The sequence below is a fragment of the Burkholderia sp. SR8 genome (assembly GCF_052851275.1).
Window position 1 is genome coordinate 1 of the sequence record NZ_JAULUC010000014.1, and the last position, 189,915, is coordinate 189,915.

General features: G+C 68.2%; 171 protein-coding genes, 1 tRNA gene and 2 pseudogenes. 98 read left to right on the plus strand and 76 right to left on the minus strand.

Annotated elements, in window-relative coordinates:
- A partial coding sequence (locus tag Q3A80_RS18610; RefSeq protein ID WP_446330393.1) for an MFS transporter occupies positions 1-976 on the minus strand: 976 nt, incomplete at its 3' end.
- A 97-nt stretch (positions 977-1,073) separates the two neighbouring features.
- Between Q3A80_RS18610 and Q3A80_RS18615 the strand changes: the two genes are divergently transcribed.
- The 3 genes and pseudogenes from Q3A80_RS18615 to Q3A80_RS18625 form a co-directional block, all read left to right on the plus strand.
- Positions 1,074-2,117, plus strand: a complete 1,044-nt coding sequence (locus Q3A80_RS18615; RefSeq protein ID WP_446330394.1) for a LysR substrate-binding domain-containing protein — start codon at positions 1,074-1,076, stop codon at positions 2,115-2,117.
- Between the two features lie 114 nt (positions 2,118-2,231).
- Positions 2,232-2,441, plus strand: coding sequence for a hypothetical protein (locus Q3A80_RS18620; protein ID WP_446330395.1), 210 nt, complete (start codon positions 2,232-2,234; stop codon positions 2,439-2,441).
- Positions 2,441-2,819: pseudogene (locus Q3A80_RS18625) on the plus strand (type II toxin-antitoxin system VapC family toxin); the annotation flags it as partial. The gene Q3A80_RS18620 and the pseudogene Q3A80_RS18625, both read left to right, overlap by 1 nt.
- Positions 2,820-2,875: 56 nt before the next feature.
- Here Q3A80_RS18625 and dapA read toward each other — a convergent pair.
- A complete protein-coding gene (gene dapA, locus Q3A80_RS18630; RefSeq protein ID WP_446330396.1) occupies positions 2,876-3,775 on the minus strand; it encodes a 4-hydroxy-tetrahydrodipicolinate synthase in 900 nt (299 codons plus the stop codon).
- 458 nt (positions 3,776-4,233) lie between these two features.
- Between dapA and Q3A80_RS18635 the strand changes: the two genes are divergently transcribed.
- Both Q3A80_RS18635 and Q3A80_RS18640 read left to right on the plus strand, forming a co-directional pair.
- Entirely contained in the window at positions 4,234-5,253 is a 1,020-nt protein-coding gene (locus tag Q3A80_RS18635; protein ID WP_446330397.1) for a sulfate ABC transporter substrate-binding protein, read from the plus strand.
- Positions 5,254-5,436: 183 nt separating this feature from the next.
- Entirely contained in the window at positions 5,437-6,414 is a 978-nt protein-coding gene (locus Q3A80_RS18640; RefSeq protein WP_446330398.1) for an ion channel, read from the plus strand.
- Positions 6,415-6,490: 76 nt separating this feature from the next.
- Here the strand turns inward: Q3A80_RS18640 and Q3A80_RS18645 are convergent, their stop codons facing one another.
- Positions 6,491-7,105: a glutathione S-transferase family protein gene (locus Q3A80_RS18645; protein WP_446330399.1), complete on the minus strand. Its 615-nt coding sequence runs from the start codon at positions 7,103-7,105 to the stop codon at positions 6,491-6,493.
- 561 nt (positions 7,106-7,666) lie between these two features.
- Here Q3A80_RS18645 and Q3A80_RS18650 point away from each other — a divergent pair.
- Both Q3A80_RS18650 and Q3A80_RS18655 read left to right on the plus strand, forming a co-directional pair.
- Complete coding sequence (locus tag Q3A80_RS18650; RefSeq protein WP_446330400.1) at positions 7,667-8,224, plus strand: sugar O-acetyltransferase; 558 nt, start codon at positions 7,667-7,669, stop codon at positions 8,222-8,224.
- 2,308 nt (positions 8,225-10,532) lie between these two features.
- Positions 10,533-14,108 carry an indolepyruvate ferredoxin oxidoreductase family protein gene (locus tag Q3A80_RS18655; RefSeq protein WP_446330401.1) on the plus strand — a complete coding sequence of 1,192 codons (3,576 nt, stop codon included), beginning with the start codon at positions 10,533-10,535 and terminating at the stop codon, positions 14,106-14,108.
- Positions 14,109-14,200: 92 nt separating this feature from the next.
- Here the strand turns inward: Q3A80_RS18655 and Q3A80_RS18660 are convergent, their stop codons facing one another.
- Entirely contained in the window at positions 14,201-15,868 is a 1,668-nt protein-coding gene (locus Q3A80_RS18660; RefSeq protein WP_446330402.1) for a Na+/H+ antiporter, read from the minus strand.
- 291 nt (positions 15,869-16,159) lie between these two features.
- Between Q3A80_RS18660 and Q3A80_RS18665 the strand changes: the two genes are divergently transcribed.
- Positions 16,160-17,446: a sensor domain-containing phosphodiesterase gene (locus tag Q3A80_RS18665; protein WP_446330403.1), complete on the plus strand. Its 1,287-nt coding sequence runs from the start codon at positions 16,160-16,162 to the stop codon at positions 17,444-17,446.
- Positions 17,447-17,522: 76 nt separating this feature from the next.
- Positions 17,523-18,248, plus strand: a complete 726-nt coding sequence (locus tag Q3A80_RS18670; RefSeq protein ID WP_446330404.1) for a copper homeostasis protein CutC — start codon at positions 17,523-17,525, stop codon at positions 18,246-18,248.
- Between the two features lie 17 nt (positions 18,249-18,265).
- On the opposite strand, the gene Q3A80_RS18675 is transcribed toward Q3A80_RS18670, so the two are convergent.
- The 10 genes from Q3A80_RS18675 to aceK all read right to left on the minus strand — a co-directional run bounded on the left by Q3A80_RS18675 (position 18,266) and on the right by aceK (position 29,177).
- Positions 18,266-18,667 carry a hypothetical protein gene (locus Q3A80_RS18675; RefSeq protein ID WP_446330405.1) on the minus strand — a complete coding sequence of 134 codons (402 nt, stop codon included), beginning with the start codon at positions 18,665-18,667 and terminating at the stop codon, positions 18,266-18,268.
- 205 nt (positions 18,668-18,872) lie between these two features.
- Entirely contained in the window at positions 18,873-19,892 is a 1,020-nt protein-coding gene (gene bioB / locus Q3A80_RS18680) for a biotin synthase BioB (protein ID WP_446330406.1), read from the minus strand.
- Positions 19,893-19,927: 35 nt separating this feature from the next.
- Positions 19,928-20,647 carry a dethiobiotin synthase gene (gene bioD / locus Q3A80_RS18685; protein ID WP_446330407.1) on the minus strand — a complete coding sequence of 240 codons (720 nt, stop codon included), beginning with the start codon at positions 20,645-20,647 and terminating at the stop codon, positions 19,928-19,930.
- Positions 20,644-21,837, minus strand: a complete 1,194-nt coding sequence (gene bioF, locus Q3A80_RS18690) for an 8-amino-7-oxononanoate synthase (protein WP_446330408.1) — start codon at positions 21,835-21,837, stop codon at positions 20,644-20,646. The genes bioD and bioF overlap by 4 nt, the downstream gene beginning before the upstream one ends.
- Positions 21,834-23,177 (minus strand): adenosylmethionine--8-amino-7-oxononanoate transaminase, encoded by a 1,344-nt coding sequence (gene bioA / locus Q3A80_RS18695; RefSeq protein ID WP_446330409.1) that lies wholly within the window; start codon positions 23,175-23,177, stop codon positions 21,834-21,836. The genes bioF and bioA overlap by 4 nt, the downstream gene beginning before the upstream one ends.
- 650 nt (positions 23,178-23,827) lie before the next feature.
- Positions 23,828-25,102, minus strand: coding sequence for a dienelactone hydrolase family protein (locus Q3A80_RS18700; RefSeq protein ID WP_446330410.1), 1,275 nt, complete (start codon positions 25,100-25,102; stop codon positions 23,828-23,830).
- 107 nt (positions 25,103-25,209) lie between these two features.
- Entirely contained in the window at positions 25,210-25,647 is a 438-nt protein-coding gene (locus Q3A80_RS18705) for a YchJ family protein (protein WP_446330411.1), read from the minus strand.
- Between the two features lie 39 nt (positions 25,648-25,686).
- The gene (locus Q3A80_RS18710; RefSeq protein ID WP_446330412.1) at positions 25,687-26,364 is read right to left on the minus strand and encodes an SDR family oxidoreductase; all 678 of its coding nucleotides are present in this window, start codon (positions 26,362-26,364) and stop codon (positions 25,687-25,689) included.
- A 159-nt stretch (positions 26,365-26,523) separates the two neighbouring features.
- Complete coding sequence (gene can, locus Q3A80_RS18715) at positions 26,524-27,291, minus strand: carbonate dehydratase (RefSeq protein ID WP_446330413.1); 768 nt, start codon at positions 27,289-27,291, stop codon at positions 26,524-26,526.
- Positions 27,292-27,356: 65 nt separating this feature from the next.
- Positions 27,357-29,177, minus strand: coding sequence for a bifunctional isocitrate dehydrogenase kinase/phosphatase (aceK, locus tag Q3A80_RS18720; protein WP_446330414.1), 1,821 nt, complete (start codon positions 29,175-29,177; stop codon positions 27,357-27,359).
- Between the two features lie 339 nt (positions 29,178-29,516).
- On the opposite strand from aceK, the gene Q3A80_RS18725 reads away from it, so the two are divergent.
- Positions 29,517-30,596, plus strand: coding sequence for an MBL fold metallo-hydrolase (locus tag Q3A80_RS18725; RefSeq protein WP_446330415.1), 1,080 nt, complete (start codon positions 29,517-29,519; stop codon positions 30,594-30,596).
- A gap of 199 nt (positions 30,597-30,795) precedes the next feature.
- Here Q3A80_RS18725 and Q3A80_RS18730 read toward each other — a convergent pair.
- The 6 genes and pseudogenes from Q3A80_RS18730 to argS form a co-directional block, all read right to left on the minus strand.
- A pseudogene (locus Q3A80_RS18730) lies at positions 30,796-30,981 on the minus strand (ABC transporter ATP-binding protein); the annotation flags it as partial.
- Between the two features lie 168 nt (positions 30,982-31,149).
- A complete protein-coding gene (locus Q3A80_RS18735; RefSeq protein WP_446330416.1) occupies positions 31,150-32,745 on the minus strand; it encodes an ABC transporter substrate-binding protein in 1,596 nt (531 codons plus the stop codon).
- A 289-nt stretch (positions 32,746-33,034) separates the two neighbouring features.
- Positions 33,035-33,808, minus strand: coding sequence for an SDR family oxidoreductase (locus Q3A80_RS18740; RefSeq protein WP_446330417.1), 774 nt, complete (start codon positions 33,806-33,808; stop codon positions 33,035-33,037).
- Positions 33,809-33,827: 19 nt separating this feature from the next.
- The gene (locus Q3A80_RS18745) at positions 33,828-34,469 is read right to left on the minus strand and encodes a thiol:disulfide interchange protein DsbA/DsbL (protein ID WP_446330418.1); all 642 of its coding nucleotides are present in this window, start codon (positions 34,467-34,469) and stop codon (positions 33,828-33,830) included.
- 69 nt (positions 34,470-34,538) lie between these two features.
- Positions 34,539-35,432 (minus strand): SPOR domain-containing protein, encoded by an 894-nt coding sequence (locus Q3A80_RS18750; protein ID WP_446330419.1) that lies wholly within the window; start codon positions 35,430-35,432, stop codon positions 34,539-34,541.
- 110 nt (positions 35,433-35,542) lie between these two features.
- Entirely contained in the window at positions 35,543-37,324 is a 1,782-nt protein-coding gene (gene argS, locus Q3A80_RS18755) for an arginine--tRNA ligase (RefSeq protein WP_446330420.1), read from the minus strand.
- Between the two features lie 201 nt (positions 37,325-37,525).
- Between argS and Q3A80_RS18760 the strand changes: the two genes are divergently transcribed.
- Positions 37,526-37,849: a DUF1840 domain-containing protein gene (locus Q3A80_RS18760; RefSeq protein ID WP_009693452.1), complete on the plus strand. Its 324-nt coding sequence runs from the start codon at positions 37,526-37,528 to the stop codon at positions 37,847-37,849.
- A gap of 112 nt (positions 37,850-37,961) precedes the next feature.
- On the opposite strand, the gene metH is transcribed toward Q3A80_RS18760, so the two are convergent.
- The 5 genes from metH to Q3A80_RS18785 all read right to left on the minus strand — a co-directional run bounded on the left by metH (position 37,962) and on the right by Q3A80_RS18785 (position 44,906).
- Positions 37,962-40,679, minus strand: coding sequence for a methionine synthase (metH, locus tag Q3A80_RS18765; RefSeq protein ID WP_446330421.1), 2,718 nt, complete (start codon positions 40,677-40,679; stop codon positions 37,962-37,964).
- A 42-nt stretch (positions 40,680-40,721) separates the two neighbouring features.
- Positions 40,722-41,789, minus strand: coding sequence for a homocysteine S-methyltransferase family protein (locus Q3A80_RS18770; protein ID WP_446330422.1), 1,068 nt, complete (start codon positions 41,787-41,789; stop codon positions 40,722-40,724).
- 310 nt (positions 41,790-42,099) lie between these two features.
- A complete protein-coding gene (locus Q3A80_RS18775) occupies positions 42,100-42,357 on the minus strand; it encodes a BTH_I0359 family protein (protein ID WP_006477667.1) in 258 nt (85 codons plus the stop codon).
- A 265-nt stretch (positions 42,358-42,622) separates the two neighbouring features.
- On the minus strand, positions 42,623-43,852 hold the full coding sequence (locus Q3A80_RS18780) for a DUF3108 domain-containing protein (protein ID WP_446330423.1): 1,230 nt from the start codon (positions 43,850-43,852) through the stop codon (positions 42,623-42,625).
- Positions 43,853-44,030: 178 nt separating this feature from the next.
- Positions 44,031-44,906: an IclR family transcriptional regulator gene (locus Q3A80_RS18785; RefSeq protein WP_446330424.1), complete on the minus strand. Its 876-nt coding sequence runs from the start codon at positions 44,904-44,906 to the stop codon at positions 44,031-44,033.
- A gap of 126 nt (positions 44,907-45,032) precedes the next feature.
- Between Q3A80_RS18785 and Q3A80_RS18790 the strand changes: the two genes are divergently transcribed.
- From Q3A80_RS18790 to rfaE2, 6 genes are all read left to right on the plus strand, one after another.
- On the plus strand, positions 45,033-46,025 hold the full coding sequence (locus Q3A80_RS18790) for a fumarylacetoacetate hydrolase family protein (protein ID WP_446330425.1): 993 nt from the start codon (positions 45,033-45,035) through the stop codon (positions 46,023-46,025).
- A 136-nt stretch (positions 46,026-46,161) separates the two neighbouring features.
- Positions 46,162-46,989, plus strand: a complete 828-nt coding sequence (locus Q3A80_RS18795) for an enoyl-CoA hydratase/isomerase family protein (protein ID WP_446330426.1) — start codon at positions 46,162-46,164, stop codon at positions 46,987-46,989.
- Between the two features lie 76 nt (positions 46,990-47,065).
- Positions 47,066-47,812: a PhaM family polyhydroxyalkanoate granule multifunctional regulatory protein gene (locus tag Q3A80_RS18800; RefSeq protein ID WP_446330427.1), complete on the plus strand. Its 747-nt coding sequence runs from the start codon at positions 47,066-47,068 to the stop codon at positions 47,810-47,812.
- 24 nt (positions 47,813-47,836) lie between these two features.
- Positions 47,837-49,063, plus strand: a complete 1,227-nt coding sequence (locus tag Q3A80_RS18805) for a patatin-like phospholipase family protein (protein ID WP_446330428.1) — start codon at positions 47,837-47,839, stop codon at positions 49,061-49,063.
- A gap of 634 nt (positions 49,064-49,697) precedes the next feature.
- Entirely contained in the window at positions 49,698-50,576 is an 879-nt protein-coding gene (locus Q3A80_RS18810; RefSeq protein ID WP_446330429.1) for a ferritin-like domain-containing protein, read from the plus strand.
- A gap of 173 nt (positions 50,577-50,749) precedes the next feature.
- On the plus strand, positions 50,750-51,235 hold the full coding sequence (rfaE2, locus tag Q3A80_RS18815; protein WP_446330430.1) for a D-glycero-beta-D-manno-heptose 1-phosphate adenylyltransferase: 486 nt from the start codon (positions 50,750-50,752) through the stop codon (positions 51,233-51,235).
- 16 nt (positions 51,236-51,251) lie between these two features.
- Here rfaE2 and Q3A80_RS18820 read toward each other — a convergent pair whose 3' ends face one another.
- From Q3A80_RS18820 to Q3A80_RS18845, 6 genes are all read right to left on the minus strand, one after another.
- Positions 51,252-51,494 (minus strand): hypothetical protein, encoded by a 243-nt coding sequence (locus Q3A80_RS18820; protein WP_446330431.1) that lies wholly within the window; start codon positions 51,492-51,494, stop codon positions 51,252-51,254.
- A gap of 202 nt (positions 51,495-51,696) precedes the next feature.
- A complete protein-coding gene (locus Q3A80_RS18825) occupies positions 51,697-52,485 on the minus strand; it encodes a type III pantothenate kinase (RefSeq protein WP_446330432.1) in 789 nt (262 codons plus the stop codon).
- On the minus strand, positions 52,482-53,402 hold the full coding sequence (locus Q3A80_RS18830) for a biotin--[acetyl-CoA-carboxylase] ligase (protein ID WP_446330433.1): 921 nt from the start codon (positions 53,400-53,402) through the stop codon (positions 52,482-52,484). The genes Q3A80_RS18825 and Q3A80_RS18830 overlap by 4 nt, the downstream gene beginning before the upstream one ends.
- 76 nt (positions 53,403-53,478) lie before the next feature.
- Positions 53,479-53,625 carry a hypothetical protein gene (locus Q3A80_RS18835; RefSeq protein ID WP_446330434.1) on the minus strand — a complete coding sequence of 49 codons (147 nt, stop codon included), beginning with the start codon at positions 53,623-53,625 and terminating at the stop codon, positions 53,479-53,481.
- Between the two features lie 56 nt (positions 53,626-53,681).
- Positions 53,682-54,527 (minus strand): tetratricopeptide repeat protein, encoded by an 846-nt coding sequence (locus tag Q3A80_RS18840; RefSeq protein WP_446330435.1) that lies wholly within the window; start codon positions 54,525-54,527, stop codon positions 53,682-53,684.
- 14 nt (positions 54,528-54,541) lie between these two features.
- Positions 54,542-56,608 (minus strand): bifunctional 2',3'-cyclic-nucleotide 2'-phosphodiesterase/3'-nucleotidase, encoded by a 2,067-nt coding sequence (locus tag Q3A80_RS18845; RefSeq protein ID WP_446330436.1) that lies wholly within the window; start codon positions 56,606-56,608, stop codon positions 54,542-54,544.
- A gap of 247 nt (positions 56,609-56,855) precedes the next feature.
- Between Q3A80_RS18845 and Q3A80_RS18850 the strand changes: the two genes are divergently transcribed.
- The 10 genes from Q3A80_RS18850 to Q3A80_RS18895 all read left to right on the plus strand — a co-directional run bounded on the left by Q3A80_RS18850 (position 56,856) and on the right by Q3A80_RS18895 (position 66,019).
- Complete coding sequence (locus tag Q3A80_RS18850; RefSeq protein WP_446330437.1) at positions 56,856-57,980, plus strand: MlaE family ABC transporter permease; 1,125 nt, start codon at positions 56,856-56,858, stop codon at positions 57,978-57,980.
- Positions 57,977-58,885, plus strand: coding sequence for an ABC transporter ATP-binding protein (locus Q3A80_RS18855; RefSeq protein WP_446330438.1), 909 nt, complete (start codon positions 57,977-57,979; stop codon positions 58,883-58,885). Before Q3A80_RS18850 ends, Q3A80_RS18855 begins: the two co-directional genes overlap by 4 nt.
- 27 nt (positions 58,886-58,912) lie before the next feature.
- On the plus strand, positions 58,913-59,848 hold the full coding sequence (locus Q3A80_RS18860; RefSeq protein WP_446330439.1) for an MlaD family protein: 936 nt from the start codon (positions 58,913-58,915) through the stop codon (positions 59,846-59,848).
- 89 nt (positions 59,849-59,937) lie between these two features.
- Positions 59,938-60,561 carry an ABC-type transport auxiliary lipoprotein family protein gene (locus Q3A80_RS18865; protein ID WP_446330440.1) on the plus strand — a complete coding sequence of 208 codons (624 nt, stop codon included), beginning with the start codon at positions 59,938-59,940 and terminating at the stop codon, positions 60,559-60,561.
- Positions 60,562-60,580: 19 nt separating this feature from the next.
- Positions 60,581-61,732 (plus strand): VanZ family protein, encoded by a 1,152-nt coding sequence (locus Q3A80_RS18870; RefSeq protein WP_446330441.1) that lies wholly within the window; start codon positions 60,581-60,583, stop codon positions 61,730-61,732.
- 217 nt (positions 61,733-61,949) lie between these two features.
- Positions 61,950-62,267, plus strand: a complete 318-nt coding sequence (locus Q3A80_RS18875; RefSeq protein WP_077219560.1) for a (2Fe-2S) ferredoxin domain-containing protein — start codon at positions 61,950-61,952, stop codon at positions 62,265-62,267.
- A gap of 13 nt (positions 62,268-62,280) precedes the next feature.
- A complete protein-coding gene (locus Q3A80_RS18880) occupies positions 62,281-62,925 on the plus strand; it encodes an alpha/beta hydrolase (protein WP_446330442.1) in 645 nt (214 codons plus the stop codon).
- A gap of 497 nt (positions 62,926-63,422) precedes the next feature.
- Positions 63,423-64,736 carry a D-alanyl-D-alanine carboxypeptidase family protein gene (locus tag Q3A80_RS18885; protein WP_446330443.1) on the plus strand — a complete coding sequence of 438 codons (1,314 nt, stop codon included), beginning with the start codon at positions 63,423-63,425 and terminating at the stop codon, positions 64,734-64,736.
- 48 nt (positions 64,737-64,784) lie between these two features.
- Complete coding sequence (locus tag Q3A80_RS18890; RefSeq protein WP_446330444.1) at positions 64,785-65,711, plus strand: D-amino acid aminotransferase; 927 nt, start codon at positions 64,785-64,787, stop codon at positions 65,709-65,711.
- Positions 65,711-66,019, plus strand: a complete 309-nt coding sequence (locus Q3A80_RS18895) for an HP0495 family protein (RefSeq protein ID WP_446330445.1) — start codon at positions 65,711-65,713, stop codon at positions 66,017-66,019. The genes Q3A80_RS18890 and Q3A80_RS18895 overlap by 1 nt, the downstream gene beginning before the upstream one ends.
- Here the strand turns inward: Q3A80_RS18895 and Q3A80_RS18900 are convergent.
- Positions 66,003-66,977, minus strand: a complete 975-nt coding sequence (locus Q3A80_RS18900; protein ID WP_446330446.1) for a transcriptional regulator GcvA — start codon at positions 66,975-66,977, stop codon at positions 66,003-66,005. The two genes, Q3A80_RS18895 and Q3A80_RS18900, sit on opposite strands and share 17 nt — an antisense overlap.
- Before the next feature lie 102 nt (positions 66,978-67,079).
- On the opposite strand from Q3A80_RS18900, the gene Q3A80_RS18905 reads away from it, so the two are divergent.
- The 6 genes from Q3A80_RS18905 to Q3A80_RS18930 all read left to right on the plus strand — a co-directional run bounded on the left by Q3A80_RS18905 (position 67,080) and on the right by Q3A80_RS18930 (position 72,317).
- Complete coding sequence (locus Q3A80_RS18905; RefSeq protein ID WP_446330447.1) at positions 67,080-67,406, plus strand: DUF2917 domain-containing protein; 327 nt, start codon at positions 67,080-67,082, stop codon at positions 67,404-67,406.
- Between the two features lie 84 nt (positions 67,407-67,490).
- Complete coding sequence (lipB, locus tag Q3A80_RS18910; RefSeq protein WP_446330448.1) at positions 67,491-68,246, plus strand: lipoyl(octanoyl) transferase LipB; 756 nt, start codon at positions 67,491-67,493, stop codon at positions 68,244-68,246.
- Positions 68,239-69,231, plus strand: coding sequence for a lipoyl synthase (gene lipA, locus Q3A80_RS18915; RefSeq protein ID WP_107311207.1), 993 nt, complete (start codon positions 68,239-68,241; stop codon positions 69,229-69,231). The genes lipB and lipA overlap by 8 nt, the downstream gene beginning before the upstream one ends.
- 257 nt (positions 69,232-69,488) lie before the next feature.
- Positions 69,489-70,505, plus strand: coding sequence for a taurine ABC transporter substrate-binding protein (gene tauA, locus Q3A80_RS18920; RefSeq protein ID WP_446330449.1), 1,017 nt, complete (start codon positions 69,489-69,491; stop codon positions 70,503-70,505).
- A 49-nt stretch (positions 70,506-70,554) separates the two neighbouring features.
- Positions 70,555-71,352, plus strand: a complete 798-nt coding sequence (locus Q3A80_RS18925; RefSeq protein ID WP_446330450.1) for a taurine ABC transporter ATP-binding protein — start codon at positions 70,555-70,557, stop codon at positions 71,350-71,352.
- On the plus strand, positions 71,352-72,317 hold the full coding sequence (locus Q3A80_RS18930) for an ABC transporter permease subunit (protein ID WP_446330451.1): 966 nt from the start codon (positions 71,352-71,354) through the stop codon (positions 72,315-72,317). Before Q3A80_RS18925 ends, Q3A80_RS18930 begins: the two co-directional genes overlap by 1 nt.
- A gap of 48 nt (positions 72,318-72,365) precedes the next feature.
- Here Q3A80_RS18930 and ggt read toward each other — a convergent pair whose 3' ends face one another.
- The gene (gene ggt, locus Q3A80_RS18935) at positions 72,366-74,249 is read right to left on the minus strand and encodes a gamma-glutamyltransferase (protein ID WP_446330452.1); all 1,884 of its coding nucleotides are present in this window, start codon (positions 74,247-74,249) and stop codon (positions 72,366-72,368) included.
- A gap of 58 nt (positions 74,250-74,307) precedes the next feature.
- Positions 74,308-75,270, minus strand: a complete 963-nt coding sequence (locus Q3A80_RS18940) for a LysR family transcriptional regulator (RefSeq protein WP_446330453.1) — start codon at positions 75,268-75,270, stop codon at positions 74,308-74,310.
- Positions 75,271-75,521: 251 nt separating this feature from the next.
- On the opposite strand from Q3A80_RS18940, the gene Q3A80_RS18945 reads away from it, so the two are divergent.
- From Q3A80_RS18945 to Q3A80_RS18985, 9 genes are all read left to right on the plus strand, one after another.
- A complete protein-coding gene (locus Q3A80_RS18945) occupies positions 75,522-77,657 on the plus strand; it encodes a 3-hydroxyacyl-CoA dehydrogenase NAD-binding domain-containing protein (protein WP_446330454.1) in 2,136 nt (711 codons plus the stop codon).
- A gap of 29 nt (positions 77,658-77,686) precedes the next feature.
- Positions 77,687-78,892 carry an acyl-CoA dehydrogenase family protein gene (locus tag Q3A80_RS18950; RefSeq protein ID WP_446330455.1) on the plus strand — a complete coding sequence of 402 codons (1,206 nt, stop codon included), beginning with the start codon at positions 77,687-77,689 and terminating at the stop codon, positions 78,890-78,892.
- Positions 78,893-78,906: 14 nt separating this feature from the next.
- Positions 78,907-80,043: an acyl-CoA dehydrogenase family protein gene (locus tag Q3A80_RS18955; protein ID WP_446330456.1), complete on the plus strand. Its 1,137-nt coding sequence runs from the start codon at positions 78,907-78,909 to the stop codon at positions 80,041-80,043.
- 29 nt (positions 80,044-80,072) lie between these two features.
- Entirely contained in the window at positions 80,073-81,278 is a 1,206-nt protein-coding gene (locus tag Q3A80_RS18960; protein WP_446330457.1) for a CaiB/BaiF CoA transferase family protein, read from the plus strand.
- 95 nt (positions 81,279-81,373) lie between these two features.
- Complete coding sequence (locus Q3A80_RS18965) at positions 81,374-81,679, plus strand: DUF485 domain-containing protein (RefSeq protein ID WP_014895931.1); 306 nt, start codon at positions 81,374-81,376, stop codon at positions 81,677-81,679.
- An 11-nt stretch (positions 81,680-81,690) separates the two neighbouring features.
- Positions 81,691-83,385: a cation acetate symporter gene (locus Q3A80_RS18970; protein ID WP_446330458.1), complete on the plus strand. Its 1,695-nt coding sequence runs from the start codon at positions 81,691-81,693 to the stop codon at positions 83,383-83,385.
- A gap of 351 nt (positions 83,386-83,736) precedes the next feature.
- Positions 83,737-85,026 carry a dicarboxylate/amino acid:cation symporter gene (locus Q3A80_RS18975; RefSeq protein ID WP_446330459.1) on the plus strand — a complete coding sequence of 430 codons (1,290 nt, stop codon included), beginning with the start codon at positions 83,737-83,739 and terminating at the stop codon, positions 85,024-85,026.
- 4 nt (positions 85,027-85,030) lie between these two features.
- Positions 85,031-87,040 carry a sensor histidine kinase gene (locus Q3A80_RS18980; RefSeq protein WP_446330460.1) on the plus strand — a complete coding sequence of 670 codons (2,010 nt, stop codon included), beginning with the start codon at positions 85,031-85,033 and terminating at the stop codon, positions 87,038-87,040.
- 96 nt (positions 87,041-87,136) lie between these two features.
- The gene (locus tag Q3A80_RS18985; protein ID WP_446330538.1) at positions 87,137-88,492 is read left to right on the plus strand and encodes a sigma-54-dependent transcriptional regulator; all 1,356 of its coding nucleotides are present in this window, start codon (positions 87,137-87,139) and stop codon (positions 88,490-88,492) included.
- Between the two features lie 79 nt (positions 88,493-88,571).
- Here the strand turns inward: Q3A80_RS18985 and Q3A80_RS18990 are convergent, their stop codons facing one another.
- Positions 88,572-89,108, minus strand: coding sequence for a TlpA disulfide reductase family protein (locus tag Q3A80_RS18990; protein WP_446330461.1), 537 nt, complete (start codon positions 89,106-89,108; stop codon positions 88,572-88,574).
- Positions 89,109-89,271: 163 nt separating this feature from the next.
- Here Q3A80_RS18990 and Q3A80_RS18995 point away from each other — a divergent pair, with 163 nt between their 5' ends.
- A complete protein-coding gene (locus tag Q3A80_RS18995; protein ID WP_446330462.1) occupies positions 89,272-89,844 on the plus strand; it encodes a hypothetical protein in 573 nt (190 codons plus the stop codon).
- Between the two features lie 333 nt (positions 89,845-90,177).
- Here Q3A80_RS18995 and Q3A80_RS19000 read toward each other — a convergent pair whose 3' ends face one another.
- Together Q3A80_RS19000 and Q3A80_RS19005 are read right to left on the minus strand one after the other, a co-directional pair.
- Positions 90,178-91,845, minus strand: coding sequence for a YifB family Mg chelatase-like AAA ATPase (locus Q3A80_RS19000; protein WP_446330463.1), 1,668 nt, complete (start codon positions 91,843-91,845; stop codon positions 90,178-90,180).
- A gap of 317 nt (positions 91,846-92,162) precedes the next feature.
- A complete protein-coding gene (locus tag Q3A80_RS19005) occupies positions 92,163-92,414 on the minus strand; it encodes an accessory factor UbiK family protein (RefSeq protein WP_040142145.1) in 252 nt (83 codons plus the stop codon).
- Positions 92,415-92,770: 356 nt separating this feature from the next.
- Between Q3A80_RS19005 and Q3A80_RS19010 the strand changes: the two genes are divergently transcribed.
- The 7 genes from Q3A80_RS19010 (at position 92,771) to ptsP (Q3A80_RS19040) (ending at position 100,198) form a co-directional block, all read left to right on the plus strand.
- A complete protein-coding gene (locus Q3A80_RS19010; protein WP_006398175.1) occupies positions 92,771-93,109 on the plus strand; it encodes a P-II family nitrogen regulator in 339 nt (112 codons plus the stop codon).
- A gap of 33 nt (positions 93,110-93,142) precedes the next feature.
- Positions 93,143-94,654, plus strand: coding sequence for an ammonium transporter (locus tag Q3A80_RS19015; RefSeq protein WP_446330464.1), 1,512 nt, complete (start codon positions 93,143-93,145; stop codon positions 94,652-94,654).
- Between the two features lie 242 nt (positions 94,655-94,896).
- On the plus strand, positions 94,897-96,186 hold the full coding sequence (gshA, locus tag Q3A80_RS19020; RefSeq protein ID WP_217114322.1) for a glutamate--cysteine ligase: 1,290 nt from the start codon (positions 94,897-94,899) through the stop codon (positions 96,184-96,186).
- A gap of 33 nt (positions 96,187-96,219) precedes the next feature.
- Positions 96,220-97,176 carry a glutathione synthase gene (gene gshB, locus Q3A80_RS19025; protein ID WP_446330465.1) on the plus strand — a complete coding sequence of 319 codons (957 nt, stop codon included), beginning with the start codon at positions 96,220-96,222 and terminating at the stop codon, positions 97,174-97,176.
- Between the two features lie 232 nt (positions 97,177-97,408).
- Complete coding sequence (locus tag Q3A80_RS19030; protein ID WP_059526247.1) at positions 97,409-97,879, plus strand: PTS sugar transporter subunit IIA; 471 nt, start codon at positions 97,409-97,411, stop codon at positions 97,877-97,879.
- 75 nt (positions 97,880-97,954) lie between these two features.
- A complete protein-coding gene (locus Q3A80_RS19035; RefSeq protein ID WP_006763311.1) occupies positions 97,955-98,224 on the plus strand; it encodes an HPr family phosphocarrier protein in 270 nt (89 codons plus the stop codon).
- A gap of 201 nt (positions 98,225-98,425) precedes the next feature.
- Positions 98,426-100,198 (plus strand): phosphoenolpyruvate--protein phosphotransferase, encoded by a 1,773-nt coding sequence (gene ptsP / locus Q3A80_RS19040; RefSeq protein ID WP_446330466.1) that lies wholly within the window; start codon positions 98,426-98,428, stop codon positions 100,196-100,198.
- A 79-nt stretch (positions 100,199-100,277) separates the two neighbouring features.
- Here the strand turns inward: ptsP (Q3A80_RS19040) and Q3A80_RS19045 are convergent, their stop codons facing one another.
- The 3 genes from Q3A80_RS19045 to gpmA all read right to left on the minus strand — a co-directional run bounded on the left by Q3A80_RS19045 (position 100,278) and on the right by gpmA (position 103,713).
- Positions 100,278-101,030 (minus strand): HesA/MoeB/ThiF family protein, encoded by a 753-nt coding sequence (locus Q3A80_RS19045; RefSeq protein ID WP_446330467.1) that lies wholly within the window; start codon positions 101,028-101,030, stop codon positions 100,278-100,280.
- Positions 101,031-101,161: 131 nt separating this feature from the next.
- Positions 101,162-102,703 carry a S41 family peptidase gene (locus Q3A80_RS19050; RefSeq protein ID WP_446330468.1) on the minus strand — a complete coding sequence of 514 codons (1,542 nt, stop codon included), beginning with the start codon at positions 102,701-102,703 and terminating at the stop codon, positions 101,162-101,164.
- A 263-nt stretch (positions 102,704-102,966) separates the two neighbouring features.
- Entirely contained in the window at positions 102,967-103,713 is a 747-nt protein-coding gene (gpmA, locus tag Q3A80_RS19055; protein ID WP_446330469.1) for a 2,3-diphosphoglycerate-dependent phosphoglycerate mutase, read from the minus strand.
- A gap of 136 nt (positions 103,714-103,849) precedes the next feature.
- Between gpmA and Q3A80_RS19060 the strand changes: the two genes are divergently transcribed.
- The 5 genes from Q3A80_RS19060 (at position 103,850) to Q3A80_RS19080 (ending at position 106,875) form a co-directional block, all read left to right on the plus strand.
- Positions 103,850-104,272 carry a rhodanese-like domain-containing protein gene (locus tag Q3A80_RS19060; RefSeq protein WP_040142128.1) on the plus strand — a complete coding sequence of 141 codons (423 nt, stop codon included), beginning with the start codon at positions 103,850-103,852 and terminating at the stop codon, positions 104,270-104,272.
- On the plus strand, positions 104,269-104,529 hold the full coding sequence (gene grxC / locus Q3A80_RS19065) for a glutaredoxin 3 (protein WP_040142126.1): 261 nt from the start codon (positions 104,269-104,271) through the stop codon (positions 104,527-104,529). Before Q3A80_RS19060 ends, grxC begins: the two co-directional genes overlap by 4 nt.
- 107 nt (positions 104,530-104,636) lie before the next feature.
- Entirely contained in the window at positions 104,637-105,140 is a 504-nt protein-coding gene (gene secB / locus Q3A80_RS19070) for a protein-export chaperone SecB (RefSeq protein ID WP_446330470.1), read from the plus strand.
- Positions 105,141-105,166: 26 nt separating this feature from the next.
- On the plus strand, positions 105,167-106,165 hold the full coding sequence (locus Q3A80_RS19075; RefSeq protein ID WP_446330471.1) for an NAD(P)H-dependent glycerol-3-phosphate dehydrogenase: 999 nt from the start codon (positions 105,167-105,169) through the stop codon (positions 106,163-106,165).
- Positions 106,166-106,350: 185 nt separating this feature from the next.
- Positions 106,351-106,875: an O-acetyl-ADP-ribose deacetylase gene (locus tag Q3A80_RS19080; RefSeq protein WP_446330472.1), complete on the plus strand. Its 525-nt coding sequence runs from the start codon at positions 106,351-106,353 to the stop codon at positions 106,873-106,875.
- Between the two features lie 34 nt (positions 106,876-106,909).
- Here Q3A80_RS19080 and trmL read toward each other — a convergent pair whose 3' ends face one another.
- Positions 106,910-107,380, minus strand: a complete 471-nt coding sequence (trmL, locus tag Q3A80_RS19085) for a tRNA (uridine(34)/cytosine(34)/5-carboxymethylaminomethyluridine(34)-2'-O)-methyltransferase TrmL (RefSeq protein WP_446330473.1) — start codon at positions 107,378-107,380, stop codon at positions 106,910-106,912.
- A 114-nt stretch (positions 107,381-107,494) separates the two neighbouring features.
- Entirely contained in the window at positions 107,495-108,307 is an 813-nt protein-coding gene (locus Q3A80_RS19090; protein WP_446330474.1) for a ComF family protein, read from the minus strand.
- An 83-nt stretch (positions 108,308-108,390) separates the two neighbouring features.
- On the opposite strand from Q3A80_RS19090, the gene Q3A80_RS19095 reads away from it, so the two are divergent.
- From Q3A80_RS19095 to Q3A80_RS19130, 8 genes are all read left to right on the plus strand, one after another.
- The gene (locus tag Q3A80_RS19095; protein WP_446330475.1) at positions 108,391-109,356 is read left to right on the plus strand and encodes a methyltransferase domain-containing protein; all 966 of its coding nucleotides are present in this window, start codon (positions 108,391-108,393) and stop codon (positions 109,354-109,356) included.
- Between the two features lie 195 nt (positions 109,357-109,551).
- Entirely contained in the window at positions 109,552-110,076 is a 525-nt protein-coding gene (locus Q3A80_RS19100) for a DUF2244 domain-containing protein (protein ID WP_446330539.1), read from the plus strand.
- Between the two features lie 55 nt (positions 110,077-110,131).
- A complete protein-coding gene (coxB, locus tag Q3A80_RS19105; RefSeq protein WP_446330476.1) occupies positions 110,132-111,733 on the plus strand; it encodes a cytochrome c oxidase subunit II in 1,602 nt (533 codons plus the stop codon).
- Positions 111,734-111,776: 43 nt separating this feature from the next.
- Positions 111,777-113,384, plus strand: a complete 1,608-nt coding sequence (gene ctaD, locus Q3A80_RS19110) for a cytochrome c oxidase subunit I (protein ID WP_446330477.1) — start codon at positions 111,777-111,779, stop codon at positions 113,382-113,384.
- A gap of 91 nt (positions 113,385-113,475) precedes the next feature.
- Positions 113,476-113,616 carry a cytochrome oxidase small assembly protein gene (locus Q3A80_RS19115; protein WP_006760728.1) on the plus strand — a complete coding sequence of 47 codons (141 nt, stop codon included), beginning with the start codon at positions 113,476-113,478 and terminating at the stop codon, positions 113,614-113,616.
- A 35-nt stretch (positions 113,617-113,651) separates the two neighbouring features.
- Complete coding sequence (locus Q3A80_RS19120) at positions 113,652-114,260, plus strand: cytochrome c oxidase assembly protein (RefSeq protein WP_446330478.1); 609 nt, start codon at positions 113,652-113,654, stop codon at positions 114,258-114,260.
- Between the two features lie 16 nt (positions 114,261-114,276).
- Positions 114,277-114,477 (plus strand): DUF2970 domain-containing protein, encoded by a 201-nt coding sequence (locus tag Q3A80_RS19125; RefSeq protein WP_006760730.1) that lies wholly within the window; start codon positions 114,277-114,279, stop codon positions 114,475-114,477.
- A 137-nt stretch (positions 114,478-114,614) separates the two neighbouring features.
- Positions 114,615-115,472 carry a cytochrome c oxidase subunit 3 gene (locus tag Q3A80_RS19130; protein ID WP_446330479.1) on the plus strand — a complete coding sequence of 286 codons (858 nt, stop codon included), beginning with the start codon at positions 114,615-114,617 and terminating at the stop codon, positions 115,470-115,472.
- 183 nt (positions 115,473-115,655) lie between these two features.
- Here the strand turns inward: Q3A80_RS19130 and Q3A80_RS19135 are convergent, their stop codons facing one another.
- On the minus strand, positions 115,656-115,865 hold the full coding sequence (locus Q3A80_RS19135) for a twin transmembrane helix small protein (protein ID WP_006752055.1): 210 nt from the start codon (positions 115,863-115,865) through the stop codon (positions 115,656-115,658).
- 84 nt (positions 115,866-115,949) lie between these two features.
- Here Q3A80_RS19135 and Q3A80_RS19140 point away from each other — a divergent pair, with 84 nt between their 5' ends.
- The 5 genes from Q3A80_RS19140 to Q3A80_RS19160 are packed head-to-tail and all read left to right on the plus strand — an operon-like array spanning position 115,950 to position 120,032.
- Entirely contained in the window at positions 115,950-116,660 is a 711-nt protein-coding gene (locus Q3A80_RS19140; protein ID WP_446330480.1) for an SURF1 family protein, read from the plus strand.
- A gap of 60 nt (positions 116,661-116,720) precedes the next feature.
- The gene (locus tag Q3A80_RS19145) at positions 116,721-117,347 is read left to right on the plus strand and encodes an SCO family protein (RefSeq protein WP_446330481.1); all 627 of its coding nucleotides are present in this window, start codon (positions 116,721-116,723) and stop codon (positions 117,345-117,347) included.
- 25 nt (positions 117,348-117,372) lie between these two features.
- Positions 117,373-118,485 carry a COX15/CtaA family protein gene (locus tag Q3A80_RS19150; protein ID WP_446330482.1) on the plus strand — a complete coding sequence of 371 codons (1,113 nt, stop codon included), beginning with the start codon at positions 117,373-117,375 and terminating at the stop codon, positions 118,483-118,485.
- A gap of 8 nt (positions 118,486-118,493) precedes the next feature.
- A complete protein-coding gene (cyoE, locus tag Q3A80_RS19155; RefSeq protein ID WP_040142097.1) occupies positions 118,494-119,396 on the plus strand; it encodes a heme o synthase in 903 nt (300 codons plus the stop codon).
- 18 nt (positions 119,397-119,414) lie between these two features.
- Positions 119,415-120,032, plus strand: a complete 618-nt coding sequence (locus tag Q3A80_RS19160; protein ID WP_446330483.1) for an SCO family protein — start codon at positions 119,415-119,417, stop codon at positions 120,030-120,032.
- A 176-nt stretch (positions 120,033-120,208) separates the two neighbouring features.
- On the opposite strand, the gene Q3A80_RS19165 is transcribed toward Q3A80_RS19160, so the two are convergent.
- On the minus strand, positions 120,209-120,499 hold the full coding sequence (locus tag Q3A80_RS19165) for a YciI family protein (RefSeq protein WP_446330484.1): 291 nt from the start codon (positions 120,497-120,499) through the stop codon (positions 120,209-120,211).
- 224 nt (positions 120,500-120,723) lie between these two features.
- On the opposite strand from Q3A80_RS19165, the gene Q3A80_RS19170 reads away from it, so the two are divergent.
- Positions 120,724-122,355: a methyl-accepting chemotaxis protein gene (locus Q3A80_RS19170; RefSeq protein ID WP_446330485.1), complete on the plus strand. Its 1,632-nt coding sequence runs from the start codon at positions 120,724-120,726 to the stop codon at positions 122,353-122,355.
- A gap of 113 nt (positions 122,356-122,468) precedes the next feature.
- Complete coding sequence (locus Q3A80_RS19175; protein ID WP_446330486.1) at positions 122,469-123,284, plus strand: MetQ/NlpA family ABC transporter substrate-binding protein; 816 nt, start codon at positions 122,469-122,471, stop codon at positions 123,282-123,284.
- 115 nt (positions 123,285-123,399) lie between these two features.
- Here the strand turns inward: Q3A80_RS19175 and Q3A80_RS19180 are convergent, their stop codons facing one another.
- On the minus strand, positions 123,400-123,708 hold the full coding sequence (locus tag Q3A80_RS19180) for a VF_A0006 family four-cysteine protein (protein ID WP_446330487.1): 309 nt from the start codon (positions 123,706-123,708) through the stop codon (positions 123,400-123,402).
- A 347-nt stretch (positions 123,709-124,055) separates the two neighbouring features.
- Between Q3A80_RS19180 and Q3A80_RS19185 the strand changes: the two genes are divergently transcribed.
- The 11 genes from Q3A80_RS19185 (at position 124,056) to nagE (ending at position 140,227) form a co-directional block, all read left to right on the plus strand.
- Positions 124,056-125,021, plus strand: coding sequence for an ABC transporter substrate-binding protein (locus Q3A80_RS19185; RefSeq protein WP_446330488.1), 966 nt, complete (start codon positions 124,056-124,058; stop codon positions 125,019-125,021).
- A gap of 147 nt (positions 125,022-125,168) precedes the next feature.
- The gene (locus Q3A80_RS19190) at positions 125,169-126,065 is read left to right on the plus strand and encodes an ABC transporter permease (RefSeq protein WP_446330489.1); all 897 of its coding nucleotides are present in this window, start codon (positions 125,169-125,171) and stop codon (positions 126,063-126,065) included.
- Between the two features lies 1 nt (position 126,066).
- Positions 126,067-126,861, plus strand: a complete 795-nt coding sequence (locus Q3A80_RS19195; RefSeq protein WP_446330490.1) for an ABC transporter ATP-binding protein — start codon at positions 126,067-126,069, stop codon at positions 126,859-126,861.
- Positions 126,862-127,140: 279 nt separating this feature from the next.
- Positions 127,141-127,848, plus strand: coding sequence for a translesion DNA synthesis-associated protein ImuA (gene imuA, locus Q3A80_RS19200; protein ID WP_446330491.1), 708 nt, complete (start codon positions 127,141-127,143; stop codon positions 127,846-127,848).
- The gene (locus Q3A80_RS19205; protein ID WP_446330492.1) at positions 127,781-129,268 is read left to right on the plus strand and encodes a Y-family DNA polymerase; all 1,488 of its coding nucleotides are present in this window, start codon (positions 127,781-127,783) and stop codon (positions 129,266-129,268) included. Before imuA ends, Q3A80_RS19205 begins: the two co-directional genes overlap by 68 nt.
- Before the next feature lie 6 nt (positions 129,269-129,274).
- A complete protein-coding gene (locus tag Q3A80_RS19210) occupies positions 129,275-132,490 on the plus strand; it encodes an error-prone DNA polymerase (RefSeq protein WP_446330493.1) in 3,216 nt (1,071 codons plus the stop codon).
- A gap of 311 nt (positions 132,491-132,801) precedes the next feature.
- Positions 132,802-133,536, plus strand: a complete 735-nt coding sequence (locus Q3A80_RS19215) for a GntR family transcriptional regulator (RefSeq protein ID WP_446330494.1) — start codon at positions 132,802-132,804, stop codon at positions 133,534-133,536.
- A gap of 123 nt (positions 133,537-133,659) precedes the next feature.
- Positions 133,660-134,763 (plus strand): N-acetylglucosamine-6-phosphate deacetylase, encoded by a 1,104-nt coding sequence (gene nagA, locus Q3A80_RS19220; protein ID WP_446330495.1) that lies wholly within the window; start codon positions 133,660-133,662, stop codon positions 134,761-134,763.
- Positions 134,756-135,772 (plus strand): SIS domain-containing protein, encoded by a 1,017-nt coding sequence (locus Q3A80_RS19225; protein ID WP_446330540.1) that lies wholly within the window; start codon positions 134,756-134,758, stop codon positions 135,770-135,772. Before nagA ends, Q3A80_RS19225 begins: the two co-directional genes overlap by 8 nt.
- Before the next feature lie 15 nt (positions 135,773-135,787).
- Positions 135,788-138,370: a phosphoenolpyruvate--protein phosphotransferase gene (ptsP, locus tag Q3A80_RS19230; RefSeq protein ID WP_446330496.1), complete on the plus strand. Its 2,583-nt coding sequence runs from the start codon at positions 135,788-135,790 to the stop codon at positions 138,368-138,370.
- An 87-nt stretch (positions 138,371-138,457) separates the two neighbouring features.
- Positions 138,458-140,227 carry an N-acetylglucosamine-specific PTS transporter subunit IIBC gene (nagE, locus tag Q3A80_RS19235; protein WP_446330497.1) on the plus strand — a complete coding sequence of 590 codons (1,770 nt, stop codon included), beginning with the start codon at positions 138,458-138,460 and terminating at the stop codon, positions 140,225-140,227.
- Between the two features lie 190 nt (positions 140,228-140,417).
- Here the strand turns inward: nagE and Q3A80_RS19240 are convergent, their stop codons facing one another.
- The 6 genes from Q3A80_RS19240 to rpoH all read right to left on the minus strand — a co-directional run bounded on the left by Q3A80_RS19240 (position 140,418) and on the right by rpoH (position 147,955).
- Entirely contained in the window at positions 140,418-142,901 is a 2,484-nt protein-coding gene (locus tag Q3A80_RS19240; RefSeq protein WP_446330498.1) for a family 20 glycosylhydrolase, read from the minus strand.
- Positions 142,902-143,499: 598 nt separating this feature from the next.
- On the minus strand, positions 143,500-143,622 hold the full coding sequence (gene cydX / locus Q3A80_RS19245; protein WP_446330499.1) for a cytochrome bd-I oxidase subunit CydX: 123 nt from the start codon (positions 143,620-143,622) through the stop codon (positions 143,500-143,502).
- Positions 143,623-143,676: 54 nt separating this feature from the next.
- The gene (gene cydB, locus Q3A80_RS19250; RefSeq protein WP_446330500.1) at positions 143,677-144,813 is read right to left on the minus strand and encodes a cytochrome d ubiquinol oxidase subunit II; all 1,137 of its coding nucleotides are present in this window, start codon (positions 144,811-144,813) and stop codon (positions 143,677-143,679) included.
- A gap of 31 nt (positions 144,814-144,844) precedes the next feature.
- On the minus strand, positions 144,845-146,425 hold the full coding sequence (locus Q3A80_RS19255; protein ID WP_446330501.1) for a cytochrome ubiquinol oxidase subunit I: 1,581 nt from the start codon (positions 146,423-146,425) through the stop codon (positions 144,845-144,847).
- A complete protein-coding gene (gene cydP, locus Q3A80_RS19260) occupies positions 146,415-146,690 on the minus strand; it encodes a cytochrome oxidase putative small subunit CydP (RefSeq protein ID WP_446330502.1) in 276 nt (91 codons plus the stop codon). The genes Q3A80_RS19255 and cydP overlap by 11 nt, the downstream gene beginning before the upstream one ends.
- A gap of 329 nt (positions 146,691-147,019) precedes the next feature.
- Positions 147,020-147,955 (minus strand): RNA polymerase sigma factor RpoH, encoded by a 936-nt coding sequence (gene rpoH / locus Q3A80_RS19265; RefSeq protein WP_446330503.1) that lies wholly within the window; start codon positions 147,953-147,955, stop codon positions 147,020-147,022.
- A gap of 360 nt (positions 147,956-148,315) precedes the next feature.
- Between rpoH and Q3A80_RS19270 the strand changes: the two genes are divergently transcribed.
- On the plus strand, positions 148,316-148,885 hold the full coding sequence (locus Q3A80_RS19270; RefSeq protein ID WP_446330504.1) for an acyloxyacyl hydrolase: 570 nt from the start codon (positions 148,316-148,318) through the stop codon (positions 148,883-148,885).
- 45 nt (positions 148,886-148,930) lie between these two features.
- Entirely contained in the window at positions 148,931-149,314 is a 384-nt protein-coding gene (locus tag Q3A80_RS19275) for a nuclear transport factor 2 family protein (RefSeq protein WP_446330505.1), read from the plus strand.
- A gap of 152 nt (positions 149,315-149,466) precedes the next feature.
- On the opposite strand, the gene leuA is transcribed toward Q3A80_RS19275, so the two are convergent.
- Positions 149,467-151,113, minus strand: a complete 1,647-nt coding sequence (gene leuA, locus Q3A80_RS19280; RefSeq protein WP_446330506.1) for a 2-isopropylmalate synthase — start codon at positions 151,111-151,113, stop codon at positions 149,467-149,469.
- Between the two features lie 389 nt (positions 151,114-151,502).
- A complete protein-coding gene (ybiB, locus tag Q3A80_RS19285) occupies positions 151,503-152,477 on the minus strand; it encodes a DNA-binding protein YbiB (protein ID WP_446330507.1) in 975 nt (324 codons plus the stop codon).
- Between the two features lie 208 nt (positions 152,478-152,685).
- On the opposite strand from ybiB, the gene maiA reads away from it, so the two are divergent.
- Positions 152,686-153,330: a maleylacetoacetate isomerase gene (gene maiA / locus Q3A80_RS19290; protein ID WP_446330508.1), complete on the plus strand. Its 645-nt coding sequence runs from the start codon at positions 152,686-152,688 to the stop codon at positions 153,328-153,330.
- A 93-nt stretch (positions 153,331-153,423) separates the two neighbouring features.
- Here maiA and ftsY read toward each other — a convergent pair whose 3' ends face one another.
- Positions 153,424-154,581 carry a signal recognition particle-docking protein FtsY gene (ftsY, locus tag Q3A80_RS19295; protein WP_446330509.1) on the minus strand — a complete coding sequence of 386 codons (1,158 nt, stop codon included), beginning with the start codon at positions 154,579-154,581 and terminating at the stop codon, positions 153,424-153,426.
- Positions 154,582-154,783: 202 nt separating this feature from the next.
- Between ftsY and rsmD the strand changes: the two genes are divergently transcribed.
- From rsmD to Q3A80_RS19310, 3 genes are all read left to right on the plus strand, one after another.
- Positions 154,784-155,398 carry a 16S rRNA (guanine(966)-N(2))-methyltransferase RsmD gene (gene rsmD / locus Q3A80_RS19300; RefSeq protein WP_446330510.1) on the plus strand — a complete coding sequence of 205 codons (615 nt, stop codon included), beginning with the start codon at positions 154,784-154,786 and terminating at the stop codon, positions 155,396-155,398.
- Positions 155,399-155,509: 111 nt separating this feature from the next.
- On the plus strand, positions 155,510-156,007 hold the full coding sequence (gene coaD, locus Q3A80_RS19305) for a pantetheine-phosphate adenylyltransferase (protein ID WP_006398238.1): 498 nt from the start codon (positions 155,510-155,512) through the stop codon (positions 156,005-156,007).
- 59 nt (positions 156,008-156,066) lie between these two features.
- Entirely contained in the window at positions 156,067-156,333 is a 267-nt protein-coding gene (locus Q3A80_RS19310; RefSeq protein WP_151066206.1) for a YfhL family 4Fe-4S dicluster ferredoxin, read from the plus strand.
- Between the two features lie 114 nt (positions 156,334-156,447).
- Here Q3A80_RS19310 and hisC read toward each other — a convergent pair whose 3' ends face one another.
- From hisC to Q3A80_RS19350, 8 genes are all read right to left on the minus strand, one after another.
- Positions 156,448-157,515, minus strand: coding sequence for a histidinol-phosphate transaminase (hisC, locus tag Q3A80_RS19315; RefSeq protein ID WP_446330511.1), 1,068 nt, complete (start codon positions 157,513-157,515; stop codon positions 156,448-156,450).
- 129 nt (positions 157,516-157,644) lie between these two features.
- A complete protein-coding gene (gene pth / locus Q3A80_RS19320; protein ID WP_006753283.1) occupies positions 157,645-158,244 on the minus strand; it encodes an aminoacyl-tRNA hydrolase in 600 nt (199 codons plus the stop codon).
- 119 nt (positions 158,245-158,363) lie between these two features.
- Positions 158,364-158,972, minus strand: a complete 609-nt coding sequence (locus Q3A80_RS19325) for a 50S ribosomal protein L25/general stress protein Ctc (RefSeq protein WP_446330512.1) — start codon at positions 158,970-158,972, stop codon at positions 158,364-158,366.
- Between the two features lie 162 nt (positions 158,973-159,134).
- Positions 159,135-160,097, minus strand: coding sequence for a ribose-phosphate pyrophosphokinase (locus Q3A80_RS19330; protein WP_446330513.1), 963 nt, complete (start codon positions 160,095-160,097; stop codon positions 159,135-159,137).
- A gap of 44 nt (positions 160,098-160,141) precedes the next feature.
- Positions 160,142-160,218 (minus strand) — tRNA-Gln (locus Q3A80_RS19335).
- 53 nt (positions 160,219-160,271) lie between these two features.
- The gene (gene ispE, locus Q3A80_RS19340) at positions 160,272-161,153 is read right to left on the minus strand and encodes a 4-(cytidine 5'-diphospho)-2-C-methyl-D-erythritol kinase (protein WP_446330514.1); all 882 of its coding nucleotides are present in this window, start codon (positions 161,151-161,153) and stop codon (positions 160,272-160,274) included.
- Positions 161,154-161,180: 27 nt separating this feature from the next.
- Complete coding sequence (lolB, locus tag Q3A80_RS19345; RefSeq protein WP_446330515.1) at positions 161,181-161,801, minus strand: lipoprotein insertase outer membrane protein LolB; 621 nt, start codon at positions 161,799-161,801, stop codon at positions 161,181-161,183.
- Positions 161,801-163,624, minus strand: a complete 1,824-nt coding sequence (locus Q3A80_RS19350; protein ID WP_446330516.1) for a tetratricopeptide repeat protein — start codon at positions 163,622-163,624, stop codon at positions 161,801-161,803. Before Q3A80_RS19350 ends, lolB begins: the two co-directional genes overlap by 1 nt.
- Before the next feature lie 86 nt (positions 163,625-163,710).
- Between Q3A80_RS19350 and mutM the strand changes: the two genes are divergently transcribed.
- Complete coding sequence (gene mutM, locus Q3A80_RS19355) at positions 163,711-164,538, plus strand: bifunctional DNA-formamidopyrimidine glycosylase/DNA-(apurinic or apyrimidinic site) lyase (protein ID WP_446330517.1); 828 nt, start codon at positions 163,711-163,713, stop codon at positions 164,536-164,538.
- Between the two features lie 36 nt (positions 164,539-164,574).
- Complete coding sequence (gene mutY / locus Q3A80_RS19360) at positions 164,575-165,681, plus strand: A/G-specific adenine glycosylase (protein ID WP_446330518.1); 1,107 nt, start codon at positions 164,575-164,577, stop codon at positions 165,679-165,681.
- Between the two features lie 142 nt (positions 165,682-165,823).
- Here the strand turns inward: mutY and Q3A80_RS19365 are convergent, their stop codons facing one another.
- The 11 genes from Q3A80_RS19365 to kdsD all read right to left on the minus strand — a co-directional run bounded on the left by Q3A80_RS19365 (position 165,824) and on the right by kdsD (position 175,066).
- On the minus strand, positions 165,824-166,459 hold the full coding sequence (locus Q3A80_RS19365; protein ID WP_446330519.1) for an LON peptidase substrate-binding domain-containing protein: 636 nt from the start codon (positions 166,457-166,459) through the stop codon (positions 165,824-165,826).
- A gap of 27 nt (positions 166,460-166,486) precedes the next feature.
- Positions 166,487-167,395, minus strand: coding sequence for an RNase adapter RapZ (gene rapZ, locus Q3A80_RS19370; protein WP_446330520.1), 909 nt, complete (start codon positions 167,393-167,395; stop codon positions 166,487-166,489).
- Between the two features lie 75 nt (positions 167,396-167,470).
- Positions 167,471-168,439 (minus strand): HPr(Ser) kinase/phosphatase, encoded by a 969-nt coding sequence (gene hprK / locus Q3A80_RS19375; protein WP_006483133.1) that lies wholly within the window; start codon positions 168,437-168,439, stop codon positions 167,471-167,473.
- A 129-nt stretch (positions 168,440-168,568) separates the two neighbouring features.
- Positions 168,569-169,081, minus strand: coding sequence for a PTS sugar transporter subunit IIA (locus Q3A80_RS19380; protein WP_446330521.1), 513 nt, complete (start codon positions 169,079-169,081; stop codon positions 168,569-168,571).
- Positions 169,082-169,277: 196 nt separating this feature from the next.
- Positions 169,278-169,637 (minus strand): ribosome hibernation-promoting factor, HPF/YfiA family, encoded by a 360-nt coding sequence (hpf, locus tag Q3A80_RS19385; protein ID WP_006477786.1) that lies wholly within the window; start codon positions 169,635-169,637, stop codon positions 169,278-169,280.
- A 160-nt stretch (positions 169,638-169,797) separates the two neighbouring features.
- Positions 169,798-171,303: an RNA polymerase factor sigma-54 gene (locus Q3A80_RS19390; protein WP_446330522.1), complete on the minus strand. Its 1,506-nt coding sequence runs from the start codon at positions 171,301-171,303 to the stop codon at positions 169,798-169,800.
- A 166-nt stretch (positions 171,304-171,469) separates the two neighbouring features.
- Positions 171,470-172,246, minus strand: coding sequence for an LPS export ABC transporter ATP-binding protein (gene lptB / locus Q3A80_RS19395; RefSeq protein ID WP_446330523.1), 777 nt, complete (start codon positions 172,244-172,246; stop codon positions 171,470-171,472).
- Complete coding sequence (lptA, locus tag Q3A80_RS19400; protein ID WP_446330524.1) at positions 172,243-172,908, minus strand: lipopolysaccharide transport periplasmic protein LptA; 666 nt, start codon at positions 172,906-172,908, stop codon at positions 172,243-172,245. The genes lptB and lptA overlap by 4 nt, the downstream gene beginning before the upstream one ends.
- A gap of 20 nt (positions 172,909-172,928) precedes the next feature.
- Complete coding sequence (gene lptC, locus Q3A80_RS19405; protein ID WP_446330525.1) at positions 172,929-173,543, minus strand: LPS export ABC transporter periplasmic protein LptC; 615 nt, start codon at positions 173,541-173,543, stop codon at positions 172,929-172,931.
- Positions 173,544-173,546: 3 nt separating this feature from the next.
- A complete protein-coding gene (locus Q3A80_RS19410) occupies positions 173,547-174,083 on the minus strand; it encodes a KdsC family phosphatase (protein ID WP_446330526.1) in 537 nt (178 codons plus the stop codon).
- Positions 174,083-175,066: an arabinose 5-phosphate isomerase KdsD gene (gene kdsD / locus Q3A80_RS19415; protein ID WP_446330527.1), complete on the minus strand. Its 984-nt coding sequence runs from the start codon at positions 175,064-175,066 to the stop codon at positions 174,083-174,085. Before kdsD ends, Q3A80_RS19410 begins: the two co-directional genes overlap by 1 nt.
- 125 nt (positions 175,067-175,191) lie before the next feature.
- On the opposite strand from kdsD, the gene Q3A80_RS19420 reads away from it, so the two are divergent.
- The 5 genes from Q3A80_RS19420 (at position 175,192) to purU (ending at position 180,367) form a co-directional block, all read left to right on the plus strand.
- Positions 175,192-177,198 carry a cation:proton antiporter domain-containing protein gene (locus Q3A80_RS19420; RefSeq protein WP_446330528.1) on the plus strand — a complete coding sequence of 669 codons (2,007 nt, stop codon included), beginning with the start codon at positions 175,192-175,194 and terminating at the stop codon, positions 177,196-177,198.
- A gap of 95 nt (positions 177,199-177,293) precedes the next feature.
- The gene (locus Q3A80_RS19425) at positions 177,294-177,860 is read left to right on the plus strand and encodes an adenine phosphoribosyltransferase (protein ID WP_040141994.1); all 567 of its coding nucleotides are present in this window, start codon (positions 177,294-177,296) and stop codon (positions 177,858-177,860) included.
- Between the two features lie 50 nt (positions 177,861-177,910).
- Positions 177,911-178,525 (plus strand): LysE family translocator, encoded by a 615-nt coding sequence (locus Q3A80_RS19430; protein ID WP_446330529.1) that lies wholly within the window; start codon positions 177,911-177,913, stop codon positions 178,523-178,525.
- A gap of 5 nt (positions 178,526-178,530) precedes the next feature.
- Positions 178,531-179,388, plus strand: a complete 858-nt coding sequence (locus Q3A80_RS19435; protein ID WP_446330530.1) for an NUDIX hydrolase — start codon at positions 178,531-178,533, stop codon at positions 179,386-179,388.
- 94 nt (positions 179,389-179,482) lie between these two features.
- Positions 179,483-180,367, plus strand: coding sequence for a formyltetrahydrofolate deformylase (gene purU, locus Q3A80_RS19440; RefSeq protein WP_446330531.1), 885 nt, complete (start codon positions 179,483-179,485; stop codon positions 180,365-180,367).
- Positions 180,368-180,505: 138 nt separating this feature from the next.
- On the opposite strand, the gene Q3A80_RS19445 is transcribed toward purU, so the two are convergent.
- Together Q3A80_RS19445 and uvrA are read right to left on the minus strand one after the other, a co-directional pair.
- Positions 180,506-181,588: an AI-2E family transporter gene (locus Q3A80_RS19445; RefSeq protein WP_446330532.1), complete on the minus strand. Its 1,083-nt coding sequence runs from the start codon at positions 181,586-181,588 to the stop codon at positions 180,506-180,508.
- Between the two features lie 256 nt (positions 181,589-181,844).
- On the minus strand, positions 181,845-184,730 hold the full coding sequence (uvrA, locus tag Q3A80_RS19450) for an excinuclease ABC subunit UvrA (RefSeq protein ID WP_446330533.1): 2,886 nt from the start codon (positions 184,728-184,730) through the stop codon (positions 181,845-181,847).
- 275 nt (positions 184,731-185,005) lie between these two features.
- Between uvrA and Q3A80_RS19455 the strand changes: the two genes are divergently transcribed.
- Together Q3A80_RS19455 and Q3A80_RS19460 are read left to right on the plus strand one after the other, a co-directional pair.
- Positions 185,006-186,193 carry an MFS transporter gene (locus Q3A80_RS19455; RefSeq protein ID WP_446330534.1) on the plus strand — a complete coding sequence of 396 codons (1,188 nt, stop codon included), beginning with the start codon at positions 185,006-185,008 and terminating at the stop codon, positions 186,191-186,193.
- Between the two features lie 103 nt (positions 186,194-186,296).
- Positions 186,297-186,845, plus strand: a complete 549-nt coding sequence (locus Q3A80_RS19460; protein WP_059464499.1) for a single-stranded DNA-binding protein — start codon at positions 186,297-186,299, stop codon at positions 186,843-186,845.
- Between the two features lie 553 nt (positions 186,846-187,398).
- Here Q3A80_RS19460 and Q3A80_RS19465 read toward each other — a convergent pair.
- Positions 187,399-187,623, minus strand: coding sequence for a hypothetical protein (locus Q3A80_RS19465; RefSeq protein WP_446330535.1), 225 nt, complete (start codon positions 187,621-187,623; stop codon positions 187,399-187,401).
- 239 nt (positions 187,624-187,862) lie between these two features.
- Between Q3A80_RS19465 and Q3A80_RS19470 the strand changes: the two genes are divergently transcribed.
- The gene (locus tag Q3A80_RS19470) at positions 187,863-188,627 is read left to right on the plus strand and encodes a ParA family protein (protein WP_446330536.1); all 765 of its coding nucleotides are present in this window, start codon (positions 187,863-187,865) and stop codon (positions 188,625-188,627) included.
- A 456-nt stretch (positions 188,628-189,083) separates the two neighbouring features.
- The gene (gene phaP, locus Q3A80_RS19475; RefSeq protein WP_446330537.1) at positions 189,084-189,665 is read left to right on the plus strand and encodes a TIGR01841 family phasin; all 582 of its coding nucleotides are present in this window, start codon (positions 189,084-189,086) and stop codon (positions 189,663-189,665) included.
- Positions 189,666-189,915: the final 250 nt, after the last annotated feature.

Below are 189,915 nucleotides of genomic sequence, written 5' to 3' on the forward strand. Positions count from 1 at the left end.
TCGCGGCCGCGAGCAGCGCGAACGATCCGGCCGCGACGCACACCGACCCGCGCAGATATGCACGCCGGTTGCCGTGCCGGTCGGTATGGCGGCCGCTCCACACGCGCATCGCCATTGCGCCGAGTTGCAGCGCGACCATCGCGGTGCTGATGCCGGCGAGCCCGAGCCGGCCGAAATCGTGCAGGAACACGGTCGCGAACGTGAGCACCGCGAACTGCGGCGCACACAGCGCGCCGATGCCGAGCACGATGCGCCACACGCGGCCGCTCGCGAGCGGGCTGCGACGGGGCGCGGCCGGCGGTTGCGACGCGCCAGCCCGCGTTGCGGTGACGGACGGCGCCGCGGGCGGCTCGTGCAGCCAGCGCCACGTCAACGCGGCCGAGCCGGCACACAGCAGCATCAGCGCGCCGTACACCGCGGCGAAGCCCGCATGCGACGCGAGCGACGGCAGCAGCGCCGCGCCGACACCGCCGCCGAGCGGCACGGCCGTCTGCCGGATGCTCATCGCGAGGCCGCGTTCGCGCTCGCCGAACCAGCGCATCACCGCGCGTCCGCTCGATCCGTTCACGCTGCCGCCGAGCAGGCCGACGCAGCACATCGCCGCGACGACGCGCACGAGCGGCGGCACCGCGTGCGCGCTCGGGACGATCGAGGCCACCATCAGCGCGAACATCGCCGCGGTCGCGATCAGGCCGCCGAGCAGCACGCGGCGATCGCCGAAGCGGTCGGCGGCAATGCCCCACGGCAGCTCCGACAGCGCGACGCCGAAGCCGAGCGCGCCGAGCACCAGCCCGAGCGCACCGTTGTCGAGGTGATAGGCAGAGCGCATCCACACGGCGGTGGTCGGAATGCCGGCCGCGGCGGCGGAAAAGCTCATGTTCGCGGCGACGCCGGCCGCGAGTACGCGCCAGCGATGCGCCGGGCCGCGCGCGTCGCGCACGGCCGAGGGCGGGGAAGCGAGGCAGGTGGTATCCATGACGACAGGCCCGTTCGGAAATTGACATCGTCAGTGTGGCCGCCTACATTCATCCTGAAAATCGGAAAGTTTTTTATGAATCGTTCGATAAAACGGGATGATTGAAATGTCCGCACCAGACGATGGCCAACACGCGGCGCCCGACGCCGCGCTGGCCCGGCCGAACTTCGATGTCGCGGCGTTGCGCAGCCTGGTCGCGGGCGTGGACCTCGGCAGCTTCGCGCGGGCGGCCGATCGCGTCGCGCGGTCCACGTCGGCGGTGAGCGCACAGATCCGCAAGCTGGAGGAGCAGGCCGGCACGCCGCTGTTCGTGAAGGCCGGGCGCGGGCTCGCGCTGACCGACGCCGGTGACGCGATGCTGCGCTATGCGCGCCGCATCATCGAACTGAACGACGAAGCGGCCGCGGCCGTGCGCGGCGTGAATCTCGACGGCTGGGTGCGGGTCGGCCTGCAGGAGGATTTCGGCGAAGCGATCCTGCCCGACGTGCTTGGGCGTTTCGCACGCGCGCATCCGAAGGTGCGGATCGAGGCGCGGGTGGCGCGCAACGCCGAGCTGCTCGAGCGGCTCGACGCGAACCAGCTCGATCTCGCGCTCGTGTGGGGCGATCCCGCATCGGCAACGCTCTTGTCGCGCGCGGGCATCGACAGCGACGCGATTGCGCAGGTGCCGATGCAGTGGATCGCGGCGGTCGGCGCCGGCGGCGTGGGGATACCCGACGGCGGTGGACCGGCAGATGCGGCCCACGGTGGCGGTACAGGTATTCGCGCGCTGCGCGCGTCCGGCGAGCCGTTGCCGCTCGTCGTGTTCGACCGGCCGTGCCGGTTCTTCGGCGCGGCGACCGACGCGCTCGACCGCGCGGGCGTGCCGTGGCGCGTCGCCTTCACGACACCGAGCCTGGCGGGCCTGTGGGCTGCGGCGGCGGCCGGCCTCGGGTTGACCGTGCGCTCGCACTACGGGCTGCCCGCATCGGTGCACGTGCTCGACGCGCCATCGTTCGGGCTGCCGGCGCTGCCGAACCTGCCGCTGATGCTGCTGCGGCGTACGTCGTCGGCGACGCCGACCGTCGAGCGGCTCGCGCGGATCGTCACGCGGGCGGTGCGGGCCGCGACGCAGCGGGAGGCGGTGGTGCTGGCGGCATGAGGACGCATCGCGGAGCAGCAGCCCCGCGTGTGTTCGCATTCCTCTGCCGAACGGCCGAATGGAGCGGTCGGGCGAACCGGACTACCGTGATGGACACCTGAAACGGAGGTCCTCATGCAACGCGCAAAGCCACCCAACGGCGCCCCGATCGATCCATCGCAACGCGGCGACGCGTCGAGCGCGGCCGGCGGCGCGCCCGCCGCTCGAACCGCGCAGCCCGATCTGCCGGTTCGGTTCGGCGTCCTCGAAGGCGAGGCCTGGATCGCAGACGATTTCGATGCGCCGCTGCCGGCATCGCTGCCGGATGCGTTCGAGGGACGGTGATGCGTGTGTTGCTCGATACGCACGTCTTTTTGGTGATCGTGACGAATGACCCGAAGCTCAGCGGGCGGGCACGCGCACTGAGCTCCGCTGCCGACGAACGCTGCGTCGGCAGCGCTGAGTATCTGCGAGGCCGCCATCAAGTCCGGCCTCGGGAAGCTCGGCATCGACGTGCGCAGACTGGTCCGCTCGACCGGCGCAAGCGGTGCTCGCGAACTGCCGGTTCGCACCGCCCACGGGGCTGCAGTACGCGAACTGCCGCACCATCATCGCGACCCGTTCGACCGCTTGCACGTCGCGCAGGCTCGGCACGAGCCATTGACACGGGTGACGGCCGACGCGCAGCTTGCACGCTACGGCCGGTCCGTCGTTCTGACAGTTTGGGACACTCTGGCTGCGCAGCGCACTGTTGCCCGACCCGCGCATCGCATCGCGGCCTATGCCGCAGCCGCGTCCGCGTCCACGTCGAATTCGGCGAGGGCGGCAAGGATTGTCGCCAGTTTCTCCCGCAACCCCGCGCTGGCCGGCACGAACGGCAGCCGCAACCCGTCCTCGCACCACCGCTGCGCGGCCAGCACCGCCTTCACCGGCGCCGGATTCGGCTCCGCGAACAGCGCCGCAACCAGCGGCTGCAACGCGACCGACAGCCGTCGTGCATCGGCGAGCCGGCCGTCGCGCAGCAGCGCATGAATACGCACGTGCCATTCGGGCAGCACGTGCGCACTGCTCGCGATCGCGCCGTGCGCGCCGGCGCACAGCGCCGCGAAGTTCTGGTTGTCGTCGCCGGACAGGATCGCGAGCGGCGTGTCGTGCACGAGCCGGCTCATCCGGTCGAGCGTGCCGCCGCACTCCTTGATGCCCGCGACGCGCGAGTCGCGCGCGAGCGCCTGCAGCGTCTCCAGTTCGACGTTCACGCCGGTGCGGTACGGGATGTTGTAGACGAGCACCGGCAGGCCGGCCGCGTCGACGATCGCTTCGACGTGGCGGCGGATCCCGTCCTGCGTGGGCCGCACGTACACGGGCGGCGTGACGAGCAGCCCGTCGGGCCGGAGTGCGGCGAGCTCGCGTGCGCGCGCGGCCGCGAAGTGCGTCGCGCTCGCGGTCAGGCCGACGACGATCGGCAGCCCGGGCACTGCGCCGCGCAGTGTCGCGAACACGGCGTCCTGTTCGCGCGCGTCGAGCAGCACGCCTTCACCGGTCGTCGCGCCCGCGACGAAGCCTGCGATGCCGGCGGCCGCATAGTGGCGCGCGAGTCGCGCAAGTGCGCGGTGGTCGACCTCGCCGTCGTGAAACGGCGTGATGATCGGCAGCCAGATACCTTCGAAACGTGTGTGCATGCAAAGCCTCATGGTGGAAACGGAGTGGGAGGAAACCGTTCCGCCGGCGGTGTGCCGGAGCGAGGCGTGCGAGCAAGGAGAATGAAACGACCTGCGGGCATCCCGTCCGGCATTCGCCTGACGGGACGCGACGTCCCCGTCAGTCGAGGAGTCGTTTTTTGAGTTTCAGCCCGGCCGCGCGCGCACCTGCCGCGACGGCGGCAAGGATCGACGGGGAGCGCAGGGCAGCGGACATGGATGAACCGTTGAGTCGTGAAAAGGGCTGAGCGGCGATCTTAACACCGGAGCCGGCGCGCACGCGAGCCGCGCGTGCCGTTTAGCAGGATTCGAGATTTGCTTTCCACGACAGATTGGAAGGGCGGCCGCGCGCGGCCGCTAGAATGCCCGCTTACGTTTCGATGACAGCGCGCGAGCGCGCCGTCACGCATGGTCAACACCACTGAACGGGGCACATCACGATGGCAAGCATCAAGGGGATCGGCCGCTGGCTGCATACGGGCGCCGCGGCGGCGCTGGTCGTGGCGGCAACGGCCGCGCACGCTGACACGTCGATCCTGAACGTGTCGTACGACGTGACGCGCGAGCTGTACAAGGACATCAACACGAGCTTCGTCGCCGCCTACAAGCAGCAGACCGGCGAAACCGTGACGATCAAGCAGTCGCACGGCGCATCGAGCGCGCAGGCGCTGTCGGTGCTGCAAGGGCTGCAGGCCGACGTCGTGACGATGAACCAGCCGAACGACATCGACCTGCTCGCCGAGCGCGGCCAGCTGCTGTCGAAGGACTGGCGCGTGCGCTTTCCCCACAACAGCTCGCCGTACTCGACGACGATGGTGTTCCTCGTGCGCAAGGGCAACCCGAAGGCGATCAAGGACTGGAGCGATCTCGCGAAGCCGGGCGTGCAGGTGATCATCGCGAACCCGAAGACGTCGGGCAACGGCCGCTACGCGTACCTTGCCGCATGGGGCTACCAGAAGCAGAAAGGCGCGACCGACCAGCAGGCGCTCGACTTCGAGAAGGCGATCTTCCGCAACGTGCCGGTGCTCGACTCGGGCGGCCGCGGCGCGACGACGACCTTCACGCAGCGCGGCATCGGCGACGTGCTGGTCACGTTCGAGAACGAAGTCGCGCTGATGGATTCCGGCGTGGCGGGCGCCGAATTCGACGCCGTGTATCCGTCGGCGAGCATTCTCGCGGAGCCGCCGGTCGCCGTCGTCGACAAGGTTGCCGACAAGAAGGGCACGCGCAAGGTCGCGCAGGCGTATCTCGACTACCTGTACACGCCGCCGGCGCAGGAGATCATCGCGCAGCACCATCTGCGTCCGCGCGATGCGAACGTGCTGAAGAAGCACGCGGCCGAGTTCAAGCCGCTGAAGACGTTCAGCGTCGAGCAGGTTTTCGGCAGCTGGGCGAACGCGCAGAAGACCCACTTCGCCGATGGCGGCACGTTCGATCGCGTGATCGTCGACCGCAAGTAGGCGCGGCGCACGCCGCACGCCGCAGGCCGCACGCGTGCAGGCAGGACCACCGCGCAGCCGGCCGCCCATGCGGCCGGTTTTTTTCGTCCCGCCGCGGCTGATGCCCGCTCCGCATCGCTGCGCATTTCCGGCCGCCGCGTTCGCGTGCTACGCTCATCGCCTTCCTGCTTCAGGCCTCGCGCGATGAACGTCGATTCGTCCTCCCCCGCCTCCCGCGGCCGTGGCCGCAAGCTCTGGTCGGGCACTCGCCCCGTGATCGCGTACGGGATGCCGCCGCTCGGCTGGCGCGACCTGTACCACCGCGCGCTGACGGTCAGCTGGCCCGTGTTCTTCCTGTCGCTCGCGGTGCTGTTCCTGCTGCTCAACGGCGGCTTCGCGACGCTCTATCTGCTCGGGCACGCGTCGATCGCGAACCAGTCGCCGGCCGGGTTCGCCGGCGCGTTCTTCTTCAGTGTCGAGACGCTCGCAACCGTCGGCTACGGCGACATGCATCCGCAGACGGTCTACGCGCACGTCGTCGCGACGTTCGAGATCTTCATCGGGATGTCGGGCATCGCGCTGGCGACCGGCCTCGTATTCGCGCGGTTCTCGCGGCCGCAGGCGAAGATCCTGTTCGCGCGCTACGCGATCGTGCGGCCGCTGAACGGGCGGATGACGCTGATGGTGCGTGCCGCGAATGCGCGCCAGAACGTGATCGCCGAAGCGCAGGCGAAGCTGCGGCTGATGCGCGTCGAAGGCACGCACGAGGGCTATACGCTGCGCAAGATCCACGACCTGCCGCTCGTGCGCAACGAGCATCCGATCTTCCTGCTCGGCTGGAATTTGATGCACGTGATCGACGAAACCAGCCCGCTGTTCGGCGAGACGGCCGAATCGCTCGCCGCGCGCGATGCGTCGCTGCTGATCACGATCGAAGGTTCCGACGAAACGACGTCGCAGACCATGCAGGCGCGCTACTCGTGGGCGCACGCGGAGATCCGCTGGCTGCACCGCTATGTCGACCTGATGCACGAGGAGGACGGCGTCACCCACATCGACTACACGCATTTCCACGACGTCGTGCCGGTGGAGCACGATACCGATGCCGACGAACGCGGTTCGCCGGGCGTGGTCGTCGACGCCGGGGCGGCCGCGCGTCAGGCATCGGGGCCGGCGGCGTAGCGCGGGGCGCCGGTGTGAACCGACGCGGCATCCCGGCGCGATCGCCGCTACGCGATGCCGCGCCGTTCCCGCCGCATCACGCGTGCAGCAGCCGCGCCGCTTCGCGCTGTTCGACGGCGACTGCGCGGCGGTAGCCGTCGCGATCCTCGGCGCGAGCGACGTAGTCGCCGAGCACACCTTCGTGCGGCAGCAGGTGTGCGTCGAACGCGATCTTCAGCGTGCTGGCGAGCAGCAGGTCGGCCGCGGTGAAGTGGTCGCCGACGAGCCACCGGCGATGGGCGAGCGTCTGCGCGAGCGCACGCTGCACGCGCGTAATGTTGCCCCAGCCGAATGCGACCGGATTGCCCGACGCGCCGGTGAATTTCTCGGCCATCGCGGGCTCGAGGCAGGTGGGCGTGAAGAACATCCACTGCAGGAAGCGGCCGCGCAGCGGATCGTCGGGCGCGACACCGAGCCCGGCACCCGGGCAGCGATCGGCGAGATAGAGCAGCACGGCGCCGGATTCGGCGAACGGTTCGCTGCCGTCGTCGAGCGCGGGCAGCTTGGCCATCGGATTGACCTGGACGAACGCGTCGCTGCCCTGTTCGTGCGAGCGCAGATCGATCGGCACGAGCTCGTAGACGGCGCCGATTTCCTCCAGCATCCACAGCGCCCGGAATGCCCGGGTTTTCGGCCAGTAGTAGAGCTTCATCGCGCCTCCGCGTATCAGTGTGCGTGTCGGTTCGGTCGTTGCTCAAGCGTACCCGAGCGGCAGAGGTTCGGACAGTGGCGAATGGGAACGCGATGGGGCTCGGTTGGGCGGCGAATTGCGGGCATGCGAGGTCGCCGTGAGCGTAAATTTCCCGCGGATCGCCCGCAAAGCGCCGCGCGACGGGAGTTCGTCGTAGGACTAGTTATCGACTAACTAATTGCTAGTTGTCTGGCGAACAGCTGTTCTCGAACCAGCACCGCTACACTGTCCCGCGCAAGTTTGCGGTGACGGCGCGGCTTGGTCGGATGAACGCGTGAGGAATCGCTTTCCACGGACCGCGGCAGGTGCCAGTCGCGTCAGCATGCGAAGCGCGAACGGCCGTCCGGCAGGCGCTCGAAGACGCGCGTGGCTGCGACCGCGGCGGGCACGCCGTACGCGGGCGGTGTGTCGCGAGTCGTCGGGGTCATTGAATTCGAGCTCATGCGAGCGTATTCGGCGAATCACGTGCTGTCGTCACGCGCCGCATCTACCTGCTCCATCGCATACGGAGAACAGCAACGAATGACGAACGACGATCGCATCACGATCATCCCGCGGCGCACGCCCGAATCGGCCGCGATGCGCGCCGAACTTACGCGGACGATGGCAATCACCGCCAGGCTCAATCGGCTGACGTTCGACGATGCGGACGAAATTCGCGCGTTGTTCGGAGAACTGATCGGCAAACCGATGGATGCCGGGTTCCTGCTGATTCCGCCGTTCTATGCGACGGGCGGCGCCGACATGCAGATCGGCCGCAACGTGTTCGTCAACCAGAACTGCACGTTCTACGACCTCGGCGGCCTCGATATCGGCGACGACGTGATGATCGGGCCGAACGTGAGCCTCATCACGTCGGGCCATCCGATCGAGCCGTCCCGCCGGCGCGAGGTCGTCGTCGCCCGGCCGATCGCGATCGGGCGCAACGTATGGATCGGCGCGGGCGCGACGATCGTCGGCGGCGTGACGGTCGGCGAGAACGCGGTGATTGCCGCCGGTTCAGTCGTGACGAAAGACGTTCCGCCGGATACGCTGGTTGGCGGAAACCCGGCGCGCGTCATCCGCTCGATCGCGGCGTGACGGGCTTGCCGATGCCGCGCGCCGGCGGGCGAATGTGGACAACCGCCCCTTCCATTCAGTCGAAACGCTGTGGAATCGAATGGTGAGCGCGCGGGCGCACGCAGAATCGACGCGGCTTTCCGGCGTTTGGCGTTGATGGCGGACACGTCCGTGAACTGACATTGCGCGCTGCGTCAGCGTTGAATCCATACGTCTTTTCGGTTGTGGATATCCCCGCCCGGGATCACTCGGCACGCTGTGCATTTCACCGGTGAGCGCGAACGCCCGCGGCGCGAATGCGCGATGGAGCGTGTGGACAACCGGGGCTCGCAACGAAGAAAAATGCTGTGCTTTCAATCGGTGAGCGGCGACGCCCGATTGCGTGTGGTGCTTGCCTGGCAAGGACTTCCGGCGGGCGTCGCGCGCAACTCGGCACGACGCGCATTCTAACGGCCCGCGCGATCCGGTAATAGATCCGAACGCGCACCACGGTGTGGATATCCTGCTGCGCAATTCACTCGGAGCGCTGTGAATCCGGATGGTGAGTGCCAGCGCGCGAGCGTGCCGGAATGCGGCATGCGGGGCCGCCAATAACGCCCGACCTGGCTTCGCGGGTCGCGCATTCTAACCGTACACGCGACCGTGCGTGTCGTTCGAGTGCGTCCGCCGATGTGGATATCCGGCCCGCGAAGCGACTCGAAGCGCTGTGTATTTCCATGGTGAGCGTAATGGGCCGATCAGCCGTCGGGCCGCTCCAGTGCGGCTGTTCGGAGCCGAGCGCACGGGCCGCGGACTGATCGCATGCGCCGCCGTCCACGCGCGAATCGACGCTTCCGTGAGGCGACGCGCCGGCTCTCACCGTCGAATTTCACAGTGTCTCGAGTGGTTGGGTTGTCGAGCTATCCACACCGCGATCGATGCGCTCGTTCGGTCACTGCGCCGACCCTCACCATCGAATTTCACAGTGTCTCGAGTGGTTTGGTTGTCGAGCTGTCCACACCCGAATCGACGCACGCGTTCGATCGACGCGCTGACGTTCACCATCGAAATTCACAGCGTATCGAGTGGTTCGCGGGTGGAGCGATCCACACCCGAATCGGCGCAGTCGTTCGATCACTGTGTCGACGCTCACCGTCGAGTTTCACAGTGTTTCGCGTGGTTTGGTCGTCGATCTATCCACACCCGGTTCGGCCTGCTTGTTCGATCGCCGCGCCGATGCTCACCGATGAATTTCACAGAATCTCGAGTGGTCGGCGGGTCGATCGGTCCACGCCCGGATCGGCCTGCTCGTTCGCTCGCTGCGCCGACACTCACCGTTGATTTTCACAGTGTCTTGAGTGGTTTGGGTGTCGACCCGCGCACACCCGAATCGCCACGGTCGTTCGATCGCCGAGCCGGTGCTCGCCGTTGCATTTCGGAGTGTCTTGAGTGGTTTTGGTGTCGAGCCATCCGAACCCGAATCGCCGCGTTCGTTCGATCGCAGCCCCGACAGTCACCGTTGAATTTCACAGTGTTTGCAGTGGCCGGTTGCCGATCTCTCCACACCGGAATCGACGCATTCGTTCGCGCGCCGCGTGCGACCGCAACACGTGTGGATATCGCGTCACCGAACCGACTCGCAATCCTGTGCGCCCGAAAGGTGAGGGCGAACGCCGCATCTGCGGGACACGGACCCACGGTGTGGATATCTGCGCTCGACATCGACTCGTCGCGCTGTGGATTTCAGCGGTGAGCATCGGAATCCGCCCGATCGGCGGCGCGATTACGGTGTGGAAATCCACGCCACGACTCGACTCCAAACCCTGTGCAATCGACCGGTGAGTGCGCGCGCCGATCGGCCGGCAGCGAACGCATTGTGGACATCCTGCGCGCGATCCCAATCGGATTGCTGTGCATCCGGACGGTGAGGACGTGCCGTTCCGGCGCCGAAACCCCGCCGAAACCCCGCCGAAACCCGCCGAAACCCCGCCGAAACCCCGCCGAAACCCCGCCGAAACCCCGCCGAAACCCTTGTCCGGCGGCCGGCAAGCATTCGCCGCCGCATCCGCCGACCACCCGCGCCATTCCGGCGCCATTCCCGCGCTTACCGGCGCAACCAACCGCCGCGCCCGAACGGGCTCGCCGCCCTTCGCCGAATCGCCCGCGCGAGAACTCTCTCAATTCCGGCTCAAAATCTGCGCAGTTTTTCTCACTCCGCGCCGTCCCGCGCAAGATGAGAAAAAACTTTCTCGTCTCCCCGCGAAAAAATAGAGCCATTCAGCTGCCCCGGCCGGCGTCGCCCGACGCCGCGGTGCGCGGCCCCAGAACAGCACAATCAGGAGACATCCCCATGACCGCCCGCCTGCCCGTCGACGGCACGCCCGCACTATCGGACTACCGTCTGACCGACAACCTGACCGCCACGCGCGGCCGGATCTTCCTGACCGGCACGCAGGCGCTGGTCCGCCTGCTGCTGATGCAGCGCGCGTCCGACATCGCGCAGGGCCTGAACACGGCCGGCTTCGTCAGCGGCTACCGCGGCTCGCCGCTCGGGATGGTCGACCAGCAGCTGTGGAAGGCGAAGAAACTGCTCGATGCCGGCGGCGTGCGTTTCCTGCCCGCGATCAACGAGGAACTCGGCGGCACCGCGGTGCTCGGCACGCAGCGCGTCGAGGCCGATCCGGAGCGCACCGTCGATGGCGTGTACGCGATGTGGTACGGCAAGGGCCCGGGCGTCGACCGTGCGGGCGACGCGCTGAAGCACGGCAACGCGTACGGGTCGTCGCCGCACGGCGGCGTGCTGGTGGTGGCGGGCGACGATCACGGCTGCGTGTCGTCGTCGATGCCGCATCAGAGCGACTTCGCGATGATCGCGTGGCACATGCCGGTCGTGAACCCGTCGAACATCGCCGACATGCTCGAATTCGGCCTGTACGGCTGGGCGCTGTCGCGCTACTCGGGCGCGTGGGTCGGCTTCAAGGCGATCTCGGAGACCGTCGAGTCGGGCTCGACCGTCGATCTCGACGCACTGCAGACGCAATGGCCGGCGCCGCCGGGCTTCACGCCGCCGGCAGGCGGCCTGCACAACCGCTGGCCCGACCTGCCGAGCCTCACGATCGAGGCGCGCCTCGCCGCGAAGCTTGACGCGGTGCGCCATTTCGCGCGCACCAACAGCATCGACAAGTGGATCGCGCCGAGCGCGCAGGCGGACGTCGGCATCGTCACCTGCGGCAAGGCACACCTCGACCTGATGGAAGCGCTGCGCCGCCTCGACCTGACCGTCGACGATCTCGACGCGGCCGGCGTGCGGATCTACAAGGTCGGCCTGTCGTATCCGCTCGAGATGACGCGCATCGAGACCTTCGTCGACGGGCTCGCGGAAGTGCTGGTGATCGAGGAGAAGGGCCCCGTCATCGAGCAGCAGATCAAGGACTACCTGTACAACCGTGCGGACGGTGCGCGCCCGCGCGTGCTCGGCAAGCACGATGCGGCGGGGGCATGCCTGCTGTCCGAGCTCGGCGAACTGCGGCCGTCGCGGATCCTGCCGGTGTTCGCCGAATGGCTCGCGCGCCACAAGCCGGCGCTCGATCGCCGCGAACGCGTCGTCGATCTCGTCGCGCCGCAGATCCTGTCGAACGAAGCGGATGCGGTGAAGCGCACGCCGTACTTCTGCTCGGGCTGCCCGCACAACACGTCGACGAAAGTGCCGGAAGGCTCGATCGCGCAGGCCGGCATCGGCTGCCACTTCATGGCGTCGTGGATGGAGCGCGACACCACCGGCCTGATCCAGATGGGCGGCGAAGGCGTCGACTGGGCCGCGCACGCGATGTTCACGAACACGAAGCACGTGTTCCAGAACCTCGGCGACGGCACCTACTTCCACTCGGGCATTCTCGCGATCCGTCAGGCGGTCGCGGCGAAAGCGAACATCACGTACAAGATCCTCTACAACGACGCGGTCGCGATGACGGGCGGGCAGCCGGTCGACGGCAGCATCTCGGTGCCGCAGATCGCGCGGCAGGTCGAGGCGGAAGGCGTGTCGCGCTTCGTCGTGGTGTCCGACGAACCGGAGAAATACGACGGCCATCACGGCCAGTTCCCGACCGGCACGACGTTCCATCACCGCAGCGAACTCGACGCGGTGCAGCGCGAGCTGCGCGAGACGCCGGGCGTCACCGTGCTGATCTACGACCAGACCTGCGCGGCCGAGAAGCGCCGTCGCCGCAAGAAGGGCGAATTCCCCGACCCGGACAAGCGCCTGTTCATCAACGACGCGGTGTGCGAAGGCTGCGGCGACTGCGGCGTGCAGTCGAACTGCCTGTCGGTGGAGCCGCTCGAGACGCCGCTCGGCCGCAAGCGCCGCATCGACCAGTCGTCATGCAACAAGGACTACTCGTGCGTGAACGGCTTCTGCCCGAGCTTCGTGACGGTCGAAGGCGCGGCGCTGAAGAAGGCGGCCGGCGCCGCGTTCGACGAAGCGGCGCTCGCCGCGCGCGTCGCCGCGCTGCCGGTGCCCGCGACGCATCTGGACGCGGCGCCGTACGACATGCTCGTGACGGGCGTCGGCGGCACGGGCGTCGTCACGGTCGGCGCGCTGATCAGCATGGCCGCGCACCTCGAAGGCAAGAGCGCGTCGGTGCTCGACTTCATGGGCTTCGCGCAGAAGGGCGGCTCGGTGCTGTCGTTCGTGCGGATCGCGTCGAGCGACCGCTGGCTGAACCAGGTGCGCATCGACACGCAGCAGGCCGACGTGCTGCTCGCGTGCGACATGGTCGTCGGCGCGAGCGCCGAGGCGCTGCAGACGGTGCGCCACGGGCGTTCGCGGATCGTCGTCAACACGCACCGGATCCCGAACGCGTCGTTCGTGCAGAACCCCGACGCGAGCCTGCACGCGGACGCGCTGCTGGAGAAGATGCACCACGCGGCCGGCGACGGCTATCTGTCGAGCTGCGACGCGCAGGCGCTCGCCGCGAAATTCCTCGGCGACTCGATCGGCGCGAACATCCTGATGCTCGGCTACGCATGGCAGCTCGGTCTCGTGCCGGTGTCGCTCGCCGCGATGATGCGCGCGATCGAGCTGAACAACGTCGCGGTGCCGATGAACAAGCTCGCGTTCTCGATCGGCCGGATGGCCGCGGGCGACGCCGCGGGCCTCGACGCGTTGTGGAACGCGCGTCACGCGGCGGCCGCCGTGCACGCCGCGCCGGAGACGCTCGCCGAGCTGATCGCCGATCGCGAGGCGCGTCTCGACGCGTACGGCGGCGCGCGTTATGTCGAGCGCTACCGCGCGCTGGTGAGCGCGGCGCGCGCGAAGGGCGACGATGCGCTGACGCGTGCGGTCGCGACGACGTTCTACCGGCTGCTCGCGGTGAAGGACGAATACGAGGTCGCGCGGCTGTACGCGGACGGCGCGTTCCGCACGGCGCTGCAAGCGCAGTTCGAAGGCGTGCCGGGGCAGGACTATCGCGTGAAGTTCAACCTGGCGCCGCCGACGGTCGCGAAGGCCGGCCGCGACGGCAGCGCGCCGAAGAAGCGCGTGTTCGGCCAGTGGATGTGGCCGGTGCTCGGCATGCTCGCACGTGTGCGCAGCCTGCGCGGCACGTGGCTCGATCCGTTCGGCCGCACGGCCGAGCGCAGGATGGAGCGCGCGCTCGCGGACGACTACGAGACGACGCTCACGCGTGCGCTCGCCGCGATGACCGCAGCCAATGCGGCGCAGGTCACGCAGCTGGCCGATCTGCATGCGCGCGTGCGCGGCTTCGGTCACGTGAAGGTGCGCAACCTCGCCGGCGTGAAGCGTGCGGAGCGCGAGCTCGCGCTGCAGCTCGGGATCGACGCGGCGACGAGCGCGGCCGTGCAGCACGCGCTCGACGAGATGAAGGGCGCGGGGATGCTGAAGGGGATTCCGGTCGTCGTCGCGAAGTAACGCGAACGCGCGGATGTGAAAACGGCGACGTGCAGCCTGCGCGTCGCCGTTTTTTCATGGATGGCCGCGTCGCCGTGCGACGCGCGCTGCGCTCAGACGATCCCTTTCTTGCGCGTCGACAGCGCCGTTTCGGACAGATCGATCTCGCGGATCAGCTTCGTCAGCGTCTCGTCGGAAATCTTGCTCTCGCTGCGCAACCGGTACAGCACCGAACGTTCCGCGCGCACCGCCGCGATCCGCATCTGCAGTTCCATCGTTTCCGTCTGCTTCGCTTGCGCGCGCGGCGTCGGGCCGTCCTCGGCGAGCGCGGCGAGGCGGCGGCGATACTGGTCCATCACGCGCGCGGAGATGTCCGCGCAGCGCGCGGCGCCCGATTCGTCGAGATCGGCCGAGATCGCGTCGTGCGACGCATCGATCGCGCGGATCGCGGCCTGCGCGGCGGCCGCGCGCGCGGTGCGCTCCTCGTCGGCGAGCGGGTTGCGCGTCGAACGCACGCCGCGCAGCAGCAGCGGCAGGCCGATCACCGCGACGATCAGCGAGCCGAGGATCACCGCCGACGCAACGAAGATCGCGGTGTCGCGCCCGGGCAGCGGCGCGCCGTCGGACAGCGCGACGGGAATCGACAGCACGCCCGCGAGCGTGACCGCGCCGCGCACGCCGCCGACCGTCATCACTGCGATCGTGCGCACGCCGGCCATCGTGCCCGCGAGGCCGTGGCGCGCGGCGCGCCGGCTCGCGATCCAGCGCAGCAGCCAGACCCACAGGAAGCGGATCGCATAGAGCGCGAGCATCATCGCGCACACGTTGAAGATCATCCGGCCGACCAGCGCGTCGCTCGTGTGATGCGCGTCGACGAGCGCGCGGCCGATGATGTGCGGCAGCTGCAGCCCGAGCATGATGAACACCATGCCGTTGAACACGAACTCGATCATCGCCCACGTGCTTTCCGCGCGCACGCGCGACGCGACGGTGCTTTTGCGCGAGAAGCTCGTGTAGTTCATCATCATCCCGGCCGACACGGCCGCGAGCACGCCGGACAGGTCGAGGTGCTCGGCGAACAGGTACGCGGCGAACGGCACGAGCAGCGTCATCACGATGCCGGGGGCCGGATCGCCTTCCTGCTCGGCGTTCAGGAAGCGCGTCGACAGCGCGCTGAACAGCCACGCGACGATCGCGCCCGTCGCGAGCCCGCCGGCCGCGACGATCACGAACGTGATCGACGCGTCGCGCAGCGAGAACACGCCGGTGAGCGCGGCCGCGATCGCGAACTTCAGCGCGACGAGGCCCGACGCGTCGTTCATCAGCGCCTCGCCTTCGAGGATGTGCATCAGCTGCGGCGGAATGCGCCCCTTGCCGGCGATGCCCGACAGCGCGACCGCGTCGGTCGGCGACAGCACGGCCGCGAGCGCGAACGCGATCGGCAGCGGCAACTCGGGTATCAGCCAGTGCGCGAAGTAGCCGACCGCGAGTACCGTCATGAACACGAGCCCGAACGCGAGCATCAGGATCGCGCGGCGCTGCAGGTACAGCTCGCGTTTCGGAATCCGCCAGCCGTCCGCGAACAGCAGCGGCGGAATGAACAGCAGCATGAAGATTTCGGGATCGAACGTGACGTGCAGATCGAGCTTCGGCCACGCGAGCATCGCGCCGAACACGATCTGCATCAGCGGCAGCGGAAGGCGCAACGGCAGCACGCGCGTGATCGCGCCGGACAGCGCGACGGTGAGCAGCAGGATCAGGACTGTGAAAACGATTTCCATCGATACGGCGGGTGCGGAGAATGAAACGACCGTACGGAGTGTAGCGTGACGACGTGACCGGTGCGTTCGAGCGCGCCGGTGCGGATGCACGCAAACGGTGCAGCCGGCTCGCGCCACGCTGGTGCGGCGGCGCCGAACCTACGCACCGCGCACGCGTTCAGCGCTTGCACGGAGCTTGCTTGATGCTTGCGTACCGTTCGGCACCGGCCGGACAACCGAGGATTCCACCATGACATTGCGCACGCCGTCCCGTTCACCCGCCGCGATCCGCGGCATCGCCAGGAGGGCGCCATGACGATCGTGCAGCAGGAGCGTCCGGCCGCCGCGTCGCCGTACCGTTTCGAGCGGGAGATGAGCTCCGGCCTCGAACGGCTGGCCACGCAGCATCGCGACCTGACGCTCACGACCGTGTTCCAGCCGATCTTCAGCCTGTCGCACCAGCGCGCGGTCGGCTACGAGGCGCTGCTGCGCGCGCACGATGCGCTCGACCGCGCGGTGTCGCCGCTCGACGTGTTCGGCGAAGCCGCGCGCCAGGGCGAGCTGCTGCAGCTCGACCGGCTCGCGCAGGCGCTGCACCTGGAGAACTTCGCGCTGCTCGGCGCCGAGCGCGAGTGGCTGTTCCTCAACGTGCATCCGGGCGTGCTCACCGACCCGTTCCAGGCGGCCGCGCTGCTCGCGAACCTGAAGCGCGTCGGGATGCCGCCGCGCCGCATCGTGCTCGAGGTGCTCGAACAGCGCGCGGAAGACGTCGAACGGCTCGCCGACGCCGTGCGCGAATTCCGCGCGCAGGGCTTCCTGATCGCGCTCGACGATTTCGGCGCCGGCCACTCCAATCTCGAGCGCATCTGGCAGCTGAATCCGGACATCGTGAAGCTCGACCGGATCATGCTGTCGCACGCGGCGCACCGCACCGGGCTCACCGCGATCCTGCACGGCCTCGTCACGCTGCTGCACGAGGCCGGCAAGCTGGTGCTCGTCGAAGGGATCGAGACCGAGCACGACGCGCAGATCGCGCTGTCGTGCGAGGCCGATTTCGTGCAGGGCTATTACTTCGGCCGTCCGGCGCCCGGCCTGCCCGACAGTGCGGCGGCGACCGGCTGCATCGCCGAGCTCACCGAGCGGTTTCGCGAGCAGACCGACGCGCGCGAGCGGCGCGACGCGCAGCGGCTCGCGCCGTACCTGCGCGCGTTCGAGCGCGCGGCCGAGCGCGTGGCGGCCGGCGAGCCGCTCGACGAGGTGTGCTGGAACTTCCTTGCGCTCGACGCTGCGGCGCGCTGCTTCCTGCTCGATGCGCGCGGCCGGCAGGCGGGCCGCAACGTCGTGCTGCGCGCCGATCGCGCGCTCGCCGAGGCGCGCTTCTCGCCGCTCGCGGATGCGCAGGGCGCGAACTGGCTGCGTCGGCCGTATTTCCGCACGGCGATCGCCGAGCCCGGACGCGTGCAGGTGACGCGCCCGTACCTGTCGATCAACGAGGCGCAGCCGTGCGTGACGCTGTCGGTGGCCGTGCGCATCGGCGATGCGCAGCATGTGCTGTGCGGCGATATCGACTGGGCCGACGAGGACGCCGACGGCGCATAGCGACGCGGCGATGCTGGCGCGGTTCGCGCCGCTCGGCTAGGATTTGCGCATTGTCCAGACGATTCGCGAGCCGCCGATGACCCGAACCGCCGCTTCCGCCGTCCTCCTCGAAGTGATCGCCACGACCGTCGGCGACGCGAAGGCCGCCGCGCGCGCGGGCGCCGACCGCCTCGAACTCGTGACCGCGATCACCGAGGGCGGGCTCACGCCGAGCGTCGGGCTGATCGAGGCCGTCGTCGCTTCCGTGCCGATTCCGGTGAACGTGATCGTGCGCCCGCACAGCCGTTCGTTCGTCTACGACGCCGACGACCTGCGCGCGATCGAGCGCGACGTGCGCGCGGCCGTCGCGGCCGGCGCGAACGGTGTCGTGTTCGGCGCGCTCGATGCGCGCGGCGATGTCGATCTCGGCGCGCTCGAGCGTATCGCGGCCGCGGCCGACGGGCGCCATCTGACGTTCCATCGCGCGTTCGACGTGTCGCGCGATCTCAACGCCGCGTTCGACGCGCTGCTGCGCGTGCCGGCCGTCACGTCGGTGCTGACGTCGGGCGGCCATCCGTCGGTGCTCGACGCCGTCGCGACGATCGCGCGGCTCGTGCGGCACGCGGCCGGTTCGACGTGTACGGTGCTGGCCGGCTCGGGGCTGACGGTCGATGCGGTCGGCGATTTCGTTCGCGCGACGGGCGTGCGCGCGGTGCATTTCGGCTCGGGCGTGCGGATGCGCGGCGAGGTGCTGGCACCGATCGACGAACAGCAGATCGAACGCGTGCGCGCGGCGCTCGACGGGGCGGCGGCACACGTGTGATGCCGCCGCGACGCGCATCAGTCGTAACGGATCGCCAGATCCTTCAGGATTTCGACGTTGCCCCATTTGAACGAACAGCGCCGGCCGACCTCGACCGCGTGGCCGTCCTGTGTTTCGCTGACCGCCGCGCAGCCGCCGGAGATCTTCACGGTGGGCGTGCCTTGCTGCGACAGCGGAAACTCGATCGCCGCATCCTTCGGGATCGTGTGCGTGAGCGCGACGTCCTCGATATAGTCGTCCGGCAACACGAAGATCAGCGTACGGTCGACCTTGAGCGTGTAGTAGTCGTGCTGGAACGGTACGTTCGTCACGCACAGTTCGCTGGTGTGTCCGTTCAGTGTCTGCGTCGAGCATTTCGGTGCCGCGGCATGCGCGGTCGTTGCGACGAGGGCGAGCAGCATCAGTGCCGTTTTCTTCATTCCTGTTTCCCCGGATGTGTGACTGGATGTCCGCGCGGTCGCCGGGCATTCGGTGCGCCCGGCGTTTCGCGGCGGAAACGCAATGTTAGTGCGGCGCTTGCGTCCCTGCACGCAATCGGCAACGCGGTTTGACGAAGCATGAAAAAAGCCGGGGCATGCCCCGGCTTTTTCGTTTGCGCACGATACGCGCGGCGCGATCGACTGCTTACGCGTTCTCCGCCAGCGCATCGGCCTGGCTCGCGCGAATCCCGAGCCGCTCGAACAGCGCGCGGTCGCGCTGCGTCTGCGGGTTGCTCGTCGTCAGCAGCTGGTCGCCGTAGAACATCGAGTTCGCGCCCGCGAGGAAGCACAGCGCCTGCATCGCGTCGTCGAGCTGCTCGCGGCCGGCCGACAGCCGCACGACGGCCTTCGGCATCGTGATGCGCGCAACCGCGATCGTGCGCACGAATTCGAACGGATCGAGCGGCGCGGTGCCTTCGAGCGGCGTGCCTTCGATCGCGACGAGGTTGTTGATCGGCACCGATTCCGGATACGGGTTCAGGTTAGCGAGCTGCGAGATCAGGCCCGCGCGCTCGCGGCGCGATTCACCCATCCCGATGATGCCGCCGCAGCACACGTTGATGCCCGCATCGCGCACGCGATCGAGCGTGTCGAGACGGTCCTGGTACGTGCGCGTCGAGATCACCTGGCCGTAGAACTCCGGCGACGTGTCGAGGTTGTGGTTGTAGTAGTCGAGGCCCGCATTCGCGAGCTGCTGCGCCTGTTCGTCCTCGAGCATGCCGAGCGTCATGCAGGTTTCGAGGCCCAGTTCCTTCACGCCGCGCACCATCTCGGTCAGCGCCGGCATGTGGCGCTCCTTCGGGTTGCGCCATGCGGCGCCCATGCAGAAGCGGCTCGCGCCGTTCGCCTTCGCCGCGCGCGCGGCGTCGAGCACCGCGTCGACGTCCATCAGCTTCTCGGCCTTCAGCCCCGTGTCGTGGTGCGACGACTGCGAGCAGTAGCCGCAGTCTTCCTCGCAGCCGCCGGTCTTGATCGACAGCAGCGTCGACAGCTGCACCGCGTTCGCGTCGAAGTGCTCGCGATGCACCTGCTGCGCGCGGAACATCAGGTCGTTGAACGGCAGCTCGAACAGCGCGACGACGTCGGCGACGCGCCAGCGCTGCGGCGCCGGAGCGGCCACGGGGATCGCGTCGGATTGCACGGCGGCGGTCTGGGCTTGGGTCATGGTGGTTTTCCTTCGTGAATGCGGGGATCGGGGCGTCAATGCTGCGCGGCGCGCAGCGTGTCGACGAGCGCGGCGATGTCGAGCATCGCCGCGGCGGATTCGGGGTCGGCCGCGCGCATGTGCGCGATGCGGCCGACGAGCGGCGCGCGATGCTCGCGCGCGAGCCAGTCGCGGATCGTCGCGACGTTCTCGTCGGCGTACGACATCGCCGGGTCGACGTGGTTCGCGACCCAGCCGGCGAGCGTGAGGCCGCGCGCGGCAATTGCGTCGGCCGTCAGCAGCGCGTGGCTGATGCAGCCGAGCCGCACGCCGACGACCAGCACGACCGGCAGGCCGAGCGCGACCGCGAGATCGGCCGTGTCCTGCGTGTCGTTCAGCGGCACGCGAAAGCCGCCGACGCCTTCGACGACGACCACGTCCGCGCGCGTCAGCGCTTCGCGGTGGCTCGCGACGATCGTGTCGATGTCGAGCGTCACGCCTTCGTGCGCGGCGACGATGTGCGGCGCGGCCGGCGCCTTCAGCAGGAACGGCGTGCGCAGTTCGGGCGGCAGCACGACGTTCGCGGCCGCGTCGAGCTGGTCGGCGTCCTCGTTGCGCCACACGCCGTCGCGCTCGTACGCGCCGGCGGCGACGGGCTTCAGCGCGGCCGCGCGCAGCCCGTGCCGCGCGAAGCCGTGCAGCATCGCGGCCGATACGAAGGTCTTGCCGATCTCGGTGTCGGTACCCGTGACGAAAAGCGAAAGGGGGGCGGTCATGCGGCTTCCTTGCTGGCTTCGAGCAATGCGGCTTCGAGCCGCGCGAGATCGTCGAACGAATGCGCGGCCGACAGCGAGATGCGCAGCCGCGACGTGCCGGCGGGCACCGTCGGCGGCCGGATCGCGGGCACCCACAGGCCGTGCGCGTCGAGCGAGCGCATCGCCGCGAGCGTCGCGTCGTTGCTGCCGATCACGAGCGGCTGCACGGCCGTGTGCGAGTCGACCGGCTGCCAGCGCGTCGTGCGCAGCAGTGCGCGCGTGCGCTCGATCAGCGCGGCGAGGTGTGCGCGTCGCGCGTCGCCTTCGTCGCCGGCGATCACCTTCAGGCTTGCCGATACCGCATGCGCGACGGCCGGCGGCGCGGCCGTCGTGAAGATGTAGCTGCGCGCGCGCTGGATCATCCATTCGATCACCGTCTCGTGCGCGACGACGAACGCGCCCGCGACGCCGGCTGCCTTGCCGAGCGTGCCGACGTAGAGCAGGTTCGGCGAGCGCAGCGCGGCGGCCGCGAGCGCGCCGCGGCCCTGCGGGCCGAGCACGCCGAAGCCGTGCGCGTCGTCGACGACGAGCCATGCGTGGTGGCGCTCGGCCAGCGCGACGAGTTCGGCGAGCGGCGCGATGTCGCCGTCCATGCTGAACACGTTGTCGCTGACGATCAGCTTCGTTTCGGCCTCCGACGCATCGAGCAGCGCGGCGAGCGCGGCCATGTCCGCATGCGGATAGACCTGCACGTTCGCGCGCGACAGCCGGATCCCGTCGATCAGCGACGCATGGTTCAGCGCGTCGGAGAAGATCGTTGCGTGCTTGCCCGTCAGCGCCGTCATCGCGGCGAGGTTCGCCATGTAGCCGGTGCTGAAGTACAGCGCGCGCGGCGCGTCGCAGAAGCCGCCCGCGAAGCCGGCGAGCTCGTCCTCGAGCGCCGCGTGCGCGCGCGAATGGCCGCCGAGCAGATGCGAGCCGCCGCTGCCGGAGCCGTAGCGCTGCGCGCCTTCGGCGAACGCGGCGACGAGCGCCGGATGCGCGGCGAGGCCGAGGTAATCGTTGCTCGCGAAGCCGACGATGTCGCGGCCGTCGACGCGCATGTGCGCGTCGCAGGCGGTGTCGGCGGTGCGGCGCACGCGGCGCAGGCCCTGCGCATCGAGTTCGGCGAGGCCGCGCTGCAGCGTGTCGAGGAGGGGCGTCGTGGTCATGCGGCCTCCGCGAGCGTCGCGTCGAGCGTCTCGCGCGTGCGCTGCGCGAGCCACGCGATGTCGTCGTCGCTCATCACGTACGGCGGCATCAGGTACACGGTCGTACCGATCGGGCGCAGCAGCAGCTCGCGTTCGAGCGCGCGTTCGAAGAAGCGCCGCGAGAAGCCGCGTGCCGCGTCGCCGTCGAGCGCGACGTCGAACGCGAACAACGTGCCGCGTTCGCGCAGGTCGCGCACCTGCGGGTGCACATCGAGCGGCGCAAGCGCGGCGCGCATCGCGGCCGACTTGCGCGCGTTGGCGGCGAGCACGTCGTCGCGCGCGAACAGGTCGAGCGTCGCGACGGCCGCCCGGCACGCGAGCGGGTTGCCCGTGTACGAATGCGAATGCAGGAAGCCGCGCGTCGTGTCGTCGTCGTAGAACGCCGCGAACACGTCGTCGCGCGTGAGCACGAGCGACAGCGGCAGGTAGCCGCCGCTGATGCCTTTCGACAGGCACAGGAAGTCGGGCCAGACGCCGGCCTGCTCGCATGCGAAGAAGGTGCCGGTACGGCCGCAGCCGACCGCGATCTCGTCGGCGATCAGGTGCACGCCGAACTCGTCGCAGAGCGCGCGCAGGCCGCGCACGTACGACGGATCGTGCATCGCCATGCCGGCCGCGCACTGCACGAGCGGCTCGACGATCAGCGCGGCGATCCGGTCCGCACGGTCGGCGAACAGGCGGCGGACGTCGTCGAGCGCGCGGCCCGCGACGTCGGCGGCCGTCTCGCCCGGCAGCGCGCCGCGCGCGTCCGGCGACGCGACCACGTGCGCGTTGCGGATCAGCGGGTCGTACGCGTCCTTGAACAGCGCGACGTCGGTCACGCCGAGCGCGCCGATGGTCTCGCCGTGATAGCTGTTCGCGACGCACACGAATTCGCGCTTGTCCGCGCGGCCGCGGTTGCGCCACGCGTGGAAGCTCATCTTCAGCGCGATCTCGACGGCCGACGCGCCGTCGGACGCGAAGAACGCGTGGCCGAGCGTGCGGCCGGTGAGCGCGTGCAGCCGCTCCGCGAGCTCGATCGCCGGTTCGTGCGTGCAGCCGGCGAGCATCGCGTGCTCGAGCGTGTCGAGCTGGTCCTTCAGCGCCGCGTTGATGTCCGGGTTCGCATGGCCGAACAGGTTCACCCACCACGAGCTGATCGCGTCGAAATAGCGGCGGCCGTCGCGGTCGTACAGCCACACCCCCGCGCCGCGGGCGACGGGGATGAGCGGCAGGCGCTCGTGGTGCTTCATCTGGGTGCAGGGATGCCAGACCGCGCGCAGGCTGCGCGCGACCCAGTCATCGGTGGCTGGCGTACTCAAGGCAACTCCGGGGATCAAACGGCGGCGGGTATCGAACCGGATACCGCGCGGCGACAGACGGAAAACGCGCTGAGATTAGCGTGTTCCGCCGCCCGTTGCACTACCGGTTACAAACGCCGCAAAGCCTTGCGGGGCGGGAGTTCGGCGCAGTTTGGCGGTGCTCGGGACGGTACGCGCCAGATGTGCCGAAATGAGCGCAGATGACGACGTTCGAGTGACACCCCCCTGATAGAAAAAATCGTACGCGGGCGGCGGCGCGGCCGTTGAAAAATCGGGGCGGGAAGGTGAGCGGGGCGCGAAGGGGAATGCGAGGAAGCTTTTGGCGATAGGGCGCAAGGCCAGGGGGACTAGGGACTAGGGGACTAGGGGATCACGGACGACGGACCGGCAATTGGCGCCCGGCGCCCCAGCAACCAGCAACCAGCGACCAGCAACCAGTAACCAAGGCGGGAAGTCACGCACGACCCGCCTTCAGCGAAAGCCAGCAGCGGTGCCGGCGGACGGAAGCAATGCGGCGGAGGGCACCGCAGGCGCGCAGAAGCGCGACGACGCGCATGCGCACGCCGCTGCGGCCCGCACGAGCTTTGACGAAACGAGGAGAGGAAAAGCCACCGCAGCGCGCCGGCGCGGCGCCGCGATGCGTGCGCGTATCAGCGCGAAGCCAGCGAGCGCGTATCCGCGCCGTGCGTGCTGGTATCGCCGTTGTCGGCCGTCTGCGTCGCGTTTCCGTTCCACACGACGCGGTCGTTGACCGCATACAGCCGGCATGCGCCCGCACCCTGCTTCGAGCAGTTGTCGAGCGCGAGCGCCATCGGATCGTCGCCGCCTTCGGCCCACGACCATGCGCCTTCCGAAGACACCGCAAACGCGCGGCTCGGATGCTGGCTCAGGAAGCGGCGATAGCCTTCGCGGCCGGCCTCGTCGAGGAACGGCACCGCATCGACCGCATCGATCGACGCATAGCCGGTCGCGTTCGGCTCATGCGGATTGGCGACCGCATAGCGGACCGACGTCGGCAGGTTCAGCTCGGCGAGGAACGCATGCACGGCCGGCCACCACACGGGCACGCCGTCGCGATCGACGATCAGCCGGTGCGCGTCGTCCTTGTAGCGGCCAAAATCGATGAACTGCGCCTGCGTGCCGTGCGACACGTACGCGTCGTGCATCTGCGCGACGAGTGCGGGCGTCCACACCGAATCGTTGTCGCCGTACAGCCACAGCGAGCGCACGGCCGTATGCGCGCCGTACTGGTCGAACGCGTCGACGAGATTGCGCTGCCAGCCGTCGCAGAGGTCCTGGCGCAGTCCGCCGGAGAAGTTGATGATGCCGCGCACGCCGGGCGCCGCTTCGGTGCCGTACGCGACCGATACGAGGCCGCCGTGCGACGTGCCCGCGACGACGATGCGCGACGCGTCGATGTACGACTGATGCGACATGTAGCGGACGGTCGCGGCGACGTCGGCGGCCTGCACGAGGCCGTTCTTGCCGACGTTGCAGCCTTCCTGCTGGTACGTGCCGCCCGAGCCCGCGAAGCCCTGGCGGTTCGGTGCGATCACCGCATAGCCGCGGCGCACGAATTCGCGCGCGAACGCGAGCGGCCGGCTGCGCGGCTGCTGATGGAGATCGCCGGTGTTCTTGCCGTGGTTGAAGACGACGAGCGGGAACGGGCCGGGGCCGTTCGGCTTGAACAGCGTGGCCTCGAGCATCACCGAGCCCGACGCATCGGCCGGAATGCTGACGATTTGTTCGTTGAGGTTTGCGGCGACCTGCGGGAGGCCCGAGTCGCCGTAATCGAAGCGCTCGGCATGGGCGAGCGATCCGCTGGCCGTGGCTGCACCGGCATTCGCGTTCGGCAGCGTACCGGCCTGAGCGGCCGACAGCGCACAGGCCGCCATCCATCCCACCAATACCTTGCTGAACGCCATTCGTAAGCCCTGCCATGCAACTTGACCAGTCTGACGGCCATCGTAGCCCGACAAATTCCGGTTGTGCAATGCAGGAATTACCCGGCGTCTGACACAGCAACTATTTGTCAGCGTTCACTTACTTCGCCGTCGACGTAGCGCCAGAAACCGTGTTCGTCGCGCGTGAAGCGACTCGTCTCGTGGAGCCGGTACGCGCGCCCGCCGACCTTGTAGCGGGCCACGAATTCGACCTCCGCGCGCCGTTCGTCGAGTTGTGCATGCCGTTTGACCGCGAGGCCGAGCCAGCGCGGCGCGTCGGCCGCATTCGGGTCGGCATCGAGATCGGCCGGGCAGGTGCGCGCGTCCCAGGTCGCGCGCAGATAGTCCGTCGCGCCCAGCACGTACGCGCTGTACCGCGAGCGCATCAACTCAAGTGCGCTCGGCGCGGCTTCGCCGCCATCGATGAAGCGGCCGCAACAGGCCGCGTAGCGTGGTGGCGCGGTTTTGCCGGTCGGGAAGGGCGACGCGCCGCCGCACGGGCACGCGTCAGGTCGGTTCAAAATCATGCGAATCGTGAATTAACGACGCCGGGTTGTGACGACGGCTTACCAGCTGAGCTCGACGCCGTCGTACTGGAAGAAGCGGCCGTTGGCCTGCGACACGTCCGCGCCGGCTTCGGCGATCACGCGCCGCATGCCGGTCACGCTCGTTTCCGGATCGATCGCGGCCTGCGCGCCGCCCATGTCGGTGCGCACCCAGCCCGGATGCAGCGAGATGCACGCGGCGTGGCGCGTCTGCAGCGATGCGATGCGCAGCACGTCGTTCAGCGCCGCCTTGCTCGCGCGGTACAGCCAGCCGGTCGTGCCGGTCGCTTCCGCGATGCTGCCCATCCGGCTCGACACGACGGCCAGCACGCCGCGCGCGTCCTCGACGAGCGGCAGCAGGATCGGCAGCAACTGCATCGGCCCGCGCACGTTCGTATGCATCACCGCGTCGAAATCCTCGGCGGCGATCGTCTCGACGCCTTCCGTACGCGGCCCGTACACGCCCGACACCAGCACGGCCGCATCGAGCCGTTCGCCGTCGAGCTTCCAGCCGAGCGCCGCGATCTGTTCGGGCCGCGCGATGTCGAGCGCATGCGCGGTTGCGCCGAGGTTGCGCAGCGCCGCGAGCGACGCGTCGTCGCGCGCGGTCGCGATCACGTTCCAGCCGTCGCGCCGGTATTGCCTGACGAATTCGCGTCCGAGGCCGCGCGATGCGCCGACGATCAGTACGGTTTTCATGTTCGCCGCTCCTTTGCGTTGCACCGCCGTCGCGGCAGTGTGTCGGTGTCAGATCAGTCCGAGTCCGTCGCGTTCACGGTCATGATGCGCGTGTTCGGCACGATGATGCGACGCGCGGCGCGGAATGGGCGTACCGCGCCGCGCTGCCAGCGGCGATGGTTACTGCGCGTCGCCGCAGGGCTTCAGCGTATCGGCGACCGCCTGCGCGACGCCTTCGAGCCGTGCGGCATCGGCCGCGACCATGTCGTTGTCCGGCGCATGCTGGCCGCGCGCGGTGAGCGCCGCGACGCAGCGCTTGTAGGTTTCGTCGAGCGCATCGAAGCTCGACACGGCCATGCCGAGGTTGCGCATCCGGCCGTCGTGCACGCCGTACACGAGCCCGTGCACGGTGAGCGACTGGCCGCGCGCCCACGCGTCGTTGACGATCGTCGTGCGGCACACGTTGACCACCTGCTCGATCGAGTTCAGCTCGATCAGGCGCCGGTAGCGCGCTTCGCCGACCGGCCATTCGTCGAGCAGCGCCGCGTGGCGTTCGCGCACGTCCTGCACGTGATGCAGCCAGTTGTCCGCGAGACCGACGCGGCGGTTGTGCAGCGCGGCGTTCACGCCCGAGCAGCCGTAGTGGCCGACGACCATGATGTGCTTCACGCGCAGGATGTCGACCGCGAACTGGATCACCGACAGGCAGTTCAGGTCGCTGTGCACGACGACGTTCGCGATGTTGCGATGGACGAACACTTCGCCCGGCGGCAGGCCGATGATCTGGTTCGCGGGCACGCGCGAATCCGAGCAGCCGATCCACAGGTATTCAGGCGCCTGCTGGTCGGCGAGACGCGCGAAGAATTCCGGATCCTCGGCGAGCTGGCGCTTGACCCACGCGTCGTTGTTGTCGAACAGATGTGAAAGCGGATTGTCTTGAGTATTCATCGGTGTGGATTCCGTTGGCGGAAATCGGGGTCGATAAAGGGGTGGATCGGGTCGTCGGACCTGCGTCAGGCGGCGCGCTGCGCGTGGGCCGCGCGGTCGCCGGCGTCAGCCGCCGTGTCGAAGCGCGCGGGGTAGCGCTCGCGAAAGCGCAGCGACACGTCGTACGGGTAAAAATCGGGCAACTCGCCCTGCAGCAGCTTGTCCTTGCTGGCCTGCCACAGCGCGGGGTCGAAAAAGTCCGCGTGATGCTTCATGAAGACCGAGCGCACGCGCGGATCGCCGAGCAGGAACGGACCGTAGGTCTCCGGAAAGATGTCGTGCGGGCCGACGGTATACCACGGTTCGCCGGACAGTTCGTCTTCCTCGTTGCGCGGCGGCGGCACGCGCCGCACGTTGCAGTCGGTCAGGTACTCGATCTCGTCGTAGTCGTAGAACACGACGCGGCCGTGGCGCGTGACGCCGAAGTTCTTGTACAGCATGTCGCCGGGGAAGATGTTGGCCTTCATCAATTCCTTCACCGCGTTGCCGTACTCCTTCACGCCGTGCTCGACGTCCGCGTCGGTGCCGTTCTGCAGGTACAGGTTCAGCGGCGTCATCCGGCGCTCGATGTACAGGTGCTCGATCACGAGGTTGCCGTCCTCGTATTCGAGCAGCGACGGCACTTCCTTCTCCAGCTCGCGCACGAGCGCGTGGTCGAGCCGCGAGACCGGCAGCGCGACGCTCGAATACTCGAGCGTGTCGGCCATCCGCCCGAGCCGGTCGTGGCGCTTCACGAGCTGGTACTTCTCCATGATCTGCGCGCGCGTCGTTTCCTTCGGCGGCGGGAAGTGATCCTTGATGATCTTGAACACGTACGGAAACGACGGCAGCGTGAACACGAGCATCACGAGGCCCTTGATCCCGGGCGCGATGATGAAGCGGTCGCTCGAATGCGACAGATGGTGCAGCAGGTCGCGGTAGAACAGGTTCTTGCCCTGCTTCTGCAGGCCGACCGACGTGTAGATCTCCGCCTTCGGCTTGCCCGGCATGATCGTGCACAGGAAATCCACGTACGCGGACGGCACGCCCATGTCGACCAGGAAATACGAGTGCGAGAAGCTGAAGATGATCTGCAGCAGGTCGCGGCGCAGCAGTACGGTGTCGAGCGCGAGCAGCCCCGGGCGCACGTGGCGGATCGGCACCGCGAACGGCAGCACGCGATCGCCGTTGATGATCCGGCCCACGATGTACGCGCTCTTGTTGCGGAAGAACAGCGACGACAGCACGTGGATCTGGAAATTCTGCGCTTCGTCGAACCGGCCGAATTCGTCGGCGATCGCCTGCATCACGCAGCCGATGTCGCGCTCGAGATCCTCGAACGGCGGCTCCAGCTGGAAGTTCGTGACGACGCGCTCGAGCGTGGCCGCGAGCCCGTCGGTGGCCGGGTAGTACGCGCGATAGGTCGGCTTCGCGGCCGGCTCGTCGTTCTCCAGGTATTCGGTGGAGATCGCCGGCCGCACGAAGATGAAATCGTTGTTGAAATACGAGCGGTGCAGAATCTTGCAGCACACCGAATTGAAGAACGTTTCCGCGCACTCGGGCTGGCGGTGCGACGTCAGCAGGCCGATGTAGTGCAGCTTGATCTGCTGCCACACCTCGTCGTCGATGTCCTCCGCGTCGTATTCGTCCTGCAGTACCTCGACGCATTCCTTCACGCGATCGTCGTACGACGTGATCCGCTCCCGCGCCAGCCGCTGCAGCCCGTGCCAGTCGGCGCGCTCGTATAGCGTCTTCGCTTCGACGGCCGCTTCCCGGAAGATCCGGTAGTGACGGTCGAAGTATTCGAGCATCGTCTGCGCGACGTCGAAACCGATCTGCGACGACAGCAGTTTGGGGAAGTGATTCATTGCGTGCAGGCTCGTTCGAGAGGGACTGTAAGCACTCGACATTTTAGCGCCCAAGTCGCCGTTTCAATGACTTTCGGGGTACGGTGCCGAGCGCCGCCAATCGGCAGGTTATTCGCCGTTACAGGCCGTTCGGTGCATCTTCGCGTAAAGATACGGGTACGGAGCCGATTCTGACACGAACTTTTTTTGCCCCGCCCGCACCGGCCGGACACGCGTTTCGCGCGACGGCGATAGAATCGACGCGATGCCCGCCGCGGCCTCGCCCGCGCGCGCCGGCTCCCGCATTCGTACCTGCATTCGTAGCCGCATCCGGCCAGATAACGACGAGACACCCCACCGATGAACGCACTGGAACACCAACTCGACTATCCCTTCGCCGACACGCTGCCCGCCGCGGGCGACACGTTCGAGGTCGCGCCCGGCGTGCGCTGGCTGCGCATGCCGCTGCCGTTTTCGCTCGACCACATCAACCTGTGGCTGCTGCGTGACGAGATCGACGGGCAGGCCGGCTGGACGATCGTCGACTGCGGGATTTCGTCGGATGCGATCCGTACGCACTGGGAACGGATCTTCGACACGCATCTCGACGGGCTGCCGGTGCTGCGCGTGCTCGTCACGCACTGCCATCCGGATCACTTCGGCCTCGCGAACTGGATCTGCGAAGGCGGCGACAAGGGCCGCTGGAACGTGCGGCTGTGGATGACGCTCGGCGAATACCTGTTCGGCTGCCTGATGGCGGCCGGCAACGGCTCGAACGCCGGCGGCGCGGCCGCGGCCGATCACTTCGCGCGCCACGGGCTGACCGATCCGGTCGCGCTCGACAAGCTGCGCAGCCGCCGCAGCTACTACTCGGATCTCGTGCCGGCCGTGCCGCCGCGCTATCGCCGCCTGCGCGAAGGCGACGCGGTGACGATCGGCGCGCGCACGTGGCGCGTCGTGACCGGCTACGGCCATTCGCCCGAACATTGCGCGCTCCACAGCGAAGCGGACGGCGTGCTGATCTCGGGCGACATGGTGCTGCCGCGCATCTCGACCAACGTGTCCGTGTTCGATCTCGAACCCGAAGCGAACCCGCTCGCGCTGTACCTCGAATCGCTCGGCCGCTACGAGACGATGGCGCCCGACACGCTCGTGCTGCCGTCGCACGGCAAGCCGTTCCGCGGTGTGCGCACGCGCATCGCGCAACTGCGCGCGCACCACGACGCGCGGCTCGACGAAGTGCGCGTCGCGTGCGCGGAGCGGCCGGCGAGCGCCGCGGACATCGTGCCGATCATGTTCCGCCGCCGCGAGCTCGACATCCACCAGATGACGTTCGCGCTCGGCGAGGCGCTCGCGCACCTGAACCTGCTGTGGCTCGCGGGCGAACTCGTGCGCGAGCAGGGCGACGATGGCGTGATTCGCTTCCGTACCGCACGCTGAGCGCGCATCGTCACCGTCACGCGACGGGTTCGTGGCGCCACCCGTCGCGCTGCCAGTGCATCGTGTGCGTCGGTTCGAGTGCCGCGAGAAACGCGGCATCGGGCGACGCGACCACGATCGCGCCGGGCAAGCCGGCCAGCGCGGCTTCGGTCGCGCGCACCGATTCCAGATCGAGATGATCGGTCGGCGCGTCGAGCAGCGGCGTGCGCCGGCCCGCGATCAGTTGTGCAAGCAGGCGCTTGCCGGCGCCGTTGCGGCCGACGATGCCCGTCGGCGTGCGGTCGATGGACAGGTCGAGCGAATCGAACAGCGCGATGCCGTCGTCGAAGCGGAATGAAACGTGATGAAGCGCGACGAGCGCGCCGGTCGGCGTGGCAGCAGCCATCAGCACCTCCGAAAATGCGTGAAACCCTTCGCGCGGCGTGCGTGGCACGGCGGCGAAAACATTTTTCGGAAGGCCTGGTTGTTCGCTTTGGCTGGCGTCCGGTATGAGGAATGAGCGCGCAGTGTCGCAAGCGCGGCGCGTGCGCCGTCGCTTGCGCGCCACGCGCGCTTACTGCACCGAAACCGCCGTGAAGTTCTGCCGCCCGAACGGGCTGACGCGATATCCGCTCACGTTCGGACGCGTGAGTGCGGCCGCGGTCGGGTAGCCGAGCGGAATCCACAGCGCCTGGTCGTGGATGATCTTCTGCGCCGATTCGTACAGCTTCGCGCGCTTGGCCTGATCGGCCGTCGACTTGCCGTCCGCGATCAGCTTGTCGAGCTGCGCATCGCAGAAGCGCGCGAAGTTGATGCCCGACTTCACCGCGTTGCAGCTGAACAGCGGCGACAGATAGTTGTCCGGATCGCCGTTGTCGCCGGCCCAGCCCATGAACAGCATGTCATGCTGGCCGAGCTTCGCCTGCTTGATCAGCTCGCCCCATTCGATCACCTTCACTTCCGCCTTCACGCCGATCTTCGCGAGGTCGGCCTGCAGCAGTTCCGCGCCGGCCTTCGGGTTGGGGTTCAGCACGCTGCCGGTCGGGCGCGTCCAGATCGTCGTCGAGAAGCCGTTCGGGAAACCGGCCGACGCGAGCAGCTGCTTCGCCTTTGCCGGATCGTACGCGTACGGCGCGATGTCCTTCGCGTAGCTCCACGTGTTCGGCGGGTACGGGTTGTTCGCGGCCGTCGCCGTGTTGTCGAACACCACCTTCAGGTAGGTCGCGCGGTCGAACGCGAGATTCAGCGCCTCGCGCACCTTTTCGTTGTCGAGCGGCTTCTTCTGCGTGTTCAGCGCGACGAACGCAGTCATGAACGCGGGCGTCTGCACGACCTTCAGCGCGCTTTCGCCCTTCGCGGCGAGCACGTCCTGCGGCTTCGGCGACAGCGCGATCTGGCATTCGCCGGCCTTCACCTTCTGCATGCGCACCGACGGGTCGGGCGTGATCGCGTAGATCAGCCGCTCGGCCTTCGGCTTCGCACCCCAGTAGGTCGGGTTCACGTCGTAGCGGATCAGCGCGTCCTTCGTGTAGCTCTTCAGCACGAACGGGCCGGTGCCGATCGGCTTCGCGTTCAGGTCGGCCTGCTTGCCGGCCTTCAGCAGCTGGTCCGCGTATTCGGCCGAGTAGATCGATGCGAAGCCCATCGTCAGGATCGGCACGAACGTCGCGTTCGGCTCGTTCAGCACGAACTTCACCGTGCTGTCGTCGACCTTCGTGACCGACTTCACGAGCTTCACGAGGCCCATCGACTGCGCGTGCGGAAAGCCGCTCGCGCCCGCGACCTTGTGCCACGGGTTCGCATCGTCGAGCATCCGCGAGAACGTGAACACGACGTCGTCCGCGTTCAGCGGGCGGCCCGGCTTGAAGTAGTCGGTCGTCTGGAACGCGACGTTCGGACGCAGGTGGAACGTGTACGTGAGGCCGTCGGCGCTCGCTTCCCACTTGTCGGCGAGCGCGGGCACGACCTTCTTCGCGGCTTCGTCGTACGACACGAGCGTGTTGAAGATCACGTCGGCCGATGCGTTGGTCGTGACGAGCGAGTTGTACTGCACGACGTCGAAGCCGTCCGGGCTCGATTCCGTGCACACGGTGAGCGGCTTGGCGGCGGCGAGGCCCGGGGCGGCGAGAGCGGCGGCGAGCGCGGCCGCGGCGAACAGCTTGACCTGCATAGGTTCTCCCACGTGACTTGTGATTTTTGCTGGATGCCGGAATGCGGGCGCGGCCCGGTCGAAGACGGGGCCGGCGCGGCTGGCGAATAGCATACCGTCAAAGTGTGCGGCGCGTGGAAAAAGGCGCCGGAACGCGGTGAATTGAGCGAAAAACGGCTGCGTTCGCGACGGAATGCGTGCTGGGGCGGCGGGGTGGGGGAAGCGGGGCTGCGCTCGAAACTTGCACTGGCTCGCGTGCCACCGACGCGACATCGACCCGCCGCGACAGCGCGCGGGCCGCCCGAAGAACTCAGTGCGCGCCGGCCTTCGGCTTGCGCGGCGCCTTCTCGAACAGGCGGTCGTAGAGCCAGCGCGGCAGCACGTGCAGCACCTTCGCGACGACGCCCATCTGCCACGGAATCACGCGGAACGCGTGCTGCCGCGCGATCGCCCGCGCGGCACGCGCCGCAAAGCGGTCGGCGTCCATCAGGAACGGCATCCGGTACGGGTTGTGCGCGGTCATCGGCGTGCGGATATAGCCGGGCGCGATCGTCACGACGCCGACGCCGGCCGGGCGCAGCTCGACGCGCAGCGCCTCCAGATACTTGATCGCGGCCGACTTCGACGCGCTGTACGCGCCGGAGCCCGGCAGCCCGCGCACGCCGGCGACGCTCGCGACGCCGACCAGCGTGCCGTGGCGCGCAGCCGTCATCGGGCCGACGAACGGCTCGAACGTCGCGACCATCCCGTAGTAGTTGACGTCCATCACGTCGCGGAACGTCGCGAGATCGCCCTGGCCCGTGACGGCGCCCTGGCTGATGCCTGCATTCGCGATCACGACGTCGGGGCAGCCGTGCGCGGCGATGAACGACGCGGCGGCCGTCGCGAGCGCATCGGCGTCGCGCACGTCGGCGGAGTAGACGGCAACGGACAGCTTGGGAAAGCGCCGCGCGAACGCATCGAGGGCGTCGGTGCGGCGCGCGACGAGCGCGAGCGTGGCGCCCTGGCGGGCGTATTCCTCGGCCAACGCGAGGCCGAGGCCGCTCGACGCGCCGGTGATGAAGACCTTCAGCGGAGTAGTCATGCCGGCGCGCGGGCGGGGATCAGAGCTTCTTGTCCTGAACCTGCTTCACGAGATAGTCGAGCACTTGAGCGGTACCCGGAATGCTGTTCGTGTAAGCCGGGCCCGTCTTGTACTTGCCCTGGACGACGACCGTCGGCACGCCGTCGATCGCGTAGTTCTTCAGCAGCTCGGCCGACTGCTTGACCTGGCCCTGCACGCTGAACGAGTTGTACGCGTCCATGAACTGCTTCTTGTCGACGCCTTGCGTCGCGAGGAAGTCGGCTTGCGCCTGCGGCGTCAGCAGGTAGTTCTTCTGCTTGTGGATCGCGTTGAAGATCGCCGGCGTGACCTTCTCCGAGATGCCGAGCGCGGACACCGCGTAGAACAGCTTCGAGTGCGGGATGAAATCGTCGCGGAATGCGACCGGCACGCGCTTGAAGTCGATGTTGTTGCCCTGCTTCTTCACCCATGCCTCGATCGTCGGCTCGAATTCGTAGCAGTGCGGGCAGCCGTACCAGAAGAATTCGATGACCTCGACCTTGCCGGCCGGCGCGGACACCGGCTGCGGCGACTTCATCACCTCGAAGTCCTTGCCGGACACCGGTGCGGCGGGCGCTGCCTGGGCGAAGCCGGCAGCGGCCAGGCCCAGGGACAGAAGGAGCGTGCTAAGCAGTTTTTTCATGTTGTAGACGTCGAATCAGTTGCTCGGGTTACGAAACGTAACGGAATCTGCGTGGGCGCGGCCGGTTGCTTACTGCTTCGTGAAACGGATCACCGCCGTGTCGACACCTGCATCGGACAGGCGCTGACGGGCCGAGTTCATATCCTCGAATTTCGAGAACGGGCCGACGCGCACGCGGAAGTAGGTCACGCCGCTGACGTCGCGCTTCGACACCTTCGATTCGAAGCCCTGGAAGCCCAGTCGCGCGCGCTGCTGCTCGGCGTCGCCTTCCGTCTTGTACGCGCCGACCTGCAGGAAGTAGCCGGTGTTCGCGTCGTTCGCGGTCGGTGGCTTCGCTGCCGCGGCGGGCGCGGCCGACGACGTCGGCTTCGGCGTGTTGTTCGCCAGCTGCTGTTGCTGCTTTTGCGCGGCAGCCTGCTGCGCCTGCTTCTGCGCGGCGAAGCGAGCGAGGTCGTCCTCGCCGCCCTGCTGTTGTTGCGGTTGCTGCGCCTGCTGCGTCTTCTTCGGCGGCGGCGTGTTGTCGGCCGGCTTCGGCGCGACGGCGACGCCGTTGCCCGACGACGCGTTGTTCGACGCGGTCGTGTTGTTCGAGCCGCTGGAGCCGTTCGCGTTGCCCGACGGCGGCACCTCGACGATCTGCGGCTCGGGCAGCAGGCCGCCCTGGGTCTGGTTCGCGGCCTGGCCGGGCGCGGTATTGGGCGGCGCGGACTGCGCGGCCTGCGGCACCGGCTGGCCGGGCGTCTTGCCCTGCAGCGCGCGGTTCGGGTCGAACTGCTGCGGCTGGCTCGCGCCGTTGTCGGCCGGCGGCGGCGCGACCTTCGACACGAACGGCGACGGCGAACGCGTGATGTAGAGCGCCACCACCACCGCGATCGCGAGGCCGACGATCAGGCCCAGCACGATTCCAAGAAATGTCCCTCCGGCTTGTTTCGATTGCTTCGAAGTTCGGCGTGGTTGTGCCATTGCTTGAGTCACCTGCAAAAAGAATCGTGAAAAGGCAGCGACGGCACCCGGCGACGGGGTAATCCGACGGCGGACGCTGCCGCGGCCATTCGCTGCCCGGTTCGGGCCGCTTACATCTTGGCGGGCGCGGACACGCCGAGCACCGCCAGGCCGTTCTCGAGCACCTGCCGGGTGGCGGCGAGCAGTGCGGCGCGCGCGTTGCGCGGCGCTTCGTCGTCGACCAGCACGCGCTCCGCATTGTAGAACGAGTGGAATTCACCAGCGAGATCGCGCAGGTAGAACGCGACCGCGTGCGGCGCCAGTTCGTTCGCCGCGTGCGTGAGCATGTCCGGATACTCGGCGAGCTTCTGCATCAGCGACACGGCCTGCGGGCTCGTCAGCTGCGCCAGGTCGGCGCCCGGCAGCTGCGCGACGTCGACGTTGTAGCGCGCCTTCAGTTCGTTGAGCACCGAGCAGATCCGCGCATGCGCGTACTGGACGTAATAGACCGGGTTCTCGTCGTTCTGTTTCAGCGCGAGGTCGATGTCGAACACGAACTCGGTGTCGGCCTTGCGCGAGATCAGGAAGAAGCGCACCGCGTCGCGGCCGCGCGTGATGGTCGCCTCGTCGATCAGGTCGGGTGCCGCTTCCTGGCCCGGCGCGGCGCCGCCCGACCATTCGATCAGGTCGCGCACCGTCACGTAGCTGCCCGCGCGCTTCGACAGCTTCACTTCCTGGCCGTCGCGCATTACGGTGACCATCTTGTGCAGCACGTAGTCGGGATAGCCCTTCGGGATACCGATGTGCAGCCCCTGCAGGCCGGCGCGCACGCGCGCGATCGTGCCGTGGTGATCCGAGCCCTGGATGTTGATCACCTTCGTGAAGCCGCGCTCCCATTTCGTCACGTGGTACGCGACGTCCGGCACGAAGTACGTGTACGTGCCGTCCGACTTGCGCATCACGCGATCCTTGTCGTCGCCTTCGTCGGTCGTGCGCAGCCACAGCGCGCCGTCCTGCTCGTACGTCATGCCGGCCTTGACGAGCGCGTCGACCGTCTTCTCGACCCGGCCTTCGCTGTACAGCGACGACTCGAGGTAGTACTGGTCGAATTTCACGCCGAACGCCTGCAGGTCCATGTCCTGCTCGTGGCGCAGGTACGCGACCGCGAACTTGCGGATCGCGTCGAGATCGTCGATGTCGCCCGCGCCGGTGACCGGCTCGCCATCCTTCGCCGCGACCGTCTCGCGGTTCAGATAGTCGCGCGCGATGTCGGCGATGTACTCGCCGTTGTACGCGGCTTCCGGCCAGCCGGCGTCGCCCGGCTTCAGGCCGCGTGCGCGCGCCTGCGTCGAGATCGCGAGGTTGGCGATCTGCACGCCGGCGTCGTTGTAGTAGAACTCGCGGTGCACCGCGTAGCCCTGGCTCGCGATCACGTTCGCGAGCACGTCGCCGAGCGCCGCCTGCCGGCCATGACCGACGTGCAGCGGGCCGGTCGGGTTCGCGGACACGAATTCGAGCAGCACCTGCTTGCCCTTTTCGCGGTCGGACGTGCCGAATGCGCGACCCTGCGCGAACACGGCGGCGACCACCGCCTGCTTCGCGGCGGCGGTGAGGCGCAGGTTGATGAAGCCGGGGCCGGCGATTTCGGCCGCGTCGACGAGCCCGTGCGCGGCCGGCTGGGCCGTCAGCGCGGCGACGATCTTCTCGGCGAGCTGGCGCGGGTTCGTGCCGAGCGGCTTGGCGAGCTGCATCGCGACGTTGCATGCGACGTCGCCGTGCGCGGCGACCTTCGGGCGCTCCAGCGTGATGGCGGGGGCGACGAATGCTGCGTCGGCGCCTTTCAGCGCGTGTGCGACCTGCGTGACGCTATCCGCGAGCAGGGCTTCGAGGGTCTGTTTGTGTGCTGGCAGCATGCTGGTAGAAGGCTTCGTTGGTGGCGGCCGGAAACGCCGGCCGGCCGGCGCGCTTTTTAAGCGCGCGTTTCAGGGATCGCAGAATTTTAACAGGTGCTAATATGCCGCTCAGGCGCCCCGCGTCCGCGAGGCCGGACGCCGGTCTGCCGGCGTCCCCCCAACCGCGCCGCGCAGGCACAACAAGATGAAAAGGGAATTGTCATGATTACGTTCAAGAGCAAGGCGGCACAGGATCTCGACGTGCTGAAGGATTTCGCCGTATACGTGCTGGGCCTCGTCGGCAAGCAACTGGGCGAACGCGGCGTCATTACGCACGACGAACTGGACCACGCGATCGCGAAGCTGGAAGGCGCGGTTGCGCAGGCGAAGCAGGAGCGCGCCGAGCACGCAGGCCATTTCCACGAAGACGACGCCGACCACGCGCACCACGAAGTGCCGCCGAGCCTCGCGCAGCGCGTCGCGCCGTTCCTCACGATGCTGCGCGAAGCGAAGGCCGGCGAGGCCGACGTGCACTGGGGCTTCTGAGCTTCCCTTGCTTGGCTGATCGAAAGGTTCGCCAGACATGAAAAAGCCCGCGTTCGAGCGGGCTTTTTCTTTTGTCTGATAAAAGGGCGGCCGGGCCGCCCAGTTGCGTCGATCAAAGTTGCGGCGCGAGCGCGCGGCGCGCGTCGTCGAGCGACAGCGCCATGCGTTGCGCGTAGTCCTCGAGCTGATCCTGCCCGATTTTCCCGACCGAGAAATACCGGCTGTCCGGATGCGCGAGATAGAAGCCCGACACGCTCGCGGCCGGCAGCATCGCCAGCGAATCGGTCACGCTCATCCCGATTTCGTCCGCGTGCAGCGCGGCGAACATGTCGCGCTTCACGAGGTGATCGGGGCAGGCCGGATAGCCGGGCGCCGGACGGATGCCCGCGTACTTTTCGGCGATCAGCGCATCGTTGTCGAGCGTCTCGCCGCTCGCGTAACCCCACAGCTCGCGGCGCACGCGCGCGTGCATCGCTTCGGCGAACGCTTCCGCGAAACGGTCGGCCAGCGCCTTCAGCATGATCGCGCTGTAGTCGTCGTGGTCGGCTTCGAACTGCTTTTCCTTCACGTCGACGCCGAGGCCGGCCGTCACCGCGAACATCCCGATGTAGTCGGCGACGCCCGATTCCTTCGGCGCGATGAAGTCGGCGAGCGAGCGGTTCGGGCGCATCACGCCGTCGACCACCGGACGCACGCTCTGCTGGCGCAGGTTGCGCCACGTGAGCAGCACTTCCGAGCGCGACTCGTCGGTGTAGATCTCGATGTCGTCGTCGTTGACCGTGTTCGCCGGCAGCAGCGAAATCACGCCGTTCGCGGTCAGCCAGCGGCCCTGGATCAGCCGCGCGAGCATCGACTTCGCATCGGAGAACACGCGCCGCGCCGATTCGCCGACGATCTCGTCGTTCAGGATCGCCGGATACGGCCCCGCGAGATCCCAGGTCTGGAAGAACGGACCCCAGTCGATGTAGTTCGCGAGCTCGTTCAGGTCGTAGTTCCTGAACACGCGGCGGCCGATGAACTTCGGCTTCACCGGCTGGTAGGCGGCCCAGTCGACCTTCGCCTTGTTCGCGCGCGCCTCGGCGAGCGTGACCATCGGCTGCGCCTTGCGGTTCGCGTGCTGGTCGCGGATCCGTTCGTAATCGGACTTCAGTTCGTCGAGGTACTTCGCCGCGCCTTCGTCCGACAGCAGGTTCGACGCGACCGACACCGAGCGCGACGCGTCGGGCACGTAGACGACCGGGCCTTCGTAGTGCGGCGCGATCTTCACGGCCGTGTGCACGCGCGACGTGGTCGCGCCGCCGATCAGCAGCGGAATCTTCTTCACGCGGAAGTAGTCGTCGCGCTGCATTTCGGACGCGACATACGCCATTTCCTCGAGGCTCGGCGTGATGAGGCCCGACAGCCCGATGATGTCCGCGCCCTCGACCTTCGCCTTCGCGAGGATCTCGTTGCACGGGACCATCACGCCCATGTTGACGACTTCGAAGTTGTTGCACTGGAGCACGACCGACACGATGTTCTTGCCGATGTCGTGCACGTCGCCCTTCACGGTCGCGATCACGATCTTGCCCTTCGCGCGCACGTCGCCGCCCGCTTCCGCGAGCAGCCGCTTTTCTTCCTCGATGAACGGGATCAGGTGCGCGACGGCCTGCTTCATCACGCGCGCCGACTTCACGACCTGCGGCAGGAACATCTTGCCCTGGCCGAACAGGTCGCCGACGATGTTCATCCCGTCCATCAGCGGGCCTTCGATCACGTTGATCGGGCGGCCGCCGGCCGCGGCGATCTTCGCGCGCACTTCCTCGGTATCCTCGACGATGAAGGTCGTGATTCCGTGCACCAGCGCATGCGACAGCCGCTTCTCGACCGGCTGGTTGCGCCACTCGAGGTTCTCTTCCTTCTTCGCGCCGCCGGCCTTGAACTTGTCGGCGATCTCGAGCAGGCGGTCGGTGGAATCCGCGCGGCGGTTCAGGATCACGTCCTCGACGTGCTCGCGCAGCTCCGGGTCGAGATCGGCGTACACGCCGAGCTGGCCGGCGTTCACGATGCCCATGTCCATCCCCGCCTGGATCGCGTGGTACAGGAACACGGTGTGGATCGCCTCGCGCACCGGGTCGTTGCCGCGGAACGAGAACGACACGTTCGACACGCCGCCGCTCACCTTCGCATACGGCAGGGTCTGCTTGATCCAGCGGGTCGCCTCGATGAAGTCGACCGCGTAGTTGTTGTGCTCCTCGATGCCGGTCGCGACCGCGAAGATGTTCGGGTCGAAGATGATGTCTTCCGGCGGGAAGCCGACTTCATTCACGAGGAAGTCGTACGAGCGCTTGCAGATGTCGATCTTGCGCTGGTAGGTATCGGCCTGGCCCGTCTCGTCGAACGCCATCACGACCGCGGCCGCGCCGTAGCGGCGGATCAGGTTCGCGTGGTGGCGGAACGCGTCCTCGCCTTCCTTCAGCGAGATCGAGTTCACGATCGCCTTGCCCTGCACGCACTTGAGGCCGGCCTCGATCACTTCCCACTTCGACGAGTCGATCATGATCGGCACGCGCGCGATGTCGGGCTCCGATGCGATCAGGTTCAGGAAGCGCACCATCGCCGCCTTCGAATCGAGCATCGCCTCGTCCATGTTGACGTCGATCACCTGCGCGCCGTTCTCGACCTGCTGGCGCGCGACGGCGAGCGCCTCGTCGAACTGGCCGTTGAGGATCATCCGCGCGAACGCTTTCGAGCCGGTGACGTTGGTGCGTTCGCCGACGTTGATGAAGAGCGTCCCGGACGTGACGTTGAACGGCTCGAGGCCGGCAAGGCGCATCATGTGATCGGTCATGGCGGTGCGAATTCGTGTGATGTAGGGCGTTGAGGCGGTCGGTCAGGCGGCGTCGCTGTACTGGCTCGGCCAGCGGCGCGGTTTCACGTCGGCGAGCGCCTTCGCGATCTCGGCGATGTGTTCGGGCGTCGTGCCGCAGCAGCCGCCCGCGAGGTTCACGAGCCCGGCCTGCGCGAATTCCTTCAAGAGGCCCGACGTGACGTCCGGCGTCTCGTCGAAACCGGTGTCGCTCATCGGGTTCGGCAGGCCCGCGTTCGGGTAGCACGACACGTAGGTGTCGCACAGCTTCGCGAGCTCGGCGATGTACGGGCGCATCAGCGCCGCGCCGAGCGCGCAGTTCAGGCCGAACGTAAGCGGCTTCGCATGGCGCAGCGAATTCCAGAACGCCTCGACCGTCTGGCCCGACAGGATGCGGCCCGACGCGTCGGTCACGGTGCCCGAGATCATGATCGGCAGGCGCTCGCCGGTGTCCTCGAACAGCTCGTCGAGCGCGAACAGCGCGGCCTTCGCGTTCAGCGTGTCGAAGATCGTCTCGACGAGGAACAGGTCGACGCCGCCGTCGAGCAGCGCCTTCGCCTGCTGGTAGTACGCGTCGCGCAACTCGTCGAACGTGACGTTGCGCGCGCCCGGATCGTTGACGTCCGGCGAGATGCTCGCCGTCTTCGGCGTCGGCCCGATCGCGCCGGCGACGAAGCGCGGCTTGTCCGGCGTCGTATGGCGGGCGGCCGATTCACGCGCGAGCCGCGCCGATTCGACGTTCATCTCGACGACGAGGTCTTCCATCCCGTAGTCGGCCTGCGCGACCGTCGTCGCGCCGAACGTGTTGGTTTCGACGATGTCCGCGCCGGCCGCGAAGTACTGGTCGTGGATCTCGCTGATGATCTGCGGCTGCGTGAGCGACAGCAGTTCGTTGTTGCCCTTGATGTCGCGCGGGAAGTCCTTGAAGCGCTCGCCGCGATACGCGGCCTCGTCGAGCTTGTAGCGCTGGATCATCGTGCCCATCGCGCCGTCGAGGATCAGGATGCGCGATTTCAGCAGCGCGGGCAGTTCGGCGCCGCGCGTGTAGTGCGCGTCGAGCGGGGCGGAAGCGGCGAGAGGGGTCGCAGACATGGCGGAAGACGGGCGAAGACGGGAAAACCGTCATTGTAGCCGGTGCGCCGGGGCGCCGCCCGGCCTCGCACCGCGCGGCGCGGGCCGGCGCGCGGCATGCGCGTCGTGCACGGGGGATGCACGGCCGTCGCGCCGGCACCCGTGCCCGCGACGCATGCGTTCGAGCGTTGTCCGCGCAACGAACGCGCGCGGGCCGGAACCAAACGAAAACCCCCGCCCGGCGAACCGGGGCGGGGGCTTGGATCAGAGTGCTCGCGATGCCGCGCAAGCGCGCGGCGTATGGCCCGGCGTTCGGCCGGGCCGCAGGTCGTCAGTGCAGCACGACGGGCATCATCATCAGGCTGTCGAACTGTCCGAGGAATTCGTCCACTTCGTCGAGCGACGGCTCGTCCTCGATCAGCTGTTTCACGTGCGCGCGAAATCGCTCGGCGAGCTCGCCGTCGATGAAGATCTCGCGCTGCGCGTTCTTGTCGACGATTTCATATCCGCCGGCATTCATCAGATGGTGACCGGCCTGCGGCGCAAATTCGACGACGCAGTAATTGGGGCTGTTGTAGATCATTTGCATGGCGGCACTCCTCTTCGCAGTGGCATCTGGCCTTGTTGTCCCGTAGGTGGGGCAGGCCGTGCCGGTTTCAAGGGGCTTGCGCAGCACACCCCGGTCTCCCGTTTGCGTGGGGTGTATCGGTTAGAAGCCGATGTCTATCAAACGTTTCCTATTGTGATCCGGTGGACTGAAATAGTTGTTAAAGAGTGTCATCGGCCATTTCGGTCAGACCTTTAATCGGTCGAAATTGCCGATTCAGCGCTCATACGTTGCTCATTCGTCGCGCTCATGGTGCCGACGGGGACGACGCAGGCGCCTGCACGGCCGGTTGCGGCACGGGTTGTGCCTGCTCCGCGGCCGCGGCCGGCGCCGATGCCGTTGCGGGCGCATTTGCCGTTCCTCCTGCCGGCGCCGCATCGGCCGGTGCGCCCGGCGGCGCGAACGGGCCGTGCCACAGCAGCTCGATCTGTGCGCCGTTCGGTTCCGATTGTACGAGCCTGGCGGGCAGCCAGCCCAGTGACGGCGCGAGCCACATGTCGATGCGCCGTGTGTCGCCTTCGCGGCGCGGCAGCCGCATGAAGTGGCGTGCGCGCACGATGCCGGCTTGCGTCTGCACGTCCTCGTCGCCGATCACCGTGATCGGCCAGGTCTCGCCGCTGTTGTTGTCGATCACGAAGAACTGCTGCGTGACGCCCGGCTTGTACGCGGACGGATTGCCGCGCACGAGCCCCGACAGCTGCATCAGCATGCTGAAGCGATCCTGCACGCCGTCGGGCAGCGGCGCGTTGTTCGGCGTGCGCGTGAACACGACCTGGCGGATCTCGCGATTGAAGATCGCGATGTCCTCGGGCCGCTTGCCGCGCTTTTCCACGTAACGGTCGGGCGCGACGCCGAACGCATCGATGCGGCCTTCGCTGCGGTACGTGAACGGACCGACGAACGGCACGGGCATCGACACCGACAGGTCGTACGCGTGTCCGTCGGTGCGCCAGTGGATCGTGCCGATCATGTTCTGCATGCCGTTGTAGAACGTGTCGTACTGCAGATCGCCGGACGGCGGCGCTGCGAACTTCACGCCGCTCGTCGCCGGGCCCGGCGTCGCGGCGCCGGCGGTACTGGCCGCGGATGCCGCTTGCGCGCCCGCTGCGCCGGCCGTGCCGCTCGCGGCGGACGCCGCGGCCGGCGGCGGCTCGCCGTGCTCGGACGTCTGCGTCGACGTGAGGACGGGCGCCTGCGCGGGCGCGGGCTTCGGTGCGGCGGGGGCCGGCTTCGCAGGCGCGGCCTCGGCCGGCTGGTCGGCCGGCTTCGGTGCGGGCTGGCGCTCGATCGGCTTCGGTTTCAGCAGCTCGATCTGCACCGGGATCTCGGCGGGCGCGGGCGGCGTGAACGCGTCGCGATTGCGCGTGAGCCACCACGCCGCGAGCGCATGCAGCACCAGCACGACGACGAGCGCGACGCCCGCGCGCAGCCAGTGGCGGGGCAGGGCGTGACGAGGACGGGTGTCGGCAGGCGGCATCGGCGAAACGGAACAGGGTTGGGCGGGCGTGGCGCGTCGTGCAACGCGCATCACAGCCATCGGACCGCCGCGCGCGCCGCGCGTTCGCCGCGCATCGCACGGGTGTGGCGCAGGTGTCGTGCGGCTGGCGCACCGGTGTGGCGCGGCGGGGCCTTGCAGCGGTCGCGCGCCCAGCGTGTCACGCGTCGCGCGCGTCCGGACTATAGCCGAGTTCGTAAGACAGTTTCTGCGCGCAGGCACGCAGCGCGGTATCCATCTCGCCGCCCCACGCGATGTCGAACATGCCTTCCTGGCCGAGCGCGACGATCGCGAGCGCGAGTTCGCCGACCGCGTCGAACACCGGCATGCAGAACGCGTGGATCGTCGGCAGCAGCATCCCCTCGACGCGCGCGGCCTGGTGCGCACGCACGTCGGCGAGCACCGCTTCGACTTCGTCGAGCGTGCGCGGGCCACCGTGATGCGGCGAGCGGCGCGTGTCGGCGAGTTCGCGCTCGAGCATCGCCGCGGTCTTGCTGCGCGGCAGGTACGCGGCGAACAGCAGGCCCGTCGCGGAGCCGAGCAGCGGCATCACGTCGCCGAGCTTCAGCGACGCCTTCGCGGGATGGCTCGATTCCATCCAGTGCACGATCGTCGGCCCCTGGTTGCCCCACACCGCGATGCCGACCGTCTGGTCGACGCGGTCGCGCAGCTCGGTCAGCGCGATCCGCGCGAGCTTCACGCCGTCGACGCGCGCGAGCCGCGCGAGCCCCATCTGCAGCGCGAAGCCGCCGAGTTCGTAGCGGCCCGACACGGGATCTTGCGACACGACGCCGAGCCGCGAGAAGCTGACCAGATAGCGGTGCGCCTTCGCCGGGCTCATGCCCGCGCGCTGCGCGAGATCGCGCAGCATCATCGCGCGCGGCTCGCTCGTCAGCACGTCGAGCAGGCGGAAGCCGACCTCGATCGACTGGATGCCGGAGCGGATCTTCTCGCCGCCTTCGCCGTGCTCGCCGGAGCCGGCGTCGTCGGTATCGGAATCAGCGAGATCGTCGTCGGGAAGCGGGCTGGCGGGCATGGGCAACGGGGCGCGACAAGGCGGCAAGGGTCGGGACGGAAACGGCATGCACGATCGTGGCGCGCCGCACGGATTCACCATCGTAAAATAGATTCCCTCCATCGTCACTACAACGGCAGATACCCCATGAAACTTGCATCGCTGAAGGACGGCACGCGCGACGGCCAGCTGATCGTCGTGTCGCGCGACCTGCACACCGCGGCGATCGCCGACGCGATCGCGCCGACGCTGCAGCGCGTCCTCGACGACTGGGCGTTCTACGCGCCGCAACTGCGCGACCTGTACGACGCGCTGAACCACGGCCGCGCACGCAATGCGTTCGCGTTCGATCCGGCGAACTGCATGGCGCCGCTGCCGCGCGCGTTCCAGTGGGCCGACGGCTCCGCATACGTGAACCACGTCGAGCTCGTGCGCCGCGCGCGCGGTGCCGAGATGCCGCCGGAGTTCTGGACCGATCCGCTGATGTACCAGGGCGGCAGCGACGATTTCCTCGGCGCGCGCGACGACATCGTGTGCCCGTCCGAGGAGTGGGGCATCGACTTCGAGGCCGAGGTCGCGGTGATCACCGGCGACGTGCCGATGAGCGCATCGCCCGACGACGCGCTGAAGTCGGTGCGGCTCGTCACGCTCGTGAACGACGTGTCGCTGCGCAACCTGATCCCGGCCGAACTCGCGAAGGGCTTCGGCTTCTTCCAGAGCAAGCCGGCCACCGCGTTCGCACCGGTCGCCGTGACGCCCGACGAGCTCGGCGACGAATGGCGCGAAGGCCGCGTGCACCGGCCGATGATCGTCCATTGGAACGGCCGGAAGGTCGGCCAGCCCGATGCGGGCACCGACATGGTGTTCCACTTCGGCCAGCTGATCGCGCATGCGGCGAAGACGCGCAACCTGCGCGCCGGTTCGATCGTCGGCTCGGGCACCGTGTCGAACAAGGACGCGAAGCGCGGCTACTGCTGCATCGCCGAGAAGCGCTGCCTCGAGACGATCGAGCACGGCGCGCCGCAGACCGAATTCATGCGCTATGGCGACACCGTGCGCATCGAGATGTTCGACGCGGCCGGCAAGTCGATCTTCGGCGCGATCGAGCAGTCGGTCGCGCCGCCCGACGGCGCGGCCTGACGCACGCGCGACTGCGCGCGACACCCGGCCGCGGTCCGCGCGCCGGGTTTCGCCCGATGTTTGCCCGCGCGGGCTTGGCTACACTCGATTCAAGCGTTTCAAACGTTCAACGCGTTTCAAGAACCCGGAGCTGCGCATGGCCGATCTCGCCGCATACAGCGGTTACGAAGCACTGAAAGTGACGCGCCGCGAGCACGGCGTGCTCGACATCGTGATGAGCGGCGAGGGCGCGAACCGCAGCGGCCTCGCGACCGCGAACGAACGCATGCACCGCGAGCTCGCCGACATCTGGCGCGACGTCGACCGCGATCCCGACACGCGCGTCGCGGTGATCCGCGGCGAGGGCAAGGGCTTTTCGGCGGGCGGCGATCTCGCGCTCGTCGAGTCGATGGCGAACGACTTCGACGTGCGCGCGCGCGTCTGGCGCGAAGCGCGCGACCTCGTCTACAACGTGATCAACTGCAGCAAGCCGATCGTGTCGGCGATGCACGGGCCGGCCGTCGGCGCGGGGCTCGTCGCCGGGCTGCTCGCCGACATCTCGATCGCCGCGAAGGATGCGCGCATCATCGACGGCCATACGCGGCTCGGCGTCGCGGCCGGCGATCATGCGGCGATCGTGTGGCCGCTGTTGTGCGGGATGGCGAAGGCGAAGTACTACCTGCTGCTGTGCGAACCGGTGAGCGGCGAGGAGGCCGAGCGGATCGGCCTCGTGTCGCTCGCCGTCGAGCCGGCCGACCTGCTGCCGAAGGCGTACGAAGTCGCGCAGCGGCTCGCGCACGGTTCGCAGACGGCGATCCGCTGGACCAAGTACGCGCTGAACAACTGGCTGCGCAGCGCGGGGCCGGCGTTCGATACGTCGCTCGCGCTCGAATTCATGGGTTTCTCGGGGCCCGACGTGCAGGAAGGCATCCGTTCGCTGCGCGAGCGGCGCGCGCCGGACTTCCCGGGCGGCGCGCCGTTCTGACGCGCTATCATCGAACCAAGGGCGGCCGCACCTGCCGTGCCGGCCGCTTCGCCCACCAGTCAACCAGGATGCCCGTATGACGAACGATGCCTCCGGCTCCAATCCTTTCGCCGGCTTTGCCGGTTTCAAGCCTGCCGACATGCTCGACCGGATGTGGGACATGATGCGGATGTCGCCGTTCGGCGGGATGGCGTCGTTTCCGGGCGCCGCATCGGGGCTGCCGCCGTCGCTGTCGAGCATGTCCGACATGATGGCGCCGCTCACGAGCGTCGAGGAACTCGACAAGCGGATCACCGATCTGCGCGCGGTCGAGCAATGGCTGAAGCTCAACCTCGGCATGCTGCAGTCGGCGATCCAGGCGCTCGAGGTGCAGCGTGCGACGCTCGCGACGCTGCGCGCATTCGGCGCGTTTGCGCAGAGCTCGATGTCGGCGGCCGAAGAAGCGGCGGTCGCGGCCGCGCAAGCGGCTTCCGCGCCGCGCGCCGATGCGCAGCCCGCGCCGGACGCAGCTGCAGCCGACGCGCCGCCGCCCGGCGACGCCGCGCAGCAGGCGTTCGACCCGTCCGGCTGGTGGAACCTGCTGCAGGCGCAGTTCAACCAGCTCGCGAGCCTCGCGATGACGCAGCCGGGCGCGCAGCCCGCAGGGCCGGCCGACGCGTCGCCCGGGCAAGCCGCAGCGGCTGCGCGGGAAGAAGCGCCCGCACCGGCCGCTGCTGCGGCACGCAAGCCGGCCGCGAAGCGTGCGAAGCCGGCCGGCTCGGCCGCCGCGCGCGCCGCCGCCGCGTCGTCGCCGGAAACGCGTCCGCCGAAGCGCTCGACGTGACGCGAACCGGATAGCAGGTCGATCATGCGGCTCGCGCTCGTTCTGATGGGGGGCGGCGCCCGCGCCGCCTACCAGGTCGGCGTACTGAAGGCGCTGGCCGAGATCGCGCGCGAGGCCGATCCGCACCGGCATACGGTGCCGTTCACGGTCGTGTGCGGGTCGTCGGCCGGCGCGATCAATGCGACGTCGATCGCGAGCCACGCGGACGATTTCTCGCACGGCGTGCGGCGCCTGCTCGAATTCTGGGAGCCGCTGCGCGCCGACTACGTGTATCGCACCGACTGGCTCGGCATCGCCGCGGCCGGCGCCCGCTGGCTGGCGGCGATGAGCTTCGGCTGGGCGGCGCGCCGTTCGCCGCGCGGGCTGCTCGACAACGCGCCGCTCGCGCACCTGCTGCAGCGCGAGCTGAGCTTTCACCGGATCGAGCAGATGCTGGAGGCGCGGCTGCTGCATGCGCTGTCCGTGACGGCGCTCAGCTATTCGAGCGGCCGGCACCTGACCTTCTACCAGGCGGCCGAACCGATCCAGGCATGGCGGCGCGCGCAGCGCACCGCGCGGCTCGTCGACCTGTCGGCGTCGCACCTGCTCGCGTCGTCGGCGATTCCGTTCGTGTTCCCTGCGGTGCCGCTGGTGCTCGACGGGCAGATCGAGTATTTCGGCGATGGGTCGATCCGGCAGGTCGCGCCGCTGTCCCCGGCGATCCACTTCGGCGCGGACCGGATCGTCGTGATCGGCGCGGCCGATCCGCGACCCGAGATTCCGGCCGCGAACGGCTCGGGACGGGTGCGCGGCTACCCGACACCCGCGCAGATCGGCCAGCAGGTGCTCGCGAGCGTGTTTCTCGACTCGATCGGCTCGGACATCGAGCGGATCGAGCACATCAACCGGATGATCGAGCACCTGCCGCATCAGGTCGAAGTGGACAGCGGCTGGCGGCACGTGGACGTGCTCGCGATCGCACCGTCCGAGCGCATCGAACTGATCGCCGCGAAGCACCTGAAGCAGATGCCGGCAACGATGCGCGGGCTGCTCGGCGCGATCGGCGGCAGCCAGCCGGCCGGCGCGTCGTTCGCGAGCTACCTGCTGTTCGAGGAAGCGTTCACGCGCGAACTGATCGAGCTCGGCTACCGCGACGGGCGCGCACAGCGCGACACGCTCGCCGACTGGATCGCGCGGGCCGACGGCGGCAGCGCGCCGGCGGCCGGCATGTCGCAGGAAGACGGGCGTGCGGCCGGGGAAATGCGGGTCTGACGCGGCCGGCGGCACCCGGAACGGCGGCGGGGCACCGGAACGAGCGGGGCACGGGAACGAGCGGGGCACCCAACGAGCGGGGCACCCAACGAGCGGGGCACCCAACGAGCGGGGCACCCAACGAGCGGGGCACCCAACGAGCGGGGCACCCAACGAGCGGGGCACCCAACGAGCGGCAGCTTACATATCGGTTGCATTTTCGCGACGCGCGCCGCGACCGATCGCCGCACCCTCGCGGGCGCCGCGCCAACGGGCCGGCGTCTCGGAACCGTCATGCGCGCGTGCTATCATGGCCGCCGCCGTATACACCATATCGAACAGCCCGCCGGGCAGGCGGCCGCGCCGGAATCCTTTCAGGGAGCCGCGTGGCGCCGTGGCGGGCTCGCCACCGAGCCGGCTTGCTCCGGCCCCCACATCAGGCACGCGCGGTCGGTTCCGTTCGAGCGGAGCGGGGCCGCGGCGTGCCGCACGGCGGCGGCGCGGCCGCCCGGCTGCCGGACGCGGAATGTGCGTCCGGGGGCGGGATTCACGCGTAAAATTAGAGTCTTGGCTGCAAAAAAGCGCGCTCGCGCGCCCACGCGGCAACAGTCACGTTTAGAGAAGTCGCATTGCGCAGAACAGGGGTGGGACCATCATGAACACCATGCTTTATCCGGAACTTTACAGGTCGCTCGAAGCTGTCCGCTGGGACATGGAGAAGGACATTCCGTGGGACAAGTTCGACGCTTCGCTGCTCACCGACGAGCAGGCGAAGACGATCAAGATGAACGCGATCACCGAATGGTCGGCGCTGCCCGCGACGGAAATGTTCCTGCGCGACAACCAGCACGACAGCGATTTCTCCGCGTTCATGAGCGTATGGTTCTTCGAAGAGCAGAAGCATTCGCTCGTGCTGATGGAATACCTGCGCCGCTTCCGGCCGGAAATGGTGCCGACCGAAGAGGAGCTGCACGCGGTGCGCTTCGAGTTCGACCCGGCGCCGCCGCTCGAGACGCTGATGCTGCACTTCTGCGGCGAGATCCGCCTGAACCACTGGTATCGCTGCGCGGCCGACTGGCACACCGAGCCGGTCATCAAGCACATCTACGAAACGATCTCGCGCGATGAAGCGCGCCATGGCGGCGCGTACCTGCGCTACATGAAGAAGGCGCTGAACAACTGCGGCGACGTCGCGCGCGCGGCGTTCGCGAAAATCGGCGTGCTGATGGCGTCGGCGCGCCGCACCGAGAAGCCGCTGCACCCGACCAACCTGCACGTGAACCAGGCGCTGTTCCCGCGCGACACCGTGCAGTCGCGCCTGCCCGATCCGGAATGGCTCGAGCGCTGGCTCGACGAGCAGATCCGCTTCGACGGCGAATGGGAAAAGAAGGTCGTCGAACGGATCCTGCACAACCTGTCGATCCTGTTCGAGCGCACGTTCGCGACCGCGCAGGAGCTGAACCGCTACCGCAAGGAAGTCACCAGCCGCCTGCAGTCCGACAGCGGCCCGTCGTCCGCCGCGCAACCGGCCTGACGCCGCGCGGCGGCGCAGCCGGCGTGAGATGACGCCGGCCGCAGTCGCCGCGGTGCATCCGAATCCATCCGGACCATGAGGCCCGCCCGATCATCCGGCGGGCTTTTTATCTGGCGCCGCCAGATTCCGTCGCGGCGCGCACCGCGCGCCGCTCACTTCATCCGATATCCATCATGCCCGCTACCTTTGAACGCAAGCTGATCACCCGCGACGCGCTGGTTGCCCTGCGCGCGTCGCTGTCTTCGCCCGTCGTGTTCACGAACGGCGTGTTCGACATCCTGCACCGTGGCCACGTCACGTATCTCGCCGACGCGAAGGCGCTCGGCGCATGCCTGATCGTCGGCGTGAACAGCGATGCGTCGGTGCGCATGCTCGGCAAGGGCGACGACCGTCCGATCAATCGCGAGGAAGACCGGATGGCGCTGCTCGCGGCGCTGGAAAGCGTCGACTGGGTCGTGAAGTTCGAGGAAAAGACGCCGGTGTCGCTGATCGAGGCCGTCCGTCCGGACATCCTCGTGAAGGGCGGCGACTACGACATGGACGCGCTGCCGGAATCGGCGATCGTGCGCGGCTGGGGCGGGCGTGCGCTCGCGATTCCGTTCGAGCACGATCGCTCGACGACCGCGCTGCTGAAGAAGGTTCGCGCGCAGCAGTCCTGACGCATGGGCCGCGCGGTCAGGGCGCGGACGCCGGCAGCGGCTCGGCGGTGACGCCCGGTGCGGCGATCGGCGCGCCGATCACCGGCTGGTCGGTCGCTTGCATGAGCGGCATCGCATGCAGCGCGGCCGGCTGCACCTGCCGGGACAGCACGCCCGGCTCGCGCGGGCCGGCGGCCGGCACCGGGCCGAACACGCCGCGCACGGCCACGAAGGCGAGCATGTTGGCGAGAAAGAGAACAGCGATCAGCCAGCGCAGCATCGTCGAAACCCCTCGTCGTCATTCAGTCGTTCAGTCGTTCGACCGGCCGTGTGGCCGGCATCGTCGCCGCAGCCGGTGCCGCTTCGGGCGGCCGGCTGTCTGCATGGGCGCAGCCCGCGGCGCCGTGTTCCCGTCGTCACCGTGACGAAGCCCGCAACGGGCTTGCGTCGACACGGCCGGCGCGATGCCGGCCGGTTGTCGGTCAATCCTGCGCCGCCGCTTCTGCAGCGATCAGCGCAAGCCCCGACAGGATCAACGCATCGTGCCGCGTATGCGGCAGCGTCAGCACGCGGGCGACGTCGTCCGCCGCACCGCCTGCGAGCACGAGCCGCACCGGCGCCTGCCACGCGTCGGCGAGATCGCGCCACGCGCGTTCGATCAGCCCCGCCTGCGCGTACAGGCAGCCGGCCGATAGCGAGCGCGGCGTATCGACCTGGAACGGCTCCGCGTGCGCGCCCGCGAGCAGGCCGCTCGCGATGTCGGTGGTCAACGTCGGCAATTGCGCGGTGTGCGTGCCGAGCGCGCGCATCATCAGCGCCCAGCCCGGCGCAATCAGCCCGCCGGTGAAACGGCCGTCCGCGCGCAGCGCTTCGAGCGTCGTCGCCGTGCCGAACGTCGCGATCAGCAGGTGTTCGCCGGGAAACGCCGCGCGCGCGCCGATCAGCCCGGCCCAGCGATCGCTGCCGAGCTGTTCGGGTGTCGTATAGCCGTTCGTCACGCCGCATTGGGCGGGCCGCGAGCGGATCGTCGTGCGCGGCAGCCCCGGCCAGCGCGCGTCGAGCAGCGCGTCGAGCCGCGCGGCCACGTCGGGGCCCGCGACGTTCGAGATCCATGCATCGCGCGGACGCGGCAGCGTCGACCAGTCGGGATCGGCACCGCCGTCGCGCGCGTGGCCGAACGCGCCGGTGTCGGCGAGCGTGCGCTGCGCGTCGGCGAGCGCCCACTTGATCCGGCTGTTGCCGGCGTCGATCAGCAGATGCGTGCCGCTCATTGCGCTTCGCGCAGCGATACGTCGCCGGCCGCGATCGCCTGCACGCCGTCCGGCGTGTCGAGCAGCAGCTGGCCGGTCGCATCGATGCCCGTCGCGATGCCGCGCACGCGTTCGACGCCTTGTTCGAGCAGCACGACCTCGCGCCCCGCATACGCATGCAGCGCGTGCCAGCGCGGCAGGAACGGCGCGAGCCCGTCGGTGCCGAACTGCGCGAGTGCGGGCGTCAGTGCGTTCAGCGCCGCCGCGAGCGTGTCGGTCAGGTTCGCCGACGCGCAGGCGGTCGACAGCGCGGCCGGCGGCAGCCCGCTCGCGAGCGCCGCTTCGCGTGCGCGCAGCGCGTCGACCTGCGCGGCGACGGCTTCCGCGCCGCGCACGTTGATGCCGAAGCCGATCACGACGGCGGTCGCATCGGCGGTGGTCCATACGGTTTCGATCAGGATCCCGGCCAGTTTGCCGACGATGCGCGGCGTGCCGTCGTCGGTGGCCGTCAGCAGCAGGTCGTTCGGCCATTTGAGCGCGACGCGCGTGCGGGCATCGAGCGGCAGCGCGGCGAGCCCTTCCGCGAGCGCGACGCCGATCGCGATGCTCAGGCCGCCGAGCGCGTCGACGGGACGCGGCACGATGCAGCCGACCGAGCACAGCAGTGCGTTGCCGGGCTGCGCGAACCATGGGCGGCCTTGCCGGCCGCGGCCGGCCGTCTGCTCGAATGCGACGCGCACGAGCGGCGCGGGTAGCGCGTTCGCCGTGCGCGGCAGCGCCTTCAGGCGCGCCGCGACGTCGGCGTTGGTCGAGCCGGTGGCGGCGACGATGTCGAGCGGCCACGCGCGCGGCGCGGCATCCAGGTGCGCCTCGAGCCGGCCGCGCGCGATGTGCGCGTCGCCGGAATCGGGCGTGTCGGAGGAGGTGGGGGCGTTCATGGCGCCTATTGTAGCGACAGGGGGCGTTGGTGCGCGCTGGCGGGCGAGCGCAACCTGCAGGACGACACGGCGCGGCTCAGTGCCGCTTCTCGATCCGCTCGAGCGCGTTGATGTCGTGTTCGGACATCACCTCGGGGGCGAGCGGCGCTTTGCCTTCAACGCCGGGCCTTGGCGGACCGAGAACGAGGAACGTAGCGCCACCGACGCCGCGCGGACGACGCATGCGAAGCAACCACCGTTCGGCCAGGTCACGCTCGCACCCGCCCGGCCAAACGGCCGTCAAGGCGCAACCACCGGATGCTTCAACGCATGCGCGGTCTCGATCCACTGCGCGTGGAATTCGTCCGCGTCGGGCTTGAGCCCCAGCTCGCCGTTGCGATATGCCATCGCGAGCGTCTGCACGGCCTCCGGCAGCTCGTGTTGCGCCGCGCGGCGATACAGCGCGAGTGCGCGCGCGTCGTCGCGCGGCACGCCGCTGCCGTCGCGGTACGCGTTCGCGAGCATGAAGTCCGCGGCCGGGATGCCGGCGCGCGCCGCGAGCGCGAACCAGTGCGCAGCCTGCACGGGGTCGGCCGCGATGCCGTAGCCGCTGCGATAGATCAGCCCGAGGTAGTAAGCGGCGGCCGGATCGCCGTGTGCGGCGGCGGCACCCAGCAGCGCGCGGGCGCGTGCGTAGTCCTTCGGGAGGTCGCCGCTGCCGAGCAGCAGCGCCTTGCCGAGCGCGAGCTGCGCGCGCCGTGCCGCCGGCGCGTCGGCTTGCCCGTCGGCCTGCGCGGCGGTTTCGAGCCAGCCGCGGCCTTCGTCGCGCAGCACCGGTTCGCGCGCATCGACGAGCGCGATCCCGAGCGCCGCCTGCGCGTCGCCCGAGCCACGCCGTGCGAGGGTGCGCAACTGCGCGAGCGCGTGCGGTTCGGCGGCCTGCGCGACCATTACCTGCCATTCGTCGATCTGCGCGGCGCTCGGCGCGGGGCCGGCGGCGCGCCAGCCGGTCGCCGCGGCGGCAGCCGCGACGGTCATGGCCGCCGCCGCGAGCAGCGCGGCCGGCGGAAGCTTCGCACGCAGCAGGCGCCGCGCGGCAGCGCTGAAGCCGGCCTCGGCCGGCCGCATCGTCCGGATCGGTTGCATCGCGGGTCTCATGGTCATTGCGTGAGGTCGATCTCGTAGATCGCGAGGTTCTTGCCCGACCCGTCGTCGGCCGCGACCTGCGTGATACCCGTCAGCCCGGCTGCCGTCGCGTCGCCGAGGCGGTTCGGCGCGGATGTGAACCGCACGTGCGCAACCGAGCTCGCGAGCTTCGTGAAGCGCCAGCTGCGCTGCGCGCCGTCGGCTGCGCGCGTGATCGCGCCGCGCTTCTTGATGAACGCGATCAGCACGTCGCGGTTCGCGTCCGGCGACGCGAAGATCGTCTTGCTGCCGTCGAGTCCCGGGAAGTTGCCGCCGCCGCTCGCGCGGTAGTTGTTGGTCGCGACGATGAACTGCGCGTTCGGGTCGATCGGCGCGCCCTTGTACGCGAGGTTCCGGATCCGGCTGCCGACCGGCTGCGTGACGTCGATTTCGTACGCGAGATCGGCGGACGTGAACATGTCGAAGTTGTAGCCGGGGAAGCTGCTGACGAGCGGCTGCACGGTCGCCTTCGCCGGGTCGATCGTGTTGAAGCGCTTCGCGGCCGTCTCGAGCCAGTTCTTCACGTCGCTGCCGCTCACCTTCACCGCGTACACGGTGTTCGGATACAGGTACAGGTCGGCCGCGTTGTTGATCGCGAGTGCGCCCGGCGCGACGTCGGTGTAGTCGCTGCCGCCGCCGAAGCCGCTCTTGAACGGCGCACTGACCGACAGCACCGGCAGCGACGCGTATTGCGGCAGGTTCGCCTGCACGTAGGTCTTCACGTAGTCGGCCTGCGCCTCGTTGACGATCTGGATCGCGCCCGGATCGCCGACGTCCGCGAAGTACGAGTTCATCCGGTAGTCGGTCGAGCCGATCGGCGTCTTCACGTAGTCGATCGTCGCCTGATGCTCGGCGGCGATCGCGGCGGATACCGACGGATCGGCGGCGACGTAGCTCTTGTCCGCGTTCTGGATCGGCCGCGCCTCGACGGTCGTCAGCGACTGGTCGACGCTCCAGCTCTTGCCGTCGAACTTCAGGCCGAGCTTGATCACGCCGAGATGCTTGCCCCAGTAGTTGGCCATCACGGTCGGCACGCCGTTGACGGTGCCCTTGACCTTGTCGACGCCCGGCAGGTTGAACTGCGCCACGGTGCTGTTCGCGTCGGGGAACACCTGGTGCGAGTGGCCGATCAGCATCGCGTCGATGCCGGGCACCTTCGACAGCCACCAGCTGCCGTTTTCCATCGTCGGCGAGTACGCGGAATTGTCGAGGCCGCCGTGCGAGATCGCGACGACGAGATCGGCGCCCTTCGCGCGCATCTCCGGAACGTACTTCTCGGCCGCTTCCTTCAGCCCGGTCGTGTAGACCTTGCCGTCGAGCCAGCGCTTGTCCCAGTTCATGATCGCGGGCGGCGTGAAGCCGATGATGCCGACCTTCACCGGCGCGCTGACCGTCTTGCCGTCGGGCGCGACGGCCGTCACCGTGCGCGTGAGGATCGTGTACGGCGTAAACAGCGGCGCGTTGGTCTTCGCGCTGATCACGTTCGCGAGCACCTGCGGGAAGTTCGGGCCCGCGCACTTCTTCTGCTGCGCGGGCGCCGGCAGCCCGTCGACGTCGAACGTGTTGCCGGTCACCTGCGACAGGTACGGCAGCCCGTAGTTGAACTCGTGGTTGCCGATCCCGCCGCCGTCGAACTTCGCGGCGTTCATCACCTTGTAGATCGCGAGCGTCTGGTCGCAGCCGAGCGGCTTCACGAGCGCCTGGTAGTCCGACAGCGCGGTGCCCTGGATCGTGTCGCCGTTGTCGAGCAGCAGCGTGTTCGGATACTGCGCGCGGGCCTGCGCGATCAGCGTCGACACGCGCTCGAAGCCGAGCGAGTTGTCGGCGGCGAGCTTGAAATAGTCGTACGACAGCACGTTGGTGTGCAGGTCGGTCGTTTCGAGCAGCGCGAGCGTGGCGGTCGTGCCGGCGGGCGCCTCGGCCGGCGTCTGCGACGGCGGCGCGGCGACGTCGTCGCCGCCGCAGCCGGCGACGACGAAGGCGAGGCTGGCGAGCGCGGCGGCGCCGGTCGCGCGGCGGCGGGAAAGCGGGGGAAGACGCATCGGTTGTCCTGTTCGGGGTTCTGTTCTATGAGTCGCGAGATGCGCGGCGGGAGCGCGGCGCGGGTGCCGACGGCCTGATGTGCGGCGCGTGAGAGTATCGAAAGGAAACGTGACGGCAGAATGAAAGGTTGCGCGGCGGACGCGCGGCGGCCTGCCCGGGCCGCGCGCCCCGGCGGAAATCCTCACGTCGCGGCGCCGGGCGGTTCGCTACAATGGCCGCTGTCATCCTTTTGCAAACAACCCGCCCGTGGACTTCGAGACTCCTCCCGGCCTGTCGGTCGACGCCGGCGGTCAGGGCCAGACGGTGCGCCTGTACGGCCAGTGGACCGCGCTCGCGCTCGCCCGCAACCGTGGCGCGGTCGCGCGCCGCGTCGCGGGCATCGCGTCCGGGCGCGTCAGCGCATGGGATCTGTCCGGCATCGAGCGGCTCGACCACGTCGGCGGCCAGGCGCTGTGGCGCGTGTGGGGCCGCAAGCTGCCGGCCGGCGTCGAGCTGAGCGCCACGCAGCGCACGATCTTCGAGCGGATCGAACGCCTCGACAGCCAGCGCGAGGCGCCCGAGCGCGTCGTGCGCTTCGATCCCGTCACGCGCCTCGGCCTGGGGATCTTCGCGTTCGGCGAACACCTGCAGGGCGGCATCGCGATGTTCGGCCTCGTGATCCTCGACGCGCTGTCGGTGCTGCGCCACCCGAAGACGATGCCGTGGAAGGAAACCTCGGCGAACATCTACAGCGCCGGCACGCAGGCGCTGCCGATCACCGCGCTGGTCGCGTTCCTGATCGGCATCGTGCTCAGCTACCTGTCCGCGCAGCAGCTGCAGATGTTCGGCGCGAACCGCTACATCGTGAACATCCTCGGGCTGTCGGTGATCCGCGAGCTGGGGCCGGTGCTGTCGGCGATCCTCGTCGCGGGCCGCTCGGGCTCCGCGATCACCGCGCAGATCGGCGTGATGCGCGTGACCGAAGAACTCGACGCGATGCGCGTGATGGGCATCCCGCACGGGCTGCGGCTGATCCTGCCGCGCGTGCTCGCGCTCGGCGTCGCGATGCCGCTGCTCGTGATGTGGACCAACATCATCGCGCTGACGGGCGGCGCGCTCGCCGCGAAGCTGGTGCTCGGGATCGACGTCAACTATTTCGTGCGTTCGCTGCCGGGCGTCGTGCCGATCGCGAACCTGTACATCGGCATCGGCAAGGGCGTCGTGTTCGGCATGCTGATCGCGCTGGTCGCCTGCCATTTCGGCTTCCGCATCAAGGCGAACTCGCAGAGCCTCGGCGAAGGCACGACCACGTCCGTCGTCACGTCGATCACGGTCGTGATCCTCGCCGATGCGGTGTTCGCGATCCTGTTCCAGAACGTGGGGCTCGGATGAGCGCGTCGAACGAAACCGCCGCACACGCCGCGGCGATCAGCGCGGGTGCGGTCGGCACGCCGGCGGCCGCGCCCGGCGACGACCTCGTGATCGAGGTGCGCAACCTGACGAAGCGCTACGGGCGCAACATCGTTCACCAGAAGCTCGACTTCGACGTGCGGCGCGGCGAGATCGTGTCGATCGTCGGCGGCTCGGGCTCCGGCAAGACGACGCTGGTGCGGCAGATCCTCGGCCTCGAGCGGCCGACGTCGGGCACGATCAAGGTGTTCGGCGAGGATACGTCGCAGATCGACGCCGCGACCGCGCGGATGATGCGCACGCGCTCGGGGATGCTGTTCCAGCAGGGCGCGCTGTTCTCGTCGATGACGGTCTTCGACAACGTCGCGCAGCCGCTGCGCGAGCTCGGCCGCGTGCCGCCCGACCTGCTGCACGACATCGTGATGCTGAAGCTCGAGATGGTCGGGCTGCCGTGCAAGCATGCATCGAAGATGCCGGCCGCGCTGTCGGGCGGGATGGTGAAGCGGGTCGGCATCGCGCGCGCGATCGCGCTCGAGCCCGAGCTGCTGTTCCTCGACGAGCCGACCGCCGGCCTCGACCCGCAGGCGTCCGACGAGTTCGTCGAGCTGATCGCGACGCTGCACCGCACGCTCGGTCTGACGGTCGTGATGGTGACGCACGATCTCGACACGATGGTCGCGCTGTCGACGCGCGTCGCGGTGCTGGCCGACCGCAAGGTGCTGGTCGCCGCGCCCGTCGAGGAAGCCGCGAACGTCGACCATCCGTTCATCCACGAATATTTCCTGGGGCTGCGCGGGCGCCGCGCGCTGCAGGCGCTGCCCCCGGAGCGGCGCGCGAAGCTGCCGAAGGCGGCCCTCGAACCGGCGCTGTCGAGCGTCGAGTTGTAAGCCAGGCAAGAAGCAAGGAATCCGCGAATGGAAAACAAATCACATGCGTTCTGGGCCGGCCTGTTCACGATCGCACTGACGCTCGCGATCGCGGGCACCGTGTTCTGGTTCAACGTCGATCGCACCGTGCGCGTGCCGTACGACCTGCTCGCGCGCACCAACGTGACGGGGCTGTTTCCCGATGCGGCCGTGCGCTTTCGCGGCCTCGACGTCGGCAAGGTGCAGTCGATCGGCTTCGACCGCACGCATCCGGGCCAGATCCGCATCCGGATCCTCGTCGACCACGATGCGCCGATCACGCAGTCGACCTACGGCAGTCTCGGCTTCCAGGGCGTGACGGGCATCGCGTTCGTGCAGCTCGAGGATACCGGCCGCGACCTCGCGCCGCTGCCGTCGTCGCCGAAGGCGATCGCGCAGATCCCGATGCGCCCGAGCCTGTTCGACCAGCTCCAGGAGCGCGGCGACGTGCTGCTGCGGCAGTTCGAGCAGGCGGCGAAAAGCGCGAACGAGATGATGTCGCCGGAGATGCGCGAGCAATTGCGCGCGACGGCCGAAAGCCTGCAGCACGCGGCGGACGGCGCGGCGACGCTGTCGAAGCAGCTCGCGCCGGCGGTCGCCGCGCTGCCGGAGACGATGCGCCAGGTCGATCGCACGATGGCGTCGGCGAACACGTTGATGCAGCCGAACGGGCCGCTGGTCGCGAACCTGAACAAGGCCGGCACGGCCGCCGAGCAGGTCGGCGTCGCGCTGAACGACCTGAACGCGCGGGTCCAGTACGACACGCTGCCGCGTTTCAACGCGCTGGCGGGCAACGTCGGCGATGCGTCGCGGCAATTGAAGGACGTCGCCGGTGAACTCGGCCGCAATCCGAGCAGTCTGTTGTTCGGTTCGCCCGGTTCCGCGCCCGGGCCCGGCGAAGCGGGCTTCGTCTGGCCGGGCGCGGGCGCGGCGGCCGGCAAATGACGCGGATCGCGCGCCCATCGGCCGTGCGGCCCGCAACGAGGCCGGGCCGTCACGCCATCGAAACCGTCAACCACATGCAGGAACATGTCATGCCACGAATCCTTGATCGCGCGCTGCGTCCGGCCGCGGCCGCGCTCGCGATGCTCACGCTCGTGTTGGCCGCCGGTTGCGCGGGCAACAGCGCGGCGCTGTCGAACATCCGCTACGACCTCGGGCCGGCCGCGCCGGTCGTGACCGCCGGCACGGGCCCCGCGCTGAAGGTGCTCGACGTCGCCGCGCCGGAGGCGCTCGATACCGACAAGTTCGTCTACCGCCTCGCGTATGCGGATGCGCAGCGCATGGCCGTCTATCGCGACAGCCGCTGGACCGCGCCGCCCGCGCAACTGCTCACGCAGCGGCTGCGCGGCGCGCTATCGTCGCGCGGCGCGGTGCTCGAAGGCTCCGACGGCGTGCGCGCGCCGACGCTGAAGGTCGACCTGAACGAATTCGAGCAGGTGTTCGACGGCCAGTCGCAGAGCCACGGCGCGGTCACCGCACGCGCGACGCTGATGCAGGACGGCAAGGTGCTCGGCCAGCGCACGTTCGTCGCGCGCGCGCCGTCGAGCACGCCCGATGCGGCCGGCGGCGCGCGGGCGCTCGCGGCCGCGAGCGACGAGCTGGTGTCGCAGATCGCCGCATGGGCCGGCGTGCAGGCGTACGCGGGCAACCCGTGACGCATCCGGCGCAGCCGCGATGAGCGCGCCGGGCACGCCGCGCGCGTCGGCGCTTGCGCGGCAGGCGTTCGCCGCGTACGCGGCGCTCATCGTCTATGCATCGCTGTATCCGTTCCACGGCTGGATGTCGGTCGGCATCGGGCCGTTCGACTATCTGTTCGCGCCGATGCAGCGCTATGTGACCGCGTTCGACGTGGTCACCAACGTGCTCGGCTATATGCCGTTCGGTGCGCTCGGCGTGCTCGCGCTGCATCCGCGCCGGCGCGGCGTCGCCGCGACGCTGATCGTGTGCGGCCTCGGCGTGCTGCTGTCGGGATCGATGGAGGCGCTGCAGACTTATCTGCCGACGCGCGTCGCGTCCAATCTCGATCTCGGCGCCAACGCGCTCGGCGCGCTGCTCGGCGCCGCGCTCGCGGCCCCGGCCACCGGCGCGCTGCTCGATCGCGGCGCGCTGCGGCGGCTGCGCTTCGCGTGGTTCGAAGCCGACGGCGCGACGCCGCTGCTGCTCGCCGCATTGTGGCCGTTCGCCATCCTGTTTCCTTCCCCGTTCCTGTTCGGCATCGGCGACTGGCCGGCCGCGCTGTGGGAGCGCGCCGACGGTTCGATGCAGGACGCGCTGCTCGCGTGGCTGCCGGCCGCATGGCGCGTCAGCGAATGGCCGGAGCGCGTCGACGGCTGGCTGTCCGACTCCGCGTGGGAGGCCGCGCTCGGCGGGCTGATGCTGTTCGCCGCGCTGGCGATCGCGTCGCTCGCGATGCGCGCGAGCGCGCCGCGCGTGCGCCTCTTGATCGCGTTCGTCGCGGCGACGCTCGCGCTGAAGGCGGCCGCGACCTTCATGCAGTCGCGCACCGGCCTCGTCGTCGTGTGGGCGACGCCCGGCGCGCGGCTCGGCATCGAGCTCGGCTTCGCGGCGGCGCTGGTCGCGTTGCGCGTGCCGGCGCCATGGCGCGCGATGCTCGCGTCCGTCGCGCTGCTGGCCGGCGTCGCGCTGGTCAACCTGCTGCCCGTCAATCCGTTCTTCGACTTCACGCTGTCCGGCTGGCGGCAGGGCCGCTACGTGCACTTCAACAGCATCGCGCGCTGGCTCGCATGGATCTGGCCCTACGCGGCGCTGATCTGGCTCGGGCAGCGGGTCGAGCATGCGTGGCTGCCGCGCGCGCTGCGGCGCTGACGCCAACCGCGGGCAAAGCGGGACAGCGGGACAGCGGGACAGCGGGCAGTGGCACGGCGGGACAGCGCACGGCGTGCCGGCCGCGGCGCGTTCGCCGGCGCGGCCCGGCAGCGGCGCGCGCCGGTCGTTATAATCGTCCGCACATCCGTTGCCGCGCGCGACGGCAATCGCCCCTCTTTCCGCCCGGCAGCGTGCCGGGCCGCTCGTCACCATCATCATGGATTCCTACTACCAGCACCACGTCTTCTTCTGCCTGAACCAGCGCGAACCGGGCGCCGAGCGTCCGAGCTGCGCGCGATGCGATGCGCAGACCATGCAGGAATACGCGAAAAAGCGCGTGAAGGAACTCGGTCTCGCGGGGCCCGGCAAGGTTCGCATCAACAAGGCCGGCTGTCTCGACCGCTGCGAGGAAGGTCCGGTGATGGTCGTGTACCCGGAAGGCACGTGGTACACGTACGTCGACCAGGCCGACATCGACGAGATCGTCGAATCGCACCTGCGCGACGGCAAGGTCGTCGACCGCCTGAAGATCTGAGCGGGCGGCCCGAATGAACGTTCATACGCAGAAGTCGCTGATCGCCGGCCCGGTCGGGCAGATCGAAATCGCGGTCGACCAGCCGGACGCCGTGCGCGAAGGCAGCGCCGCGCCGCGCGGGATCGCGCTCGTCGCGCACCCGCATCCGCTGTTCGGCGGCACGATGGACAACAAGGTCGCGCAAACGCTCGCGCGCACGCTGGTCCAGCTCGACTACGTGGTGTATCGCTCCAACTTCCGCGGTGTCGGCGCGACCGAAGGCGTGCACGACAACGGCATCGGCGAGGCCGACGACCTGCTCGCGGTGCTCGCGTACATGCGCGCGCAGCCGGCGTATGCCGACCTGCCGCTCGTGCTCGCGGGCTTCTCGTTCGGCACGTTCGTGCTGTCGCATGTCGCGAAGCGGCTGCGCGACGCGGGCGAGCCGATCGAGCGGATGGTGTTCGTCGGCACGGCCGCGAGCCGCTGGCAGGTCGCGGACGTGCCCGAGAACACGCTCGTGATCCACGGCGAAACCGACGACACGGTGCCGATCGGATCGGTCTACGACTGGGCGCGGCCGCAGGAGCTGCCGGTCGTCGTGATCCCCGGCGCCGAGCATTTCTTCCATCGCAAGCTGCACGTGCTGAAGCGCATCATCGTCGACGCGTGGCGTTGACGCGCTGAAGCCGTCGTGCGGCGCCGCTGCCGCACGGCTGCGATGCCGCGCGCTCGCGCGACATCGCGTCGCACGATTTCGAACGCGCTCGCACCGATGCGCTCGCGCACGACGAGCCGGCCTGCACGGCGCGACTTGCACGGCGCCTGCGCGCGCCTTTCGCGCGGCTTCGACCGCGATTCACCGCAACGAAGCCGCGCTATCCTCTCGAAGCCTGCGCGCGGCGATGGCGCGCACGGTTCGCGAAAACGCCGTTCGCGGCCACGTATAATGGCCGCATTTCGCGTCGCCCGCGGCCCGGCTGGGCCCATGCGGCGCTCGTTTCGCCGCCTGTCCGCCCGCTCGCGACGGCCGCGAACCGAACGCGTCCGCACGAGTCCAACCGGCGCGTTTCGCGCCGTCCGACGCAGTCGGACGCATGCCGGAACGCCCGCCGCCTTGCCGTTCAACCCCTGCGCGTTTCGCGCCGCACTTTCTGCCACCAGCCTGAATCGATCATGCGTCTGTCTCCCCAAGGCCTCAAGTCCCTCGCTTCTTCCATCGCCTTCGGCACCGCCGCGCGCAACGTCGCGCTGGGCGTGATGCTGCCCGTCGCGCTCGCGTCGACGATCGTCGTCGCCGAGGCGAAGCCCGCTGCCAAGGCCCGTGCCGCGCATGCGGCGCCGGCCGCCGCCGAGCAGTCCACCGGCGCACCCGCGACCTTCATGCCGGGCGCCGTGCCGCCGCCGGGCGTGAACGCGCGCTCGTGGGTGCTCGTCGATGCGACGAGCAACACGGTGCTCGCATCGGGCAACGCCGACGAACGCGTCGAGCCCGCGTCGCTGACGAAGCTGATGACGGCCTACCTGGTGTTCGAGGCGCTCGACAAGAAGAAGATCTCGATGGAGCAGATCGTCACGCCGAGCGAGGCCGTGCGCCGCGTCGGCCGCGACGAGTCGCGCATGTTCATCGAGGCGAACAAGCCGGTGTCGGTGCACGACCTCGTGTACGGGATGATCATCCAGTCGGGCAACGACGCCGCGATCGCGCTGGCCGAACTCGTCGGCGGCAGCGAAGGGCAGTTCGTCACGATGATGAACGACGAGGCGGCGCGCCTCGGCATGAAGGGCACGCACTTCGCCGACGTGAACGGCATGCCCGACCCGAACCACTACACGACGGCCGGCGACCTCGCGAAGCTGTCCGCGCACCTGATCCGCGATTTCCCGCAGTACTACGGCATCTTCTCGGAGAAGGAATTCAAGTACAACAACATCCGCCAGGGCAACCGCAACCGGCTGCTGTGGCTGGATCCGACGGTCGACGGCCTGAAGACGGGCCATACGCAGGCGGCCGGCTTCTGCCTGATCGCGTCGGCGAAGCGCGCGACCCCGGGCGTCGAAGGCCAGCGCCGCCTCGTGTCGGTGATGATGGGCGAGCCGAAGGAAAACGACCGCACGCAGGACAGCATGAAGATGCTGAACTACGGCTACAGCGCGTTCGACGCGGTGCGCCTGTTCAAGGCCGGCCAGGCGATGTCGACGCCGCGCATCTACAAGGGCAAGGAGAACACCGTGCAGGTCGGCGTGAAGGGCGACCAGTGGGTGACGGTGCCGCGCGGCCTGGGCGACAAGGTCAAGACGGAAGTCGACGTGAACGCGCCGCTGATCGCGCCGCTCGCGGAAGGCCAGCAGGTCGGCACCGTGAAGATCGTCGCCGACGGCAAGACGCTGTCGGAGTTCCCGGTCGTCGCGCTGCAGGCGGTGCCGGAAGCGGGTATCTTCGGACGTATCTGGGACTCGATCCTGCTGATGTTCAGCAAGAAGAAGTAAGCGCGACGGGCCTTTGTTTTCACGACTTCATCCCCATCTGGTATAGCCATGAGCCAAGCCGAATTCGAACCGATCGTCTACCTCAGCGTGTCGTCGCAGGAGGAGCTGGTGCCGCTGTCGCAAGCCCGTGTCCCGGTGCTCGACCGCGGGTTCATCTTCGGCGATGGCGTGTATGAAGTCGTCCCCGTTTATGCGCACGACGGCGCGCACGTGCCGTTCCGGATCGAACAGCATCTCGACCGGCTCGCGCGCAGCCTGAAGAAGATCGGCATCGACAACCCGCACGACGCGGCCGGCTGGCGTGCGCTGATCGAGCGCGTGGTCGCCGCGAACGCGGAAGGTCTCGTCGATGCCAACGCGCTCGTCTACCTGCAGGTCACGCGCGGCGTCGCGAAGCGCGGTCACGCATTCCCGGCGAACGCGGTGCCGACGGTGTTCGCGATGACGAGCCCGCTGCGCCTGCCGTCGGCGGAGGAGCGCGCACAGGGCGTGCGCTGCGTGACGGCCGAGGATCGCCGCTGGCTGCATTGCGACATCAAGTCGATTTCGCTGCTCGGCAACGTACTGATGGCGCAGCATGCGGCCGAACGCGACGCGTTCGAGACGATCCAGTTGCGCGACGACAACGTGACGGAAGGGTCGTCGTCGAACGTGTGGGTCGTGAAGAACGGCGAACTGTTCGCGCCGCCGCGCAGCAACCGGATCCTCGAAGGGATCCGCTACGCGCTGGTCGAGCAGCTGGCCGACGAGTGCGGGATTCCGTTCGTCGCGCGCGAGATCAGCGAGGTCGAGCTGCGCTCCGCGGACGAGATCATGATCACGTCGGCCACGAAGGAAATCCTTCCGGTCACGTCGCTCGACGATCTGCCCGTGCAGGGCGGCAAGCCGGGCCCCGTGTTCGCGGCGTTGTACGACGCGTACCAGCGTGCGAAGGCACGCGAGTTTGAACAGTTTGACCTAACCCGGAGAAAGTGATGAGCGAACCGACCAAAACCATCGAGGTCACCGGCGCGATCGATGCCCGGAAGGAGTCGCTGCTGGAGTTTCCGTGCGACTTCCCGATCAAGATCATGGGCAAGGCGCACCCGGAGTTCAAGGACACGATCTTCAAGGTCGTGGCCGTCCACGACAACGAGATCGACGTCGAGAAGATCGAAGAGCGTGCATCGAGCGGCGGCAACTACACCGGCCTCACGATCACCGTGCGCGCGACGAGCCAGGCGCAACTCGACGACATCTACCGCGCACTGACCGGCCATCCGATGGTCAAGGTCGTGCTCTGAGTCCTTCCTGCGCGTGCTCGGCGGGGGCGTTCCCCGCCGCGCGCCGCGCATCCAGTTCGTCGCACAGCTTCCTGAATTCCGCGACTTCCTCCAGAATCCACGTCCTGAACGCCTGCACGCGCGGCGTGTTGACGAGCGGCGGCGGGCACACGAAAAAATAGTGCCACGGGCTCTGCCCGTCGATGTCGAACAGGCGCACGAGGCGCCCGTCCAGCAGGTCGTGCACCGCGAGCGAGCGCCGCACGAGCGCGATGCCCTGGCCGTCGATCGCGGCCAGCAGCAGGTTCGACGAATCCTGATACAGAATCCCCCGTTTCGGCTCGGTCAGCGTATCGAGCCCGGCCGCGTCGAACCACGGCCGCCACAGCTCGTCGTCCGAGCGCAGCAGGTTGTAGTGCACGAGATCGGCTGGCGTCTTCGGCAGCTTGCCGCCGTTCAGCGTCGGCGAGCACGCCGGAAAGAACACCTCCTCGAACAGCGGCTCGACGTGCAGGCCCGGGTACGTGCCGGAACCGAAGCGGATCGCGAGATCGACGTCGTCGCGCGCGAAATCGGTCAGCGAGTTGGTCGACTGCAGCTCGACGTCGATTTCCGGATGCCGCTCGATGAACGTGCCGATGCGCGGCGTGATGAAGCGCGCGGCGAACGACGACAGCATCGACACCACCAGCCGCCGTCCGCGATCGCTCGCGCGCACCTCGCGCGTCGCGTCGGCGATCACCATCAGCGCGGCACGGATCTGCTGCGCGTAGCGCATGCCGGCGTCGGTCAGGCAGAGCCGCTTGCCGTTGCGCGCGAACAGCTGCACGCCGAGCTCCTCCTCGAGCGCGCGCACCTGGTGGCTGACCGCGCCGTGCGTGACGTACAGCTCGTCGGCGGCGCGGGAGAAATTCTCGTGACGGGCGGCGGCTTCGAACGCGCGAATGGCATTCAGCGCAGGCAGCTGGCGGAGGTCCATTTGCTAATTTTCCTCACATCGACGTGAAAATTGGTCGTTTGGTCGGGCGCCTTGGCGTGACTACGATTGTAGCCATCGGAGCAATTATTGGCGGAGTCGATCATGCAAGAAATTTCTTCAAGCATCACGTTCGAAATCCCCGCGGGCGAGACCGTGCCGATGAAGGTGCAACGCAGCACGCGTCTGACCGTGCAATGCGGGCCGGTATGGGCGACGCGCAGCAACGACGTCGAAGACTACTTCCTCGTCGACGGCGAGACGCTGAAGCTGCGCCGCGGCGAGCGGCTGTGGCTCAGTGCGGAAAGCGGGCGGGTCGCGCACGTCGCGTTCTCGGTGTCGCGGCCCGCGCGGGAAGTCGCGCGCGGTGCGCTGGCGCGGCTGCGCGAGCGGTTGAATGCGCTGGTCCACGACGGCTGGCGCACCGTCTGACGCGGCTTTCCTCCGACGGATGGCGTCCATCCGTCCCTTTTCCATGCCCGGCGAGACCCATGGGTTTTCGGTAAACTACCGCCCATGTCCGTCTCGCCGGTTGCCATCGTGTCCACGCCTGTCGCTGTTTCCGCCTCGCCTGCCGGGTCTCCGGTCGAGCCCGTCGTGCCGGTCACCGTGCGCTGGCGCGGCAGCGAGGCTTACCAGGCGAGCTTCGACGCGATGCGCGCGTTCACCGACACGCGCACGGCCGACACCGGCGACGAAATCTGGGTCGTCGAGCATCCGCCCGTCTACACGCTCGGCCAGGCCGGCGACCCGGCCCACCTGCTGGTGGCCGACAGCGGCGTGCCGCTCGTGAAGGTCGACCGCGGCGGCCAGATCACTTACCACGGCCCCGGCCAGATCGTCGTCTATCTGCTGCTGGACCTGCGCCGGCGCAAGCTGATGGTGCGCACGCTCGTGTCGAAGATCGAGGAGGCCGTGATCGAAACCCTCGCGGCGTATAATCTCGCTTCGGTCCGGAAGGCGGGCGCGCCCGGGATCTACGTCGCATCCGGCGCGCACGAAGGCGCGAAGATCGCGGCCCTCGGCCTGAAGATCCGCAACGGCTGCAGCTATCACGGGCTGAGCCTGAACGTGAAGATGGATCTGCGCCCGTTTCTTGCGATCAACCCGTGCGGCTATGCCGGACTGGAAACCGTCGACATGGCGAGCCTCGAGGTTGCCGCCGACTGGAACGACGTCGCCCACACGCTCGTGGATCGTCTGATTGCCAACCTCGATGGCGCATCCGCGGCCGCCGACAAGCCGCAGGCACTGGAACATTCGAATGACTGACGTTACCGCTTCCCCCGCACCGGCCGATTCGGCCGCGACCGCAGCCTACGATCCGACCGCCAAGCAGAAGGCGCAGGCGAAGACGGCGCGCATCCCGATCAAGGTCATTCCGATCGAGAAGCTGAAGAAGCCGGAGTGGATCCGCGTGAAGGCGGCCACCGGCAGCTCGCGTTTCAACGAGATCAAGACGATCCTGCGCGAGCACAACCTGCACACCGTGTGCGAGGAAGCGAGCTGCCCGAACATCGGCGAATGCTTCGGCAAGGGCACCGCGACGTTCATGATCATGGGCGACAAGTGCACGCGCCGCTGCCCGTTCTGCGACGTCGGCCATGGCCGTCCCGATCCGCTCGACGCGGACGAACCGAAGAACCTCGCGCGCACGATCGCAGCACTCAAGCTGAAGTACGTGGTGATCACGAGCGTCGACCGCGACGACCTGCGCGACGGCGGCGCGGCCCACTTCGTCGAGTGCATCCGCGAAGTGCGCGAGCAGTCGCCGGATACGCGCATCGAGATCCTGACACCGGACTTCCGCGGCCGTCTCGACCGCGCGATCTCGATCCTGAACGCGGCGCCGCCCGACGTGATGAACCACAACCTCGAAACGGTGCCGCGCCTGTACAAGGAAGCGCGCCCGGGTTCGGACTATGCGCACTCGCTGAAGCTGCTGAAGGACTTCAAGGCGCTGCATCCGGACGTCGCGACGAAGTCGGGCCTGATGGTCGGCCTCGGCGAGACCGAAGAGGAAATCCTGCAGGTGATGCGCGACCTGCGCGCGCACGACGTCGACATGCTGACGATCGGCCAGTACCTGCAGCCGTCCGAGCACCACCTGCCGGTGCGTGCGTACGTGCATCCGGACACGTTCAAGATGTACGAGGAAGAGGCGTACAAGATGGGCTTCACGCACGCGGCCGTCGGCGCGATGGTGCGCTCGAGCTATCACGCCGATTTGCAGGCGCATGGGGCAGGGGTGGTCTGAGCGCCGCATTCCCCGGTTCTGCAGCAGTCGTGCAGTCGAACAAAGCCCGCAGCGATGCGGGCTTTTTCGTTGGCGCGGCCGCCGCCCGCGCCCGCGCACGACAATCGTCACCCGACCGGACGCGCGATCCAATCGAACGTGGAAAGCAAAGCCGAAACGGCGTCGATAGCTTCGCAGGATAAGTTCGCTCCCGCCGCGCGCAAAGCTCGTAAAGTCGGCTCTCCCGCAGCAATGCCCGCATTTCGAAGGAGAGCCGCATGTCCCGTTTCAGCTTCATCCGCCGCGCCGTCGTCGCGCTGACCGCCTTTGCCGCGCTCGGCGCGGCGCACGCCGAATCGCGCGAGGTCGTGATCGCGTACCAGGACATGGTCGTGCCGTGGCGCTACGCGCAGGCAAGCGGTGAAGTCGAGAAGGCGACCGGCTACAAGGTCACGTTCCGCAAGCTCGACAGCGGCGCCGACGTGATCCGCGCGCTCGCGTCGGGCTCCGTGCAGCTCGGCGAGGCCGGCTCCAGCCCGATCGCGGCCGGCCTGTCGCAGGGGCTCGACATCTCGCTGTTCTGGGTGCTCGACAACATCAACGACGCGGAGGCGCTCGTCGCGCGCAACGGCTCGGGCGTGACCAGCATCGCCGCGCTGAAGGGCAGGAAGATCGGCGTGCCGTTCGTGTCGACGTCGCACTTCCATACGCTCGTCGCGCTGCAGGCAGCCGGCGTGAATCCGAACGACGTGAAGATCGTCAACCTGCGTCCGCCCGAAGTCGCGGCCGCATGGACGCGCGGCGACATCGATGCGACCTACATCTGGGATCCGGTGCTCGCGAAGGTCAAGCAGTCGGGCACCGTGCTGACGACGTCGGGCCAGGTTGCGAAAGAAAGTGGCAAGGCGACCTTCGACGGCTTCGTCGTGAGCCGCAAGTTCGCGCGCGAGAACCCCGAGTTCGTCGCGCGCTTCGTGAAGGTGCTCGCGGCGGCAGACGCCGACTACCGCGCGCACGCGGCGGCGTGGAAAGTCGGCTCGCCGCAGGTCGCGGCGGTCGCGAAGGTGTCGGGCGCGAACGCGCAGGACGTGCCCGCGAGCCTCGCGCTGTACGCGTTCCCGACGCCCGCCGAGCAGGCGTCGCCGACGTGGCTCGGCGGCGGTGCGCAATCGGGCGCCGCGAAGTCGCTCGCGGCCACCGCCGCGTTCCTGAAAAAGCAAGGCACGATCCAGACGGTGCTCGCCGACTATTCGGTCGGCGTCGATCCGCAGTTCGTGCAGAAGGCCGCGCGCTGAGCGCGGGAATTCACGCAACTCGGCCAACTCATCGCGGAGCCTTTCGATCATGAGCACGCTCGAAGTCCGTCAGGTATCGGTCGCCTATCCGGGCGAGCGCGGCCGGCCGACGACGCAGGCGCTCGCGCGCGTCGACCTGCGCATCGAGTCCGGTGAATTCGTCGTCGCGCTCGGTGCGTCCGGTTGCGGCAAGACGACGCTGCTGAACTGCATGGCCGGCTTCGTCGCGCCGACGACGGGCGACGTGCGCGTCGACGGCGTGCCCGTCACCGGCCCCGGCGCCGATCGCGGCGTCGTGTTCCAGAAGTACGCATTGCTGCCGTGGCTCGACGTGCTCGAGAACGTCGCGCTCGGGCTGCGCTTCGCACGCGCAGCGAAGGCGGAGCGTGAAGCGCGAGCAACAGAAATGCTCGCGCTCGTCGGGCTCGAGCGTCATGCGCATGCGCGCGTGTATGAACTGTCGGGCGGGATGCAGCAGCGCGTCGGCATTGCCCGCGCACTCGCGAGCGATCCGCGCGTGCTGTTGATGGACGAGCCGATGGGCGCGCTCGACGCGCTGACGCGCGGCACGATGCAGGCGCTCGTGCTCGACGTGTGGGCGCGCACCGGCAAGACGGTGTTCTTCATCACGCACGACGTCGAGGAGGCGTTGTTCCTCGCGACGCGGCTGGTCGTGATGACGCCGGGCCCCGGCCGCATCGCGGAAACGTTCGAGCTGCCGTTCGCGCGGCGTTACGTCGAATCTCGCGATGCGCGCGCGGTGAAGTCGTCGCCGGAATTCATCGCGTGGCGTGAGCGGCTGATCGCGTATCTGCATCGCGACGAGGCCGTCGCGGAGACCGCGTGATGCACGAGTTCGCGAGGCAGGGTGCGTCCGTCGGGCGTGGCCGGATCAGTACATTGCACAGGCAGGACGACATGAGCACGCAGGATTCGTGGGCGGCCGAACGAGCGACCGCGCGGTTCGGGCAGGTTGATCACGCTACACAACGACGCGACGCAGCGCGTCCGGCCCGTTCGTCGAACCGCTACCGGCTGCCGGGGCAGGGGAAGACGGCCGCGCTGAGCGCCGCGACGGTCGCGGTGCTGGCCGCGCTGTGGTGGGTCGCGACGCATCTGCAGTGGTTGCCGCCGCTGTTCCTGCCCGCCCCAGAAGCGGTGTGGACCGCGTTCGTCGATGCATCGCACGGCCGCATCCAGGGCGGGCTGCCGTTGTCCGAGCACTTGTTGTGGAGCGCCGCGCGCGTGTTCGGCGCGTTCCTGTTCGCGACCGCGATCGGCGTGCCGGCCGGCATCCTGATGGGTGTAAGCCGCATCGCACGCGGCGTGCTCGATCCGCTGCTGGAGTTCTACCGGCCGCTGCCGCCGCTCGCATACCTGCCGCTCGTCGTGATCTGGTTCGGCATCGATGAAACGGCGAAGCTGGTCGTGATCTTCCTCGCGTGCTTCGCGCCGATCGCGATGGCGGCGCGCGCAGGCGTGCGCGCGGCGACGGTCGAGCAGATCAACGCCGCGTATTCGCTCGGCGGCAGCTTTGCGCAGATCGTGCGCCATGTCGTGCTGCCGGCCGCGCTGCCGGAAATCCTCACCGGGCTGCGGATCGCGATCGGGTTCGGCTGGACGACGCTCGTCGCGGCCGAGATGGTCGCCGCGACGGCCGGGCTCGGGCAGATGGTGCTGAATGCGTCGAGCTTCCTGCGTACCGATATCGTCGTGATGGGGATTCTGATCATCGGCGCGATCGCGTGGCTGTTCGATCTCGCGATGCGGTGGGTCGAGCGGCGGGTGGTGCCGTGGAAGGGGCGGGGGTGACCTGAAGCAGGCGGCGCACGCGCGCCGTCTGCTGCCCGCGAGCGTCGGTCAATCCCCCATCGCCACCCCTTCCCTGCGCGGATCGGCCCCACCGAACCACACCGTCTGCCCCTGCACGTTCAGCCGCTGGATTCCCTGCACGCCCGAGTTCATCTCGACGACCTTCACGTCGTGCCCGCGTCCCTTCAGCCCGTCGACGAGCGCATCGGACACGCGGCCGCGCTCGAGCTGCGTCGGCCCGTTCATCGACCCGAAGTTCGGCAGCGCGATCGCCTGCTGCATCGTCATCCCCCAGTCGAGCACGCCGATCATCGTCTTCGCGACGTGGTTGATGATCGCGGGGCCGCCGGCCGAACCGACGATCATCGTCACCTGCTTCGTCTTCTGATCGAACACGAGTTCCGGCGACATCGCCGAGCGCGGCCGCTTGCCGGGCTGCACGCGGTTCGCGACCGGCCGGCCGTTGTCGCTCGACACGAACGAGAAATCGGTCAACTGGTTGTTCAGCATGAAGCCGCGCACCATCAGCCGCGAGCCGAACGCATCCTCGACGCTGGTCGTCATCGACAGCGCCTGGCCGTAACGGTCGACGATCGCGATGTCGGACGTCGACGGCAATTCGGCGCTGCGGTCGTCGGCGAGCGCGAGCGTCGCGCCCTGCGGCGTGCCGGCTTGCGCGACGCCCATGCTGGTGTCGCCGATCAGGCGCGCACGCTGCGCGAGATAGGTCTTGTCGGTGAGGCTCGCCCAGCTGCCGCCCGGCAGCGGCGCGAAATCCGGATCGGCGACGTAGCGCGCGCGGTCCGCATACGCGAGGCGCCCGGCCTCGCTGAACAGGTGCGCGGCGAACGGCGTCGGCTCGTAGCCGACCTCGTTGCGCACCGGCTTCTGCGCACCGATCTGCTGCCAGTCGGGCATCGCCTCGAGGATGCCGAGCATCTGCGCGATCGCGAGGCCGCCCGACGACGGCGGCGGCATTCCGCACACCACCGAGCGCCGGTAGCCGGTGCACAGCGGCGCACGCACCTTCGCCTTGTAGCGCGCGAGATCCTGCAGCGACAGCAGGCCCGGATTGGTCGGGTGCTTGCGCACCTTCGCGACGATGTCGCGCGCGATCGCGCCGGTATAGAACGCGTTCGCGCCGCGGTCGGCGACCTGGCGCAGCACGGTCGCGAGCGCGGGGTTCTTCAGCACGGTGCCGGCCGCCTTCGGCGTGCCGTCCTTGTTGTAGAAGTACGCGCGCGCGGCCGCGTCGTTCATCAGGTACTTGTCGTTCGCGATCAGCATCGCGAGGCGCGGGCTGATCGCGAAGCCGTGCTCCGCCAGCCGGATCGCCGGCTGGAACAGCCGCCGCCACGGCAGCTTGCCGTGCGCGCGGTGCGCGGCGTCGAGCATCCGCAGCACGCCCGGCGTGCCGACCGAACGGCCGCCGACGACAGCTTCGTAGAAGTTCATCGGCTGCCCGGTCGGGCCGTAGAACAGCCGCTCGGTCGCGGCGGCCGGCGCGGTTTCGCGGCCGTCGTATGCCTGCGTCGCGGTGCCGTCGAAGTACAGCATGAACGCGCCGCCGCCGATTCCCGACGATTGCGGCTCGACCAGCGCGAGCACCATCTGCGTCGCGATCGCCGCGTCGATCGCGGTGCCGCCGCCCTTCAGCATCTCGTAGCCGGCCTGCGTCGCGAGCGGGTTCGCGGCCGCGATCATGAAGCGCTGCGACGTCCAGCCCGGCTTGTCGGTCCAGCCGGACGACAGCTCGGGCGCGTGAACGCCGGGCAGCGGCACCGCGGCGCCCGACGCGGCGGCGACCGGGACGACGGCGTTCGATGGCGCGGACGGCGACGTGCAGCCGGCGCTGAACGTGACGAGCGCGACGAACGCGAGCGTGGCGACGGGCGTCCAGGGACGCGAATGCGGACGAATCCGGTCGAACATTGAACCCTCGGCAACGGTGAATTCGAAGGAGGCGGCGGCGCCGTGCGCACGCGGCGCGCTATTGTCGCCGCGCGGCCGGCGGGTTGTCATCAGACAGGAAACCCTGACGCATCCCGCCGGGCCCGCCGCGGCCGGTCTTTCCGGCCTGTTCGAGGATGAACTCTATGAACGTCGCGGTCGCGCGCGTGTGGTGCCGGTTCGGCATGTACAGCATGTACATGTGCGTGCCGAAGATGCTCAGCCGGTACGCGTCGAGCGACGTGACGACGGCGCCGCGCCGCATGTCGTCCTGCATCACGTAGTCGGGCACGATGCCGACGCCGATCCCGGCGAGGATCGCCTGGCGCAGGAACAGGAAGTTCTCAGAAATCAGCGTGGGTTCGAGCAGCACCTCGTGGCGCTCGTCGCCGAGATACGCGGCGATCCGCAGCTGCCGGCCCAGCACCGTCGCGGTGACGACCGGCGCGGCGGCCAGCGCGCCGAGGCTCGGGGGCATCCCGTGCTCGGCCGCGAACGCCGGCGACGCGCACGCGACGTAGCGCACCGCGCCCATGTCGCGCGCGACGAGGTTCTGCGGCGGCTCAGACATCACGCGGATCGCGATGTCGACTTCGTCGCGCATCAGGTCTTCCACACGATTCTCGAACACGACGTCGAGCACGATGCCCGGATGCAGCCGCTTGAACGCGAGCAGCCACTCGGACATCACCATCTGCCCGTAGCCGCTCGGCACCGACAGCCGCACGCGACCCTGCAGGTCCTGGCCGAGCGTCGTCACCGATTCCTGCGCGGCCAGCAGCTCGTTGCGGATGCGCCGGCCGTGCTCGTACAGCTTCAGTCCGATCTCGGTCGGCTCAATGCGGCGCGTGGTGCGGCGCACGAGCTGCTGGCCGATCGAGCGTTCGAGCTGGTTCAGCCGGTAGCTGACGTTCGCGCGGCTCATCTTGAGCCGCTGCGCGGCCTTGCTCAGGTTGCCGGCGTCGAGGATCTCGACGAGCAGCGTCAGCGCGTTCAGGTCCATGCGGGGTGTCTCCTGATCCGTCCCGTTTAATGGCGTGAAGCGGCCCGGGATCATTCAATGTCAAGTCGGACTTGACAGCTTGTAAAGGCTGGCGGGAATTGTCAATGAATCTCGATCAATCGAGAATCGAGTCATGCCCGGCAACCACGCCGGATCGTTTCCCGCCGCGCGGCACCATGCCCGGGAGCCGGCGCCGCCGGCCGGCCCCGGCGACCGGTCCCGTCCGCCCGGCGCACCGCACTGGAGACACGATGAATTCACCCGCTTCCCCCGCAACCTCGGCGACCACGACCGTCACGCGCGAACGGCGCGACAAGGTGCTCGTCGTCACGATCGACCATCCGCCCGTCAACGCGCTGTCCGCCGATGTGCGGCGCGGCCTCGCCGACGCACTCGACGCCGCGCAGGCCGACGACGCGATCCGCGCGGTGCTGATCGTCGGCGCCGGCCGCAACTTCATCGCGGGCGCCGACATCCGCGAATTCGGCAAGCCGCCGGTGCCGCCGTCGCTGCCCGACGTGTGCGAGCGGATCGAATCGAGCGCGAAGCCGGTCGTGGTCGCGCTGCACGGCGCGACGCTCGGCGGCGGCCTCGAGGTCGCGCTCGCCGCGCATTACCGGCTCGCGGTGCCCGGCGCGAAGCTCGGGCTGCCCGAAGTGACGCTCGGCCTGCTGCCCGGCGCGGGCGGCACGCAGCGCACGCCGCGCCTGATCGGCGCGAAGGCCGCGCTCGACCTGATGCTGACCGGCCGCCACGCGAGCGCCGACGAAGCGCTCGCGCTCGGCCTCGTCGATCGCGTCGCGCACAGCGACGACACGCTCGCCGAAGGGCTCGCGTACGCGCAGGAACTCGTGTCGCTCGGCGCGCCGGCGCGGCGCACGCGCGATGCGCAGGGGCTCGCCGATCGCGCGGCCGCGCAGGCCGCGATCGATGCGGCGCGCGCCGAGCTGCCGAAGAAATCGCGCGGGCTGTTCTCGCCGGCGAAGATCGTCGATGCGGTCGAGGCCGCGCTCACGCTGCCGTTCGACGCGGGGATGAAGCTCGAACGCAGCCTGTTCCTGCAATGCATCGACAGCCCGCAGCGCGCGGGCCTCGTGCACGCGTTCTTCGCGGAACGCGAAGCCGCGAAGGCGCCCGAGGCGCGCCGCGCGAGCGCGCGGCCGGTCGAGCGGATCGGCGTGGTCGGCGGCGGCACGATGGGCGCGGGCATCGCGGTCGCGGCGCTCGACGCCGGGCTGCCGGTGACGATGATCGAGCGCGACGACGCGTCGCTCGCGCGCGGCCGCGCGCATGTCGAGAAGGTGTACGACGCGCTCGTCGCGAAGGGCCGGATGACGCCGGCCGCGCACGCGGCGCGGCTCGCGCGCTTCAAGGGCAGCACGTCGTACGACGCGCTCGCGCAGGCCGACGTCGTGATCGAGGCCGTGTTCGAGGACATGACCGTGAAGAAGGCCGTATTCGCGGAACTCGCCCGCGTGTGCAAGCCGGGCGCGGTGCTCGCGACCAACACGTCGTATCTCGACATCGACGAGCTGGCCGCCAGCATCGACCGGCCGGCCGACGTGATCGGCCTGCATTTCTTCTCGCCGGCCAACGTGATGAAGCTGCTCGAGATCGTCGTGCCGGCGCGCGTCGGCGCGGACGTCGTCGCGACCGCGTTCGCGCTCGCGAAGCAGATGAAGAAGACGCCGGTGCGCGCCGGCGTGTGCGACGGCTTCATCGGCAACCGGATCCTCGCCGTCTACCGCACTGCGGCCGACTACCTGATGGAAGACGGCGCATCGCCGTACCAGATCGATCGCGCGGTGCGCGAATTCGGCTTCCCGATGGGGCCGTTCCAGGTCGTCGACCTCGCCGGCGGCGACATCGGCTGGGCGACCCGCAAGCGCCGTGCGGCAACGCGCGACCCGCGCGCGCGCTACGTGGAGATTTCGGACCGGTTGTGCGAGCGCGGCTGGTTCGGCCAGAAGACGGGGCGCGGCTACTACCTGTATCCGGACGGTGCGCGCGTCGGCACGCCGGACCCGGAAGTCGACGCGATCGTCGCGGAAGAACGTGCGAAGAAGGGCGTCACGCCGCGCGCGTTCACCGACGACGAGATCCTGCGCCGCTACCTCGCCGCGATGGTCAACGAAGGCGCGAACGTCGTGCACGAGAAGATCGCGCTGCGCCCGCTCGACGTCGACGCGGTGTTCCTGTACGGCTACGGGTTCCCGCGCTATCGCGGCGGCCCGATGCACTACGCGGACACGGTCGGCCTCGCGAACGTGCTCGCCGACATCCGCGCATTCGCGCAGGAGGATCCGCTGTTCTGGAAGCCGTCGCCGCTCATCGTCGAGCTGGTCGAGCGCGGCGCGAACTTCGCGAGCCTGAACCACGTCGACTGAACGCCCACCGCATTCGCAACGGACCTACGATGGATCTGAATTTCACTCCCGAAGAGGAAGCGTTCCGCGCCGACGTGCAGCGCTTCCTCGCCGCCGAACTGCCGGCGCGCATCGCGCGCAAGGTGAAGGGCGGCCTCCACCTGACGCGCGACGACATGCGCGAATGGCATGCAATCCTGAATGCGCGCGGCTGGCTCGCGAGCCACTGGCCGCGCGAGTACGGCGGCCCCGGCTGGAGCGTCGCGCAGAAGTTCCTGTTCGACAACGAATGCGCGCTCGCCGGCGCGCCGCGCATCGTGCCGTTCGGCGTGAACATGCTCGGCCCGGTGCTGATCAAGTACGGCAGCGAAGCGCAGAAGCGTCATTGGCTGCCGCGCATTCTCGACGGCACCGACTGGTGGTGCCAGGGTTATTCGGAACCGGGCGCCGGCTCCGATCTCGCGTCGGTGAAGACGAGCGCGGTACGCGACGGCGAACACTACGTCGTGAACGGCCAGAAGACGTGGACCACGCTCGGCCACTACGCGAACATGATCTTCTGCCTCGTGCGCACCGCGACCGACGTGCGCAAGCAGGAGGGCATCAGCTTCCTGCTCGTCGACATGAACACGCCGGGCGTCGACGTGCGCCCGATCATCACGCTCGACGGCGAGCACGAAGTGAACGAGGTGTTCTTCACCGACGTGCGCGTGCCGGTGGAGAACCTCGTCGGCGAAGAGAACCGCGGCTGGACCTACGCGAAATACCTGCTCACGTACGAGCGCACCAACATCGCGGGAATCGGCTTTTCGACGGCCGCGCTCGAACGGCTGCGCGCGGTCGCCGCGAAGGTCACGAAGAACGGCCGCCCGCTCGCGGACGATCCGTTCTTCGCGGCGCGCATCGCGCGCGTCGAGATCGAGCTCGAGAACATGCGCACGACCAACCTGCGCGTGCTGGCCGCGGTCGCCGGCGGCGGCGTGCCGGGCGCGGAAAGCTCGATGCTGAAGATCCGCGGCACGCAGATCCGCCAGGAAATCACTGCGCTGATGCGCCGCGCGATGGGGCCGTATGCGCTGCCGTTCATCGAAGACGCGCTCGACGCCGACCCCGCGGACGGCGGCGGCGAACCGGTCGGCCCGGAAGAAGCCGCGAGTGCCGCGCAGCAGTACTTCAACAACCGCAAGCTGTCGATCTTCGGCGGCTCGAACGAGATCCAGAAGAACATCATCGCGAAGATGATGCTCGGGCTGTAACGAGGAACGCGACGATGGATTTTCAGCACACGGAAGACCGGCGGATGCTGGCGGACACGTTGAACCGCTTCATCGCCGAACAGTATGCGTTCCCGGTGCGCGACCGCATCGCGCAGTCGGCCGAAGGCTTCGACCGCACGATGTGGCGGCGCTTCGCCGAGCTCGGCGCGGTCGGCGCGCTGTTTTCCGAAGCGGACGGCGGCTTCGGCGGCGCGGGCTTCGACATCGCGGTGGTGTTCGAATGTCTCGGGCGCGGGCTCGTCGTCGAGCCGTTCCTCGGCGCGCTGCTGGCGGGCCGTGCGCTCGCGCTCGCCGGCGGCGACGCGCATCGCGCGCGCCTTGCCGCGCTGATCGACGGCAGCGCGAGCGCCGCGTTCGCGCACGACGAGCCGGGCTCGCACTACGAACTGACGACCGTGCGTACGCGCGCCGAACGTTCGGGAGACGGCTGGGTGCTGACGGGCGCGAAGGGTGTCGTCGACCAGGCCGCGCAGGCCGCGTTCTTGGTCGTCAGCGCGCGCGTGTCGGGTCGCGACGACGACGCGGCCGGCATCGGCCTGTTCGTCGTGCCGGCCGATGCGCCGGGCGTGTCGCTGCGCGACTACCGGAAGATCGACGGCGGCCGCGCGGCGGAGATGCGCTTCGCGCGCGTCGCGCTGCCGGCCGAGGCGGCGCTCGGCTCACACGACGGCGAAGCGGGCGCCGAGCTGCTCGAACGCGTGCTCGGCTACGGGCTGCTCGCACTGTCGGCGGAAGCGCTCGGCGCGATGGACGTCGCGAAGGAGCACACGCTCGAGTACCTGCGCACACGCAAGCAGTTCGGGTTGCCGATCGGCAGCTTCCAGGCGCTGCAGCACCGGATGGCCGACCTGCTGCTCGAAGTCGAGCAGGCGCGCTCGGCGGTGATCAACGCGGCCGCCCAGCTCGACGCGCCGCGCGCGGTGCGCGAACGCGCGCTCGCGGCCGCGAAATACAGCATCGGCCGGATCGGCACGCTCGTCGCCGAGGAGAGCATCCAGCTGCACGGCGGGATCGGGATGACGTGGGAGTTGCCGCTGTCGCACTACGCGAAGCGCCTCGTGATGATCGATCACCAGCTCGGCGATGAAGATCACCATCTCGCGCGCTACATCGCGCTGTCGAAACAGTAAAAGCGGACACGCGAATGGAGGAGACAAGGATGACGAACGACACGCGTGCGCTGCCGCTGGCCGGCGTGAAGGTGCTCGATTTCTCGCGGGTGCTCGCGGGCCCGTGGAGCGCGATGGTACTCGCGGACTTCGGCGCGGAAGTGATCAAGGTCGAGCATCCGGCGCGCGGCGACGACACGCGCGACTGGGGGCTGCGGATCGGCCACACCGAGACGACCTACTTCAACAGCGTGAACCGCAGCAAGCGGTCGATCTGCGTCGACCTGCAGACGGACGCAGGGCAGCGCATCGCGCGCGAGCTCGCCGCGCAGGCCGACGTGCTGATCCACAACTTCAAGTGCGGCGGCGCGGAAAAGCTCGGGCTCGGCTACGACGCGCTCGCCGAGCTGAACCCGCGGCTCGTGCATTGCGCGATCTCCGGCTACGACCGCTCGGGCCCGGAGGCCGCGCGGCCCGGCTACGACCTCGTCGTGCAGGGCGAGGCCGGGCTGATGGCGCTGAACGGCGAGGCCGACCAGCCGCCGCTGAAGTTCGGCGTCGCCGCGGTCGACCTGTTCACCGGCATGTATTCGGCGCAGGCGATCCTCGCCGCGCTGTACGAACGCCATGCGACGGGACGCGGGCGGCGCATCGAGATGGCGCTGTTCGACTGCGGACTGATGATCACCGCGTACTACGGGCTCGATGCGCTCTTGATGGGCGAGGATCCGCCGCGCTACGGCAACGCGCATCCGTCGATCGTGCCGTACGGCGTGTTCGACGCGGCCGACGGCCCGCTCGTGATCACGGTCGGCAACAACACGCAGTTCGCGCGCTTTTGCGACGCGATCGAGCGGCCCGACCTCGCCGCGGACGAACGCTACAAGACCAACCTCGGCCGTTCCGAAAACCGCGCCGCGCTGCTGCCGGAGATCCGCCGCGAACTCGCGCGGCGGCCGCGCGCGATGCTGCTCGCGGCGCTGGCCGCGGCCGGCATTCCGTGCGGCGAAGTGCTCGGGCTGCACGACGCGCTGACCTCCGAGCGCGCGACCCGCGCGGGGCTCGTCACGCGGCAGCCGCATCCGGTCGCGGGCGGCGTCGACGTGCTCGCGCCGCCGTATCGCTTCGACGGCGCGCGGCTGCCGGTGCGCGGCGCGCCGCCGGTGCTGGGCGCCGATACGGACGACGTGCTCGGCGGCTGGCTCGGGATGTCCGCGGACGAGCTCGCACGGCTGCGCGCGGATCGCATCGTGTAGATCGCCTGTTCCGCCGCGGCGCGGGCGGTGAGTCGACGCGCGCCGACCGTTCCACACGACACCGCTCGCCATGACGAGCCGGAAATGGAGACACCATGGAGCTTTCCGTCATCGAATCGGTCACGGCGCGCCGTGACTACCAGCAGCTCGTGCGTGCGCGGCGCCGCTTCAGCTTCACGCTCACGGCACTGATGATCGCCACCTACTACGGCTTCATCCTGCTCGTCGCGCTCGCGCCGCACGTGCTCGCCGCGCCGCTGTACCGCGGCGCGACGACGACGGTCGGGATCGCCGCGGGCGTCGCGATCATCCTGGTCGCGATCGGCCTGACCGCGTGCTACGTGCTGCGCGCGAACCGTGCGTTCGACCGCCGCGTCGACGCGATCCTGCAGCGTTCGTAACGGAGGCCGACATGCGATTCATTTCGGACGCGCGCGGCGCGCTGGCGATCCTCGTTTCCGTCGTTTCCTCCACTGCCCATGCGACCGGCGTCGCGGGACCGATGCCCGACAAGGTCGAGCTGAACCCGGTCGCGATCGCGATGTTCTTCGCGTTCGTGTTCGCGACGCTCGCGCTCACGCGCTGGGCCGCGCGCCGCACGCGCTCGACGCGCGACTTCTACACGGCCGGCGGCGGCATCACCGGGCTGCAGAACGGGCTCGCGATCGCGGGCGACTACATGTCGGCCGCGTCGTTCCTCGGGCTGTCGGGGATGGTGTTCATGTTCGGCTTCGACGGGCTGATCTACTCGATCGGCTTCCTGGTCGGCTGGCCGTTCGTGATGTTTCTGATCGCCGAGCCGCTGCGCAATCTCGGCAAGTTCACGTTCGTCGACGTCGTCGCGTATCGCTTCGCGCAGCGGCCGATCCGGCTGCTGACGTCCGCGAACGCGCTGACGATCGTCGTGCTGTACCTCGTCGTGCAGATGGTCGGCGCGGGCAAGCTGATCCAGCTGCTGTTCGGGCTGTCGTACGGCACGGCCGAGCTGATCGTCGGCGTGCTGATGGTCGTCTACGTGTTCTTCGGCGGAATGACCGCGACGACCTGGGTGCAGGTGATCAAGGCCGTGCTGCTGCTGTGCGGCGCGACGCTGCTCGCGTTGCTCGCGCTCGGCGAATTCGGCTTCAGCGTCGACGCGATGTTCCGCCGCGCGGTGGCCGTGCACCCGGGCGCGCTGTCGATCATGGGGCCCGGCAAGCTGATCCGCGATCCGGCCAACGCGCTGTCGCTCGGCATCGCGCTGATGTTCGGCACGGCCGGCTTCCCGCACATCCTGATGCGCTTCTTCACGGTGCCGAACGCGAAGGAGGCGCGCAAGTCGGTGCTGTACGCAACCGGCTTCATCGGCTACTTCTACCTGCTGACGTTCGTGATCGGCTTTTCGGCGATCGTGCTGCTCGCGCAGCATCCGGAATTCTTCCGGCTCGGCGCGAACGGCACGTTCAACCTGACGCACGACCTGCTCGGCGGCTCGAACATGGTCGCGGTGAAGCTTGCGCAGGCGGTCGGCGGAAACTGGTTCTACGGGTTCATCGCGGCCGTCACGTTCGCGACGATCCTCGCGGTGGTCGCGGGCCTGACGCTGGCCGGCGCGACGACGATCTCGCACGACCTGTATGCGCAGATGTGGGCGCGCGGCAAGCCCGACGAACGGCTGGAAATGCGCATCTCGCGCGCGGCGACGATCGTGCTGTCGGCCGTCGCGATCGGGCTGTCGATCCTGTTCGAGCACGTGAACGTCGCGTTCATGGTCGGGCTCGTCGCGGCGGTGGCCGCGAGCGCGAATTTCCCGGTGCTCGCGATGTCGATCTTCTGGCGCGGGATGACGACGCGCGGCGCGGTGCTCGGCGGCGGCCTCGGCCTCGTGTCGGCGGTCGCGCTCACGGTGCTGTCGAAGTCGGTGTGGGTCGACGTGCTGCACCACGCGCACGCGCCGGTGTTCCTCGACAACCCGGCGCTGGTGTCGGTGCCGCTCGCGTTCGTCGGGATCGTCGTCGGCTCGCTGGCCGACCGCGGCGAGCGCGCGCGGCGCGAGCGCGACGCGTTCGCGCAGCAGGAGTTCTACGCGCAGACGGGCGTGCTCGCGAGCCGCGCCGTCCAGCACTGATTCGTCCGATGAAACGATGGATCCGTCCGGATCGCCGGACGGATATTTTCCGGAAATCCGGAATTCCGGATTTCCTTGCCTGCCGCATTATGAGAAATACAATGAAAACAACGGCTTGAAGGGTTCCGGACGCCTGGCATCGACCTTGCAATATGAAAAGCACGGCCATCCCCCGGCCCGACTATTAAACCAAGGAGACAATCGATGACCAGCGCCTTCCTCCCCTGTCGGATGTTCTGAGGCATCGCTTGTTGCGGCACGGCAGCCGCGCGGGCGAATGCAACCCCTCTGACATTCGCTCGCGCGCGTGACGCCGTTTCCACCGGCTCATCTACTTCAGCAGGAACCATCGTGAAGAAGAAACCCTTCTACAAAGTGCTTTATGTGCAGGTGATCTTCGCCATCATCGTCGGCGTGATCCTCGGCCACTTCTACCCGGCGCTCGCCACCGACATGAAACCGCTCGGCGACGGCTTCATCAAGCTGATCAAGATGGTGATCGGTCCGATCATCTTCTGTACGGTCGTCACCGGCATCGCCGGCATGGAGGACATGAAGAAGGTCGGCCGCGTCGGCGGCAAGGCGCTGCTGTACTTCGAGATCGTGTCGACCTTCGCGCTGCTGCTCGGCCTCGCGGCCACGCACCTGCTGCGTCCGGGCGTCGGCTTCAACATCGATCCGGCGACGCTCGACGGCAAGGCCGTCGCGTCGTACGCGGCGAAGGCGCACGGGCAGTCGACCGTCGACTTCCTGATGCACATCATCCCGAACACGATGGTCGACGCGTTCGCGCAGGGCGAGATCCTGCAGATCCTGCTGATCGCGCTGCTGTTCGGCAGCGTGCTCGCGCACCTCGGCGAGCGCGGCAAGGTCGTGACCGACTTCATCGACGGCCTGACGCGCGTGCTGTTCGGCATCGTGCACATCGTCACGAAGCTGGCACCGATCGGCGCGTTCGGCGCGATGGCGTTCACGATCGGCAAGTACGGCGTCGGCTCGCTGGTGCCGCTGCTGAAGCTGATCGGCACGTTCTACCTGACGTCGGTCGTGTTCGTGCTGGTCGTGCTCGGCGCGATCGCACGCGCCACGGGTTTCTCGATCATCCGCTTCGTGTCGTACATCAAGGAAGAGCTGCTGATCGTGCTCGGCACGAGCTCGTCGGAAGCCGCGCTGCCGCAGCTGATGGAGAAGCTCGAGAAGGCCGGCTGCTCGCGCTCGGTCGTCGGCCTCGTCGTGCCGACCGGCTATTCGTTCAACCTCGACGGCACCAACATCTACATGACGATGGCCGTGCTGTTCATCGCGCAAGCGACCAACATCGAACTGACGTGGATGCAGCAGCTCACGCTGCTGGCGGTCGCGATGCTGACGTCGAAGGGCGCGAGCGGCGTCACGGGCGCGGGCTTCATCACGCTCGCCGCGACGCTCGCGGTGGTGCCGACGATCCCGCTGTCGGGCATGGTGCTGATCCTCGGCATCGACCGCTTCATGAGCGAGTGCCGCGCGCTGACGAACATCGTCGGCAACGGTGTCGCGACCGTCGTCGTGTCGGCGTGGGAGAAGGAGCTCGACCGCAACAAGCTGCGCGACGCGCTGAAGGGCGGCGGCCAGGTCACGACGACCGAGACGGCCGGCGTCTGACATCATGAGCGAGCAGGCGGCGGCACCGCCCGCGGGCGGTGCGCGGCGCGGCGGCCCGGGCATCGATGCGGAGCCCTATGACACAATAGGCGATCCGCATCGTCAGGAAGCCTCGTCCGTGAAGCGCCGCCTGTTCATCCTCGTCATGCTCGCCGTCGCGCTCGCGGCGGCCTGCGCGCTGACGTGGACCATCACGTGGCAGCGCGGCGTCGCCGAGCTGCAGCGCAACGCCGCCGTGCGCGTCGATCGCACCACCAATGCGCTGAAGAGCACGCTCGACCGCTACGAATCGCTGCCTTATCTGCTCGGCAGCCATCCGTACGTGCTCGACCTGCTCGCCGAGCCGAAGCGCGCCGATTTCACCGCGCGCGCAAACCGCTATCTCGAAGACCTCAACGAGCACGCGCACGCGACCGTCACGTACGTGATCGGCGCGGACGGCCTGTGCGTCGCCGCCAGCAACTGGCGCGCGCCCGACAGCTTCGTCGGAATCGGCTACCAGTTTCGCCCGTATTTCATCGATGCGATGAACGGCCAGGTCGGCCGCTTCTTCGGCATCGGCACGATCTCGCGCGATCCCGGCTACTACATCTCGCAGCCGGTGTGGCGCGACGGCCGGATCGCGGGCGTCGTCGTCGTGAAGCTCAATCTCGAATGGTTCCAGGGCGCGGACGCGTCCGAGCCGCTCGTCGTCGCGGACGATCACGGGGTCGTGTTCCTGTCGTCGGTGCCCGCGTGGAAGTACCACACGCTGCATCCGTTGACCGGGCCCGTCGCCGCGTCGATCTACGAGACGCGCCAGTACGCGCAGCAGCCTGTCACGCCGCTGCCGCTGCGCGTCGAGCAGGTGCTCGGCGCCGATGCGGAAATCGTGCGCGTCGGCCCCGGCCGGCGCGCGCCGCGCTTTCTGGCCAGCAAGCGGCGGATCGGCGAGCCTGACTGGCTGCTCGTCACGCTCGCGCCGATCGCGCCGATCGACGCCGACGCGCGCAACGCGACGATCGTCACGGGCTTCGGCTTCGTGTCGGTCGCACTGCTGGCGTTCTACTGGCGGATGCGCCGCGCGCGCGTGCGCGAGATGATCCGCGGCCGCGCGCTGCTGCAGCAGGCATATGCGGAACTGAACCGGCGCGTCGAGGAGCGCACGGCCGACCTGTCGGAAGCGAACGAGCAATTGCAGAAGGAAGTCGGCGACCGGATCCGCGCGGAACAGGAATTGCGCGCCGCGCACGACGAACTGATCCAGGCGAGCAAGCTCGCCGCGCTCGGCCAGATGGCCGCCGGCATCACGCACGAGCTGAACCAGCCGCTCGCGGCGCTGCGCAGCTTCTCGGACAACACGCGCGTGCTGCTCGATCGCGGCGAACAGGCGGCTGCCCGCGAAAACCTGGAAGCGATCGCCGCGCTGACCGAGCGGATGGGCAAGATCACCAACCAGCTGAAGCTGTTCGTCGGCCGCGCGAAGCCGCGCAACGAGCAGGCGCTCGTCGTGCGCGCGCTGCGCAGCGTGCTGTCGCTGCTCGGCGAGCGGCTGCGCGGCGTCGCGCTCACGCTGACGCTGCAGGATGCGACCGTGTCGCCCGCGCAGGATGCGCCGCTCGACCTCGCGCGCGACTATCCGGAACTCGTCGCGCGTTGCGAGGATCTGCGCCTCGAACAGGTGCTGATCAACCTGCTCGGCAACGCGCTCGACGCGGTCGCAGGCGTCGCGGCGCCGGCGATCGAGGTGACGATCGCGGTGTCCGTCGCGACGCTCGCGATCGAGGTGCGCGACAACGGTTCGGGCATCGCGCCCGACCTGCTGCCGCGGCTGTTCGAACCGTTCTTCACGACCAAGGAAATGGGGCGCGGGCTCGGGCTCGGTCTGGCGATCTCGTCGTCGATCGCGAGCGACGCGGGCGGTGCGCTGACCGCGCGCAACGCCCCGTCCGGCGGCGCGCTGTTCGTCTTGACGCTGCGGCGCGCGCGCACGCATCATCCGGACGCCGTGTCCGAGCCGGCGGGCTCGCGCTAGGCGCACGCCAGCGCCGCGAACCCGGCGCACGACCGGCATCAACGAGAGCCGCGCGCGCAGGTGCGCCGCGCGGCCTGCCAGGAGCAAGTGACTACGATGGCCAACCGGCTGCAAGTGATCTATATCGAAGACGATGCGCTCGTTCGCCGGGCGAGCGTGCAGAGCCTCCAGCTCGCGGGGTTCGACGTCGCAGGGTTCGAATCGGCCGAGGCGGCCGACAAGGCGATCGTCGCGGAAACCGCCGGCGTGATCGTCAGCGACATCCGGCTGCCCGGCGCGAGCGGCCTCGACCTGCTCGCGCAGTGCCGCGAGCGCGTGCCCGACGTGCCGGTGATCCTCGTCACCGGTCACGGCGACATCTCGATGGCCGTGCAGGCGATGCGCGACGGCGCGTACGACTTCATCGAAAAGCCGTTCGCGGCCGAGCGGCTGATCGAGACGGTGCGCCGCGCGCTCGAGCGGCGCGAGCTCGTGCTCGAGAACCATGCGCTGCGGCGCGAGCTGGCCGGCCAGAACATCGTCGCGCCGCGCATCATCGGCCGCAGCCCGGCGATCGAACAGGTGCGCAAGCTGATCGCGAACGTCGCGCCCACCGACGCGTCGGTGCTGATCAACGGCGACACCGGCGCGGGCAAGGAACTGATCGCGCGCAGCCTGCACGAGCTGTCGCCGCGTCGCGACAAGCCGTTCATCGCGGTGAACTGCGGCGCGCTGCCCGAGCCGATGTTCGAGTCGGAGATGTTCGGCTACGAGCCGGGCGCATTCACCGGGGCCGCGAAGCGGCGCGTCGGCAAGCTCGAATACGCATCCGGCGGCACGCTGTTCCTCGACGAAATCGAGAGCATGCCGCTCGCGCTGCAGGTGAAGCTCTTGCGCGTGCTGCAGGACGGCGTGCTCGAGCGGCTCGGCTCGAACCAGCCGATCCGCGTGAACTGCCGCGTCGTCGCGGCCGCGAAGGGCGACATGAGCGAGCTCGTCGCGGCCGGCACGTTCCGCCGCGACCTGCTGTACCGGCTCAATGTCGTGACGATCGCGCTGCCGCCGCTCGCCGAGCGCCGCGAGGACATCGTGCCGCTGTTCGAACACTTCATGCTCGATGCGGCCGTGCGCTACGGGCGGCCGGCGCCCGTGCTGACCGACCGCCAGCGTGCGAGCCTGATGCAGCGCGACTGGCCCGGCAACGTGCGCGAGCTGCGCAATGCGGCCGACCGTTTCGTGCTCGGCGTCGCCGACATGCCGCAGGACGCGGGCGCGAACGGCGACGCGGCGGAGAACGACCAGACGCTGAAGGAGCGCATCGAGCAGTTCGAGCGCTCGGTGATTGCGGAGGCGCTGAACCAGACCGGCGGCGCGGTCGCCGCGACGGCCGACCGGCTGCACGTCGGCAAGGCGACGCTGTACGAGAAGATGAAGCGCTACGGGCTGTCGGCGAAGGGCGAAACCGAGCGCTGAAAAACGAACGGACCGCGGTGCGGTCCGTTTGGCGGAGGCGGGCGCGGCGTGCGGCCCTGCGACGGTCGTCGTGCGGCGCTCAGGCCGCGTTGCCGTCGAGCGCCTTCTTCAGCAGTGCGTCGAGTTCCGCGAATTGCGGCGCGCCGACGTAGCGCTTCAGGATCTTGCCGTCCTTGTCGACGACGAAGGTCGTCGGCGTGAGCTGCACGTTGCCGAACTGCTTCGCGGCGCTGCCGTCGTCGAGCGCGACCTTGAACGGCAGCTGGCGCGTCTGCGCATAGTTCGCGACGTACATCGGCGGATCGTAGTTCATCGCGACCGCGACGAATTCCAGCCCCTGGCCCTTGAAGCGGTTATAGGTGTCGACCATCTGCGGCATTTCCTGCATGCAGGTCGCGCAGCTCGTCGCCCAGAAGTTCACGAGGTAGACCTTGCCCTTCAGGTCGCCGGCCGTCGACACCTTCTGGCCCGACAGCAGCGTGAACGTGGCGTCCGGCACGGTGGACTTGCCGTTGAACGCGAAGAAGCCGGCGACGGCGATCGCGGCGGCGACGACGGCCGCGACGATATAGCGGACGGGGCCGGTGCGGCGCTGGGCGGGAGGCGTGGTGTTCATCTGCGGTGCTCTCGGAGTCGGTCGATCGCGCGGATCGATGCAAAGGACGTCGAAATTCGGCGCCCATTTTAGCGCGAATGCGGCGCGCGCACCGACGGCGACCGCGCATCCCCGGAGTCAGCTTCGGCGGATAATGGGCGTTTTGCCTGACCCCGCCTCTGCCATGCCGAAGGAAGTCATCGCTCAGTTGCGTCCCCTTTTTCGTCCGCTGCGACACTTCGCCGCGCTCGCATGCGTGAGCGCCGCGCTGGCGGCGTGCGCGCCGTCGTATGACTGGCGCACGCTGCACAACGATGCCGGCTACACGATCGACCTGCCGGCGAAGCCGACCGTCGAGGACCAGCCGGTGGCGGTCGGCGGCGCAACGATGCCGATGCGGATGCAGGCCGCGCACGTCGACGGCGCGGTATTCGCGGTCGGCACGCTGACGCTGCCGGACGACCGCGACGACACGCGGCGCGCGGCGCTCGAATTCCTGCGCACGGGGCTGTCGCGCAACCTGGAAGGCGCGCCGCAGACGGCCGCGGTGCCGGTGCCGCTCGCGGCGGGCGGCGCGGTGAACGGGCTCGAACTGCGCATCGCGGGCGCGGCGAGCGGTGGCGACCATGCGCACAAGACGATCGTCGCGCGGCTCGTCGCGCGCGGCCGCCACGCCTACCAGGCCGTCGTGATTGCCGACGGCCCGCTCGCGCAGGAACAGCTCGACCAGTTTTTCGGCTCGTTCAAGCTCGACTGAGAGCGGTCGGCGAGGGCGCGCGGACACTCTGTGACAACTGAAAGTTCATTCGCAGCTTTCGATGCTAATCGCCGGATTTTGCGGGGATTTTTCGGCTATCCACAGCGCATGTGGATAACTTTGTTGAAAAGTCTGCCCGATCTCCCGCACAGCCGCGCCGGACGGCCTTCCGGCATTTTTGACAGATTCCGGCCCCTTTGAGAAAAATCAATCAAAACAAGGGGATAGCAATTCCGCGATAAACCGGCGTCCGCGGCGCGCGTTGCGGGGCCGGATTCGCGAAATTGTGCATAAGTCAAGCCTTGACAGCCGTATTTTGTCCCCCGACGGCGCTCACAGCGCCGGGAGCGCGCGCCGGTAGCGGATCGCCTCGGCGATCTGCGCGGCCGTCGGCAACGGGTCGCCGGCGAGATCGGCGATCGTCCGCGCCACCTTCAGCACGCGGAAATACGCGCGCGCCGACCACCCGAAGCGCTCGCCGGCTTCGCGCAGCAGTCGCTCGCCGTCGCCGGTCGGCCGGCACAGGTCGTCGGTCTCGCGGCCGCTCAGCATGTGATTCGTCTTGCCCTGCCGGTCGAGCTGCAGCGCCCGCGCGTGCGCGACCCGTGCGGCGACCGCCGCGCTCGGCTCGCCCGGGGCCGTCGCGCGCGATGCGAGTTCGGCCGGCGACAGCGCGGGCAGGTCGATCTGGATGTCGATCCGGTCGAGCAGCGGCCCGGACAGCTTGCGCAGGTAGCGCGTCGCGACGTCCGGCGTGCAGCGGCAGCGTCCGGACGGATCGCCGTGCCAGCCGCACGGGCACGGATTCATCGCCGCGATCAGCTGGCACGCGGCGGGGAAGTCGGCCTGCTGCGCCGCGCGGGAGATCGTGATGCGGCCGGCTTCGAGCGGCTCGCGCAGCATTTCGAGCACGTGCCGGTCGAATTCGGGCAGCTCGTCGAGGAACAGCACGCCGAGGTGCGCGAGCGTGATCTCGCCCGGCTGCGGCGGATTGCGGCCGCCGACCAGTGCGGCCGCGCTCGACGAATGATGCGGCGCGCGGAACGGCCGCCGGCGCCACTGCGCGGGCGAGAAGCCGATCCGGCTCGCGGAAAGCAGCGCGGCCGACGTCAGCGCCTCGTCGTCGGTCAGCGGCGGCAGCAGGCCGGGCAGCCGTGCGGCCAGCATCGACTTGCCGGCGCCGGGCGGGCCGACCATCAGCATGTGGTGGCCGCCCGCCGCGGCGACTTCGAGCGCGCGCCGGGCGCCGCGCTGGCCGACGACGTCCGCGAGATCGGGAACGGCCGGCGCCGGCAGGCCGTCGACGCTCGGCGCGGCAACCGGTGCGAGCCGCGCGTCCGGCGCACCGGCGAGGTGCGCACACAGCGCGGGCAGGTCGGGCGCGCCGAATACGGTGACGCCCGGCACGAGCGCGGCCTCGGCGGCGCTGTCGAGCGGCAGGTACAGCTCCGGGGGACGCGACAGGGCGGTCGCGCCGGATATCGCACAGCAATCCGGATCCGAACCGGGACTAGCACCGACGCCGGAACCCGGACCGCGCGCACCGGCAGTTGGCCTCGAATCGAGACCGGAACCGAAGGCCGCTGCCGCATCACCCGCGCGCCAGTCGCGCGCCGCGCCGCACGCCATCGCGAACGCGCCGCGCATCGGCCGCAGCGCGCCGGTCAGCGACAGTTCGCCGGCGAATTCGCGGCCGGCCAGCGCGTCGGCCGGGATCTGGCCGTTCGCCGCGAGGATGCCGAGTGCAATCGGCAGGTCGAAGCGGCCCGACTCCTTCGGCAGGTCGGCCGGCGCGAGATTGACGGTGATGCGCCTGACGGGGAAATCGAATCCGCAGTTCTGCAGCGCGGCGCGCACGCGCTCGCGGCTTTCGCGGACTTCGAGATCGGGCAGGCCGACGATCGAGAACGACGGCAACCCGTTGGCGAGATGGACTTCGACGGTGACGTCCGGCGCGCGGCCGGCCGCCGGCGCGCGACTGCGCACCACGGCGAGCGACATGGCGAGGCTCCTGTAACGGAATCGGGCGGGCAACGGCGGTTCGGACCGCATGCCGCGGAAAAACGGAGGAATCGGTGCGCGCTTGCCGGCGTGGCGCGGGAAAGAACGAGGAACAGCGAAGAGCGGGGGACTGCGAAGAGCGAGGAACAGCCAACAGCGAGGAACAGCGAACAGCGAAGAACGACGAACAGCGAAGAACGACGAACAGCGAAGAACGACGAACAGCGAAGAACGACGGAACAGCCTACCGACTTCCGGCTGGCAGGCGCGGGCCGCACGAGGCGGCCCGCGCCCGGACCGTTTAGTCGGGTGGGGCGTCAGGCCTGGGACGCGGCGAGCCTCTGCTCGAGTTCGGCGACGCGCTTCTCGAGTTCCTCGAGACGCACGCGGGTGCGGGCGAGCACCTGTGCCTGCGTGTCAAATTCCTCGCGCGTGACGAGATCGAGCTTCGAGAAGCCTTGCGACAGCATGGCCTTCACGTTGCGCTCGACGTCCTTGGCCGGCGAGTTTTTCAGCAGATCGCTGACGCGCGACTGCAGGTCGTTGAAAACATCGCTGGGTTGCTTCATGAGATTTCCTTCCTTGCACAAAAAATGTGCATCTTCAGTTGCGTACGTGCCCATGATGCACGCATGACCGGAAATGGTGCGCCGGTGGCGCGAAATCCGGGCATGGCGCCCGCATGGGTGAATGGCCCGGTGAGCCGGGACGTGCGTGCACTCTAGCAACGATCCTTTCGGCGCGCCAGCAAACCGGGCCCACGTTGGCCATTCGGCCGGGCTTCCGCACCTTTCAGCGCATGATGTGGCCCCGCTCCGGAGCCATTCGACACGGTGCTCGCGCAAACATGGCATGCGAGTTGCTGAGGAGAGAACCGTTACAACATTCCAACCAATTCGACGGGACCACCCAGCGAGAGGACTTCATGAAACTGATTACCGCAATCATCAAGCCGTTCAAGCTCGATGAGACCCGCGAAGCGCTGTCCGCGCTCGGCGTCTCCGGCATCACGGTGACCGAGGTGAAAGGGTTCGGGCGCCAGAAGGGGCACACCGAGCTGTACCGCGGCGCCGAATACGTGGTCGATTTCCTGCCGAAGATGAAGATCGAGGCGGCCGTGTCCGACGACCTCGTCGACCAGGCGGTCGAGGCGATCGAGCGGGCGGCACGCACCGGCAAGATCGGCGACGGGAAGATTTTCGTCACGCCGATCGAGCAGGTGATCCGGATCCGGACCGGGGAGACAGGCGCTGACGCGCTGTAACAGACAAAGACAAGCGACAAGAGGAAACCCGAGATGCGCAAACTTCTGATGTCCCTGCTGATGGCCGGCTCGCTGATCGCGGCCGGCGTCGGTCCCGCGCTCGCCGACGACGCGGCTTCCGCCGCGGCTGCGTCCGCGCCCGCTGCCACCGCTTCCGACGCAACGGCCGCCGCGCCGGCTGCTTCGGCGCCGGCCGCCACCGACGCATCGGCTGCCGCCGCTGCGTCCGCACCCGCTTCGGGCGCCGCCGACGCCTCGGCCGCTGCCGCCGCGTCCGCGCCGGCCGCCCCCGCCGCACCGACCGCGCCGTTCTCCGTCGATTCGTCGAAGATCAGCGCCGGCGACACCGCGTGGATGCTCACCTCCACCGCGCTCGTGCTGTTCATGACGATCCCCGGCCTCGCGCTGTTCTACGCGGGCATGGTCCGCAAGAAGAACGTGCTCGCGACGGTGATGCAGAGCTTCGCGATCACCGCGCTGATCACGGTGCTGTGGACGGTGGTCGGCTACAGCCTCGCGTTCACGCCGGGCAACGGCTTCATCGGCGGCCTGTCGCGCGCGTTCCTGCACGGGATGACGTACGTGAAGGGCGACAAGGCGACCACGCTGACGGTCAGCCACCTCGCGACGACGATTCCGGAATCGGTCTACTTCGTCTATCAGATGACCTTCGCGATCATCACGCCGGCGCTGATCTGCGGCGCGTTCGCCGACCGGATGAAGTTCTCGGCGATGCTCGTGTTCATGACGCTCTGGTCGCTGATCGTCTATGTGCCGATCGCGCACATGGTATGGGAGCCGACCGGCTGGCTGTCGTCGGACGGCGTGCTCGACTTCGCAGGCGGCACGGTGGTGCACATCAACGCCGGTATCGCGGGCCTCGTGTCGTGCCTGATGCTCGGCAAGCGGATCGGCTTCGGCCGTGAATCGATGGCGCCGCACAACCTGGTGCTGACGATGATCGGCGGCTCGATGCTGTGGGTCGGCTGGTTCGGCTTCAACGCGGGTTCCGCGGTCGCGGCCGACGGCCGTGCCGGCTTCGCGATGTTGACGACGCAGGTCGCGACGGCGTGCGCGGCGCTGGGCTGGATGTTCGCCGAGTGGATTTCGCACGGCAAGCCGTCGGTGCTCGGCATCGTGTCGGGCGCGGTCGCGGGTCTCGTCGCGATCACGCCGGCTGCCGGCTTCGTCGGCGTGACGGGTGCACTGGTGATCGGCATTGCCGCCGGCGTCGTGTGCTTCTGGTCGGCCACGTGGCTCAAGTCGAAGCTCGGCTACGACGATTCGCTCGATGCGTTCGGCGTGCACGGCGTGGGCGGGATTCTCGGCGCGCTGCTGACCGGCGTGTTCGCGGTCAAGGACATCGGCGGATTCGACGGCAGCCTGCTGCTGCAGGCGAAGGGCGTGCTGATCACGCTGGTGTACAGCGGCGTGCTGAGCTTCGTGCTGCTGAAGCTGATCGACCTGACGATCGGCCTGCGCGTGACCGAAGAGGAGGAGCGCGAAGGTCTCGACGTGGTGCTGCACGGCGAGCATGTCGAATAAGTCGCGAGATTGAAGGCGGGCCGCCGCGCAGACGGCGCCTGCCCCGAATGAGCGCAGCGATTTCGGCCCGCCTGCCCGGCGGGCTTTTTTTCTCCTGTCTCCTGCTGCCGTAGCGGATAACCCTTCACTCTATCGGGTCAATAGCCGAAAACTTCCTCCAAATCCTTGTGAAGCCGGGAACAATCCCCAAATGGGCGAGGCAATTGCTCTACAATCTTCATTCTCCCGCTCGCGAGTGATTCATGGTTCCCCACCTCGTTACCGCGTTGAACGGTCCGCTGCTCGAACTCGAGCAGAAGATCCTCGACGCGACGCCTGCGATCGAACGCTGGTTCAGGCTCGAATGGCAGGAACACACGCCGCCGTTCTATTGTTCGGTGGACCTGCGCAACGCCGGCTTCAAGCTGGCGCCCGTCGACGCGAACCTGTTCCCCGGCGCATTCAATAATCTGCCGTCCGAAGTGCTGCCGCTCGCCGTCCAGGCCGCGATGGCCGCGATCGAGAAGATCTGCCCGGACGCGAAGAACCTGCTCGTGATTCCCGAGCTGCCGACCCGCAACGCGTTCTACCTGGAAAACGTCGCGCGGCTCGCGACGATCATGCGCCAGGCCGGCCTGAACGTGCGCTTCGGCTCGCTCGATCCGAGCATCACCGATATCACGCCGATCACGCTGGCCGACGGCCAGAAGATCGTGCTCGAGCCGCTCGAGCGTTCGCAGCGCCGCCTCGGCCTGAAGAATTTCGATCCGTGCTCGATCCTGCTGAACAACGACCTGTCGGCCGGGATTCCGGCCGTGCTGGAAAACCTGCACGAGCAATACCTGCTGCCGCCGCTGCACGCGGGCTGGGCCGTGCGCCGCAAGTCGACGCACTTCTCGTGCTACGACGACGTCGCGAAGAAGTTCGCGAAGATGGTCGGCGTCGATCCGTGGATGGTGAATCCGTATTTCGCGCACGTCGAGGGCGTCGACTGGCAGGCGCATGAAGGCGAGCAGGCGCTCGCCGACGCGATCGACGGCGTGCTGAAGAAGATCGCGCGCAAGTACCGCGAATACGGGATCAGCGAAAAGCCGTACGTCGTCGTGAAGGCCGACGCGGGCACCGCCGGGCGCGGCGTGATGACCGTGCACGATGCGGCCGAGATCGGCCGCATGTCGAAGGCCGAGCGCGCGCAGATGGCCGAGTCGAAGGCGGGGCTCGCGGTGCGCGACGTGATCGTGCAGGAAGGCGTCTACACGTTCGAGCGCGTCGGCGACGAAGTCGCGGAGCCGGTCGTGTACATGATCGACCGCTACGTGGTTGGCGGTTTCTACCGCACGCACGGCGGCCGCGAGCGCGACCAGAACCTGAACGCGCCCGGCATGCACTACGTGCCGCTCGGCTTCGAGCACACCGCGCTGCCGGATGCCGGCGCGAAGCCCGGTGCCGCGCCGCCGAACCGCTTCTACATGTACGGCGTCGTCGCGCGCCTGTCGCTGATCGCGTCGTCGATCGAACTGGAAAAGACCGATCCCGAAGCCATCCAGGTGTAACCGCTTCACTCGGTAGCTACGAACAGGACCCGCATGGACATTCTTTTTATCGCCGACCCGCTCGAGCGCTTCAAGATCTACAAGGATTCGACCTACGCGATGATGGCGGAGGCCGCGCGGCGCGGGCATGCGGTGTACGCGTGCGAGCCGCGCCACCTCGCGTGGACGGGCTCCGCCGTCGAGGCCGACGTGCGGCGCATCGCGATCGTCGGCGAGCTGGACGACCTGCATCGCGATACGTGGTTCGAAGCGGGCCCGCTCGACGCGCGCCGCGTCGAGTCGTTCGGCGCGGTGCTGATGCGCAAGGATCCGCCGTTCGACATGGAGTACGTGACGTCGACGTGGCTGCTCGAGCTGGCCGAGCGCGCCGGCGCGCGCGTGTTCAACAAGGCGCAGTCGATCCGCGATCATTCTGAGAAGCTCGCGATCGGTGAATTTCCGCAGTTCGTCGCGCCGACCCTGGTCACGCGCGATGCGAACCGGCTGCGCGCGTTCCACGCCGAGCACGGCGACGTGATCCTGAAGCCGCTCGACGGGATGGGCGGGATGGGCGTGTTCCGCGTGAAGCCGGACGGCATGAACCTCGGTTCGATCGTCGAGATGCTGAGCCACGACGGCACGCGCTCGGTGATGGCGCAGAAGTTCATCCCGGAGATCAAGGCCGGCGACAAGCGCATCCTGCTGATCGGCGGCGAGCCGGTTCCGTATTCGCTCGCGCGGATTCCGCAGGGCAGCGAGGTGCGCGGCAATCTCGCCGCGGGCGGGCTCGGCGTCGCGCAGCCGCTGACGCCGCGCGACCGCGAGATCGCCGAGACGCTCGGGCCGGTGCTCGCCGCGCGCGGACTGCTGCTGGTCGGGCTCGACGCGATCGGCGACTGGCTGACCGAGGTGAACGTGACGAGCCCGACGTGCTTCCGCGAAATCATGGAGCAGACGGGTTTCGACGTCGCCGCGATGTTCATCGACGCGCTGGAGCGGGCGGCCGCGTAGCCCGCTTCGCGCGCAAATCCGGCGGCGGCCGCGCAGGTCCCCCGTCGCCGGAGCGGTTCGACCGGCCTGCTACAATGCCCGCTTGCCCGGTGCCGCGACCAGCGCGCCGAAGGCCCGGCGGTCGGGCCGAAAACCGTTGCAAGGCTGAACATGAAACGCTTCCCTCACTCGCTATGCTCGTTGCCCCGCCGCGGGGCGTCGGCCCGCCAGGGGCGGCCGGGAGCAGTCTGACATGGCCGGGATCCTGATCATCGCGCACGCGCCGCTCGCCACCGCGCTGCGGGACTGCATCGCGCACATCTATGGCGGCGTGCCCGCGCGCATCGGCTGTATCGACGTGCTGGCCGACAGCGACCCGACCCAGGTGATGGCATTCGCGCACGCGGAACTCGCGCGGCTCAGGGAAGAGAACGGCGTCGTCGTGCTGACCGACATGTACGGCGCGACGCCCGCGAACATCGCGGGCCAGCTCGCGAAGCTCGACAACGTGCGCGTGCTCGCCGGCGTGAACCTGCCGATGCTCGTGCGCGCCGTCTGCTATCGCACCGTGCCGCTCGACAAGCTCGTCGACAAGGCGCTGTCCGGCGGCGCGAAGGGCGTTCACGAAGTGGCGGCCGGCACGCCGCCGCCGCCGACCGAAGTCGGCTGCGGCCAGTGCGCGCCGATTCCGCCCGAGCCGCAACCGCGCACCGAATCGCACTGACCGTCCCGTTTTTCCGTTTTAGACCGACCCGCCGACGCTCGCCGCCGGCGGCCGCGACCGACCCGACCGAGAATCATGCTTCAACAAGAAACCACCATCGTCAACAAATTGGGGCTCCATGCACGCGCATCGGCCAAGCTCACGCAACTGGCCGGCAACTTCCAGTCCGAAGTCTGGATGACGCGCAACGGACGCAAGATCAACGCGAAGAGCATCATGGGCGTGATGATGCTGGCGGCCGGTATCGGCAGCACGGTGACGATCGAGACCGACGGTCCCGACGAGAAGGAAGCGATGGATGCGCTGCTGAAACTGATCGCGGACAAGTTCGGCGAAGGCCAGTGATTCCCGCGCGGGATCATTGCCGTTTCGAAGCAGAATGCCGCGTTTCCCGCGGCATTTTTTTCGCCCGTAGCATTGATGCGAAACGCGCAATGCTGCGCTGCATGCAGTCAGCATGGAGGCGCGGAATTTATAATCGCTAACCGGGGTCATAAGCGCATCGCAGCAGTGTGCCGCGGCTTTACATGTACAGAGGAGGTGCGCGTGTCCTTCACGCTGCATGGCATTCCCGTCTCACGTGGTATCGCGATCGGGCGAGCGTATCTGATCGCGCCGGCGGCGCTCGACGTCGCCCATTATCTCGTCGACGGCAACCAGATCGATGCCGAGGTCGAGCGTTTCCGCACGGCGCGCGAGGTCGTGCATCGCGAGCTGGAGGCGCTGCGCGCCGATCTGACCGAGGACACCCCGAGCGAAGTGGCCGCGTTCATCGACGTCCATGCGATGATCCTCGGCGACGAAATGCTCGTCCAGGAAACCATCGACCTGATCCGCACGCGCCGCTACAACGTCGAATGGGCGCTGACCGAGCAGCTCGAGCTGCTCACGCGCCACTTCGACGACATCGAGGACGAATACCTGCGCGAGCGCAAGGCCGACATCGAGCAGGTGGTCGAGCGCGTGCTGAAGGCGCTCGCCGGTGCGCCGTCCGCGTCGCAGGCGCTCGATCGTGCGGCCGCGCGCGGGCAGAACGAGATGATCGTCGTCGCGCACGACATCGCGCCGGCCGACATGATGCAGTTCAAGTCGCAGTCGTTCCAGGCGTTCGTCACCGATCTCGGCGGCCGCACGTCGCACACGGCGATCGTCGCGCGCAGCCTCGGCATTCCGGCCGCGGTCGGGGTCCAGCACGCGAGTTCGCTGATCCGCCAGGACGACCTGATCATCGTCGACGGCGACCAGGGGATCGTGATCGTCGACCCGGCGCCGATCGTCCTCGAGGAATATTCGTATCGCCAGTCCGAGAAGCTGCTCGAGCAACGCAAGCTGCAGCGCCTGAAATTCTCGCCGACGCAAACGTTGTGCGGCACCAAGATCGAGCTGTACGCGAACATCGAGCTGCCCGACGACGCGAAGGCGGCCGTCGAGGCCGGCGCGGTCGGCGTCGGGCTGTTCCGCTCCGAGTTCCTGTTCATGCATCAGAAGGAGATGCCGGAAGAGGAAGAGCAGTTCGCCGCATACAAGCGTGCGGTCGAGTGGATGAAGGGCATGCCGGTGACGATCCGCACGATCGACGTCGGCGCGGACAAGCCGCTCGAGGCGCTCGACGAAGGCTACGAGACAGCGCCGAACCCGGCGCTCGGACTGCGCGCGATCCGCTGGAGCCTGTCCGAGCCGCAGATGTTCCTCACGCAGCTGCGTGCGATCCTGCGCGCGTCCGCGTTCGGGCAGGTGAAGATCCTGATCCCGATGCTCGCGCACGCGCAGGAGATCGATCAGACGCTCGACCTGATCCGCGAGGCGAAGCGCCAGCTCGACGACGCGGGGCTCGCGTACGATCCGAACGTGCGCGTCGGCGCGATGATCGAGATCCCGGCCGCGGCGATCGCGCTGCCGCTGTTCCTGAAGCGCTTCGATTTCCTGTCGATCGGCACGAACGACCTGATCCAGTACACGCTCGCGATCGACCGCGCGGACAACGCGGTCGCGCATCTGTACGACCCGCTGCATCCGGCGGTGCTGCACCTGATCGCCTATACGCTGCGCGAAGCGAAGCGCGCGGGCGTGTCGGTGTCGGTGTGCGGGGAGATGGCCGGCGACCCGGCGCTCACGCGGCTGCTGCTCGGGATGGGGCTCACCGAATTCTCGATGCATCCGAGCCAGCTGCTGGTCGTGAAGCAGGAGATCCTGCGTGCGCACCTGAAGTCGCTCGAGAAGCCGACGGCCGACGTGCTGGCCGCGTTCGAGCCGGAGGAAGTACAGGCGGCGCTCAAGCGCCTGTCGGTCGCGGAGCCGCGCGCGGACGCCGCGGCCTAGACGGCGGCGCGCGGTAAAGCGCGCGCGAACGTCGCGAAACGTCACGCATGCGCCGCTCGGCGCATGCTTTCCACGCACGTCAGTGCCGGCCCTGGCACACGGGGCAGTCGGCCTGGCGCGCGATCTTCATCGTCGTCCATTCCATCCGCAGCGAATCGAGCATCATCAGCCGGCCGTTGAGCGTCGTGCCGATCGCGCCGATCACGCGCAGCGCTTCGGCGGCCTGCATCGCGCCGATGATCCCGACCGTCGGAGCGAACACGCCCATCGTCGCGCACGCGACTTCCTCGAATGGCTGGTCTTCCGGGAACACGCACGCGTAGCAGGGCGAGGCCGGATCGCGGAAGTCGAACGTGCTGATCTGGCCGTCGAAGCGCAGCGCGGCGCCCGACACGAGCGGCACGCCGTGCGCGACGCACGCGCGGTTGATCGCATGACGCGTCGCGAAGTTGTCGGTGCAGTCGAGCACGACGGTCGCGCGCGGCACGTGTTCGTCGAGCCATGCGTCGTCGACGCGCGCGGCGATCGCGTTAACCGTCACTTCCGGGTTCAGCTGCGCGAGCGTGTCGCGGCCCGATTCGACCTTGCTGCGGCCGACCGATGCCGTCACGTGCAGGATCTGCCGCTGCAGGTTCGTGAGGTCGACCGTGTCGGCGTCGACCAGCGTGATCGTGCCGACGCCGGACGCCGCGAGATACATCGCGGCCGGCGAGCCGAGGCCGCCGGCGCCGACGACGATCGCATGCGCGTCGAGAAAGCGCTGCTGCGCTTCGATGCCGATTTCGTCGACGAGGATGTGGCGGGAATAGCGGAGGAGTTGGTCGTCGTTCATGGGGAAGTCGGGCGGCGCATACCGCCGGCGGCGGCGCGCACGCGTGGGCGTCTGTCTGCGTATTCTAGGCGCACATGAAAAACGGGCCATCGCGGTCTTCCCGCGATGGCCCGTCGGATGCCGGCCGGCGCTTACTGCGGCGCCGACGCGGCCTTCGGTGCGGCGGCCTTCGTGCCCGACGCCTTCGCGGCGGTCGCGGCCTTGGCTGCAGGGCTCTTCGTCGTGCTCTCGGCGAGCAGCGACTTCGATTCCTGGACCGGCTTGCCTTCGAGCTTGTTGAGCGCCTGCTGCATCATGAAGTCGTCGGCGCTGCCGAACTCGATCGGCTTGCGGTCGCGGTCCTTCTGGCGTTGCTCCGGCGTCTTCTTGTCGTTCTGCTCTTCGAGGACGCGCAACTGATCCATCCGGCGCTGCTCGCGCTCTTCCTGTTCCTTCTTCTCGTTCGGATCCTGCGTGTTCGCGAGGTGGTTCGTGTAGTCGACCTCGCGCGTCACGAGCACGTCGTCCGGATCGCCGTCCGCGTACTGATCGACCGGCACGTCGGGCGTGATGCCCTTGTTCTGGATCGAGCGGCCGCTCGGCGTGTAGTAGTAGGCGGTCGTCAGGCGCAGCGCGGTGTCGGCCGTCATCGGGCGGACCGTCTGCACCGAGCCCTTGCCGAACGTCGTCTTGCCCATGATCTGCGCACGCTTCGAATCCTGCAGCGCGCCGGCGACGATTTCCGATGCGGACGCCGAATACGCGTTCGTCAACACGACCATCGGCACGGTCTTGAAGACCGGCGGCAGGTTCTTCAGCGGATCGCCGTCGAAGGACGGCAGGCGGTAGTTGTCGTAGGTGTCGCGATAGACCTGCTTCGAATCCGGGATCTGGCCGTTGGTCGACACGACGACGGAGTCGGGCGGCAGGAACGCGCCGGCGACGCCGACCGCGCTCTGCAGCAGGCCGCCGCCGTTGTTGCGCAGATCGAGGATCAGGCCCTTCAGGTTCGGTTGCTGGCGCGCGATGTCCTGCAGCTTCGCGGCGAGATCGGGCGTCGTGCGCTCCTGGAAGCTCGTGATCCGGATGTATGCGTAACCCGGGTCGAGGATCTTCATCTTCACGCTCTGGACCCGGATGACCGCGCGCGTGACCGTGACCGGGAACGTGCGGTCGTCGCTCTTGCGGAAGATCGTCAGCGTGACCTTGGTGCCCGGCTCGCCGCGCATCTGCTTGACGGCCTTGTCGAGCGTCATGCCGCGCACCGGCTTGTCGTTGATGCGCGTGATCAGGTCGCCCGGACGGATGCCGGCGCGGAACGCGGGCGTATCTTCGATCGGCGAGATCACCTTGACGAGACCGTCTTCCTGCGAGATCTCGATGCCGAGACCCGCGAAGCGGCCCTTGGTCTGCTCCTGCAGCTCGTCATAGTCGGTCTTGTCGAGGAACGACGAGTGCGGGTCGAGGCTCGACACCATGCCCTTGATCGCCGCCGTCAGCAGCTTCTTGTCGTCGACCGGCTCGACGTACTCGCGCTTGATCTGGCCGAACACTTCAGCGAACAGGCGGAGCTGGTCGAGGGGAAGCGGCGCCGTGGCGGTCTGCTCGGCCGACGCCGAAATCTGCAGCGTCGCGAATACGCCCGTGGCGAGGCCCGCGGCAATCAGGCCGATGTTCTTCAATTTCATTCGCATAGAGAGTCTGGTGCGGTCGGGAAGCGCGTGGCGGTAGCGGGGATGTAGCGGACAAGTATAACTGTTCGTCCGAATACTCAGTGGAACGGTGCGAAAAGGTCCGGAGATCCGGAGGCCCGGCGGTCCCGGGGCCCGGCGGGTGCGCCGGACGCGCGGCGCAGTCGAAAGCGGGTTCGACAACGCCGGGCCCGCGAAGGTTCGCGCCGCGCGCCGGGCCGGCCGGGCACGCCGCGCGGAAGGCGGCCGGCCCGGCGCGACGGGTATCAGCCCGCCTTGCCCTGCTTCGCGACGGCGGCCTGCGCCTTCGCGATCGCGTCCTGGTCGCCCAGGTAGTAGTGGGTGATCGGCTTCAGGTTCTCGTCGAGCTCGTACACGAGCGGCACGCCGTTCGGGATGTTCAGGCCGACGATGTCGCTGTCCGAGATGCCGTCCAGGTATTTGATCAGCGCGCGCAGCGAGTTGCCGTGCGCGGCGATCAGCACCTGCTTGCCCGCGCGGACGGCCGGCGCGATCGACTCGTTCCACAGCGGCAGCACGCGCGCGACCGTATCCTTCAGGCACTCGGTGAGCGGCAGCTGCTCGCGCGGCACCTTCGCGTAGCGCGGGTCGTTGAACGGCGCGCGTTCGTCGGTCGGCTCGAGCGCCGGCGGCGGCGTGTCGTAGCTGCGGCGCCACACGAGCACCTGCTCGTCGCCGAACTTCGCGGCCGTTTCCGCCTTGTTCAGGCCCGACAGCGCGCCGTAGTGGCGCTCGTTCAGACGCCACGAGTGGACGACAGGCAGGTACATCAGGTCCATCTTGTCCTGCACGTGCCACAGCGTGCGGATCGCGCGCTTGAGCACCGACGTGTACGCGATGTCGAACGTGTAGCCGGCCTCCTTGAGCAATTCGCCGGCCTGGTAGGCCTCGTTGCGACCCTGTTCGGTCAGGTCGACGTCGACCCAGCCGGTGAAGCGGTTTTCCTTGTTCCACGTCGATTCGCCGTGGCGGATGAGAACGAGTTTGTACATGGATCTTGCGGTCGGTAGTGATAGGGAAGCGGGGCGCGTCGCGCGGCACCCGGTCCGGGCCCGCCATCGCGCAAGACGGTTATTTTATAATGGCGGGATTGTCCTTTTCCGATTTCTCTTTTTCCGGCGGCTTTCCGTGACGTTCTTTACCAATTACACGAACCTGGCCCTTATCGCGATCCTGCTGGTTTCCGGCGGCCTGCTGGCGTGGCCGGCCTTGCGCCGCGGCCGCGGCGGCCTGTCGGCTGCGGAGGCGACGCAGCTCATCAATCGCCGCAACGCGGTCGTGATCGACCTGCGCGCGCCGTCCGACTTCGCCGCCGGCCACCTGCCGTCGGCTCGCCAGGTCGCGGCCGGCGAGATCGGCGCGAAAATTGCGCAGGTCGCGAAGAACAAGAGCACCCCGGTGCTGCTCGTCTGCCAGAACGGCCAGCAGTCGCAGAAGGCGGCGCGCGAGGTCGAGGCGGCGGGCTATGCCGAGGTACACGTGCTGGAGGGCGGCGTCGCCGCCTGGCAGCAGGCCGGAATGCCGGTCGTCAAACAAGGAGTGGCGAAGTGAACAAGGTTTTGATGTACAGCACGCAGGTGTGTCCGTATTGCATGCAGGCCGAGCGCCTGCTGAAGCTGCGCGGCGTCGAGCAGATCGAAAAGGTGCTGATCGACCGCGATCCGGCCCGCCGCGAGGAAATGATGGCGCGCACGGGCCGGCGCACGGTGCCGCAGATCTATATCGGCGACACGCACGTCGGCGGTTACGACGATCTGTCGAAGCTCGATCGCGAAGGCGGCCTCGTGCCGCTTCTGCAAGCGGCCTGATTAGGGCAGAATGGCCGCCGGCCGCGCCGCGGCTCTGGGCGCACAGGATCCACCGGGGTGGCCGGCGCGAAGCCGCGCCGCCTCGTCACCACTTTTAGGGAAACACCATGTCCGACGTCGAAAACCAACCGTTCTTCAACATCCAGCGCGTCTACCTGAAGGATATGTCGCTCGAGCAGCCGAATTCGCCGGCGATCTTCCTCGAGCAGGACATGCCGTCGGTTGAAGTCGAAGTCGACGTCAAGGCCGAGCGCCTTGCGGAAAGCGTGTTCGAGGTCGTCGTGTCGGGCACCGTCACCGCGAAGGTCAAGGACAAGGTCGCGTTCCTGATCGAAGCGAAGCAGGCCGGCATCTTCGACATCCGCAACATTCCGGACGAACAGCTCGACCCGCTCGTCGGCATCGCGTGCCCGACGATCCTGTTCCCGTACCTGCGCTCGAACATCGCCGACGCGATCACGCGTGCAGGCTTCCCGCCGATCCACCTGGCCGAAATCAACTTCCAGGCGCTGTACGAGCAGCGTCTCGCGCAGCTTCAGCAGCAGGCCGGTGCGGCAGCCGCACCGAACGGCGCACCGAATGGCGCGCCGAACGGCACGACGCTGAACTGACGTTTCACTCCGGACCGGTGCTGGGTATGAAAGTAGCCGTTCTCGGCGCCGGTGCCTGGGGCACCGCGCTCGCGGGCCATCTGGCCGCGCGGCACGATACGCTTCTGTGGGCGCGCGACGCCGCGCTGATCGCCGGGCTGCAGGCCCGGCACGAAAATTCCCGCTATCTGGACGGCATCGCGCTGCCCGATGCGCTGCGCTACGACGCCGATCTCGGCGCCGCGCTCGCGCACGGCGCCGCGGACGACGCGTTGTGCGTGATCGCCGCGCCGGTGGCCGGGCTGCGCACGCTGTTCGGCGCGATGCGCGATGCGGGCTGCGTGCCCGCGCACGTCGTATGGGTCTGCAAGGGCTTCGAGGCCGACACGCAACTGCTGCCGCACCAGGTGATCGCGGCCGAGCTGCCCGGGCAGCACAGCAACGGCGTGCTGTCGGGGCCGAGCTTCGCCCGCGAGGTCGGGCTCGCGCTGCCCGTCGCGCTGACGGTCGCGAGCACGTCCGCCGAATGCCGCGAGCGCACGCTCGCCGCGTTCCATCACGGCGCGATGCGGATCTATACGGGTGACGACGTGGTCGGCGTCGAGGTCGGCGGCGCGGTGAAGAACGTGCTGGCGATCGCGACCGGCATTGCCGACGGGCTCGGGCTCGGGCTGAACGCGCGCGCCGCGCTGATCACGCGCGGCCTCGCCGAGATGTCGCGCCTCGGCGTCGCGCTCGGGGGCCGCGCGGAAACCTTCACGGGCCTCACGGGCCTCGGCGACCTGATCCTCACCGCGACGGGCGATCTGTCGCGCAATCGCACGGTCGGCCTGCAACTCGCGGCCGGCCGCTCGCTGAACGACATCCTCGGCGCGCTCGGCCATGTGGCCGAAGGCGTGCGCTGCGCGCAGGCCGTGCTCGCGCTCGCGCGCGCGCAGGCGATCGAAATGCCGATCACCGAGGCCGTGTGCGGCGTGCTGTTCGACGGCGTTGCACCGCGCGATGCGGTCAGCGGCCTGCTGCGGCGCGACGCGCGCGCCGAATAGCCGCCGACGGCTTCCGGTCCGCAGCCCGGTGACGCAGCCGTCAGGGCCGGGGCTCCGGATGCGCGCGATGCGAGCGACGGTTGACGCGCATCGCGCCGGTTTTTGCGGCCGCGCGCATTCGCGCAATGCAGGCGGCGCCAAAGCGCACTACGCTTGAACCGTCTCCGGCGTTTCGGGAGGGTGTCATGCTGCAGATCGGATCCACCACGCTGGACGCGCAACTCGTCGACATCACGACGCTCGACGTCGACGCGATCGTCAACGCCGCGAACGGGTCGCTGCTCGGCGGCGGCGGGGTCGACGGCGCGATCCATCGCGCGGCCGGCCCGGGCCTGCTGGCCGAGTGCCGCACGCTCGGCGGCTGCGAGACCGGCGACGCGAAGCTCACGCGCGGCCACGGGCTGCCGGCCCGGTACGTGATTCATGCGGTCGGCCCGGTGTGGCACGGCGGCGCGCGCGGCGAGCCCGAGCTGCTTGCCGCGTGCTACCGGCGCGCGATCGAGCTGGCAGAGGACGTGGCGGCGACATCGATCGCGTTCCCCGCGATCAGTTGCGGCATCTATCGTTATCCGGCCGACGAGGCCGTCGACATCGCGGTCGGCACGGTCATCGAAATGCTTCCGCAGGCGCCGAACCTCGCGCGCGTGATATTCGCGTGCTTTTCATCCGACATTCACGACCTGTACCGCGCGCGGCTTGCGCGCCGGTAGCGCGTTGCGCCGCGCGGCGCGGGCTGCGCGCGCGTCAGGCGCCGCCTTCGAAGCCGGCCTGGCGCCACGCCTCGAACACGACCACGGCCACCGTGTTCGACAGGTTCAGGCTGCGGTTGCCCGGCCGCATCGGCAGGCGCACGCGCTGTTCGTTCGGAAAGCGTTCGAGCAGACCGGCCGGCAGGCCGCGCGTCTCGGAGCCGAACACGAACCAGTCGCCGGGCACGAACGCGCGGTCGTGAAAGCGCCCGGAGCCGCGGGTCGTGAACGCGAACATCCGCGCGGGATCGGGCGTTTCGGCCGCGACGAACGCGTCCCAGTCTCGATGCACGCGCATTTGCGCGTACTCGTGATAGTCGAGGCCCGCACGGCGCATCTTCGCGTCGTCGAGCGGGAAGCCGAGCGGCTCGATCAGGTGCAGGCGCGCGCCGGTATTGGCGCACAGGCGGATCACGTTGCCGGTGTTCGGCGGAATTTCGGGGGCGACGAGGACGACGTTGAACATGGTTGGGTCTGGCTGGGCCGGCCGGGGCGGAACGACGTGCGCTCCTTCCCGGCCGGCCGGTTCGTGACGGCCGCAGCCGCGTGCGTGCGGCCGGCCTCTCTGCTGTCTATCTAATTAATCCCTGGCGGTGCGCAGCGCAACCAGATTCGTCACGCGCGCGGCACCGGCCGCCTTCAATGCGTGCGCGGCCGCTGCGAGCGTCGCGCCGGACGTCATCACGTCGTCGACCAGCGCGACGTGACGGCCGGCGACATCGCCCGCCACCGCGAACGCCGCGAGCACGTTGTCGCGCCGCGCGCGCCGGTCGAGCCGCGACTGCGGCGCGGTGTCGGTCACGCGGGCGAGCAGCGCCGCGTCGGCGCGCACGCCGAGCCGGCGCGCGAGCGGCCGCGCGATCGCCCACGCCTGGTTGTAGCCGCGGGCGACGAGCCGGGCGCGCGACAGCGGCACCGGCGCGATCACGTCGAAGCCGCCGGCGGCGCGTATTGCGTCGGTGTGGTCCACCAGCCGCGCGAGCCGCACCGCAAACTCGGCGCCGAGCGCGAGCCGCCCGTGAAACTTCAGGCCGCGCGCGAGCGCGTCGAGCGGTGCGCGGTAATCGGCGAGCGCGAGCGTCGCATCGAACGGCGGCGGGCTCGCGCGGCACGCGTCGCACCGGTACGCGGACGACTGTCCGGCGCGCGCGTGCCGGCCGCGCGCCGCACGCGGCCGCGGCGTGCCGGCGCCCAGCGGCACCGCGCAGACGTCGCAGCGCAGCCGCGCTTCATTCCAGTACGCGCAGTCGCAGGCGGTGCAGATCACCGCGTGTGACAAATTGCCGCACAGTGCGCATCGATTCGGCAACGCAAATGCGACGACGCGCGCAGCGAGCATCCGAACCTGCGACAAAACGACGCGCATCGGGCGCGGGGCGAAACGGCGATCCATCGCGAACACTCCTGACGGCCCCGCCTCGCTGAACGCTGCGAGGCGAGCGAGTATACTTCGGGCTCTTCGCCAGTGTGCCCGACATGTCCCCAGCTTCGACTTCAACCGGCCGTCCGGCCAATGACGCCCGGCGTTTGCGGCGCATCTTCGATCGCCGTGCCGCCGCATTCGACGCGGTCGCGTTCCTGCCGCGCGAGATCGCGCAGCGGATGAACGAGCGCCTCGAATACATCAAGGTGAGCCCCGCGGCCGTGCTCGACGCGGGCTGCGGCCCGGGCGACGACCTGCCGGCGCTGCGCGCGCGCTTTCCCGAGGCGCCGGTGTTCGGCGTCGACCTGTCCGGCGCGATGCTCGCGCGGGCCGGCGAGCGCGAGATCGAGCAGACGAGCTGGCGCCGCTGGCTGCCCGCGTCGCTCGGCCGCGCGTTGGGGCAGCGCGGCCCGCGCGTCGCGCAGGCCGACTTCTCGGTGCTGCCGTTCGCGGCCGGCGCGTTCGACCTGATCTGGTCGAACCTCGCGCTGCACTGGCATTCGCGTCCCGATACCGTGTTTCCCGAATGGCAGCGCGTGCTGCGCGTCAACGGCCTGCTGATGTTCAGCACGCTCGGCCCCGACACGCTGCGCGAGCTGCGCGCGGCGTGCGCGGACGCCGAAGCGGCGCTCGGCATCGCGCCCGGCGCCGCGCGCGTGATCGACTTCGTCGACATGCACGATCTCGGCGACATGCTGGTCGAGAGCGGCTTCGAGATTCCGGTGATGGACCAGGAAGTGCTGACCGTCACGTACAAGACCCCCGAGTCCCTGCTGGCCGACGTGCGCCGCTGGGGCGCCTACCCGTTCGACCGCACGGTGCCGCAGCACGCGGCGCGGCGCTTTCGCGCAGCGCTCGGCGACGCGCTGGAGGCGCGCCGGCGCGCGGACGGCACCATTCCGCTCACCTTCGAAGTGATCTACGGCCACGCGTGGAAGGCCGTGCCGCGCACGACCGCGGAAGGGCACGGGATCGTGCGCATCGAAGATATCGGAAAGGGGCGTCCGAAGAATCGGTAAAGCGGTAAAGAGGGGTTTTGTTATGTCTGAAATTAGCGGCGCAAAGCGGGGTCGAATTGACGCGAAAAACGGCCGGGAAGCTTGTGGCGCTTGGCTCGCGGGCCGATAGCCGCTTGCTTGTGGATGCCATTGAACCCGCCTATAATGCGTCAGCTTGTCGTCCCGGGGTCCCCGCAATACGGGCCGACGAGTCCGATGCAGGCATGCATCGCATGCCATTCGCGTGAGGCGGCGATGGAAGCAGCGAGGGTGTTGGCGGAGACGACGAACAGCGAACCGGTCCTCGCGGACTGGCTGATGAAGCGCAACTGTTCGGTGTCGCCGCGCCAGTTCATGCTGTTTTACGCGTCGCTCGCGGGCTTCTCGCTGGTGATCGCGGCGTTGCTGATGTGGCGTGGGGCCTGGCTCGTCATGCCCTTCACCGGAATCGAATTGCTGGCGGTGGGAATCGCGTTTGCGATCTATGCCCGCCATGCGGTCGATTACGAACGCATCAGGCTGTTTCCGCACCGGCTCGTGATCGAGCGGATGGATGCGGAGCGGTTCACGCAGATCGAATTCAACCCGCGCTGGGTGCGGGTCGAGCCGGGTGCGACGCCACGCGATCCGATTCGACTGGTATCGCGCGGGCAGACCGTCGTAATCGGGCAGCATCTCGCGCAGTACAAGCGTGCGCAGTTCGCCGACGAACTGCGCGTGTCGCTCAGGCGCTGCGGCTGACGAGGCGCGGGCACCGGCCGGATGGGCCGGGAGCTTGCGACGGGGGAGGGTTTGAATGGAAATTTTGGGTAAGGATGCTATGAAAACAATCAAGCGAGCCCTCACGGGCGTGCTGGCATGCAGCGGACTGCTCTTTGCCGGCGCTGCTCTGGCGGTCGGTGATAGCCCGGGCGGCCCCCGCGTCAACGAGATCAACTTTCAGCCGCCGGTCACGAAAATCGCCGAGGAGCTCTACGATCTCCACACGATGATGCTGATCCTGTGTACGGTGATCTTCGTCGGCGTGTTCGGCGTGATGTTCTATTCGATCTTCGCGCACCGCAAATCCAAAGGCCACAAGGCCGCCAATTTCCATGAAAGCACGACCGTCGAAATCATCTGGACGATCGTGCCGTTCATCATCGTCGTGCTGATGGCGCTGCCGGCCACGAAGGCCGTCGTCGCGATGAAGGACACGACCAACGCCGATCTCACGATCAAGGTCACCGGCTACCAGTGGAAGTGGGGCTACGACTACGTGAAGGGCCCGGGCGAGGGCATCAGCTTCCTGTCGACGCTCAGCACGCCGCGTGACGAAGTGATGGGCAAGAAGGCCATCACCGAAACCTATCTGCAGGAAGTCGACAATCCGCTCGTGGTGCCGGTCAACAAGAAGATCCGCATCATCACGACCGCGAACGACGTCGTTCACTCGTGGTACGTGCCCGCGTTCGGCGTGAAGCAGGATGCGATCCCCGGCTTCGTGCGCGATACGTGGTTCAAGGCCGACAAGGTCGGCACGTTCCGCGGCTTCTGTACCGAACTGTGCGGCAAGGAACACGCGTTCATGCCGGTCGTCGTCGAAGTGCTGTCGGAAGACGACTACGCGAAGTGGGTGACCGCGCAGAAGGCCAAGCTGGCCAGCGCAGCGGTCGATCCGAACAAGGTGTACACGATGGCCGAACTCGTCGCGCACGGCGAGGAAGTCTACAAGGCGAACTGCGCGGCCTGCCACCAGGTGAACGGCAAGGGCCTCGGCGCATTCCCGGCGATGGACGGCAGCCCGATCGTGAACGGCCCGATCGCCGGCCACGTCGAGCGCGTGCTGCACGGCAAGGGCGCAATGCCGTCGTGGGCGTCGCTGTCGGACCTCGACATCGCATCGGTCATCACGTACGAGCGCAATTCGTGGGGCAACCACAAGAACGACCTGCTGCAGCCGAAGCAAGTGGCTGACGCGCGCAACGGCAAGATGCCGGAAGACACCGCAGGCGCGGCAGCGCCGGCCGAAGCGGCCTCGGCACCGGCGCAAGCCGCGTCGGGCGCAGCCGAGCAGCCGGCCGCAGCGTCGGCATCGGCCGCCGCGGCACTGTCGACGATCTACTTCGAAACGGGCAAGAGCGCGCTGCCGGCCGACGCGAAAGCGGCGATCGCAGCGGCGGCCGACTATGCGAAGGCGCATCCGGATGCGAAGCTCGCGCTGTCGGGCTTCACCGACAAGACGGGCTCGGCCGACGCGAACGCCGAACTCGCGAAGCATCGTGCACAAGCCGTGCGCGACGCGCTGAAGGCAGCAGGCGTGGCGGAAGACCACATTATTCTCAAAAAGCCGGAAACGATCACGGGCGGGGCTGACGCCAAGGAAGCCCGGCGGGTCGAGATCGGGCCGGCGGCTTGACGTGTCGCTGAGTTAGTCGACGTATTCGCATTAGGAGATTCTCATGTCTAGCATCGGGCACGACGTAGCCGCGGGCCACGCGCACGACGACCACGCGCACGAAGCGCCGCACGGTTGGCGCCGCTGGCTGTTCGCCACCAACCACAAGGACATCGGTACGCTGTACCTGCTGTTCTCGTTCATCATGTTCCTGTCGGGCGGCGTGATGGCGCTCGGCATCCGTGCCGAGCTGTTCGAGCCGGGCCTGCAGATCATGCGTCCGGAGTTCTTCAACGAACTCACGACGATGCACGGCCTGATCATGGTGTTCGGCGCGATCATGCCGGCGTTCGTCGGCTTCGCGAACTGGATGATTCCGCTGCAGATCGGCGCGTCCGACATGGCGTTCGCGCGGATGAACAACTTCAGCTTCTGGCTGCTGCCGGTCGCGGCCGTGCTGCTGGTCGGCTCGTTCTTCGCGCCGGGCGGCGCGACGGCTGCCGGCTGGACGCTGTACGCACCGCTGTCGACGCAGATGGGCCCCGGCATGGACTTCGCGATCTTCGCGGTCCACATCATGGGTGCGTCGTCGATCATGGGCGGCATCAACATCGTCGTGACGATCCTGAACATGCGCGCACCGGGCATGACGCTGATGAAGATGCCGATGTTCGCATGGACCTGGCTGATCACCGCGTACCTGCTGATCGCCGTGATGCCGGTTCTGGCAGGCGCGATCACGATGGTGCTGTTCGATCGCCACTTCGGCACGTCGTTCTTCAACGCGGCAGGCGGCGGCGACCCGGTGATGTACCAGCACATCTTCTGGTTCTTCGGCCACCCCGAGGTGTACATCATGATTCTGCCGGCGTTCGGGATCGTGTCGCAGGTGATCCCGGCGTTCGCACGCAAGACGCTGTTCGGCTACAGCTCGATGGTGTACGCGACGGCTTCGATCGCAATCCTGTCGTTCATGGTCTGGGCGCACCACATGTTCGCGACGGGCATGCCGGTCACCGGCCAGCTGTTCTTCATGTACGCGACGATGCTGATCGCGGTGCCGACGGGCGTGAAGGTGTTCAACTGGCTCGCGACGATGTGGCGCGGCTCGATGACGTTCGAAACCCCGATGCTGTTCGCGATCGGCTTCCTGTTCGTGTTCACGTTCGGCGGCCTGACGGGCCTGATGCTCGCGATGGCGCCGCTCGACATCCAGTACCACGGCACTTACTTCGTGGTCGCGCACTTCCACTACGTGCTGGTGGCCGGCTCACTGTTCGCGCTGTTCGCGGGCTGGTACTACTGGTCGCCGAAGTGGACGGGCTGGATGTACAACGAGACGCGCGGCAAGATCCACTTCTGGGCGTCGATGATCTTCTTCAACCTGACGTTCTTCCCGATGCACTTCGTCGGGCTCGCGGGCATGCCGCGCCGCTATGCGGACTACCCGGCGCAGTTCACGGACTTCAACCAGGTCGCGACGATCGGCGCATTCGGCTTCGGCCTCGCGCAGGTGTACTTCCTGTTCGCGGTCGCGCTGCCGGCCTACCGTGGCGGCGGCGAGCTGGAAAAGGCGTCGGACAAGCCGTGGGATGGCGCGACGGGCCTCGAGTGGACGGTGCCGAGCCCGGCTCCGTTCCACACGTTCGAGCAACCGCCGCACGTCGAATAAGTTTCATCCGCCGTTCCGCCGCTGCCTGCCGCGCAGGCAGGCGCGGCGGGCGCGGAATCGATGGATCAGCGAAGTTTCAGCGAAGTTTCAGATGAACCGGAATCCACAAGAAAGACGAACGCCCGAGCAGATTCGCGCGGGCAACAAGCGGCTCGGCCTCATCCTGCTCGTCATCGCCGCCGTTTTTTTTGTGGGTGTCGTGATCAAGCAGTGGTGGCTGTCCACTCACTGATGCAGTAACTGACGCAGTAGCGAGGATGTAGTCGTATGTCGAAGCCGGAAGAGGGCGCCGTGGATCGTGCGTTCAATCGTTCGATGCTGGTGAAGCTCTTCGTGGTGGCCGCGCTGATGTTCGGCTTCGGCTTCGCGCTGATTCCGATGTATCGCGCGATCTGCCAGATCACCGGCATCAACAACCTGGTGCAGCGCGATGTCAGCGAGCGCGAGGCGAAGAGCACGCAGGTCGACTACAGCCGCACGGTGTCGGTCGAGTTCGACGCGAATGCGCGCGGCCCGCTCGGTTTCAAGCCGGAGCACAACAGCCTCGACGTGCATCCGGGCGAGCTGACGACGATCGTGTACGACGTGACGAACGGCCAGGGCCGGCCGGTGGTCGCACAGGCGATTCCGAGCTACGCGCCGAAGCAGGCGACGGAGTTCTTCAAGAAGATCGAGTGTTTTTGCTTCACGCAGCAGACGCTGGCCGCGAACGAGTCGCGCAAGATGCCGGTGGTGTTCGTGATCGATCCGAAACTGCCGAAGGACGTGAAGACGATCACGCTGTCGTACACGTTCTTCGAGCTGAATACGCCGGCCGCGCCGGCGCCGGCACCGCGCAAGACGGCGGAGCAGCGCGCGGCGAAGCCGGACGCATGACGACGGAGACGGGGCGATGACGGAAACCAAGCGAAGCGGGTCGTTCGGCCAGGCGTTGCGAGCGGTGTTGTGGTCGTTCTTCGGCGTGCGCAAGCGGCGCGACCTGGAGGCCGATGCGACGCAGCTGAATCCGCTGCACGTGCTGATCGTCGCGTTGATCGCGGCCGGCGTGTTCATCGGCGTGCTGATCCTGATCGTGCGGGCGGTCGTGGGCTGAGCCCGCGGCCCCGAAAGAATGCAGTGCGCAGCGCCCCGGCGCTGCGTGCGGGAACGAGCGGCGGCCGTCGCGCCGCGCAAGAAATAAAGCCGGAGCGGTTTCCGGTACACAAATTGGACTGAAGTGGAGAATCAAGCATGAGCGGTCAAAACCAGACCCCGTACTATTTCGTGCCGCATCCGTCGCAGCATCCGATCAGCGCGGCCGTCGGCCTGCTGGTCATGCTCGGGTCGGTGGCGCTGTGGATCAACGGTCACGACTGGGCGCCGTACACGGCGCTGCTCGGCCTGCTGTGGTTGCTCTTCACGCTGTATCACTGGTTCGGCGACGCGATCGCCGAATCGGAAGGCGGTCACTACGGCAAGAACGTCGACAAGTCGTACCGCTGGAGCATGAGCTGGTTCATCTTCTCCGAAGTGATGTTCTTCGGCGCATTCTTCGGCGCGCTGTTCTATGCGCGTGAAATCGCGCTGCACCAGCTCGGCAGCCTCGACTACAAGCTGATCTGGCCGGACTTCTCCGCCGTGTGGCCGAACGAAGGCCCCGCCGCGCTCGCCGGTCACTTCAAGACGATGGGCCCGTGGCCGATCCCGACGCTGAACACCGCGTTCCTGCTGTCGTCGGGCGTGACGCTGACGATCTCGCACCACGCGCTGCGCGACGATCACCGCAAGAAGGCGATCGCATGGCTCGCCGCGACGCTCGTGCTCGGTATCTGCTTCCTGTTCATGCAGGGCTTCGAGTACTACCACGCGTACAACGAACTGAACCTGACGCTGAACTCGGGCGTCTACGGCTCGACGTTCTTCCTGCTGACGGGCTTTCACGGCTTCCACGTGTTCCTCGGCGGCACGATGCTCGCGGTGGTGCTGGTGCGGATGATCCGCGGCCACTTCAAGCCCGATCACCACTTCGCATTCGAAGGCGCCGCGTGGTACTGGCACTTCGTCGACGTCGTCTGGCTCGGCCTGTACGTCGTCGTCTACTGGCTGTAAATGCAACGACGGCCCGCGCAGCGATGCGCGGGCCGTTTTCATTGGCGGGGACGGGGCAGCGGCCGGCTGCCTGCGCTCAACGCCACCTGGCGCCGCCGCGACTCAGTCAGGCGGCGCTTTTGCTTGGTGGCGGCGCTGTGCGGCGAAATGTCACAGCAGCCACAGCGGCCGCGGCGGATGCAATCACCGCCCGATCGGCAGGCCGGTCGAATGGATCCAGCCCATCCAGTTCGCGAACAGGATGAACAGGAACAGCGAGACCGACAGCCCGACGCGGGTGGCGAGCGACCAGACCATGCGTTTCGTATGGCCGCGGTCGTGCATCATGAAGTACAGCGCCGAGCCCATGCTGGCGATGATCAGGACGAAGGCGATGGGAACGAGTATGTGCATGACACGAACCGGACGACGGCAATTCGAAAGGAAGAGGATAATTATCGCACTTCGCTTTCGCGAATGCGCCTGGCAGGTGGCCCGATGAAGATCCGCTGGCTGCCTGCGCTGCTGATCCTCGTCGTCGTCGCGGTCGCGATCCGCCTCGGTTTCTGGCAGCGCGACCGCGCGCACCAGAAGGAAGCGCTGCAGGCGAACATCGTGCGCTTCGAGCACGCGGCACCCGTCGACGTCGGCGCGCAGCCGATTCCGCTCGCGTCGATCGAGTTCCACCGCGTGCGGGCCCGCGGCCGCTTCGTGCCGGAGCAAGCGGTGTTCCTCGACAATCGGCCGTATAACGACCAGCCGGGTTTTTACGTCGTGATGCCGTTTAAACTCACGGGCGGCGGCGTCGTGCTGGTGAACCGCGGCTGGCTGCCGCGCAACATCGCCGACCGCACGGCGATCGAGCCGTTCGCGACGCCCGCCGGCGACATCGAGATCGAAGGCATCGCGCGCGCCGACGCGTCGCGTGCGTTCGAGCTCGGCGAGGGTGGTTCGGCCGCGCACCAGAAAATCCGGCAGAACCTGGACGTCGCCGCGTATGCGAAGGAAACGGGGCTGCCGCTGCAGCCGTTCGTGATCCAGCAGACGAGCGACGACGGCGACAAGCTCGTGCGCGACTGGCCGGCGGCGACGACCGGCGTCGAGCGCAATTACGGTTACATGTTTCAGTGGTGGGGCATCGCGGCGGCCGCGCTCGGTTTCGGCCTGTACGCCGCGCGGCGCGCGGCGAAGAAGTCGGCCGGCGCGTGAGCGCGATGCCTGGACGCGGCGGCAGCGCCGCGGGTTCGTTTCGAGAGGTCTGATTTGTCCATGCAATCTTCCCGTCAGGGTCCGGCCGCGTCGCCGGTTTCGCCGGCGGCCCGCAAGCGCGGCCGCTGGATGCTCGTGCTGCTCGGGCTCGTGTGCGCGGCGCCGATGATCGCGTCGTACTTCACCTATTACGTGATCAAGCCGAAGGGCGGCTCGACCAACTACGGCACGCTGATCGAGCCGCAGCGGCCGATCCCGGCCGACCTGCAGGTCACCGACGAAACGGGCAAGACGGTGCCGCTGTCGTCGCTGCGCGGCGTGTGGCTGTTCGTGATGACCGACCGCAGCGCGTGCGACGACGCCTGCGCGCAGAAGCTCTATTTCATGCGCCAGATCCGCGTCACGCAGGCGGGCGAGCGGCACCGCATCACGATGGTGTGGCTGCGCAGCGATGCGGGCGCGATTCCGCCGAAGGTGCTCGAAGCGTACCCGGACACGCGCCGGCTGGTCGCCGATCCGGCCGCGGTCGCCGCGTGGCTGCCGGCCGACGCCGGCACGAAGGACAGCGACCACCTGTACCTGGTCGATCCGAACGGCAACCTGATGATGCGTTTCCCGAAGAACCCGAACCCCAGCAAGATCAAGACGGACGTCACGAAGCTGCTGAAGTGGTCGAGCATCGGCTAAGGCGAGACAACGAGGCAACCATTCGATGTCGTATCTACTGCAACTCGGCCTGATCGGCTTGTGCATCGCGCTGCTGCCGCTGTCGTACGTGTGGGTGAAGGCCGACGACAACAAGTTCCGCAAGCTGGTGTGGATCACCACGTTCCTGACCCTCGACCTCGTGATGTTCGGCGGCTTCACGCGGCTGACCGATTCGGGCCTCGGCTGCCCGGACTGGCCCGGCTGCTATGGCACATCGTCGCCGTTCATCGCGCATGCGGCGATCACGGCCGCGCACCAGGCGATGCCGACCGGCCCCGTCAGCATGACGAAGGCGTGGATCGAGATGATCCACCGCTATTTCGCGATGGCGATCGGCGTGCTGATCATTGCGCAGGTCGTGATCGCGTGGTCCGCGCGGCTGCGCCGCCGGCCGCTGCACGTGTCGCCGTGGTGGCCGACGAGCCTGTTGCTGCTGATCGTCGTGCAGGGCGTGTTCGGCGCATGGACGGTCACGATGAAGCTGCAGCCGGTGATCGTCACGACCCACCTGCTGCTCGGCCTCACGCTGCTCGGCACGCTCGGCTGGCTCGCGGCGCGGCAGACGCCGCTGCCGTCGCATGACCCGGAAGCCGGCCGCTACCGCGCGGCCGCGCTCGCGGCGCTCGCGCTGCTGGTCGTGCAGATCGCGCTCGGCGGCTGGGTCAGCACCAACTACGCGGTGCTCGCCTGTACCGATTTCCCGACCTGCAACGGCCAGTGGATCCCGCCGATGAACTTCGGCCAGGGCTTCCATCTGTGGCGCGCGCTCGGGATGACGAAGGACGGCGAAGCGATCACGCAGGACGCGCTGGTCGCGATCCACTGGACGCACCGCACGTTCGCGTTCGTCGTCGTCGCGTACCTGGTCGCGTTCGCGCTGAAGATGCGCCGCTTCGAGTCGCTGCGGCGGCCGGCGAACGGCGTGCTGCTGGTCGTGCTGCTGCAGTTCCTGACGGGCCTGACCAACATCGTGCTGCAGTGGCCGCTGCCGGTCGCGGTCGCGCACAACGGCGGCGCCGCGATCCTGCTGCTGCTCGTCGTCATGTTAAACTTTCGCATCCTTTCAAGCCGCCCCGGCCGTGTCGTGCAGCCCGCGCGCGACGCCGCCCCGGCGTGACCGTCCCCATGCAAAGCACCCTTTCCCAATCGCCCGGTAGCCGGTTTTCGCAGTACATGGCGCTGACGAAGCCGCGTGTCACGCAGCTCGCGGTGTTCTGCGCGGTGATCGGCATGTTTCTCGCGACGCCGGGCATGGTGCCGTGGCACGTGCTGATCGGCGGCACGGTCGGCATCTGGCTGCTGGCCGGCGCCGCGTTCGCGATCAACTGCCTCGTCGAGCAGAAGGTCGACGCGATGATGCGCCGCACCGCGTGGCGCCCGTCCGCGCGCGGCGAGATCACGACCCCGCAGATCCTGCTGTTCTCGGCCGTGCTCGGCAGCGTCGGCGCATGGACGCTCTATACGTTCACCAACCCGCTGACGATGTGGCTCACGATCGCGACGTTCGTCGGCTACGCGGTGATCTACACGCTGCTGCTCAAGCCGATGACGCCGCAGAACATCGTGATCGGCGGCGCGTCGGGCGCGATGCCGCCGGCGCTCGGCTGGGCCGCGGTCACCGGCGCGGTGCCGGGCGATGCGTGGATCCTCGTGCTGATCATCTTCGTGTGGACGCCGCCGCATTTCTGGGTGCTCGCGCTCTATCGCCGCAAGGACTACGAGAACGCGGGGCTGCCGATGCTGCCCGTCACGCACGGCGAGAAGTACACGCGCCTGCACATCCTGCTGTACACGGTGATCCTGTTCGCGGTCGCGCTGATGCCGTTCATCTCGGGGATGAGCGGCGCCGTCTACCTGACGAGCGCGGTGCTGCTCGGCGCGGTGTTCCTCGCGTATGCGTGGAAGATCTACCGCGACTATTCGGACGAACTCGCCCGCAAGGCCTTCCGCTACTCGATCGTCTACCTGTCGCTGCTGTTCGCCGCGCTGCTCGTCGATCACTATGCACGCCCGCTGCTCGGCGTGTAACCGCACGGTTTGAACGCAATGCTCCAATCATGGTTCGGGCGCCGCGCGCGCCAAGGCTGGCTGCTCGCGTGCGCATTCGCGGCAGCCGCGCTGCTCGCTGGCTGCGACAACGCGCCGAAATTCCAGAATCTCGACATCACCGGCAACACGCAGTTCGGCAGCGATTTCGCGCTGCCCGATACGACCGGCAAGGTGCGCACGCTCGCCGACTTCAAGGGCAAGGCCGTCGTGATGTTCTTCGGCTATACGCACTGCCCGGACGTGTGCCCGACGACGATGGCCGAGCTGTCCGAAGCGCTGAAGCAGCTCGGGCCCGATGCCGCGAAACGCGTGCAGGTGCTGTTCGTGACCGTCGATCCGGAGCGCGACACGCCCGCGCTGCTCGGCCAGTACGTGCCCGCGTTCGATCCGTCGTTCATCGGCCTGCGGCCGGCCGACGACGCGCAGCTCAAGAAGGTCACGAAGGATTTCCGCGTGTACTACGCGAAGGTGCCCGGCAAGACGCCCGGCAGCTACACGATGGATCACACCGCCGCGAGCTACGTGTTCGATCGCGACGGCAAGCTGCGCCTGTTCGTGCGCGACGGCCAGGGCCCCGGCCCGTGGGTTCACGACCTGAAGCTGCTGGTCGACTGAGCGGCGCGCGCCGCACGATCGCCCGGGCGTCCGCCCGGCGATACGCGTGACGGCCGCGCCGTCACGCACTCCTCCTGCCTCTTTCCCGACGATTCGCGATGCGCGGCGCTCGTAGCGGCGCGGCATGCACGCGCGCGTGCTTCCGCGTGTCCGCGCGCGGCAGCGTTACGGCAGCGTTACGGCAGCGCCGGCACGTTGAAGCCCTGCGCCGCGCGCGTGATCCTGAACTCGGTCACGCGATATGTCGCGAGTCCTTCGGTCACGAACGGATCGGTGTCGAGGATCGCGTCGAGTTCGTCGCGGTCGATCCGGGCCGCGAGAATCACGCCGCCTTCGCGCGGCACCTTCGGCCCCGCCGCGATGAAGATCCCGCGTTCGAACAGCGGCTGCAGATACGCGCGATGGCGCTCGAGTGCATCGTCGATGCGCTCGAGCGACGCGTGGTAGTGAATATCGATGACGTACATGAACGGCCCCGGAATGTCGCCGGCGCGTCGCGCACCGGCCAGCCGGTCTTTGTAGCACAGCGGCCGTTCGATGTGGTGCCGTGCAGCGTGCGCGCGGGCCGTGCGCGCCCGGCGCGTGTATTCAAGTTGAAAGTCGCGCTGCCGTAAATACGGAGGCAACCGTTTGCGCGCGACCGGCCGTTCGCGCGCCACGCGGGCATCGACTTCGACTTCAAGGCACGCAGATGAGCAGAATGAGTTTGAACCGCAAGCTGTGGCTCGCGCTTGCGCTGGTATGGATCGGTCTACTCGGCGTCGGCGCGTGGAGCGCGTACGAGACGCGCGCGACGATGCTCGCCGAACGCAAGGAAGGCATCGCCAACCTCGTCGAGTCGGCGGCCGGCATCGTGAAGGCCTATCGCGCGCTCGCGCAGGCCGGCACGCTGTCCGAGGCCGACGCGAAGCGCGACGCGCTCGCGAGCCTCGCCGCGATGCGCTACGGCGAGTCGGGCTACGTATTCGTGATGGACTCGAAGCCCGTCGTGCTGATGCACCCGACGCTGCCGAAGCTGGTCGGCACGCAGGTCGGCGACTATCTCGATCCGGACGGCAAGCCGCTGTTCGTCACGATCCTGAACGCCGCGAAGGCGACCGGCAGCGGCTTCGCCGAGTATCGCGGGCGCCTGCCGCACAGCGAGACCGCGGTGCCGAAGATCAGCTACGTCACGCGCTTCGCGCCGTGGGACTGGAACATCTCGAGCGGCGTGTTCCTGAAGGACATCGATACCGTCTACTACCGCACGCTGTTCGGCCACCTCGCGTTCGTGTTCGTGATCGGCTTCGTGATCAGCGCGGCGATGCTCGTGATCATCCGCAACGTGCGCGGCAGCCTCGGCGGCGAGCCCGACGAAGCGGCCGCGCTGGCGGCCCGCATCGCGCAGGGCGACCTCACGCGGCCGGTACCGGTGCGCGCGGGCGACAGCAGCAGCATGATGGCGGCGATGCGCGACATGCAGGCGCGCCTGCAGGCGACGATCGGCGGAATCCGCCAGTCGGCCGAATCGATCGCGTCGGCGAGCCGCGAGATCGCGTCCGGCAACGACGACCTGTCACAGCGCACCGAGGAGCAGGCCGCGTCGCTCGAGGAAACGGCCGCGAGCATGGAGCAGCTGACCGCGACGGTGAAGCAGAACGCCGACAACGCGCGGCAGGCGAGCGGGCTCGCGAACAATGCATCGGAGATCGCGCGGGCCGGCAACGACGTCGTGAGCCGCGTGATCGGCACGATGGGCGAGATCGACGACAGCTCGCGCAAGATCGCCGACATCATCGGCGTGATCGAGGGCATCGCGTTCCAGACCAACATCCTCGCGCTGAACGCGGCGGTCGAGGCCGCGCGCGCCGGCGAGCAGGGCCGCGGCTTCGCGGTGGTCGCGGGCGAGGTGCGCTCGCTCGCGCAGCGCAGCGCGACGGCGGCGAAGGAGATCCGCGCGCTGATCGTCGATTCGGTCGAGCGCGTGCGCAACGGCTCGACGCTGGTCGGCCAGGCCGGCACGACGATGGGCGAGATCCTGCAGGCGGTCGCGCGCGTGACCGACATCATGGGCGAGATCGCGGCCGCGTCCGAGGAGCAGGCGAGCGGCATCACGCAGGTCGGGCGCGCGGTCACGCAGATGGACCAGGTCACGCAGCAGAACGCGGCGCTCGTCGAGCAGGCCGCGGCCGCTGCAGCGTCGCTGCAGGAGCAGGCCGGGAAGCTGCGCGACGCGGTCGGCGCGTTCCGGGTCGGCGAAGCGGCCGGCAGCGTCGGGCGAAATGCCACTGACGGCCAAACCGCGCGGGCACTGCCGGCACCGTCGCGGTGCATACCTATATGAGCGGGATGTATTTCACTTCCGGCCGATCCTGTGACACCATTTGCCCCTTCGTGCGAGTTCGGGCATACCCGTATCGCGCCCCCATTTTCAGTTAGCAAGAAAGCGAGAAACAGATGAAGCGTCGCAGTCTCCTGAAGGTATTTTCCGTGCTGGCCACCGGTGCAGCGCTGACGCTGTCGGCGGGCGCGCACGCCGAGGACAAGGTGGTCAAGGTCGGCACGGTGGCCGGCCCGGATGCGGAAGTGTGGCAGGTCGTGCAGAAGGTCGCGAAGGAGAAGGAAGGCCTGAACGTGAAGGTCATCGAGTTCAACGACTACGTGCAGCCGAACGCGGCGCTCGACGCGGGCGATCTCGACGCGAACAGCTTCCAGCACCAGCCCTACCTCGACAGCCAGGTGAAGCAGCGCGGCTACAAGATCGTCAGCGCGGGCCTCACCTACATCTCGCCGATCGGCGTGTACTCGAAGAAGTTCAAGTCGCTGAAGGATCTGCCGCAAGGCGCGAAGCTCGCGGTGCCGAACGATCCGTCGAACGAGAACCGCGCGCTGCTGCTGCTGCAGACGCAAGGCGTGATCAAGCTGAAGGCCGGCGCCGGCACGGGCGGCAACAACGCGACGGTGCTCGACATCGCCGAGAACCCGAAGAAGCTGAAGATCTCCGAACTCGACGCCGCGCAACTGCCGCGCGTGCTGTCGGACGTCGACGCCGCCGTGATCAACACGAACTATGCGCTCGCCGCGAACCTGCAGCCGACCAAGGACGCGATCGCGCTCGAATCGCTGACGAGCCCGTACGCGAACCTGATCGCCGTGCGCGCGAAGGACAAGGATCAGCCGTGGGTGAAGAAGCTGGTCAAGGCGTACCAGTCGCCGGAAGTGAAGGAGTTCATCAAGAAGCAGTTCAAGGGCTCGATGGTCGCGTCGTTCTGAACGCCGCCCACTAGTCGGACGCTGGAAAGAAAAGGCCTGCATCGTGCAGGCCTTTTTCATTGGCGCGGCCGGCGGGCAACGGTGCCGCGACGGCGGGGCGGCGTTCGCCGCCGTCTCACATGTCGCCGCGCCGCGAGCAGATCGCCATGATCTGCTGGATCGCGTAGTTGTCGCGCACGCCCGGCAGCGACTGCACGACGCACGCGTGAAAGCGCCGCTCGCGCGGCAGCAGCATCGCGTTGTTGCGGTACAGCGCGTCGCACGAGCGCTGGATCAGCTGCGCGGCCGCGCCGTTGCGGCTCTCGCGCAGCGCACCCAGCATGCAGTCGTCGTATTGCGCGCTGCCGTCGGTCAGCGCGACGGCCGCGCCCGGCAGCGCCATCGCGACGGCCGCGGATGCAATCGCTCGGATCGTCCGTTTCAAGTCCCCTCCGGTGGTGTCGATCGGGTCCGCGGACAGCATAACGTAAAGCCGTGAACGCGGCTGACGCGTTGCGCGCGGACCGGCGCGAAGCACCGCCGGGCGGGCTTCGAGCGCGTATCGGGGCGGTGCGGCGGCAGGCGGCGCGGGTCGCTCGGCCGAAAGCATCGAGTCAGGCGGTGGTCTGCGGAAATGGTATCCTCGTGCGTTCGCCGCCGCGCGCCTTCCCGGGGCCCGCGCGGGGCCGCTGCCGCCCGAGCCGTCACCCGGCTGCGCGCGCATCGGCACCTGCATGACGGCGGCGGGAATCCATCATCCAGAACCGACACAAATACGGGGGAGACTCACCCATGAAGCGTTTCAAGACTTTCGCGATCCGTTCGATCACGGCCGGCGTCGCCGCGCTCGCGCTGGCAGGCGCCGCGCACGCGCAGACCGTCAAGGTGCTGTCGATCGTCGACCACCCGGCCCTCGACGCGATCCGCGACGGCGTGCGCGCCGAACTGAAGGCCGAAGGCTACGGCGACGACAAGCTCAAGTGGGAATACCAGAGCGCACAGGGCAACACGGGCACGGCCGCGCAGATCGCGCGCAAGTTCGTCGGCGACCAGCCGGACGTGATCGTCGCGATCGCGACGCCGGCCGCGCAGGCGGTCGTCGCGGCGACCAAGAGCGTGCCGGTCGTGTATTCGGGCGTGACCGATCCGGTCGCGGCCCAGCTCGTGAAGGGCTGGGGCCCGTCGGGCACCAACGTGACGGGTGTGTCCGACAAGCTGCCGCTCGACCGCCAGGTCGCGCTGATCAAGCGCGTCGTGCCGAAGGCGAAGACGGTCGGCATGGTCTACAACCCGGGCGAGGCGAACTCGGTCGTCGTCGTGAAGGAACTCAAGGAGATCCTCGCGAAGCAGGGGATGACGCTCAAGGAAGCGGCCGCGCCGCGTACCGTCGACATCGGCCCGGCCGCGAAGAGCCTGATCGGCAAGGTCGACGTGATCTACACGAACACCGACAACAACGTCGTGTCCGCGTACGAAGCGCTCGTGAAGGTCGCAAACGAAGCGAAGATCCCGCTCGTCGCCGGCGACACCGACAGCGTGAAGCGCGGCGGCATCGCCGCGCTCGGCATCAACTACGGCGATCTCGGCCGGCAGACCGGCAAGGTCGTCGCGCGCATCCTGAAGGGCGAGAAGCCGGGCGCGATCGCATCGGAAACGAGCAGCAACCTCGAGCTGTTCGCGAACACGGGCGCGGCCGCGAAGCAGGGCGTCGCGCTGGCACCGGACCTCGTGAAGGAAGCGAAGACGGTCATCAAGTAAGCCGCGGCCGGTCATCGTCATCGCCGCGCTGGCAGGCCCGATCCGGGCCTGAACGAAACCGCCGGACGGGCGGCTCTCACCCGGGGTCGCCCGTCCGCTTTGCCCGGCCGTACACGCGAGGCCGGGAAGCAACAGGATTTCCCCATCATGTCTCTGTTCTCGTTTCTGGGCGCGCTGGAGATCGGCCTGATCTTCAGCCTCGTCGCCCTCGGGGTGCTGATCTCGTTTCGCATCCTCAACTTCCCCGACCTCACCGTCGACGGCAGCTTTCCGCTCGGCGGCGCCGTCGCCGCGACGCTGATCTCGGCCGGCCACGACCCGTTCACGTCGACCGTGATCGCGATCGTCGCGGGCGCGCTGGCCGGCTTCGTCACCGGCTGGCTCAACGTGCGGCTCAAGATCATGGACCTGCTCGCCAGTATCCTGATGATGATCGCGCTGTATTCGGTGAACCTGCGGATCATGGGCCGGCCGAACGTGCCGCTCATCACCGAGCCGACGATCTTCACCGTGCTGCAGCCCGACTGGATGCCCGATTACGTGCTGCGTCCCGCGCTGCTGGCGATCGTCGTCGTGGTCGCTAAGCTCGGTCTCGACTGGTTCTGCTCGTCGCAGCTCGGGCTCGCGATGCGCGCGACCGGCGCGAATCCGCGGATGGCGCGCGCGCAAGGCATCGCGACGGGCCGCGCGACGCTCGCCGGGATGGCGCTGTCGAACGCGCTCGTCGCGCTCGCCGGTGCGTTGTTCGCGCAGACGCAGGGCGGCGCCGACATCTCGATGGGGATCGGCACGATCGTGATCGGGCTGGCCGCCGTGATCATCGGCGAGACGCTGCTGCCCGCGCGCCGGCTCGTGCTGACGACGCTCGCCGTCGTGCTCGGCGCGATCGTCTACCGCTTCTTCATCGCGCTGGCGCTGAACAGCGAATTCATCGGCCTGAAGGCGCAGGACCTGAACCTCGTGACGGCCGCGCTCGTCACGATCGCGCTGGTGCTGCCGGCGACGCGCAAGAAGCTGTTCGCGCGCAAGAACGGAGGGGCATGACATGCTGTCGGCACAAGACCTGAAACTCACGTTCAATCCCGGCACGCCGATCGAGACGCGCGCGCTGCGCGGGCTGTCGCTCGAGATTCCCGACGGGCAGTTCGTCGCGGTGATCGGCTCGAACGGCGCCGGCAAGTCGACCTTTCTCAATGCGGTCAGCGGCGACCAGCGCGTCGATGCCGGACGCATCGCGATCGACGGCACCGACGTCACGCGCCAGCCCGCGTGGGACCGCGCGCACCTCGTCGCGCGCGTGTTCCAGGATCCGATGGCCGGCACCTGCGAGGCGCTGACGATCGAGGAGAACATGGCGCTCGCGATGGCGCGCGGCGCGCGACGCGGCTTCCGGGCCGCGCTCGATCGCCCGTCGCGCGAGCTGTTCCGCGACAAGCTGCGGCTGCTGAACCTCGGGCTGGAAAACCGGCTGACCGACCGGATCGGGCTGCTGTCGGGCGGCCAGCGGCAGGCGGTGAGCCTGCTGATGGCGTCGCTCAGGCCATCGCGGATCCTGCTGCTCGACGAGCACACGGCCGCGCTCGATCCGAAGACGGCCGCGTTCGTGCTGGAACTGACCGCGCGCATCGTCAACGACAGCAAGCTGACGACGATGATGGTCACGCACAGCATGCGGCAGGCGCTCGACTACGGCGACCGCACGGTGATGCTGCACCAGGGGCAGGTCGTGCTCGACGTGTCGGGCGACGAGCGCCGCGGGCTCGACGTGCCGGACCTGCTGCAGATGTTCGAGAAGGTGCGGCACGAGCAGCTCGACGACGACGCATTGCTGCTCGGCTGACGGGCGGCGGCCAGACCGGTGCGCGGCTGCGCGCCGCGTGCCGGTTTGCGTCGCGCTTCGGCGGCGCGATCCGGTTTCACGTGCGCCGTATCGGGGCCGGATCGGTGGAGCGGCGTGCGGACCGTGCGAGCCGGCACGCCTGTCCCGTCCGTCGTAACATGAAGCCCATGCCGGCTTTCCCGATGCATTTCCTCTGACGAAAACCCCGTTTCGTCCCAGTACTGTGCGACGCGAGCGCATTGCCATATACTGTATATCCATACAGTTGTGGGTGGCGTCATGCTCGCATCCTCCATTTCCCCCGAATCCCTTCATCCGTCGCTGTGGCGCGGCTCGCAGCTCGCGCGCGGCGGTCCGCGCACGATCGACACGGGTTTCGCGCCGCTGTCCGCCGAGCTGCCGGGCGGCGGCTGGCCGGTCGGCGGGCTCGTCGAACTGCTGGCCGCGCAGCCGGGCTGCGGCGAGATGCGGCTGCTCGCGCCCGCGCTCGCGCGCACCGTCAGCGCGCGGCGTCCGCTCGCGCTCGTCGCGCCGCCGCACGCGCCGCATGCGGCCGCGCTCGCCAGCCTCGGCGTGCCGTCCGATGCGCTGCTGTGGCTGCGCGCGGGCAGCCGCACCGACGCGCTGTGGGCCGCCGAGCAGGCGCTCAAGGCGGGCTGTTGCGGCGCGCTGCTGCTGTGGCAGGACGCGCGGCCCGATGCGCTGCGGCGCCTGCATCTCGCGGCCGCGCGCAGCGGCGATACGCTGTTCGTGATGCTGCGCCCGCTGTCGGCGGCCAAACAGCCGTCGCCGGCCGTGCTGCGCGTCGCGCTGCATCCGGTGCCGGGCGGCGTGTCGCTCGATATCGTCAAGCGTCGCGGGCCCGCGTGCAGCGAGCCGCTCGCGCTCGACCTGCCGTCGCCCATCGTGGAGAGCCGCTATGCGCGTCTTGCTCGGCATCCATCTGCCGCGCCTGCCGCTCGACGTGTGCGTCCCGCCGCCGTCTGACGCGGACGCCGCCGACGTCGGCTGCGCGGTGCTCGAGCAGGGTGTCGTGCTGATTGCCGACGCGCCTGCGCGCCGGCACGGCGTGCGCGCGGGCATGAAGCGCGGCGGCGTGCTGACGCTCGCGCCCGACACGCGGCTCGTCGAACGCGATCCCGCCCGCGAGGCCGATGCGCTGCGCGCGGTCGCGCTCGCGTTGCTGCGCTTCTCGCCGTGCGTCGCGCTCGACGACGAAGCAACGCTGATCGTCGACGTCGGCCCGAGCCTGCGCCTGTTCGGCGGGCTGCCGTCGCTGTGCCGCCAGGTGCGGGCGATGCTCGCGGCGCTCGGCTATGCGGCGCGCCTGTCCGCCGCGCCGACCGGGCGCGGCGCGTGGCTGCTCGCGCGCACGTCGGCGCGAGCGCGCATCCGGCGCCGCGTGGCCGCACCGGCTTCGCTCGTCCGCACGCTCGACCGGTTGCCGTGCGTGCTGCTGCCCGATGCGCGTCCGTATGCGGGCTGGTTCGACGGCCTCGGCTGCCGCACGCTCGCCGATCTGCGCGCGCTGCCGCGCGCGGGACTGCAGCGGCGCTGCGGTCCGGCGCTGCTCGCCGCGCTCGATCGCGCGTACGGCGATGCGGTCGAGCCGCTCGCGTGGATGGCAGTGCCGCCCGTGTTCGACGTGCGGCTCGAGTTGCCGGAGCGCGTCGAATACGCGGAAGCCGTGCTGTTCGCCGCGCGGCGGCTCGTCGTGCAGCTATGCGGGTGGCTGGCCGCGCGGCAGCTGTCGCTCGCCGCGATGACGTTCGATCTCGAGCACGAGCGCGGCCGCCAGGCCGTGGCGCCGACGCCGCTCGACCTCGCGTTCGCGGCGCCCGTGCGCGATGAAGCGCACTTCATGCGGCTGCTCGGCGAACGGCTCACGCGCGTCGAATTGCCGGCCGCGGTGATTGCGGTGCGGCTGAAGGCCACGCGCGTCGAATCGGTCGCGCCGCCGGCCGACGATCTCTTTCCGGAGCCGGGCGGCACGAAAGAGACGCGCGCGCGGCTGTTCGAGCTGCTGGTCGCGCGGCTCGGCGCGGACCACGTGCTGCGCGCGGCGCCCGTCGCCGATTACCGTCCGGAGGCCGCGAACCGCTGGCTGCCGCTCGATGCGCAAGCGGGCAAGCCGGCCGGCGGGCTGCCGGCCGTGCCGCCGCGCCCCGCGTGGTTGCTGGCCGAACCGTTGCCGCTGCCGATGCGCGGCGAGCGGCCGGTATTTCATACGCCGCTGCGGATGATGTCGTCGACGGAGCGGATCGAGGCCGGATGGTTCGATGGCCAGTTCGCCGCACGCGATTACCACGTCGCGCAGGACGAAGCCGGTGCGTGCTATTGGGTGTTCAGAGAGCGTGCGGGCAGCGAGTCCGAACCGCACTGGTTCCTGCACGGGCTGTTCGGGTGAGCGAAGATGGTTGCGGAATTCAGTGTGCTGCCCGATTACGCGGAGTTGTTCTGCCGTTCGAACTTTTCGTTCCTGCATGGCGCGTCGCATGCGGAAGAACTCGTCGAGCGCGCGGCGGAGCTCGGCTATCGCGGGATCGCGATCACCGACGAATGCTCGCTCGCCGGCGCGCCGCGCATGCATGTCGCGGCAAAGGCGCAAGGGCTGCCGCTCGTCATCGGTTCGTATTTCGACGTCACGCCGGATGAAGTCGCGCCCGGCCACGATCCGGGCCCCGGCGCGTTCGGGCTCGTGTTGCTCGCGCAGAACCGCGACGGCTACGGCAATCTTTCCGAGCTGATCTCGTGGCGGCGCATGGCCTCGCCGAAGGGCACCTACACGCTGACGTCGCGGATGCTGTCGGCGCCGCCGGCCGGGTTCGCCCATTTGCGCGGGATGCCCGACTGCTTCGCGATTCTCGTGCCGGCATATCCGGTGCGTGCGGACGTGCTCGATGCGCAGGTCGCGTGGTTTCGCGCGACGTTCGGCGAACGCGCGCGGCTCGGGCTCGTGCAGTTGCAGCGCGCGCTCGATGGCGCGCAGCGCGACGAGATCCGCGCGGCCGGTGAGCGGCGCCGCGTGCGTATCGTCGCGTTGGGGGACGTGACGATGCACGTGCGCTCGTGCAAGCCGCTGCAGGACGTGATGACGGCGATCCGCGTCGGCATGCCGGTCTCCGAATGCGGGTATGCGCTTGCGCCGAATGCGGAGCAGCATCTGCGTTCGCGCGGGCGGATCGCGAAGCTGTTTTCGCCGGACGAGATCGCCGAAACCTGCGCGATGCTCGACGCATGCGATTTCGAGCTCGACTCGCTGCGTTACGAGTACCCCGACGAGATCGTGCCGAAGGGGCTCACGCCGACGCGCTATCTGGAACAGGAAACCTTCGCCGGGGCGGCCGATCGTTATCCTCAAGGCCTTCCGGAGAAGGTCGAGAAGCAGATCCGCCATGAACTCGATCTGATCGCGCGGCTCAGCTACGAACCGTTCTTCCTGACCGTCTACGACATCGTCAAATACGCGCGCAGCCAGAACATCCTGTGCCAGGGCCGCGGCTCGGCCGCGAACTCGGCCGTCTGCTATTGCCTCGGCATCACCGAAGTGAATCCCGACCAGAGCACGATGTTGTTCGAGCGCTTCATCAGCGAGGAGCGCGGCGAGCCGCCCGACATCGACGTCGACTTCGAGCATCAGCGCCGCGAAGAAGTCATCCAGCATATCTACCGGAAATACGGCGAGGATCGCGCGGCACTCGCGGCGGCCGTGTCGACGTATCGTCCGCGCGGCGTGCTGCGCGAAACCGGCAAGGCGCTCGGCGTCGATCCGATGCTGGTCGATCGCGTCGCGAAGGGGCATCGCTGGTTCGACGGCAGCCGCGACCTGCTGCAGCAATTCGCGTCGACCGGGCTCGATCCGGCGACGCCGATCATTCAGGCATGGGCCGAGCTGGCAGGGCGCCTGCTCAATTTTCCGCGCCATCTGTCGCAGCACTCGGGCGGCTTCGTGATCAGCCGCGGCAAGCTCACGCGGCTGGTGCCGGTCGAGAACGCGGCGATGGACGGGCGGCGCGTGATCCAGTGGGACAAGGACGATCTCGAGGCGCTCGGGCTGATGAAGGTCGACGTGCTCGCGCTCGGCATGCTGTCGGCGCTGCATCGCGCATTCGACCTGCGCACCGCGTGGCGCGGGCCGGAGAAGGACGGCAAGCCGTTCACGCTGAAGCATATTCCGCAGGATGACGAAGCAACCTACGACATGATCTGCCGCGCCGATACGGTCGGCGTGTTCCAGATCGAATCGCGCGCGCAGATGTCGATGCTGCCGCGGCTGAAGCCGCGCAATTACTACGACCTCGTCGTGCAGGTGTCGATCGTGCGGCCCGGGCCGATCCAGGGCGGCGCCGTGCATCCGTACCTGAAGCGGCGCAGGATCGTGGCCGGCGAGGAGGACGGCGAGGTCACGTATCCGAGCGAGGCGCTCGAGCAGGTGCTCGAACGCACGCTCGGCGTGCCGATCTTCCAGGAACAGGTGATGCAGATCGCGATCGTCGCGGCGGGTTTCACGCCCGGCGAGGCCGACGCGCTGCGCCGCGCGATGGCCGCGTGGAAACGCAAGGGCAACCTCGAGAAGTATCACGACAAGATCATCAGCGGGATGCTCGAGCGCAACTACACGCGCGAGTTCGCCGAGCAGATCTTCGAGCAGATCAAGGGCTTCGGCGAATACGGCTTCCCCGAGAGCCACGCGGCGAGCTTCGCGAAGCTCGCGTACGCGAGCAGCTGGCTCAAGTGCCACGAGCCGGCGATCTTCGTCGCGGCGCTGCTGAACAGCCAGCCGATGGGATTCTACGCCCCCGCGCAACTCGTGCAGGACGCGAAACGCCACGGCGTGAAGGTGTTTCCGGCCGACGTCACGCGCAGCGGCTGGGAGGCGTCGCTCGAAGCGCTGCCGGGCCAGCCGCCGCCGCACGGCCAGCCCGCGGTGCGGCTCGGCCTGTCGCTCGTGCGCGGCCTCGGCGAGGCCGCCGCGCGGCGCATCGAGGCCGCGCGCGCGGCCGGTCCGTTCGAGAACGTCGACGCGCTCGCGCGCCGCGCGCAGCTCGAACGGCGCGATCTCGAAGCGCTCGCGGCCGCGAACGCGCTCGCGACGCTCGCCGGCCATCGCCGCGATGCATTGTGGCAGGCCGTCGCCGCGGCGCCCCAGCGCGACCTGCTCGCCGCCGCGCCGATCGACGAAGCGGAGCAGCCCGCGCTCGACGCGCCGTCCGAAGCCGACGACATCCTCGCCGACTATCACGCCACCGGCCTCACGCTGAAGCGCCATCCGGTCGCGCTGCTGCGGCCCGCGTTGCGCGCGCAGCGGCTGTCGTCCGCGGCCGAGCTGCGCGACCGTCCCGACGGCCGGCTCGCGCGCGCGTGCGGGCTCGTGATCGCGCGGCAGATGCCGGGCACCGCGAAGGGCGTGATGTTCATGACGCTCGAGGACGAAACGGGCTGCGTGAACGTGATCGTGCGGCCCGAGCTGCTCGCGCGGCAGCGCCGCGAAACGCTCGATTCGCGGCTGCTCGCCGCATCGGGCGTGTGGCAGGTCGTCAGCGACGTCAGGCACCTCGTCGCGCAGCATTTCGAGGACCTGACGCCGCTGCTCGGCGGCCTGCGCACGTCGAGCCGCGAATTCCACTGACGCGGCGCGCCGCAGCCCGACGGCGCCAGGTGCATACCAGTCGCGTGAACTGGTTCTATTCCGGTATCGTTTTCTCCGCCTTCAGGCCGCCAGATCCGGCGCCTGAACTGTCCCCTTGCATACCAATCCGGGTAAATCCCTACCCTGCATCGCATTGTAAACAAAGGCTTTACGGCTACTAAAACGCTTGCCCGACAAGGCTTCCGGCGATTTCGACACCGCTAATACCAGTTCGTTGACTGGTATTATGGTGGTTATATAATGCGTTCACTTTCGACGGTCCTGGATCGTCGTCCGACCCGCGGAGGCACATGGAAACCGGCTGGTCCGAACTGGCGCCCGATCCCCTCGACGACACGCCGCTGTATCTGCAGCTCGCCCGCAACCTGGCGCGCGCGATTCACGCCGGCGCGTGGCGGGCCGGCGAGGCGCTGCCGTCGGAGCGGCTGCTGTCGGTGTCGGTCGGCGTGTCGCGGATCACGGCGCGCCGCGCGCTCGCGCTGCTGGTCGAGCAGGGGCTGATCAAGCGGGCGCGCGGCGCGGGCAGCTTCATCACGCCGCGTGTCGCCGATCCGCTGTCGCGGCTCGTCGGCTTCACCGCGAAGATGCAGCAGCGCGGTTTCGTGCCCGATTCGGTGTGGCTGTCGCGCACGCTGCGCACCGCGAGTCGCGACGAGCTCACGCGGCTCGGCCTCGCGCCGGGCGCGACGGTCGCGCGGCTGGAGCGGCTGCGCCGCGCGGACGGCATCGTGATGGCCGTCGAGCATTCGACGCTGCCGGCCGCGGTGGTGCCGGATCCGCAGGCGCTCGGCGCGTCGCTGTACGAATACCTGGACGCGCGCGGGATGACCGTCGTGCGCGCGCTGCAGCACTTTCGCGCGGCGAACGCGACGCACGACGTCGCGAAATGGATGGCGGTGAAGCCCGGCTCCGCCCTGCTCGTGATCACGCGCATCGGCTACGGCACCGACCAGCGCGCGATCGAAGTAACCGAAACGTATTGCCGCGACGATTACTACGACTTCGTCGCGGAACTGAAACGCTGACGCGCGAGACTGCGCGCGCATTGCGCGCGATCGCAACGGAACGCAAGCGCGCGCAATGAATCGCAACGAATTTGCAAATCGCGACGCGGATGTCCGCGTCACCAGATCATCAAGAGAAACGTCATGCTGACTGGAAACATCCTGACCCCCGACGGCTGGATTCACGGTTCGATCGACAGCGAGAACGGCCGCATCGCGGCGCTCGACGGCACCCCCGTCGATCCTGCGACGAACGACGCGCCGTATATCCTGCCCGGCTTCATCGACCTGCACGTGCACGGCGGCGGCGGCGCCGACGTGATGGAAGGCGGCGACGCGATCGAGACGATCGCCCGCACCCACGCGCAGTTCGGCACGACGAGCCTGCTCGCGACGACGATGACCGCGCCGCGCGACGAGCTGATGCAGGTCGTCGCGAATCTCGGCACCGCCGCCCGCACGCGTACGCCCGGCGCCGCGCGCGTGCTCGGCGTGCACCTCGAAGGGCCGTACATCAACCCCGGCAAGCTCGGCGCGCAGCCGGACGCGGCCGTGTCGGCCGTGCTCGACGAAGTGCTGAAGTACCTGTCGATCGCACCGATCCGCGTCGTCACGCTCGCGCCGGAAATCGCCGGCCACATCGAGATCATCGGCGAGATGGCCGCGCGCGGCGTGCGCGTGCAGCTCGGCCACTCGCTCGCGACCTACGACGACGCCGTCGCCGCGCTCAAGCACGGCGCCTGCGGTTTCACGCACCTGTTCAACGCGATGTCGCCGCTGCATCACCGCAACCCGGGCCTCGTCGGCGCGGCGCTCGCGCATGCCGAGTACGCGGAAATCATCCCCGACCTGCTGCACGTGCATCCCGGCGCGATTCGCGCGGCGCTGCGCGCGATCCCGCGCCTGTACGTCGTGACCGACAGCACGTCGGCCACCGGCATGCCCGACGGCGAATACCGGCTTGGCAGCCAGCACGTGACGAAGTGCCTCGGCGGCGTGCGGCTCGCCGACGGCACGCTCGCCGGCAGCACGCTGACGATGGACCAGGCGCTGCGCAATCTCGTGTCGCTCGGGCTGCCGATCGCCGACGTGTCGAACCGGATGTCGCGCTATGCGGCCGACTACCTCGGCATCGCCGATCGCGGCCGCGTCGAGCGCGGCGCATGGGCCGACCTCGCGGTGTTCGATCGCGACCTGAACCTCACCGCGACCTACGTCGAAGGAGAATCGATTGTCGAATATGCTTAAGGAAGCGCGCGAGTCCGCCCCGGTCGTCGCCGCGCAACTCGCCGACACGTCGCGCGTCGAAGCGCTCGCCGGCCAGCTGCTCGATCACCCGCCGGCCGTCGCGCTGACGGTCGCGCGCGGCAGCTCGGATCACGCCGCCAGCTATTTCGCGAGCCTGACGATGCGCCGCCTCGGCGTGCCCGTCGCGTCGCTGCCGATGTCGGTCGCGACGCTGCAGCAGGCGCCGCTGAAGGTACAGGACCAGCTCGCGCTCGCGTTCTCGCAGTCGGGCAAGAGCCCCGATCTCGTCAACACGATGGCCGCGCTGCGCGAAGCCGGCGCGCGCACCGTCGCCGCCGTGAACGTGCTGCCGTCGCCGCTCGCCGATGCGTGCGAGCACCAGCTGCCGCTGCTGGCCGGCCCCGAACTGTCGGTCGCCGCGACCAAGAGCTATATCGCGATGCTGTCGCTGTCCGCGCAGATCGTTGCGTACTGGCAGCGCGACGCCGCGCTCGTGACCGCACTGCGCGGCCTGCCGGACGTGCTCGCGCAGGCCGGCAGGCTCGACTGGTCCCCGGCCGTCGACGCGCTCGCGAATGTCGAGCGGATGATCGTGATCGGCCGCGGCCTGGGCCTCGCGATCGCGCAGGAAGCGGCGCTGAAGCTGAAGGAAACGTCCGGCATCCAGGCCGAGGCGTTCTCGAGCGCCGAGGTCCGTCACGGCCCGATGGAGCTGATCGATCGCGACTATCCGCTGCTCGTGTTCGCGCCGCCGGGGCCGGAACAGGCCGGGCTGCTGCAGCTCGCGCACGACATGCGCGCACGCGGCGCCGCCGTGCTGCTCGCGGCGCCCGCCGGCACGCCCGGCACATCGGGCACCGTGCTGCCGCTCGCGCAATCCGCCCATTCGGCGCTCGACCCGATCGCCGCCATTCTTTCGTTCTACGTGATGGCGGCGGATCTCGCCGTCGCGCGCGGCCGCAATCCCGACACGCCGCGCCACCTGAACAAAGTCACCGAAACGCACTGATAGCCGAGACAGCCGATGAGACGCGCCGAGGAGTCCCAGTTGAAGAGTTCCACCCATGATCAGATCGTCCTGCTCAGTCCGTTGACCGGGCCGATCGTCGCGCTGGCCGACGTGCCCGATCCGGTGTTCTCCGGCGGGATGTTTGGCGACGGCATCGGCATCGACCCGCTCGCGGGCAAGCTCGTCGCGCCGTGCGCGGGCATCGTGTCGCACCTCGCGCGCACCGGCCATGCGGTGACGATCACGACGCCGCAGGGCGCGGAAGTGCTGCTGCATATCGGCATCGACACCGTCGAGCTGAACGGGCAGGGCTTCACCGCGCGCGTCGAGGCCGGCGCGCGTGTGGATGCGGGCGACCTGCTGATCGAGTTCGATCAGGACACGGTCGCGCGCAGCGCGCATTCGCTCGTGTCGGTGATCGCGATCGCGAACTCCGACGCGTTCGACGTCGTCGAGCGCGCGAGCGGTTTCGCGACGGCCGGCGAGACGCCGCTCTTGACGCTGCGCGGCAAGGGCGAAGCCGCGGCGCAGGCGGCGCAGGCCGGCGCCGCCGCGATGAACGAAGTGCGCCGCGAGCTCGTGCTGACGCAACCGGGCGGCCTGCATGCGCGGCCGGCCGCGCGCGCACGCGAATCGGTGCGCGGCCTCGACGCGACGGTCGACGTGCAGTTCGACGGCCGCAAGGCGTCGATCGCGAGCGTCGTGGGCCTGCTCGGCCTCGGCGCTGGCGAAGGCGCGACGATCGAGCTGATCGGCCGCGGCGCGCATGCGCAGCAGGCCGTGGAAGCGGTCGAACGCGAGCTGCTGCGCGAAGCGCACGGCGAAGTCGAGGAGAAGCCGGCGCGGCTGCGTTCGCCCGCGCCGCAGACCGTCGTGCGCAACACCGGCGCCTCCGTCGATCCGAACACGCTCGCGGGCGTGTGCGCGGCGCCCGGCATCGCGGTCGGCACGCTCGTGCGGCTCGACGATGCGGACATCGTGCCGCCCGAACAGGCGACCGGCACGCCCGCATCCGAAAGCCGCCGGCTCGACCACGCGCTGAAAGCGGTCGACGCCGAACTCGACGAAACGGTGCGCAACGCCTCGGCGCGCGGCGCGGTCGGCGAGGCGGGGATCTTCGCGGTGCATCGCGTGCTGCTGGAGGATCCGACGCTGGTCGACGCGGCACGCGACCAGATCAGCCTCGGCAAGAGCGCCGGCTTCGCGTGGCGCGAGACGATCCGCGCGCAGATCGACACGCTGTCGAAGCTCGACGACGCGCTGCTCGCCGAGCGCGCGGCCGACCTGCGCGACATCGAGAAGCGCGTGCTGCGTGCGCTCGGCCACACGAGCGGCGCGACGCGCGCGCTGCCCGACGAGGCCGTGCTCGCCGCGGAGGAGTTCACGCCGTCGGACCTGTCGTCGCTCGATCGCCAGCGCGTGACCGCGCTCGTGATGGCGCGCGGCGGCGCGACGTCGCATGCGGCGATCATCGCGCGCCAGCTCGGCATTCCGGCGCTGGTGGCGGTCGGCGACGCGCTGTACGCGATTCCGGACGGCACGCAGGTCGTCGTCGACGCGAGCGCGGGCCGTCTCGAACACGCGCCGACCGCGCTCGACGTCGAACGCGCACGCCACGAGCGCCAGCGCCTGGATGGCGTGCGCGAAGCGAACCGGCAGATGGCCGGCGCCGCGGCCGCGACCACCGATGGCCGCGCGATCGAGGTCGCCGCGAACATCGCGACGCTCGACGACGCGAACACCGCGGTCGACAACGGCGCGGACGCGGTCGGCCTGTTGCGTACCGAGCTGATGTTCATCCATCGCCAGGCCGCGCCGACCGTCGTCGAACACCAGCAGAGCTACCAGTCGATCGTCGACGCGCTGCAGGGCCGTACCGCGATCATCCGTACGCTGGACGTCGGCGCGGACAAGGAAGTCGACTACCTGACGCTGCCGCCCGAGCCGAACCCGGCGCTGGGCTTGCGCGGCATCCGTCTCGCGCAGGTGCGCCCCGATCTGCTCGACGATCAGCTGCAGGGCCTGCTCGCGGTGAAGCCGTTCGGCGCGGTGCGCATCCTGCTGCCGATGGTGACCGACGCGGGCGAACTCGTGCGGCTGCGCAAGCGCATCGACGAATTCGCGCGTGCGCAGGGCCGCACCGAGCCGATCGAGGTCGGCGTGATGATCGAGGTGCCGTCGGCGGCGCTGCTCGCGGACCAGCTCGCGCAGCACGCGGATTTCCTGTCGATCGGCACCAACGACCTCACGCAGTACACGCTCGCGATGGACCGCTGCCAGGCCGATCTCGCCGCGCAGTCCGACGGTCTGCATCCGGCCGTGCTGCGGCTGATCGACATCGCGGTGCGCGGTGCGGCGAAGCACGGGAAGTGGGTCGGCGTGTGCGGCGCGCTGGGCGGCGATCCGCTCGCGGTGCCGATCCTCGTCGGCCTCGGCGTGACCGAACTGTCGGTCGACCCGGTGTCGGTGCCGGGCATCAAGGCGCGCGTGCGCCGTCTCGATTACCAGCTGTGCCGCCAGCGTGCGCAGGATCTGCTCGCACTCGACTCGGCACAGGCGGTAAGGGCAGCAAGCCGCGAGGTCTGGCCGCTCGACTGAACGTCGACGGCGGGCGCGCGACCCGTTTCACTACGAAAGCAATCACCTCAACGACGATTAATGACGAGACATGGATTGGAGGACTGAATGGACGGGAATCCGTTTCTGAAGATACAGGGCCTGGGCCGCGCGCTGATGCTGCCGATCGCGGTGTTGCCGGTCGCCGGCATCCTGCTGCGGCTCGGACAGCCGGACGTGTTCAACATCAAGATGATCGCCGATGCCGGCGGTGCGATCTTCGACAACCTGCCGCTCTTGTTCGCGATCGGCGTGGCGGTCGGCTTCGCGAAGGACAACAACGGCGTGGCGGCGCTCGCGGGCGCGATCGGCTACCTGATCGAAACCGCGATCATGAAGGACATCGATCCCAAGCTGAACATGGGCGTGCTGTCCGGGATCATCGCGGGCGTGGTCGCGGGCCTGCTGTACAACCGTTATAAAGATATCAAGCTGCCGGACTACCTTGCGTTCTTCGGCGGCAAGCGGTTCGTGCCGATCATCACGGGGCTCGTGTGCGTGGTACTCGGGATCGTGTTCGGGTACGTATGGCAGCCGGTCCAGCATGCGATCGATGCGGCCGGCCAGTGGTTGACGACGGCGGGCGCGATCGGTGCGTTCGTGTTCGGCTTCCTGAACCGGCTGCTGCTCGTCACGGGCCTGCACCACATCATCAACTCGCTCGCATGGTTCGTGTTCGGCAACTTCACGCCGCCGGCCGGCGGCGAGATCGTGCACGGCGACCTGCACCGCTTCTTCGCGGGCGATCCGACCGCGGGCACCTTCATGGCCGGTTTCTTCCCGATCATGATGTTCGGCCTGCCGGCCGCATGCCTCGCGATGCTGCACGAAGCGCCGAAGGAGCGCCGCGCGATGGTCGGCGGCCTGCTGTTCTCGATGGCGCTCACGTCGTTCCTGACCGGCGTGACCGAGCCGATCGAATTCAGCTTCATGTTCCTCGCGCCGGTGCTGTACGTGATCCACGCGGTGCTCACCGGGCTGTCGCTCGCGATCTGCCAGATTCTCGGCGTGAAGCTCGGCTTCACGTTCTCGGCCGGCGCGATCGACTACGTGCTGAACTACGGGCTGTCGACCAAGGGCTGGATCGCGATTCCGCTCGGCATCGCGTATGGCGTCGCGTACTACGGGCTGTTCCGCTTCTTCATCCGCAAGTTCAACATGGCGACGCCGGGCCGCGAGCCGTCATCGGCCGATGCCGCGACCGAGTCGCACGCAGCGGGCGGCTTCGTCGCGCCGGCGGCCGGTGCCGCGGCGGCCGCGCCGCGCGCGCAGCGCTACATCGCCGCGCTCGGCGGTGCGGGCAACCTGACGGTCGTCGACGCGTGCACGACGCGGCTGCGCCTGACCGTCGTCGATCCGGAGCAGGTGTCGGAGCCGGCACTGAAGTCGATCGGCGCGCGCGGCGTGCTCAAGCGCGGCGGCAACAGCGTGCAGGTGATCATCGGGCCGGAGGCCGACATCATCGCCGACGAGATCCGTTCGGCGATCGGCGGCGGCGCGACCGGCGCCACGGCCACCGCTGCCGCCCCGGCCGCGGCGGCGCAGCCGGTCACGGGCGCGGCGGCCGGCCCGCTCGACCCGGATCCGCTGCGCTGGCTCGCGGTGTTCGGCGGCGCGACCAACGTCGCATCGCTCGACGCGATCGCGACCACGCGGCTGCGTGTCGTCGTGCGCGATGCGGCGGCCGTCGATCGCGAGCGGCTCGGCGCGCTCGACGTCGCGTGGGTGTCGGCCGACACGTTCCACATCGTCTGCGGCAACGCGGCCGAACGCTATGCGGAACAACTCGGTGCGCGCCTGCCGTCGGCGGGCGGCGGCGCGGCCGCGCAACCGGCGTGATGCGATGAAGCAGGCCCGAGCCGCGTAGCGGGTTCGGGCCGCCGGCCGGTAAAACGAAAACGGCTTGCGACGTGTGCGTCGCAAGCCGTTTTTCATTGGCGGCGCGCGTTGCGCGCTGCGTTCATCTGCATCGCGCGCCGCTCGCGCCGTTCGGCGGATCAGCGGATCACCCGATGCGTCATCCGATCCTTCACGGGTTCGTCAGCGTGAACGTCGGCTTGCGGTAGCCGATGCCTGCCCGATCGAGCTTCGGCAGTTCGCGCTGCGCGACGAGCGTCGCGAAGCCGGCCCAGTCGCGCTGCAGCGCGGCCGTGTCGACATGATGCGTGTCGCCGCGCTTGTAGCGCACGCCGGCCGCATACGGCAGCTCCCAGTCGGCCCGGTGCCACGCGCGCTCGGCGAGCGCGAGCAGGCGCGGATAGACCATGTACTCGAGGAACGTGTCGTTGCGCATCACCTCGCCCCACGCCTGGCCCTGGATCCCTTCGATCCGCGGTGCGGCGCCCGTGCCCGTGACCTCGAACGCGTTGCCGTCGCGATCGCCCATCACTTCGGCGTTCTGCGGCAGGTTCTCCGGCGCGAGCGAGAACACCTTGTACTCGTCGGTGGCCTGCGAGCCCCAGTAGTAGCCGCGCTCGCGCGGGTTCAGCGTGTACGGGAAGTCGAAGTACAGGTAGTCGGGCAGCGCGAGCACCGTCAGGTAGCCCTTGTTGCTCAGGTCGCGCGCGCTGTCCGACGCGCCCCAGAAGATCGTGTCCCACAACGACACCATCACGCGCCGCGTGCTGAAGTCCTGCGGCCCGTTCGCGTGCTTGATGCCGTCCTGCCACGCGGCCATCGTGCCGATCCCGTTCGCGTCGACCGCCGCGCTCACCTGTTTCGCGAAGCGCGTGGGCAGCTCGTCGATCGACTTGATCTCGCCGCGCTGGAGCAGCGCCATGCAAGCGGGCGAGCGCGCCCACGGCTTGTCCTGCGCGGCGAGATCGATGCGCCCCTTGTTCGGGTCGGTGCCGTTCAGCGGCTGGAAGCCGCCGCCGAGCAGGATGTTCTTCGCTTCGTCGCCGCCGTAGTGCCAGATGCGCAGCGGCGCCTGCGCGTCCGCATGCATCGCCGCGATCTCGCGGATCACCTTCGACGCGAAGTTCAGCGCGCCCGGCACGCACGGGTTCAGGTCGCTGCGCCGGTCGTAGAACTGCACGGTCGTCAGGTTCGACGTGTCCTGCGGATCGAGCAGCCGGTACGCGTTCGCGTCCTGGTCGCGGCCGGCCGCATGCAGCCGCCGGTAGCGCGCTTCCATCGACACGACGGCCGCACGCGCGTGCGCCGGCATGTCGATTTCGGGGATCACCTCGACGAAGCGGTCGGCCGCGTAGCGCACCAGCGCGACGTAGTCGGCACGCGTCAGGTAGCCGCCGCCCGAACGGTTGTCGGGGCCGGAGCCGAGCTGCGGCAGCAGGCAACGCGTCTCGCTCGGATCGTGGCAGCGGCGCGCGCCGATGTCGGTCAGCTCGGGCAGGCCCGGGATCTCGATGCGCCAGCCTTCGTCGTCGGACAGGTGCAGGTGCAGGCGATTGAGCTTGTACGCGCTCATCTGGTCGATCAGACGGCGCAGCGTCGCCGGATGCTTGAAGTTGCGCGCGAGATCGACGTGCATCCCGCGATGCACGAAGCGCGGCGCGTCCTCGACGAGCAGTGCGGGAATCGTGCCGCCGCCGGCCGGCGCGAGCGAGAACAGCGTCTGCACGCCGTAGTACAGGCCCGCGCGGTCGTAGCCTTCGATCAGCACGCCGCGCGGCCCGATCGCGAGCCGGTAGCCCCCCGGCTTCGCGATGTCGGCCGGCAGCCGGCGCGGCGCGACCATGCCGCGCACGGGCACCCGTGCGCCGTCGAGCCCGAGCGTCGCCGCGCGCTCGCGCAGCGCGGCGACCTGCGCGTCGGGCAGGTCGGACAGTGCGAGCTCGACGCCGCGCAGGTCGAGCGCGCCGGGCAGCGGTTGCTCGCGCTTCACGCTCGGCAGCGCACGGCTCGCGTCGGGCCGCGCGGCAACGGGCGGCGCGTTGCCGGTCGAGTTGTTCTGCGCGTCGGCCGGCAGCGATTCGACGTAGCGCAGTTCGTCGTCGGTGTCGTTGTAGCGCAGCACCGCGGGCGGCGCGCCGTCGACGACGACGTACGGCCGCGGAATCACGTCGCTGTAGCGCCGCAGCCAGTATTCGGCGACGAACGGCAGTTCGATGCGTTCGCCGGGCGCGAGGCGCACGGAGCCCGGCTGCGGCGTCAGCTCGTACAGGTCGCCGGTGAGCCGCCGCAGCGCGAAGCCCGGCCGGTCGATCCGCAGCAGGCGGCGGATGCTGTGCAGGTAGAGCTTCCAGCCGCCGTCGGCGATCGGCTGGTGGCCGCGGTTCTGCAGAAACAGGCGGCCCGTCGCGCACGCCGCGCCGTCGGCGCCCAGATCGGCGCATGGCACGCCGGCCGCGGCCGCGTGATTGTTGTCGACGGCCACGCGCAGCGCGAGGCCGTTCGCGAGCAGCGCAGCGAGATCGGTCGGCTGCATGGCCGGCCGGACGGCGCCGGCGACCGTGCCGGCCACGGATTGCGCGGGCTCGGCGCAGCTCGCCACCGGCAACAGCGCCGCGATCAGCAAGCCGGTCAACAGGGAAGGCAACGTGCTTTTCATTCGAACTCCTCAGAAAAAAGGGGGCGTAGCGGCATCGCGGGACGACGTCGCTGCGGTCGGGTCTTTCAACGGAGCTGCGGGGACACCAGCGCCCGGCACGACGGAATCGCACCGGGCGTGTTCGGCACGCGGATCGCGTGCGTTACGGAACGGGACGCGGGCATGCGTGCCGGTCGGATCGGCGAGGGCGCGGATGCGGACGCGCGTTCATCGGCCAGCGGCACCAGCGGCGGTCGCGTCGACGTGACGATCGTCGACGCAATCCGGCCGACGGTGCACGACGGCCACGGCGAGCGCCGCCGCCGTGCGACCGGCCGCTGCACGCAAACGGCGACGCGGCGCGCGGGCGCGCGCCAGACACGGGATTCGCATGTCTCCCCCACCCAAATGGAAGCGGCCTGTCAGCGGCCGTGTGCAACGATCTTATGAAACCTTTTATTGGTATTCAAGTGGTATCAATCTGGCGCTAAATTGGCATCGGTCTGGCGAGGCTGCCCGCGTCACCTGGACGAAAAAAAACCTCGCATGAAGCGAGGTTCGTTCCCGGCGGCACGACGGCGGCGGGCGCCGTCGCCACGGCCCGCGCATGCGTCGCGCGTCAATCGCGGCGTGCGCGCACCGGCGCGTCCTGCAGTTTCTGCCGCGCTTCGAGCCACATCGCGTTGACGATGCCGAACGACAGTGCGACGCCGATACCGAGAATCCAGCTGAAATACCACATGATCCGACTCCTTGCGAAACGGTGGGCGAGGGCGCGTGCGCGCCCGCGACCCGGTCAATACATCGAGTGCTTGTTCTCTTCGAGCGTCTGGCGCGTGACCTTGCCGCGCATCACGCGATAGACCCAGCTCGTGTAGAGCAGCACGATCGGCAGGAACACGATCACCGCGAACAGCATCACCTGCAGCGTCATGTGGCTCGACGTCGAATCCCACACGGTCAGGCTGCTGCGCGGGTCGAGCGACGACGGCATGATGAACGGGAACATCGAGAAGCCCGCAGTCAGGATCACGCCGGCGATCATCAGGCCGGTGCAGAAGAACGCCGTCTTTTCCCGTTTCGAGCCGGCGAGCAGCAGCGCGAACAGGCCGCCGGCGATGCCGGCCGCCGGTGCCGCGATCATCCACGGATACTGGCCGTAGTTCGCGAGCCACAGCGCCGAGCCGGCCGCGACGTCCTTCAGCAGCGGGTTCGCGACCGTGTCGGTCGGCGCGGCGTGCGTGATGTGGAAGCCGCCGACGGTCGACGCGACCAGCACGCCGGCGAGCGCGAACAGCACGATCGCGAGAAGCGCCGACACGCGCAGCGCGATCGACGCGCGACGTGCGATCACGCCGTCGGTCTTCATCTTGATGAACGCGGCGCCGTGCGCGACGAGCATCGTGAGGCTGACGAGCCCGCAGAGCAGCGCGAACGGGTTCAGCAGCGCCCAGAAGCTGCCGTAGTAGGTCACGCGCAGGTCGCTGTCGAACTGGAACGGCACGCCCTGCAGCAGGTTGCCGAACGCGACGCCGAACACCAGCGCCGGCACGAACCCGCCGGCGAACAGGCCCCAGTCCCAGCCGGCGCGCCAGCGCGGGTCGGGCCGCTTGCTGCGATAGTCGAAGCCGACCGGCCGGAAGAACAGCGCGAACAGCACGAGCAGCATCGCGAAGTAGAAGCCCGAGAACGACGCGGCATAGACGAGCGGCCACGCGGCGAACATCGCGCCGCCGGCCGTGATCAGCCACACCTGGTTGCCTTCCCACGTCGCGCCGACCGTGTTGACGATGATGCGGCGCTCGTCGTCGGTCTTGCCGAGGAACGGCAGCAGCGCGGTCGCGCCCATGTCGAAGCCGTCGGTGACGGCGAAGCCGATCAGCAGCACGCCGACGAGCAGCCACCAGATCAGCTTGAGAGTTGCGTAGTCCATAGCGATTCCTTGTTCGGTTGCGACAGCGTGCTCAAACTGCGGCGCGCTCGCCGGCGGCGGCGAGTTCGTGGTGGTAGCGGCCGGTATGCAGCGACGACGGCCCGAGGCGCGCGTACTTGAACATCAGCTTGATCTCGATGACGAACAGCGCGGTGTAGAACAGGATGAAGCCCGCGAGGCTCAGATACAGGTCGCTCGGTTGCAGGCTCGACGCGGACAGGTGCGTCGGCAGCACGCCGGCGATCGTCCACGGCTGGCGGCCGAGCTCGGCGACGATCCAGCCGAATTCGATCGCGATCCACGGCAGCGGGATCGCCCACACCGCGTAGCGCAGGAACCAGCGGCGGTTGTCCTGCAGCAGCTCGCGACGCGCGCACAACCAGAACGCGGCGATGAAGGTCGCGACGAACAGGAAACCGAGCGCCACCATGATCCGGAACGAGAAGAACACGGGCGCGACCGGCGGGATCGTCTTCTTCGCGGCGGCCTTGATCTGCTCGGGCGTCGCGTCCGTCACGTTCGGCGTGAACTGCTTGAGCATCAGCCCGTAGCCGAGATACTGCTTGTGCTGGTCGAACAGCGCGCGGGTGGCCTCGCTCGTGTCGCCCTGCTTGATCTTCTGCAGCGCGCCGTACGCGACCATCCCGCTCTGGATGTGCTCCTCGCTGTGCTTCGCGAGCTCGCGCAGGCCGATCACCGGTTCGTCGAGCGAGCGCGTCGCGATCAGCCCGAGCGCGTACGGGATCTTGATCGCGTAGTCGGTGCGCTGTTCTTCCTGGTTCGGGATGCCGATCAGCGTGAACGACGCGGGCGCCGGCTGCGTTTCCCATTCGGATTCGATCGCCGCGAGCTTCATCTTCTGCACTTCGCCGGTCGTATAGCCCGATTCGTCGCCGAGCACGATCACGCACAGCGTCGCCGCGAGGCCGAAGCCGGCCGCGACCGCGAACGAGCGCAGCGCGAAGTCGACGTCGCGCTTCTTCAGCAGGTACCACGACGACACGCCGAGCACGAACATCGCCGCCGACACGTAGCCGGCCGACACGGTGTGCACGAACTTCACCTGCGCGACCGGGTTGAACAGCACGTCGAACAGGCTCGTCATCTCCATGCGCATCGTCTGGTAGTTGAACTCGGCGCCGACCGGATTGTTCATCCAGCCGTTCGCGACGAGGATCCACAGCGCGGACAGGTTCGAGCCGAGCGCGACGAGGAACGTGACGATCAGGTGCTTGACCTTCGACAGGCGGTTCCAGCCGAAGAAGAACAGCCCGACGAACGTCGATTCGAGGAAGAACGCCATCAGGCCTTCGACCGCGAGCGGCACGCCGAAGATGTCGCCGACGTAGTGCGAGTAGTACGACCAGTTCGTGCCGAACTGGAATTCGAGCGTGATGCCGGTCGTCACGCCCATCGCGAAGTTGATCCCGAACAGCTTGCCCCAGAACTGGGTCATGTCCTTGTAGACCTGCTTGCCGGTCATCACGTAGACGGCTTCCATGATGACGAGCAGCCAGGACAGGCCGAGCGTCAGCGGCACGAACAGGAAGTGGTAGAGCGCCGTGATGCCGAACTGCAGACGCGACAGATCGACGACTTCGCTACTTATCATGGTGGTCTCCCTCGGTGGATGCAGGCGCCGGCACCGAGAGCAGCTTCTCGGCGACGACGGCAGGCGGCAGCGACATGTGCTCGGCCTGCGGATGATTGAAGAATGCGTATTTGAGCGACATCAGGAGGATCAGCTTGACGATCAGCACCAGCGTGATGTCGCGCACGAGGGTCGGCCCGCGCGCCCACGCGACGATGCGCGCGCGCCGGCCCGCCGTGCCGCCCCGCGGGGGCGGCGCCGCGGGCTCCTTATTGATCGAGATCAAGGCGATTATCCTGAATCGATTTACGTTGGTTTTGGGGCGACTTTACGTCGGATTTATGACGGCAGTTGAACTGTTTTTAATCCTTTTAAGCCGACGTGCCAATTTTAAAATGCCGGCTTTCCGGTGCCGAGTGCTGCGCTGCGGCAGACCGTCGCGAACCACGTGCTAAAACTTGAGGCAGATCAAGGTTATGCGGAAGGGGACGGAATTCGCCCGATACCCGATCAATCCGGTCGATTAACAAGTGAAGCGTGACCGGAAACGACACGCGAAAAAAAACCGCTGCCGGTCGGGCAGCGGTTTTGGGTGAAACGCTCTAAATCGCGAGCTTATGCGTATTCGGCGAGTGCGGTGCGCATCTTCTTCATCGCGCTCGCTTCGATCTGGCGGATGCGTTCCGCCGACACACCGAATTCGGCAGCGAGATCGTGCAGCGTCGAGCCGCCCGAGCCGTCGTCGTCGACGTTCAGCCAGCGCGCCTCGATGATCCGGCGGCTGCGGGCGTCGAGCGCGTCGAGCGCCTGCGCGATGCCGTCCGTCTGCAGCATGTCGCGCTGGCGCGCGGCCAGCACGGCGGTCGGCTCGTTGTGCGAATCGGCCAGATACGCGATCGGCGCGTACGATTCCTCGCCGTCCTCGACTTGCCCTTCGAGCGCGATGTCGCCGCCCGACAGGCGCGTTTCCATCTCGGTGACTTCCTCGCGCTTGACGTTGAGCTCCTGCGCGAGGCCGTCGATTTCCTCGGGCGTCATCGCCTGCATGCTCTTCTTGTGGCTGCGCAGGTTGAAGAACAGCTTGCGCTGCGCCTTTGTCGTCGCGACCTTCACCATCCGCCAGTTGCGCAGGATGTACTCGTGGATCTCGGCCTTGATCCAGTGGATCGCGTACGACACCAGGCGCACGTTTTGCGCCGGGTCGAAACGCTTTACCGCCTTCATCAGGCCGATGTTGCCTTCCTGGATCAGGTCGCCGTGCGGCAGGCCGTAGCCGAGATAGTTGCGTGCGATCGACACGACGAGCCGCAGGTGCGACAGCACGAGGCGGCGGGCCGAGTCGAGGTTGTTGTTTTCGCGGAATTCGGTCGCGTACTGGCGTTCCTCTTCGGCGGTCAGGAGCGGGATCCGGTTGACGGCCTGGATGTACGCATCGATGTTGCCAAGCTGGCCCGGCAACATCGCTTGGGTTGCGAGCGCCAGCGAGCCTGCCGATTCGGCCTTGGCCGGCGTCGGGCTCAGGGTATTCGGAAGGGTCGGGGCGTGGCTCACTAAAAACTCCTTTGGAATCAGGGACAAACCCTTGGTCTCGGATGAGATTCCGGGGCCCATCTTAGCACTCCAGCAATCCGAGTGCTAATTCCTTAGAGGCCACGGGGGCATCCAAGTTCCCGCTTTTCTATCGAACTGGTGGAGTCGATAGTCTAATTTGCGACCAGGCAGCTGGCACGAAGTTCCGTAAGTGGTTGTTTCTGATAGTAATCAGTAGACGATTTCGATTTTTGTAGTTTTGGAAGCAAACAATTTCGCTTCGTGATGCCGATCCGAAAAGTCCTTTACCATACCATTCAGTTCGCTCGGGCCCGGCCGCTGCGGCAAGGCTCCATTCAACCCACAAAGTTGGAGTGTCAGATGAACAATAAGAAGAATCGCCGGCGCGGTAGCCGGCTTGCGGCGCATGCGCTGCTGGCGGCGTCGCTGCTCGGCGGATCGGGCGCCGCGTTCGCGGATCGGTGGGGGATCCAGGCGGGCGGCGGGTTTTCCGATCGCCACGGGATCGACAAGGCCGATGTCGGCGTCGTGTGGGATCCGGGCTGGAACTGGTGGGAAATCGGCGGCTGGCACTTCGCGTTCGTGATGGAGGGCCATGTCGGCTACTGGCACACCGGCGGCAACGTGCACGCCAACATCGGCGAATTCGGCGCGACGCCGATGTTCCGTTTCATCAAGAGCGCGGGCCAGGTGCGCCCGTTCGTCGAAGCCGGCGCCGGCATCCGGTTCCTCACGCATCCGACGATCTCGAACAATCTGTCGCTGTCGACCTCGTTCCAGTTCGCAGACGTCGTCGGCGTCGGCGCGCAGTTCGGAGAACGGCAACAGTATCAGGTCGGTTACCGTTTTCAACATGTGTCTAACGCGGGTATCAAAGAGCCGAATCCTGGTATAAATTTCCACCAGTTCTACGTGCAGTACAACTTCTGATCCGCACGCCGGCGCACGGCGGGCGCGTTGCCGAGGAGTCAGGCGATGACGAAGGTGGTCGATGCGATTCGCGCACTCGAGCGCGATCGGTTCCGGGCGATGGTCGACGGGGACGGCGAGGCGCTCGACGCGCAATTGTCGGACAAGGTGTTCTTCGTGCACACCAACGGCAAACGCGAATCCAAGCAGCAGTTCATCGACGCCATCGTGGCCGGCCGCCGCCGCTATCGCCAGATCGAGATCCAGTCGCAGGACCTGCTGCCCGTCGGCGACGCAACCTGCGTCGTCACCGGGCGCGCGTTGATCGAGATGGAAACGAACAACGGCGGCCTCGTGTTTCCGATCGCCTATACCGCCGTGCACACGCACGAACAGGGGCAGTGGCGGCTGCTCGCATGGCAGGCGACGCGGTGCGCGACCGAGACATGAGCGCGCGTGGCGCCCGTTTTCATGTCCCATCGAAGCGGCCTCCTGGGCCGCTTTTTGCTGGCCCGTGCGGCGCGGATCGCGCGGCGCACGGGTGGTCACGCACCGCTCGCTGACATTCGAAACCTGTTGAAGCCTGAAGCGAAACCCGCCGGTCAGGCCGCCGCGCGGCGGTCCGCGCAATGCCACGCCGAACGGTTGATCGCGCTGACGACCGCATCGAGCGCGGCGCTCGCCGGATCGTCGTGGACCCCGACACCGTGCCGCAGCGGCGCATCGCCGACCCGGCAGCCGACCGATACCGCGATCCGGCCATCCGTCGTGCGCGCGTGCTCGCACGACGCGACGTCGATCGTCGTGCCGGCTGCCGCCGAGAACGCCGCGGCCGCGCGTTGTACCGCGTCTTCAGGCGTCGCGCCGGCCGGCGCCGCACCCGCGACGTCGCGGTTCTGCCAGCGCGCACCGTCGCCGTGGCGCGCGGCCGGACCGTCGGCCTCGAAGAATTCGCGCGCGAACAGCGCGCAGATCGCGTCGCCGGTCACTTCCTCGCCCGATGCGTCGGCGAGCGTCTGCACCGCGTGGCTGAACTCGATCTGCACGCGCCGCGTCGGCGTGAAGCCCATCCCGCGTTCGAGCAGGAACGTCGCGCCGCCCTTGCCGGACTGGCTGTTCACGCGGATCACCGCGTCATAGCTGCGGCCGAGGTCGGCCGGGTCGATCGGCAGGTACGGCACTTCCCACACCGCGTCCGGGCGCTGCTGCGCGAGGCCCTTGCGGATCGCGTCCTGATGCGAACCGGAGAATGCGGTGAACACGAGATCGCCCGCGTACGGATGGCGCGGATGCACGGGGATCTGGTTGCAGCGCTCGACCACGCGGCGCACCGCGTCGATGTCCGAGAAGTCGAGGCCAGGATCGATGCCTTGCGTATAGAGATTCAGCGCGAGCGTCACGAGATCGACGTTGCCGGTGCGCTCGCCGTTGCCGAACAGGCAGCCCTCGATCCGGTCGGCGCCGGCGAGCAGCGCGAGTTCGGCGGCCGCGACCGCGGTGCCGCGATCGTTGTGCGGATGCACGGACAGCACGATGCTGTCGCGATACGCGAGGTTGCGGTCCATCCATTCGATCTGGTCGGCGAACACGTTCGGGCTCGCTGCTTCGACGGTCGCCGGCAGGTTGACGATCATCTTGCGATCGCGCGTCGGCCGCCACATCTGCGCGACCGCGTCGCACACCTCGCGCGCGAACGTGAGCTCGGTCATGCTGAAGGTTTCCGGCGAGTACTGGTAGGTCCAGTGCGTGTCCGGGCGGGCCGCCGCGTGTTCCTTGATCATCCGCGTGCCGTTCACCGCGAGCGCCTTCACGTCGTCCTTCGACATCCCGAACACGATGCGCCGGAACGACGGGCAGATCGCGTTGTACAGGTGCACGATCGCGCGCGGCACGCCTTCGAGCGCGTCAAAGGTGCGGGCGATCAGGTCGTCGCGCGACTGCACGAGCACTTCGATCGTCACGTCGTCGGGAATCCGCTTGTCGTCGATGAGCTTGCGGACGAAATCGAAGTCGGTTTGCGACGCCGACGGAAAACCGACTTCGATCTCCTTGAAACCGATCGCGACCAGCATGTCGAAGAATTCCAGCTTCTGCTCGATGCTCATCGGCTCGATCAGCGACTGGTTGCCGTCGCGCAGGTCGGTGCTCATCCAGACAGGCGCCCGCTCGATGGTGCGGGTGGGCCAGCGGCGGCCGTTGATGCGGACGGGCTCGAACGGACGGTATTTGTCTTGCGGGTTGCGCTTCATCTTCTGGACCTCGGGTCTCAAGTCGCGAGCGAAGACGGGCGGCAAGGGCGACGGTTGGCGCTGCCTCGCACCGCGGCGCGGGAAGCGCTGCGGATGCGGATGATCTTCGCGAATCGGCCGACGGATAGACGGACGAAGGCTGACGACTTCGGGTTGTAAAAACTGCGAGAAGGGTGCTGCGAGGAACTGCTGGAGGGACCGTGCGGACAGCACACGGCGCTAAGACAGCCTTAGGCTAGTCGTAGCGATAGCGACCGCGCTAGGCGGCCGGAGGTAATTCGGAGGGGGTTCGGAAAGGAACGCATGGCGACAACTCTATGCCAGGATGCGGGCGCGTGTCAAATGGTCAGCTGGAAGGCCGGCGTGACCGACGGCCGGCCCGCGCGGCTTCACGCCGCAATCCGGACGATCCGCACGATCGTGTCGACCTGGCGCGCGAGCGTGTCCGGCACCGGGATCTCGCCGCGCAGCACGGCGTCCGTCCATGCGGCCGTGGTGGCCGCGTCGCGCGATTCGGGCAGCGCGACGGGCGGCGCGTCGCTCGACGAGCGCTCGGCCTCGATCAGCGTGTCGCACATGCCGTCGTGCAGCCAGTCGACCTGCACCTGGCGCCGCGTGTCGGCCACCGCTTCGCCTTCGGTGCCGCGCGCGAGCAGCGCGCCGCCGAGCGCGGCGTCCGGATGGTCGCGGAACAGTTCCGCGAGGCTGTCGCGATAAGGCGGATGCGTGTAGTTGACGAGCCGCAGCCCGGCCGGCGCGAACGGCTGCAGGATCTTCACGAGCGTGTGCGTGGAGTTGCGCACGCCGAGCACGCCGCGCAGCGCCAGCAGGCGCGCGATGCGCGGCGCGAGCGCGTCGATCGGCGCGAACGCGACGCGGCGCTCGGCGAGCGTGTCCTCGATCGCGTCGTGCGACGTCGACGGTGCGATCGACAGCGCGGAGAAGATTTCCGCGCTCGTCACGCGGCCCGGATCGCGTTCGATGCCGTGCACGAGCACCGGCACGCCTTCGCGCGCGAGCAGCAGCGCGAGCAGCGGCACCAGATTCGGCTGCTTGCGCGCGCCGTTGTAGCTCGGAATCGATACCGGGCGGAACGCGGCATCCTGCACGTGCACGGGTTCGAACGACGCCTGCGCGGCGGCGAGCATCGCGGCCAGTTCGTCGGCGCTTTCGCCCTTCAGGCGATAGGCGATCAGGATCGCGCCGAGTTCGACGTCCGACACGCGTGCGTCGAGCATCGCGCGATAGAGCTCGAACGTGTCGTCGGCGGACAGCGCGCGCGCGCCATGCGGGCCGCGGCCGATTTCCTTGATGAAGCGGGCGCAAGGGAACGGCGAAGCTGCGGAATCGTGGGGAGCGGTCATCGGAGCGTGGGGCGGCGGCCGGCATCGGGCCGCGCGGTCAGCGGTCGGAAATGCCCCGAGTATCGCACGGGCGCGGCTCGCCCAAGCGCGCGGCCGCGTGCGCCGACGCGGCGCCGCGCGCTAAACTCGGGTTCCCGGCGGTGCCGCGCGTGTGCCACGGATCCCGCGTACCCGTGCCGCCGGCTGAATACCACTACGAGAGACGCCCATGAAGCTCTACAGCTATTTCCGCAGTTCCGCGTCGTACCGCGTGCGGATCGCCCTGAACCTGAAGCAGCTGCCGTTCGACACGATCCCGGTGCACATGCTGCGCGACGGCGGCGAGCAACTGAAGGATGCATACCGCGCGGTGAATCCCGATGCGGTCGTGCCGACGCTCGTCGACGGCGACGCGACGCTGCAGCAATCGCTCGCGATCATCGAATATCTGGAGGAAACGCACCCCGAGCCGGCGCTGCTGCCGAAGGACCCGGTCGATCGCGCATACGTGCGGGCGATTGCGCTGCAGGTTGCGTGCGAGATTCATCCGCTGAACAACCTGCGCGTGCTGAAGTACCTGAAGCACACGCTGAAGGTGCCGGAAGAAGCGAAGAACGAATGGTACCGGCACTGGATCGAGGCGGGCTTCGCGTCGCTGGAAACGCGCCTCGCGAACGATCCGCGCACCGGCAAGCTCTGCTTCGGCGACACGCCGACGCTCGCCGATATCTGCATCGTGCCGCAGGTGTTCAACGCGAACCGCTTCTCGATCGACACGACGCGCTTTCCGACGATCCAGCGGATCGCCGATCATGCGTCGACGCTCGATGCGTTCAAGGCCGCCGAGCCCGGCGCGCAGCCCGACGCCGAGTGACGATGCGGCTGTGAGCCGCCGCCCGCGGGTATGCGGCCGCGCCGTGCATGAAAAAGGGCGCCCGAAGGCGCCCTGACCGATGCGGGCCGGCGTTCAGCCGAGCAGCGCGTCCGCGAATTCCACCGCGCTGAACGGCTGCAGGTCCTCGACCTTCTCGCCGACGCCGATGAAGTAGACCGGCACCGGGCGCTGCCGCGCGATCGCGGCGAGGATCCCGCCCTTCGCGGTGCCGTCGAGCTTCGTGACGATCAGGCCGGTGAGGCCCAGCGCATCGTCGAACGCCTTCACCTGCGTGAGCGCGTTCTGTCCCGTGTTCGCGTCGATCACGAGCAGCACCTCGTGCGGCGCGCCGTCGTGCGCCTTCGAGATCACGCGCTTCACCTTCTTCAGCTCTTCCATCAGATGCAGCTGCGTCGGCAGACGGCCGGCCGTGTCGGCCATCATCACGTCGATCTTGCGCGCGCGCGCGGCGCTGACCGCATCGAAGATCACCGCGGCCGGGTCGCCGCTTTCCTGCTGGACCACCGTCACGTTGTTGCGCTCGCCCCAGACCGCCAGCTGCTCGCGCGCGGCCGCGCGGAACGTGTCGCCCGCGGCCAGCAGCACCGACTGGTCGAAGCTCTGCAGATGCTTCGCGAGCTTGCCGATGCTGGTGGTCTTGCCCGCGCCGTTCACGCCGGTGATCATCATCACGAGCGGCTGCGCGCGGCCGAGCATCAGCGACTTCTCGAGCGGTTTCAGCAGTTCGACGAGCAGGTCGTGCAGCGCATCCTTCACCTGTTGCGGATCGGTCAGCCGGCCCGTGCGCACCTTCTCGCGCAGCGCGCCGAGCAGGTACTCGGTCGCGTCGACGCCGGCATCGGACATCAGCAGCGCGGCCTCGAGTTCTTCATACAGATCCTCGTCGATCTTCGTGTTGACGAACACGCCGGTGATGCTCGAGCCCGTCTTCGCGAGCCCCGTCTTCAGGCGCGCGAGCCACGATTTCTTCGCCGATGCGTCCTGCGTCGGCGGCGGCACGATCTCGACCGCTTCGACGACGTCGTCGGTGCCGTCGTTGGCCGGCGTGACCGTCATCACGACGGCCGACGCGGCCGGTTGCGGTTGCGCGGGCGCTTGCGGGGCAGCGGCCGCCTGCGGCTCGGCAACGGGCGCGTCGGACGGCGCGTCCGGTTGCTGCGCGTCGGCCGATTGCGATTCCGCGGAGTCGGACTCCTGCGTTTTCTTGAATCGTTTGAAGAAGCTGAACATGGTCTGACGTCGGGAAGAGGGCGGGGCGCCGCGAGGGCGGAGCGCCGGAGGGGCCGCCGCGTGTGCGCACGGCGGCCGAAACCGTGCATTTTATCAGTGCGGCGCGGCACTCGCGTCAGCCGGTGCCGCCGCTGTGGTAACGTGCGCCTGTTTGGCGGTGCGCCCTCGTGCGCGCCCGGTCCCTCCGTCGTCGATATTCCGTATGTCCCGTTCCTCTTCCGGCCGCCCGGCGGCCTCCGCCAGCCGCGGCAAGCCGCACACGATCCGCATCATCGGCGGTGAATGGAAACGCACGCCGCTCGCCGTGCTCGATCTCGACGGCCTGCGCCCGACCCCCGATCGCGTGCGCGAGACGCTGTTCAACTGGCTCGGCCAGGATCTCGATGGCCGGCGCTGCCTCGACCTGTTCGCCGGCACCGGCGCGCTCGGTTTCGAAGCCGCGTCGCGCGGCGCGACGAGCGTCGTGATGGTCGAGCGCCATCCGCGCGCCGCGCAGCAGCTGCGCGCGATCAAGGACAAGCTCGGCGCGCGCTCGGTCGAAGTCGCGGAAGCCGACGCGCTGCGGCTCGCGGCCGGGCTGACGCCGGGCGCGTTCGACGTCGTGTTCCTCGATCCGCCGTTCGGCGAGCCGGCCGTGCTCGATCGCGCGCTCGCGCTCGCGGCGCCGCTCGTCGCGCCGGACGGCGCGCTGTACGTCGAGACCGGAGCCGAGCTCGAACCCGCCGCGCACGCAGCACTCGCCGGCTGGCAGGTCGTGAAGCACGGCAAGGCCGGTGCGGTTCACTATCATTTGCTGCGGCGCGAAAATGATGAATAATGCGCGTTCCATACGAGGCGGCGCGCCGCAAAGGCGACGCACGCCCATCTCGGCAGCGGCGTGCGCGTCGCACGGCTGCCACCCCGATTGCGTGATGACAGGAGGAGCGACATGGTAGTCGCCGTGTATCCCGGTACGTTCGATCCGCTGACGCGCGGGCACGAAGACCTCGTGCGGCGTGCGTCCAGCATTTTTGATACGCTGGTGGTCGGCGTCGCCGACAGCCGCGCGAAGAAGCCGTTCTTCTCGCTGGAAGAACGTCTGAAGATTGCGAACGAGGTGCTCGGCCATTATCCGAACGTGAAGGTGATGGGCTTCAAGGGCCTCCTGAAGGACTTCGTCCGCACCAACAACGCGCGCGTGATCGTGCGCGGCCTGCGCGCCGTTTCCGATTTCGAATATGAGTTCCAGATGGCGGGGATGAACCGCTATCTGCTGCCCGACGTCGAAACGATGTTCATGACGCCGTCCGATCAGTACCAGTTCATCTCGGGGACGATCGTGCGCGAAATCGCGCAGTTGGGCGGCGATGTCAGCAAGTTCGTGTTCCCGTCCGTCGAGAAGTGGCTGACCGAGAAAGTCGCTGCGATGGGAGGCCCGGCCGCGTGACGCGGCGCCGGCCGGTTTCGATCCGAAGCCGGCCGCCGGCCTGAAGAAGTGAGATCAGTATGTCTTTGATGATTACCGACGAGTGCATCAATTGCGACGTGTGCGAGCCCGAGTGCCCGAACGGCGCGATTTCGATGGGCCCGGATATCTACGTGATCGACCCGAAGAAATGCACCGAATGCGTCGGTCATTTCGACGAACCGCAGTGCCAGCAGGTGTGCCCGGTCGAATGCATTCCGCGCGATCCGCAGCATGACGAATCGCACGCGCAGTTGATGGAGAAGTATCACGCGTTGATCGCCGCGAAGGGCGACGACGCGCAGTGATCCTGCGCTGACGCCGCGCGCGTCACGACGTCGCGGTTTCCCCGGCCGGCGCCGCCCGGCGCCGGTTCTGCTTCAACTTCAGCTTCAGCTTCGGTTGCCGCTTTCGCCGGCGTTTCAACCGAGCAGGTCGCGCAATGCCGCGACGAGCGCGTCGCATTCGGTGTCGGTGCCGACGGTGATGCGCAAGTGCTGGTCGATGCGCGGCGCGCGGAAGTGCCGTACGAAAATTTCCCGATCTTTCAGCTTCGCCGCGATCGCGCCCGCATCGTGCGCGGGATGGCGCGCGAACACGAAATTCGCGGCCGACGGCACGACGTCGAAGCCGAGCGCCTCCAGCGCTTGCGTGAGGCGCGCCCGGCTGTCGATCACGCGGCGGCAGGTCGCGTGAAAATAGTCGTCGTCTTCGTACGCAGCCTGCGCGGCAGCCTGCGCGAGCCGGTCGAGCGGGTACGAGTTGAAGCTGTCCTTCACGCGATTGAGCGCATCGATCAACGCCGCATCGCCGAACGCGAAGCCGACGCGCATGCCCGCGAGCGAGCGCGCCTTCGACGTCGTGTGCACGACGAGCAGGTTCGGATGGCGGTCGATCAGCGTGATCGCCGATTGCGCGCCGAAATCGACGTACGCTTCATCGATCAGCACGACCGACGACGGGTTCGCGGCCGCGATCTGCTCGATGTCCGCGAGCGGCAGCGCGCGCCCGGTCGGCGCATTCGGGTTCGGGAACAGCACGCCGCCGGCATCGTCGAGATAGTCTTCGACGCGGATCGAGAAATCGTCCGCGAGCGGCACGATCGTGGTCTCGACGCCGTACAGGCGCGCGTAGGTCGGGTAGAAGCTGTACGAGATGTCGGGAAAGCGCAGCGGCCGGTCATGCTTGAGCAGTGCCTGGAACGCGTGCGCGAGCACCTCGTCGGAGCCGTTGCCGACGAAGACCTGCTCGGGCTTGATCCGGTGATGGGCCGCGACCGTCTCGCGCAGTGCACGCGCGAGCGGGTCGGGATAGCGGCGCAGCGTGTCGCCGGTATCGCCGAGTTCGCGGGCGATCGCCGCGACGACGCGCGGCGACGGCGGATAGGGATTCTCGTTGGTGTTCAGCTTGACGGGGTGTGCGAGCGCGGGCTGTTCGCCCGGCACGTAAGGCACGAGTTGCTGAACGACGTCGCTCCAGTAACGGCTCACCGCTTGGCTCCTGACGGGCAAAAACGATCAGATTACCGCATGTGCGCGTTGCAGTGCGCAATTGCGCGGGACGGCGCCCCCGCGCGCCGCGCGCGGACGGCAAGCTGCACCGCGCCGGTGCAGCGCGCGTCAGTTGCGATGCAGCTGCATCGTCGCGCGGTCGAGTTCGCCCTTGACGACCATCGGCATCACGGCGAGCGCGCGTTCGATCGATGCGTCGATCACGTCCTGCTCCTCGCGGCGCGGCGGCTTCAGCACGAAATTCGCGACGTCCGGTTTCGCGCCGGCGCGCGCGCCTTCCGGAATCAGGTCGCGCGGGTGGCCGATGCCGATGCGCAGCCGCCAGTACTGTTGCGACGACAGGTGCGCGGAGATGTCCTTCAGGCCGTTGTGGCCGCCGCTGCCGCCGCCGAGCTTCAGCTTCACGGTGCCGGGCGGCAGGTCGAGCTCGTCATGCGCGACGAGGATCTGGTCGGGCAGGATCTTGAAGAAGCTCGCGAGCGCGACGACCGACTGGCCGGAGCGATTCATGTAGGTCTGCGGCTCGAGCAGATGGACTTCCTCGCCGTGCAGCCGGGCTTTCGCGTAGAAGCCGTGGAAGCGGCGCTCGTCGCGCAGCGTCGCGCCGGCTTCGCGGGCGAGCTGGTCGATCAGCCAGAAGCCGGCGTTGTGACGCGTCGCGGTGTATTCCGCCCCGGGATTGCCGAGGCCGACGATCAGTTTGATCATGACGTTTCGTAGGCGGCAGCGGCCGCCTGGGCGCAGAAAAAGAAAAACCCGCCGGGCAAGCCGCGGCGGGTTGGGTCGACCGTTTCGTGAAACGGATCGAATGGCGTGCAGGCAGCCGCTTAGGCAGCCGGCGTTTCGCCTTCGCCTGCTGCGTCCGACACGGCGCCAGCCGGGACCGTCGCCGATGCGACAACCGGGTTTTCCGCGTCGACGTGCGCGACCAGCATCACGCCCTTCGGCAGTGCGATGTCCTTCGCGTGCAGCGACTGACCTGCTTCGATCTTCGACAGATCGACTTCGAGGAATTCCGGCAGGGCCGACGGCAGGCACTCGACTTCGATTTCCGTCGCGACGTGCGAGACGATCGCGCTCGACAGCTTCACTGCCGGGCTGATTTCGGCGTTCAGGAAGTGCAGCGGCACCTTCGTGTGCAGCTTCTTCTTCGCGTCGACGCGCTGGAAGTCAACGTGCAGCACGAGTTGCTTGAACGGGTGGTATTGCACGTCGCGCAGCAGAACCTGTTGCGACTGGCCAGCGATTTCCAGGTCGAGGATCGACGAGTGGAAGGCTTCCTTCTTCAGTGCGTGCCACAGCGCGTTGTGATCCAGTTCGATCTTTTGCGGGGCTGCTTCGCCACCGTAGACGATACCCGTGGTCTTACCGGCGTTGCGCAGGCGGCGGCTCGCACCCGTACCTTGCTGTTGGCGCTCGAAAGCGACGACTTTCATGTGATTCTCCATTTGCTGCCCGCGACCAGGCAGTAAAACGGGGCCGGCGAAATGGCGGCCCCCGATGAAACGGACGGGGTTTCGTCTATCCCGTCCGATTGTGCAAAAAGCGAAGCGTTGCCGCTTCGCTTTCTGCGCATGCTAAAGCGTGTCGTTCCGCGATCAGGATTCCGCGAACAGCGACATCACCGAGTCGCCGCGGCGGATCCGCGAGAACGTTTCTGCCAGCAGGCTCGCGCTCGTCAGCGAGCGGATCTTCGAGCAGCCCAGCGATTCGGCCGACAGCGGGATCGTATCGGTGACGACCAGCTCGTCGAGTGCCGATGCGGCGATACGCTCGGCGGCGCCGCCCGACAGCACCGGGTGCGTCGCATACGCGAACACCTGCTTCGCGCCACGATCCTTCAGTACTTGCGCGGCCTTGCACAGCGTGCCGGCCGTATCGACCATGTCGTCCATGATCACGCAGGTGCGGCCATCGACTTCACCGATGATGTTCATCACTTCGGCGACGTTCGCCTTCGGGCGACGCTTGTCGATGATCGCGAGATCGCAGTTCAGCTGCTTCGCGAGTGCCCGGGCACGAACCACGCCGCCGACGTCCGGCGACACGACGAGCAGATCCGAGTAGTTCTGCTTGCGCAGGTCGCCCAGCAGGATCGGCGTTGCGTAGATGTTGTCGACCGGGATGTCGAAGAAGCCTTGAATCTGGTCGGCGTGCAGATCCATCGTGATGATCCGCTCGACGCCGGCGATTTCCAGCATGTTCGCGATGACCTTCGCCGAGATCGCGACGCGCGCCGAGCGCGGGCGACGGTCCTGGCGGGCATAGCCGAAGTAGGGGATGGCAGCGGTGATCCGGCCGGCGGACGCACGCTTGAGCGCGTCGACCATGATCATCAGTTCCATCAGGTTGTCGTTCGTCGGCGCGCACGTGGATTGCAGGACGAAGACGTCCTTGCCGCGCACGTTTTCCTGGATCTCGACCTGGATCTCGCCGTCGGAGAAACGGCTGACCATTGCTTTGCCGAGGGGGATTCCAAGGATATTGACGACTTCCTGGGCCAGCGCGGGATTCGCGTTGCCAGTAAAGACCATCAAGCCATCATGGCTGTGGCTGCTCATCGTGCACCTGCTTCAGGCTTAGGCGGGAAATGCGGGAAAATTTTTGGCAGGGGAGGAAGGACTCGAACCCTCGCATGCCGGAATCAAAATCCGGTGCCTTGACCAACTTGGCGACTCCCCTACACTTAACTGATAACTTCACCGGACTCGTAGGCCATCCGGCAAAGCAAAACTTCATGACGCGAAAGCGAAGAGCGGATGCTCGTTCAGACTCTCGGCAACTGCACCGTTCCAACCGGTGGGCAGCTTGGCTTTCGCCGCTTCTGCCTCGTGCTTGCTGTGAAACGCTGCAAACACGCTAGCTCCGGAGCCGGTCATCCTCGCGGGGGTCACATTATACAACCATTTGACCACCTGCGCAACTTCCGCGTACTTACTTGTCACAACTTGCTGCATATCGTTCCGGCCGAAACTGTCTGGCCATCCCGCGTCGCTGTTTCGCTGTGCAAGAAAGTCAGCAATTGTGACTGGCTTCGTGTCCCTTGTCAACAACTCGTCTGAAAAAATTTCAGCGGTGGGGACATGAACTCGCGGCGTCACAACCAGGAACCAGCGAGTCGGCAATTGTACCTCAGCTAATTCTTCCCCGATACCCTCTGCGAACGCATTTTTTCCAAAAACAAAAAACGGAACGTCGGCGCCGAGTTTTACTGCGAGCGACTGCAGTTCCGCGCGCGGCAGGTCGAGTTGCCACAGGCGGTTCAGCGCGAGCAGCGTCGTGGCCGCATCGGAGCTGCCGCCGCCGAGGCCCGCGCCCATCGGCAGGCACTTGTCGATCTCGATGTCGACGCCGGCCGCGGTGCCCGTATGCGCTTTCAGCAGGTTGGCCGCGCGCACGACGAGATCGCTTGCCTCGGGCACGCCCGGCACGTCGGTGACGCGTGCGACGCGCCCGTCGTCGCGCAGCGTGAAGTGCAGCGTGTCGCCCCAGTTCAGCAGCTGGAACACGCTCTGCAGATCGTGATAGCCGTTCGGGCGGCGGCCGGTGATGTGCAGGAACAGGTTGAGTTTCGCGGGCGCGAGGCAGTTGCGCAGCGAGCGGGTCGAATCGGTCATGCGTATGTCGGGGCTAGGTTCGCGTGCTTACTGGTCGAGCACGAGCTTGATGTCGAGCGGCGGGGTCGCGCGCACGAGGTTGACGCGCTTCACGCCGCTGGCCGGCGCGTCCGCGTAGGCGAGGTAGTCGATCGTCCAGCCGTCCTGGCGGATCTGCTTCACGCGCGTGGCATCGGCGGGGTCGCGCACCGTCTGCGCGGGCGTCGCGGGCGCCGGCGTCGGCAGCAGCCAGTAGCGCAGGCCGGCCAGCGGCAGCGAGAAGCCGAGCGTGTTCTGCATCAGTTCGCCGACGTCCGTCGCGTATTGCGGCTGGCGGTTCGGCAGTTCGAGCGACGCGGCCTGCGGCGTCGATTTGACGACCGCGAGCGTCTGCCCGAGCGGACTGCGCAGTTCGAGCGACACGTCGTCGCCGTGCTCCTGCCAGTCGAAGTTGCCGTACACGTTCTGCTGCCGGCCGAGGCGGTCGTTGTACTGCACCGCGAAGCGGCCGTGATATGCATGCGACGCGGCCGTCTGCAGCACGGCGCCCGCCGGCGCATTCGCGGACGGCGGCGTGCTCGCGCAACCGGCGAGCGCGAGCGCTGCGCCGGCCGCGGCCAGCGTGCGCTGCGCGCGGGAAGACAGGGAAAGCATCGGGAACATCCGCATCAGAGGCCGTTGATCTGCAAGCGCTTGAGCGTCTGCACGAGCGTTTCGTTGTCGGGCTCGAGCTTCTGCGCGGCACGCCACGCGTTGCGCGCATCGTCCTGCGCGCCGCTCTTCCACAGCACCTCGCCGAGGTGCGCGCCGATTTCGGCGTTCGGCTGCAGTTCGTACGCGTGCCGCAGCACCTTCGCCGCGCCGGCCGTGTCGCCCATCCGGTACTTCACCCAGCCGAGGCTGTCCATGATGTACGCGTCGTTCGGCGCGAGCGACAGCGCCTTGTCGATCAGCTTGCTGGCCTCCGGCAGGCGCTGGTTGCGATCGGCGAGCGAATAGCCGAGCGCGTTGTACGCCTGCGGGTTGTCGGGCTGCGTGCGGATCAGCTCGCGCAGCTGCTTTTCCATCGTCGCGTAGTGGCCCGTTTTTTCGGCCGCCATCGCGTAGTCGTAGCGCAGGTCCGGATCGTCCGGGAAGTCCTCGACCGCCTGCCCGAGCCGCGCCTCCGCTTCCGGATAGCGCTTCGCGGTAAACAGGATCGACGCATCCGTGCGCGCGACCACGGCCGCATCGCGCGGATCGCTGATCGGCAGGTTGTCGAGCACCTTGCGCGCCTCGTCGGTCTTGCCCTGTTTCTGCAGCAGCTGCGCACGCGTGATCTGCGCGGGCAGGTAGTGCTGGCTCGTCTGGTCGACCTTGTCGAGCCACTGCGATGCCTGCGCGTCGTTGCCCTGCTCGATCGCGATCTGCGCGAGGTAGATGTAGCCCTGGCCGACGTCGAGGTTCGGCTGCTTGTCGCCGAGCTGCACGTACTGCTTCAGGTACGCGCTCGCATCGTCGAGCTTCTTCTGCTGGATCTTGATCAGCGCGAGCGCCATCAGCGGTGTCGGATCCTTCGCGTCGAGCTTGCGCATCGTCTCGAACTGCTTCTGCGCGTCGTCGAGGCGATCGTCGGCGAGATAGAGCTGCGACAGCGCGAGCCGCGCGTCGCGCGACTTCGGATTCTGCTGAACATATTTCTCGAACGACACGATGCCGGCCGCGCGCTCCGCGGGGCCCATCTGCGACAGCATCAGCGCTGCGGGCAGGTAGTCGGGGCGGATCTGCAGCGCCTGCTTCAACGACTGCGCGGCGCCTTCCTTGTCGTCCACCGCGAGCTGCTGCCGCGCGATCGCGAGGTGCGCCTCGGGGCGGTTCATGTCGTTCTTCAGCATGTCCTTCAGCACCGCGAGGCCGCCGACGCGGTCGGAGCCGCGCACCAGCAGCGCCTGCAGCGCGAGGATCGCGGGCCCGCGCGTTTCGCCGGTCGCGCGGGCCAGCTCGCGCGCGAGCATCGGTTGCGCGTCGGCCGGCTTGCCGGCGAGCACGAGCAGCGCGGCGTCGACTTGCGACGCGCGGTTCGAATCGGGTGCGTACTGGCGCCACAGATTGGCTGCCGACAGCGCGTCGGCCGGGCTTTGCGCGCCGAGCGCGATCTCGGTCGCGCGCTGCGCCATGCGCGGATCGCGCGTGTCGCGGGCCAGCGCGAGATAGGTCTGGTACGCCGGTGCCGGCTGATTGCGCTGGAGCGCGACCTCCGCAGCGAGCACCTGATAGACGATCTGGCTCGTCAGCGGGACGCCCGGGAGATCCTTTTTCTCGTCCGGCATCACGTGCTCGAACGCGCCCTGCGGCTCCGCGTCGTCCGATGCCGGACCCTGCGCGTGAGCCGGGAGGGCGGTGAGGGTCCAGGCGGCGAACAGCGCGGCGCCGAGCGCACGGCGGACCGGGAAGGCACGCGCGCCGCATGCGGCGGCGGGGCGCTTCAGAAGCATCTTCGAGGGCAGGGTCATGGAAATCCGTTCGATGTTTCAACCGATTGTAACGCGCTCGCTACAATACACGCACGATCAAGAATCTCGCCTCAGACCCGCAAAACATGCCAGAGTTGCCAGAAGTCGAAGTCACGCGCCGGGGCATCGAGCCCTTTGTCGCGGGCCGCCGCGTCGAGCGTGTCGACGTCCGTACCGCGATGCTGCGCTGGCCCGTGCCGGCCGGGCTCGCGGAGCAACTGCGCGCACGCGAGGTGCTCGCCGTCGAGCGTCGCGGCAAGTACCTGCTGTTCGAGGTCGACGCGGGCTGGTTCATCGTCCACCTCGGGATGACGGGCACGCTGCGCGTGCTGCCCGCGGCCGGCGTGCCGGTCGCCGCGAAACACGATCACATCGACTGGATCTTCGACGAGTTCGTGCTGCGGTTCCGCGATCCGCGCCGTTTCGGTGCCGTGCTGTGGCACCCGCGCGAAGCCGGCGACGTGCATGCGCATCCGCTGCTCGCGAGCCTCGGCGTCGAGCCGTTCTCGCCGACGTTCACCGGCGCACTGCTGCACGCGCGCACGCGCGGCCGCACGGTGTCGGTCAAGCAGGCGCTGCTCGCCGGCGACATGGTCGTCGGTGTCGGCAACATCTATGCATCGGAGAGCCTGTTTCGCGCCGGCATCCGGCCGACGACCGCCGCCGGCAAGGTATCGCTGCCGCGCTACGAGCGGCTGGCCGAGGCCGTGCGCGCGACGCTCGCCGATGCGATCGAGCGCGGCGGCAGCACGCTGCGCGATTTCGTCGGCAGCAACGGCGAAAGCGGCTATTTCCAGCTCGACTGCTTCGTCTACGACCGCGCGGGGCTGCCTTGCCGCGTGTGCGGCACGCCGATCCGCCAGATCGTGCAGGGTCAGCGCTCGACCTATTTCTGCCCGACCTGCCAGCGTTGAACCCCGCGCTGTAACCTTTTCCAACGATTCGAACACTTGAAGCCGCCCCGCATCGCACCCGCTCCGTTTCCCGTCACGCCGCTGCACCGCACGTTCGCCACGCGCCTGATCGCGTGGCAGCGCGAGCACGGCCGCCACGACCTGCCGTGGCAGAACACCCGCGATCCGTACCGGATCTGGCTGTCGGAGATCATGTTGCAGCAGACGCAGGTCTCGACCGTCATCCCGTATTACGCGCGCTTTCTCGAGCGCTTTCCCGACGTCGCCGCGCTCGCAGCCGCGCCGGCCGACGACGTGATGGCGCTGTGGGCCGGCCTCGGCTATTACTCGCGCGCACGCAACCTGCATCGCTGCGCGCAGGTCGTCGCCGCCGAGCATGGCGGCGTGTTCCCGTCGACACCGGACGCGCTCGCCGAGCTGCCCGGCATCGGCCGCTCGACGGCCGCCGCGATCGCGTCGTTCGCGTACGGTGCACGCGCGACCATCCTCGACGGCAACGTGAAACGCGTGCTCGCGCGCGTATTCGGCGTCGAGGGTTTTCCGGGCGAGAAGCGGGTCGAGAACGACATGTGGGCGCTGGCCGAATCGCTGCTGCCGGATGCGGCGAACGCGGCCGACGTGAGCGCCTATACGCAGGGGCTGATGGATCTCGGCGCGACGCTCTGCGTGCGCGGCAAGCCGGATTGTGCGCGTTGCCCGTTCGCGGGCGACTGCGTCGCGCAATCGACGGGCCGGCAGCGCGAACTGCCGGCCGCGCGGCCGAAGAAGGCCGTGCCGACGCGCAAGACCTGGATGCTGGTGCTGCGCGACGGCGACGCGGTGCTGCTCGAGCGGCGTCCGCCCGCCGGCATCTGGGGCGGGCTGTGGTGCCTGCCGCAAGCCGACGGCGATGCCGCGCTGGCCGAACTCGCGCGCGGCTTCGGCGGCGGCGGCCCGGTGCCGCTCGCACCGTTTACGCATACGTTCACGCATTTCCGGCTCGAGATCGAGCCGCGGCTGAGCGACCGGACGAACGGCGGGCCGTCGCACGCGCAGGCGCAGGATGCCGAAACGGCGTGGGTGCCGCTCGCCGCGCTCGATGCGTATGGCGTGCCGGCCCCCGTGCGCAAGCTGCTCGATGCGCTGAGCGGGCCGCTGCTGTAACGAAACGGGACGGGTGCGGTGAGCGGCGTGCGCTCACGCACGCAGCGCCGCCCCACGGTGTTGTGCCGATCGAACGATTGACCGCGGATCGATCGCGCGACACCGGTGCGGCGCCGATACGGCGCGACAGGTTCGCAGTCGCTTACAGCCACCCGTGCCGGTCGAGCACGTGGTGCACGGCATCGATCCGCGCGCCGACATCCGGAAACTCCATCAGCTTCTGCCGCGCGCGCAGGTCGAGCGGCAGCAGTTCCGCGAGTCGGTTCGACACCCAGCTCGGATCGTCGAGACGGAACGGTTCGCCGAACGGCATCTTGTCCGGTTCGGTCTTCTTCAGCGCTTCGATGATTCGCTCGAGCACTTCCGCGCACGAGCCGAATTGCGCGAGCGCCTGCTCGCCTTCGAGCGGAATGTCGTCGGGCAGCGGCTCCGCGATGCCGACCAGCAGCCCGTTGCCTTCGACGCGATACGACAGCAGCTCGAAGCGCTGCGTGCCGACTGCCTGCAGGTACAGCATCCCGAATTCGCCGGTGTCGCATTCGGTGATGCGCGCCATGCAGCCGATGGTCTCGGGCACCGACACGGCGCCGTCCTGGGCGACTTCGGGGCCGCTCTTCAGCAGGCACACGCCGAACGGTGCGTCGTCGCGCAGGCACGCGCGGCACATGTCGAGATAGCGCGCCTCGAACACCTTGAGCGGCAGCCAGCCACCGGGGAACAGCACCGTGTGCAGCGGAAACAGCGGCAAGTCGATCAGCGTGGTCGATAGGGTAGACATGGCGCGCCGGCGAGAGAGCGGGTGTCGCTAAGGTCGGTCGACCTCGGTGACGAGCCGCGACGACGCGTCGACATCCACGGGCGCGTCACGATGCCGCACGATCACGTTCGCATCGTGCGCGAGGCGCGCGGCGAGCGTTTCCGCGATGAACACCGAGCGATGCTGACCACCCGTGCAGCCGATGGCGACGGTCAGATAGCTGCGGTTGTCTTCGCGAAAGTGCGGCAGCCATTTCATCAGGAACGCATGGATGTCGTCGATCATCTGATGGACGATCGGCAGTGCGTCGAGAAAGGCGATGACCGGCTGGTCGAGCCCGGTGAGCGGGCGCAGCTCATGGTCGTAGTACGGGTTCGGCAGCGCGCGCACGTCGAACATCAGATCGGCGTCGAGCGGCACGCCGCGCTTGAAGCCGAACGATTCGAACATCACCATCAGGTCGTTGTTCTTCTGCTCGATGAAGCGCTTGACCCACGTGCGCAACACGTTCGCGCGCAACGTGCTCGTATCGATCTGGTGACCGAATTCGGCGAGCGGCGCGACGAGATCGCGTTCGCGCTCGATCGCTTCCTCGAGCGACGACAGCAGCCCGACGTTCGCGTCGTGCGACGGCGAGCCGGACAGCGGATGGCGGCGCCGCGTTTCGGAGAAGCGCTGGATCAGCGCCTGCGTGCTTGCGTTGAGGAACAGCACGCGGACATCGTGCTCGAGCGACAGCGCGCGGATCAGGCCGGGCATTTCATCGAGCGACGCGCTCGAACGCGCATCGATCGCGACCGCGAGCCGATGCTGGCCGCCCTCGGCAAGATAGCGGGCGAGTTCGGGGAGCACGTGCGGCGGCAGGTTGTCGACGCAGTAGTAGCCTGCGTCCTCGAGCGCGTTCAGCGCGACGGACTTGCCTGAGCCGGAGATGCCGGTGATGAGGACGATGCGCATGGGAAGCAGAGAATCCTGACGTTTCATCATAGCACCGGCTCGACGCGTCGGCGCTGCGAGGCCGGCGCGGGCGTGTTACACGAGCTTGCCGGGGAACTGGCTGTCGGGATCCTGCATCGCGAGTCGCTGCCGGTCCATGAAGTCGCGCAGCGTATCGATTCCGCGCAGCTGCAGGATCGTGTTCCGCACGGCTGCCTCGACGAGCACCGCGAGGTTGCGGCCGGCCGCAACCTGGATCGTGACCTTGCTGATCGGCAAGCCGAGCACGTCGACCGTCTGGCTTTCGAGCGGCAGCCGCTGGAATTCGCCGTCCGGGCGGCGCACCAGCTGGACGATCAGCTTCAGCTTCATTTTCCGGCGCACCGCGGTTTCACCGAAGATCGTCTTGATGTCGAGCAGCCCGAGGCCGCGCACTTCGAGCAGGTTCTGCAGCAGCGGCGGGCAGCGGCCTTCGACGAAATCGGGGCCAAGTCGGACGAAGTCGACGGCGTCGTCGGCGACGAGGCCGTGGCCGCGGCTGATCAGCTCGAGGCCGAGTTCGCTCTTGCCGAGCCCGGAGTCGCCGGTGAGCAGCACGCCCATCCCGAGGATGTCGAGGAACACGCCGTGCAGCGTCGCGCGCGGCGCGAGGATGCGCGACATGTAGAGCCGCAGGCTGTCGATCACCGCGGCGGCCGACATCGGTGTCGTGAACAGCGGGGTGGACGAGCGCGTGCAGCGCAGCACGAGTTCGGGCGGCGCGGCGGCACCGCCGGCGACGACGAGAAACGGCGGCTCGAGCGCGATCAGCTCGGCCATGTGGCGCGAACGGTCTTCGTCGGTCTGCCGCTGGTAGTAGTCGATTTCGGCTTCGCCGAGCACCTGGATCCGGTTCGGGTGGATCAGGTTCAGGTGGCCGACGAGGTCGGCGCTCGACGTTGCATTGCCGACGGTGTCGGCCGAGAAACCGCGCTCCCAGCCTTCATGCCCCGTCAGCCAGCTCAGCTTCAGCGTGGCCGCGTTGTCGTCGAAGATGCTCTGGGCGTTGATGCTGGACGTATCCATGACTCTCGTCACTCCAATGAGCCGGTGCATGCGCGCGGCGACGGGCGTCGCCATGCCGGACCGGCGCCGGGCGGCCCTGGACGGCGGCGCGTGCCGCCTCGTTCGGGAAAATATTCCGCCCGGATCAACTCAAGGTTGCCACTGAGTGAGCAGGCGATGCAACTCGGCGAGATCCGTTTCGTTGTGCAGACGCTCGCGCGCGTCGCGGTCGGACAGCAGTTGCGCGATTTCCGACAGGATCTCGAGGTGCTGCTGGGTGGCTTGCTCGGGGACGAGCAGGAAAATCAGGAGACCGACCGGCTGGCCGTCGGGCGCTTCGAACGGGATCGCGTCGGCCAGCCGCACGAACGCGGCGAGCGGGTGCTTGAGCCCCTTGATGCGCCCGTGCGGAATCGCCACGCCTTCGCCGAGCCCGGTCGAGCCGAGGCGCTCGCGCGCGAACAGGTTGTCCGTGACGGTGCTGCGGGCGATGCCGTTCTGATTCTCGAAGATCAGCCCGGCTTGTTCGAAGACGCGTTTCTTGCTGGTGACGGAGAGGTCGATGACGACGTTCTCTATGGGCAGGATTTTGGCTAGGCGATTCATGTTGGCAGGCGATTGGGCGGCCTGGGGTCTCCTTGCGGCGGCAGACTGATCTTCCATGTTCGGCGATATCAAGGCGTTCGGCACGGGCGCCTGCAACGCAGCGATCGCACCCGATGCCCCCCGGCGATAACCGGAACATTATAGAGCACAGCCGCGCGCATGGCGCAGCATGGACGGACCGGTCGCACCACGGCCGCGCGGACACAAAAAAAACCGCCCGGCGAACCGGGCGGCGTGCGTGTTGCGTTGACCGTTATTGCGGCGGCAGTTCGATCTGGTCGATCGACGGCTGCAGCTTGATCGGGTCGTGCGCATGGGTCTGCAGACGCTCCATGTGCTTGACGACCTGGCGATCCAGCTTGTCGATCAGCAGATCGATCGCAGCGTACAGATTGCCGTTTGCGCTTTCGACGAAGATGTCCTTGCCCTTCAGGTGCAGATTGATTTCCGCGCGCTGCTGCTTGTCCTTTTCCTTGTGGTTGTCGACCGAGAGGATCACAGTGCCATCGATCACCTGATCGCTATGGCGTAGCACCCGGTCCAGCTTGGTGATCACGTATTCGCGAATTGCAGGCGTGACTTCCAGATGATGTCCACTGATCTTCAGGTTCATAGTGCTTCTCCAAGCGAGTGACCACCCGGCCGCATCGAGGCGGCGCTCCGGTCGACTTGTCCCCGACCGCACGTGGCGGCGGAATCGCGGACAGGTCGCCCGGCCTGTTCCCCGTGTGCGCGGTGGCCGGAACACGCCTGCCGCCGGGCAGGCAGCAGGCTTAAAGAGACTTGCGCAGATTCACTGCCGGGATCTTGAGGGCTTCGCGATATTTGGCAACCGTGCGGCGCGCGACCACGAAACCCTGTTCTGCCAGCAGCTCGGCAATGCGGCTGTCCGAAAGTGGCGATTTTGGGTCTTCAGCTCCTATCAGTTGCTTGATCAGGGCTCGGATGGCGGTCGACGATGCGGCGCCTCCGGTGTCGGTCGAAACGTGTGATCCGAAGAAGTACTTAAATTCAAGCGTCCCGAACGGGGTCAGCATGTACTTGCCTGTTGTCACACGGCTGACAGTCGACTCGTGTAGGCCCAGCGTATCAGCTATTTCCCGCAAAACCAAGGGGCGCATGGCAATTTCACCGTGCGCAAAGAAATTCTTCTGACGTTCGACAATGGCCTGCGCGACACGCAGGATCGTGTCGAATCGCTGCTGGATATTCTTGATCAGCCAGCGTGCTTCCTGCAGCTGCTGCTTCAGCGAACCGGCCGCCGGATCGCCGCGGCTGTTGCGCAGGATGTTCGCGTACAGGTTGTTGATCCGCAGCCGCGGCATCACTTCCGGATTGAGCTCCGCGAGCCAGCCCTGGCCGGCCTTCTTCACGATGATGTCGGGCACGACGTAGTCGGCCTCGGCCTTGCCGTACGCGGCGCCGGGGAACGGCTCCAGCGAGCGGATCAGCGCATGCGCGTCGCGCAGCGCGTCGTCGCTCGCCTTCAGGTGCTTGCGCAACCGCGTGAAATCGCGCGCGGCGAGCAGCTCGAGGTGCTGCGACACGATTTCCAGCGCGAGCGTGCGCGTGGGGGACGGATCGAGGCGCAGCAACTGCAGCTTCAGGCATTCGGATGCCGAGCGGGCGCCGACCCCGGGCGGGTCGAAACTGTGCAGCAGCGCGAGCGCCGCGTTCAGTTCGTCGCAATCGATTTCGAGTTCGGGCGGCAGGTCGGCAAGGACTTCGTCGAGCGACGCGGTCAGGTAGCCGTCGTCGTCGAGCGATTCGATCAGGAACATCACGAGCGCGCGATCGCGCGGGCCGGCCTGCGTGACGCGCAACTGCGCGGACAGGTGGTCGCGCAGCGACGTCGCGGCTTCCTGAACCTGCAGCGGCGGGAGGTCGTCGTCGTCCGATGCGCCGCTCGAACGGCCGAATTCGTCGAGATTCCATTGCGGGCCGTCGCCGGCGTCGCCGGCCCCGTAGCCGTCGTATTCGTCGGCGCCGGCCGGTTCGTCGCGTTCGGCGCGATCGCCCGACGGGCTGCTGCCGTTCGACGCACCCGGTTCGGCATTCTGGCCGGGCGGCGTCTGCGCGATCAGCGATCCGTCCGCCGCGACGCGCAGCGGACTCGCGATCCATTCGTCATCGTTTTCGAGCAGCGGGTTCTGCGCGACGGCCATCGCGACTTCCTGCTGCAGTTCGAGCGTCGACAGCTGCAGCAGCCGGATCGACTGCTGCAGTTGCGGCGTCAGCGCAAGATGTTGCGACAGGCGGAGTTGAAGGCTGGCTTTCATGGCAAGGAGGGAGTCATACCGGCAGTTTGCCACGACCCAGCCGCATTGAGCCATCCGCGATTACGCGCGGCGCGGCGCGAGGCCGCGCGCAGGCCGCCGCGCGGGGCGTGCGGGCGCAGCCCTGCGCGGCGATGCCGGGCAGGGTGCGGCCAGCCAGGAGGGGAAGTTACATGCGGAAGTGTTCGCCGAGGTACACGCGGCGCACGCTTTCGTTTTCGATGATTTCGCTCGGCGCGCCGGCGGCGAGCACCGAACCGTCGCTGATGATGTACGCGTGGTCGCAGATGCCGAGCGTTTCGCGGACGTTGTGATCGGTGATCAGCACGCCGATGTTGCGCTGCTTCAGGAACTTGACGATCTTCTGGATCTCGAGCACCGCGATCGGGTCGACGCCCGCGAACGGTTCGTCGAGCAGGATGAAGTTCGGATTGGTCGCGAGCGCGCGCGCGATTTCGACGCGGCGGCGTTCGCCGCCCGACAGCGACAGCGCCGGGTTCTCGCGCAGATGGCCGATCTGCAGTTCGTCGAGCAGCGCCTCGGTGCGCGACGCGATCGCGTCCTTCGACAGCCGCTTGCCGTCTTCGCCGTACTGCAGCTCGAGCACCGCGCGGATGTTTTCCTCGACGGTCAGCTTGCGGAACACCGACGCTTCCTGCGGCAGGTACGACAGGCCGAGCGACGCGCGCTTGTGGATCGGCAGCAGGCTGATCGAGCTGCCGTTCAGCGAGATCTCGCCCGCATCGAGCGGCACGAGGCCGACGATCATGTAGAACGACGTCGTCTTGCCGGCGCCGTTCGGGCCGAGCAGGCCGACGACTTCGCCGCTCTTCACGTCGAGCGACACGTCCTTGACGACCGTGCGCGAGCCGTAGCGCTTCTTCAGGTTGCGGACGACGAGCGAGCTCGTCGTGCCGGCCGGCTGGCGGTTCGGGAGCGCGTTCATTGGCCCGGCGCTCCCTGGATCGTGGTCGACGGCGACAGCTTCGCCGGCGCGCCGTTCAGCGGCCCGGGGCCGCCGTTCTTCGGCGACAGCATCGCGCGCACGCGGCCGTTCGGGTTGCCCGGCGCGGCGACGTCCTTGCCGCCCTTCGCGGTGTAGAAGTCGTGCTGGCCGTCGTACGTGATCACGCTGCCGTGCACGGTGTCGGCGATGGTCGACGTGCCCTGCAGGCGGCGCACGGTCGCGGCGGTCGTCAGCGTCGTCAGGTCCTGCTTGCCGTCGTAGTCGATTCGCTCGGCGTCGCCGTCGATGTATTCGTCGAGACCTTCGCGCTTCTGGCGGAACGTCGCGTGCTTCTTGCCGCTGCCGAACGAGGTCGCGTACTGATAGCCTTCCGGGTCCTGGCGCACTTCGACGCGATCGCCCTTGATGATGATCGTGCCCTTCGTGATCACGACGTTGCCGGTCGCGACCGTCACCTGCTTCAGGTCGTCATAGGTCAGGTTGTCTGCCTCGACGTTGATCGGCTTGTTCTGGTCGGCCTTCTCGGCATGGGCGAGCGGCGCCAGCCCGACGAGCGGGAGCGCCACGAGCGTCGCGGCGAGCGCGGCGCGGACGGCGCGCGCAGCGCCGCCGGAATTCTGTCGAGGGAACGGTTCGTTCATGCAGTCACGTGAGGGATGCGTCACCTGGGTTGACCTTTCGAGCCGCCGGACGTGTCCGCCGCGGCGATCGTGCCGCGCACGTTGCCGTAAAGCTCGATGACCCGGGTGACGTTGTTGTACTTCATGCCGTCGGTCGCGTTGACGAGCGACAGGCCGCGCTGAAGTTTAACCGGCTTTTCGGTCTGGATCACATCGTCATTGACGAAGATCCGGAAATGCTGCGAATCGGCCTGCATCTGCGGATCGCCGCCGCCGGCCACGCGCAGGATGCGCGCGTCGTCGTACAGGTCGACGATCGACACGTCGCCGTTGACCGTGCCGCGCTTCGCGGTGGTCGTCACGACCGGCTTGCCGGGCTGGAACGCGCGCATGGCCGGATCGGTCAGGTCGCTGTTCTCGGTGTCTTCGTAATGGACCAGCTTCGCGGCCGTCAGCCGGTACTGCGTCGTGCCGGTCTGATCGAGCTCGGTGACCGAGAAGTTGTCCGCGAAATAGTCGGGCGTGTGGCGCTTCGGCTGCGCGGCGCCCTCGCCGGGCGGCGGCAGCGTCGCCTGCAGCAGCCACCACGTGATGCCCGCGAGTGCAGCCACCGCGGCGAGCGGCAGCAACTGGGTCCAGCGGAAATGCGTGTTCATCCGTCAGGCTCCGCAGGCAGCCGCGAGCAGCGCGTCGTAGCGGCGCTGCGCGCGCAGGATCGCGTCGCACACTTCGCGCACCGCGCCGTGGCCGCCGCGGGCCTCGGCCACCCAGTGCGCGCGGGCGATCACTTCGGGATGCGCGTTGGCCGGCGCGGCTGCGAAGCCGCAACGCAGCATCACCGGCAGGTCGGGCCAGTCGTCGCCCATGTAGCCGCACGCGTCGGCGCCGATGCCGAGCGAGGCGATCAGGTCCGTGAACACCGCGAGCTTGTTCTCGACGCCCTGGAACAGGTGCGCGATCTTCATTTCCTTCGCGCGCGCCGCGACGATGTCCGAGCGGCGGCCGGTGATGATCGCGGTCGCGATGCCGGCCTCGCCGAGCAGCTTCACGCCATGGCCGTCGAGCGAATTGAACGACTTCATCGCGTCGCCGGCCGCGGTAAACAGCAGGCCGCCGTCGGTCAGCACGCCGTCGACGTCGAAAATCATCAGCTTCACGCGGCTCGCGCGTTCGGCCGCAGTCAGCGCTGCGCTCATCAGATCACCTTCTTCGAAAACAGGTCGTGCATGTTCAGCGCGCCGATCAGCGCGCCGTCGGCATCGACCACGAGCATCTGGTTGATCCGGTGACGCTCCATCAGTTCCACGGCTTCGACCGCGAGCTGGTCCGGGCCGATCGTGCGCGGTGCGCGCGTCATCACGTCGACGATCGGCAGCGTGCGGAAATCGCCGTCGCGCGCGAGCACGCGGCGCAGGTCGCCGTCGGTGAAGATGCCGGCCACGCGGCCGTCGGCGCCGATCACGGCCGTCATGCCCATCCGCTTCGCGGTGATCTGGAACAGTGCATCCGACAGCGTCGCGTCGAGCCCGACGCGCGGCACGTCGTCGCCCGAGCGCATCACGTCGCGCACGTGCGTGAGCAGGCGCCGGCCGAGCGCGCCGCCCGGATGCGAGCGCGCAAAATCCTCGGAACCGAAGCCGCGCGCGTCGAGCACCGCGACGGCGAGCGCGTCGCCGAGCGCGAGCGCGGCGGTCGTGCTCGCGGTGGGCGCGAGGTTCAGCGGGCACGCTTCCTTCGACACCGCGGCGTTCAGGTTCACGTCGGCGAGCGTGCCGAGGCTCGATTCCGCGCGGCCCGTGATCGCGATCAGCTTCGCGCCGATCCGCTTGACGAGCGGCAGGATCGCGACGAGTTCTTCCGACTCGCCGGAATAGGAGATGCCGATGAAGACGTCGTCGGACGTGACCATGCCGAGGTCGCCGTGGCTGGCCTCGGCCGGATGGACGAAGAACGCCGGCGTGCCGGTGCTCGCGAGCGTGGCCGCGATCTTGCGGGCGATATGCCCCGACTTGCCGATGCCGGATACCACGACGCGCCCGCGGCAGCCGAGCAGCAGCGCAACGGCGTGGACGAAGTCGCCGTCGAGCTGGTCGCGCAGCGCGCGCACGGCGTCCGCCTCGATGTCGAGCACGTCGCGGGCGAGCGCGAGCGCCCGATCATCATTGATTTTCGCTATCATGCGCGGAGTATAGCAAAGGCGTTTGTTCGCCGCGCCGCGCCTTCGGACTCGTCCGAGGTTGCCGGTCCACCGCCACCACCCGCGCCCGCCTTGCCGTGGCCCCGACGAACGAGGACGCTTCGCCCGTGATTTCCCCGCTCGAAATGACCCTGCTGCTGCTGCTGGCCTCGGTGGTGGGCGTCGTCGTGTTTCGCTCGCTGAACCTGCCGCCGATGCTCGGCTACCTGACCGTCGGCATCCTGGTCGGCCCGCATGCGTTCGGCATCGCCGCGGATCTCGAGCGGGCCGAGCATCTCGCGGAATTCGGCGTGGTGTTCCTGATGTTCTCGATCGGCCTCGAATTCTCGCTCGCGAAGCTGCGCGCGATGCAGCGGCTCGTGTTCGGGCTCGGGCTGCTGCAGGTGGTGGCGACGCTCGCGCTCGCGGTCGTGCTCGGCGCGCTGTTCGAGCGCTGGGTGCACATCACGTGGCAGGGCAGCGTCGCGCTCGGCGGCGCGCTCGCGATGTCGTCGACGGCGATCGTGTCGAAGATGCTCGCCGAGCGGCTCGAGATCGAGACCGCGCACGGCCGCAACATCTTCGGCGTGCTGCTGTTCCAGGATCTCGCCGTGGTGCCGCTGCTGATCGTGATCGCCGCGTTCGGCGCCGAGTCGTCGAAGGATCTCGCGCTCACGCTCGGCTTCGCGGCGGTCAAGATCGTGATCGCGCTCGCGCTGCTGCTCGTCATCGGCCAGCGCTTCATGACGCGCTGGCTCAACGTCGTCGCGCGGCGCCGCTCGCAGGAACTGTTCGTGCTGAACCTGCTGCTCGTCACGCTCGGCGCCGCGTTCATCACCGACCGCTTCGGGCTGTCGCTCGCGCTCGGCGCGTTCATCGCCGGGATGCTGATCTCCGAGACGCCGTTCCGCCACCAGGTGGAGGAGGACATCAAGCCGTTCCGCGACGTGCTGCTCGGCCTGTTCTTCGTGACGACCGGGATGCTGCTCGATCCGCGCGTGATCTGGGAGCACCCGTTGCTCGTGCTCGGCTTCTTCGTCGGGCAGATCCTGTTCAAGGCGACCATGATCGCGGGGCTCGCGCGCCTGTTCGGCGCGACGCCGGGCGTCGCGATGCGCACGGGCATCGGCCTCGCGCAGGCCGGCGAATTCGGCTTCGTGCTGCTGAACCTGATCCTCGACCGGCACCTCGTCGATTCGACGCTGCTGCAGGCGATCCTCGCGTCGATGCTGCTGTCGATGCTCGCCGCGCCGTTCCTGATCCAGAACGCCGACCGGATCGTGATGCGGCTGTCGTCGACGGAATGGATGCAGCAGTCGCTGCAGATGACGCGGATCGCGACGCAAAGCCTCAAGCAGCGCGGCCACGTGATCATCTGCGGCTACGGCCGCGCGGGCCAGAACCTGGCGCGCATGCTCGAACAGGAAGGCATCTCGTACGTCGCGCTCGACCTCGATCCCGATCGCGTGAGCGCGGCCGCGACGGCCGGCGAATCGGTCGTGTTCGGCGATGCGGCGCGCCGCGAGTCGCTGCTCGCGGCCGGTATCCACCGCGCGGCGGCCGTCGCGATCACGTATGCGAACACGCCGTCGGCGCTGCGCGTGCTGCATCACGTGCACGAGCTGGAGCCGACGCTGCCCGCGATCGTGCGCACGGTCGACGACGCCGATCTCGAGAAACTGCTCGCGGCCGGTGCGACGGAAGTGATTCCGGAGATCGTCGAAGGCAGCCTGATGCTCGCGTCGCACACGCTGGTGCTGGTCGGCGTGCCGATGCGCAAGGTCGTGCGGCGCGTCGAGGAGATGCGCGACGAACGCTACAGCCTGCTGCGCGGCTATTTCCACGGCGCGGACGACGCGGACGACGACGATCACGAGCAGGTGCGGCTACAATCGGTGCCGGTCGACGCGCGCGCGGACGCGGTCGGGCGCTCGCTGGAGGAGCTCGGGCTGTATGCGCTCGGGCTGGAAGTCACGGCGATCCGCCGGCACGGGATCCGCGGCGTCGAACCCGATCCGCAGACCAAGCTGCGCGCGAGCGACATCGTCGTGCTGCGCGGGCTGCCCGAAGCGCTCGCACTCGCGGAGGAGCGGCTGTCGCGCCATCGGCGCGAACCGCCGGCCGCGGTCGCGTGAGCGCGAGTCGATTCAGCACGTCGATTCAATAACCTGACCCGTATTTATTCGAAACGGTGCCCGATCTTCGCGCACCGTTTTTTTCGGAGAGTTTCATGCCGCATTCGTCGTCGGGCGCGCCGCTCGATCCGGTCGCCTTCATCCACAGCCAGATCCGCACGGTGCCCGACTGGCCGCAGCCGGGCGTGATGTTCCGCGACATTACGACGCTGCTGCAGAGCCCGAAGGCGCTGCGCATCCTCGTCGACCTGTTCGTCGAACGCTATGTCGATGCGAAGCTCGACTACGTCGCGGGGCTCGATGCGCGCGGCTTCATCATCGCGCCGATCGTCGCGTACGAACTGAGCGTCGGCTTCGTGCCGATCCGCAAGGTCGGCAAGCTGCCGTACAAGACGCGCTCGGAATCGTACGACCTCGAATACGGCAGCGCGACGGTCGAGATCCACGAAGACGCGTGCCGCCCGGGGGACCGCGTGATCATCATGGACGACCTGATCGCGACCGGCGGCACGATGATGGCGGGGCGCAACCTGCTGCAGCGGCTCGGCGCGGTCGTCGTCGAGGGCGCGGCGATCATCGACCTGCCCGATCTCGGCGGCTCCGCGCTGCTGCGCAACGCGGGACTGCCCGTCTATACCGTTACCGAATTCGCCGGCCACTGAACCACTGAACCAGTGAACCCCTGAACGCCGGCCCACGCCGCGAGGTCACGATGCCCAACTTCATGCTGTTTCTCGCCACGTCGATCGCGATCACGTTCGCGCCCGGTCCCGACAACCTGCAGGTGCTCGCGCGCGGCATCTCGCAGGGGCGCGCGGCCGGCTTCGTCGCGGCGCTCGGCTTCACGGCCGGGATCCTGTTCCATACGACGCTGGCGGCGCTCGGTGTCGCGGCCGTGCTGCGGTCGTCGCCGGTCGCGTTCCAGGCGCTGAAGCTCGCGGGCGCCGCGTATCTCGTGTGGATCGGCATCAAGGCGCTGCGCAGCCAGGGCCTCGCGAACGCGCATGAACGTCCGCCGCAGCCGCTCGGCGCGATCTTCCGGCAGAGCGTGATCGGCAACCTGATGAACCCGAAGGTCACGCTGTTCTTCGTCGTGTTCCTGCCGCAGTTCGTCGATCCGCACGGCGTGCAGGGCGTGACGCTGCAGATGTTCGAGTTGGGCGCGCTGTTCATGCTGCAGACGGCCGCGATCTTCTCGCTGTTCGGCGTCGGCGCGGGCGCGATCGGCGCATGGCTGAAGCGCCGCCCGAAGGCCGGCGTGTGGCTCGACCGGATCGCGGGCGCGACGTTCATCGCGATCGGCATTCGCGTCGCGCTGAAGGACTGAACCCGATGACGTTTCCATGCATCGCGGCCGCGCGCCGCTTCGATCCGGCTGCGCACCTGCGTTTCGAGATCGCCGGCCGGCAGGTCGGCTGGGTGCGGCGCCGCGACGTCGCGAAGCTCGTCCGCTGGCCCGACGTGTTCGAACTGACGGACGAGCGCGTCGTGCTGTCGGCGCGTTACGACACGGTCGACGCGCGCAGCATGGCGCTCGCGAGCGCGATCGGCGCGCTGGCCGCCGAAGGCGCGATTCCCGGCTGGCGCGACGAGATCTATGCGATCCGCAATCGCTTCGACGATCCGCCGCTCGCGTATATCGAGCGCGCCGCGTCGCGCTTTTTCGGTACGCAGACTTACGCGGTGCATCTGAACGGCATCGTAGAATATGCGGTTGCGCCGGGTTCGCCCGCCGCGCCGCAGATGTGGCTTGGCCGCCGCAGCGCGACCAAGGCCACCGACCCCGGCATGCTCGACAACGTCGTCGCGGGCGGCATCGGCTGGGGTCTGGGCGTTCACGAGACGCTCATCAAGGAATGCTGGGAAGAGGCCGGCATGCCGGCCGAACTCGCGGCGCGCGCGATCGCGGGCCGGGCGGTGCAGGTGTTGTGCTCGCTGCCGGAAGGCACGCAGTCCGAACTGATCTTCGTGTACGACCTGCCGCTGCCGCGCGACTTCGCGCCGCACAACCAGGACGGCGAAGTGGCCGAGCATCTGCTGGCCGGCGTGCCCGAAGTGATCGCGTGGTTGCGCGAAGGCCGCGCGACGATGGATGCGAGCCTCGCGATGCTCGACACGCTGCTGCGCCATCGCTGGCTCGCGGCGGCGGACGCGGCGGGCATCGACGCGCTGTTCGCGCCGGCCGCGTAGCGTGCCGCATCGGGGCCGGGCCCGCGCGTTGCGCACGGGTGCGGCCGGCCGGACAGCCAATTTGACGAATACCGAAACGAAGGGAGTAGCGGTCATGTCGACCGATCACAGCTTTATCCTGAAACTGTCGTGCCCCGACCGGCACGGCATCGTCCACGCGGTCTCGGGCTTCCTGTTCGAGCGCAGCAACAACATCCTCGATTCCGCGCAGTTCGGCGACAGCCGCACCGGCGAGTTCTTCATGCGCGTGCACTTCGAGCAGGACGCCAACGGCGCGGATTCCGCGTCCGCGCTCGACACGCTTCGCAACGAATTCGCGCCGCTCGCCGAGCAGTTCGCGATGCGCTGGGAACTGCACGATGCGGCCGTGAAGCCGCGCGTCGTGATCATGGTGTCGAAGATCGGCCATTGCCTGAACGACCTGCTGTTCCGCTATCGCACCGGCCAGCTGCCGATCGAGATCCCGGCGATCGTGTCGAACCACAAGGAGTTCTACCAGCTCGCCGCGAGCTACAACATCCCGTTCCATCACTTCCCGCTCGTCGGCGGCTCGTCCGATGCGGCGAAGGCCGCGCAGGAAGCGCGCGTGCTGGAAGTGATCGACGAGCACCAGGCCGATCTCGTCGTGCTCGCGCGATACATGCAGATCCTGTCGCCGAACATGTGCCAGCAGCTCGCCGGCCGCGCGATCAACATCCACCATTCGTTCCTGCCGAGCTTCAAGGGCGCGAAGCCGTACTACCAGGCGTTCGACCGCGGCGTGAAGCTGATCGGTGCGACCGCGCACTACGTGACGACCGACCTCGACGAAGGTCCGATCATCGAGCAGGAAGTCGAGCGCGTCGACCACAGCATGACGCCGGACCAGCTCACCGCGATCGGCCGCGACGTCGAGTGCGTGACGCTCGCGCGTGCGGTGAAGTGGCACGTCGAGCATCGGATCGTGCTGAACGGGACGAAGACGGTCGTGTTCCGCTGATCGGCGGTTCGCATCGGGCGGCCCGTGCCGGCCGCTGGCCGCCGGCGGCCGGTGGCCGGTGGCCGCAAACGAGAACGCCGCGCTTTACGGAGCGCGGCGTTTTCGTTTGCGTGACGAGCGGGGCGCCGGGCGCGGCCGTCAGATCAGCCGCAGCATGTACAGCTCGCGCTTCAGGTACGCATAGAAGATCGGCGCGGCGATCACGCCCGGCAGCCCGAACGCGGCTTCCATGATCAGCATCGCGAGCAGCAGCTCCCATGCGCGCGATTCGATCTGCCCGCCGATGATCTTTGCGTTCAGGAAGTATTCGAGCTTGTGGATGACCACGAGGAACGCGAGCGACGCGATCGCGGTGCCCATGCTGACCGACAGCGACACCGCGACGATCAGCGTATTGGAGATCAGGTTGCCGATCACCGGCAAGAGGCCGACGATGAACGTGACGAGCACGAGCGTCTTCGACAGCGGCAGCCGCTGATGGAAGATCGGCAGCGCGACGAGCAGGTAGAGCGCGGTGAACGCCGCGTTGATCGCCGAGATCTTGATCTGCGCGAACACGATCCGGCGGAACGATTCGGCGAAACGCGACACGCGCGTGACGAGCGCGGTCGACAGCGGCCGGCGCACCTTGCCGTGCTCGACGCCGATGGCGATCATCGCGCCGATGATCATCCCGAACAGCACGTGGCCGAAGCCGCGCGCGACGCTCTTGCCGCCTTGCTGCAACTGATCCATGTGCGAGTGCATCAGCAGCGCCGCCTTGGTCTTCATCTGTTCGACGTCGACGGGCAGCAGGTTCGCGATCCAGGCCGGCGTGCGGGCGCGCGTCTGCTCGACGATCTGCATCAACTGGTCGAGCAGGCTCTGCAGGTTCGGCACCGTGTGCTCGAAGTGCTCGATGATGCCGATCGTGAGGCCGGTGAGGCCGCCGACGATCGCGATCGACAGCAGCACGACGGCGACCCAGCGCGCGCGCATGCTGGTCGTGTGGCGTTCGATGACCGGCGCGATCGTGTGGATCAGCTGATAGACCAGCAGGCCGGCCAGGAGCCCGCCGAGCAGCTTGAGCTCGATGACCAGCACCATCGCGACGAGGGCGAACAGATAGCTGCCGATCTCGATTGCCGACAGCTTCGGCAGGCTGAAGTCGCTCGTCAGCCGCACGCTGCGCAGGTGCGGCTCGCGGCTCTGGGCGTCGCGCGACTCTTGTTGCTTCTCCATCGTGGATTCCTGTCGTTCGGGTGTCGTGACGCGCGGTGGGCGGCAGGACGGCGGTCGGCCGGCGCCGCACCGGATTGGTGCGGATGGCGAACCTTACGACCGTAAAGTATAGCTGCCATTATCGTCCGCCACGGGGCAGTTTGGCTCGTGGTGTAAACGCAGAGGGGAAAACCGCAGAAGGGAAAACGATGACGCGGGCGCCGCCGCGGACGCCGGGCGCGCGCGGCCGGGCAGCCGCGCGCGGGAACGGAACGTGTCAGCCGGCTGCCGCCTTGCGGGTCGGGCGCTTGAGCAGCGGTGCGAGATACTTGCCGGTGAAGCTCGCCTTGGTCTTCGCGACCTGCTCGGGCGTGCCCTGCGCGATGATCTGGCCGCCGCCGGCGCCGCCTTCGGGGCCGAGGTCGATTACCCAGTCGGCCGTCTTGATCACGTCGAGGTTGTGCTCGATGATCACGACCGTGTTGCCCTGGTCGCGCAGCCGGTGGATCACCTCGAGCAGCAGCGCGATGTCGTGGAAGTGCAGGCCGGTGGTCGGTTCGTCGAGGATGTACAGCGTGCGGCCGGTGTCGCGCTTCGACAGCTCCAGCGACAGCTTCACGCGCTGCGCCTCGCCGCCCGACAGCGTCGTGGCCGACTGGCCGAGGCGGATGTAGCCGAGGCCGACGTCGAGCAGCGTCTTCAGCTTGCGGGCGATGACCGGCACCGCGCTGAAGAACTCGTACGCATGCTCGACCGTCATGTCGAGCACTTCGCTGATGTTCTTGCCCTTGTACTGCACTTCGAGCGTTTCGCGGTTGTAGCGCTTGCCGTGGCACACGTCGCACGGCACGTAGACGTCCGGCAGGAAGTGCATTTCGACCTTCAGCACGCCGTCGCCCTGGCACGACTCGCAGCGCCCGCCCTTCACGTTGAACGAGAAGCGGCCGGGATCGTAGCCGCGCTCCTTCGCGGTCGGCACGCCCGAGAACAGCTCGCGGATCGGCGTGAACAGGCCCGTGTAGGTGGCCGGGTTCGAACGCGGCGTGCGGCCGATCGGCGACTGGTCGACGTTGATCACCTTGTCGAAGTGCTCGAGGCCTTCGATCGCCTCGTGCGGCGCCGGTTCGGCCGACGAGCCGTACAGGTGGCGCGCGACCGCGTGATACAGCGTGTCGTTGATCAGCGTCGACTTGCCGGAGCCCGACACGCCGGTGATGCAGGTCAGCAGGCCGACCGGCAGCTCGAGGTCGACGTGCTTCAGGTTGTTGCCGTGCGCATCCACGATGCGCAGCATCCGCTCGGGATCGGGCGAAATCCGTTCGTCCGGATACTCGATGACGCGCTTGCCGACCAGATACTGGCCGGTCAGCGACTGCGGGTTCGACTGCACCTGCTTCGGCGTGCCTTCGGCGACCACGACACCGCCATGCTCGCCCGCACCGGGGCCCATGTCCACGACGTAGTCGGCCGTGCGGATCATGTCCTCGTCGTGCTCGACGACGATCACCGAGTTGCCGAGGTCGCGCAGGTGCTTGAGCGTCGCGATCAGCCGGTCGTTGTCGCGCTGGTGCAGGCCGATCGACGGCTCGTCGAGCACGTACATCACGCCGGTCAGCCCCGAGCCGATCTGCGATGCGAGCCGGATGCGCTGCGCCTCGCCGCCGGACAGCGTCTCCGCGCTGCGCTCGAGCGACAGGTAGTCGAGCCCGACGTTGTTCAGGAAGGTCAGTCGCGCGACGATTTCCTTGATCACCTTGTCGGCGATCTCGCGCTTCGCGCCGTCGAGCGACAGCCCGTCGAAATAGCCGAGCGCGTCGCGCAGCGGCCAGCCGCTGATTTCATAGATGCCGCGCGCGTAGTCGCCGGTGCCGACGCGTACGTGGCGCGCCTCGCGGCGCAGCCGCGTGCCGTCGCACGACGGGCACGGCTGGTTGTTCTGGTATTTCGCGAGCTCTTCGCGCACCGCGACCGAATCGGTCTCGCGGTAGCGGCGCTCGAGGTTCGGGATGATCCCTTCGAACACGTGCTCGCGGATCGTCGTGCGGCCGCGCTCGTTGATGTACGAGAACGGGATCGTCTGCTTGCCGGAACCGTACAGCAGCACCTTGCGGATTTTTTCGGGCAGATCCTCGAATGCCGCGTCGATGTCGAATTCGTAGAACGCCGCGAGGCTCTGCAGCATCTGGAAGTAGAACTGGTTGCGGCGGTCCCAGCCCTTCACCGCGCCCGCGGCGAGCGACAGCGACGGGTGCGCGACGACCCGCTTCGGGTCGAAGAACGTGATCTGGCCGAGGCCGTCGCATTCCGGGCACGCGCCCATCGGGTTGTTGAACGAGAACAACCGCGGCTCGAGCTCCTGCAGCGAGTACGAGCAGATCGGGCACGCGAACTTCGAGCTGAACAGGTGTTCGCGGTCGGAGTCCATCTCGAGCGCGATCGCGCGGCCGTCCGCCAGGCGCAGCGCCGTCTCGAACGATTCCGCGAGACGCTGCTTCATGTCCGGGCGCACCTTCAGGCGGTCGACGACGACGTCGATCGTGTGCTTGTCGTTCTTCTTCAGCTTCGGCAGCGACTCGACCTCGTAGATCTTCGCGACGCCTTCGTTCGCGGTGCCGCCGCCCGAGCGCACGCGAAAGCGCACGAAGCCCTGCGCCTGCATGTCCTCGAACAGCTCCGCGTGCTCGCCCTTGCGGTTCGCGACGACGGGCGCGAGGATCATCAGCTTGGTTTCCTCGGGCAGCGCGAGCGCCGCGTCGACCATCTGCGACACGCTCTGCGCCTCGAGCGGGATGTCGTGGTCGGGGCAATACGGCGTGCCGACACGTGCGAACAAAAGTCGCAGGTAGTCGTGGATTTCGGTGACCGTGCCGACGGTCGAACGCGGGTTGTGGGACGTCGCCTTCTGCTCGATCGAGATCGCCGGCGACAGGCCTTCGATCAGGTCGACGTCGGGTTTCTCCATCAGCTGCAGGAACTGGCGGGCGTACGCGGACAGGCTTTCGACGTAGCGGCGCTGACCCTCGGCATAAAGGGTGTCGAACGCGAGCGACGACTTGCCCGACCCGGACAACCCGGTAATCACGACCAGCTTGTGGCGCGGCAGGTCGAGATTGACGTTTTTCAGGTTGTGGGTGCGTGCCCCACGGATACGGATCTGTTCCATGAACCTGGCGAAATTGGAGGGAACCAAACCTGCTACTATAACGGCTTTTCGAGGCCGTCGTTGGGGGCCCCCAGCCTTTGCAGCAGCTGGCAGCAAGGCGGTGCCCGCGCCGGAGAAAGCGGCCGCGCCGCTCGCTCGACGCGGCCCGCAGGCTGCCTGCACGGCGTGCCGGAAAGCACCCCGGAAAGCGCCTGCCGGACCCGCCGGGCCGGTGGCCCTGATCTTCCGCCGCCCGCTGCCGGGCGGACATTCCGATCATTCGAAATTCATTCCCGATGTCCAATCCGTCCGCCACGTCTTCCCGCATGAGCGCGCCCGAGCTGCGCGCGACCACGTCGCTCGCGGCGATCTTCGCGCTGCGCATGCTCGGCCTGTTCATGATCATGCCGGTGTTCTCGGTCTACGCGAAAACCATTCCGGGGGGCGACAACGTGCTGCTCGTCGGGATCGCGCTCGGGGCCTACGGCGTCACGCAATCGCTGCTGTACATCTTCTACGGGTGGGCGTCGGACAAGTTCGGCCGCAAGCCCGTGATCGCCACGGGGCTGCTGATCTTCGCGCTCGGCAGCTTCGTCGCCGCGTTCGCGCACGACATCACGTGGATCATCGTCGGCCGCGTGATCCAGGGGATGGGCGCCGTGTCGTCCGCGGTGCTCGCGTTCATCGCGGACCTGACCTCCGAGCAGAACCGCACGAAGGCGATGGCGATGGTCGGCGGCTCGATCGGCGTGTCGTTCGCGGTCGCGATCGTCGGCGCGCCGATCGTGTTCCACTGGGTCGGGATGAGCGGGCTGTTCGCGATCGTCGGCGTGCTGTCGATCCTCGCGATCGGCGTCGTCGTGTGGGTCGTGCCCGACGCGGCGAAGCCCGTGCACGTGCCGGCGCCGTTCGCCGAAGTGCTGCACAACGGCGAGCTGCTGCGCCTGAACTTCGGCGTGCTGGTGCTGCACGCGACGCAGACCGCGCTGTTCCTCGTCGTGCCGCGCCTGCTGGTCGACGGCGGGCTGCCGGTCGCCGCGCACTGGAAGGTGTACCTGCCGGTGATGGGGCTCGCGTTCGTGATGATGGTCCCGGCGATCATCGTCGCGGAGAAACGGGGCAAGATGAAGCCGGTGCTGCTCGGCGGCATCCTGGCTATCCTGATCGGCCAATTGTTGCTCGGCAGCGCACCGCATACCATCCTGATTGTGGCGGCGATCCTGTTCGTGTACTTCCTGGGCTTCAACATCCTGGAAGCGTCGCAGCCGTCGCTCGTGTCGAAGCTCGCGCCCGGTTCGCGCAAGGGTGCGGCCACGGGCGTCTACAACACCACGCAATCGATCGGGCTCGCGCTCGGCGGCATCGTGGGCGGCTGGCTGCTGAAGCACGGCGGCGCGAACACCGTCTTCTATGCATGCTCGGGGCTCGTGGCGGCGTGGCTTATAATCGCGGCCAGCATGAAAGCGCCGCCGCGCAAGGCCTGAACCTACTTTTCGGGCACGCAGCGGCAGCGCTTGCCGGCTTGCCCGGCGGGCCGTTCCGGCGACATGCGCGGGCGGCCCGGCATCGAATTTACTGGAGAAACACATGGCATCCGTCAACAAGGTCATCCTCGTCGGCAACCTCGGCGCCGATCCTGAAGTCCGTTACCTGCCGAGCGGCGACGCGGTTGCGAACATCCGTCTCGCGACGACCGATCGCTACAAGGACAAGGCGAGCGGCGATTTCAAGGAAATGACCGAGTGGCACCGCGTCGCGTTCTTCGGCCGTCTGGCCGAGATCGTCAGCGAATACCTGAAGAAGGGTTCGTCGGTCTATATCGAAGGCCGCATCCGCACGCGCAAGTGGCAGGGCCAGGACGGCCAGGATCGCTACTCGACCGAAATCGTCGCCGACCAGATGCAGATGCTCGGCGGCCGCGGCGGTTCGGGCGGCGGCGGTGGCGGCGGTGACGAAGGCGGTTACGGCGGCGGCTACGGTGGTGGCGGCGGCCGTGGCGGCGAACAGATGGAACGCGGCGGTGGCGGCGGTCGTGCCGGCGGTGCCCCGCGCGGCGGCGCAGGCGGCGGCCAGAGCCGTCCGAGCGCGCCGGCAGGCGGCGGCTTCGACGAGATGGACGACGATATTCCGTTCTGAGCCGAACGTCGGTTCCCGACGTGACGACGGACCCGAATGTCCGCGCTGAATCAGTGGTTCAGCACGGATCTTCGGGTCTTTTTTCGTTTACGTGTCGTTCGATCGGGGCAGCGCGTGCCCGGTCGGGCGACGGGAGTGCCGGGATGGTGGCGTGCGAAGCGGGGAAAAGCCTCCGGGCGGCAGAGACTTGGACGAATTTCCCGGGCGGGGCCGGTGTGCCGCCGTGGCGCGCGATGGCGCTGACGCCCGCTCCAGCCATAGGGCGCATCGACCGGCGAGGTACTCGAACCGGCGCGACCGCATCGGGATCGGCCAGCAAGGTTTGTGACGCGCCGTAGCGGGCATTCCCGATACGGAGGCCGTCGCGATCGCGCGGGCGCCCGTTATCGCGCAGCGAGCAACGTGACGGGTCGGCTGCGTCGTCCGTCGACGGACGGGAGCCGTTGCCTTCCGGAATGACGCATCGCCGGCCGGCGATGCCGCCCGCGCGCCGAATGAAGCGGGCTAGTTTGCGCGCATGACCGGGGCCGGGCGCGCGGCAGAACGAAGCCGGTTACGCTTCCGTCACGATCGCGACCAGATTGCTGACGCGCTCGACCGACTTTCCGCCCTTCGGCCAACGGACCAGCGCGTCGCTGCCGTTGATCGACAGGATCACGCCATCGCTGCGGTCGACGGTGCCCGTGAACGTGACACGGTTCACTTTTGCCGCGGGCGAAAACGAACCGGCGCGGCGGCCCGGCAGAAGATCCATCAGGAACGAAAATACGGGGTACACAGCTGCTCCTTCGCAAGCTTGAACTCAGGGTTTTCCCGTAGTTTAGCAGTTCGGATGTTGCGCCGCAACATACCGCCTCGTGCCGTCCGTCGTGCCCGGCAGTCCGACGCCATTTCCGACGGCGCGTCGGGCCGCGCCGCCGATCCAGCATACGGCCCGCGCATCTGACGGATGTCACGCAGCCGCCATGATCGACCGGCTAAGCTGGTCCTTTCGACGTTTCTCGCGAAGGAGACGCAATGCGGCGGGTCGTATTCAACCAGAAGGGCGGCGTAGGCAAGTCGACCATCGTCTGCAACCTGGCGGCGATCAGCGCGAACGAAGGACTGCGCACGCTCGTGATCGACCTCGACGCGCAGGCGAATTCCACGCGCTACCTGCTCGGCGACCGCGCGGCCGACGCGCAGCCGGGCGCCGCCGGCTTCTTCGAGACGGCGCTGACGTTCAACTTCCGGCCGGTCGACGTCGCGTCGTTCATCCATCCGACGCCGTTCGACGGGCTCGACGTGATGCCCGCGCATCCGGATCTCGACACGCTGCACGGCAAGCTCGAGTCGCGCTACAAGATCTACAAGCTGCGCGACGCGCTGAACGGGCTCGACGCATACGACGCCGTCTACATCGACACGCCGCCCGCGCTGAACTTCTACACGCGCTCGGCGCTGATCGCGGTCGAGCGCTGCCTGATTCCGTTCGACTGCGACGACTTCTCGCGCCGCGCGCTGTACACGCTGCTCGAGAACGTGAAGGAAATCCAGCAGGACCACAACGCGGCGCTCGAGATCGAAGGGATCGTCATCAACCAGTTCCAGCCGCGCGCGAGCCTGCCGCAGCGGCTGGTCGACGAGCTCGTCGACGAAGGGTTGCCGGTGCTCGCGTCGCGACTGTCGGCGTCGGTGAAGATCCGCGAATCGCATCAGCAATCGAAGCCGGTGATTCATCTGGAGCCGGCGCACAAGCTCGCGCAGGAGTTTCTCGCGCTGCATCGCGAGTTGGCCGATTAAGCGTTTCACCTGCGCAAACAGTAATTCGTACGATAATTGAATTCATCATTAATAATCCCGGTAACGATTTCAAAGTAAATCGCGGTAAAACGATTTCATGCGCAGCTGCCGGCGTAATGAATACGTACCTGATCTCGAATAGCGGAAATAATGACGAGGTAAATGTTGCGGTCGGGACCGGTGCGCCATGCTGTAAAAAAGTGAAAACCCTTGTGCCATAAGGCTTCTCGGCACGTCTCCTTGTGCGTCTGTACCGTCCCTCCGACGGTCATTGTGACCGGTAAGGGTTTTTACCTAGCATTAATGCCACTTAATCGACAATTAATGCCTCTAGAATGGCGATCCTCTACTTCCCGCACTCAATGAGATTGGCGGGTCGTAAATAAGGGAGCAGGCCCCGATCTGCCTTCCATTTTCCTCACGTTGTCTCTCGCATTGCTAACAGGAGCGTGCCCGATGTCCGTATTTGCCCCCGAAAAATTCGCCGCCGATTATCAGTCCGGAATCGCCGCGTGGTTCGCGATCGCCCGTCCGGCAATCAATGGCTTCGAAGCCGTGGTTGAACTCAACCTGCAAGCGGCCAAGACGGCGCTCGAGGAATACGAGGACAAACTGAAGAACGCGTTCAACGCGAACAACCCGGTCGCGGGTTTCGCGCAGCAGGTGGCCGCGCCGCAGGAAGCCGCCGGCAAGGCCGTCGCGTACGGCCGCCATCTGTTCGACATCGCGGTGTCCACGCAGGCCGAATGGGCGAAGGTCGCGCAGGCTCAGTACGAGCAGACCGACAAGCGCGTGAAGGATGTGGTCGGCGAGCTGACGAAGCACGCGCCGGCCGGCTCGGGCGCCGTCGTTGCCGCGCTGAATTCGGCGCTGTCCGCGGCGACTGCCGCGGCCGACTCCGTGCGCGCCGCGACGGGGCAGGCGATCGAGGCCGCGCAAAGCGGTTTCGACGCGGTCAGCGAGACGACGGTGCGCGGCGCCAAGCAGACGGCCGCCGCCGCGCGCAAGGAAGCGGCTTCGCGCGACACGGCCGCCTGAGCGCACGTCGCGCGCAAGCGCGACACGAATGAGCGGCGCGGGCGGGCGCCGATTGCCGCGTGTGCCACGCGGCGATCGACGGATCGCCCGCTTGCGACAGCGTGACCGGCCCTGGCCGGATCGTGCGGATGCGCCGCGCGCGTGAGCGTGCGGCCGTTCGACCGCATTCCCGGCCGCGCGGCGCGCCTGCGCCGTACGGGCTCCGGCACGCATACGGATCGACCCACTGATTTCAATGCAGGAACACAAC

Bases quoted from the DNA above. Each gene is read 5' to 3' on its own strand.
- Q3A80_RS18615 (WP_446330394.1), top strand. From the start codon at position 1,074: ATGATTGAAATGTCCGCACCAGACGATGGCCAACACGCGGCGCCCGAC.
- Q3A80_RS18620 (WP_446330395.1), top strand. From the start codon at position 2,232: ATGCAACGCGCAAAGCCACCCAACGGCGCCCCGATCGATCCATCGCAA.
- dapA (WP_446330396.1), bottom strand. From the start codon at position 3,775: ATGCACACACGTTTCGAAGGTATCTGGCTGCCGATCATCACGCCGTTT.
- Q3A80_RS18635 (WP_446330397.1), top strand. From the start codon at position 4,234: ATGGCAAGCATCAAGGGGATCGGCCGCTGGCTGCATACGGGCGCCGCG.
- Q3A80_RS18640 (WP_446330398.1), top strand. From the start codon at position 5,437: ATGAACGTCGATTCGTCCTCCCCCGCCTCCCGCGGCCGTGGCCGCAAG.
- Q3A80_RS18645 (WP_446330399.1), bottom strand. From the start codon at position 7,105: ATGAAGCTCTACTACTGGCCGAAAACCCGGGCATTCCGGGCGCTGTGG.
- Q3A80_RS18650 (WP_446330400.1), top strand. From the start codon at position 7,667: ATGACGAACGACGATCGCATCACGATCATCCCGCGGCGCACGCCCGAA.
- Q3A80_RS18655 (WP_446330401.1), top strand. From the start codon at position 10,533: ATGACCGCCCGCCTGCCCGTCGACGGCACGCCCGCACTATCGGACTAC.
- Q3A80_RS18660 (WP_446330402.1), bottom strand. From the start codon at position 15,868: ATGGAAATCGTTTTCACAGTCCTGATCCTGCTGCTCACCGTCGCGCTG.
- Q3A80_RS18665 (WP_446330403.1), top strand. From the start codon at position 16,160: ATGACGATCGTGCAGCAGGAGCGTCCGGCCGCCGCGTCGCCGTACCGT.
- Q3A80_RS18670 (WP_446330404.1), top strand. From the start codon at position 17,523: ATGACCCGAACCGCCGCTTCCGCCGTCCTCCTCGAAGTGATCGCCACG.
- Q3A80_RS18675 (WP_446330405.1), bottom strand. From the start codon at position 18,667: ATGAAGAAAACGGCACTGATGCTGCTCGCCCTCGTCGCAACGACCGCG.
- bioB (WP_446330406.1), bottom strand. From the start codon at position 19,892: ATGACCCAAGCCCAGACCGCCGCCGTGCAATCCGACGCGATCCCCGTG.
- bioD (WP_446330407.1), bottom strand. From the start codon at position 20,647: ATGACCGCCCCCCTTTCGCTTTTCGTCACGGGTACCGACACCGAGATC.
- bioF (WP_446330408.1), bottom strand. From the start codon at position 21,837: ATGACCACGACGCCCCTCCTCGACACGCTGCAGCGCGGCCTCGCCGAA.
- Q3A80_RS18700 (WP_446330410.1), bottom strand. From the start codon at position 25,102: ATGGCGTTCAGCAAGGTATTGGTGGGATGGATGGCGGCCTGTGCGCTG.
- Q3A80_RS18705 (WP_446330411.1), bottom strand. From the start codon at position 25,647: ATGATTTTGAACCGACCTGACGCGTGCCCGTGCGGCGGCGCGTCGCCC.
- Q3A80_RS18710 (WP_446330412.1), bottom strand. From the start codon at position 26,364: ATGAAAACCGTACTGATCGTCGGCGCATCGCGCGGCCTCGGACGCGAA.
- can (WP_446330413.1), bottom strand. From the start codon at position 27,291: ATGAATACTCAAGACAATCCGCTTTCACATCTGTTCGACAACAACGAC.
- aceK (WP_446330414.1), bottom strand. From the start codon at position 29,177: ATGAATCACTTCCCCAAACTGCTGTCGTCGCAGATCGGTTTCGACGTC.
- Q3A80_RS18725 (WP_446330415.1), top strand. From the start codon at position 29,517: ATGAACGCACTGGAACACCAACTCGACTATCCCTTCGCCGACACGCTG.
- Q3A80_RS18735 (WP_446330416.1), bottom strand. From the start codon at position 32,745: ATGCAGGTCAAGCTGTTCGCCGCGGCCGCGCTCGCCGCCGCTCTCGCC.
- Q3A80_RS18740 (WP_446330417.1), bottom strand. From the start codon at position 33,808: ATGACTACTCCGCTGAAGGTCTTCATCACCGGCGCGTCGAGCGGCCTC.
- Q3A80_RS18745 (WP_446330418.1), bottom strand. From the start codon at position 34,469: ATGAAAAAACTGCTTAGCACGCTCCTTCTGTCCCTGGGCCTGGCCGCT.
- Q3A80_RS18750 (WP_446330419.1), bottom strand. From the start codon at position 35,432: ATGGCACAACCACGCCGAACTTCGAAGCAATCGAAACAAGCCGGAGGG.
- argS (WP_446330420.1), bottom strand. From the start codon at position 37,324: ATGCTGCCAGCACACAAACAGACCCTCGAAGCCCTGCTCGCGGATAGC.
- Q3A80_RS18760 (WP_009693452.1), top strand. From the start codon at position 37,526: ATGATTACGTTCAAGAGCAAGGCGGCACAGGATCTCGACGTGCTGAAG.
- metH (WP_446330421.1), bottom strand. From the start codon at position 40,679: ATGACCGATCACATGATGCGCCTTGCCGGCCTCGAGCCGTTCAACGTC.
- Q3A80_RS18770 (WP_446330422.1), bottom strand. From the start codon at position 41,789: ATGTCTGCGACCCCTCTCGCCGCTTCCGCCCCGCTCGACGCGCACTAC.
- Q3A80_RS18775 (WP_006477667.1), bottom strand. From the start codon at position 42,357: ATGCAAATGATCTACAACAGCCCCAATTACTGCGTCGTCGAATTTGCG.
- Q3A80_RS18780 (WP_446330423.1), bottom strand. From the start codon at position 43,852: ATGCCGCCTGCCGACACCCGTCCTCGTCACGCCCTGCCCCGCCACTGG.
- Q3A80_RS18785 (WP_446330424.1), bottom strand. From the start codon at position 44,906: ATGCCCGCCAGCCCGCTTCCCGACGACGATCTCGCTGATTCCGATACC.
- Q3A80_RS18790 (WP_446330425.1), top strand. From the start codon at position 45,033: ATGAAACTTGCATCGCTGAAGGACGGCACGCGCGACGGCCAGCTGATC.
- Q3A80_RS18795 (WP_446330426.1), top strand. From the start codon at position 46,162: ATGGCCGATCTCGCCGCATACAGCGGTTACGAAGCACTGAAAGTGACG.
- Q3A80_RS18800 (WP_446330427.1), top strand. From the start codon at position 47,066: ATGACGAACGATGCCTCCGGCTCCAATCCTTTCGCCGGCTTTGCCGGT.
- Q3A80_RS18805 (WP_446330428.1), top strand. From the start codon at position 47,837: ATGCGGCTCGCGCTCGTTCTGATGGGGGGCGGCGCCCGCGCCGCCTAC.
- Q3A80_RS18810 (WP_446330429.1), top strand. From the start codon at position 49,698: ATGAACACCATGCTTTATCCGGAACTTTACAGGTCGCTCGAAGCTGTC.
- rfaE2 (WP_446330430.1), top strand. From the start codon at position 50,750: ATGCCCGCTACCTTTGAACGCAAGCTGATCACCCGCGACGCGCTGGTT.
- Q3A80_RS18820 (WP_446330431.1), bottom strand. From the start codon at position 51,494: ATGCTGCGCTGGCTGATCGCTGTTCTCTTTCTCGCCAACATGCTCGCC.
- Q3A80_RS18825 (WP_446330432.1), bottom strand. From the start codon at position 52,485: ATGAGCGGCACGCATCTGCTGATCGACGCCGGCAACAGCCGGATCAAG.
- Q3A80_RS18830 (WP_446330433.1), bottom strand. From the start codon at position 53,402: ATGAACGCCCCCACCTCCTCCGACACGCCCGATTCCGGCGACGCGCAC.
- Q3A80_RS18835 (WP_446330434.1), bottom strand. From the start codon at position 53,625: ATGCGTCGTCCGCGCGGCGTCGGTGGCGCTACGTTCCTCGTTCTCGGT.
- Q3A80_RS18840 (WP_446330435.1), bottom strand. From the start codon at position 54,527: ATGCAACCGATCCGGACGATGCGGCCGGCCGAGGCCGGCTTCAGCGCT.
- Q3A80_RS18845 (WP_446330436.1), bottom strand. From the start codon at position 56,608: ATGCGTCTTCCCCCGCTTTCCCGCCGCCGCGCGACCGGCGCCGCCGCG.
- Q3A80_RS18855 (WP_446330438.1), top strand. From the start codon at position 57,977: ATGAGCGCGTCGAACGAAACCGCCGCACACGCCGCGGCGATCAGCGCG.
- Q3A80_RS18860 (WP_446330439.1), top strand. From the start codon at position 58,913: ATGGAAAACAAATCACATGCGTTCTGGGCCGGCCTGTTCACGATCGCA.
- Q3A80_RS18865 (WP_446330440.1), top strand. From the start codon at position 59,938: ATGCCACGAATCCTTGATCGCGCGCTGCGTCCGGCCGCGGCCGCGCTC.
- Q3A80_RS18870 (WP_446330441.1), top strand. From the start codon at position 60,581: ATGAGCGCGCCGGGCACGCCGCGCGCGTCGGCGCTTGCGCGGCAGGCG.
- Q3A80_RS18875 (WP_077219560.1), top strand. From the start codon at position 61,950: ATGGATTCCTACTACCAGCACCACGTCTTCTTCTGCCTGAACCAGCGC.
- Q3A80_RS18880 (WP_446330442.1), top strand. From the start codon at position 62,281: ATGAACGTTCATACGCAGAAGTCGCTGATCGCCGGCCCGGTCGGGCAG.
- Q3A80_RS18885 (WP_446330443.1), top strand. From the start codon at position 63,423: ATGCGTCTGTCTCCCCAAGGCCTCAAGTCCCTCGCTTCTTCCATCGCC.
- Q3A80_RS18890 (WP_446330444.1), top strand. From the start codon at position 64,785: ATGAGCCAAGCCGAATTCGAACCGATCGTCTACCTCAGCGTGTCGTCG.
- Q3A80_RS18895 (WP_446330445.1), top strand. From the start codon at position 65,711: ATGAGCGAACCGACCAAAACCATCGAGGTCACCGGCGCGATCGATGCC.
- Q3A80_RS18900 (WP_446330446.1), bottom strand. From the start codon at position 66,977: ATGGACCTCCGCCAGCTGCCTGCGCTGAATGCCATTCGCGCGTTCGAA.
- Q3A80_RS18905 (WP_446330447.1), top strand. From the start codon at position 67,080: ATGCAAGAAATTTCTTCAAGCATCACGTTCGAAATCCCCGCGGGCGAG.
- lipB (WP_446330448.1), top strand. From the start codon at position 67,491: ATGTCCGTCTCGCCGGTTGCCATCGTGTCCACGCCTGTCGCTGTTTCC.
- lipA (WP_107311207.1), top strand. From the start codon at position 68,239: ATGACTGACGTTACCGCTTCCCCCGCACCGGCCGATTCGGCCGCGACC.
- tauA (WP_446330449.1), top strand. From the start codon at position 69,489: ATGTCCCGTTTCAGCTTCATCCGCCGCGCCGTCGTCGCGCTGACCGCC.
- Q3A80_RS18925 (WP_446330450.1), top strand. From the start codon at position 70,555: ATGAGCACGCTCGAAGTCCGTCAGGTATCGGTCGCCTATCCGGGCGAG.
- Q3A80_RS18930 (WP_446330451.1), top strand. From the start codon at position 71,352: ATGCACGAGTTCGCGAGGCAGGGTGCGTCCGTCGGGCGTGGCCGGATC.
- ggt (WP_446330452.1), bottom strand. From the start codon at position 74,249: ATGTTCGACCGGATTCGTCCGCATTCGCGTCCCTGGACGCCCGTCGCC.
- Q3A80_RS18940 (WP_446330453.1), bottom strand. From the start codon at position 75,270: ATGGACCTGAACGCGCTGACGCTGCTCGTCGAGATCCTCGACGCCGGC.
- Q3A80_RS18945 (WP_446330454.1), top strand. From the start codon at position 75,522: ATGAATTCACCCGCTTCCCCCGCAACCTCGGCGACCACGACCGTCACG.
- Q3A80_RS18950 (WP_446330455.1), top strand. From the start codon at position 77,687: ATGGATCTGAATTTCACTCCCGAAGAGGAAGCGTTCCGCGCCGACGTG.
- Q3A80_RS18955 (WP_446330456.1), top strand. From the start codon at position 78,907: ATGGATTTTCAGCACACGGAAGACCGGCGGATGCTGGCGGACACGTTG.
- Q3A80_RS18960 (WP_446330457.1), top strand. From the start codon at position 80,073: ATGACGAACGACACGCGTGCGCTGCCGCTGGCCGGCGTGAAGGTGCTC.
- Q3A80_RS18965 (WP_014895931.1), top strand. From the start codon at position 81,374: ATGGAGCTTTCCGTCATCGAATCGGTCACGGCGCGCCGTGACTACCAG.
- Q3A80_RS18970 (WP_446330458.1), top strand. From the start codon at position 81,691: ATGCGATTCATTTCGGACGCGCGCGGCGCGCTGGCGATCCTCGTTTCC.
- Q3A80_RS18980 (WP_446330460.1), top strand. From the start codon at position 85,031: ATGAGCGAGCAGGCGGCGGCACCGCCCGCGGGCGGTGCGCGGCGCGGC.
- Q3A80_RS18985 (WP_446330538.1), top strand. From the start codon at position 87,137: ATGGCCAACCGGCTGCAAGTGATCTATATCGAAGACGATGCGCTCGTT.
- Q3A80_RS18990 (WP_446330461.1), bottom strand. From the start codon at position 89,108: ATGAACACCACGCCTCCCGCCCAGCGCCGCACCGGCCCCGTCCGCTAT.
- Q3A80_RS18995 (WP_446330462.1), top strand. From the start codon at position 89,272: ATGCCGAAGGAAGTCATCGCTCAGTTGCGTCCCCTTTTTCGTCCGCTG.
- Q3A80_RS19000 (WP_446330463.1), bottom strand. From the start codon at position 91,845: ATGTCGCTCGCCGTGGTGCGCAGTCGCGCGCCGGCGGCCGGCCGCGCG.
- Q3A80_RS19005 (WP_040142145.1), bottom strand. From the start codon at position 92,414: ATGAAGCAACCCAGCGATGTTTTCAACGACCTGCAGTCGCGCGTCAGC.
- Q3A80_RS19010 (WP_006398175.1), top strand. From the start codon at position 92,771: ATGAAACTGATTACCGCAATCATCAAGCCGTTCAAGCTCGATGAGACC.
- Q3A80_RS19015 (WP_446330464.1), top strand. From the start codon at position 93,143: ATGCGCAAACTTCTGATGTCCCTGCTGATGGCCGGCTCGCTGATCGCG.
- gshA (WP_217114322.1), top strand. From the start codon at position 94,897: ATGGTTCCCCACCTCGTTACCGCGTTGAACGGTCCGCTGCTCGAACTC.
- gshB (WP_446330465.1), top strand. From the start codon at position 96,220: ATGGACATTCTTTTTATCGCCGACCCGCTCGAGCGCTTCAAGATCTAC.
- Q3A80_RS19030 (WP_059526247.1), top strand. From the start codon at position 97,409: ATGGCCGGGATCCTGATCATCGCGCACGCGCCGCTCGCCACCGCGCTG.
- Q3A80_RS19035 (WP_006763311.1), top strand. From the start codon at position 97,955: ATGCTTCAACAAGAAACCACCATCGTCAACAAATTGGGGCTCCATGCA.
- Q3A80_RS19045 (WP_446330467.1), bottom strand. From the start codon at position 101,030: ATGAACGACGACCAACTCCTCCGCTATTCCCGCCACATCCTCGTCGAC.
- Q3A80_RS19050 (WP_446330468.1), bottom strand. From the start codon at position 102,703: ATGCGAATGAAATTGAAGAACATCGGCCTGATTGCCGCGGGCCTCGCC.
- gpmA (WP_446330469.1), bottom strand. From the start codon at position 103,713: ATGTACAAACTCGTTCTCATCCGCCACGGCGAATCGACGTGGAACAAG.
- secB (WP_446330470.1), top strand. From the start codon at position 104,637: ATGTCCGACGTCGAAAACCAACCGTTCTTCAACATCCAGCGCGTCTAC.
- Q3A80_RS19075 (WP_446330471.1), top strand. From the start codon at position 105,167: ATGAAAGTAGCCGTTCTCGGCGCCGGTGCCTGGGGCACCGCGCTCGCG.
- Q3A80_RS19080 (WP_446330472.1), top strand. From the start codon at position 106,351: ATGCTGCAGATCGGATCCACCACGCTGGACGCGCAACTCGTCGACATC.
- trmL (WP_446330473.1), bottom strand. From the start codon at position 107,380: ATGTTCAACGTCGTCCTCGTCGCCCCCGAAATTCCGCCGAACACCGGC.
- Q3A80_RS19090 (WP_446330474.1), bottom strand. From the start codon at position 108,307: ATGGATCGCCGTTTCGCCCCGCGCCCGATGCGCGTCGTTTTGTCGCAG.
- Q3A80_RS19095 (WP_446330475.1), top strand. From the start codon at position 108,391: ATGTCCCCAGCTTCGACTTCAACCGGCCGTCCGGCCAATGACGCCCGG.
- Q3A80_RS19100 (WP_446330539.1), top strand. From the start codon at position 109,552: ATGCAGGCATGCATCGCATGCCATTCGCGTGAGGCGGCGATGGAAGCA.
- coxB (WP_446330476.1), top strand. From the start codon at position 110,132: ATGGAAATTTTGGGTAAGGATGCTATGAAAACAATCAAGCGAGCCCTC.
- ctaD (WP_446330477.1), top strand. From the start codon at position 111,777: ATGTCTAGCATCGGGCACGACGTAGCCGCGGGCCACGCGCACGACGAC.
- Q3A80_RS19115 (WP_006760728.1), top strand. From the start codon at position 113,476: ATGAACCGGAATCCACAAGAAAGACGAACGCCCGAGCAGATTCGCGCG.
- Q3A80_RS19120 (WP_446330478.1), top strand. From the start codon at position 113,652: ATGTCGAAGCCGGAAGAGGGCGCCGTGGATCGTGCGTTCAATCGTTCG.
- Q3A80_RS19125 (WP_006760730.1), top strand. From the start codon at position 114,277: ATGACGGAAACCAAGCGAAGCGGGTCGTTCGGCCAGGCGTTGCGAGCG.
- Q3A80_RS19130 (WP_446330479.1), top strand. From the start codon at position 114,615: ATGAGCGGTCAAAACCAGACCCCGTACTATTTCGTGCCGCATCCGTCG.
- Q3A80_RS19135 (WP_006752055.1), bottom strand. From the start codon at position 115,865: ATGCACATACTCGTTCCCATCGCCTTCGTCCTGATCATCGCCAGCATG.
- Q3A80_RS19140 (WP_446330480.1), top strand. From the start codon at position 115,950: ATGAAGATCCGCTGGCTGCCTGCGCTGCTGATCCTCGTCGTCGTCGCG.
- Q3A80_RS19145 (WP_446330481.1), top strand. From the start codon at position 116,721: ATGCAATCTTCCCGTCAGGGTCCGGCCGCGTCGCCGGTTTCGCCGGCG.
- Q3A80_RS19150 (WP_446330482.1), top strand. From the start codon at position 117,373: ATGTCGTATCTACTGCAACTCGGCCTGATCGGCTTGTGCATCGCGCTG.
- cyoE (WP_040142097.1), top strand. From the start codon at position 118,494: ATGCAAAGCACCCTTTCCCAATCGCCCGGTAGCCGGTTTTCGCAGTAC.
- Q3A80_RS19160 (WP_446330483.1), top strand. From the start codon at position 119,415: ATGCTCCAATCATGGTTCGGGCGCCGCGCGCGCCAAGGCTGGCTGCTC.
- Q3A80_RS19165 (WP_446330484.1), bottom strand. From the start codon at position 120,499: ATGTACGTCATCGATATTCACTACCACGCGTCGCTCGAGCGCATCGAC.
- Q3A80_RS19170 (WP_446330485.1), top strand. From the start codon at position 120,724: ATGAGCAGAATGAGTTTGAACCGCAAGCTGTGGCTCGCGCTTGCGCTG.
- Q3A80_RS19175 (WP_446330486.1), top strand. From the start codon at position 122,469: ATGAAGCGTCGCAGTCTCCTGAAGGTATTTTCCGTGCTGGCCACCGGT.
- Q3A80_RS19185 (WP_446330488.1), top strand. From the start codon at position 124,056: ATGAAGCGTTTCAAGACTTTCGCGATCCGTTCGATCACGGCCGGCGTC.
- Q3A80_RS19190 (WP_446330489.1), top strand. From the start codon at position 125,169: ATGTCTCTGTTCTCGTTTCTGGGCGCGCTGGAGATCGGCCTGATCTTC.
- Q3A80_RS19195 (WP_446330490.1), top strand. From the start codon at position 126,067: ATGCTGTCGGCACAAGACCTGAAACTCACGTTCAATCCCGGCACGCCG.
- imuA (WP_446330491.1), top strand. From the start codon at position 127,141: ATGCTCGCATCCTCCATTTCCCCCGAATCCCTTCATCCGTCGCTGTGG.
- Q3A80_RS19205 (WP_446330492.1), top strand. From the start codon at position 127,781: ATGCGCGTCTTGCTCGGCATCCATCTGCCGCGCCTGCCGCTCGACGTG.
- Q3A80_RS19210 (WP_446330493.1), top strand. From the start codon at position 129,275: ATGGTTGCGGAATTCAGTGTGCTGCCCGATTACGCGGAGTTGTTCTGC.
- Q3A80_RS19215 (WP_446330494.1), top strand. From the start codon at position 132,802: ATGGAAACCGGCTGGTCCGAACTGGCGCCCGATCCCCTCGACGACACG.
- nagA (WP_446330495.1), top strand. From the start codon at position 133,660: ATGCTGACTGGAAACATCCTGACCCCCGACGGCTGGATTCACGGTTCG.
- Q3A80_RS19225 (WP_446330540.1), top strand. From the start codon at position 134,756: ATGCTTAAGGAAGCGCGCGAGTCCGCCCCGGTCGTCGCCGCGCAACTC.
- ptsP (WP_446330496.1), top strand. From the start codon at position 135,788: ATGAGACGCGCCGAGGAGTCCCAGTTGAAGAGTTCCACCCATGATCAG.
- nagE (WP_446330497.1), top strand. From the start codon at position 138,458: ATGGACGGGAATCCGTTTCTGAAGATACAGGGCCTGGGCCGCGCGCTG.
- Q3A80_RS19240 (WP_446330498.1), bottom strand. From the start codon at position 142,901: ATGAAAAGCACGTTGCCTTCCCTGTTGACCGGCTTGCTGATCGCGGCG.
- cydX (WP_446330499.1), bottom strand. From the start codon at position 143,622: ATGTGGTATTTCAGCTGGATTCTCGGTATCGGCGTCGCACTGTCGTTC.
- cydB (WP_446330500.1), bottom strand. From the start codon at position 144,813: ATGGACTACGCAACTCTCAAGCTGATCTGGTGGCTGCTCGTCGGCGTG.
- Q3A80_RS19255 (WP_446330501.1), bottom strand. From the start codon at position 146,425: ATGATAAGTAGCGAAGTCGTCGATCTGTCGCGTCTGCAGTTCGGCATC.
- Q3A80_RS19270 (WP_446330504.1), top strand. From the start codon at position 148,316: ATGAACAATAAGAAGAATCGCCGGCGCGGTAGCCGGCTTGCGGCGCAT.
- Q3A80_RS19275 (WP_446330505.1), top strand. From the start codon at position 148,931: ATGACGAAGGTGGTCGATGCGATTCGCGCACTCGAGCGCGATCGGTTC.
- leuA (WP_446330506.1), bottom strand. From the start codon at position 151,113: ATGAAGCGCAACCCGCAAGACAAATACCGTCCGTTCGAGCCCGTCCGC.
- ybiB (WP_446330507.1), bottom strand. From the start codon at position 152,477: ATGACCGCTCCCCACGATTCCGCAGCTTCGCCGTTCCCTTGCGCCCGC.
- maiA (WP_446330508.1), top strand. From the start codon at position 152,686: ATGAAGCTCTACAGCTATTTCCGCAGTTCCGCGTCGTACCGCGTGCGG.
- ftsY (WP_446330509.1), bottom strand. From the start codon at position 154,581: ATGTTCAGCTTCTTCAAACGATTCAAGAAAACGCAGGAGTCCGACTCC.
- rsmD (WP_446330510.1), top strand. From the start codon at position 154,784: ATGTCCCGTTCCTCTTCCGGCCGCCCGGCGGCCTCCGCCAGCCGCGGC.
- coaD (WP_006398238.1), top strand. From the start codon at position 155,510: ATGGTAGTCGCCGTGTATCCCGGTACGTTCGATCCGCTGACGCGCGGG.
- Q3A80_RS19310 (WP_151066206.1), top strand. From the start codon at position 156,067: ATGTCTTTGATGATTACCGACGAGTGCATCAATTGCGACGTGTGCGAG.
- pth (WP_006753283.1), bottom strand. From the start codon at position 158,244: ATGATCAAACTGATCGTCGGCCTCGGCAATCCCGGGGCGGAATACACC.
- Q3A80_RS19325 (WP_446330512.1), bottom strand. From the start codon at position 158,972: ATGAAAGTCGTCGCTTTCGAGCGCCAACAGCAAGGTACGGGTGCGAGC.
- Q3A80_RS19330 (WP_446330513.1), bottom strand. From the start codon at position 160,097: ATGAGCAGCCACAGCCATGATGGCTTGATGGTCTTTACTGGCAACGCG.
- ispE (WP_446330514.1), bottom strand. From the start codon at position 161,153: ATGACCGATTCGACCCGCTCGCTGCGCAACTGCCTCGCGCCCGCGAAA.
- lolB (WP_446330515.1), bottom strand. From the start codon at position 161,801: ATGCGGATGTTCCCGATGCTTTCCCTGTCTTCCCGCGCGCAGCGCACG.
- Q3A80_RS19350 (WP_446330516.1), bottom strand. From the start codon at position 163,624: ATGACCCTGCCCTCGAAGATGCTTCTGAAGCGCCCCGCCGCCGCATGC.
- mutM (WP_446330517.1), top strand. From the start codon at position 163,711: ATGCCAGAGTTGCCAGAAGTCGAAGTCACGCGCCGGGGCATCGAGCCC.
- Q3A80_RS19365 (WP_446330519.1), bottom strand. From the start codon at position 166,459: ATGTCTACCCTATCGACCACGCTGATCGACTTGCCGCTGTTTCCGCTG.
- rapZ (WP_446330520.1), bottom strand. From the start codon at position 167,395: ATGCGCATCGTCCTCATCACCGGCATCTCCGGCTCAGGCAAGTCCGTC.
- hprK (WP_006483133.1), bottom strand. From the start codon at position 168,439: ATGGATACGTCCAGCATCAACGCCCAGAGCATCTTCGACGACAACGCG.
- Q3A80_RS19380 (WP_446330521.1), bottom strand. From the start codon at position 169,081: ATGGAAGATCAGTCTGCCGCCGCAAGGAGACCCCAGGCCGCCCAATCG.
- hpf (WP_006477786.1), bottom strand. From the start codon at position 169,637: ATGAACCTGAAGATCAGTGGACATCATCTGGAAGTCACGCCTGCAATT.
- Q3A80_RS19390 (WP_446330522.1), bottom strand. From the start codon at position 171,303: ATGAAAGCCAGCCTTCAACTCCGCCTGTCGCAACATCTTGCGCTGACG.
- lptB (WP_446330523.1), bottom strand. From the start codon at position 172,246: ATGAACGCGCTCCCGAACCGCCAGCCGGCCGGCACGACGAGCTCGCTC.
- lptA (WP_446330524.1), bottom strand. From the start codon at position 172,908: ATGAACGAACCGTTCCCTCGACAGAATTCCGGCGGCGCTGCGCGCGCC.
- lptC (WP_446330525.1), bottom strand. From the start codon at position 173,543: ATGAACACGCATTTCCGCTGGACCCAGTTGCTGCCGCTCGCCGCGGTG.
- Q3A80_RS19410 (WP_446330526.1), bottom strand. From the start codon at position 174,083: ATGAGCGCAGCGCTGACTGCGGCCGAACGCGCGAGCCGCGTGAAGCTG.
- kdsD (WP_446330527.1), bottom strand. From the start codon at position 175,066: ATGATAGCGAAAATCAATGATGATCGGGCGCTCGCGCTCGCCCGCGAC.
- Q3A80_RS19425 (WP_040141994.1), top strand. From the start codon at position 177,294: ATGCCGCATTCGTCGTCGGGCGCGCCGCTCGATCCGGTCGCCTTCATC.
- Q3A80_RS19430 (WP_446330529.1), top strand. From the start codon at position 177,911: ATGCCCAACTTCATGCTGTTTCTCGCCACGTCGATCGCGATCACGTTC.
- Q3A80_RS19435 (WP_446330530.1), top strand. From the start codon at position 178,531: ATGACGTTTCCATGCATCGCGGCCGCGCGCCGCTTCGATCCGGCTGCG.
- purU (WP_446330531.1), top strand. From the start codon at position 179,483: ATGTCGACCGATCACAGCTTTATCCTGAAACTGTCGTGCCCCGACCGG.
- Q3A80_RS19445 (WP_446330532.1), bottom strand. From the start codon at position 181,588: ATGGAGAAGCAACAAGAGTCGCGCGACGCCCAGAGCCGCGAGCCGCAC.
- uvrA (WP_446330533.1), bottom strand. From the start codon at position 184,730: ATGGAACAGATCCGTATCCGTGGGGCACGCACCCACAACCTGAAAAAC.
- Q3A80_RS19455 (WP_446330534.1), top strand. From the start codon at position 185,006: ATGTCCAATCCGTCCGCCACGTCTTCCCGCATGAGCGCGCCCGAGCTG.
- Q3A80_RS19460 (WP_059464499.1), top strand. From the start codon at position 186,297: ATGGCATCCGTCAACAAGGTCATCCTCGTCGGCAACCTCGGCGCCGAT.
- Q3A80_RS19470 (WP_446330536.1), top strand. From the start codon at position 187,863: ATGCGGCGGGTCGTATTCAACCAGAAGGGCGGCGTAGGCAAGTCGACC.
- phaP (WP_446330537.1), top strand. From the start codon at position 189,084: ATGTCCGTATTTGCCCCCGAAAAATTCGCCGCCGATTATCAGTCCGGA.